At 64.6% G+C, this 223519-nt stretch carries 220 protein-coding genes, 2 tRNA genes and 1 pseudogene (1 of these 223 only partly in view); 127 read left to right on the top strand and 96 right to left on the bottom strand.

The features are described from left to right. Positions 1-615, bottom strand: the start of a protein-coding gene (locus ACTEK7_RS06220; protein WP_036001246.1) for an efflux RND transporter periplasmic adaptor subunit. The gene continues 630 nt to the left of window position 1, outside the view; only the first 615 of its 1245 coding nucleotides appear in the window; it begins with the start codon at positions 613-615; the stop codon falls past the left edge of the window. Positions 616-814: 199 nt separating this feature from the next. Here ACTEK7_RS06220 and ACTEK7_RS06215 point away from each other — a divergent pair, with 199 nt between their 5' ends. Beyond that, positions 815-1444, top strand: coding sequence for a TetR/AcrR family transcriptional regulator (locus ACTEK7_RS06215; RefSeq protein ID WP_109144096.1), 630 nt, complete (start codon positions 815-817; stop codon positions 1442-1444). Positions 1445-1488: 44 nt separating this feature from the next. Here the strand turns inward: ACTEK7_RS06215 and ACTEK7_RS06210 are convergent, their stop codons facing one another. Continuing rightward, positions 1489-2073 (bottom strand): DUF1349 domain-containing protein, encoded by a 585-nt coding sequence (locus tag ACTEK7_RS06210; protein ID WP_225112182.1) that lies wholly within the window; start codon positions 2071-2073, stop codon positions 1489-1491. A 553-nt stretch (positions 2074-2626) separates the two neighbouring features. Between ACTEK7_RS06210 and ACTEK7_RS06205 the strand changes: the two genes are divergently transcribed. From ACTEK7_RS06205 to ACTEK7_RS06180, 6 genes are all read left to right on the top strand, one after another. Continuing rightward, positions 2627-3799 (top strand): multidrug effflux MFS transporter, encoded by a 1173-nt coding sequence (locus ACTEK7_RS06205; protein WP_225146579.1) that lies wholly within the window; start codon positions 2627-2629, stop codon positions 3797-3799. A gap of 15 nt (positions 3800-3814) precedes the next feature. Beyond that, positions 3815-5212 (top strand): guanine deaminase, encoded by a 1398-nt coding sequence (gene guaD, locus ACTEK7_RS06200; RefSeq protein ID WP_225146580.1) that lies wholly within the window; start codon positions 3815-3817, stop codon positions 5210-5212. Positions 5213-5227: 15 nt separating this feature from the next. Continuing rightward, positions 5228-6211, top strand: a complete 984-nt coding sequence (locus ACTEK7_RS06195; protein ID WP_225146581.1) for an antibiotic biosynthesis monooxygenase — start codon at positions 5228-5230, stop codon at positions 6209-6211. 49 nt (positions 6212-6260) lie between these two features. Then, positions 6261-7178 (top strand): ribonuclease Z, encoded by a 918-nt coding sequence (rnz, locus tag ACTEK7_RS06190; RefSeq protein ID WP_225146582.1) that lies wholly within the window; start codon positions 6261-6263, stop codon positions 7176-7178. A gap of 143 nt (positions 7179-7321) precedes the next feature. Continuing rightward, a tRNA-Gln gene (locus ACTEK7_RS06185) sits at positions 7322-7395 on the top strand. Positions 7396-7567: 172 nt separating this feature from the next. Next, entirely contained in the window at positions 7568-7930 is a 363-nt protein-coding gene (locus ACTEK7_RS06180; RefSeq protein ID WP_225146583.1) for a DUF1428 domain-containing protein, read from the top strand. Positions 7931-7940: 10 nt separating this feature from the next. On the opposite strand, the gene ACTEK7_RS06175 is transcribed toward ACTEK7_RS06180, so the two are convergent. The 3 genes from ACTEK7_RS06175 to ACTEK7_RS06165 are packed head-to-tail and all read right to left on the bottom strand — an operon-like array spanning position 7941 to position 12880. Further along, entirely contained in the window at positions 7941-8507 is a 567-nt protein-coding gene (locus ACTEK7_RS06175) for an invasion associated locus B family protein (protein ID WP_225146584.1), read from the bottom strand. Between the two features lie 60 nt (positions 8508-8567). Further along, complete coding sequence (locus ACTEK7_RS06170) at positions 8568-11711, bottom strand: multidrug efflux RND transporter permease subunit (protein WP_225146585.1); 3144 nt, start codon at positions 11709-11711, stop codon at positions 8568-8570. Then, positions 11708-12880, bottom strand: a complete 1173-nt coding sequence (locus ACTEK7_RS06165) for an efflux RND transporter periplasmic adaptor subunit (RefSeq protein ID WP_225125804.1) — start codon at positions 12878-12880, stop codon at positions 11708-11710. The genes ACTEK7_RS06170 and ACTEK7_RS06165 overlap by 4 nt, the downstream gene beginning before the upstream one ends. A gap of 374 nt (positions 12881-13254) precedes the next feature. On the opposite strand from ACTEK7_RS06165, the gene ACTEK7_RS06160 reads away from it, so the two are divergent. From ACTEK7_RS06160 to ACTEK7_RS06140, 5 genes and pseudogenes are all read left to right on the top strand, one after another. Beyond that, a complete protein-coding gene (locus ACTEK7_RS06160) occupies positions 13255-13551 on the top strand; it encodes a hypothetical protein (RefSeq protein ID WP_225146776.1) in 297 nt (98 codons plus the stop codon). A gap of 147 nt (positions 13552-13698) precedes the next feature. Continuing rightward, positions 13699-13905 (top strand): annotated as a pseudogene (locus ACTEK7_RS06155) (PKHD-type hydroxylase); the annotation flags it as partial. Then, positions 13902-14834: a tonB-system energizer ExbB gene (gene exbB / locus ACTEK7_RS06150; protein WP_225146586.1), complete on the top strand. Its 933-nt coding sequence runs from the start codon at positions 13902-13904 to the stop codon at positions 14832-14834. The pseudogene ACTEK7_RS06155 and the gene exbB, both read left to right, overlap by 4 nt. Positions 14835-14837: 3 nt before the next feature. Then, entirely contained in the window at positions 14838-15293 is a 456-nt protein-coding gene (gene exbD / locus ACTEK7_RS06145) for a TonB system transport protein ExbD (protein ID WP_036001202.1), read from the top strand. A 12-nt stretch (positions 15294-15305) separates the two neighbouring features. After that, entirely contained in the window at positions 15306-16130 is an 825-nt protein-coding gene (locus tag ACTEK7_RS06140) for a TonB family protein (RefSeq protein WP_036001198.1), read from the top strand. Here ACTEK7_RS06140 and ACTEK7_RS06135 read toward each other — a convergent pair. The 7 genes from ACTEK7_RS06135 to gntR all read right to left on the bottom strand — a co-directional run bounded on the left by ACTEK7_RS06135 (position 16118) and on the right by gntR (position 22512). Then, positions 16118-16540 (bottom strand): hypothetical protein, encoded by a 423-nt coding sequence (locus ACTEK7_RS06135; protein WP_036034307.1) that lies wholly within the window; start codon positions 16538-16540, stop codon positions 16118-16120. The two genes, ACTEK7_RS06140 and ACTEK7_RS06135, sit on opposite strands and share 13 nt — an antisense overlap. A 63-nt stretch (positions 16541-16603) precedes the next feature. Beyond that, positions 16604-17284, bottom strand: coding sequence for a site-2 protease family protein (locus ACTEK7_RS06130; RefSeq protein WP_036001193.1), 681 nt, complete (start codon positions 17282-17284; stop codon positions 16604-16606). Positions 17285-17431: 147 nt separating this feature from the next. Next, positions 17432-17824: a GFA family protein gene (locus ACTEK7_RS06125; RefSeq protein WP_225146587.1), complete on the bottom strand. Its 393-nt coding sequence runs from the start codon at positions 17822-17824 to the stop codon at positions 17432-17434. A 7-nt stretch (positions 17825-17831) separates the two neighbouring features. Beyond that, on the bottom strand, positions 17832-18578 hold the full coding sequence (locus ACTEK7_RS06120; protein ID WP_225146588.1) for an SDR family NAD(P)-dependent oxidoreductase: 747 nt from the start codon (positions 18576-18578) through the stop codon (positions 17832-17834). Between the two features lie 18 nt (positions 18579-18596). After that, the gene (locus ACTEK7_RS06115) at positions 18597-19328 is read right to left on the bottom strand and encodes an SDR family oxidoreductase (protein ID WP_036001186.1); all 732 of its coding nucleotides are present in this window, start codon (positions 19326-19328) and stop codon (positions 18597-18599) included. Between the two features lie 130 nt (positions 19329-19458). Further along, complete coding sequence (locus ACTEK7_RS06110) at positions 19459-21288, bottom strand: IlvD/Edd family dehydratase (protein ID WP_036001184.1); 1830 nt, start codon at positions 21286-21288, stop codon at positions 19459-19461. Positions 21289-21411: 123 nt separating this feature from the next. Beyond that, the gene (gene gntR, locus ACTEK7_RS06105) at positions 21412-22512 is read right to left on the bottom strand and encodes an HTH-type transcriptional regulator GntR (RefSeq protein WP_225146589.1); all 1101 of its coding nucleotides are present in this window, start codon (positions 22510-22512) and stop codon (positions 21412-21414) included. A gap of 201 nt (positions 22513-22713) precedes the next feature. Here gntR and ACTEK7_RS06100 point away from each other — a divergent pair, with 201 nt between their 5' ends. The 14 genes from ACTEK7_RS06100 (at position 22714) to ACTEK7_RS06035 (ending at position 35861) form a co-directional block, all read left to right on the top strand. Next, positions 22714-23781, top strand: a complete 1068-nt coding sequence (locus ACTEK7_RS06100) for an ABC transporter ATP-binding protein (RefSeq protein ID WP_036001178.1) — start codon at positions 22714-22716, stop codon at positions 23779-23781. Positions 23782-23832: 51 nt separating this feature from the next. Beyond that, positions 23833-25152, top strand: coding sequence for an ABC transporter substrate-binding protein (locus tag ACTEK7_RS06095; protein ID WP_036022467.1), 1320 nt, complete (start codon positions 23833-23835; stop codon positions 25150-25152). 101 nt (positions 25153-25253) lie between these two features. Continuing rightward, the gene (locus ACTEK7_RS06090) at positions 25254-26171 is read left to right on the top strand and encodes a carbohydrate ABC transporter permease (protein WP_463671653.1); all 918 of its coding nucleotides are present in this window, start codon (positions 25254-25256) and stop codon (positions 26169-26171) included. Then, positions 26164-27099 (top strand): carbohydrate ABC transporter permease, encoded by a 936-nt coding sequence (locus tag ACTEK7_RS06085; protein ID WP_036034295.1) that lies wholly within the window; start codon positions 26164-26166, stop codon positions 27097-27099. The genes ACTEK7_RS06090 and ACTEK7_RS06085 overlap by 8 nt, the downstream gene beginning before the upstream one ends. A 74-nt stretch (positions 27100-27173) precedes the next feature. After that, positions 27174-28160: a D-erythronate dehydrogenase gene (gene denD, locus ACTEK7_RS06080; protein ID WP_225146591.1), complete on the top strand. Its 987-nt coding sequence runs from the start codon at positions 27174-27176 to the stop codon at positions 28158-28160. A 24-nt stretch (positions 28161-28184) separates the two neighbouring features. Further along, positions 28185-29159, top strand: a complete 975-nt coding sequence (locus ACTEK7_RS06075; protein ID WP_225146777.1) for a sugar kinase — start codon at positions 28185-28187, stop codon at positions 29157-29159. A gap of 25 nt (positions 29160-29184) precedes the next feature. Further along, positions 29185-29835, top strand: coding sequence for a bifunctional 4-hydroxy-2-oxoglutarate aldolase/2-dehydro-3-deoxy-phosphogluconate aldolase (eda, locus tag ACTEK7_RS06070; RefSeq protein WP_225146592.1), 651 nt, complete (start codon positions 29185-29187; stop codon positions 29833-29835). A 59-nt stretch (positions 29836-29894) separates the two neighbouring features. Beyond that, positions 29895-31064: an acetyl-CoA acetyltransferase gene (locus ACTEK7_RS06065; RefSeq protein WP_027571779.1), complete on the top strand. Its 1170-nt coding sequence runs from the start codon at positions 29895-29897 to the stop codon at positions 31062-31064. 121 nt (positions 31065-31185) lie between these two features. Next, on the top strand, positions 31186-31392 hold the full coding sequence (locus ACTEK7_RS06060) for a hypothetical protein (protein ID WP_036001140.1): 207 nt from the start codon (positions 31186-31188) through the stop codon (positions 31390-31392). Between the two features lie 124 nt (positions 31393-31516). Beyond that, positions 31517-32716: a CaiB/BaiF CoA transferase family protein gene (locus ACTEK7_RS06055; protein WP_225146593.1), complete on the top strand. Its 1200-nt coding sequence runs from the start codon at positions 31517-31519 to the stop codon at positions 32714-32716. A 155-nt stretch (positions 32717-32871) separates the two neighbouring features. Further along, positions 32872-34008 carry a thiolase family protein gene (locus ACTEK7_RS06050; protein WP_225146594.1) on the top strand — a complete coding sequence of 379 codons (1137 nt, stop codon included), beginning with the start codon at positions 32872-32874 and terminating at the stop codon, positions 34006-34008. Then, positions 34005-34364, top strand: coding sequence for a Zn-ribbon domain-containing OB-fold protein (locus ACTEK7_RS06045; RefSeq protein ID WP_225146595.1), 360 nt, complete (start codon positions 34005-34007; stop codon positions 34362-34364). The genes ACTEK7_RS06050 and ACTEK7_RS06045 overlap by 4 nt, the downstream gene beginning before the upstream one ends. Before the next feature lie 638 nt (positions 34365-35002). Continuing rightward, positions 35003-35530, top strand: a complete 528-nt coding sequence (locus ACTEK7_RS06040; RefSeq protein WP_036001128.1) for a carboxymuconolactone decarboxylase family protein — start codon at positions 35003-35005, stop codon at positions 35528-35530. 28 nt (positions 35531-35558) lie between these two features. After that, positions 35559-35861, top strand: a complete 303-nt coding sequence (locus ACTEK7_RS06035) for a nucleoside triphosphate pyrophosphohydrolase family protein (protein WP_036022497.1) — start codon at positions 35559-35561, stop codon at positions 35859-35861. Between the two features lie 131 nt (positions 35862-35992). Here ACTEK7_RS06035 and glsA read toward each other — a convergent pair whose 3' ends face one another. The 4 genes from glsA to ACTEK7_RS06015 form a co-directional block, all read right to left on the bottom strand. Next, complete coding sequence (glsA, locus tag ACTEK7_RS06030) at positions 35993-37840, bottom strand: glutaminase A (protein ID WP_036001126.1); 1848 nt, start codon at positions 37838-37840, stop codon at positions 35993-35995. A 21-nt stretch (positions 37841-37861) separates the two neighbouring features. After that, the gene (locus tag ACTEK7_RS06025; protein ID WP_109144076.1) at positions 37862-39937 is read right to left on the bottom strand and encodes a TRAP transporter permease; all 2076 of its coding nucleotides are present in this window, start codon (positions 39935-39937) and stop codon (positions 37862-37864) included. A 234-nt stretch (positions 39938-40171) separates the two neighbouring features. Next, entirely contained in the window at positions 40172-41338 is a 1167-nt protein-coding gene (locus tag ACTEK7_RS06020) for a TAXI family TRAP transporter solute-binding subunit (protein WP_225112202.1), read from the bottom strand. Between the two features lie 167 nt (positions 41339-41505). Next, positions 41506-41727, bottom strand: coding sequence for a biotin/lipoyl-containing protein (locus tag ACTEK7_RS06015; protein WP_036001120.1), 222 nt, complete (start codon positions 41725-41727; stop codon positions 41506-41508). A gap of 95 nt (positions 41728-41822) precedes the next feature. Between ACTEK7_RS06015 and ACTEK7_RS06010 the strand changes: the two genes are divergently transcribed. The 4 genes from ACTEK7_RS06010 to ACTEK7_RS05995 all read left to right on the top strand — a co-directional run bounded on the left by ACTEK7_RS06010 (position 41823) and on the right by ACTEK7_RS05995 (position 47132). Then, complete coding sequence (locus ACTEK7_RS06010; RefSeq protein WP_036001116.1) at positions 41823-42797, top strand: IclR family transcriptional regulator; 975 nt, start codon at positions 41823-41825, stop codon at positions 42795-42797. Continuing rightward, positions 42727-44286 (top strand): acyl-CoA carboxylase subunit beta, encoded by a 1560-nt coding sequence (locus ACTEK7_RS06005; RefSeq protein ID WP_225140187.1) that lies wholly within the window; start codon positions 42727-42729, stop codon positions 44284-44286. Before ACTEK7_RS06010 ends, ACTEK7_RS06005 begins: the two co-directional genes overlap by 71 nt. 275 nt (positions 44287-44561) lie before the next feature. Next, entirely contained in the window at positions 44562-46259 is a 1698-nt protein-coding gene (locus ACTEK7_RS06000; protein WP_225146596.1) for a GMC family oxidoreductase, read from the top strand. 279 nt (positions 46260-46538) lie between these two features. Beyond that, complete coding sequence (locus ACTEK7_RS05995; RefSeq protein WP_225146597.1) at positions 46539-47132, top strand: hypothetical protein; 594 nt, start codon at positions 46539-46541, stop codon at positions 47130-47132. A gap of 78 nt (positions 47133-47210) precedes the next feature. Here the strand turns inward: ACTEK7_RS05995 and ACTEK7_RS05990 are convergent, their stop codons facing one another. After that, positions 47211-48680: an FAD-binding oxidoreductase gene (locus tag ACTEK7_RS05990; RefSeq protein WP_225146598.1), complete on the bottom strand. Its 1470-nt coding sequence runs from the start codon at positions 48678-48680 to the stop codon at positions 47211-47213. Between the two features lie 182 nt (positions 48681-48862). Here ACTEK7_RS05990 and ACTEK7_RS05985 point away from each other — a divergent pair, with 182 nt between their 5' ends. Next, positions 48863-49030 carry a DUF2934 domain-containing protein gene (locus ACTEK7_RS05985; RefSeq protein ID WP_081494475.1) on the top strand — a complete coding sequence of 56 codons (168 nt, stop codon included), beginning with the start codon at positions 48863-48865 and terminating at the stop codon, positions 49028-49030. 22 nt (positions 49031-49052) lie between these two features. Here ACTEK7_RS05985 and ACTEK7_RS05980 read toward each other — a convergent pair whose 3' ends face one another. The 4 genes from ACTEK7_RS05980 to ACTEK7_RS05965 all read right to left on the bottom strand — a co-directional run bounded on the left by ACTEK7_RS05980 (position 49053) and on the right by ACTEK7_RS05965 (position 53587). Next, positions 49053-49796, bottom strand: coding sequence for a DUF72 domain-containing protein (locus ACTEK7_RS05980; protein WP_249786398.1), 744 nt, complete (start codon positions 49794-49796; stop codon positions 49053-49055). Between the two features lie 121 nt (positions 49797-49917). Then, positions 49918-51207, bottom strand: a complete 1290-nt coding sequence (locus tag ACTEK7_RS05975; protein WP_225146600.1) for an MFS transporter — start codon at positions 51205-51207, stop codon at positions 49918-49920. Between the two features lie 109 nt (positions 51208-51316). Beyond that, the gene (locus ACTEK7_RS05970; RefSeq protein WP_225146601.1) at positions 51317-52513 is read right to left on the bottom strand and encodes an acetyl-CoA C-acyltransferase; all 1197 of its coding nucleotides are present in this window, start codon (positions 52511-52513) and stop codon (positions 51317-51319) included. 303 nt (positions 52514-52816) lie between these two features. Next, positions 52817-53587, bottom strand: coding sequence for an enoyl-CoA hydratase (locus tag ACTEK7_RS05965; RefSeq protein WP_109144069.1), 771 nt, complete (start codon positions 53585-53587; stop codon positions 52817-52819). A gap of 155 nt (positions 53588-53742) precedes the next feature. On the opposite strand from ACTEK7_RS05965, the gene ACTEK7_RS05960 reads away from it, so the two are divergent. Beyond that, positions 53743-54270: a PaaI family thioesterase gene (locus ACTEK7_RS05960; protein WP_036022513.1), complete on the top strand. Its 528-nt coding sequence runs from the start codon at positions 53743-53745 to the stop codon at positions 54268-54270. Positions 54271-54339: 69 nt separating this feature from the next. Next, positions 54340-54960: a TetR/AcrR family transcriptional regulator gene (locus ACTEK7_RS05955; RefSeq protein ID WP_036001077.1), complete on the top strand. Its 621-nt coding sequence runs from the start codon at positions 54340-54342 to the stop codon at positions 54958-54960. Positions 54961-55109: 149 nt separating this feature from the next. Here ACTEK7_RS05955 and ACTEK7_RS05950 read toward each other — a convergent pair whose 3' ends face one another. Continuing rightward, entirely contained in the window at positions 55110-56018 is a 909-nt protein-coding gene (locus ACTEK7_RS05950) for a LysR family transcriptional regulator (protein ID WP_225146602.1), read from the bottom strand. A 102-nt stretch (positions 56019-56120) separates the two neighbouring features. Here ACTEK7_RS05950 and ACTEK7_RS05945 point away from each other — a divergent pair, with 102 nt between their 5' ends. From ACTEK7_RS05945 to ACTEK7_RS05910, 8 genes are all read left to right on the top strand, one after another. After that, positions 56121-57617: a CoA-acylating methylmalonate-semialdehyde dehydrogenase gene (locus ACTEK7_RS05945; RefSeq protein ID WP_036001072.1), complete on the top strand. Its 1497-nt coding sequence runs from the start codon at positions 56121-56123 to the stop codon at positions 57615-57617. Positions 57618-57739: 122 nt separating this feature from the next. Continuing rightward, a complete protein-coding gene (locus ACTEK7_RS05940; RefSeq protein ID WP_057028900.1) occupies positions 57740-58885 on the top strand; it encodes an isobutyryl-CoA dehydrogenase in 1146 nt (381 codons plus the stop codon). After that, the gene (locus ACTEK7_RS05935) at positions 58882-59949 is read left to right on the top strand and encodes an enoyl-CoA hydratase/isomerase family protein (RefSeq protein WP_225146603.1); all 1068 of its coding nucleotides are present in this window, start codon (positions 58882-58884) and stop codon (positions 59947-59949) included. The genes ACTEK7_RS05940 and ACTEK7_RS05935 overlap by 4 nt, the downstream gene beginning before the upstream one ends. Continuing rightward, positions 59945-60865, top strand: coding sequence for a 3-hydroxyisobutyrate dehydrogenase (mmsB, locus tag ACTEK7_RS05930; RefSeq protein ID WP_345944086.1), 921 nt, complete (start codon positions 59945-59947; stop codon positions 60863-60865). Before ACTEK7_RS05935 ends, mmsB begins: the two co-directional genes overlap by 5 nt. Beyond that, positions 60865-62583: an AMP-binding protein gene (locus ACTEK7_RS05925; protein ID WP_225146604.1), complete on the top strand. Its 1719-nt coding sequence runs from the start codon at positions 60865-60867 to the stop codon at positions 62581-62583. Before mmsB ends, ACTEK7_RS05925 begins: the two co-directional genes overlap by 1 nt. After that, entirely contained in the window at positions 62584-63063 is a 480-nt protein-coding gene (locus tag ACTEK7_RS05920) for a MaoC family dehydratase (RefSeq protein ID WP_225146605.1), read from the top strand. A 118-nt stretch (positions 63064-63181) separates the two neighbouring features. Beyond that, positions 63182-64099, top strand: coding sequence for an SDR family NAD(P)-dependent oxidoreductase (locus ACTEK7_RS05915; protein WP_225146606.1), 918 nt, complete (start codon positions 63182-63184; stop codon positions 64097-64099). After that, positions 64096-65313: a BaiN/RdsA family NAD(P)/FAD-dependent oxidoreductase gene (locus ACTEK7_RS05910; RefSeq protein WP_225146778.1), complete on the top strand. Its 1218-nt coding sequence runs from the start codon at positions 64096-64098 to the stop codon at positions 65311-65313. The genes ACTEK7_RS05915 and ACTEK7_RS05910 overlap by 4 nt, the downstream gene beginning before the upstream one ends. A gap of 114 nt (positions 65314-65427) precedes the next feature. Here ACTEK7_RS05910 and ACTEK7_RS05905 read toward each other — a convergent pair whose 3' ends face one another. Genes ACTEK7_RS05905 through ACTEK7_RS05895 form a run of 3 tightly spaced genes read right to left on the bottom strand, consistent with a single transcriptional unit; the run spans position 65428 to position 68816 of the window. Beyond that, positions 65428-66507, bottom strand: a complete 1080-nt coding sequence (locus tag ACTEK7_RS05905) for a D-TA family PLP-dependent enzyme (RefSeq protein WP_225146607.1) — start codon at positions 66505-66507, stop codon at positions 65428-65430. Between the two features lie 3 nt (positions 66508-66510). Further along, positions 66511-68322 (bottom strand): ABC-F family ATP-binding cassette domain-containing protein, encoded by a 1812-nt coding sequence (locus tag ACTEK7_RS05900; RefSeq protein WP_225146608.1) that lies wholly within the window; start codon positions 68320-68322, stop codon positions 66511-66513. Between the two features lie 2 nt (positions 68323-68324). Next, a complete protein-coding gene (locus tag ACTEK7_RS05895) occupies positions 68325-68816 on the bottom strand; it encodes a YaiI/YqxD family protein (RefSeq protein WP_109144059.1) in 492 nt (163 codons plus the stop codon). 103 nt (positions 68817-68919) lie between these two features. Here ACTEK7_RS05895 and ACTEK7_RS05890 point away from each other — a divergent pair, with 103 nt between their 5' ends. Next, positions 68920-69720: a hypothetical protein gene (locus ACTEK7_RS05890; RefSeq protein WP_225146609.1), complete on the top strand. Its 801-nt coding sequence runs from the start codon at positions 68920-68922 to the stop codon at positions 69718-69720. Between the two features lie 170 nt (positions 69721-69890). On the opposite strand, the gene ACTEK7_RS05885 is transcribed toward ACTEK7_RS05890, so the two are convergent. Further along, entirely contained in the window at positions 69891-72263 is a 2373-nt protein-coding gene (locus tag ACTEK7_RS05885) for a xanthine dehydrogenase family protein molybdopterin-binding subunit (RefSeq protein WP_225146610.1), read from the bottom strand. Between the two features lie 210 nt (positions 72264-72473). Here ACTEK7_RS05885 and ACTEK7_RS05880 point away from each other — a divergent pair, with 210 nt between their 5' ends. Both ACTEK7_RS05880 and ACTEK7_RS05875 read left to right on the top strand, forming a co-directional pair. Further along, positions 72474-73547, top strand: a complete 1074-nt coding sequence (locus ACTEK7_RS05880; protein WP_225146611.1) for a Ppx/GppA phosphatase family protein — start codon at positions 72474-72476, stop codon at positions 73545-73547. 2 nt (positions 73548-73549) lie between these two features. Continuing rightward, the gene (locus tag ACTEK7_RS05875; RefSeq protein ID WP_225146612.1) at positions 73550-74236 is read left to right on the top strand and encodes an RlmE family RNA methyltransferase; all 687 of its coding nucleotides are present in this window, start codon (positions 73550-73552) and stop codon (positions 74234-74236) included. Positions 74237-74242: 6 nt separating this feature from the next. Here ACTEK7_RS05875 and ACTEK7_RS05870 read toward each other — a convergent pair whose 3' ends face one another. From ACTEK7_RS05870 to ACTEK7_RS05860, 3 genes are all read right to left on the bottom strand, one after another. Continuing rightward, on the bottom strand, positions 74243-77905 hold the full coding sequence (locus tag ACTEK7_RS05870) for a CHAT domain-containing protein (protein WP_225146613.1): 3663 nt from the start codon (positions 77903-77905) through the stop codon (positions 74243-74245). 60 nt (positions 77906-77965) lie between these two features. After that, positions 77966-78772 (bottom strand): peptidylprolyl isomerase, encoded by an 807-nt coding sequence (locus tag ACTEK7_RS05865; RefSeq protein WP_225146614.1) that lies wholly within the window; start codon positions 78770-78772, stop codon positions 77966-77968. A gap of 148 nt (positions 78773-78920) precedes the next feature. Beyond that, the gene (locus ACTEK7_RS05860) at positions 78921-80411 is read right to left on the bottom strand and encodes an MDR family MFS transporter (RefSeq protein WP_225146615.1); all 1491 of its coding nucleotides are present in this window, start codon (positions 80409-80411) and stop codon (positions 78921-78923) included. A 454-nt stretch (positions 80412-80865) separates the two neighbouring features. On the opposite strand from ACTEK7_RS05860, the gene guaB reads away from it, so the two are divergent. Beyond that, positions 80866-82359, top strand: coding sequence for an IMP dehydrogenase (gene guaB, locus ACTEK7_RS05855; RefSeq protein WP_036001027.1), 1494 nt, complete (start codon positions 80866-80868; stop codon positions 82357-82359). Between the two features lie 129 nt (positions 82360-82488). On the opposite strand, the gene ACTEK7_RS05850 is transcribed toward guaB, so the two are convergent. The 3 genes from ACTEK7_RS05850 to ACTEK7_RS05840 are packed head-to-tail and all read right to left on the bottom strand — an operon-like array spanning position 82489 to position 84772. Next, entirely contained in the window at positions 82489-83136 is a 648-nt protein-coding gene (locus ACTEK7_RS05850) for an HD domain-containing protein (protein WP_225132975.1), read from the bottom strand. A 47-nt stretch (positions 83137-83183) separates the two neighbouring features. Next, positions 83184-84005, bottom strand: a complete 822-nt coding sequence (locus tag ACTEK7_RS05845; RefSeq protein ID WP_036022549.1) for an alpha/beta fold hydrolase — start codon at positions 84003-84005, stop codon at positions 83184-83186. After that, positions 84002-84772 carry an SDR family oxidoreductase gene (locus tag ACTEK7_RS05840; RefSeq protein WP_225146616.1) on the bottom strand — a complete coding sequence of 257 codons (771 nt, stop codon included), beginning with the start codon at positions 84770-84772 and terminating at the stop codon, positions 84002-84004. The genes ACTEK7_RS05845 and ACTEK7_RS05840 overlap by 4 nt, the downstream gene beginning before the upstream one ends. 195 nt (positions 84773-84967) lie before the next feature. On the opposite strand from ACTEK7_RS05840, the gene ACTEK7_RS05835 reads away from it, so the two are divergent. The 3 genes from ACTEK7_RS05835 (at position 84968) to ACTEK7_RS05825 (ending at position 88293) form a co-directional block, all read left to right on the top strand. Next, a complete protein-coding gene (locus ACTEK7_RS05835) occupies positions 84968-86533 on the top strand; it encodes a winged helix-turn-helix domain-containing protein (protein WP_225146779.1) in 1566 nt (521 codons plus the stop codon). 186 nt (positions 86534-86719) lie between these two features. Beyond that, positions 86720-87742, top strand: coding sequence for an NADP-dependent oxidoreductase (locus tag ACTEK7_RS05830; RefSeq protein ID WP_225146617.1), 1023 nt, complete (start codon positions 86720-86722; stop codon positions 87740-87742). Positions 87743-87999: 257 nt separating this feature from the next. After that, a complete protein-coding gene (locus tag ACTEK7_RS05825; RefSeq protein ID WP_225146618.1) occupies positions 88000-88293 on the top strand; it encodes a hypothetical protein in 294 nt (97 codons plus the stop codon). A 167-nt stretch (positions 88294-88460) separates the two neighbouring features. Here ACTEK7_RS05825 and ACTEK7_RS05820 read toward each other — a convergent pair whose 3' ends face one another. Beyond that, entirely contained in the window at positions 88461-89057 is a 597-nt protein-coding gene (locus tag ACTEK7_RS05820; RefSeq protein WP_036001015.1) for a phasin family protein, read from the bottom strand. Positions 89058-89299: 242 nt separating this feature from the next. Here ACTEK7_RS05820 and ACTEK7_RS05815 point away from each other — a divergent pair, with 242 nt between their 5' ends. Continuing rightward, the gene (locus ACTEK7_RS05815) at positions 89300-90241 is read left to right on the top strand and encodes an alpha/beta fold hydrolase (protein WP_036001002.1); all 942 of its coding nucleotides are present in this window, start codon (positions 89300-89302) and stop codon (positions 90239-90241) included. Between the two features lie 18 nt (positions 90242-90259). Here the strand turns inward: ACTEK7_RS05815 and ACTEK7_RS05810 are convergent, their stop codons facing one another. The 3 genes from ACTEK7_RS05810 to ACTEK7_RS05800 form a co-directional block, all read right to left on the bottom strand. Further along, the gene (locus tag ACTEK7_RS05810) at positions 90260-90790 is read right to left on the bottom strand and encodes a DUF992 domain-containing protein (RefSeq protein ID WP_050995857.1); all 531 of its coding nucleotides are present in this window, start codon (positions 90788-90790) and stop codon (positions 90260-90262) included. A gap of 202 nt (positions 90791-90992) precedes the next feature. Then, on the bottom strand, positions 90993-91835 hold the full coding sequence (locus tag ACTEK7_RS05805) for a metallophosphoesterase family protein (protein ID WP_225146619.1): 843 nt from the start codon (positions 91833-91835) through the stop codon (positions 90993-90995). A 69-nt stretch (positions 91836-91904) separates the two neighbouring features. Continuing rightward, complete coding sequence (locus tag ACTEK7_RS05800) at positions 91905-92519, bottom strand: acriflavin resistance protein (RefSeq protein ID WP_225146620.1); 615 nt, start codon at positions 92517-92519, stop codon at positions 91905-91907. 154 nt (positions 92520-92673) lie between these two features. On the opposite strand from ACTEK7_RS05800, the gene ACTEK7_RS05795 reads away from it, so the two are divergent. Continuing rightward, positions 92674-93096 (top strand): MAPEG family protein, encoded by a 423-nt coding sequence (locus tag ACTEK7_RS05795; RefSeq protein ID WP_036000992.1) that lies wholly within the window; start codon positions 92674-92676, stop codon positions 93094-93096. Positions 93097-93124: 28 nt separating this feature from the next. Next, positions 93125-94426, top strand: coding sequence for an RsmB/NOP family class I SAM-dependent RNA methyltransferase (locus ACTEK7_RS05790; protein WP_225146621.1), 1302 nt, complete (start codon positions 93125-93127; stop codon positions 94424-94426). Positions 94427-94633: 207 nt separating this feature from the next. On the opposite strand, the gene ACTEK7_RS05785 is transcribed toward ACTEK7_RS05790, so the two are convergent. Both ACTEK7_RS05785 and ACTEK7_RS05780 read right to left on the bottom strand, forming a co-directional pair. After that, on the bottom strand, positions 94634-94843 hold the full coding sequence (locus tag ACTEK7_RS05785; RefSeq protein ID WP_008141931.1) for a cold-shock protein: 210 nt from the start codon (positions 94841-94843) through the stop codon (positions 94634-94636). A gap of 263 nt (positions 94844-95106) precedes the next feature. Beyond that, positions 95107-95439 (bottom strand): DHCW motif cupin fold protein, encoded by a 333-nt coding sequence (locus tag ACTEK7_RS05780; protein WP_036000985.1) that lies wholly within the window; start codon positions 95437-95439, stop codon positions 95107-95109. A gap of 262 nt (positions 95440-95701) precedes the next feature. Here ACTEK7_RS05780 and guaA point away from each other — a divergent pair, with 262 nt between their 5' ends. From guaA to ACTEK7_RS05755, 5 genes are all read left to right on the top strand, one after another. Beyond that, the gene (gene guaA / locus ACTEK7_RS05775) at positions 95702-97300 is read left to right on the top strand and encodes a glutamine-hydrolyzing GMP synthase (RefSeq protein ID WP_225146622.1); all 1599 of its coding nucleotides are present in this window, start codon (positions 95702-95704) and stop codon (positions 97298-97300) included. A gap of 214 nt (positions 97301-97514) precedes the next feature. Then, the gene (locus ACTEK7_RS05770; protein ID WP_225146623.1) at positions 97515-98114 is read left to right on the top strand and encodes a hypothetical protein; all 600 of its coding nucleotides are present in this window, start codon (positions 97515-97517) and stop codon (positions 98112-98114) included. A gap of 137 nt (positions 98115-98251) precedes the next feature. After that, positions 98252-99697, top strand: a complete 1446-nt coding sequence (locus ACTEK7_RS05765; RefSeq protein WP_225112227.1) for a cytochrome ubiquinol oxidase subunit I — start codon at positions 98252-98254, stop codon at positions 99695-99697. Next, the gene (gene cydB, locus ACTEK7_RS05760) at positions 99694-100704 is read left to right on the top strand and encodes a cytochrome d ubiquinol oxidase subunit II (RefSeq protein ID WP_225140217.1); all 1011 of its coding nucleotides are present in this window, start codon (positions 99694-99696) and stop codon (positions 100702-100704) included. Before ACTEK7_RS05765 ends, cydB begins: the two co-directional genes overlap by 4 nt. A 305-nt stretch (positions 100705-101009) precedes the next feature. Next, positions 101010-102266: a serine hydrolase domain-containing protein gene (locus ACTEK7_RS05755; protein WP_225146624.1), complete on the top strand. Its 1257-nt coding sequence runs from the start codon at positions 101010-101012 to the stop codon at positions 102264-102266. A gap of 160 nt (positions 102267-102426) precedes the next feature. Here the strand turns inward: ACTEK7_RS05755 and ACTEK7_RS05750 are convergent, their stop codons facing one another. Beyond that, the gene (locus ACTEK7_RS05750; RefSeq protein ID WP_036022587.1) at positions 102427-102777 is read right to left on the bottom strand and encodes a cupin domain-containing protein; all 351 of its coding nucleotides are present in this window, start codon (positions 102775-102777) and stop codon (positions 102427-102429) included. A 173-nt stretch (positions 102778-102950) separates the two neighbouring features. Between ACTEK7_RS05750 and ACTEK7_RS05745 the strand changes: the two genes are divergently transcribed. Together ACTEK7_RS05745 and ACTEK7_RS05740 are read left to right on the top strand one after the other, a co-directional pair. Further along, on the top strand, positions 102951-103613 hold the full coding sequence (locus tag ACTEK7_RS05745) for an SRPBCC family protein (protein WP_036000961.1): 663 nt from the start codon (positions 102951-102953) through the stop codon (positions 103611-103613). Next, on the top strand, positions 103613-103975 hold the full coding sequence (locus ACTEK7_RS05740) for an ArsR/SmtB family transcription factor (protein WP_225146625.1): 363 nt from the start codon (positions 103613-103615) through the stop codon (positions 103973-103975). Before ACTEK7_RS05745 ends, ACTEK7_RS05740 begins: the two co-directional genes overlap by 1 nt. 163 nt (positions 103976-104138) lie before the next feature. On the opposite strand, the gene ACTEK7_RS05735 is transcribed toward ACTEK7_RS05740, so the two are convergent. Next, positions 104139-104639, bottom strand: a complete 501-nt coding sequence (locus tag ACTEK7_RS05735; RefSeq protein ID WP_036034193.1) for a peptide deformylase — start codon at positions 104637-104639, stop codon at positions 104139-104141. An 80-nt stretch (positions 104640-104719) separates the two neighbouring features. On the opposite strand from ACTEK7_RS05735, the gene ACTEK7_RS05730 reads away from it, so the two are divergent. Together ACTEK7_RS05730 and ACTEK7_RS05725 are read left to right on the top strand one after the other, a co-directional pair. Next, positions 104720-105304 carry a TetR/AcrR family transcriptional regulator gene (locus tag ACTEK7_RS05730; RefSeq protein WP_225146626.1) on the top strand — a complete coding sequence of 195 codons (585 nt, stop codon included), beginning with the start codon at positions 104720-104722 and terminating at the stop codon, positions 105302-105304. Positions 105305-105381: 77 nt separating this feature from the next. Beyond that, positions 105382-105957, top strand: a complete 576-nt coding sequence (locus tag ACTEK7_RS05725; RefSeq protein ID WP_109144040.1) for a DUF308 domain-containing protein — start codon at positions 105382-105384, stop codon at positions 105955-105957. Positions 105958-105970: 13 nt separating this feature from the next. Here the strand turns inward: ACTEK7_RS05725 and ACTEK7_RS05720 are convergent, their stop codons facing one another. After that, complete coding sequence (locus tag ACTEK7_RS05720; protein ID WP_109144039.1) at positions 105971-106426, bottom strand: cupin domain-containing protein; 456 nt, start codon at positions 106424-106426, stop codon at positions 105971-105973. Between ACTEK7_RS05720 and ACTEK7_RS05715 the strand changes: the two genes are divergently transcribed. Further along, on the top strand, positions 106425-106766 hold the full coding sequence (locus ACTEK7_RS05715; RefSeq protein WP_225146627.1) for a hypothetical protein: 342 nt from the start codon (positions 106425-106427) through the stop codon (positions 106764-106766). The genes ACTEK7_RS05720 and ACTEK7_RS05715 overlap by 2 nt on opposite strands. 1 nt (position 106767) lies before the next feature. Then, positions 106768-107988, top strand: a complete 1221-nt coding sequence (locus ACTEK7_RS05710; RefSeq protein WP_225146628.1) for an MFS transporter — start codon at positions 106768-106770, stop codon at positions 107986-107988. Between the two features lie 21 nt (positions 107989-108009). Here ACTEK7_RS05710 and ACTEK7_RS05705 read toward each other — a convergent pair whose 3' ends face one another. Beyond that, on the bottom strand, positions 108010-108396 hold the full coding sequence (locus ACTEK7_RS05705) for an ester cyclase (RefSeq protein WP_036000934.1): 387 nt from the start codon (positions 108394-108396) through the stop codon (positions 108010-108012). A 55-nt stretch (positions 108397-108451) separates the two neighbouring features. Next, entirely contained in the window at positions 108452-109324 is an 873-nt protein-coding gene (locus ACTEK7_RS05700; protein ID WP_225146629.1) for a bifunctional helix-turn-helix transcriptional regulator/GNAT family N-acetyltransferase, read from the bottom strand. 162 nt (positions 109325-109486) lie between these two features. Here ACTEK7_RS05700 and ACTEK7_RS05695 point away from each other — a divergent pair, with 162 nt between their 5' ends. The 6 genes from ACTEK7_RS05695 (at position 109487) to ACTEK7_RS05670 (ending at position 114486) form a co-directional block, all read left to right on the top strand. After that, positions 109487-111142, top strand: coding sequence for an acetolactate synthase large subunit (locus ACTEK7_RS05695; protein ID WP_225146630.1), 1656 nt, complete (start codon positions 109487-109489; stop codon positions 111140-111142). 217 nt (positions 111143-111359) lie between these two features. After that, complete coding sequence (locus ACTEK7_RS05690; RefSeq protein ID WP_036034179.1) at positions 111360-111707, top strand: Lin0512 family protein; 348 nt, start codon at positions 111360-111362, stop codon at positions 111705-111707. 4 nt (positions 111708-111711) lie between these two features. Then, the gene (locus ACTEK7_RS05685; protein WP_225132997.1) at positions 111712-112404 is read left to right on the top strand and encodes a GNAT family N-acetyltransferase; all 693 of its coding nucleotides are present in this window, start codon (positions 111712-111714) and stop codon (positions 112402-112404) included. Between the two features lie 74 nt (positions 112405-112478). Further along, a complete protein-coding gene (locus tag ACTEK7_RS05680; protein ID WP_225146631.1) occupies positions 112479-113663 on the top strand; it encodes a serine hydrolase domain-containing protein in 1185 nt (394 codons plus the stop codon). A gap of 95 nt (positions 113664-113758) precedes the next feature. After that, the gene (locus ACTEK7_RS05675; RefSeq protein WP_036000902.1) at positions 113759-113968 is read left to right on the top strand and encodes a YgaP family membrane protein; all 210 of its coding nucleotides are present in this window, start codon (positions 113759-113761) and stop codon (positions 113966-113968) included. Next, positions 113965-114486 carry an RNA polymerase sigma factor gene (locus ACTEK7_RS05670; protein WP_036000900.1) on the top strand — a complete coding sequence of 174 codons (522 nt, stop codon included), beginning with the start codon at positions 113965-113967 and terminating at the stop codon, positions 114484-114486. Before ACTEK7_RS05675 ends, ACTEK7_RS05670 begins: the two co-directional genes overlap by 4 nt. A gap of 74 nt (positions 114487-114560) precedes the next feature. On the opposite strand, the gene ACTEK7_RS05665 is transcribed toward ACTEK7_RS05670, so the two are convergent. From ACTEK7_RS05665 to ACTEK7_RS05655, 3 genes are all read right to left on the bottom strand, one after another. Beyond that, the gene (locus tag ACTEK7_RS05665; RefSeq protein ID WP_225146632.1) at positions 114561-115901 is read right to left on the bottom strand and encodes an RtcB family protein; all 1341 of its coding nucleotides are present in this window, start codon (positions 115899-115901) and stop codon (positions 114561-114563) included. A gap of 110 nt (positions 115902-116011) precedes the next feature. Further along, a complete protein-coding gene (locus tag ACTEK7_RS05660; RefSeq protein WP_036022630.1) occupies positions 116012-117337 on the bottom strand; it encodes a TROVE domain-containing protein in 1326 nt (441 codons plus the stop codon). Positions 117338-117443: 106 nt separating this feature from the next. Further along, positions 117444-117599: transfer RNA gene (locus ACTEK7_RS05655), tRNA-Arg, on the bottom strand. 942 nt (positions 117600-118541) lie between these two features. Between ACTEK7_RS05655 and ACTEK7_RS05650 the strand changes: the two genes are divergently transcribed. Then, complete coding sequence (locus tag ACTEK7_RS05650; RefSeq protein WP_036000909.1) at positions 118542-119213, top strand: DUF429 domain-containing protein; 672 nt, start codon at positions 118542-118544, stop codon at positions 119211-119213. A 6-nt stretch (positions 119214-119219) separates the two neighbouring features. Here ACTEK7_RS05650 and ACTEK7_RS05645 read toward each other — a convergent pair whose 3' ends face one another. Beyond that, positions 119220-119432, bottom strand: coding sequence for a hypothetical protein (locus ACTEK7_RS05645; protein ID WP_128262035.1), 213 nt, complete (start codon positions 119430-119432; stop codon positions 119220-119222). Between the two features lie 166 nt (positions 119433-119598). On the opposite strand from ACTEK7_RS05645, the gene ACTEK7_RS05640 reads away from it, so the two are divergent. Together ACTEK7_RS05640 and ACTEK7_RS05635 are read left to right on the top strand one after the other, a co-directional pair. After that, positions 119599-119745: a hypothetical protein gene (locus ACTEK7_RS05640; RefSeq protein ID WP_192893234.1), complete on the top strand. Its 147-nt coding sequence runs from the start codon at positions 119599-119601 to the stop codon at positions 119743-119745. Between the two features lie 86 nt (positions 119746-119831). Continuing rightward, on the top strand, positions 119832-120563 hold the full coding sequence (locus ACTEK7_RS05635; RefSeq protein WP_225146780.1) for a glutathione S-transferase family protein: 732 nt from the start codon (positions 119832-119834) through the stop codon (positions 120561-120563). A 13-nt stretch (positions 120564-120576) separates the two neighbouring features. On the opposite strand, the gene ACTEK7_RS05630 is transcribed toward ACTEK7_RS05635, so the two are convergent. Continuing rightward, positions 120577-120948 (bottom strand): tRNA-binding protein, encoded by a 372-nt coding sequence (locus ACTEK7_RS05630; protein ID WP_157284543.1) that lies wholly within the window; start codon positions 120946-120948, stop codon positions 120577-120579. A gap of 105 nt (positions 120949-121053) precedes the next feature. Between ACTEK7_RS05630 and ACTEK7_RS05625 the strand changes: the two genes are divergently transcribed. After that, entirely contained in the window at positions 121054-121413 is a 360-nt protein-coding gene (locus ACTEK7_RS05625) for an ArsC family reductase (protein ID WP_036000881.1), read from the top strand. Between the two features lie 3 nt (positions 121414-121416). On the opposite strand, the gene ACTEK7_RS05620 is transcribed toward ACTEK7_RS05625, so the two are convergent. After that, positions 121417-122064, bottom strand: coding sequence for a hypothetical protein (locus ACTEK7_RS05620; RefSeq protein ID WP_167361655.1), 648 nt, complete (start codon positions 122062-122064; stop codon positions 121417-121419). A 340-nt stretch (positions 122065-122404) separates the two neighbouring features. On the opposite strand from ACTEK7_RS05620, the gene ACTEK7_RS05615 reads away from it, so the two are divergent. The 7 genes from ACTEK7_RS05615 to ACTEK7_RS05585 all read left to right on the top strand — a co-directional run bounded on the left by ACTEK7_RS05615 (position 122405) and on the right by ACTEK7_RS05585 (position 128904). After that, positions 122405-123160, top strand: a complete 756-nt coding sequence (locus ACTEK7_RS05615) for an ABC transporter ATP-binding protein (protein ID WP_018317619.1) — start codon at positions 122405-122407, stop codon at positions 123158-123160. After that, on the top strand, positions 123153-123899 hold the full coding sequence (locus ACTEK7_RS05610; protein ID WP_036022650.1) for an ABC transporter ATP-binding protein: 747 nt from the start codon (positions 123153-123155) through the stop codon (positions 123897-123899). Before ACTEK7_RS05615 ends, ACTEK7_RS05610 begins: the two co-directional genes overlap by 8 nt. 56 nt (positions 123900-123955) lie before the next feature. After that, a complete protein-coding gene (locus ACTEK7_RS05605) occupies positions 123956-125176 on the top strand; it encodes an ABC transporter substrate-binding protein (RefSeq protein WP_225146633.1) in 1221 nt (406 codons plus the stop codon). 76 nt (positions 125177-125252) lie between these two features. Next, positions 125253-126116, top strand: coding sequence for a branched-chain amino acid ABC transporter permease (locus ACTEK7_RS05600; RefSeq protein ID WP_036000843.1), 864 nt, complete (start codon positions 125253-125255; stop codon positions 126114-126116). 1 nt (position 126117) lies between these two features. Beyond that, entirely contained in the window at positions 126118-127086 is a 969-nt protein-coding gene (locus ACTEK7_RS05595; protein ID WP_036022655.1) for a branched-chain amino acid ABC transporter permease, read from the top strand. Positions 127087-127242: 156 nt separating this feature from the next. After that, positions 127243-127887, top strand: a complete 645-nt coding sequence (locus ACTEK7_RS05590; protein WP_036000836.1) for a DUF47 domain-containing protein — start codon at positions 127243-127245, stop codon at positions 127885-127887. A 12-nt stretch (positions 127888-127899) separates the two neighbouring features. Further along, positions 127900-128904, top strand: a complete 1005-nt coding sequence (locus tag ACTEK7_RS05585) for an inorganic phosphate transporter (protein ID WP_036022657.1) — start codon at positions 127900-127902, stop codon at positions 128902-128904. Here ACTEK7_RS05585 and sugE read toward each other — a convergent pair. Beyond that, positions 128897-129211, bottom strand: a complete 315-nt coding sequence (sugE, locus tag ACTEK7_RS05580) for a quaternary ammonium compound efflux SMR transporter SugE (protein WP_036022660.1) — start codon at positions 129209-129211, stop codon at positions 128897-128899. The two genes, ACTEK7_RS05585 and sugE, sit on opposite strands and share 8 nt — an antisense overlap. 159 nt (positions 129212-129370) lie before the next feature. Between sugE and ACTEK7_RS05575 the strand changes: the two genes are divergently transcribed. From ACTEK7_RS05575 to ACTEK7_RS05535, 9 genes are all read left to right on the top strand, one after another. Then, positions 129371-130993 carry a peptide chain release factor 3 gene (locus ACTEK7_RS05575; protein WP_036034125.1) on the top strand — a complete coding sequence of 541 codons (1623 nt, stop codon included), beginning with the start codon at positions 129371-129373 and terminating at the stop codon, positions 130991-130993. Between the two features lie 57 nt (positions 130994-131050). After that, the gene (locus ACTEK7_RS05570; protein ID WP_225146634.1) at positions 131051-132028 is read left to right on the top strand and encodes an ABC transporter substrate-binding protein; all 978 of its coding nucleotides are present in this window, start codon (positions 131051-131053) and stop codon (positions 132026-132028) included. Between the two features lie 76 nt (positions 132029-132104). Next, the gene (locus ACTEK7_RS05565; protein ID WP_225146635.1) at positions 132105-132683 is read left to right on the top strand and encodes a hypothetical protein; all 579 of its coding nucleotides are present in this window, start codon (positions 132105-132107) and stop codon (positions 132681-132683) included. Between the two features lie 70 nt (positions 132684-132753). Next, on the top strand, positions 132754-133338 hold the full coding sequence (locus tag ACTEK7_RS05560) for an NnrU family protein (protein WP_225146636.1): 585 nt from the start codon (positions 132754-132756) through the stop codon (positions 133336-133338). Positions 133339-133410: 72 nt separating this feature from the next. Then, a complete protein-coding gene (locus tag ACTEK7_RS05555) occupies positions 133411-135003 on the top strand; it encodes a class I adenylate-forming enzyme family protein (protein WP_225146637.1) in 1593 nt (530 codons plus the stop codon). Between the two features lie 165 nt (positions 135004-135168). Beyond that, entirely contained in the window at positions 135169-135822 is a 654-nt protein-coding gene (locus ACTEK7_RS05550) for a tetratricopeptide repeat protein (RefSeq protein ID WP_225146638.1), read from the top strand. A 31-nt stretch (positions 135823-135853) separates the two neighbouring features. Further along, on the top strand, positions 135854-136408 hold the full coding sequence (locus ACTEK7_RS05545) for a hypothetical protein (RefSeq protein WP_225146639.1): 555 nt from the start codon (positions 135854-135856) through the stop codon (positions 136406-136408). A 125-nt stretch (positions 136409-136533) separates the two neighbouring features. Continuing rightward, a complete protein-coding gene (gene der, locus ACTEK7_RS05540; RefSeq protein WP_225146640.1) occupies positions 136534-137916 on the top strand; it encodes a ribosome biogenesis GTPase Der in 1383 nt (460 codons plus the stop codon). Next, entirely contained in the window at positions 137913-139169 is a 1257-nt protein-coding gene (locus ACTEK7_RS05535) for a TCR/Tet family MFS transporter (protein ID WP_225146641.1), read from the top strand. Before der ends, ACTEK7_RS05535 begins: the two co-directional genes overlap by 4 nt. A 139-nt stretch (positions 139170-139308) precedes the next feature. On the opposite strand, the gene ACTEK7_RS05530 is transcribed toward ACTEK7_RS05535, so the two are convergent. From ACTEK7_RS05530 to radA, 5 genes are all read right to left on the bottom strand, one after another. Then, positions 139309-140532, bottom strand: coding sequence for an ABC transporter substrate-binding protein (locus tag ACTEK7_RS05530; protein ID WP_036000868.1), 1224 nt, complete (start codon positions 140530-140532; stop codon positions 139309-139311). 275 nt (positions 140533-140807) lie between these two features. Beyond that, positions 140808-141548 (bottom strand): SDR family NAD(P)-dependent oxidoreductase, encoded by a 741-nt coding sequence (locus ACTEK7_RS05525; protein ID WP_225146642.1) that lies wholly within the window; start codon positions 141546-141548, stop codon positions 140808-140810. 138 nt (positions 141549-141686) lie between these two features. After that, positions 141687-143210, bottom strand: coding sequence for an amidophosphoribosyltransferase (gene purF / locus ACTEK7_RS05520; protein WP_225146643.1), 1524 nt, complete (start codon positions 143208-143210; stop codon positions 141687-141689). A 29-nt stretch (positions 143211-143239) separates the two neighbouring features. Next, entirely contained in the window at positions 143240-143869 is a 630-nt protein-coding gene (locus tag ACTEK7_RS05515) for a CvpA family protein (protein ID WP_036000794.1), read from the bottom strand. Between the two features lie 167 nt (positions 143870-144036). Beyond that, a complete protein-coding gene (gene radA / locus ACTEK7_RS05510) occupies positions 144037-145482 on the bottom strand; it encodes a DNA repair protein RadA (protein ID WP_036022683.1) in 1446 nt (481 codons plus the stop codon). 226 nt (positions 145483-145708) lie between these two features. Here radA and ACTEK7_RS05505 point away from each other — a divergent pair, with 226 nt between their 5' ends. Both ACTEK7_RS05505 and ACTEK7_RS05500 read left to right on the top strand, forming a co-directional pair. Continuing rightward, positions 145709-146821 carry an ABC transporter substrate-binding protein gene (locus ACTEK7_RS05505; RefSeq protein WP_225146781.1) on the top strand — a complete coding sequence of 371 codons (1113 nt, stop codon included), beginning with the start codon at positions 145709-145711 and terminating at the stop codon, positions 146819-146821. A gap of 17 nt (positions 146822-146838) precedes the next feature. After that, positions 146839-148890: a putative bifunctional diguanylate cyclase/phosphodiesterase gene (locus tag ACTEK7_RS05500; RefSeq protein ID WP_463671650.1), complete on the top strand. Its 2052-nt coding sequence runs from the start codon at positions 146839-146841 to the stop codon at positions 148888-148890. A gap of 12 nt (positions 148891-148902) precedes the next feature. Here ACTEK7_RS05500 and ACTEK7_RS05495 read toward each other — a convergent pair whose 3' ends face one another. The 9 genes from ACTEK7_RS05495 to ACTEK7_RS05455 all read right to left on the bottom strand — a co-directional run bounded on the left by ACTEK7_RS05495 (position 148903) and on the right by ACTEK7_RS05455 (position 155775). Further along, positions 148903-149628: a sulfite exporter TauE/SafE family protein gene (locus ACTEK7_RS05495; protein WP_109144015.1), complete on the bottom strand. Its 726-nt coding sequence runs from the start codon at positions 149626-149628 to the stop codon at positions 148903-148905. Between the two features lie 57 nt (positions 149629-149685). Continuing rightward, on the bottom strand, positions 149686-150603 hold the full coding sequence (locus tag ACTEK7_RS05490) for a ribokinase (protein WP_225146645.1): 918 nt from the start codon (positions 150601-150603) through the stop codon (positions 149686-149688). Positions 150604-150615: 12 nt separating this feature from the next. After that, on the bottom strand, positions 150616-151062 hold the full coding sequence (gene rpiB, locus ACTEK7_RS05485; RefSeq protein ID WP_225146646.1) for a ribose 5-phosphate isomerase B: 447 nt from the start codon (positions 151060-151062) through the stop codon (positions 150616-150618). Positions 151063-151134: 72 nt separating this feature from the next. Further along, positions 151135-151929, bottom strand: coding sequence for a transporter substrate-binding domain-containing protein (locus ACTEK7_RS05480; protein ID WP_036000770.1), 795 nt, complete (start codon positions 151927-151929; stop codon positions 151135-151137). Positions 151930-151950: 21 nt separating this feature from the next. Further along, positions 151951-152709, bottom strand: coding sequence for an amino acid ABC transporter ATP-binding protein (locus ACTEK7_RS05475; RefSeq protein WP_225146647.1), 759 nt, complete (start codon positions 152707-152709; stop codon positions 151951-151953). 1 nt (position 152710) lies between these two features. Next, entirely contained in the window at positions 152711-153379 is a 669-nt protein-coding gene (locus ACTEK7_RS05470) for an amino acid ABC transporter permease (protein ID WP_225133019.1), read from the bottom strand. 7 nt (positions 153380-153386) lie between these two features. After that, the gene (locus tag ACTEK7_RS05465) at positions 153387-154070 is read right to left on the bottom strand and encodes an amino acid ABC transporter permease (protein ID WP_225133020.1); all 684 of its coding nucleotides are present in this window, start codon (positions 154068-154070) and stop codon (positions 153387-153389) included. Between the two features lie 10 nt (positions 154071-154080). Then, entirely contained in the window at positions 154081-154980 is a 900-nt protein-coding gene (locus ACTEK7_RS05460; protein ID WP_225133021.1) for an NAD(P)-dependent oxidoreductase, read from the bottom strand. 54 nt (positions 154981-155034) lie between these two features. Then, the gene (locus tag ACTEK7_RS05455; protein WP_036000760.1) at positions 155035-155775 is read right to left on the bottom strand and encodes a FadR/GntR family transcriptional regulator; all 741 of its coding nucleotides are present in this window, start codon (positions 155773-155775) and stop codon (positions 155035-155037) included. A gap of 506 nt (positions 155776-156281) precedes the next feature. Between ACTEK7_RS05455 and ACTEK7_RS05450 the strand changes: the two genes are divergently transcribed. Next, positions 156282-157058 carry a potassium channel family protein gene (locus tag ACTEK7_RS05450; protein WP_225133022.1) on the top strand — a complete coding sequence of 259 codons (777 nt, stop codon included), beginning with the start codon at positions 156282-156284 and terminating at the stop codon, positions 157056-157058. Positions 157059-157234: 176 nt separating this feature from the next. On the opposite strand, the gene ACTEK7_RS05445 is transcribed toward ACTEK7_RS05450, so the two are convergent. Beyond that, entirely contained in the window at positions 157235-158005 is a 771-nt protein-coding gene (locus tag ACTEK7_RS05445) for an exodeoxyribonuclease III (protein WP_225146648.1), read from the bottom strand. Between the two features lie 39 nt (positions 158006-158044). On the opposite strand from ACTEK7_RS05445, the gene ACTEK7_RS05440 reads away from it, so the two are divergent. After that, complete coding sequence (locus tag ACTEK7_RS05440; RefSeq protein WP_036022695.1) at positions 158045-158260, top strand: hypothetical protein; 216 nt, start codon at positions 158045-158047, stop codon at positions 158258-158260. 11 nt (positions 158261-158271) lie between these two features. On the opposite strand, the gene alr is transcribed toward ACTEK7_RS05440, so the two are convergent. Then, positions 158272-159549 (bottom strand): alanine racemase, encoded by a 1278-nt coding sequence (gene alr / locus ACTEK7_RS05435; protein WP_225146782.1) that lies wholly within the window; start codon positions 159547-159549, stop codon positions 158272-158274. A 54-nt stretch (positions 159550-159603) separates the two neighbouring features. Beyond that, positions 159604-161109 (bottom strand): replicative DNA helicase, encoded by a 1506-nt coding sequence (locus tag ACTEK7_RS05430; RefSeq protein ID WP_036000744.1) that lies wholly within the window; start codon positions 161107-161109, stop codon positions 159604-159606. Between the two features lie 445 nt (positions 161110-161554). Between ACTEK7_RS05430 and ACTEK7_RS05425 the strand changes: the two genes are divergently transcribed. Then, a complete protein-coding gene (locus tag ACTEK7_RS05425) occupies positions 161555-161866 on the top strand; it encodes a hypothetical protein (protein ID WP_225112255.1) in 312 nt (103 codons plus the stop codon). A gap of 9 nt (positions 161867-161875) precedes the next feature. On the opposite strand, the gene ACTEK7_RS05420 is transcribed toward ACTEK7_RS05425, so the two are convergent. Further along, the gene (locus ACTEK7_RS05420; RefSeq protein ID WP_036022698.1) at positions 161876-163126 is read right to left on the bottom strand and encodes an SAM-dependent methyltransferase; all 1251 of its coding nucleotides are present in this window, start codon (positions 163124-163126) and stop codon (positions 161876-161878) included. 275 nt (positions 163127-163401) lie between these two features. Here ACTEK7_RS05420 and ACTEK7_RS05415 point away from each other — a divergent pair, with 275 nt between their 5' ends. The 3 genes from ACTEK7_RS05415 to ACTEK7_RS05405 all read left to right on the top strand — a co-directional run bounded on the left by ACTEK7_RS05415 (position 163402) and on the right by ACTEK7_RS05405 (position 165437). Next, positions 163402-164250 carry a hypothetical protein gene (locus ACTEK7_RS05415; RefSeq protein ID WP_225146649.1) on the top strand — a complete coding sequence of 283 codons (849 nt, stop codon included), beginning with the start codon at positions 163402-163404 and terminating at the stop codon, positions 164248-164250. Between the two features lie 111 nt (positions 164251-164361). Continuing rightward, positions 164362-164958, top strand: coding sequence for a TetR/AcrR family transcriptional regulator (locus ACTEK7_RS05410; protein ID WP_036000737.1), 597 nt, complete (start codon positions 164362-164364; stop codon positions 164956-164958). Positions 164959-164969: 11 nt separating this feature from the next. Continuing rightward, entirely contained in the window at positions 164970-165437 is a 468-nt protein-coding gene (locus tag ACTEK7_RS05405) for a PaaI family thioesterase (protein ID WP_036000734.1), read from the top strand. Positions 165438-165512: 75 nt separating this feature from the next. Here ACTEK7_RS05405 and rplI read toward each other — a convergent pair whose 3' ends face one another. From rplI to rpsF, 4 genes are all read right to left on the bottom strand, one after another. Continuing rightward, positions 165513-166112, bottom strand: coding sequence for a 50S ribosomal protein L9 (gene rplI, locus ACTEK7_RS05400; RefSeq protein WP_036000730.1), 600 nt, complete (start codon positions 166110-166112; stop codon positions 165513-165515). Positions 166113-166163: 51 nt separating this feature from the next. After that, on the bottom strand, positions 166164-167141 hold the full coding sequence (locus ACTEK7_RS05395; protein WP_225146650.1) for a DUF2232 domain-containing protein: 978 nt from the start codon (positions 167139-167141) through the stop codon (positions 166164-166166). A 133-nt stretch (positions 167142-167274) separates the two neighbouring features. Then, on the bottom strand, positions 167275-167514 hold the full coding sequence (rpsR, locus tag ACTEK7_RS05390) for a 30S ribosomal protein S18 (RefSeq protein ID WP_007592020.1): 240 nt from the start codon (positions 167512-167514) through the stop codon (positions 167275-167277). A 5-nt stretch (positions 167515-167519) separates the two neighbouring features. Then, positions 167520-167987 carry a 30S ribosomal protein S6 gene (gene rpsF, locus ACTEK7_RS05385; protein ID WP_024338128.1) on the bottom strand — a complete coding sequence of 156 codons (468 nt, stop codon included), beginning with the start codon at positions 167985-167987 and terminating at the stop codon, positions 167520-167522. 350 nt (positions 167988-168337) lie between these two features. Between rpsF and ACTEK7_RS05380 the strand changes: the two genes are divergently transcribed. From ACTEK7_RS05380 to gmk, 9 genes are all read left to right on the top strand, one after another. Continuing rightward, positions 168338-169042, top strand: coding sequence for a TetR/AcrR family transcriptional regulator C-terminal domain-containing protein (locus ACTEK7_RS05380; RefSeq protein ID WP_036000718.1), 705 nt, complete (start codon positions 168338-168340; stop codon positions 169040-169042). A 3-nt stretch (positions 169043-169045) separates the two neighbouring features. Beyond that, positions 169046-170071: a fatty acid desaturase family protein gene (locus ACTEK7_RS05375; RefSeq protein WP_225146651.1), complete on the top strand. Its 1026-nt coding sequence runs from the start codon at positions 169046-169048 to the stop codon at positions 170069-170071. Between the two features lie 188 nt (positions 170072-170259). After that, positions 170260-171219 carry an ACP S-malonyltransferase gene (gene fabD / locus ACTEK7_RS05370; RefSeq protein ID WP_128261999.1) on the top strand — a complete coding sequence of 320 codons (960 nt, stop codon included), beginning with the start codon at positions 170260-170262 and terminating at the stop codon, positions 171217-171219. A 12-nt stretch (positions 171220-171231) separates the two neighbouring features. Then, positions 171232-171969: a 3-oxoacyl-[acyl-carrier-protein] reductase gene (gene fabG / locus ACTEK7_RS05365; RefSeq protein ID WP_025035827.1), complete on the top strand. Its 738-nt coding sequence runs from the start codon at positions 171232-171234 to the stop codon at positions 171967-171969. Positions 171970-172281: 312 nt separating this feature from the next. Then, complete coding sequence (locus ACTEK7_RS05360) at positions 172282-172521, top strand: acyl carrier protein (RefSeq protein ID WP_008551805.1); 240 nt, start codon at positions 172282-172284, stop codon at positions 172519-172521. Between the two features lie 108 nt (positions 172522-172629). Beyond that, positions 172630-173895 (top strand): beta-ketoacyl-ACP synthase II, encoded by a 1266-nt coding sequence (gene fabF / locus ACTEK7_RS05355; RefSeq protein WP_109144009.1) that lies wholly within the window; start codon positions 172630-172632, stop codon positions 173893-173895. A gap of 127 nt (positions 173896-174022) precedes the next feature. Continuing rightward, positions 174023-175306 carry an endolytic transglycosylase MltG gene (mltG, locus tag ACTEK7_RS05350; protein ID WP_036000702.1) on the top strand — a complete coding sequence of 428 codons (1284 nt, stop codon included), beginning with the start codon at positions 174023-174025 and terminating at the stop codon, positions 175304-175306. A gap of 117 nt (positions 175307-175423) precedes the next feature. After that, complete coding sequence (locus ACTEK7_RS05345) at positions 175424-176311, top strand: YicC/YloC family endoribonuclease (RefSeq protein WP_036022708.1); 888 nt, start codon at positions 175424-175426, stop codon at positions 176309-176311. Between the two features lie 3 nt (positions 176312-176314). Further along, entirely contained in the window at positions 176315-176974 is a 660-nt protein-coding gene (gene gmk / locus ACTEK7_RS05340) for a guanylate kinase (protein WP_036000695.1), read from the top strand. Here gmk and ACTEK7_RS05335 read toward each other — a convergent pair. Continuing rightward, on the bottom strand, positions 176907-178109 hold the full coding sequence (locus ACTEK7_RS05335; RefSeq protein WP_225146652.1) for a hypothetical protein: 1203 nt from the start codon (positions 178107-178109) through the stop codon (positions 176907-176909). The two genes, gmk and ACTEK7_RS05335, sit on opposite strands and share 68 nt — an antisense overlap. 268 nt (positions 178110-178377) lie before the next feature. On the opposite strand from ACTEK7_RS05335, the gene ACTEK7_RS05330 reads away from it, so the two are divergent. From ACTEK7_RS05330 to ACTEK7_RS05320, 3 genes are all read left to right on the top strand, one after another. Continuing rightward, positions 178378-178695 carry an ArsR/SmtB family transcription factor gene (locus ACTEK7_RS05330; RefSeq protein ID WP_036000689.1) on the top strand — a complete coding sequence of 106 codons (318 nt, stop codon included), beginning with the start codon at positions 178378-178380 and terminating at the stop codon, positions 178693-178695. Next, positions 178692-179177 carry an SRPBCC family protein gene (locus ACTEK7_RS05325; RefSeq protein WP_036000685.1) on the top strand — a complete coding sequence of 162 codons (486 nt, stop codon included), beginning with the start codon at positions 178692-178694 and terminating at the stop codon, positions 179175-179177. The genes ACTEK7_RS05330 and ACTEK7_RS05325 overlap by 4 nt, the downstream gene beginning before the upstream one ends. A 115-nt stretch (positions 179178-179292) precedes the next feature. Then, complete coding sequence (locus tag ACTEK7_RS05320; RefSeq protein ID WP_036000681.1) at positions 179293-179904, top strand: cupin; 612 nt, start codon at positions 179293-179295, stop codon at positions 179902-179904. On the opposite strand, the gene ACTEK7_RS05315 is transcribed toward ACTEK7_RS05320, so the two are convergent. Then, positions 179892-180593: a Crp/Fnr family transcriptional regulator gene (locus tag ACTEK7_RS05315; RefSeq protein WP_036000678.1), complete on the bottom strand. Its 702-nt coding sequence runs from the start codon at positions 180591-180593 to the stop codon at positions 179892-179894. The two genes, ACTEK7_RS05320 and ACTEK7_RS05315, sit on opposite strands and share 13 nt — an antisense overlap. A 17-nt stretch (positions 180594-180610) precedes the next feature. Next, positions 180611-180850 (bottom strand): hypothetical protein, encoded by a 240-nt coding sequence (locus tag ACTEK7_RS05310; RefSeq protein ID WP_036000675.1) that lies wholly within the window; start codon positions 180848-180850, stop codon positions 180611-180613. A gap of 155 nt (positions 180851-181005) precedes the next feature. Here ACTEK7_RS05310 and ACTEK7_RS05305 point away from each other — a divergent pair, with 155 nt between their 5' ends. After that, entirely contained in the window at positions 181006-181743 is a 738-nt protein-coding gene (locus ACTEK7_RS05305; RefSeq protein WP_036000673.1) for a Crp/Fnr family transcriptional regulator, read from the top strand. Between the two features lie 10 nt (positions 181744-181753). On the opposite strand, the gene ACTEK7_RS05300 is transcribed toward ACTEK7_RS05305, so the two are convergent. The 9 genes from ACTEK7_RS05300 to lptF form a co-directional block, all read right to left on the bottom strand. Then, positions 181754-182473 carry a Crp/Fnr family transcriptional regulator gene (locus ACTEK7_RS05300; protein WP_225112265.1) on the bottom strand — a complete coding sequence of 240 codons (720 nt, stop codon included), beginning with the start codon at positions 182471-182473 and terminating at the stop codon, positions 181754-181756. Positions 182474-182631: 158 nt separating this feature from the next. Further along, positions 182632-182868 carry a hypothetical protein gene (locus tag ACTEK7_RS05295; RefSeq protein ID WP_036000665.1) on the bottom strand — a complete coding sequence of 79 codons (237 nt, stop codon included), beginning with the start codon at positions 182866-182868 and terminating at the stop codon, positions 182632-182634. Between the two features lie 74 nt (positions 182869-182942). Continuing rightward, entirely contained in the window at positions 182943-184001 is a 1059-nt protein-coding gene (locus ACTEK7_RS05290) for an alcohol dehydrogenase (protein WP_225146653.1), read from the bottom strand. A 23-nt stretch (positions 184002-184024) separates the two neighbouring features. After that, complete coding sequence (gene rsmA / locus ACTEK7_RS05285) at positions 184025-184882, bottom strand: 16S rRNA (adenine(1518)-N(6)/adenine(1519)-N(6))-dimethyltransferase RsmA (RefSeq protein WP_225146654.1); 858 nt, start codon at positions 184880-184882, stop codon at positions 184025-184027. Beyond that, a complete protein-coding gene (pdxA, locus tag ACTEK7_RS05280; protein ID WP_225146655.1) occupies positions 184882-185949 on the bottom strand; it encodes a 4-hydroxythreonine-4-phosphate dehydrogenase PdxA in 1068 nt (355 codons plus the stop codon). The genes rsmA and pdxA overlap by 1 nt, the downstream gene beginning before the upstream one ends. Next, complete coding sequence (locus tag ACTEK7_RS05275; RefSeq protein WP_036000650.1) at positions 185949-186884, bottom strand: peptidylprolyl isomerase family protein; 936 nt, start codon at positions 186882-186884, stop codon at positions 185949-185951. The genes pdxA and ACTEK7_RS05275 overlap by 1 nt, the downstream gene beginning before the upstream one ends. A gap of 61 nt (positions 186885-186945) precedes the next feature. Beyond that, positions 186946-189384 (bottom strand): LPS-assembly protein LptD, encoded by a 2439-nt coding sequence (locus ACTEK7_RS05270; RefSeq protein ID WP_370111964.1) that lies wholly within the window; start codon positions 189382-189384, stop codon positions 186946-186948. A gap of 50 nt (positions 189385-189434) precedes the next feature. Further along, entirely contained in the window at positions 189435-190532 is a 1098-nt protein-coding gene (gene lptG / locus ACTEK7_RS05265) for an LPS export ABC transporter permease LptG (RefSeq protein WP_036000645.1), read from the bottom strand. Beyond that, on the bottom strand, positions 190529-191695 hold the full coding sequence (gene lptF / locus ACTEK7_RS05260; RefSeq protein WP_036000642.1) for an LPS export ABC transporter permease LptF: 1167 nt from the start codon (positions 191693-191695) through the stop codon (positions 190529-190531). Before lptF ends, lptG begins: the two co-directional genes overlap by 4 nt. A gap of 340 nt (positions 191696-192035) precedes the next feature. On the opposite strand from lptF, the gene ACTEK7_RS05255 reads away from it, so the two are divergent. The 3 genes from ACTEK7_RS05255 to ACTEK7_RS05245 all read left to right on the top strand — a co-directional run bounded on the left by ACTEK7_RS05255 (position 192036) and on the right by ACTEK7_RS05245 (position 194635). Beyond that, positions 192036-193535, top strand: coding sequence for a leucyl aminopeptidase (locus tag ACTEK7_RS05255; protein ID WP_225140271.1), 1500 nt, complete (start codon positions 192036-192038; stop codon positions 193533-193535). Between the two features lie 6 nt (positions 193536-193541). Further along, a complete protein-coding gene (locus ACTEK7_RS05250) occupies positions 193542-193994 on the top strand; it encodes a DNA polymerase III subunit chi (RefSeq protein WP_057028976.1) in 453 nt (150 codons plus the stop codon). Positions 193995-194152: 158 nt separating this feature from the next. Further along, positions 194153-194635, top strand: a complete 483-nt coding sequence (locus ACTEK7_RS05245; protein WP_081494469.1) for a hypothetical protein — start codon at positions 194153-194155, stop codon at positions 194633-194635. Positions 194636-194674: 39 nt separating this feature from the next. On the opposite strand, the gene ACTEK7_RS05240 is transcribed toward ACTEK7_RS05245, so the two are convergent. Next, on the bottom strand, positions 194675-195148 hold the full coding sequence (locus tag ACTEK7_RS05240; protein ID WP_036000605.1) for a hypothetical protein: 474 nt from the start codon (positions 195146-195148) through the stop codon (positions 194675-194677). Between the two features lie 23 nt (positions 195149-195171). Continuing rightward, positions 195172-195540 carry an antibiotic biosynthesis monooxygenase family protein gene (locus ACTEK7_RS05235; protein WP_036000602.1) on the bottom strand — a complete coding sequence of 123 codons (369 nt, stop codon included), beginning with the start codon at positions 195538-195540 and terminating at the stop codon, positions 195172-195174. A 97-nt stretch (positions 195541-195637) separates the two neighbouring features. Between ACTEK7_RS05235 and ACTEK7_RS05230 the strand changes: the two genes are divergently transcribed. Next, entirely contained in the window at positions 195638-196108 is a 471-nt protein-coding gene (locus ACTEK7_RS05230) for a MarR family winged helix-turn-helix transcriptional regulator (protein WP_036000600.1), read from the top strand. Between the two features lie 81 nt (positions 196109-196189). On the opposite strand, the gene ACTEK7_RS05225 is transcribed toward ACTEK7_RS05230, so the two are convergent. Next, a complete protein-coding gene (locus ACTEK7_RS05225) occupies positions 196190-196978 on the bottom strand; it encodes a class I SAM-dependent methyltransferase (RefSeq protein WP_036000597.1) in 789 nt (262 codons plus the stop codon). Positions 196979-197124: 146 nt separating this feature from the next. Beyond that, on the bottom strand, positions 197125-198108 hold the full coding sequence (locus ACTEK7_RS05220; protein ID WP_225146657.1) for a helix-turn-helix domain-containing protein: 984 nt from the start codon (positions 198106-198108) through the stop codon (positions 197125-197127). A 947-nt stretch (positions 198109-199055) separates the two neighbouring features. On the opposite strand from ACTEK7_RS05220, the gene ACTEK7_RS05215 reads away from it, so the two are divergent. The 8 genes from ACTEK7_RS05215 to ACTEK7_RS05180 all read left to right on the top strand — a co-directional run bounded on the left by ACTEK7_RS05215 (position 199056) and on the right by ACTEK7_RS05180 (position 207763). Further along, complete coding sequence (locus ACTEK7_RS05215) at positions 199056-201032, top strand: alkyl/aryl-sulfatase (protein ID WP_225146658.1); 1977 nt, start codon at positions 199056-199058, stop codon at positions 201030-201032. A 21-nt stretch (positions 201033-201053) separates the two neighbouring features. Beyond that, positions 201054-202454 (top strand): DUF1254 domain-containing protein, encoded by a 1401-nt coding sequence (locus ACTEK7_RS05210; RefSeq protein WP_225146659.1) that lies wholly within the window; start codon positions 201054-201056, stop codon positions 202452-202454. A gap of 15 nt (positions 202455-202469) precedes the next feature. Beyond that, positions 202470-202976, top strand: a complete 507-nt coding sequence (locus tag ACTEK7_RS05205) for a hypothetical protein (RefSeq protein WP_225146660.1) — start codon at positions 202470-202472, stop codon at positions 202974-202976. A 9-nt stretch (positions 202977-202985) separates the two neighbouring features. Continuing rightward, on the top strand, positions 202986-204506 hold the full coding sequence (locus ACTEK7_RS05200) for a DUF1254 domain-containing protein (protein ID WP_225146661.1): 1521 nt from the start codon (positions 202986-202988) through the stop codon (positions 204504-204506). A gap of 11 nt (positions 204507-204517) precedes the next feature. Further along, complete coding sequence (locus ACTEK7_RS05195; RefSeq protein ID WP_225146783.1) at positions 204518-204763, top strand: DUF3302 domain-containing protein; 246 nt, start codon at positions 204518-204520, stop codon at positions 204761-204763. Further along, complete coding sequence (locus tag ACTEK7_RS05190) at positions 204760-205701, top strand: HlyD family secretion protein (protein ID WP_225146662.1); 942 nt, start codon at positions 204760-204762, stop codon at positions 205699-205701. The genes ACTEK7_RS05195 and ACTEK7_RS05190 overlap by 4 nt, the downstream gene beginning before the upstream one ends. A 13-nt stretch (positions 205702-205714) precedes the next feature. Then, on the top strand, positions 205715-206731 hold the full coding sequence (locus tag ACTEK7_RS05185) for a SphA family protein (protein ID WP_225146663.1): 1017 nt from the start codon (positions 205715-205717) through the stop codon (positions 206729-206731). 66 nt (positions 206732-206797) lie between these two features. After that, the gene (locus tag ACTEK7_RS05180; RefSeq protein ID WP_036000623.1) at positions 206798-207763 is read left to right on the top strand and encodes a tripartite tricarboxylate transporter substrate-binding protein; all 966 of its coding nucleotides are present in this window, start codon (positions 206798-206800) and stop codon (positions 207761-207763) included. 133 nt (positions 207764-207896) lie between these two features. On the opposite strand, the gene ACTEK7_RS05175 is transcribed toward ACTEK7_RS05180, so the two are convergent. The 3 genes from ACTEK7_RS05175 to ACTEK7_RS05165 form a co-directional block, all read right to left on the bottom strand. Next, entirely contained in the window at positions 207897-209756 is a 1860-nt protein-coding gene (locus ACTEK7_RS05175) for an ABC-F family ATP-binding cassette domain-containing protein (RefSeq protein WP_225146664.1), read from the bottom strand. A gap of 46 nt (positions 209757-209802) precedes the next feature. Beyond that, positions 209803-209976, bottom strand: a complete 174-nt coding sequence (locus ACTEK7_RS05170) for a hypothetical protein (RefSeq protein WP_167361656.1) — start codon at positions 209974-209976, stop codon at positions 209803-209805. Between the two features lie 213 nt (positions 209977-210189). Then, a complete protein-coding gene (locus ACTEK7_RS05165; protein ID WP_074447892.1) occupies positions 210190-210471 on the bottom strand; it encodes a sulfur globule protein precursor in 282 nt (93 codons plus the stop codon). A 305-nt stretch (positions 210472-210776) separates the two neighbouring features. Between ACTEK7_RS05165 and ndk the strand changes: the two genes are divergently transcribed. The 4 genes from ndk to ACTEK7_RS05145 all read left to right on the top strand — a co-directional run bounded on the left by ndk (position 210777) and on the right by ACTEK7_RS05145 (position 216025). Next, the gene (ndk, locus tag ACTEK7_RS05160; RefSeq protein WP_036000620.1) at positions 210777-211199 is read left to right on the top strand and encodes a nucleoside-diphosphate kinase; all 423 of its coding nucleotides are present in this window, start codon (positions 210777-210779) and stop codon (positions 211197-211199) included. 41 nt (positions 211200-211240) lie between these two features. Beyond that, positions 211241-212101 carry a TerC family protein gene (locus ACTEK7_RS05155; protein WP_225146665.1) on the top strand — a complete coding sequence of 287 codons (861 nt, stop codon included), beginning with the start codon at positions 211241-211243 and terminating at the stop codon, positions 212099-212101. 345 nt (positions 212102-212446) lie between these two features. After that, entirely contained in the window at positions 212447-214783 is a 2337-nt protein-coding gene (locus tag ACTEK7_RS05150) for a TonB-dependent receptor (RefSeq protein WP_463671651.1), read from the top strand. Between the two features lie 117 nt (positions 214784-214900). Then, the gene (locus tag ACTEK7_RS05145) at positions 214901-216025 is read left to right on the top strand and encodes a PepSY-associated TM helix domain-containing protein (protein ID WP_225146666.1); all 1125 of its coding nucleotides are present in this window, start codon (positions 214901-214903) and stop codon (positions 216023-216025) included. Between the two features lie 4 nt (positions 216026-216029). On the opposite strand, the gene ppx is transcribed toward ACTEK7_RS05145, so the two are convergent. The 4 genes from ppx to ACTEK7_RS05125 form a co-directional block, all read right to left on the bottom strand. Then, positions 216030-217532 carry an exopolyphosphatase gene (gene ppx, locus ACTEK7_RS05140; protein WP_225146667.1) on the bottom strand — a complete coding sequence of 501 codons (1503 nt, stop codon included), beginning with the start codon at positions 217530-217532 and terminating at the stop codon, positions 216030-216032. Between the two features lie 15 nt (positions 217533-217547). Next, positions 217548-219737 carry an RNA degradosome polyphosphate kinase gene (locus ACTEK7_RS05135; RefSeq protein ID WP_225146785.1) on the bottom strand — a complete coding sequence of 730 codons (2190 nt, stop codon included), beginning with the start codon at positions 219735-219737 and terminating at the stop codon, positions 217548-217550. Positions 219738-219872: 135 nt separating this feature from the next. Then, entirely contained in the window at positions 219873-220550 is a 678-nt protein-coding gene (locus ACTEK7_RS05130; RefSeq protein WP_057029312.1) for a P-loop NTPase family protein, read from the bottom strand. Between the two features lie 92 nt (positions 220551-220642). After that, a complete protein-coding gene (locus ACTEK7_RS05125) occupies positions 220643-221185 on the bottom strand; it encodes a CDP-alcohol phosphatidyltransferase family protein (RefSeq protein WP_057028980.1) in 543 nt (180 codons plus the stop codon). Between the two features lie 156 nt (positions 221186-221341). Here ACTEK7_RS05125 and purM point away from each other — a divergent pair, with 156 nt between their 5' ends. Both purM and purN read left to right on the top strand, forming a co-directional pair. Then, positions 221342-222415, top strand: coding sequence for a phosphoribosylformylglycinamidine cyclo-ligase (gene purM, locus ACTEK7_RS05120; RefSeq protein WP_036000563.1), 1074 nt, complete (start codon positions 221342-221344; stop codon positions 222413-222415). Between the two features lie 14 nt (positions 222416-222429). Continuing rightward, positions 222430-223083, top strand: coding sequence for a phosphoribosylglycinamide formyltransferase (purN, locus tag ACTEK7_RS05115; protein ID WP_225146786.1), 654 nt, complete (start codon positions 222430-222432; stop codon positions 223081-223083). A gap of 87 nt (positions 223084-223170) precedes the next feature. On the opposite strand, the gene ACTEK7_RS05110 is transcribed toward purN, so the two are convergent. Next, positions 223171-223377, bottom strand: coding sequence for a cold-shock protein (locus tag ACTEK7_RS05110; RefSeq protein ID WP_027576280.1), 207 nt, complete (start codon positions 223375-223377; stop codon positions 223171-223173). Between the last annotated feature and the right edge of the window lie 142 nt (positions 223378-223519).

Here is a 223519-nt window from a genome sequence, read left to right as displayed (position 1 = left end):
GACCTCGATCTTGCCGACGCGGCCATCCACGGGGGCGCGCACTTCGGTGTAGTCGAGATTGAGCTTTGCGGTCTGCAGCGTCGCCTCGGCCGCCTTGACGTTGGCGATTGCTTCGCGATTGGCGTTGTCGCGCTGGTCGTAGTCCCGCCGGGTGACCACGGCGTTGCCGACGAGCTGTGCGCCACGCTCGAGCTCGCTTTGGGTGAAGACGACGCGCGCTTTGGCGGCCTCGAGCTGGGCGGCAGCCTTGTCGACCTCGGCCGCATAGGGGGCGGGATCAATCTTGAACAGCACGTCGCCGGCCTTCACCAGCGCGCCCTCGGTGAAGTTCGCCGACATGATCGCACCCGCAACGCGGGGGCGGAGCTCGACACGGTTGATCGCCTCGAGCCGGCCGGAGAAATCGTCCCACAGCACGGTCTGCCGCGGCTCGATCATCGCGACGGTGACGGAAACGGCTTGTTCAGCTGCGGCCGCCGGTGCGGTCGCTTGCGCCGCATGAAAATAGCGGCCGGTCACGATCGAGCCGGCCGCGGCGAGGGCGCCCACGATGGCGACGCCGCCCAGAAGGCGGCGGAAATGGCCGGTGCGGGAGGTATTTTGGGAGGGATGCATTTGCGCGCTCCAGATATGTAGTGTTCACTACAGATGTGGAGCTGGATACCGCAGTGCAAGATACTTATGTACCAATCACTAAGAAAATTGTACGCCGATACCGCGACGATTGGAAGACACAAGAAAAAGAAAGCTAGAACAAATAGATAGGATCCGGCGTTAGGCTGAGACAGCACGCCGAATCCGAGGAGACAGGCACATGGGCATGGGACGCCCCCGCGAATTCGACGCCGAAACGGCGTTGGACCAGGCGATGGAAGTGTTTTGGCGCCATGGCTATGAGGGCGCGACCATTGCCCAGCTCACGGAGGCCATGGGCATCAATCCGCCCAGTCTCTACGCCTGCTTCGGCAACAAGGAAGGCCTGCTGAAGGCTGCGCTCGACCGCTACACCACGCTGCGCAACATCTGGATGGACGAGGTGGTCGCAGCGCCCACCGCTCGCGAGGTGGCGGAGCGGATGCTGATGGGCATCGCCGACAAGCAGACCGATCCCGCCAATCCGCCCGGCTGCCTGCTCGTGCAGGGCGGCATCGCCTGCGGCACCGGCTCCGAGAACGTCCCGTTCGAGCTCGCCGCGCGCCGCGCCCAGAACGAGGACCAGCTCCGCGACCGCTTCATCCGCGCCAAGGCGGAGGGCGATCTCAAGGAGAGCGCCGATCCGGCCGCGCTCGCGCGCTATATCTCGGCGGTGTCGGTCGGCATGGGCGTGATGGCATCTTCGGGCGCGGATCGTGAAGCGCTGCGGCAGGTCGCTGATGTCGCCGTGCAGGCGGTCGAGGCGCAGTCGGCGGAGGCGATAGAGACGAGTGGCAGGGCGCTGCGCTGAACGACGATCTGCCCGCTCGGGAGCGCGATAGATCGCAAGGCCGCTTAGCTCAGATCGTGAAGGTCCTTTCCAAGCGGCGGTGTCAGACGAAAGTTCGAGAACACGACTTCCAGTCCCGCCCGCTCGGGCGTGCAGGCCATCGGGCCCACAAGATAGGAGCTTGCTGCCGGAAACGGCGCTAGCCGCATGAGAGGCCAGGTCTTGCCATCGGCCGAGACTTGTAGACGAAGGACGCCGTCGGCGACGGTTGCGCGGACCCAGAAGTCTCCGGCATCATGCTCATAGGGTGCCGTTGCCCAGTCCGATCGCCCGTCGGTTAGCACGCTTGCAAGCATGGCGCGGCCGTCCGACAGTTCGATGCCGGCCTTGACCCAATGTCGCGCGTCGATGCGCACCATGATGCCCGCCTGATCGTAGAGCGTCTGGAAGTCGCCCTGTACACGTAAGCTGGCGGTGAATGCCTCGCGGGTTGGAAAGCCCAGGAAATGCCCGCTGTCACGATTAAAGCCGTAGTAGGTTTCGCGCCAGAAATCGGTGCCTTTGTCCGTCACGACCTGGAGGCGATCGTCCTCTGCCGTCCATCGTTTCGGTTCGTTCAACCACACGCCGTCACTTCTGAGGAGAGTCATTTCCAACCTCGATTGCCGATGCCTGCCGTGGCTCGATCCATCTGCCGGACAAGCATGGCCTCGTGCAAACTGCGATCGGGCGCGTGCATAGAGTTCAGCCTCGCGCCATCGACAGTGGTGCCGATGTCGAGGCCGGCTCACGTTTCATAGCAGCCATGGCTTCCGACCGGTTAACGGCGTCGGCGCAAGTTGCGGATTCACGATCGGCGATCATGCAACTTTGCGCCTGTTCTGCCCGACGTGTCAAACGGCCTTCGCCGGCAGGACCCGCACCATGCGGCGCGAAATTCTTCAATGATTCGTACTGTGCATGGGGTTGTTTTCGCATTTTTGTTTGAGCGTGCCCGGAGCCTGATCATCCAGCGCCGCAAACCGTATCGATACGGGAACCCCTAAGAGTTTTTACATACAGTTCTGGCACGTTCCGTGCGTGAATATCCGCAACCTGCATCGTGTCTCATTGCGCGCACGAAAAGATGGGGCCTGCGGGCATCGAGGGGGCGTAAGCCATGACTGCACTTGCTCGGACGCCGGTCGCGCCAGGAGTGGGATCGTGCCGATCCTGTTGTGCGTCGTGCCGTTCAGCCAGGTTCCGCTCGATGCCTATACGCCGGGCCTGCCGCAGATGGTGGTGGATCTCGCAGCTGACGCGGCGTCGATGCAGAACACCGTCACCGCTTACATGCTCGGCATGTCTCTGGCGCTGGTGCCGGTCGGTATCGCCTCGGACACTCTCGGCCGCCGCAACGTGCTGCTCGCAGGCCTGTCGGTCCTGATCGCGATGAGCATCGCCTGTGCGATGGCCACCAGCGCCTCGCTGCTGCTCGGCTTGCGCTTCCTGCAAGGCATCGGCGGCTGCACTTGTCTCGTCGTCGCCTATGCGGTCGCAGCCGATTGTTTCCGCGGCCGCGAGCTCACCGCGATCTCCGGCTTGTTGGGTGCCGCCTGGGGCCTTGCGCCGGTGCTGGCGCCGGCAGCCGGTGGCTTCATCGTCGAGCTGACCTCGTGGCGCGGCGTCTTCGTCGTCATTGCCGTCGCCGCGGCGATCGTCGCCGCGATCGTCGCATTTCTTCTGCCCGAAACATTGCCGGCAGAGCGGCGCGCGCCGTTCGATCCGCGCCGCACTGCCGGTATTTTGCGCGATGCGCTGGTCCGCCCGGGCTTCCTCGCCTTCGTGCTGGTGTTTGCCGCGGCGGCCAGCGCGCAGCTGGCGTTCGGCGTCGTTGCGCCGTTCTTCTACCAGACCGGTCTCGGCTATTCGGCGGCCATCTACGGCCTCGTCGCACTCGGGCTTGGCGGGGTCAATCTCGCCGGCGAGCTCGGCTGCGCGCATTTCGCGCGCGTCATGCCGGCGCGCATGCTGGGCTTCGGCGCCTTCGCGCTGTTCCTCGCCGGCTCTGCGGTCCTGAGCGTAACGGGCATGACCCTAGGTCTGGATTTTACGTCGATCACGATCGGCGGCGCGCTGGTGCTCGGCGGCTGCGGCGTGCTGTGCCCGATGATGTACGGCATGGCGCTTGGCCTGTTCGAACGCGACCATGGCCTGGTTGGCGGCCTCATCAGCGCGCTCTGCTATCTCGCCGTGAGCGGTGCCATGGCGATCACGGCGGTGTTGCCCGAAGCGACACAGGCGCCGATCGGATGGCTTTATCTCGGGCTCTGCGCCATTGCGGGGACGCTGCTCGCGATCTCGCTGCCGTCGGCGCGGCAAGCGACACACAGTTAAATAAGGAACCAAATCATGGCCACGGTCGGAATTCGCGGCACGTTCTTCGATTTCGTCGACGATCCCTGGAAGCACGTCGGCAACGAGCCGGCCGCCGCGCGCTTTCACCAGGATGGTCTCATGGTCGTCACTGACGGCGTGATCAAGGCGTTCGGTCCTTATGACAAGATTGCCGCCGCCCATCCGGGCGTCGAGGTCACCCACATCAAGGACCGCATCATCGTTCCCGGCTTCATCGACGGCCACATCCATCTGCCGCAGACGCGCGTGTTAGGGGCCTATGGTGAGCAGCTCCTGCCGTGGCTGCAGAAATGGGTCTACCCGGAAGAGCTCAAATACCGGGATCGCGATTACGCGCGCGAGGGCGTGAAGCGTTTCCTCGATGCGCTGCTCGCCTCAGGCACCACCACCTGCCAGGCCTTCACGAGCTCCTCGCCCGTTTCGACCGAGGAGTTGTTCGAGGAAGCGAGCAGGCGCAACATGCGCGTCATCGCGGGCCTCACCGGAATCGATCGCAACGCGCCGGCCGATTTCATCGATACGCCGGAGAATTTCTATCGCGACAGCAAGCGCCTGATCGCGCAGTACCACAACAAGGGCCGCAATCTCTACGCCATCACGCCGCGCTTCGCCTTTGGTGCCTCGCCGGAATTGCTGAGAGCGTGTCAGCGCCTCAAGCACGAGCATCCGGACTGCTGGGTCAACACCCATATCTCCGAGAATCCGGCCGAATGCAGCGGCGTGCTGGTCGAGCATCCGGACTGCCAGGATTATCTCGGTGTCTACGAGAAGTTCGACCTGGTCGGTCCGAAATTCTCCGGCGGCCACGGCGTCTATCTCTCCAACAACGAGTTCCGCCGCATGTCGAAGAAGGGCGCGGCGGTGGTGTTCTGCCCGTGCTCGAATCTGTTCCTCGGCAGTGGCCTGTTCCGCCTCGGCCGCGCCACCGATCCCGAGCATCGCGTCAAGATGTCGTTCGGCACCGATGTCGGCGGCGGCAACCGCTTCTCGATGATCTCCGTGCTCGACGACGCCTACAAGGTCGGCATGTGCAACAACACGCTGCTCGACGGCAGCATCGATCCCGCGCGCAAGGACCTCGCGGAAGCCGAGCGCAACAAGCTCTCGCCCTATCGCGGTTTCTGGTCGATCACGCTCGGCGGCGCCGAAGGCCTCTACATCGACGACAAGCTCGGCAATTTCGAGCCGGGCAAGGAGGCCGATTTCGTCGCGCTCGATCCGAACGGCGGACAGGTCGCGCAAGCGTGGCATCAATCGCTGATCGCCGACGGCGCCGGCCCGCGCACGATGGACGAGGCCGCGAGCATGCTGTTCGCCGTCATGATGGTCGGCGACGATCGCTGCGTCGACGAGACCTGGGTGATGGGCAAGCGTCTCTACAAGAAAGGCTGAGGCGGACCGCTGCCGATGCGCGCATCTCCTGAAACAGCCGGCCAGCCGGTCGCTCTCGTCATTCAGCGCCGCATCGCCGACGACGGCTTTGCTGCGTTCGCCCGGTGGAACGGTGAGGTCGGCGAGGTGCTCAAGGCCTGGCCCGGCTTTCTCAGCCTTGAGGTGGTGCCGCCGCAACCGCCGGCGCATGTGGACTGGGTGACGATCCTGCGTTTCGCGAGCCCCGCTGCGGCCCGTGCCTGGCTGCAGAGCGAGGTGCGGGCGAAGCTGATCGCGGAGGTGCAGCGCTTCTTCGTCGGTTCGGAGGACGTCCATATCCTGCCCGACACCGGCGTCCCGCGCGACAACGCGGTCTCGGCCGTCATCTCATTCAAAGTCCCTGATGGGCTCGAGGACGCGTTCCTGAAATGGCAGCAGCGCATCCAGGCAGCGGAGGCCGAGTTCAAGGGATTTCTGCGGCACAAGGTCGAGCGGCCGATTCCGGTCCTGCATGACGAATGGATCATCATCCTGTCTTTCGACAGCGATGCCAATCTCAATGCCTGGCTCGACTCGCCGTTGCGGCAGACGCTGCTGAAGGAGGGCGCGCGCTTCAACGCCGGCATGAACGTGAAACGGGCGAGCTACGGCTTCAATTTCTGGTTCCCGGCCGGCAAGACGTCGGCGCCCGAGCAAGGGTCCGGTTTCATCTGGAAGAGCAACCTGATCGTTCTCCTGGTGCTTTATCCCGTGGTCTACCTCTGGGGCTATTTCATCAGCGCGCCCCTGATCGACAGAAACGGCGTGCCGGTCTGGCTGTCGCTGTTCATCGGCAATCTCGTCAGCACGCAGCTGCTCGGCTGGTGGCTGGTGCCCGCCGCCTTCAAGGCGCTCGACTGGTGGGTGACGCCGAAGGCGACGCTCGGTCGCCAGATCGCCGGCTACGTGCTGCTCGCCGTGCTCTATGCCGGGTCGATGGGCCTGTACGCGCTGCTGCTCGCGTGGCATTGGGGACGGTGAGACCGTCAACCGTATCGACGCGGAGAAGGACGGTCGCTGGACATCGACCATGTTCGCCCTGACGTTTCTCGGGACATCGGCGAGCGTTCCCTCGGCGGAGCGCAACCATCCGGCACTCCTCGTGGAAGCCGCAGGCAAGCGCGTCCTGGTCGATTGCGGCGAGGGCACGCAGCGCCAGCTGCTGCGCAGCGGCGCCGGCTTCCGGCGGCTCGACCGCATCCTGCTCACCCACGCCCATCTCGACCACGTGCTCGGCATCCCCGGATTATTCTCGACGCTCGGCTTGCGGCAGACGTCCGAGATAATGACCGTCCACGGCGGTGCGGGCACGCTCGACCTCGTCACCCGCATGCTCGCCGGCCTGTGGGGCGCGGGCAGGGCGCCGATCGCCGTCCGGTTCGAAGCGCTGACCGAGGGACGAGCTATCGATACCGGTGAATTCGCCGTTGACTGTTTTCCGGTCCGCCACCGCGACACCGACAGCTTCGGCTTCATCTTCCAAAGCCCCGCGCGCCGTCATCTGCGGCCTGATCGCCTCATCGCGCTGGGTGTCCCCGACGGTCCGTTGCGCGGCGAGTTGGCCGCCGGCCGACCGATCGTGCTTGCCGACCGAACCATCGATCCGGAAGACGTCCTCGGTCCTGTGAGCGGCGGCAGCAAGCTCGTCGTGATCGGCGACACCGAGACCACCGATGGATTGTCGCAATACGTGGCCGGCGCCGACATGCTGGTGATCGAGGCGACGTTCCTCGATCGCGACGCGCCGACCGCGCGGAATTACGGCCATCTCACCGCGGCAGAAGCGGCCTCCTTTGCCGCCGCGAACGAGGTCGGACAGCTCGTGCTGACGCATATGTCGGGACGCTACGAAGACGCAGAGATTCTCGCCGAGGCGGCAAAAATCTTCCCGAACACCCGGATCGCCGCAGACTTCGACCACATCGTCGTCCGATCAAACGCGCCCTGACCCGATCCGTCCACCGCAGCGCTTGCCAGCCCAGATGCGAGCGGGTAGAAGGCTGCCACGCCTGAGCCGCGATTGGCGCGATGCGCTTCCCGGCCACAGTCGAACAGATCAAGCAGCCCTTTGAATTTGTTCGACTATTCCGTTGGGGAATGGTGTAACGGTAGCACAACAGACTCTGACTCTGTTTGTCTTGGTTCGAATCCAGGTTCCCCAGCCAGTTCCGGACGCTTTCGCAAAGGTATGGTTCCGGTCCCTGGGCAGGATGGCAGGCAGGTTGATGGGCTGCCTCGCTGCTCGCGACGGTTTGCCTCACCTAGTATTTGCGTTTCCAAGTCGGATCGCCGCGCGCTGTATCGTCCTTGGGCTGGACAACCCAAGGAGATCCGCAAATGCCCTATGTCGATGGTTTCGTTCTCGCCGTGCCGAAGGCCAACATCGAGGCTTACAAGGCGCTGGCGACGCAAGCCTGCGCCATCTGGATGGAGCACGGCGCGCTCGACTACGTCGAATGCATCGGCGACGACGTTCCCTATGGCGAGCTCACCTCGTTTCCGCGCGCTGTGATCGCGAAGGAGGACGAGGTCGTAGTGTTCGCCTGGATCGTCTATCGGGACCGCGAGAGCCGCGATGCCATCAACAAGAAGGTGATGGCGGACCCGCGCATCAAGTTCGAGGGCATGCCGTTCGACGGCAAGCGCATGATCTATGGCGGCTTCACAACGCTGCTTCGGGCGAGTGACATCGTGACGTGAGGCGTGCCCGCTACTTGATCTTGTCGTAGGCCGCCGCGAAATCGCCGAGCGGCATCGGGATCGCGATGGTCTCCTTGGCCATGTTCTGAAAAGAGACCTTCAGCTGCTTGCCCGACCGCAAGGCGGCGAGCAGGTCCGGCGCAACCGGGGTCGAGGCGTAGCAGCCGCGATTCTCGCAGGTCTGGATCTGGAGATCGAACGTCTTGCCTTCGTCGACCTGGAGCTTGGCCCCGACCGGAAGGTTGAGGCCGAGCGGCAATTGCAGAAGCGCGATCGGCGTGCGGGTGTCGGGCGCGATGCGGATGTTGATCAGGACGACGGTCTGGCCCGTCTTGGTCAGCACCGCGTTCTGCTCCATCGCGCATTCGAGCGGCGCGTCGCGGTTTGCGCTGGTGCAGCGGACGATCCAGCCGGGCTGTCCGGAAGCACCGTCAGCCTGCGCCTGTGTCGGGGCAGGCGCGGGCTGCGCGGCCGGGGCGGGCGCGGCGTTCTTCTTGGCGCCCTGCTGGGCGTGTGCTGCGCCCGCTGACAACAGGACAGCAGCGACAAGGGCGACAAGTCTGGATTGCACAGGCATGGGAAACCGCATTTGCGAACCGGGGTCTCGCTGTAGCGTCGCGGCAGGCGCGGCGCAAGCTTACTCGGCGGCTTCCTTGACGCTGCCGTGCTCGGGCGTCTCCTCGCCTTCGTCGTCCGAACGGCCCCAGGTCGAGAACCAGTTGTTGAGCTTGTCGAGGTAGAGATAGACGACCGGCGTGGTGAACAGCGTCAGCGCCTGACTGACGATCAGGCCGCCGACCATGGCGTAGCCGAGCGGCTGGCGGATTTCGGCGCCGGTGCCGTGGCCGAGCATGAGGGGCACGCCGCCGAGCAGGGCCGCCATCGTCGTCATCATGATCGGGCGGAAGCGCAGCAGTGCGGCCTGGCGGATCGATTCCTCCGGCGTCTTGTGCTCGTCGCGCTCGGCGGCAATCGCGAAGTCCACCATCATGATGCCGTTCTTCTTCACGATGCCGATCAGGAGGATGATGCCGATCAGCGCGATCAGGCTGAAGTCGAATCCGGCCGCCATCAGGATCGCGAGCGCGCCGACGCCGGCCGAGGGTAGCGTCGACAGAATCGTGATCGGATGGATGTAGCTCTCGTAGAGAATGCCGAGGATCAGATAGACCACGACCAGCGCGGCGAGGATCAGGAGCGGCACGGTGCCGAGCGATTGCTGGAACGCCTGCGCGGTGCCCTGGAAGCTCGAATTCAGCGTGGGCGGCGTCCCGAGCTCCGCCATCGCCTTCTGCACGGCCTCGGTGGCCTGGCCGAGCGCGACGCCTTGCGCGAGATTGAAGCTGATCGTGATCGACGGGAACTGGCCTTGATGGCTGATCGAGAGCGGGCGGACCGGATCGGTGGTCCAGCTCGCGAAGGTCGACAGCGGCACCTGGTCGCCGGTCAGCGGCGATTTCACGTAGAGCTTGTTTAGCGTCTCGAGATCGCCCTGCATCTCCGGCAGGACTTCCAGGATCACCTTGTAGGTGTTGAGCTGCGTGAAATATTGCGTGACCTGCCGCTGTCCGAAGGAATCATACAGCGTATCGTCGATCAGCTGGGGCTGGATGCCGTAGCGGGCGGCGGTGTCGCGGTTGATCTTGAGCTGGACCGTTGTGCCCTGCGTCTGCTGGTCGGTCGCGACGTCGCGCAGCTCCGGCAGTGTCTGCATCTTGCCAAGGATCTTCGGCGCCCATTCGTTCAGCTCGTCCAGATTGGCGTCTTGCAGCGTGAATTCGAACTGAGTGCGCGTGGGTCGACCGCCGAGCCGCACGTCCTGAGCCGCCTGCATGTAGAGGCGGGCGCCCTGGACCTTGTCGAACTGCGGACGCAGACGCGCGATGATCTGCTGGGCCGAAGCGTCACGCTCATTGCGCGGCTTCAGCGTGATGAACAGGTTGCCGTTGTTGCCGGCACGGCCGCTGCCGCCGATCGACATGGCAACGCTGGCAACGTCGGGATCGGCCAGGATGATCTTGCCGAGTTGCTCCTGGCGTCTCACCATCTCCTTGAACGAGATGTCCTGCGAGGCTTCGGACGTGGCCGTGATCAGGCCGACGTCCTGCTGCGGGAAGAAGCCCTTGGGGATCAGCACGAACAGGTAGATCGACAGGCCGAGCGTGACGAAGAAGATCGCGAGCGTGGTGCGCCGCCAGGCGAGGGCGTGATCGAGCACATATTCGTAGCCGCGCAGCATCGCGTCGAAGGCGCGCTCGCTCCATTGATAGAAGCGGCCGTGCTGCACCTCACCATGGGCGCGCAGGAAGCGTGAGGCCATCATCGGCGTCAGCGTCAGCGATACGAACATCGAAACGAAGATCGTCATCGCCAGCACCACGGCGAATTCGCGGAACAGGCGCCCGATAATGCCGCCCATCAGGAGCAGCGGGATCAGCACCGCGACCAGCGAGATGCTGATGGAGACGATCGTGAAGCCGATTTCCTTGGAACCCTTGAAGGCGGCCTCCATCGGCGAGTCGCCTTCCTCGATGTAGCGCGTGATGTTCTCGAGCATCACGATGGCGTCGTCGACCACGAAACCGACCGCGATGGTGAGTGCCATCAGCGACAGATTGTCGAGCGAATAGCCGACCGGCCACATCAGGGCGCACGCGCCCAGCAACGCCAGCGGAACCGTGACGGTGGGAATGACCGTCGCCCAGAAGCTGCGCAGGAAGATGAAGATGACCATGACCACGAGCACAATGGTCAAGAGCAGCGTGAACTGGACGTCCTCGACCGCGGCACGGATGGTCGCGGTGCGGTCGCTGATGAGCTCGATCTTGATCGCGGGCGGGATCGCCGCCACGAGACGAGGGAGGGTCGCCTTGATCCTGTCGACGGTTTCGATGACGTTGGCGCCGGGCTGCTTGAAGATTACCAGGAACACGCCGCGCTTGCCGTTGGCCCACGCCGCCTGCTTGGCGTCTTCGGCAGCGGTGACCGCTCGGCCGATATCGCGGATTCGCAACGGAGCGCCGTTGCGATAGGCGATGATGACGTCGTTCCAGTCCTTCGCGTGGGTGAGCTGGTCGTTGGCGTAGATCGTATAGGCCCGCTTCTCGCCGTCGATATTGCCCTTGGGGCTGTCGACCGTGGTGATCGCGATCTGGCTGCGGATATCCTCCATCGACAAGCCCTTGGCGACCAGCTTTGCGGGATCGACCTGAATGCGGATCGAGGGTTTCTGCTGGCCGCCGATGAAGACCTGGGCGACGCCCGAGAGCTGGCTGATCTGCTGGGCGAGCTGGGTGTCGACGGCATCGCTGACGCTGGTCAGCGGCAGCGTCTCCGATGTCGCGGACAGTAGCAGGATCGGCGCGTCGGCGGGGTTGACCTTGCGGTAGGTCGGGGGCGACGGCAGGTTCCTCGGCAACTGGCCGCTGGCCGCGTTGATGGCACCCTGTACGTCGTTGGCGGCGCCGTCGATGTTGCGGTTGAGGTCGAATTGGATGGTGATCGACGCCGTGCCCAGATAGCTCGTCGAGGTCATCTGCGCGATGCCAGGAATCTGGGCGAATTGCCGCTCGAGCGGCTGCGCCACCGACGAAGCCATGGTCTCGGGGCTGCCGCCGGGCAAATTGGCGGTGACCTGAATGGTCGGAAAGTCCACCTGCGGCAGGGGCGCGACCGGGAGCAGGGGATAGGCGACCAGTCCGACGAAGAGAATGCCGGCCATCAGCAGCGAGGTGCCGATGGGATATCGGATGAAAGGCGCCGAAATCCCGCCCCCGATCATTGCTGTCGAACCTTGTTCTGGGTCGGATCCGAGCTTGCTACCGCCGTCGACACCAGGCTTCCGGGCTGCACCTTGAACTGTCCGCCGACGATCACCTGCTGACCGGGGCTCAATCCTTCCTCGATGACCGAATGACCGTCGATGCCATAGCTGACCTTGATCTTGTGCAGTTCGGCCTTGTTGTCCTGGTTGACCGTATAGGCATAGAGTCCGTTGGTGGAGCGCTGGACCGCGTCATCCGGAACGACCGTCGCATCCTTCAGCGTTCGCACCAGGAGCCGCGTCGAGACCGATTGCCCCGGCCACAGCGTTCTTTCCTTGTTGTCGAACACCGCCTTGAGCCGGATCGTGCCGCTGGTCGCGTCGACCTGGTTGTTGATCACCGCGAGCTTGCCCTCGGCCAGCGTTCTCTTGCCGTCGGTGGTGAAGGCGATCACCTTGAGCGCGCCGGCCTTCTGGCCCTCGCTGATATAGGGGAGCTGGTCTTCCGGCGCGGTGAAGATCACGGCGATCGGCTCGACCTGCGAGATCGTGACGATGGCAGTCTGCGACGAAGCGTTGACGATGTTGCCGACGTCGACCTGACGCAGGCCTGCCACGCCGGTGATCGGCGCCTTGATTTGGGTGTAATCGAGCTGGGTCTGGGCGTTGGAGATCGCGGCATCGTCGGCGGCGATCTGGGCGGTGAGCTGAGCGACGGTGGAGCGCTGTGTGTCGACGCGCTGGGCGGTGGCGAATTCGCCGAGCTTCGTGGCGCGCTGGAGCTCGAGATTGGCGTTGGCGAGACTGGCCTCGTCCTGCGCCTTCTTGGCCTTGGCCTGGTCAAGCGTGGCCTGATAGGGGCGGGGATCGATCGAAACCAGGAGATCGCCCTGCTTGACGATCTGGCCTTCCCTAAATTCGAGCCTGTCGATCTGGCCATCCACACGGCTTCGGACCTGGACCGTGTTAAAGCCCTGAACCGTGCCGAGACCAGTGAGATAGACCGGAAAGTCGGTCTTCTGAACCGGCGCAACGCTGACCGGGACGGCGGAGGGGCGAGGCGGGCCTTTTTGTGCGGTCTGGGTTTTTCCAGCCTCGGACGTGCCGAATTTCTGCCAACCATAATAGCCCGCAGAAGCCACGGCCGCGATGATCAGAAGCCAAAGGATCGGCCGGGACTTGTTCATGTCGTCTCGTGTCGGCTCGTATGCCCTCGGCTACGAATATCGGGGCAATCGTACGGTTCCAGCATGATGTATAATACACGCCAACTTCCAGAGTAAACAGCACTATCGGGTGAGAATCCTAAACAATTGGAAAGCTTTGCACCGTGTAGGCAGCTCGTTGGCGCGGCGACGTGCAATGCCGCGTTTTCCCGCCGCGACCGGCCGGCGTGCAAGTCTTGCGCAGCACGCGGAGCAGTGTGCTCAGGACCGATCGGCCCCGCGCCGCGCTGCCTTTCGGATCTGCCGCAAGAACGGTTCTAAGTCGCCTCGTAGCCGTTTCGGTTACCATGGATTTCGGCATCGTCCATTTCGGCGCCGCAGCGACGGAGCAAAGCATGCACGAGCTGAACGGCAAGCTGATCGCGTGCCAGATTCTGATCAAGGGGTTGATCGCGCGTGTCGCCAACGAGCAGCGCGATCCCTTGTGCTTCCTCACCGACTTTCGCGACGAAATCAAAGCCGTTGTCAACGGCGCCAACATCGCCGGCATGGACAGCACCGATCGCGTGCGCGCCGTTGCGAAGACCGTCGACGAGTTGCTGTGGCTGATGAAACCCAGAGCGGCGATCGAGTGGCCAGCAATCGATTTGCGTTTAGGACGCATCCTTCGCTCAGAGAGCGGGGCAGTTTAGAATCGTTTTGATCTTGATCTATTCAAGGGTTCTCGCGAACGGCACGCATTGACCCGCAATTGCGTGGCCGATACCAACAGGCGACATTCGTTCGACGCGTGTGAACGACAGGAATTGGAGGGCCTTGTGCTCTATCCTCCAGCACCTCTCGTCGCCCCCGTGACCAGGGGGACGCGGGTTGCGTCTTTCTTCTGGCTTCAGAGCATGATACGGGACGATCAAGCCCGGAGCATGATCTATGGCCTCGACACCGCGATACAGGCGCTGGTGGAACGGCTCGGGCGTGACGATCCCGAAACGGTCAAATTGACGGGTATCTATCACAATCTCATTCGCTACTGGGCCGAAGTATGAAGACCATCTCCTTTCAAGCAAGCCTTGCCGCAGCCTTGATGCTGGCGTCTGCCTGGCTCGCATCCCCCGTTTCCGCCCAGACGCAGAGCCCGCCGGCAGCGGCCCCATCGACGGCTCAGCCGTCCGCTGCCGGGACCGTCCCCCCGGCAGCTGCGCCTGCGGCCTCGACGGCTCCCGCCGTCGTGGGCGCCGCCCCGGTGGCCGCCAATCCCGCGGGTGCGAAGCCCGAGGCTGCGGCCATGAAGGAATTGTCGCCCTGGGTGATGTTCATGTCGGCGGACGTCATCGTGAAGGCGGTGATGATCGGGCTCGCCTTCGCTTCGCTGATGACCTGGACCGTCTTCATCGCCAAGTCGATCGAGCTGTCGGTCGCCTCCGGCAAGCTGCGTGCGGCGTTGAAGAAGATTGCGGAGGCGCGCTCGCTTGCCGAAGCGCAGATGGCGCTCGGCACCAAGGAGGGCATCCTGCCGTCGTTCCTTGCGGCGGCGTTGCGCGAAGCGCGGATCTCGGCTGGCCTGTCCAGCGATGCCGGCATCAAGGAACGCGCCGCCTCGAGCTTTTCCGAGATCGTGCGCGCGGAGCAACGGCGCATCCGGATCGGCATGGGCGTGCTCGCGACCATCGGCTCGACCTCGCCCTTCGTCGGCCTGTTCGGCACGGTCTGGGGCATCATGAACAGCTTCATCGGCATCTCGAAGTCGCAGACCACGAACCTCGCCGTGGTCGCGCCCGGCATCGCCGAGGCGCTGCTCGCCACCGCGATCGGCCTCGTCGCCGCCATTCCCGCCGTCATCATCTACAACCACTTCTCGCGCGTGACGAAAGGCTATCTCGAGCTCGTCAGCCGCGCCTCGGGCGCGGCGGGGCGACTGCTGTCGCGTGATCTCGACCGCAGCCACGGCAGCGTGCATTCGCGCGCGGCGGAGTAGACCATGGCCGTTTCGCTCGCTGACAATGATGACGACGACGATTTCTCGGAAACGCATGACATCAACGTCACGCCGTTCATCGACGTCATCCTGGTGCTGCTGATCATCTTCATGGTCGCCGCGCCGCTGTCCACGGTCGACCTGCCGATCGATCTGCCGACGTCGAGTGCCACGCCGCAGAAGAAGCCGGACAAGCCGACCTATCTCAGCATCAAGCCCGATCTGACGCTCGCGATCGGGGAGAACGCCGTTCACCGGGCCGAGTTGATCGGAACCCTCGACGGCCTTTCCGAGATGAGCAAGGACAAGTACGTTTTCCTGCGCGCTGATCGCTCGGTGCCCTATGGCGAGTTGATGGGCGTGATGGAGCTCTTGCGCTCGGGCGGCTATACGCGGGTGAAGCTGGTCGCGCTGGAAGGCGCACCGGGGGCGCCTGTGGCAGGCGCCGCCCAGCCTTAAGAAGACGGAACGATGGCGGACGAACCGAGACCATCCCGGAAGCTCTGGATCCTGGCGGCGGCGGCCGCGCTCGCCCTGCATCTCGGCGGTGCTGCGCTCGCGCTGGCGCATTTGCACGGCGACGACGACGGCGATGGTCTCGGCGCGGCCGGAGCCGAGTTCGCCGTCGAGATGGCTTCGCCGGAGGCTCAGGAATCCGATTTGCCGACCGGACCAAACGACTCCGCGGCACAAGAGGAGCGCCCGGAGCTTCCGGAGCAGAAGGCCGAACTGAAGGAGACGGAACTTCCTCAAGATCGACCGCAAGAGGCCGAGGATCCCGATCGCATTGTCAGCGAAAAGGTTGCGAAGAAGGAGCAGGACGACGATCCGAAGGCGGCTGCCGTTGAAACGCCCGCCATGGAGGCTGCCCCAAAGCAGGTTGATATGGCCCGGCAAACGTTCGAGGACGCAACGCGCGAGGCCGAAAAGGCCCTGGCGCCGGTGGTTGGGCTCGGCAAGGACATCCTGAAGATCACGGTGGACTGGAACAAGAAAATCAGTGCGCGTATCAAGCAGCACCAGATCAATCCGGAAGGCAGAGAGAACGCCAATCAGAAGGTCACGGTGAGTTTCGCGCTCAACCGAAAGGGAAATGTGGTCTCGGTCGACGTGATCGCGTCGTCCGGCGACGCCGCCTACGATGCAGCTGCGATCTCGATGGTTCGCAAGGCGGATCCTTTCGAGCCGCCTCCGGTTCAACTGACCGAGGAGCGTTTCGAGCGCACCCTCGAGATCAGCTTCGCCCCTGAGAAATCGAAGAAGACCGCCAACAAGAAGTCGGCTCAACGCCAGTAGAGCCGGATCCCGACATAGACCACCACCAGGCAGGCGAAGATCAGCGCCACGGGCAGGGGCCGTTTCTGGGCTCCGCTGGCCGCGCCTGTCCCGAAGAAACCAGCGCTTTTCGGCTTCGGCGCCGGGCGCCGGAAAGCGGTAACATTATCCGCTGCCGGCTCGGCCTCGCGCGGACGGACGTCGGGCGGCGTTCCAGCGCCACCCATCTCGACGTAATAGGCCTTGTAGATCGCACCGATGGTGGCCTCGGTGGCTTCGCCCTCGCTCATCTGCGCCAACAGGTTCCTGTAGCTGCTCAGGAACTCTTGGGCCTCCGGAGGCAGCGCGGACGCCCCGTTGAGCTTAGCCATCATCTTCCAGGTGGCGAAATCGGCGCGGGCGCGGGTGTCGGCGCGTCGCGCGATCAGCATATCGGCAGCTTTGACCAAGTCGGCCTCTGGCCTTTCGGCTCGTGTTCGGGTGTTCCGGTTCAACTACGCATTGCCGGTCAGGAAGAGAACAGCCTGAATCACATAACCGGTCAACGTCCGCAGTATTGCTGAAATAACATCAAGATTTAGACCTAACTGCGAGCCCGCCAGCGGCAGCAGGATCAAGAGCCCGATCAGGATCAACATACCGAACGGCTCGAGCCGGGCCAGCGGCAAGGCGAGGGCCCGCGGCAGCAGCCCGACCGCAACTCGGCCGCCGTCCAGCGGGGGGATCGGCATCATGTTGAAGACGGCCAGGATGGCGTTGATGATGAGGGCATTCTTGAGGTTGTCGGCAACCCATTTCGCCGCGCTCGCGGGCACCAGCGGCAGGGCATGGAAGGCGAGGGCGGTGGCGAGCGCCAGCAGGATGTTGGTGGCGGGTCCGGCCAGCGCTACCCAGACCATGTCGAGCCTGGGATTGTTCAGCTTGCGGAAGTTTACCGGCACCGGCTTGGCGTAGCCGAACAGGAACGGCGAATGCGCGAACAGCAGCATCGCCGGCAGGATGACGGTGCCGAACGGGTCGATATGCCTGATAGGATTGAAGCTGACGCGGCCGAGCTGCGCGGCCGTGTTGTCCCCGAGCCGGTCCGCGACGAAGGCATGCGCGGCCTCATGGAAGGTGATGGCGAGCACGAGGGGAAGCACCCACACCGACAGGTCGTACAAGGAAATGTTCACAGCTCATCCATTTCGGTTAGCTAGCGGCCTTGCAGCCGTCCTGACCAAACCGGCGCAGCAACGCTTCGGCTCAACATAGGGTGGCCGGTTCCGAATTGCCACGCTGCAGATGGATGCTTCGGCCGGCCGCCGTGCAGTCGCGCAAAGTCACGCCGGGATCGTCCCGGGATATTGCACCAAGCCGTCGTCGAGCTTCACCCAGGCGAGCTTTTCCGACACCCAGATGTGCTCGGTCGGCGCAAAGGCGTTACGATCATCGAAGGTGGCGAGCGCAACGCGCGCTAGCGTGCCGTTGCGGCGCCAGGCGAAAAGCCGCGTGCCGCAGCGCTTGCAGAACACGCGATCGATATTCTCCGAGGAGGCGTAGCGTGCAGTCTCGCCGTCGACGCTCAGCGCACGCTGGTCGAACTGCGCGCGGGCGAAATAGGGCGAACCCATCGCCTTCTGGCAGATGCGGCAATGGCAGATGCGGACGTTGAGCGGCTCGCCCTCCGCCTTAAAACGCACCGCGCCGCACAGGCAACCACCTTCCCGGATCATGATGTCCTCAATAGGTCGCCCGCCCACCGGAAATATCAAACACCGCGCCGGTCGAGAACGCGCAGTCCTCCGACGCAAGCCAGCTCACCATCGCGGCGAGCTCTTCCACCAGCACGAAGCGCCCCTTCGGGATCTTCGACAGCATGAAGTCGATATGCTGCTGCGTCATCTGGTCGAAGATCGCCGTCTTCGCCGCCGCCGGCGTCACCGCGTTGACGAGGATGTCGTGGCCGGCGAGCTCCTTGCCGAGCGACTTCGTCAGCGCGATCAGGCCGGCCTTGGACGCCGAATAATGCGCGGCGTTCGGGTTGCCTTCCTTGCCTGCGATCGAGGCGATGTTCACGATCCGCCCGTATTTCTGCTTGAGCATTTCGGGCACGATCGCCTTGGAGACGATGAAGGGGCCGTCGAGGTTGATGCGCAGCACCTTGCGCCAATCCTCCAGGTCCGTCTCCCACACCGGCTTGTTGACCCCGGCGATGCCGGCGTTGTTGACGAGAATGTCGATCTTGCCGAAGGCCTTGAGCGTCGCATCGCGTGCCTGCTCGACGGCCCCCGTGTCGGTGACGTCGACCTTGAAGACTTTCGTTTCGCCGCCGATCTCCTTTGCCGTCTTCTCGGCCAGCGCGGCGTCAAAGTCCCAGATCGCGACCTTGGCACCGGAGGCGACGAAGCGCTCGGTGATGGCGCGGCCAAAGCCTTGCGCGCCGCCGGTGACGATGGCAATGCGGCCGTTGAGATCGATCTTGTTCATGCCGGAGGCCTTCCTGCGTCAGAGCATGTAGCCGCCGTCGACGACGAGATCGACGCCGGTGGTGAAGGCGCTCTCGTCGCTGCCGAGATAGACCGCCATCGCGGCGATCTCCTCGGCGGTGCCGAGCCGGCCCATCTTCTGGCGCGAGATGAACATCTCCTTGCCCTGCGGGCCCTGGGCTGCCGCGCGGTCGAGCATCGAAGGCGTCTCGACGGTGCCGGGACAGATCGAGTTGCAGCGGATGCCCTTGGTGATGAAGTCGAGCGCGACCGCGCGGGACAGCAGCGACACCGCCGCTTTCGACGAGCTGTAGACGTAGCGGTTCGCCGGCGGCCTCAAAGCCGCGCAGGACGAGATGTTGACGATGCTGCCGCCGCCGCCGGCGATCATGTCGGGCAGGAAAGCCTTGATGGTCCGGTGCATCGACTTGACGTTGAGATCGAATGAGAAGTCAAAGTCCTCTTCCGAACATTCCAGGATGGTGCCGTGGTGCACGAAGCCGGCGGCGTTGAGCAGGATGTCGATCTTGCCGACGCGCTTGGCGAAGGCGTTGACGTCGGCGGTGTTGCGGACGTCGAGCTTTGCGACCTCGGCGATGCCTTCCTTCGTCAGGCTCGCGATGCCGGCTTCGTTGATGTCGGTGGCGATGACGGTTGCGCCTTCACGCGCGAACGCGATGGCGCAAGCGCGCCCAATGCCTGCCGCGGCAGCCGTGACGACGGCGCGCTTTCCCTTGAGGCGGTCTGCCATGTTGTTTCTCCTGCGAATTTTCTTTCGCGGGGCGCGCCTCTTGGCGCGAACCCGGAATCCATCGCGCCACAGCGCCGGTGGATGAATGGATTCCGGGCTCGCGACTGCGTCGCGCCCCGGAATGACCGTGTCAGTGATTGTCCCGCGCCACACCGAACGTACCGGCGACGTTCTGGTAGCGCGTGGCGAGCTCCATGCAGGCGCCGGTCGATTGCTGGCCGACGGTGTTGCGATAGATCTCCTGCCACGGCGTCTGGTTCGGCGGATGCTTGAAGCCGCCGCTGGCCTTGAGCTCGGCATGGCGCTTCTTCAGCTCCTCGTCCGAGATCAGGATGTTGGCGCTGCCCTTGTTGAGGTCGATGCGGACCTTGTCGCCGGTCTTGAGGACGGCAAGCCCGCCATTGGCGGCCGCTTCAGGCGAGGCGTTGAGGATCGAGGGCGAGCCAGAAGTGCCGGACTGGCGACCGTCGCCGATGCAGGGCAGGGACAGGATGCCGCGTTTGATCAGCGCCGCCGGCGGCTGCATGTTCACAACCTCGGCGCCACCGGGGTAGCCGATCGGGCCGGTGCCGCGGATGAACAGCACGCAGCGCTCGTCGATGTCGAGCGAGGGATCGTCGATCCGCTCGTGATAATCCTCCGGCCCCTCGAACACGATGGCGCGGCCCTCGAAGGCATTGAGGTCCTTCGGGTTGCTGAGGTAGCGGTCGCGGAATTCCTTGGAGATCACGCTTGTCTTCATGATCGCGGAATCGAACAGATTGCCCTTCAGCACCAGGAAGCCGGCGTCCTTCACCAGCGGCTTGTCGTAAGCCCAGATCACGTCGTTGTCGGGAGCGGGCGCGTTCTTGCAGTTCTCGCCGATGCCGCGGCCGTTGACCGTGACCGCGTCCTCATGGATGCGCTTGTGCTTCATCAATTCGCGCACCACCGCGGGCACGCCGCCGGCGCGGTGAAATTCCTCGCCGAGATAGAAGCCGGCCGGCTGCATGTTGACCAGGAGCGGCACGTCGTGGCCGAACTTCTGCCAGTCCTCGATCGACAGCTCGACGCCGATATGGCGGGCGAGGGCGTTGATGTGGATCGGCGCGTTGGTCGAGCCGCCGATCGCCGAATTGATCACGATGCAGTTCTCGAACGCCTTGCGGGTCAGGATGTCGGAAGGCTTCAAATCCTCCCAGACCATCTCGACGATGCGTTTTCCGGTCTCGTAAGCGATCTGGCCGCGCTCGCGATAGGGCGCCGGGATCGCCGCGCAGCCCGGCAGCGAGAAGCCGAGCGCTTCGGCAAGCCCGTTCATGGTCGAGGCCGTCCCCATGGTGTTGCAATGGCCGACCGAGGGCGCCGAGGAGGCCACGATCTCCATGAACTCTTCATAGTCGATCTCGCCGGCCGCGAGCCGCTCGCGCGATTTCCAGACGATGGTGCCGGAGCCGGTGCGCTCGCCATTGTGCCAGCCGTTCAGCATCGGGCCGCCCGACAGCACGATCGCGGGCAGGTTCACCGTCGCCGCCGCCATCATGCAGGCCGGCGTGGTCTTGTCGCAGCCGGTGGTCAGCACCACGCCGTCGAGCGGATAGCCGTAGAGAATTTCGACGAGGCCGAGATAAGCGAGGTTACGGTCGAGCGCCGCGGTCGGTCGCTTGCCGGTCTCCTGAATGGGATGGGTCGGGAATTCCATCGCGATGCCGCCGGCCTCGCGGATGCCTTCGCGGACGCGGTGCGCGAGCTCGAGATGATGGCGGTTGCAGGGGGACAGATCGTTGCCGGTCTGGGCGATGCCGATGATCGGCTTGCCGGATTGCAGCTCGGCGCGGGTGAGGCCGTAATTCAGGTAACGCTCCATGTAGAGCGCGGTCATGCCCGGATTGTGCGGGTTGTTGAACCATTCCTGCGAGCGAAGATGGCGGCGGGTACCGTTGCTGCCGGCGGCATGCCCGTTGGTTGGTTTCTTTGTCATTGGTTTCTCCTGCAATGCAAACGCGACTACCGTCCGTCTCATGGTGTCGGCATGTGCGGTGCCCAACGGCGCGCGCGATGATCTGCCTTCCCGCTGGCGGGTCGTTTCCTCACGATTCCGATACTAGTCGTGGCTGCTTGGTAACGCTATCATTTTGTTCGCCGCGCCCGCGCCTGATACGGCTGGCCTGCTGTCCGAACGTCGCGCCGACGAGCTTTGCCGCTCGATCACCTTGAAGCCGAGATCGAGCACCGGCTGCTCCGGGCGGCGGCCCTCGATCGCGTCGATCAGCATGGTGGCGGCCGTCTTGCCCATCTCATAGCGGTTGGTGCGGACGCTGGTGAGGGTGGGGACGGCGGCGGCCATGAATTCGAGATCGTTGAAGCCGACGATCGCGATCTGCCCGGGGACCGCGATCTCCCGGCGCCGGCATTCGAACAGCACGCCGAGCGCGAGGTCGTCGTTGGCGCAGAACACCGCATCGATGTCCGGCTCGCGCGCCAGCAGATCGGTGAACAGGGCGCCGCCGAGCGTCACCGAGGTCGGCGTCGCCGTCGTGACCACCAGGCGCTGATCGAACGATCCGGCGTCCCTCATGGCCGAGACATATCCGTCCAGCCGCCGCTGCACCCTGGGATCCATCCTCGCGCCGACGAAGCCGACCTTGCGGTGACCTTGCTCGAACAGATGCGCGATCGCCGCGCGGGCCGCATCATGGTGCGAAAAGCCGATCATCATGTCGACCGGGTCCGGGCCTATCTCCATGATCTGCACGATCGGACAGTCCGCGGCCTGAAGCATCGCGCGCGACTCCGCGGTCTGGTCGATGCCGGTGACGATCAGCCCGGCCGGCTTCTGTGCCAGAAACAGACGCAGCAACTTCTCTTCCTGGAGAATGCTGTAGCGCGTGTTTGACAACTGGATCGAGTAGCGGCTGCCTTCGGAGGCGTCATAGATGCCGCGCAGCACGTCCGAGAACACGTTGTTGGTGAGCGATGGGATCAGGACACCGATGACCTCGGTGCGTTGCGAGGCGAGGGCGCGCGCGGCAAGGTTGGGCACATAGCCGAGCTCCTTGGCGGCGCTCTCGACCCGCGTCCGCTTGGCGACCGACAGGGCCTCCGGATTGCGGAAAAAGCGCGACGCGGTAATCGGGCTGACGCCGGCGAGCTCGGCCACTTCGGCCAGCCGGATTTTGCCTGACTTGGTGCGTTTTCGACCCATTTGCTGCTCTTAACACAGTCAGTCCCGCAAACAAAGGAACGTTGACAGCGCTACCAGCAACGACTAACCAAAGACAAATTGCCAAAACCGCACAAACTACCGACAATGTTGCCCGCTAATATCGGGCCTGGTTCGGTAAAGTCCGAAAAACAAGACGGTCGCGGCGCGAGAGGCGCCGTGGACTTTCGAGGAGGGAGCTAGATGTCGTCTGTGCAAATCCGCGACGTGCGGAAATCGTTCGGCAATTTTGAAGTCCTGCACGGCGTGACGATTCCGATCGAGGACGGCCAGTTCGTCGTCCTGGTCGGCCCCTCCGGCTGCGGCAAGTCGACGCTTCTGCGCATGCTCGCCGGCCTCGAGAACATCACTTCCGGGACGATCTCGATCGGCGACCGCGTCGTCAACAATGTCCAGCCCAAGGAGCGGGACATTGCGATGGTCTTCCAGAACTACGCGCTCTATCCGCACATGACGGTCGCCGACAACATGGGCTTCTCGCTCAAGTTGCGGAATGCCAGCTCGGACGAGATCAACAAGCGCGTCAAGCGCGCCGCCGAGATCCTCGCGCTGTCGCCGCTGCTCGACCGCTATCCGCGACAGCTCTCCGGCGGTCAGCGCCAGCGCGTCGCCATGGGCCGCGCCATCGTGCGCGATCCGCAGGTGTTCCTGTTCGACGAGCCGTTGTCGAACCTGGACGCCAAGCTGCGCGTGGCCATGCGCACCGAGATCAAGGAGCTGCACCAGCGGCTGAAGACGACGACCGTCTACGTCACCCACGACCAGATCGAGGCCATGACCATGGCCGACAAGATCGTTGTCATGCATGACGGCATCGTCGAGCAGATGGGCACCCCGCTCGAGCTCTACGACAAGCCCGACAACCAGTTCGTCGCCGGCTTCATCGGCTCGCCTGCCATGAACTTCCTCAAAGGCCATGTGCGCGTCAACGGCGTTGCGAGCTTCGAAGGACCGAACGGCGTCAAGCTCCCGCTCAAGACCGCGCCCGCCAATTCCGACGGCCGTCCTGCGGTCTATGGCGTGCGGCCGGAGCACTTCACCATCGCCGATGACGGCGCCGAGGCCGAGATCATCGTCGTCGAGCCGACCGGCTCGGAGACGCAGGTGTTTGCCAAGCTCGGCGGCGAGCAGGTCGTCGCGGTCTTCCGCGAGCGTCACCAGTTCAATCCGGGCGACAAGGTGCGGCTGAAGCCCGAGCCATCGCTGGTCCATCTGTTCGACGATGCGACGGGCAAACGCATGAACGCCTAACGCATTAGACGACAAGGCATAGACAACAAAAAGCATCACAGGGAGGACAACATGCAAGACTTTACCCGCCGGTCTCTGCTTCAAGGCGGCACCGCTTTGGCTGCGACCGGCATGCTGACGGGGCCGGCACTGTTCGACTTCGCCAAGGCCTGGGCGCAGAGCGCGCCCTGGAAGGCCGAGCCGGGCGCCAAGCTGACCGTGATGCGCTGGAAGCGCTTCGTACCGGCCGAGGACGATGCGTTCAACGCGATGGTGGCGGCGTTCAAGGCCGCGACCGGCACCGAGATGAACACCTTCAGCGAGTCCTTCGAGGACGTGCAGCCGAAGGCCTCGGTTGCGGCCAATACCGGCTCCGGCCTCGATCTCGCCTGGGGTCTGCACACCCTGCCGCAGCTTTTCCCGACCAAAGTGCTGAAGATGAACGATGTCGCCGATTATCTCGGCAACAAATACGGCGGCTGGACCGATGCGGCGGCCAAAACCTGCAAGCTCGGCAACGACTGGCTCGGCATTCCCGTCGCGACCAACGGCGGTTACATGACCTACCGCAAGTCGGCGCTCGACAAGGCTGGCTTCAAGGAATTCCCGAAGGACTTCCCCGGCTTCCTCGAGATGTGCAAGGCGCTCAAGGCCAACAACACGCCGGCCGGCTTCGCGCTCGGTCACGCCTCGGGCGACGGCAATTCCTGGCTGCACTGGGTGCTGTGGGGCCACGGTGCCTACACGGTCGACCAGAACGACAAGATCGTCATCAATTCGCCGGAGACGGCGAAGGCGCTGGAATATTGCAAGGCGCTGTACGACAACTTCATTCCGGGCACGGCGTCCTGGAACGATTCCTCCAACAACAAGGCGTATCTCGCCGGCGAGCTCTATTGCACGGCGAACGGCATCTCGATCTACGTCGCCGCCAAGACCGATCCCAGCAAGAAGGAGCTCACCGAGGACACCTATCACGCGCTCTGGCCGGTCGGTCCGGTCGGCAAGCCGACCGAGCTGCAGCTGGCGCTGCCGATCCTCGCCTTCAACTTCACCAAATATCCGAATGCTGCGAAGGCCTTCGTCGCCTTCATGCTGGAGAAGGAGAACTACGAGAAGTGGCTGGCCGGCGCGCAGGGCTATCTGACGCAGACCCTGAATGCCTATGAATCGGCGCCGATCTGGACGGCCGATCCCAAGAACGCCGTGTTCTCGCAGGCTTCCAAGCGCACGCTGCCGGCGTCGGGCATCGGCACCGTCGGCGAGAAGGCGGCAACCGCGATCGCCGACTTCATCGTCGTCGACATGTTCGCCAATTACTGCACCGGCGCCAAGGATGCGAAGGGCGCGATGGCGGAAGCCGAGCGCCAGCTGAAGCGCATCTATCGCTGAACAGTCACGGGGCGGGCGCCTCTTCGGCCGCCCGCCCGTCAACATTTCGATCAGGGATATCGGGCATGGCTGATGTCGCAATTCCCCGGGCCAAGCCTCAGATGACCGAGGCTGGCGCCTGGGCCCAGCTTAAACACAATCGCAACTGGCTCGGCTTCTGGTTCATGGTGCCGGCCATGGTGTTCCTGATCTTCTTCCTGGCCTATCCGCTGGGGCTGGGCATCTGGCTGTCCTTCACGGACACGCGCATCGGCAGGGTCGGACAGTTCATCGCCTTCGAGAACTACGAATGGCTGTGGGACGATTCCATCTTCTGGCTGTCGGTGTTCAACACGCTGCTCTACACCTTCGTCGCCAGCGCCTTCAAATTCGGCATCGGCCTTTACCTCGCGCTGCTGCTCAACGAGCACATGCCGTTCAAGGCGATGCTGCGCGCGATGGTGCTCATCCCCTTCATCGTTCCGACGGTGCTCTCCGCGCTCGCCTTCTGGTGGATCTTCGACTCGCAATTCTCGATCATCTCCTGGTCGCTGAAGCAGCTCGGCCTGATCAACCAGAACATCAACTTCCTCGGCGACACGACCTGGGCACGCATTTGCGTGATCTTCGCCAATATCTGGCGCGGCGTGCCGTTCGTCGCGATCACGCTGCTCGCAGGCCTCCAGACCGTCTCGCCGTCGCTCTATGAAGCCGCGACGCTCGACGGCGCCACGCGCTGGCAGAATTTCCGCCACATCACCTATCCGCTCTTGACGCCGATCATCGCCGTCGTGATGACCTTCTCGGTGCTGTTCACCTTCACCGACTTCCAGCTGATCTGGGCGATGACGCGTGGCGGCCCGGTCAACGCCACTCATCTGATGGCGACCCTGTCCTATCAGCGTGCGATCATCGCCGGGCAGCTCGGCGAGGGCGCCGCGATCTCCAGTGCGATGATCCCGTTCCTGCTCGCCGCCATCATGGTGTCCTGGTTCGGCCTGCAGCGTCGCAAGTGGCAGCAGGGAGAAAACAATGACTGATCTCCCCACCTCGCGGATCGATCTCAAGGCCGTCCTGCATAGCTCGGCTCCGACAGTCGCGAAGGATGATCACAGCGAGGGCATGAGCTATCTGCAGTCGGTGCCGCGCAGGCTGGTGACGCTGTACCTGCCGCTCGCGATCATCGTCGTCGTCCTGCTGTTCCCATTCTACTGGATGGCGCTGACCTCGGTGAAACCCGACGAGCAGCTGCTCGACCTCGACAAGTACAATCCGTTCTGGACCTGGAATCCGACCTTCAAGCACTTCCACAAGCTGCTGTTCGAGAGCTACTATCCGTACTGGCTCTGGAACACGATGTATGTGGCGATCTGCGCCACGGTGCTCTCGATCATCGCCTCGGTGTTCGCCGCCTACGCCATCGTGCGCTTGCGTTACAAGGGCGCCAATCTCGTCGGCGGGCTGATCTTCCTCGCCTATCTGGTGCCGCCGTCGATCCTGTTCATTCCGCTCGCCACGGTCGTGTATCAGTACGGCCTGTTCGATTCGCCGCTGGCGCTGATCCTGACCTATCCGACCATCCTGATCCCGTTCTCGACCTGGCTATTGATGGGCTATTTCAAGACCATCCCCTTCGAGCTCGAGGAATGCGCGCTGATCGACGGGGCGAGCCGCTGGCAGATCCTGGTCAAGATCGTCGTGCCGCTAGCCATTCCCGGCCTGATCTCGGCCTTCATCTTCTGCTTCACGCTGTGCTGGAACGAGTTCATCTACGCCCTGACGTTCCTGCAATCGACCAGCAACAAGACGGTGCCGGTCGCGATCGTGAACGAGTTCGTGGACGGCGACATCTACCGCTGGGGTTCGCTGATGGCGGGCGCGCTGGCCGGCTCGCTGCCGCTCGTGATCCTTTACGCCTTCTTCGTGGAGCATTATGTGTCGGCGATGACCGGCGCCGTGAAGGAATGATCGCGGGGCTTGCCGAGGGCGCGCCAATGGTTTCAAGCGCGGCGCGCTCCGGCCAATAAGAAGGAGTTGAGCTCTTGCACATTCTGGTTCTCGGCGCCGCCGGCATGGTCGGCCGCAAACTCTGTGAACGGCTGCTGCGCGACGGCCGACTCGGCACGAGCGACATCACGAAATTGACCATGCACGACGTGGTCGAGCCCAAGAAGCCGGAGAAGGCCGGCTTCCCGGTCGATACCGTCTCGGGCGATTTCGCAGTCCCCGGTGCCGCCGAGAAACTGATCGCAGGTCGCCCCGACGTGATCTTCCATCTCGCCGCGATCGTCTCCGGCGAGGCCGAGCTCGACTTCGACAAGGGCTATCGCATCAATCTCGACGGCACGCGGATGCTGCTCGATGCGATCCGCCTTGCGGGCGGCGGCTACAAGCCGCGCGTGGTGTTCACGTCCTCGATCGCAGTGTTCGGCGCGCCGTTTCCCGATGCGATCAGCGACGAGTTCTTCCATACCCCGCTGCTCAGCTACGGCACGCAGAAGGCGATCGGCGAACTCCTGCTCGCCGATTATTCCCGCCGCGGCTTCCTCGACGGCATCGGCATCCGCCTGCCGACCATCTGCATCCGGCCGGGCCTGCCCAACAAGGCGGCATCGGGCTTCTTCTCCAACATTCTGCGCGAACCGCTCGCCGGCAAGGAAGCGATCCTCCCGGTCTCCGAGGACGTCCGCCACTGGCACGCGACGCCTCGCTCGGCCGTCGGCTTCCTGCTTCACGCCGGCACCATGGATCTCGCCACTGTCGGCCCGCGCCGCAACCTGACCATGCCGGGCCTATCGGCCACGGTCGGCGAGCAGATCGCCGCCTTGAAGCGGGTTGCGGGCGAGAAGGTCGCCGCGCGCATCAAGCGCGAGCCCGATCCCTTCATCGTCGGCATCGTCGGCGGCTGGCCGCGCAATTTCGATGCCAGGCGGTCGCGCGAACTCGGCTTCACCACCGCCGAGAAGACGTTCGACGATATCATCCGCATTCACATCGAAGACGAGCTCGGCGGCAATTTCGTCGCCTGAGCTCGGACTGAGCGGGCCCTGATGATGGCGAGCGTTGCTTGCATCGGCGAATGCATGGTCGAGCTGCGGCAGGCCCAGGGCGGCGCGTCCGCCGGGCAGGGGCAGGGCGGTGGCCTGTACTCACGCGGCTTCGGCGGCGACACCCTCAACACGGCGGTGTATCTGGCGCGGCTGGACGTCAAGGTCGATTATCTCACCGCGCTCGGCGATGACGCCCTGAGCGACGAGATGGTCGCTGCCTGGAATGCGGAAGGCGTCGGCACGCGGCGTGTCGTGCGGCTCGCGGGCAAGCTGCCCGGCCTCTACATGATCCAGACGGATGCGGAGGGCGAGCGCCAGTTCTTCCATTGGCGCGACAGTGCGGCCGCGCGCCAGCTGATGAGCCTGCCGGAGACGGACGAGCTGCTCAACTCGCTGATGAGCTACGACGTCGTCTATCTCTCTGCGATCACGCTCTCGATCTACGACGCGGCCGGGCGCGAGCGCCTGTTCGGCGCCATCAAGCGCGCGCGCCTGCTCGGCACTCGCTTCGTGTTCGACACCAATTTCCGCGCGCGCGGCTGGCCGGACCGCGATATCGCGCGGGAGGTGTTTGCGACCGCCTTCGCGGCCGCCGACATCGTGCTGACCTCGACCGAGGATCTGCTCGCGCTCCATCCCGGCGAAAGTCACGACCAGCTGATGGCGCGCATCCCAACCCCGGAACTGGTGTTCCGTCTGCCCGAGCCGGTGAGCCTGTTGCGCTACCCCGGCGGCGCCAGCGAGGTCCGCGCCGAGCCCATGACCAAGCCCGTGGTCGATACCACCGCCGCCGGCGACAGCTTCGCCGCGGCCTATATCGCGGCCCGGCTCGCCGGCGCCGAGCCGGTGGAGGCGGCCCTATCAGGACATCGGCTCGCCAGCCTCGTGATCTGCTATCCCGGCGCCATCATTCCGGGCTATGCCATGCCGCCGAAGAAGCGGCACCGGCCGGCGGCGTCCCGCCAGGCCAACAATTAGACAGCGACCAAATGAATCGAGACCCATGACCACGGCTGCCCAACAGAACCACCTCGTCGCGCTGTTCAAGGCTGCGACCGTCATTCCCGTCCTCACCATCGAGCGCATCCAGGATGCGGTGCCGCTGGCGCGCGCGCTGGTTGCCGGCGGGGTCCGCACGCTGGAGGTGACCTTGCGCACCCCCGTTGCGATCGAGGCGGCGCGCGCGGTGATGACCGAGGTCCCCGAGGCGGTCGTCGGCATCGGCACCATTCTCAACCCGTCCGACTTCAGCCGCGTCGAGAAGCTCGGCGTCGCGTTCGGCATCAGCCCGGGCCTGACCCCCGATCTGCTCAAGGCCGCGACCGACAGCTCATTGCCGTTCGCGCCGGGGATTGCCACGGCCTCGGAACTGATGATGGCGCTGTCCTACGGTTTCGACGTCGCAAAGTTCTTCCCGGCGGAGCAGGCCGGCGGCATCAAGGGCCTGCGCGCCCTCGGCGGGCCGTTCCCGAACGTGCGGTTCTGCCCGACCGGCGGGGTGGGCGAGGCCAATGCCGCGACCTGGCTGGCTGAAGCCAATGTCGTTGCGGTCGGCGGGTCCTGGCTGTGCCCGACGGCGGAAATCCGGGCCGGGAACTGGGCCGGCATAACTGCCATCTGCGAGCGGACCCTCAAGGCGCTGAAAGCCGCGTGAAGTCTTGCCATCCCTGGGCTAAGACTTAGCTCAGGACAAGACCTCAGGGAGAGACGAACATGACCGCCAGCATCGTCGGATGGGCGCATACGCCGTTCGGCAAGTTCGACACCGAAACCGTCGAAAGCCTCGTCACCCGCGTCGCCAATGAGGCGCTGGCGGATGCCGGCATCTCGGCCGGTGATGTCGACGAGATCGTGCTCGGCCATTTCAACGCCGGCTTCTCGCCGCAGGATTTCACGGCGTCGCTGGTACTGCAGGCCGATCCCAAGCTGCGCTTCAAGCCGGCGACCCGTGTCGAGAACGCCTGCGCCACGGGATCTGCCGCCGTGCATCAGGGCCTGCGCGCGATTGCCGCAGGGGCGGCCAAGATTGTGCTGGTCGTCGGCGTCGAGCAGATGACGCGCACGCCGAGCGCCGAGATCGGCAAGAACCTGCTCAAGGCTTCCTACCTCCCTGAGGACGGCGACACGGTCGGCGGTTTCGCCGGCGTGTTCGGCAAGATCGCCAGCTCCTATTTCCAGAAATACGGTGACCAGTCCGATGCGCTGGCGCTGATCGCGGCCAAGAACCACAAGAACGGCGTCGCCAATCCCTTCGCCCAGATGCGCAAGGACTTTGGCTTCGACTTCTGCCGCGCCGAGAGCGAGAAGAACCCCTATGTCGCCGGCCCGCTGAAGCGGACGGACTGCTCGCTGGTCTCCGACGGCGCCGCTGCGCTGGTGCTGGCCGATGCCGAGACGGCCAAGGGCATGACCAAGTCGATCGGCTTCCGCGCCACTGCGCACGCCCAGGACTTCCTGCCGATGAGTAAGCGCGACATCCTGCAGTTCGAGGGCTGCACGGTCGCCTGGCAGCGGGCGCTGGAGAAGGCCGGTGTCACGCTGTCCGATCTCTCCTTCGTCGAGACCCATGACTGCTTCACCGTCGCCGAGCTGATCGAGTACGAAGCGATGGGTCTGACGCCGAAGGGGCAGGGCGCCCGCGCCATCAAAGAAGGCTGGACGCTCAAGGACGGCAAGCTGCCGGTCAATCCGTCCGGCGGCCTCAAGGCCAAGGGCCATCCGATCGGCGCCACCGGCGTCTCCATGCATGTGATGACCGCGATGCAGCTCGCGGGCCAGGCGCCCGAGGGCATGCAGCTCAAGAACGCCAAGCTCGGCGGCATCTTCAACATGGGTGGCGCGGCCGTCGCCAACTACGTCTCCGTCCTGGAGCCGCTGAAGTAGTTTGATCCTGTAGGGTGGGCAAAGGCGCCATACGCCATGCCCGCCTTATTTCTTTGCGTTAGATCATGGTGGGCTCGCGCGGCCCCCTTAATGCTCTGATTGATTTTGCGGGAAATGCATCATGAGCACTAACTACGAAGATTCACTGTCGATGGACGCACTCAACGATCGTATCGCGATCCTCGAAGACAATATCCGCCAGCTCATCGAGCAGGCCGCTGCCGCCTCCGGCGAGCAGAACGAGTCGCGCATCGCCGACCGGATCAATCAGCAGAATGACGAACTCGACCGGCTCCTGAAGATCCGGGAATCCCGTCAGAAGAAATAGCGGCCGACGTCGCCCCGCGGCGCATGCCGCCATACGCCGCCCGCCCTTGCGCGAGCGGCGGCACTGCCGTTAGCTGGACCGAAATCGCGTGGGCAGTTGGGCTCGGCGCAATCGGGAGCGAACGATGGGGCCGCTGAAAGGCATCAAGGTCGTCGACATGACCACCGTGCTGATGGGCCCTTATGCGACCCAAATGCTCGGCGATTACGGTGCCGACGTCGTCAAGGTGGAATCGCTGGACGGCGACGTCACCCGCCTGATCGGCCCGATGCGTCACGCCGGCATGGGGCCGGTGTTTCTCAACACCAACCGCAGCAAGCGCTCGATCTGTCTCGATCTGAAGAAGGCTGCGGGGCGCGAAGCCGTGCTGCGGCTTTTGAAGGACGCCGACGTCCTGGTCTACAACGTCCGCCCGCAGGCGATGGCGCGGCTTCAGCTCGGCTACGACGTCGTCTCCGCCATCAACCCGCGCCTGGTCTATGCCGGCGTGTTCGGCTTCGGCCAGTACGGGCCCTATGCCGCAAAACCCGCTTACGACGACCTGATCCAGGGCGCCACGGCGCTGCCGGCGCTGATGGCGCAGACCGGCGACGGCGTGCCGCGCTACGTGCCGAACGCGCTCGTCGACCGTATCGTCGGCCTCACCGCGGTCGGCGCGATCTGCGCCAGCCTCGTGCACCGCGACCGCACCGGCCGCGGCCAGCGTCTGGACATTCCGATGTTCGAGACCATGGCCGGCTTCGTCATGGGCGACCACATGGGCGGGCTCACGTTCGAGCCGCCGCTCGACAAGGGCGGCTATGCCCGCCATCTCTCGCGCGACCGCAGGCCCTACAAGACCTCGGACGGCTATCTCAGCGTCATCGTCTACAACGACAAGCAGTGGGAGAACTTCTTCAAGGCCACGGGGCGCGACGACCTGCGCGCCGATCCCAAATTTGCAACCTTCGCCGGCCGGGCCGCCAATATCAATGTGGTGTATGCCGAGCTCGCCCGCATCTTCGAGACGCGGACCACGGCGGAATGGATCGACCTGCTGACGAAAGCCGACGTGCCTGTCATGCCGATGCACGATCTCGCCTCGATCCTGCACGATGAGCATCTGGAGGCGACCGGCTTTTTCCCGGTGGTGACCCATCCGACCGAAGGTCCGATCCGCAGCATGAAAGTGACGGCGACCTGGTCCGAGACCGAAGCCGAGCCGGTACGCCTGGCGCCGCGGCTCAACGAGCACGGCGCCGAGATCTTGCGCGAGATCGGCTATTCCGCTGACGAGATCGCAGCCATGGTGCGCGACGGCGTCACGCGTGACGCACCGGAGTAGGGGGAGTGGAGATGACCACGCTTCTCTCATCCGTCATTCCGGGGCGCGCCTCTTGGCGCGAGCCCGGAATCCATTCATCCTCCGCACATGCCGTTCGATGGATTCCGGGCTCGCGACTTCGTCGCGCCCCGGAATGACGGTGGAGAAATGGCACCATGAGCTTCATCACCGGCGTCGGCCTCACGTCGTTCGGCAAGCACGAGGGCTCCTCCTCGCGCGACCTGATGAGCGAGGCCGCGCAAGCCGCGCTCGACGATGCCGGCCTCAAGCGCACCGACATCGACGGCATCCTCTGCGGCTATTCCACGGTCTCCCCGCACATCATGCTCGCCACCGTCTTCGCCGAGCATTTTGGTATCCGCCCGTCTTACGCCCATGCCGTCCAGGTCGGCGGCGCCACGGGTCTTGCGATGACGATGCTTGCACATCATCTCGTCGCGTCAGGTGTCTGCCGGAACGTTCTGGTGGTCGCTGGCGAGAACCGGCTCACCGGGCAGAGCCGCGATGCCTCGATCCAGGCGCTGGCGCAGGTCGGCCATCCCGACTACGAGGTGCCGTTAGGACCGACCATTCCCGCTTATTACGGCCTCGTTGCCAACCGATACATGCACGAATACGGCGTGACGGAAGAGGATCTCGCCGAATTCGCGGTGCTGATGCGTGCCCACGCCTGCACCCATCCCGGCGCGCAATTCCACGATCCCATCAATGTCGCCGACGTCATGGCCTCCAAGCCAGTGGCGCTGCCGCTCAAGCTGCTCGATTGCTGCCCGGTCTCCGACGGCGGCGCGGCGTTCGTTGTCAGCCGCGAGCGAACCGGGGAAGCGGGCGTGCGTATCCGCGGCTGCGCCCAGGCCCACACGCATCAGCATGTCACGGCAGCGCCCGCCCTCAGCGAGCTTGGCGCCGAGATCTCCATCGCGCGTGCAAAGGCGGCCACGGGTCTCGCGATCTCCGACGTGCGCTATGCCGCGATCTACGACAGCTTTACGATCACGCTCGCGATGCTGCTGGAAGACCTCGGTCTCGCCGGCCGCGGCGAGGCGGCCGCGCGCGTGCGCGCCGGCCATTTCAGCCGTGACGGCGCGATGCCGCTGAATACCCATGGTGGCCTGCTCAGCTACGGCCATTGCGGCGTCGGCGGCGCCATGGCGCATCTCGTCGAGGCGCATTTGCAGATGACGGGACGAGCGGCCACCCGCCAGGTGCGCGATGCCTCGATTGCACTGCTGCATGGCGATGGCGGCGTGCTGTCGTCTCACGTCAGCATGTTCCTGGAGCAGGTCAGATGAGCGAGCGTCTGGCGAACTGGACCAAAGGTGAAGAGGCCATCACCTACCAGACCTGCACAGCATGCGGGCATGTACAGTATTTTCATCGGGCCTTCTGCGCAGCTTGTGGCGAATCGGACCCGCGCGAGCAGCGCGCCAGTGGCAAGGGCAGGGTGTATGCGACCTCGCTGGTCTGCCGCGCGGCAACGTCCGAGACGCGCGCGCACGTGCCCTACAACATCCTGCTGGTCGATTGCGCCGAGGGTTTTCGCATGATGGCCCACGGCGAGAATGACCTCGCCATCGGCGATTCGGTCATTGCGAGCTTCAAGCCCTTTGCCGGCAAGCTGGTGCCGTTCTTTGCCAAAACCAAATAGGGAAACGCGAATGTAGCCCGGATGGAGCGCAGCGAAATCCGGGATTCGCACCTCGCGGACAGACTTCCCGGATTGCGCTGCGCTTCATCCGGGCTACACGCCAACCGAGGGATCCGTCATTCGGGGGCGGTCATGCGACCGAGCCTGGAACGGGAATTCTGGGCTTGGCTTGTGCGAGAGCCACCCCGGAATGACGAAAACGCTGAGCGCCTGATCCGGAAAAGTGTGAAGCGGTTTTCCGAAAAGATCATGCGCAATGGAAATACTCTAACGCCCGTAGAACAAGATGCTGGCGATGACGAGCATCGCCGTCACCGCCAGCATATGCGCGAGCGCTCCCGAGGCTGCCCCCTTGGTGGCTTCCTTCATGCCGTTTTCTCCCTAGACTTGGGCATGACTCATCGTTGCGCGGTGAGCGCTTACGACGGCCAATTGTTTTTACTCGGAACACCCCTTGCGAGTATCCGCCGCGATTTGTCCCCCGCGGCGAATATCGACTGTGTCAGGGTCGATCAGCAATGCGGCGGCAATTTGACTCGATGATGTTGCTCGTGCGTCCCCACGCGAATAGAGTCTTCGGGAACCTTCGCCAATGGCGACAAAAAGCATCAAAAGATCAGGGAAACTTCAGGAAAATCATGGCCCGCATTCAGTACAGCGACCCGTCCAAGGCATCCGACCGCACCCGCGAAATCCTCGACAAGAACCGCCATGCCAACATCTTCCGGATGATGGCGCATTCGCCGAGTTACTTTGAGCAATATTGCCGCCTCGGGGGCGCAATCAGGCACAAGGGCGAGCTCGACCCCATCGTGCGCGAGCTTGCGATCACCCGTACCGGCATCCTGTGCGAGGCACCCTATGAGATCGTCGCGCACAAGCGCATCGGCAAGAATGTCGGCGTCACCGACGAGCAGAACGAGGCGCTCGAGAACTGGCAGGCCGCATCCTGCTTCAACGAGGTGCAGCGCGCCGCGCTCGCCTTCACCGACGAGATCGTGAAGCTGACGAAGCCGACGGATGCGACCTTCAAGGCGATCGCATCGAAGCTGACGCCAGCGGCGCTGGTCGAGCTCCAGCTCTCGGTCGGCTTCTACATCATGACGTCAAAATTCCTGGAGACGTTCGAGATCGACCTCCAGCCCGTCACCGAAGTGGTGGGCTGATCCAAAGCTCGGCTTGCGAGGGATGCTCATGACAATCGATGAATATGCGGCCTGGGCCGCAACTATTGCCAAAGTCGACGAGCATCCGTCGAACGAGCGGTTGTCTTATCTCGGGCTGGGCCTTGCCGCTGAGGCGGGCGAGGTCGCCGAGCACATCAAGAAGCTCCTGCGCGACGACTGGCTCGACAAGGCCGGTCTCGTCGAAGAGCTTGGCGATGTCGTCTACTACTGGGCCTGCCTGTGCGCCGCCACCGGCCAGCAGCCGTCCGCGCTGCTCAACGCCAGTGCCGCCAAGATCAGGCGACGCATCAGCGAAGCGGCGAGCCGGTAGAGCAAGTGAAAGCTGGGAGCTCCGGCGTCATGGCCGGGCTTGTCCCGGCCATCCACGACTTGCCGCGCAGCACGAAGAACGTGGATGCCCGGGACAAGCCCGGGCATGACGATCTGTTGCGCATGAACCGCTCACGTCGAGGTCAGAATATCCACCTTGGCGTTGGCGACGATCAGGCGGTCGGCCAGAAGCTGGGCCAGGTTACGCATGATGCATTCGCTGGCGCGGGGGTGCTGCTTGCGGAAGCGCTCGAAATCCTTCAGCGGCACCTCGCATGCCGTCGCTGCCATGTCGGCGAACACGTCGGCGGAGCGGGTTTGTTCCAGCAGCGCCATCTCGCCGAACGCCATGCCGGCGGTGAGCGTCGCCAGCCTGACGCCATCGGGCAAGGTGACGTGCACAGCGCCGCTGCGCAGGAAGTACAGGGCATCGGCGGGGTCGCCGGCCGTGAGGATTTTGGCGCCGGATTGATAGGTCCTGATGGTGCAGAGCGAGGCGAGATCCGTCAGCTCTTCCTCGCTCAGCCCGGTCAGCAGCGGCTGTTCGGCTAGCTCGGTGGTCTCGTGAAAATCGATCGAGCCGCCGTAGCGATAGACGATCTGGTCTTCGGCCCATTCGATCGCAGTGTCGAGCAGATAGAAATCGCGCACGTTCTTCAGCTCAGCGGTCCATTCGCGTAACGTATTCCATTCCTTGGAGGCGCGCCGGACGCCCGACAAGACCACCGTGACATTCAGCGCGGCCAATTCCTCGAACGCTTCGGCCACAAGTCGTGCGCCGGCCCGCGTAGTCGAGGTCACGCGGTGGAGATCGAAGATCACGAATTGCGGCCGCGGTCGTCCCGCGAGCCGGCGCGAGACGTAATCCACCGCCGACAGCGACAGCGTGCCGACCAGCTCGATGATGCGCACCTCCTGCTCGTGGGCCGCCAGGATCTCGCGCTCCTGCGGGCGGCGCACGCGGCGCGACGGGCTCTTGCCGATGTCGTAGTCCGCGATGACGGCGTTGCGTGCGTCGTCGCTGCGGTTGAGCATGTGCAGGTCGTAATGCGAGGACAGCGCCTCGCAGACCTTGATGCCGCGCACGCTGTTGCCGTGCTTGTCGAGCTTTGGCGAATAGCTGCCGAGGCCGAGGCGGGCAGGGAGCGCGGCCAGGATGCCGCCGCCGACGCCGCTCTTGGCGGGGATGCCGATGCGGTAGATCCACTCGCCGGCATAGTCGTACATGCCCGACGACGTCATCACCGAAAGTGTGCGCGAGATCGCGTAGGCGCTCAGCACCTGCTCGCCGGTGACCGGATTGATGCCGCGATTGGCGAGCGTTGCCGCCATCACCGCGATATCGCGCGCGGTCACCAGCACGGCGCATTGCCGGAAATAGACGTCGAGCACGCCGGCGACGTTGTCCGAGATCACCGCGTTGGTCTTGAGCAGATAGCCGATGGCGCGGTTGCGGTCGCCGGTCTGGCTCTCGGAAGAATAGACGGCATCGTCGACGGAAAGGTCGCGGCCTGCAAAACGGCTGAGCGCAAGGCGGATCTGCTCGAAAGCCTCCGCGCCCTTGCTGTCGTAGATCAACCCGGTGCAGGCGATCGCGCCGGCATTGACCATCGGGTTGAACGGATGGTTCTCGGAATTGAGCCGGATCGAGTTGAAGGGATCGCCGGAGGGCTCGACGCCGATCGCACCTTCGACCTTGCCGGCGCCGAGCAGGTCCAGCGCCAGCGCGAACACGAAGGGTTTCGACATCGACTGGATGGTGAAGGGCACCCGGCTGTCCCCGACTTCATAGACATGGCCGTCAAGCGTCGCCAGGCTGATGCCGAAATAGGCAGGGTCCGCCTTGCCGAGCTCGGGAATGTAATCGGCGACATGGCCCGACGTTTCGGCGGAGAATTCGCTGAGGCAATTGTCCAGAAACCGCAGCAGGGGCGGCTTCGAGCGAGTCCAGGCGGTGGCGAGAGGCGAGAGCGGTTTCATCGCCTCCCTTGTGCAACGCAATCAGAGCACGCGCAACCCGTCCGGCATCACAGGCGGGCGCCGGACCAGGAGAAGCGCGATCAGGATCGTCGGCAGCAGGATGCCAAGGCCGAGCAGCGTCACTTGCATCTGCGACAGCGGCATGATGCCGCCGCCGGGGGTCGCCACCACGAAGCCGCCGATCACCAGCAGCACACGGATGGGCCATTCCAGGCTGCCTGTGCCGCGCAAGTCGCCGACGAAAGGCTGGTAGCCCTGGATGCCGCCGCAGATGAACAGCGTACCGAAGGCGGCGAGGCCCATCAGGCCGAGCCCGGCGAGGTATGGGCTCGAACCCTGCAGCACCAGCGCCGGATTGAGCACGAAGAAGAACGGCAGGAAATAGATGATGCTGCCGACCCACATCGATTCCCAGCCGGTCTTCATGGCCGGCGATCCGGCAATGCCGGCAGCTGCGAAGGAAGCGATCGCGACCGGCGGGGTGATCGACGACAGCATGCCCCAATAGAAGATGAACATGTGCACCGCCATGCGGTTGAGCCCGAGCTTCTCCAGCGCAGGCGCGACCAGGATGGCGAGGAAGATGTAGCAGGCCGTCGTCGTCAGCCCAAGGCCGAGAATGAGGCTGGTGAGGGCGCACATGCCGAGCAGCAGGAAGGCATTGTCGCCGGCGATGTGCAGGAGGTCGTTGGCAAGGCTCGACACCACGCCCGTCATCGAGAACGCGCCGATCAGCAGGCCGCAGCCGGCGAGGATGCCGACCAGCTCGACGAAGGTGCGGCCGTTGACCTCCAGGAACTTGCCGATCGTCGCAAACGTCCAGCGCGTGTCCTTCGAGAAGAACTGGTTGAGCACGAGAAGCAGCGCGGTGGCGTAGAACGGCGCGTGGCTCTCGCGCTTGAAGTAGAGCAGCATCACGATCAGAAGCGCGATGACGAAGACGTAGTACCAGCCGTCCTTGATCGTATCCATGATCCGCGGCAGCTCGGCGCGGGGAATACCTTTCAGCTTGTGGCGCGCCGCGTAAGCGTCGACCTGCATGAAGAGGCCGACGTAGTAGAGCACGGCCGGAATGATTGCGGCGAGGGCGACATCGGCGTAGCTGACGTTGAGGAACTGGGCGATCACGAAGGCGGTCGCACCCATCACTGGCGGCGCCAGCACGGCGCCGGTCGAGGCGCAGGCCTCGATCGCGGCGGCATAGGAGGCGCGAAAGCCGCTCTTCTTCATCACCGGGATGGTCATGGTGCCGGCGGTGAGCACGTTGGAGATGATCGAACCCGACATCATGCCGAGCAGGCCGCTGGCAAAGATACAGACTTTTGCCGCGCCGCCGCGAAAGGTGCCACACAGCGCGAAGGCCAGGTTGATGAAGAACTTTCCGGCGCCCGTCATCATCAGCGCGGTGCCGAACACCAAAAAGCCGATCACGGTGTCGGCGAAGGCCTGGATGGGGATGCCGAGCAGGCTCTCGCCCGAGAGCACGTGATAGGCGGTCGCCTGTTCGAGCGTCGATTGCGTGCCACGAAACGGCCCGAGCCAGCGGGCTTCGGCGAACAGGGGATAGACAGTGAAGGGCAGAACGCTGAGGAGCAGGCTCCAGCCGCCGGTGCGGCGCAACGCTTCCATCAGCATCACCCACATCACGAGGCCTGCGGCGATCACCGTGTTGGGCGCGCCGCCGAATTCCCAGCCGGCCTCCGCCGCCTTGCGCACGTTAACCATCAGCATGAGCGCCGCCGCGAAGGTCACGACGAACAGGACGAGGTCATACCAGGGAACGCGGTCGAGCGGCGCGCGTCCGGTGCCCGGAAAGATCAGGAACGTGAATGGCAGCATCAACGCGATCAGGAGATAGAAATATTCCGTGTTGAGCTGGGTGTATCCGACGAAGAAGCGCAGCGAGAATTGCTGGTTGATGCAGAGCAGGATCGTCGCGGCGGTCGCAACGATCAGCGTCCAGCGCCACGCGCCGCGCAACGTGCGAACGCGCGTGACTTCCGCTTCCTGCATGTTGCCGGCGGCGCCATGGGGATCATCGAACACGACGCGCTTGGGCTCGTCTTGCGGGACGGTGGAAGTGGAAGAGGACATCATCGATCCCGCGCGTGGGCTGGTAGTACAGAATATAGCGAATGGCTGTTGGTTGAATCGAATGCGGCGGCGGCTGGCTTAACCTCTCCCGCTTGCGGGAGAGGTCGCCGCGCAGCGCCGGGTGAGGGCTCTCTCCTGGGGGAATCCCGCCGTGGAGATACCCTCTCCCCAGCCCTCCCCCGCAAGCGGGGGAGGGAGCGCACCTCCCTCTTGGCATCAAGCCCGAGCCCATTCGCTCTATTCCTCGAACCCGTTCGGCATGCCCGCTTTCGCTAGCGCCGCGGCACGCGCCTTCGTCCAGCCGTCGAGGAACGCCTTGTCGTCCGACGGCGGATTGGACTTGCCGTAATCGGCCCAGGCGGCCGCCAGCACCTCCTGCCGCTTGATCAGCTGGTTGTTGTGTGCCTCCTGAGCGTCGCTCCATTGGCCGGCCTCTTTCAACGCCTTCACCGCGCCGGGATGCACCGGCACCACCCAGTTCTTGGTCTGGCGGTTGGCCGCGAGTCCGCCGGCGCCGGGCGCGGAGTCCTTATAAGCGTCGTAGTTGACGATCATCGCCTTGGTGATCGCATAGACCTGGTCGGCCGGTTGCGAGGCGTAGGCGACGAAGATCGGGTAGGGATAATTGCCGAGCTCGATCGGCTTCTCCGGCGAGATGCCGGCACCGCAAGTCGCAAGCTGCGGGAAGAAGAACGAGCCGACCTTCTGCATCCGCGCCCAACCTTCCTTGTCCTTGGCGGGCAGCGGCGGCCAGATCAACCCGCGCGGCGAAGCCTCGGCCTCCTTGGCGGGACCGGTGATGGTGGTGCCGAAGGCGGCATCGACGTCGTTGTTGATCAGCCCTTTCCACATCGCGCCGTAGCTGGCGAATTCGACAGCCTTGACGTCCTTCTGCGTCAGCCCGGCGAAGGCGAGCACCGCGAGCGAGTTCTGGTTCAGCGCAGGTGAGCCGACCACGAAGCCGACGCGCTTGCCCTTGAGGTCCTTCAGCTCCTTCACGCCGGTGTCGGCGGCCACCGCAAGCGAGGCGCAATTGCAGTCGACGGTCGAGAGCAGGGTCTGCAGCGGCTGCGGACCCCATTCCTTCGAGCCGAACTCGAACACGCCTTCCTGCGCGAAGTAGGTGCCCGACCCCATCGCCGCGGAAACCGCGCGCTTGGCGCGCAGAGGCGCGAGGCGCGCGACGTCGTTGCCTGCGGGGAGCACGCGCACGTCGGTGCCGTACTTGTCCTTCATCATCTTGCCGACGCCGACCGCGATGTTGAATCCGGCGGTGCCGGTGTCATAGGCGGTGAAGGTCAATGTCGCCGGCAGCTTGATGTCTTCGGCGAACGAATAGCGTGTAGACGCAAAAGAAATGCCCGCCACCAGAGCAGGCGCGAGCACGAGCAGCCCACGAAGCATGTTTTCCTCCAATGATCTTCGCTTTGCCGCGAAGATTTTCATTCTTTGTTTGAAACAACGTTTTGATTGAAACCGATCATGTCACCGCGATCAAGCGATGGCAACGCCATACAGCGCGCGTGGGAATGCGACTGACACATTGTCGCGGAAAAGACCGGATAAGACGCTCAGCTCGCGACGATCGCTATAGCCTGTCCCTCCGCAACGACGTCATCGACCTTTACCAGAAGCGATGTGATGGTGCCGTTTGCGGGCGAGGGCACTGGGATCTCCATCTTCATCGCTTCGACCACCACAACGTCATCGCCATCCGCGACGGTTCCTCCAACTTGCACGGGAGTTGCGCAGATGCGTCCCGCGACCTCCGTGACGATCTTAATTTCTGGCATGCCATCGCCTTTTTGTTGTCGTCGCAAAATGCCTGAGGTAGCGTCATCTGCAAGTGGAATTTAATTCCGCACAGCGGAACACAACGGTAGGGATCATGGGACGACGTTCGGAGCGGTTGAGCAGGCAAGGTGCGCTCGCTGGCGAAGCCGGTGAGGGTGATGTGATCCAGGTGGTGTCGCGCGCGTTCGACGTATTGCGATGCTTCGAGGGCCACGAGGCGCGACTCGGCAATCTCGAGATTTCAAATCGCTGCGGTCTGCCGCGCTCGACGGTATCGCGGCTCACGCATACGCTGACCCGCATGGGCCAGCTCGTGTATCTCCCGCGCGACCAGAAGTATCGCATCGGCCCCAGCGCGGTGGCGATGAGTGCTTCGATGATGAAGGGCGCGCAGCTGCGCAGCATGATTCGCCAGCGGCTGCAGGAAGTCGCCGAGCAGCTGCCGGGCACGGTCGGGTTCGTCGTCCCCGACCGCTTCCATCTCGTCTATCTCCAGTTCGCGCGTTCGGCGACGGCGCTCGGCTTGCACGAGGGCACCGGCAGCCGCATCTCGATGGCCTCGACCGCCGCGGGCGCGGCCTACACCGCGGCGCTCGCGCCGGAAGTCGGTGATGCCTTCGTCGCGGACATGGAGCGGGAAGCCCCCGAAGCTGCGAAGATTCTCAAGCCCCGCATCGAGGCCAACCGGCAGATGTTGCGCGAGCGCGGCTATGTCGTCGCCTGCGGCCTCTGGAGCCCGCACATCAACGGTCTCGCGGTGCCGATCTGGTCGCCGCAGTACCAGACCTTCGTGGTCATCACGATCGGTCTTCTGTCGGCGATGTATGACGAGCAGCGTCTGCACGAGGAAGTCGCACCGATGATGCTCCAGCTTGGCCGCTCGCTCGGCAGCCTGATGGAAGGCGCGGAAGGCGACGCCTTCAACAACCGTATCTCGCGTAAGCCGGTCGCCATGGCCGTGCACAACAATAACAAGCCGATCCATTCGGAGGGAGTGAATGAACTGGAAGCCGGAACTCGACGAGCTCGCCCGGCGCGAAGCCTTCGCGCGGGAGATGGGCGGCGTTGACAAGGTCAAGCGACAGCATGACCAGGGCCGGCTGACTGTTCGGGAGCGTATCGACAAGCTGATCGACAAAGGCAGCTTTCACGAGATCGGTGCCGTCTCCGGCATCGGCGAGTACGATTCCAGCGGCGATCTGAAGAAGCTCACGCCGGCCAATTGCGTGTTCGGCCGCGCGCGCGTCGACGGCCGCACATTGGTCGTGGTCGGCGACGATTTCACCGTGCGCGGCGGCTCGGCGGATGCGTCGATCTCGGCCAAGCCGCTGATGGCGGAGGAGATGGCGCACGATTTCCGGCTGCCCATCGTCCGCATCATCGAAGGCTCCGGCGGCGGCGGCTCGGTCAAGACCATCGAGACCAAGGGCGCGGCCAATCTGCCCGGCGGCATCGGCGGCACGCGCTGGTATCGCTTCACGACGGAGAATCTGTCGCGCGTGCCGGTGGTCGCGCTCGGCCTCGGCTCGGTGGCGGGCCTGGGCGCCGCGCGTCTTGCCGCCAGCCACTATTCCATCATGACGCGGAAGTCCGCGATGTTCGTCGCGGGTCCGCCGGTGGTGAAGGCGCTGGGGCAGGACCTTACCAAGGAGGAGCTCGGCGGCGCCGATATCCAGACCCGCGCCGGCGCGGTGGATCATGCGGTCGACACCGAGGAGGAGGCGTTCGCCTGCGCGCGGCGCTTCCTCTCCTACCTGCCGTCATCGGCCTACGAGCTGCCGCCGACCTTGCCCTGCACGGACAGTCCTGAACGCAGCGACGAAGCGCTGATGAACGCGGTGCCGCGCAACCGCAAGCAGGTCTACAAGATGCGGCCCATCATCGAGTCCGTCGTCGACAAGGGCTCGTTCTTCGAGGTCGCAAAAAACTTCGGCAAGCCGATCATCGTCGGCCTCGCGCGGCTCGAGGGCAGGGCGGTGCTGCTGCTCGCCAGCGATAGCTTCCACTATGGCGGATCCTGGACCGCGGATGCCTGCCAGAAAGTGGTGCGCTGGGTCGACTTCGCCGAGACCTTCCACCTGCCGGTCGTCTATCTCATGGATTGCCCCGGCTTCATGATCGGCCTCGATGCGGAGAAGGCGGCCACCATTCGCCACGGCGTGCGTGCCATGGCGGCGGTGAACCAGACCACCGTGCCCTGGTGCACCGTGATCCTGCGCAACGCGTTCGGTGTCGCCGGTGTCGTGCACCAGCCGGCCGACCGCTTCTCGATCCGCTATGCCTGGCCCTCGGCCTATTGGGGCTCGCTGCCGCTCGAAGGCGGCATCGAAGCCGCCTACCGCGCCGACATCGACGCGGCGGAAGACAAGGCGGCTAAGCTGAAGGAGATCGAGGAGCGGCTCAACAAGCTCCGCTCGCCGTTCCGCTCGGCCGAAAAATTCTGGGTCGAGGAGATCATCGATCCCAGGAAGACGCGATCGCTCCTGTGCGAGTTTGCCCGGCTCGCGGAGCCGCTGCGAAAGCCGGGGCCGCCGGAGAATATGACGATCAGGCCGTAGCATCCTTGTGCCAAGTCATGACGCTCGTGCCCCGACGCAGCGCGCCGCTGCCCTGGCGATGCGAAGCATCGTCCAGTTCAGCGGTGCGCTGCAGAGCCGGGGCCCATGCCACAGCGAATCTGGAGCTTCCTGGGTCCCGGCTCAGCGCCGCAACGCTTGAAGCGTTGCAGTGCGTCCAGGACACGAGGTGCGGCATCGACACAATCCAAGACACTTCCATGGCAAAACAATAACGCGCTAAGCTCCGCCAACAAGAACAAGAGGAAGCGCCAATCGTGTACGACTTCATCATCGTGGGCGGCGGCTCGGCGGGGTCCGTGCTGGCCCACCGGCTCTCCGCCAGGAGCGCCAACAAGGTCCTGCTCTGCGAAGCCGGTCAGGACACGCCACCCGGCAACGAGCCAGCCGAAATCAGGGACAGCTATCCCGGCACCGCCTATTTCGATCCGCGCTTTCACTGGACCGAGCTCAAGGTGACGACCCAGGTCGTCAGCCACAACAATCCCGAGGAGTCGCGGCCTCCTTTGCGCAAATACGAGCAGGCGCGCGTGCTGGGCGGGGGCTCGTCGATCAACGGGCAGATGGCCAACCGCGGCGCGCCGACCGACTACGATGAATGGGAGGCGCGCGGCGCCGAGGGGTGGTCGTGGGCTGACGTGCTGCCGTTCTTCAAGAAGGTGGAGCGCGACCTCGATTTCGACGGACCGTATCACGGCACGGACGGAAGGATCCCTGTCCGCCGCATCCCGCGCGAGCACTGGACGCGGCATTCGGAGGCGTTCGCGCAGGCCTTCCAGCAGGCCGGCCATCAATTCGTGGCCGACCAGAACGGCGAATTCGTCGACGGCTTCTTCCCCGTGACGCATTCCAACCAGGCCGAGCAGCGCGTCTCGGCCGCGATGGGTTATCTCGATCGCGACACCCGCGCGCGTGTGAACCTTGCGATCTCCACCAACACGCAGGTACGAGAGCTGCTGTTCGAAGGCACGCGCTGCGTCGGCGTGAAGGCGATGGTCGACGGCCGCGAGCAGGAATTCCGCGGACGCGAGATCATCCTCTCGAGCGGCGCCATTCATTCGCCGGCGCATATGCTCCGCGCCGGCATCGGTCCCGTCGGTCACCTCAAGGACCTGGGCATTCCCGTGCTGGCGGCCTTGCCGGGCGTCGGCCAACGCCTGATGGATCATCCCTCGATCTCGCTGTCGTCCTTTGTCCGCCGCGGCGCGCGCATGAACGAGCACACCAGGCGTCACATGCAGCTCGGCCTGCGGTACTCCTCCGGGCTGCCTGATGTGCCCAAGGGCGACATGTTCGTCGTCGTCATCAGCAAATCGGCCTGGCACGCCGTCGGCGCGCAGATCGGCTCGCTCCTGACCTTCGTCAACAAGACCTATTCCGAGACCGGACAGGTCAGGCTCGCCTCGCGCGATCCTTCGGCAGAGCCGATCGTCGAGTTCAACCTGCTGTCCGACCGCCGCGATCTCGATCGCCTGATGAGCGGTTTCCGCAAGATGGCAGCGATCCAGATGAGCGAGGTGGTCAGGAAGGTGACGGACAAGCCGTTTCCGGCCGCCTATACCGATCGCGTCCGCAAGATCGGCGTGGTCAACACCAGGAACAAGATTCTCACCACGATCGCCGCGACCCTGATGGACGGGCCGGCGGCGCTGCGTCACTACATGATCGACAATTTCGTCGTCGAAGGCTTCACCTTCGATCAGGTGATGAACGACGACGAGGCGCTGGAAGCCTTCGTGCGCAAGGCGACGATCGGCGTCTGGCACGCCTCGTGCTCGTGCCGCATGGGCCGCACTGAGGATCCGATGGCGGTGGTCGACAATCAGGGCCGCGTCAAGGGCGTGCAGGGCCTGCGCGTCGTCGATGCCTCGATCTTCCCGGTGGTGCCATGCGCCAACACCAACTTTCCGGTGTTGATGTCGGCGGAGAAGATCGCGGCCGCAATGATGCAATGAGCGGCAGCGAGTTCTGGCGATCCGGGCAGTGCAGTGAGGAGGAGCGCTGATGAATACTTGCCTCGCGCGGTCCGACTTGGTTGCATGCCGCCAGCTTGACGCGCTGATCGAGCATTCGAGCGCTGCGGGTTAATCATCTCAGGCGCTACGTGTAGGCTATGAGATCGTGCAGTCGTGGCGCACGATCGCAGCCCGTTTCAGCCGCGCTTTAGGCCCATTTCAGCCAAACTGTTATTGGTCTCTTTGCCCGGGGCAGGGTCTCTCATTTGGAGTCCTGCAATGTTCAAGCGAGTATTTTCTGCGTGCGTCCTCGTTATCCTGGGTTCTGTCGCTTCGGAAGCGCGCCCTTATCGCATTCATCAAGCTCCTGAATGCAACGTCACCATGCCCTGCGACTTCTCCTACTCGCAGGCGCGACGCGAGCGGGCTGCCAGGCCCTCACTGGCTTCCAGATCTTCGCTGATTTCCAGGCCCACACTGCAAGCGTACCGCTCGACACAACTGACGGTGACTGATGCTGGGAGCACGACCACGCCGGCGGCCGTCTCCGGTGCCCACGGCACTCGCATTGTCGGTGGCCGTCCGGCCGGTTGCCCTTCGTCGTTCTGCGGCTGCGGCGCGGCTCTGCGCGTGTTCGGCCGTATCGTGCCGGAATTAAATCTTGCGTCCAATTGGCTCCGCTTTCCGCGGACATCACCCGCACCGGGAATGGTTGCTGCGCGACGAGGACACGTGTTCGTCCTTGAGCAGCACCTCGGAGGCGACCTCTGGATGGCCTATGACGCCAACTCGGGTGGGCGCGCGACGCGAATCCACGCGCGTTCGCTGCGAGGGTATACGATTGTCAACCCGCGCGGCGGCTCGGTGGCTTGAGGCCAGCGGATAGCACTCCAAAAACGGCGGACGGGTCGCAACATCTTTGCGACCCGCCAACGCCGAACGCCGAGCCGATCACAGCCGGAGCACCTTGCCGGGATTCATGATGTTGTGCGGATCGAGCGCGCGTTTGATGGTGCGCATGATGTCGAGCTCGGTCTTGGAGCGGTAGTGGCTGAGCTCGTCGAGCTTGTCGATGCCGATGCCGTGCTCCGCCGAGATCGAGCCGCCCATGGAGGTGACGAGATCGTTCACGGCGCGCGTGATGGCGGCCGCGTATTGGTTCAGCGTCTGCTGGTCCATGCCCTTCGGCCCCATGAACGAAAAGTGCAGATTGCCGTCGCCGATATGGCCGAGCGGATAGGGCCGAATGGTCGGGAGAATGTCGAGCACGGCCTTGAGGCCCTTGTCGATGAACTCCGGGATCCCTGAGATCGCCACCGATACGTCGAAACTGATCCCCGGTCCCTCGGCGCGGGAGGCCTCCGCCATGGCTTCGCGGATGCGCCACATGTTGCGCGATTGACCGAATGTGTGCGCGATCGTCGCATCCAGCACGCGGCCGGCTTCGAGCTGATCGGCGAGAAACTGCTCCATCTTGCCGGACATGCCCTCGGTTCCGTCCTGCCGCGGGCGCGCCGACGACCATTCCAGCAGCAGGTACCAGGGCGTATCCGCCTTCAGCGGATCCTGCGTGCCGGGAATGTGGCGCAGGGAAAGGTCGATGGCCGCCCGGCTGAGCAGCTCGCAGGAGCCGACATTGTCCTCGGACGCCGCGTGCGCCTCCGACAGGATTTCCAGCGCCGCGCGGGGATCGCGGATCGCCAGCCACGCCGTGCAGACGTCCTTCGGTGCCGGCCACAGCTTGAGCACGGCCTTGGTGATGATGCCCAGCGTCCCCTCGGCGCCCATGAACAAATGCTTGAGGTCGTAGCCGGTATTGTCCTTCTTCAGCGCGCGCAATCCGTCCCAGACCTCGCCATTCGGCAGCACGACCTCGAGCCCCAGCACGAGATTGCGGGCATTGCCGTAGCGCAGCACCTGCACGCCGCCGGCGTTGGTGGAGAGATTGCCGCCGATCATGCAGGAGCCCTGGGCACCGAGGCTCAGCGGCAGGAAGCGGTCGTGCTCGCTTGCGGTCTCCTGAAGCGTCTGTAACACGCAGCCGGCCTCGACCGTCATCGAATAGCCGACGGGATCGACATCCAGCACGCGGTTCATCCGGCCGAGCGACAGCACGATGCCGGTGTGCGCAGGCCAGGGCGTCGCCCCGCCCATCAGGCCGGTGTTGCCGCCCTGCGGCACGATCGCGACGCCGTGCTCGTGGCAGAGCCGGACCACTTTCGAGACCTCCTCGGTGCTGCCAGGGCGAACGACGGCGCCGGCGTTGCCGACCAGCAATCCCCGCCAATCCGTCACAAACGGCTGCTTGCCATGCTCGTCCTCGATCAGGCCTTTGTCGCCGACGATCGCGCGCAACGCATCGCGCAATGGTTCGGTCACGGGAGCGGTCGGGATGGTGGGCAGGGACGTCGGGAGCGGCATTTGTTTCCTCTGGCACATCTTTGTGTGTACTGAGCGCGCGAAGCGCCGCAGCCATTGTCCACGTTTAGGCTGCCGAGTCTAACGGCAATGCGCCACGCGTGTGGGGAGTTTGGGTCGGCCTGACCGCTTGGAACGGTCCGCAGCAGCACGACGTTTGCTTCTCGGCACAACAGGAGAGCCGCATGGCGAAGGTTGACGAGGAGCTCATCCGGGTGAGAGCCCACCAGCTTTGGGAACTCGCAGGCAAGCCGGAGGGCCGCCAGGACGAGTTCTGGCGAGAAGCCGAGCGCGAATTATCAAACGACGCCGGCGCAAATGCCGAAGAATCCTCAAAGACTTTCACGGAGTAATCCGCGAGCGAACGGTCTGGCGCTATCGGGCTTCAACCAGCTGGCGGGCATTGGCCATGGCTGCGCCCGAAGCGGTGTTGTCGAAAATGCACCAGACCGAGGCCGCCGCGCATCCGGCCAGCCGCACCTTGAGCGCCGCCAAGGCAGCCGCGTCATAGCTGGAATAATAGACCCTCGGTGAACCGTGAAGCCGAAAATAGGCCAGCCCGGTCCAGCCGCCGGGCGCAGCGACATTGGCGGCACGCGGTGGATCCGCGGCCACCCGCGCGACGCCTCGTTGCGCCAGCCAGTCGTCGGCCGGCCTGGTGAACCAGCTCGCGTGCCGTGGCTCGCAAACCACCGGCACCTGCCCCCCTTTCTGCAGCGCTATTACGAGCTTCCCGGCGCCGCGCCTTGCGAAGATTGTCGACGAAGGCAATTGCAGCAGCAGCACGCCGAGCTTTTGCCCAAGGCCGGAAATCTCCTCGCAGAACCGATCGACGTCCGCGCGATCGAACCTCAGCTCCGGCGCATGGCTGATCGATTGCGGGACCTTGACCGCAAAACGGAAGCCGGCCGGCACCGCAGCGCTCCATCGCTCATATGTCGTGCGCCGATGCGGACGATAGAACGACGTGTTGATCTCGGTGCAGTTCAGCACTGAGGCGTAGCGCTCAAGGTGGGAGCCCTCGGCCTTGAACGCATCCGCATGCTGGGACGGCACGTTCCATCCCGCCGTGCCAATCCGAAGGGCATGCTTGCGCGTCCGTCCAGGCCTGTCTGTCATCGCCACAGCATAGGAGGCATCTTTGCGGCGTGGTCATGTCGGAACGATTTGGCCCGCCTTCACGACACTGCGGGGCTCTGTTTCTTCTGTCAAACCGGAAGGCAGAAGACGTGGTTCCTTCTCACGCCATCGCCACTTGCGGCTTCGGCTGCCGCGACAGCGCCAGCACGATCAGGGCCGCGAACACGCAGAGCGCGCCGGCGATGAAGAAGGCGGGCAGGTAGCTCTGGTAGACTGTGCGCGAGAACCCCGCGCCGAACGCCGCGGCGCCGGCGCCGAGCTGATGGCCGGCGAATATCCAGCCGAACACCAGATTAGCGCGCTCGGGCCCGAACTTTTGCGCGGTGAGCCGCACCGTCGGCGGCACCGTCGCGATCCAGTCGAGACCATAGAACATCGCGAAGACCGAGAGGCCGTAGAAGGAGAAATCGCTGAACGGCAGGAAGATCAGCGAGAGCCCGCGCAGGCCGTAGTACCAGAACAGGAGCCAGCGATTGTCGTAGCGGTCGGACAGCCAGCCCGACATGACCGTGCCGAAGAAGTCGAAGATGCCCATCGCCGCCAGCAGGCTCGCCGCCTGCACCTGCGGGATGCCGAAATCGAGGCACATCGGGATCAGGTGCACCTGCACCAGCCCGTTGGTGGAGGCGCCGCAGATGAAGAAGGTCGCGAACAGGATCCAGAACGTCATCGACGTCGAGGCGTCGCGCAGCGTGCCGAGCGCAACGCCCGTGATCGAGCCGTGGCTGACCGGCGGCGCCGGCAAAGGTTCGGTGCCTTCGTCGCCGAACGGCCGCAGGCCGACGTCGCTCGGCCGGTCACGCATCGCGAGCAGCACCGCCAGCGACGAAATAACGAGCATGATGCAGACCAGGCCGAGTGCGAGACGCCAGCCGTAGCGCTCGGTGAGGCTCGCCAGCAGCGGCAGGAACACGAGCTGGCCGGTGGCAACGCTTGCGGTCATGATGCCGACCACGAGGCCGCGTCGTGCCGCGAACCAGCGCGTGGCGATGGTCGCGCCGAGCACCAAGGCCGTCATGCCGGTGCCGATCCCGATCACCACGCCCCAGAGGGCAATGAGCTGCCAGACCTCCGTCATGCCGAGCGAGAGCACGAGCGCCGAGACCACGATCAGCTGGGCGGCCAGCGTGACGTTGCGCAGGCCATAGCGGTTGAGCAGGGCGGCCGCGAACGGCGCCATCAGTCCGAACAGGATGAAGCGGATCGACAGCGCGGACGAGATCTCCGCCGTGCTCCAGCCGAACTCCTTCTGCAGGGGAACGATGAACACGCCGGGCGCGCCGACCGTGCCGGCGCTGATCAGCGCGGTGAGGAAAGTCACGCCGACCATCACCCAGCCATAATGAATGTTACGGCGGGACAGTGCTGCCGCGAGCCAGTTCGAGATCATCGGGCCTCAACGTTGATGGGCAGGCCGCAACAGACCTGCGTCAGTTAGAGAATGGCACGGGATGTCTCTGTCGCAAATGGCAGAGTTCCCTCGTTTTCGGACTCTTGGGTCAGCGGGCGAGGCGTTCCACCGCAATCGCGGTGGCTTCGCCGCCGCCGATGCAGAGTGCGGCGATGCCGCGCTTGAGGTTGTTGGCCTCCAGCGCATGGAGCAGCGTCACGATCAGCCGCACGCCGGTGGCGCCGATGGGGTGGCCCAGCGCGCAGGCGCCGCCGTTGACGTTGAGCTTCTCGCGGGGAATGCCGAGATCGCGCTCCGCCGCCATCGCCACCACGGCGAAGGCCTCGTTGATCTCGAACAGGTCGACGTCGCCCGCGCTCCAGCCGACCTTGTCCAGCAGCTTGCGGATCGCCGGGATCGGCGCCGTGGTGAACCATTGCGGCTCCTGGCTGTGGGTGGCGTGGCCCTTGATCTCGGCGAGAACAGGCAAGCCGTTCTGGTCGGCAAGCGCGCGCTTCGTCAGCACCAGCGCGGCGGCGCCGTCGGCATTGGCGGAGGAGGCGGCCGGCGTGATGGTGCCGTTGGCGCGGAACGCCGGCTTCAATCCGGGGATCTTGGCGGGGTCGACCTTGAGCGGATGCTCGTCATTGGCGATCACGCGCGGTTCGGCCTTTTCGGTCAGCGTGATCGGCGCGATCTCGGCCTTGAACGCGCCGCCCTCGACGGCCTTGCGGGCGCGGCTCAGCGTCTCCATCGCATAGGCGTCCTGGTCCTTGCGGGTGAATTGATAGGCTTCCGCCGTGGCTTCGCCGAAATCGCCCATGGAACGGCCGGTCTCGTAGGCGTCCTCCAGGCCGTCCATCATCATGTGGTCGATGATGCGGTCGTGGCCGACGCGATAGCCGCCGCGCGCCTTGGCGAGCAGGTAGGGCGCGTTGCTCATGCTCTCCATGCCGCCGGAGACGACGATCTCGGCCGAGCCGGCGCGGATGATGTCGTGCGCCAGCATGGTCGCCTTCATGCCGGAACCGCAGACCTTGTTGACGGTGGTGGCGCCTGTCGCATCGGGCAGACCGGCGCTCCGCGCTGCCTGCCGCGCCGGCGCCTGGCCTTGGCCTGCCGGCAGCACGCAGCCCATGAAGACCTCGTCGACCTTCTCGGGCGCGAGCTTGGCGCGCTCCAGCGCCGCACCGATCACATGTGAGCCGAGCTTGTGGGCCGGGAGCGGCGACAACTCGCCCATGAAGCGGCCGAGCGGGGTGCGTGCGGCGGAGACGATGACGACGGGATCGGCGGCTTCGGCCATGACGAGAACTCCCTGGCGATGACGTGTAAGATTATGATCATCATATGATGCGTCGCAAAAAATGCAACCGCGACAGGGATGAGAAAATGTCGTGGGCCGGATGAGATTTGGTCGTGCGATTGGGGGCTGCTTACCCACAGTACGCTGTCATTGCCCGCGAAGGCGGGCAATCCAGTATTCCAGAGGCCACGCGGCTAGAACCGGGTAGGCGCGGCGTACTGGAGGCCCCGCCCCCGTGCGCAACTGCGCACTAGGCGGGGCATGACACCGTCTTTTCTTGGTTGCGCTGTTGCTTCCTCGCGTCTACCGCTTCCGGTTGACAAACGCGCCCATCAGCCGCGTCGGCTCGTCCGTCAGGAACGACTCGCCAAACACTTTCACGCTCAAATTCACCGACTCGGTCAGCGGCAGTTCCTCCCATTGCCGCAGCAGCGCCTTTTGCGAGCGCAGCGCCTCGGGGCCGCATTCGAGCAAGGCCTTCACTAGATGCTCGACCTCGGCATCGAGCTCGCCGGGCGCAGCGACCTTGTCGACCAGGCCCCATGCCAGCGCCGTGGCTGCATCGATGTTCTCCGCCGTCATCACCAGCCAGCGCGCGCGGGCCCAACCGATCAGGCGCGGCAACAGCGCGGCATGGATCACCGAGGGGATGCCGACACGCACCTCGGGCATGCCGAAATGGGCATCATGCGCGGCGACGCGGAAGTCGCAGGCCGCCGCCACTTCGAGCCCGCCGCCGAGGCACCAGCCCGGCATGCGTGCGATGATCGGGGCAGGGAAGGCGCGCACCGCCTCGCAGAGATCGCGCAGGCGGCTGATGAAGGCCTCGGCGGATGTCTGGTCGAGCCCGGCCATCTCCTTGATGTCGGCTCCGCCGATCAGGCTCTTCTCGCTCTGTCCGCGCAGCACCACGACGCGGATGCTGCGGTCGGATGCGAGCTGCTGCAGGCCTTCGCGCACGGCGTCGGTCACGGGCGAGCCGAGGATGTTGAGCGGGCCGGCGTTGCAGATCGCGACATGAACGACGCCGCGCGCATCGCGCGTCACGCCGCAATGATTGTTGAGCATTTCCATCGTGGGATCTCGAAAGGTTTCGCGGACATGCGCGGGGCGCGCCGGTCGGGATCACTTCCGGGCCGAAACGTACGTCTTGTCAAGCGGCGGGGAGGGCGGGTTGCCAGCGTGAAGTCCGTAGCATAGTATGACGAATATCATCTAAAGAGGCTGCCATGACCGGTGACGATCAACCCGACCTGTTTTCGCCCGCGCAGAGGCGGGAACGAGTAGTGGACTGGCAGGTGCCTGCGCCGGTGGCGCGGGCGGCGATGGGCCTCTCGGGCATGGATGCCATGCTGGGCATCCGTGACGGCCGCCTGCCGCCGCCGCCCTTCGCCAAGCTGATAGGTTTCACCATGGCCGTGGTCGAGCCGGGCCGGATCGTCATGGAACTGGAGCCGCGCGAGGATCTCGAAAACACCATCGGACTTCTCCATGGCGCGACCGCCGCAGCGCTGCTCGATACGGCCATGGGATGCGCCATCTCGACCAGGCTGGAGGCCGGACAAAGCTCGGTGACCCTCGATCTGAAGCTGACTTATCTGCGCCCCCTGTCGGTGCGTTCCGGGCTGATTTCGGCCGAGGGCAAGGTGATCAAGCTAGGACGCCAGACCAGCTATACCGAGGGTTTTGTGCGGGACGGCAAGGGCGCACTTGCGGTCCATGCAACTGCGACCTTCTCCATGATCGGCACAACTTGACATGAATTAATGCACCCATCTCGGCATTTGCGTGTTATGAGATGATCTCCGACATTCAATGAGATCCGCATGCGCTATTCCCGGGAACACAAGCAGGAAACCCACGATCGCATCGTGAAGAAGGCCTCGGTGCGGCTGCGGGAGAAGGGTGCCCACGGTATCGGCGTCGCCGACCTCATGAAGGAGGCGGGCCTGACCCACGGCGGCTTTTACGCGCATTTCGATTCCCGCGAGGCGCTGGTGATCGAGGCTTTTGCCTACGCGATGGACCGTTCGATGGAACACTGGCGCAAGCTCACCGGCGAGGTCGCTCCGGAAAAGCGGCTGGCGCTGATCGCGGAAAGCTATTTGTCCACGCTGCATCGCGACAATCCCGGTCACGGCTGCTCGATTCCCGCGCTGGGAGCCGAGATCGCCCGCGAGAGTCCGAAGACACGCAAGGCCTTTGCCGGCAAGCTGGATGAGATGATCGAGGCCCTGACCGACACCATCCCGAACATGCCCCGCAAGGCGGCACGCAAGCAGGCGATCGCGACGCTCGCGACGATGGCCGGAACCATGCTGCTGGCGCGCATCGCCGGCTCGAGCGAATTGTCCGACGAGATGCTGAAGGCCGGCCGGGACCACGCGCTCGAGGGAGCGAAGCGTGAGTCGAAGGTGGCGGCCGCGAAGAAGGCGAAACAGAATTAGGCGAGATGCCGTGTAGGGTGGGTTAGCCATGCGATTGCGCGAAGCGTATTCGCTTGGCGTAACCCACCACTGTGTTCGTCCGCGGAGACGGAAGAGGTGGGTTACGCCTTCGGCTAACCCACCCTACGAGACCCCTAAGAGACCGCCGTTCACCGCCCAGCAAACAACGCCCGCTCGCGCTCGACAATCTCCGAGATGTAATCCGCCACGGCCCTGATCCGCGCCAGGTCCTTGCTGTCGGCGTGCATCAGCATCCAGAACGTCCGCGTGATCGAGATTTCGTCGGGCAGCACGGCGACGAGCTGCGGATAGTCGCTCGCCATGAAATGCGGCAGCACCGCGATGCCGAAGCCTGAGAGCGTGGCGTTGAGCTGGGCGATCAGATTGGCGCTGCGGAAGCGCGCCGAGATTCGCGGCGACACCTGTGGCAGATAGTCGAGCTCCGGCGTGAACAGGAGTTCCTCGATGTAACCGACGAAGCGGTGCTGCGTCAGATCCTGCCGCGAGACGATTTTCGGGAAGCGGTCCAGATAGGCGGGGGCCGCGTAGAGCCCAAGGCGATAGTCGAGCAGCTTGCGGCCGACGATGCGGCCTTCCTTGGGCATGGTCAGGCTGATGGCGATGTCGGCCTCGCGCTTGGAGAGGCTGAACAGCCGCGCGGTTGCTACAAGTTGCAAGTCGAGATCGGGATAGCGGTCCGCGAACGGCGTCAGCCGCGGCGCCAGGAAGGCGGTGCCGAACCCATCAGGCGCGCCGATCCGCACCGTGCCGGTCAGCCGCGCCACGGAGCCGCCGACCTGCTCCTGGTTGGCGACGATGGTCGATTCCATGGCTTCGGCGCTGTCGGCGACGCGCTGGCCGGCCTCGGTGAGGAGGTAGCCGGTCTTGCGCCGGTCGAACAGCTTGGCCGAGAGGTGCTTCTCCAGCCGGTCGACGCGGCGGATCACGGTGGCATGGTCGACCCCCAGCTGTTTTGCCGCAGCCGACACCGAGCCGCCCCGCACGATGGCCAGCACGAAGCGAAAGTCGTCCCAATCGATAGCGCCTTGATCCAGCATTTTCGCACATCTATGGTGCATTATCTCAGACTTGAATCCTATAAAATGCAGGTCAATAGGATTTGTCAAAGCGACCACGCTCGGCCTGAAGGAGACCATTCCATGCGTTCAATCGGACATTTCATCGGTGGCAAGGAGGTCAAGGGCACCTCTGGCCGCACCGCCGACGTTTTCGAGCCGATGACCGGTGACGTTCAGGCCAAGGTGGCGCTGGCGTCCAAGGCCGAGGTCCGCGCCGCCGTCGAGAACGCGCGCGCCGCACAGCCCGAATGGGCCGCGACCAACCCGCAGCGCCGCGCCCGCGTCATGATGAAATTTGTTGAGCTGGTCCAGCGCGATTACGACAAGCTCGCCGAGCTGCTCGCGCGCGAGCACGGCAAGACCGTCCCCGACGCCAAGGGCGACATCCAGCGCGGCCTAGAAGTCGCGGAATTCGCTTGCGGCATTCCGCATCTGATGAAGGGCGAGTACACCGAAGGCGCTGGCCCCGGCATCGACATCTATTCGATGCGCCAGCCGCTCGGCGTCGTCGCAGGCATTACGCCGTTCAATTTCCCGGCGATGATCCCGATGTGGAAGTTTGCGCCGGCGATCGCCTGCGGCAACGCTTTCATCCTCAAGCCCTCGGAGCGCGACCCCGGCGTGCCGATGCTGCTCGCTGAACTCATGATGGAAGCGGGCCTGCCGGCCGGCATCCTCAACGTCGTCAACGGCGACAAGGAGGCGGTCGACGCCATCCTCGACGATCCCGACATCAAGGCCATCGGCTTCGTCGGCTCGACGCCGATCGCGCAATACATCTACGAGCGCGCCGCACAGACCGGCAAGCGCTGCCAGTGCTTCGGCGGCGCCAAGAACCACGCCATCGTCATGCCGGACGCGGACATGGACCAGGCCGTCGACGCGCTGATCGGCGCCGGCTACGGCTCGGCCGGCGAGCGCTGCATGGCCGTTTCCGTCGCGGTCCCCGTCGGCAAGTCCACCGCCGACCGCCTGATGGAAAAGCTGATCCCGCGCGTCGAGTCCTTGAAGATCGGCACCTCGATCGATCCGTCGGCCGACTACGGTCCGCTCGTGACCCGCGAGGCGGTCGAGAAGGTCAAGAGCTACATCGACATCGGCGTCAAGGAAGGCGCGACGCTCGCCGTCGACGGCCGCGGCTTCAAGATGCAGGGCTACGAGAACGGCTTCTATCTCGGCGGTTCGCTGTTCGACAACGTCACCAAGGACATGCGGATCTACAAGGAAGAGATCTTTGGCCCGGTGCTCTCGGTGGTGCGCGCGCACGACTACAAGGAGGCGCTGGCGCTGCCGTCCGACCACGATTACGGCAACGGCGTTGCCATCTTCACCCGCGACGGCGATGCCGCGCGCGACTTCGCGGCCAGAGTCAACGTCGGCATGGTCGGCATCAACGTGCCGATCCCGGTGCCGATCGCTTATTACACCTTCGGCGGCTGGAAGAAGTCGGGCTTCGGCGATCTCAACCAGCACGGCCCGGACTCGATCCGCTTCTACACCAAGACCAAGACGGTGACCTCGCGCTGGCCGTCCGGCGTCAAGGAAGGTGCGGAGTTCTCGATCCCGCTGATGAAGTAAGGCTGTAGCCCAGCCTGTCATTGCGAGCGCAGCGAAGCAATCCAGACTGTCACTGCGGAACTACTCTGGATTGCTTCAGTCGCTTCGCTCCTCGCAATGACGAGAATAGTGAGCAGCCCAGCATGCAGTTCGCTCTGAACGAGGATCAGGTCGTCCTTCGCGACATGGCGCTGGCGTTTGCGGCGGAAAGGATCGCGCCGCACGCGCTGCGTTGGGACGAGGAGAAGTATTTTCCAGTCGAGGTGATGCGCGAAGCCGCCAAGCTCGGCATGGGCGGCATCTATATCCGCGACGATGTCGGCGGCTCCGCCATGACGCGGTTCGACGCAGCGCTGATCTTCGAGGCGCTGGCGACGGGCTGCCCGACCACCTCGGCCTTCATCTCCATCCACAACATGGCGAGCTGGATGATCGATGCCTTCGGCAGCGACACCCAGCGCCACCAATGGCTGCCGAAGCTCTGCACCATGGAGCTGATCGCAAGCTACTGCCTGACCGAGCCGGGTGCCGGCTCGGACGCCGCGGCGCTGCGCACGCGCGCCGTGCGCGACGGCGACCACTACGTCCTAAACGGCCAGAAGCAATTCATCTCCGGCGCTGGCGGCACGGATATTCTGGTCGCGATGGTCAGGACCGGCGGTGATGGCCCCGGCGGCATCTCGACCCTCGTCATCGACGGCAAGGCGCCGGGTGTCTCCTTCGGTGCCAATGAGCGCAAGATGGGCTGGAACGCGCAGCCGACCCGCGCGGTGATATTCGAGAACGCCCGCGTGCCTGTGGCCAATCGCCTGAGCGAGGAGGGCACAGGCTTCAAGATCGCGATGGCCGGCCTCGACGGCGGCCGTCTCAACATTACGGCGTGCTCGCTCGGCGGCGCGCAAGCAGCACTCGACAAGGCGCGCGCCTACATGAAGGAGCGCAAGGCGTTCGGGAAGCGGCTCGACGAATTCCAGGCGCTGCAATTCCGTCTCGCCGACATGGCCATCGAGCTGGAGGCTGCGCGCACTTTCCTGTGGCGCGCCGCCGCGGCGCTCGATCGCAAAGACCCCGACGCCACCATGCTCTGCGCCATGGCGAAACGCTTCGGCACCGATGTCGGGTTCGAGGTTGCCAACCATGCGCTGCAACTCCACGGCGGCTACGGCTACCTCAGCGAATACGGCATCGAGAAGATCGTGCGCGACTTACGCGTGCACCAGATCCTCGAAGGCACCAATGAAATCATGCGGCTCATCGTGGCGCGCAAACTGATCGAGGGCGCGCGATGAGTTCAGTGGAAGAGGGCGATCTGGTCGCGCGCGTCGAAGGCGCGGCCGGCATCATCAGGCTCAATCGTCCCAAGGCGATCAACGCCGTGACGCTGGAGATGTTTCGCGACATCGACAAGGCGCTCGACCGCTTCGAGGCTGATCCTGCAATTGCCGTGATCCTGCTGGAAGGCGCCGGCGAGCGCGGCCTCTGCGCCGGTGGCGACATCCGCGCGCTCTGGGAAAGCTCGAAAGTCAATGGCGACCTCGGCAAGATCCTGTGGCGCGAGGAGTACATCCTCAATGCCCGGATCAAGAAATTTCCAAAACCCTATGTCGCCTTCATGGACGGCATCGTAATGGGCGGCGGTGTCGGTCTGTCCGCCCATGCCAGCCACCGTATCGTCACCGATCGGACGAAGCTCGCGATGCCCGAAGTCGGCCTCGGCTTCTTCCCCGATGTCGGCGGCACCTATCTGCTGTCGCATTCGCCGGGCGAGATCGGCACCTATTTCGGGCTGACCGGCCAGACCATGAACGGGCCGGACGCGATCTACGCGAAGTTTGCCGATTGGGTGGTGCCGGCGGCGAGATTGCCGGAGCTGCGCGAGGCGCTGACCAAGCTGCGGTCCGGTGCGACCGCAGCCGATGTCAGCAAGCTCATCGACGGCTTCGCCTCCAGCGAGACTGCGGGGCCGGTCGCCGCCAGGGAGCCGGCCATCGATGCGTTGTTCGGCTTCGATCGCATGGAGGACGTTTTCGCTGCGTTGACACGCGATGGTTCCGAGTTCGCGCTGGCCACGTTGAAGACGCTGAACGAAAAATCGCCGCGCGGCATGGTGGTGACGCTCAAGCTGCTGCGGCTTGCTCGCCAATCATCGAGCCTGGAAGAGTGCCTGGTGCGCGAATACCGCGCCGCGCTGGAAGTGTTTCGGAGCGATGATTTCCGCGAGGGCGTGCGCGCCGCCGTGATCGACAAGGACCGCAATCCGACCTGGTCGCCGCCGCGGATCGAGGATGTGACGCCGGACATGCTTGCGCCCTATCTCGCGGAGATCGGCGCGGACGAGCTGAAGTTCAATTAACAACGCTGTAGCGGAGGAAACGACAATGGCCACGATCGCATTCATCGGTCTCGGCAACATGGGCGGCCCGATGGCGGCCAACCTCGTCAAGGCCGGCCACAAGGTGGTGGCGTTCGATCTTGTCGAAGCCTCGCGCAATCAGGCCAAGACCGATGGCGCCAGCATCGCCGACAGCGCCCCGGCCGCGGTGAAGGGCGCCGATGTCGTCGTCACCATGCTGCCCGCAGGCAAGCATGTGCTCGGCGTCTGGAACGAGGTCGTGCCCGCCATGACCAAGGGTGCGCTCATCATCGACAGCTCCACCATCGACGTCGAAAGCGCGCGAGCCGCGCATGCGCTCGCCGCCAAGCACGGCGTGCTCTCGGTCGATGCGCCGGTCTCCGGCGGCACGGGCGGTGCCAAGGGTGCGACGCTCACCTTCATGTGCGGCGGCGAGGAGAAGGCATTTGCCGCGGCCAAGCCCGTGCTCGAGAATATGGGCAAGAAGATCGTGCATTGCGGCGGCGCCGGTGCCGGCCAGGCCGCAAAGATCTGCAACAACATGATCCTCGGCATTTCCATGATCGCGGTGAGCGAGGCCTTTGCGCTCGGTGAAAAGCTCGGGCTCTCGCATCAGGCGCTGTTCGATGTGGCCTCGACCTCGTCCGGCCAGTGCTGGTCGCTGACGACCTATTGCCCGGTGCCGGGCCCGGTGCCGACCTCGCCGGCCAACAACGATTACAAGCCGGGCTTTGCCTCGGCGCTGATGGTGAAGGACCTCACCCTGGCGCAGGATGCGGCCAAGGCTGCGGGCGCGGCGACGCCGCTCGGCAAGCATGCGCAGGAGATCTATCAGTCTTTCGACGCAGCCGGCCAGGGCGGGGTGGATTTTTCCGGAATTATCAAGCACGTTAGGAGTTTAGCCGGGAAAGCTTGATGACCACATTCCAGGAAGCACGCGCGTTCCTTCTGCAACACCGCACGGAATACGAGGCTGCGGTCAAAGGTTTCCGCTGGCCTGATCCGGTTCCTTTCAACTGGGCGCTCGACTGGTTCGACGCCGAGCTCGCGGCCAATGCGGACAGCAAGGATCGGCCCGCGCTCTGGATCGTCGATGCCGCCCAGGACAAGCAGACGAAGCTGTCCTTTGCGGCGCTGTCGCGCCGCTCCAACCAGGTCGCCAACTTCCTCCGCGCGCAGGGCCTCCGGCGCGGCGACCATCTCCTGCTGCTGCTCGGCAACGTGGTTCCGCTGTGGGAGACGATGCTTGCCGCGATGAAGCTCGGCGTGGTCGTCATTCCCGCCACGACGCTGCTGACCGCCGACGAGCTGCGCGACCGGCTCGATCGCGGCAAGGCAAGGGCAGTGGTCGCCGCGCAGGACCAGGTCGCGAAATTCACGAGCCTAGGCGCCGAGAATGTCGTTCGCATCGTCGTCGGCGCGGCCTCCGACGGTTGGCTGGCATATGACGAAGCAGCAAAAGCTTCCGAAAGCTTCGCGCCTGATGGTCCGACCAATGCCGACGATCCGATGCTGCTGTATTTCACCTCGGGTACGACAGCAAAACCAAAATTGGTGCGACACAGTCAGCGCAGCTATCCCGTCGGCCATCTCTCGACGATGTACTGGATCGGGCTGAAGCCCGGCGACGTCCATCTCAACATCTCCTCGCCCGGCTGGGCCAAGCATGCCTGGAGCTGCTTCTTCGCGCCGTGGAATGCGGGCGCGACCGTGTTCGTGGTCAACCAGCCGCGCTTTGATGCCAAGGCGCTGCTTGCCACCATCGGCCGCTGCGGCGTCACCACGCTGTGCGCGCCGCCGACGGTGTGGCGGCTGTTCATCCAGGAGAACCTTGCCTCGTTCAAGGTGGCGCTTCGCGAGGTCTGCGGCGCCGGCGAGCCGCTCAATCCCGAGGTGATTGATCAGGTGCAGGCGGCCTGGGGCCTCACCATTCGCGACGGCTACGGCCAGACCGAGACCACGGCGCTCGCCGGCAATTCGCCGGGCCAGCCGATCAAGATCGGCTCGATGGGCCGTCCGTTGCCGGGCTATCGCGTGCAGATCAGCGATGCCGACGGCCATCCCGCAAAGGAGGGCGAGGTGACGCTGGTGCTCGGCGCCGACCGCCCCGCCGGCCTGATGCAGGGCTATCAGGGCGACGACGGCAAATTGTCCGGCGCCGCAGGCGCGCTCTATCGCAGTGGCGACGTCGTATTCGCGGATGAGGACGGCTACTTGACCTTCGTCGGCCGCTCTGACGACGTCTTCAAATCCTCCGATTATCGCATCAGCCCGTTCGAACTGGAGAGCGTCCTGCTCGAGCACGAGCTGGTCGCGGAAGCTGCGGTGGTGCCGAGCCCGGATCCAATCCGGCTCGCGATCCCCAAGGCGTTCGTGCTGCTGACCGCGGGTGCAGAACGCTCGCCGGAAACCGCGCTATCGATCTTCAAGCACCTGCACGCGCGTCTGGCCCCGTTCAAGCGCATCCGCCGCCTCGAAATCGTCACCGAGCTGCCGAAGACGATCTCTGGAAAGATCCGCCGCGTCCAGCTACGACGGCTCGAACGCGACGACGATCGCAGCGATCCCTTGCGCGGCCGGGAATTCCGTGAGGAGGATTTTCCGGAGCTGGCGAAGACACGGAGTGAGACCTAAGTGAACGAAGTCTGGAAGAAGCCGCCTGTTACGCTCGAGGCCTATCAGGCCATGATCGGCAAGGAGATCGGCGTATCGTCGTGGCACCTGATCGATCAGCCCCGCATCGACAGCTATGCCGACGTGATCGAGGATCACCAGTTCATCCACATCGATCCGGAACGCGCGAAGAAGGAAACCGCGTTCGGCACCACCATTGCGCACGGTTTTCTCACGATGTCGCTGCTGTCGATCATGTCCTACGAGGTGATGCCCGTGATTGCGGGCACCACGATGGGCGTGAATTACGGCTTCGACAGGCTGCGCTTCATCTCGCCGGTGCGCTCGGGCAAGCGCGTCCGTGGCCGCTTCGTGCTGGCGGAAGCCAAGCTCCGCAAGCCAGGCGAGCTCCAGTCCCGCACCAACGTCACGGTCGAGATCGAGGGCGAGGATAAACCGGCGCTCGTCGCCGACTGGCTCGGCCTGATCTATTTCGAGTAGGCCCGTGCCGTCCTTGCCGGGCTTGACCCGGCAACCCATCGCTGCTCAAAAGCCTGTCGATTTTGATGGATGGCCGGGTCAAACCCGGCCATGACGGCTAACATCTGGGAAACCCACTATGCCAATCAGGTTCGACGGACGCGTCGCCATCGTCACCGGCGCGGGCAATGGTCTCGGACGCGCGCATGCGCTGGGGCTGGCGAGCCGCGGCGCCAAGGTCGTGGTCAACGATTTCGGTGGCGCGCGCGACGGCACCGGAGGCTCGCTGTCGCCGGCCGAGGCCGTGGTCGAGGAGATCCGCAAGGCCGGCGGCATCGCGATGGCCGACGGCGCCGACGTCTCCAATTTCGAGCAGGTCACCGCCATGGTCGAGCGCGCTACCAAGGAGTGGGGCAGCGTCGATCTCTTGTGCGCCAATGCCGGCATCCTGCGCGACAAGTCGTTCGGCAAGATGGAGGTGGCCGATTTCCAAAAGGTGCTCGACGTGCATCTCGTCGGCACTTTCTATTGCTGCAAGGCAGCCTGGCCCGGCATGCGTGACCGCAATTACGGCCGCATCGTGCTGACCACCTCATCCTCGGGCCTGTACGGCAATTTCGGTCAGGCCAATTACGGCGCGGCGAAGTCCGGGATGGTCGGCCTGATGAACGTGCTCGCCGAGGAGGGCCGCAAGAACGACATCCGCGTCAACATCATCTCGCCGACGGCGGCGACGCGCATGACCGAAGAGCTGCTGCCGCCGCAGGCGCTGCAACTGATGAAGCCGAACGCGATCACCCCTGCGGTCGAGTACATGCTGAGCGAGGATGCACCGACCCGCACCATCATGGGCGCCGGTGCCGGCTCGTTTGCGGTGATCAAGATTTTGGAGAGCGAAGGTATCAACCTGCCGGAGAGCGAGTGGACGCCGGATGCGATCGCCGCGCATTTCGCCGAAATCAGTGACATGTCGAAGGCGAGGGCGCTGCAGGGCGCGTTCGAGCAGACGCAGAAATACGTTGCCCAGGCCGCCGCGCGGGCGGGGATCAAGCTCTGACCGACGTCGTTGTCATCGGCGCCGGTCCCGCCGGGCTGATGGCGGCGGAGGTGCTGGCGTCGGGCGGCGCCCGCGTCACCGTCTACGACGCGATGCCGTCAGCGGGGCGCAAACTCCTGATGGCCGGCCGCGGCGGACTCAACCTCACTCACAGCGAACCGCTGCCGCAATTCATGGCGCGCTACCGCGAGGCCGCACCGAAGCTGCAGGCGGCGGTCGAGGCATTTTCGCCCGATGCGCTGCGTGCCTGGAGCGAGGCGCTGGGCGAGCCGACCTTCGTCGGCAGCAGCGGACGCGTGTTTCCGAAAACGTTCAAGGCCTCGCCCTTGCTGCGCGCCTGGCTGCGGCGGCTCGATGCCGCCGGTGTCCGCTTTGCTTTTCGCCATCGCTGGATCGGCTGGGACGGCGAGGGTCGGTTGATCTTTCAGACGCCGAAAGGCGTCTCCGCCATCGAAGCGAACGCCACGCTGCTCGCGCTCGGCGGCGCAAGCTGGCCGCGGCTCGGCTCGGACGCCGGCTGGGTCGACATCCTCGCTGCAAAGGGCATTGCCGTCTCGAAGCTGCGGCCGGCCAATTCCGGCTTCACGGTCGCATGGTTCAAAGTGTTCCGTGACCGTTTCGAAGGCCAGCCGCTCAAGGGCGTGGCGCTGACGCTTCGTGCGCACACGGTGCGCGGAGAGGCGATGATCACCCGCAGCGGCATCGAAGGCGGCGCGATCTACGCGTTGTCGGCGGAACTGCGCGAGGCTGTGCTGAATCTCGGACAGGCGACGCTGATGATCGGGTTGCGGCCCGATCTCGACGCCGCTGCGCTGACCACGCGGCTGTCAGGCGTGCGTGGCAAGCAATCGCTGGCGAACTTCCTGCGCAAGGCCGCGCAATTGTCGCCGGTCGGCATCGGCCTCATGCAGGAGGCCGCCATCGCCTCCGGCCGGCCGCTGGCGGCGTTCTCGCCGGCGGAGCTCGCAGGGCTGATCAATGCCATTCCAGTTCAGCTCACCGGAGTGGCGCCGATCGATCGCGCGATCTCGACCGCGGGTGGAATTATGTTCGACGAGCTCGACGAGCAATTCATGCTGCGCAAATTGCAAGGTGTGTTCGCCGCCGGCGAGATGCTGGATTGGGAGGCGCCGACCGGCGGCTATCTCTTGCAGGCGTCCTTCGCGACTGGGGCTGCCGCGGGCAGGGGCGTGCTGGAGTGGCTCAAACGCTAACCCCGTCATTGCGAGCGCAGCGAAGCAATCCAGAATCCCTCCTCCGCGGAAGTCTGGATTGCTTCGTCGCAAGAGCTCCTCGCAATGACGGCCGTGGCAACGGCGCGCGTACACCTACCGCAGCTTCCCACGCGCGGCCACCGGCAGCGTGCCGATGATCTCCTCGCCGCGCACCATCACCACCTCGTCCATCATGTTGACGACGACGCAGACATGGTTCGGCACGATGCGGACGACATCGCCGACATTGGGCCGGGTATTGCTGCGGGAGAGATCGAGGAAGCCGTGCTCCTCGGCGAATTTGGCGATTCTGGCTTCGGGATGCTCCAGGATCAGGCCGTGGCCGTCGAGCCCGCCGGTATCCGTGGTCAGCGTCTTCGAGCCGGCATCGAGAATGCCGCGCTCGGGCGCGGCGCGGCTGACCACGGTCGAATAGATGTGCAGCGCGCAATCGTCCCAGGTCGCCGAGCCCGCGGCGACCTGCATGCGATCGTTGTAGATGTAGGTGCCGAAGCGGTGCTCGGTGCCGCCCTTGAGCTTGCCGATATTGACGAGGTTCGGCGTGCCGCCGGTCGAGACGATCTTGGCGTCGAGCCCGTGCGCGCGCACGCCAGCCAGCGCCTCGTCGTAGAACTTTTGGGCCTCAGCCCAGCCGGTCTCGGTCGGATACAGCATGAAGCCGGCGAACTCGAGGTCCTTGGAGGCCGCGATCTCGCGCGCCAGCGCAATGGCCTCGGCCGGGGTCTCGACGCCTGCGCGCTTGCGCCCGGTATCGCATTCGACCACGACCGAGAGCGGGCGGCCTGACGCCGCAGCCGCCTTAGGCAGGCCGGCGACGACGGTCGAATTGTCGGCCGCCACCGTCATGTTGGCCTTCGCCTGCAGCGCGCCGAGCCGCGCCATCTTCTCATCGCCCAGCAGATTGTAGCTGATCAGGATGTCGTCGATGCCGGCATTGGCCATGATCTCGGCTTCGCCCAGTTTCTGGCAGGTGATGCCCTTGGCGCCGGCCGCGACCTGCATCTTGGCAATGGTCGGGTTCTTGTGCGTCTTGATGTGGGGGCGATTGGCGATTCCGGCGTCGTCGCAGGCCTTCTGGATCCGCGCGATGTTACGCTCGACCCTGTCCATGTCGATGACGGCACAGGGTGTGCCGTATTCGCGGGCGATCTTGGCTGCAAGAGTTGTTGTCATGAGTTATGCCTGTTCAATCTCTTCGCGGAGCATTTCGAGTTCGAGCCAGCGCTCTTCGGCGGCGGACAGTTCTTCGTGCGCCTTGGCGATGGCAGCCGAGGTGTCGTCGAATTTTTTGCGATCTTTCGCATAGAGACCGGGATCGTCGAGCACGCGCTGCAATTTTGCAATATCGGCGTGCAGCGTTTCTATCTTCTTCGGCAGCGTTTCCAGCGCGTGCTTCTCGTTGAAGCTGAGCTTGCGCTTGGGCGCGGACGAGGGGACCGCTGCGCGCTCGTCCTTCTTCTCCGCCAGCGGTGGCGCTTTCGGCGCCTCGCGCTTCAAATCGGCGCCACGTTGGCTCAGCATGTCGCTGTAGCCACCGGCATATTCGATCCACTTGCCGTTACCCTCCGGCGCAATCACCGAGGTGACGACGCGGTCGAGGAAGTCGCGGTCGTGACTGATCAGGATGACGGTGCCTTCGTAGTCGCCAAGCATCTCCTCGAGCACGTCGAGCGTTTCGAGGTCGAGATCGTTGGTCGGCTCGTCCAGCACCAGGAGGTTCGACGGCTTTGCCAGCGCCCGCGCCAGCATCAGCCGGCCGCGCTCGCCGCCCGAGAGCACCTCCAGCGGTGTGCCGCGTTGCTCCTGCGCGAACAGGAAGTCCTTCATGTAGCCGACGACGTGCTTCGGCTTGCCGCCGACCATGATTTGATCGCCGCGGCCGCCTGTGAGCGCTTCCGCCAGTGTCGATTTCGGATCGAGGCTTTCGCGATGCTGGTCGAGCGTCGCCATCTCCAGATTGGCGCCGAGACGTATCGTCCCGGAATCCGGCTGCATGCCGCCGGTGAGCAGGTTGACCAGCGTGGTCTTGCCGGCGCCGTTCGGCCCGATGATGCCGAGCCGGTCGCCGCGCTGGATGCGGGTGGAGAAATTCTCGACGATCTTGCGCTCGCCGTAGGATTTCGTGATGCCCTTGGCCTCGATCACCAGCTTGCCGGACTGCTCGGCTTCGCTGGCTGCGAGGTTGGCGCTGCCGGCGGTGCCGCGATAGTTGCGGCGCTGGGCGCGCAGCGCATGCAGATTGGCGAGCCGCTTGACGTTGCGCTTGCGGCGGCCGGAGACGCCGTGGCGCAGCCAGTGCTCCTCGTCGACGATCTTGCGGTCGAGCTTGTGCTGGTCGCGCTCCTCGTCGGCCAGCACCTCGTCGCGCCAGCTCTCGAACGAGGCAAAGCCGCGGTCGATCTGCTTGATCCTGCCGCGGTCGAGCCAGGCGGTTGAGCGCGAGAGGTTGGTGAGGAAGCGGCGGTCGTGGCTGATGATGACGAGCGCGCTGCGCCTGGAGTCGAGCTCCTGCTCCAGCCATTCGATGGTGGCGAGATCGAGATGGTTGGTCGGCTCGTCCAGCAGCAGAATGTCGGGCGAGGGCGCCAACACGAACGCCAGCGCGGCGCGGCGCGCCTCGCCGCCGGAGAGGTCGTGCGGGTTCTCCTCGCCGGTGAGGCCGAGCTGCTCCAGGAGATAGCGCGCCTGGTGCTGGTCGTCGCCGGGCGCGAGCCCGGATTCGACATAAGCGAGCGTGGTCTTGTGCGCGCCAAAATCCGGCTCCTGCGGCAGGTAGCGCACCGTTGCGCCCGGCTGCACGAAGCGCGTGCCGGAATCCGGCTCGACCAGGCCGGCTGCGATCTTCAGCAGCGTCGACTTGCCGGAGCCGTTGCGGCCGATCAGGCAGACCCGTTCGGATGGCGCAACGTTGAGCTCGACGCCTGAGAGCAGCGGCGTGCCGCCGAAGGTCAGCCGGATGTCTTTCAGTTGGATCAACGGCGGCGCCATGGTTAACCTTGGCTCGTTGCGGCCTGATCTGCGCGGCGGCGCTGGATCCGGCGCAGCGTTTGGTCGAGCGCCGAGAGGAAGGTGGAGCGGTCTCGTGGCAAGAACGAGCGTGGGCCGCCGGTGACTTCGCCGGCCGAGCGCAGATCGGTCATCAGATTGCGCACCGCCAGCGTCATGCCGATCGATTCCTCCGTGAAAGGCTTGCCGTTCGGGGCGATCACGTCGGCGCCCGCCTTCACACAGCGGCTCGCCAGCGGGATGTCCGAGGTCACGACCACGTCGCCGGGCCTGGCGCGCTCGGCGATCCAGTCGTCGGCCGCATCCATGCCGCTACCCGCAGCGATGCGCTCGATCAGCGGGTCCTGCGGCACGCGGATGAAGTTGCCGGCGACGACGCTCACGGGCACGCCGTGCCGGAGCGCGACGCGGTAGATCTCGTCCTTCACCGGACAGGCGTCGGCGTCGACATAGATGCGGGTCGGGGTATCGGTCATTCGCCGCGTGGTACCCCATTCAGGCCGCAAAGGCGAGGGGGATTGACCGCTGTTCCCCGGCGCCTACGATCGGCCGCGAACAACAAGAAAGGGAACGCCAACCATGCCGAACCGGCTCGAAACCTACCGCGTCGAGGCCTACAACACCGCCAAACAATCCGAAAACAAGATGCATGACGACACGATTGCGCGCCGCTTCGGCTTTGAAGGCGGGCTGGTCCCGGGCGTCGATGTCTTCGCCTATATGATGCACGTGCCGATCGCCCGCTGGGGGCGGGACTTCCTGTCGCGCGGGCTGGTCGAGGCGCGCTTCATCAAGCCGGTCTATGACGGCGAGACGGCCGACGTCGATGCCACCGAGCATAACGGCCTGCTGACGATCGAGGTGTTCAGCCGCACCGAGCTCTGCGCCACGGGAACGGCGTCGCTGCCGGCGGCGGTGCCGGCATTGTCGTTGAGCGACTATGTCGAAGTCCCCGCCGCCGCCGAGCGCAAGCCTGTCAGTCCTGCGACATTCGAGCTGGGCAAATGGCTGGGCACGACGCCGCGCCGGTGGGCCGGGCAGGATGCGGCCGACTATCTCACTGACGTCAGGGAGGCCGATCCGATTTTTGCCCGCGAGAGCCTCGGCCATCCCGGGCTGATCCAGCGCGTCATGAACCGCGTCCTGGTGGACAACACCATCCTGGGTCCCTGGATCCACGTGGGCAGCCGCATGCAGCTGCTGTCCGCCGCGCGCGCCGGCGACGAGATCACGGCGCGGGCCAAGGTCACTGCGAATTACGAGAAGAAGGGCCACCGCTTCGTCGAGTTCGACGCGCTGGTCGTCGCCAACGGCACGACGCCGCTCGCGCATTGCCAGCACACCGCGATCTACCAGCCGCGCGAGCAGGCGGCGGCGTAGCGGACAGTTGGGAAAGCCCACGCCCGTCAATCAAGGACGTCGTCATTCCCCGCGAAGGCGGGGAATCCAGTACGCCGCAGCTTCTCGGTCAATCGCTGCCGTCTCGGAGTACTGGATCGCCCGGTCAAGCCGGGCGATGACAGTAGAGTTTGTGGCGACGACAGTGCCCCTTACGCCGCCTTGGCCTTCGCCTCCTGGATCGCGCGCCACACCCGCTCGGGGGTCAGCGGCATGTCGATGTGCTTGATGCCGTACTCCGACAGCGCGTCGAGCACCGCGTTCACCACCGTCGACAGGCTGCCGGCGCAGCCCGCTTCGCCGCAGCCCTTGCTGCCGAGCGGATTGGTGGTGGCGGGCACCGGGTGGTCGCCGACCGTCATGTTGGGGACGTCCTCCGCGCGGGGCAGGGCGTAGTCCATCAGCGAGCCCGTGATCGGCTGGCCATTGTCGTCGTAGCGAATGTGCTCCATCAGGGCCTGGCCGATGCCCTGGACCACGCCGCCATGGAGCTGGCCCGCGACCAGCATCGGGTTGATCACCGTGCCGAAATCGTTGACCGCGCTGTAGCGCACGATCTGCACCACACCGGTGTCCGGGTCGATCTCGACCTCGGCGACGTGGCAGCCGTTCGGGAACGCCGAGGCGACCGGTTCGCTGGTGTGGTCGACATCGAGGCTGTCAGGCACGCCCTCCGGCACCTTGCCGTCATGCAGACGCTTGGCGAGCTCCATGATGTCGATGCTGCGATCGGTGCCGGCGATCGTAAAGCTGCCGTCGGCAAACTCGATATCGGCTTCGGATGCTTCCAGCATATGTGCAGCGGCGCGTTTGCCCTTCTCGATGACGAGCTTTGCGGCCCCCACGATGGCCTGGCCCGTCGCGGTGATCGAGCGTGAGCCGCCGGTGCCGTTGCCGGTGTGGACGATATCGCTGTCGCCCTGCACGAGCTTGACGCTCTCGAAGGGGACGCCGAGCTGATCGCACAGCACCTGCGCGAACGGGGTGGCGTGGCCCTGGCCGTAGTCGAGCGTGCCGGTGATGAGCTGCACGGTGCCGTCAGGATCGAACACGATCTTGCCGAGCTCGGGGCTCGGCGGCGCCGTGACCTCGAGATAGGAGCCGACCGCAATGCCGCGCAGCTTGCCCGCCTTCTTGCTCTCCTTCTTGCGCTTGGCGAAGTTCTCGTGGTCGGAGATCTCGAGCGCCTTGTTGAACACGGCCTGGAAGTCGCCGCTGTCATAGGTGACGCCGGACGACGCCGCGAAGGGGATCTGGTTCGGCTTGATGAAGTTGCGCTTACGCAAGGTCAGCCGATTGATGCCCATCTCGTCGGCGGCGCGGTCGATCAGCCGCTCCATGTAATAGTTCGCCTCGGGCCGGCCGGCGCCGCGATAGGCCCCCATCAGCGTGGTGTTGGTCAGCACCACCTTGATGTCGACCGCCATCAGCGGCGTGCGATAGACGCTGGAGAAGTTCTTGCCGGTGTTGAGCGAAAGCGGCCCCGGCGCGACGCCGGTGATGTAGGCGCCGAGATTGCCGTAGCCGGACAGTTTTGCCGCGAGGAAGTGCCCCTCGGTATCGAGCGCGAGCTCGGCGTGGATCTTCTGGGCGCGGCCGTGGCTGTCGGAGAGGAAGCTGGTCGAGCGCTCGTCCAGCCACTTCACCGGGCGTCCCAGTGCCTTCGCCGCATACAGAATGCACATGTACTCGGGATAGTTGATGTTCTTCATGCCGAAGGAGCCGCCGACATTGGCGGTGAGGATGCGCACCTTCTCGTTCGGCACCTTCAGGTTCTTGGCGAGATTGGCGCGGTTGCCGGCAACGCCCTGCGTCGGAACCTGAAGCGTGTAGCGCTCGGTCTTCTTGTCGTAGGAGGCAAGCCCCACGCGCGGCTCCATCGAGACCACGGCAACGCGGGTGTTCTCGATGTCGAGCTTGGTCACATGAGCGGCGCTGGCGAAGGCTGCGTTCACCTTGTCCATGTCGCCATAGTGGTAGTCGAGCGCGACGTTGTTGGGGATGTGGTCGTAGAGCTGCGGCGCGCCGGGCTTGGCGGCTTGCTCGGGGTCCGTCACCGCCGGCAGCGGCTCGATGTCGAGCTCGACCGCCTCGGCCGCGTCGCGCGCATGGGCCAGCGTCTCGGCCACCACGAAGGCGACGGGATCGCCGACGAAGCGGACCTTGTCGGTCGCCAGGGGCTGGCGGTTGGTCTGGAGCAGGGGCGAGCCGTCGCGGCTCTTCAGCGGCAGGCCGCAGGTGAAGGGGCCATAGCCGGCGGCATCAAGATCCTTCCCGGACCACGCCCCCAGCACGCCCGGCATGGCCTTGGCGGCATCGAGGCCGATGCTGCGGATGAATCCATGGGCATGGGTCGAGCGGACGACTACGGCATAGGCCTGGTTCGGCAGGTTGAAATCGTCGGTGTAGCGGCCCTTGCCGCGCACCAGCGCGTCATCCTCCTTGCGGCGGACCGGTTGCCCGACGCCATACTTTTGCAGTGCAATAGCGTTCTCGAGCGTCGACGATTTGGTGTGTTCTTGCATGGGAATTGACCTGAAAAGCCGGCATTTGCGCATTTTCGCGGCAGCGGAGCACCGGACTCCCTCAAATAACCCACCACCCCCGTTCACGACAACGCACGATTGGACATGGTCCCATGTGATGCGTTGTTGCGCAGGCCTGCCGCGCTGCTAATGTTTCAGGCGAATAATCAATTCCAGACCGGCCCGACCGGCCGCGGAAAGACAGTTTGTATGAATGACCACACGCGGCTCCGCGACGGCCATGCGCCGCATAGCGAGCTGGAGGGGTCGATGGCGGCGGTGGCGTTTGCCACCAATCCGGCCGTCGGCGCGCAGGCGCCGGGAACCGGCGTCTATGCGGCGCTGGACCTCGGCACCAACAATTGCAGGCTGCTGATCGCCTGTCCGACCCAGGACGGCTTTCGCGTGGTCGATTCCTTCTCGCGCATCATCCGGCTCGGGGAGGGCGTCTCGGCGACCGGGTGCATCAGCGACGCCGCGATCGAGCGCGCCATCGCCGCGCTCAGCATCTGCCGCGACAAGATCAATCTGCGGAAGGCACGGCGGCTGCGGCTGATCGCGACCGAAGCTTGCCGCGCGGCTTCGAACGCGGAAGGTTTCCGCAGCCGCGTTGCGGCTGAGACCGGCATCGAGCTCGAGGTGATCGACCGCGAGACCGAGGCCGCGCTCGCCGTGCTGGGTTGCTCGCCGCTGGTGGATCCCAGGGGACGCGGGGCCATCCTATTCGACATCGGCGGCGGCTCGACCGAGCTGGTGCGGATCGAGCGCGACGCCACCAATCCGGAGCCGCGCATAAAAGCCTGGATGTCGATTCCCTATGGTGTGGTCACGCTCGCTGAGCAGTTCGGCGGACGCGACGTCACGCCAGAGATCTATGCCGCCATGGAGCAGGAGGTCGCAAGCCACGTCGCGCCATTCGCCGAGGAGCACGGCCGCGATCTCGCCGACATGCACCTGCTCGGCACGTCGGGCACGGTGACGACGCTGGCCGGCATCCATCTCAACCTCGCGCGCTATGACCGCCGCCGCATCGACAGCATCTGGATGAACGATGCCGACATCACCGCGACCATCAACAAGCTGCTGGGCATGAGCTATGAGGAGCGTGCCGCCAACAGCTGCATCAGCGTCGAGCGTGCCGATCTCGTCCTGGCGGGCTGCGCCATCCTCGACGCTATCCGCCGCGCCTTTCCGCTGCCGCGCCTGCGCGTCGCCGACCGCGGCTTGCGCGAGGGCATGCTGGTCGAGATGATGCGCGAGGACGGCGCGCTCAGGAGCTGGTGAGTATGGCCAAGGACACTACCGGCCGCTTGCACGTTCAGGTCAAGACCGGCGGCAAGCGCAAATTGTCGTCGAAGCTGTGGCTGGAGCGGCAGCTCAACGATCCCTACGTCGCCAAAGCCAAGGCGGCGGGCTATCGCTCCCGCGCCGCGTTCAAGCTGCTGGAGATCGACGACAAGTTCCGGCTTCTGAAGCCTGGCATGGCCGTGGTCGATCTCGGCGCGGCGCCCGGCGGCTGGAGCCAGATCGCAGCAAAGCGCGTCGGATCATTGGAAGGCAAGGGCAAGGTCGTCGCCATCGATCTGTTGGAGATGCCCGAGATTCCGGGCGTGGATTTCGCGCAGCTCGACTTCATGGACAACGACGCGCCGGAGAAGCTCACCGCGATGCTGGGCGGCAAGGCCGACGTCGTGATGTCCGACATGGCCGCCAACACCACCGGCCACCGCAAGACCGACCAGCTCCGCATCGTCGGCCTGGTCGAGACGGCGGCGGCCTTTGCCTGCGACGTGCTCAAACCCGGCGGCACGTTCCTGGCGAAAACGTTCCAGAGCGGCGCCGACGCTGAGCTGCTGGCCCAGCTCAAGCGCGACTTCGCCACCGTGCGTCACGTCAAGCCGGCGGCGAGCCGGCAGGATTCCTCGGAACGCTACGTGCTGGCGACGGGATTTCGAGGGCAGGCAACCGCCTGATTGGTGCTATTCTCCAATCAGCGCGAAAGCGCCCCAATAGCTGGGATTGGCACTGTGTCCGCCGGACTTCAATGCGTTCAGCATCGCCTGGCGCAAGGCCTCCGAACGGCGCATTTTGGGAGCCTGCTGCAACAGCTTGAACGTCTCGGTGGTCAGGCGCACTGCGGCTTCCGACTCGACCGCCCAATGCGAAGCGAGAACGGACCTGGCACCCGCGTAGAAGAACGACCGGGCGAGGCCGGACAAGGCTTCTCCGCCGGGAACGTCGCCTGCGAGCGTGTTGCAAGCCGACAGCACGACCCAGTCGGCATTGAGCTTGAGCTGGGATATCTCGCTCGAGGTCAGGAGGCCATCATCAAGTTCGCTCGGGTCTTTTGGCAGCGTCAACGCAAGCGACGGCTCGGCGATGCCCTTGACGTCGCCGGCGACCAGACCGTGCGTCGCGAAATAGACGATGCGGTAGTCGGAGAGCTTGTTGCGCTTGACGGCTGTTTCGCTTGCCTCCGGTCCGAAATAGAGCGAGCTCGTGTCCGCGCCGACCGCTTTTGCCACGCTGGTCAGTTCCTGCTGGGAGTCCGGCAGCGGCGTGAGTGCCATCGATAGCTTCTCGCGATCGATCTCGACTCCTTTCCAGAACTCGCCATAGGACCGGCTGACGGAGACTCGCTTTGCGGCTGTCGATGTGGCTCTCCGGCCCTTTGTTGATTGACGGATCTTACCCTCGGCTGTGAAGGAGGGATTGCCGAAGCCCACAAGGGGCCGGGGAGCGAGGCCGCCTTGCGATGCGTTTCGAAACATATCCAGGCTGGAAACAGAAGGTAGCACCGAGACCGCATGATGGCTGATCAGCCAGGACGCCTCGGAATAGACTTGAGGCTGGCCGGCTAGGGCCGGAAGCGGAGGTTTGGTGACGAGCAAGTGAAACGGCAAGGCGGTCCAGACGCCCGCCGGCGCGATTAGGAGATTGCGCTTGTCACGAATCACATTTTCCATCTTGCCCAGCGTCTGCTGGTACAGATTGTATGAGTTGCCGGCGTCAAATGACGCGTCGTCATTGCCGAGAAGTCCCGAGCGGAACGACTTAATGCGAACTTCGGGGTTCGGAACATCAATGTACTCCCATTCGAAACGATCGGCAGAAACGGCAAAAACAAGGCCGATGTCGCCCTTGATCTGCCAAATCGAAACCAGGGCTTCGTCGGCCCGAAGACTCTCCTGCACCTCGGTTACCGATGTGGGTCTTAGCCCTGCAATATCGAAATAAGCGGGATAGTCGCGTTTGAGTCTCCGATTGAGCTCAAGCAGCCGGTTCTCGATCCTGGCCAGAGCATCCAAGGGGGGGGCTGTATTCGTCGCTGGAAGGCCTGCGGCCTTCGAGAGTTCGCCGCGCCATCGGTCACGCTCCGCAAGAGCATCCTGGCGCTCGCGCACGATGGCCGCAATTCCGGGAGTTTGAGTGCCGAGGCGGACAGTCATCTGCTTCATGGCGATCGAAGCGGTCGACTGACTGACCCACTGGGCAATCTCGAAGAGCTCCCGGCCGTTGCGCTCGTAAGTGTCCATGTCGACCCGGCTCGACAAGGTCAACGCGATGGCGAGGTTGCGGAACACGCCGATGCGGCTGTCAAACGTGTTCTTTGCCGAGCCGTGGTCATCGATCGACAGCTCCTGCGCCGAATGCTTGAGCACAAGCTCCACGGCCCGACGTCCAAAATCGACCGCAGCTTCATACCGCTTTGTCTTTGTCATCAAGGTCGATAATTGATCCAGCACGCGTACCGTGTTCGGGTGATATGCGGGAAGCCGCCTTTCGCAGATAGCGAGCGCCCGCTTCAAGATTTTGATCGCCCCCTCGGGATCCCTTTCGCGATGGGAGAATGACAGGTCGACGAGCGCCTCGATCAGCTCCGGCGAATCCGAGCCGCTGACTTTCGCTTGGATTGCAATAGCGCGTTCCAGCGTGGCGGCCGCCCGGTCGAATTCTCCGCCCTCGTTCAATCGGACAGCAAGATTCACGAGCGGTCCTACGAGCTCGAAAGAATCAGGAGCATAATGCTTTTCGGCTATTGCAAGCGCTCGGCCCAGCAACGTCCCGGCTACGGCTGAGCTTTCCGCCGTAATAGCCCGGTTGTTCAGCAACCTCAGCAACTCCGGCGAATCGTCGGTCCCCGACAACTGTCGTTGAAGGGCGTAGGCGCGCTCGAACACGGCGCGCGCCTCGCTCACGCGTTCGGTTTCGTACAACAACAACCCGAAACTATTGAGCGTGTTAACAAGGCCCACCTTGTTGCCGGCGGATTGCGCAATCCCAACAGCGCGCTGCAAGTACCCGCCGGCAGCGCTGTATCGACCCTGCTGTAGGCAGACATTTGCAAGGCGATCGAGAAATGGCAGAAGTTCTATCGGCTGCGCCGAGATATCCGTTTCAATTTGCCTAACGGAATCTTTCAGCACGGCTTCCGATTCCGCGTATTGTCCGACAATATCGAGTAACTCGGCCAACAGAAGGTGCCCGGAGCGAGCCTCTCGCGTGTCGCCTCCCTCCTTCGCGATGGCGATGATCCGGGTTTGCGTTGCAATGGCTAGAGGGTATTTGCCTGAAAAGACCTGCAGTCGAAGTAGTTTTTGCAGAGCCGGCACGATTCGCGGTTCACGTTGGCCGAACTGGCGCTCCTTGAGCTTCACAATTCGTTCAGCTGCTAATATCGCTTCATCATTCTGTCCGGCAGCAAAGGAGCCGACTACGAGATTGCTGAGCGGAAGCTCGAGGAATGGGTTGTCTGGCCCCAACTGCGGACTGGACTCGACCAGCTCTATCGCCCGGCGGCTGACGACGACGGTTTCGTCGTAGCTTTTCAGTTCGTTCAAAGCCCGGCCAAGCTCGTACAGGATGATGGCGAGCGTAGCCGAGTTTTCCCCTTCATACTGTTCGCGGAGCTTGAGTGCCTGACGCATGTGGTCGCGCGCATCGGATGTCTTGCCGAGCGCGAACTCGGATTCACCCAACTTCAAGAGGTGGAAGTCGAGCTGCCCGCGTTGCTTGTCGGGCGGCATGACTTCGAGCGCGGCGATGATGCGACGCCGAACCGCGATTGCCTGCTCATGCAGATCCTGTTCGGTATAGAGATACGCCAGCCGAAACAGGATTCTCATGTCCGACTCGGATAGAGTCCCTCGGTTGGGCAGGAGAGTGGAAATGCGGGCGTACCACTCGATTCCGGCCTTCTCGTCCTGCAGCAGGTCTGCCACCTTGGCGAGGCATTCCAGCGTGCTCCTGAGAGCCGGATTGCGGGCGCCCATGACGGCTTCGCCGATTGCCAGTGCCTGACGGCATTTGAGACTAGCCTTGCGGGCCTCGCTTTTGCCGTTCAAGGCCGATCCGACTTGCTGCAGAACTACCGAGTGTTCCAGCGAGTTCGCACCGAAGTACCGGACGATCGCATTCTCCAACGTCGGCGCGAGACTCAGTGCGTGATCGTAGTCGTTTCTCTCGATTGATGCGTCAAACTGGCCCTGGAGCGCGGCGATTTCCGCGAACGAGGTGATTGGTGCGGCCTTCCGCTCCGACGAGACTGCCCGCTTGCTTGATTGCGGCGCCGCACCCGCGCCGTTGCATGAGGCGGCGAGCAGGATTTGAGTGGCGATCACGGCGATCGTTCGGCGCAGCATCGGCGAGTCCGGAAGATGTTTGACCGGAGGGAACTGTGGAGCCTGCAGCCTCGGTGCAAATCACTTCTTGTAGGGCGGGAGGTACACGATTGTCGCTTTTTCGCGCAGTAGCTTGAGATAGCCGTCAACGACCTCCTTCGCCATTTCCTGGCGCAATTGCGCCTCGACCTGCTCGAATGGAGGGATATAGTTTTCGTTGCGATCCTCGATCAGCAGGACGTGCCATCCGAAGCCCGTTTTGATCGGCCTGTTGGCTACCTTGCCGACTGGCGACGAAAAGGCCACTTCTGCAAACTCGGCTATCATTGCTTCTTTCCTGAACCAACCGAGATCTCCACCCTGATCCGCGCTGGGACCCTTGCTGCGGGCTTTGGCGACGGCACTGAAGTTCTGGAAGGTGACGGTTTTCAGTATCTCTCTGGCTTCGGCCTCGGTCGGCACGAGGATGTGCTTGGCCTTGACCGCTGGAAAACCGAGATTCTGCTTAACGGCTGCGTAGCGCTGTCGTAGCGCATAATCCGTCAGCGATTCCTTGACGTAGCGCGCGATGACGGCATTTGCCTGGAGCTGTAGCTTCGTAAGTTCGAGTTGCTTTTGATAGTCCGGATCATGCTCGACCTTGAGCCGAGTGGCTTCCTGCGCGACCAGCTCTTGGTCGAGCACGCGATCCAGCACTTGGCGGCGGACTTCCTGCTCGTGCCCCTTGAGAAGATCTTCCGAGATCTGGGACATTTGGTCGTCGATGCGCGACTGCCTTACGGCGATGCCATTGACCGTGGCGACGACAGCGTTAGGCGCCTGGGCGAGGGCAGGCGTCGCAACGAAAGCGGCGAACAGACTTAAGGTAAGGCGGTCCAAGAACTTCATAAAAATGTCCCCGATGCGCCGCCAGGTGAATGGCGGCCAAAAATCTTAATTGCTCAATCCAATACCACGCGATGTGATATGGCGCATAGAACTTTGGCAATGTGGGGTTGCATTCGCACGGCGGCCGGCCAAATTGTCAAGGCGTCAACTACCCCAGCCGCTGATCCCGCACGTCCTGCGTATCCTCGGATGCCGCCTTGACCGCGGCCTTCTCCGCACCCTTGCCGGCGCCCTTGCGGCTCGCGATCTCCACCGCCTTGCGCCCCGAAATCTCGTGGCCTGCGTCCGCGGGCATCTGCCAGAAGAACCAGCTCGAGGCCGCCGAGGTCAGCGCTACCACGACGAAGGCCGGCGCGAACACCGTGGCGTTGAGCTCGCTGACATGGCTGAACCACATCGTGGTCTCGACACAGGCCGCGCCGACGGCGACGCCGGCCGAGATCGCGAGCTGCTGGTTGACGCTGACGAGGGTGGTGGCGCGGCTCATTTGCGCGGTCTCGACGTCGGCATAGGCGACCGTGTTGATCGCGGTGAACTCAAGCGAACGAAAGAAGCCGCCGACCACCAGGATCACCATGATGATGAGCAGCGGCGTCGTCACCGTGAACAGCGCGCAGACGCCGAGGAAGAACGCGCTGATGATCGCGTTCACCGTCATCAAATTGCGGAAGCCGAACGTGCGGATGATCCGCGCAGCCAGCGTCTTCATGCCCATGGCCCCGAGCGAGGAGGCGAAGGTGACGAGGCCGGAATGGAACGGCGACAGGCCGAAGCCGATCTGCATCAGGAGCGGCAGCAGGAACGGTAGTGCGCCGATGCCGAGCCGGAACAGGAAGCCGCCGAACACGGCGGCGCGCAGCGTCGGCAGCTTCAGGAGCGAGAAGTCCAGCACCGGCGATCTGGTCCGCCGCGCGTGGATGACGTAGAGCGTCATCGAGATCGCACCGCCCACGATCAACGCGGCGACGGTGCTCCACGGCAACAGGTTGAGGCCGGCGACGGAAAGGCCGAAGGCGATGCCTGCGAGCCCCAGCCCAGAGAGCACCATGCCGTAGAGATCGAACGGCTCGCGTTCCTCGCTCTTGATCGGGTCGATGTACTTCAGCGCCATGAAGATCCCGAGCAGCCCGATCGGGATGTTGATCAGGAAGATCCAGTGCCAGGACGCATAGGTCGTGATGAAGCCGCCGAGCGGCGGGCCGATCACGGGACCGATCAGGGCAGGGACCGTCACCCAAGCCATGGCGTTGACCAGCGCGCTCTTATCGACCGAACGCAGCAGCACGAGGCGCCCGACCGGCGTCATCATGGCGCCGCCCATGCCTTGCAGGATGCGCGCGAACACGAAGTCGGTGACCGAGGTCGAGAGCGCGCAGCCGACCGAGCCGACCATGAACACGCCGACGGCGATCGCGAACACCATCCGCGCGCCGAACCGGTCGGCGGTCCAGCCGCTCGCCGGAATGAACACCGCGAGCGACAGCAGATAGGAGGTGATCGCGAGCTTCAGCGTCAGCGGGCTGGTGCCGATGTCGGCCGCGATCGCCGGCAGCGAGGTGGCGATCACGGTCGAATCCATGTTCTCCATGAACAGAGCGGTGGCCACGATCAGCGGAATGACGCGTTGCTTGTCGACCATGAGGGTAATGAAATCGGAAGGAGGGGTGGAGCTGCGGCTTATCACCGCCGTCCGCCGCCGACCATTGCGGATCCACGCATGGCACCTAAATCCGGCGTAACAACGGTGTGACCGTCTTTCGTCATTCCGGGGCGCGCCCACTTGGCGCGAACCCGGAATCCATCGGACCGCAGCATCCGCTACGCGATGGATTCCGGGCTCGCGACTTCGTCGCGCCCCGGAATGACCGGTGGAGGGGACGGTGTACCGAGCCTTTCACCGTGAATCCGGCCAAAAAACCCCTGTGCATGGCTGGCCAGCGGCCCGAATTGCTTTGATTCGTCACGCGGCCGTGCTATCGACCCGCGTCAACCCCACCGATGGGCTCCGATTCTCAAGGCGTTGCCGCAAGGGACGCCGAGGGCGGCGCTCATCCATTAGCATTTGCGGCAGGGCCGCAGGAAGGAGTTGGCAGATGGCCACGGTGCAACTTCAGGGCATCCGCGAAGCCTTTACGTTCGACGACGTGCTGTTGAAGCCTGGCCTGTCCGACGTCATGCCGGGCGAGGTCGACATTCGCTCCCGCGTCACCCGCGCCATCCCGCTCAACATCCCGATCATGGCCTCGGCCATGGACACCGTCACCGAGGCCCGCATGGCGATCGCCATGGCGCAGGCCGGCGGCCTCGGCGTCATCCACCGCAACTTCGATCCCGAAGGGCAGGCCGCCCAGGTGCGGCAGGTCAAGCGCTACGAGTCCGGCATGGTGGTGAACCCGCTCACCATCAGCCCCGACGCCACGCTCGACGACGCGCTCAAGCTGATGAGCGATCACGGCATCTCCGGCATTCCCGTCGTCACCGGCGCCGGCAAGAACACGCCCGGCAAGCTGGTCGGCATCCTCACCAACCGCGACGTGCGCTTTGCCACCGACCGCCGGCAAAAAGTCTCCGAGCTGATGACCCGTGAAGGGCTCGTCACGGTCCGTGAGAATGTCAACCAAGATGAGGCGCGGCGGATGCTGCACCAGCACCGCATCGAGAAGCTGCTGGTGGTCGACGATCAATATCGCTGCGTCGGGCTCATCACCGTGAAGGACATGGAGAAGGCGGTTGCTCATCCGCTCGCCTGCAAGGACGGGCAGGGGCGTCTTCGCGTCGCTGCCGCCACCACGGTCGGCGATACCGGATTCGAGCGCACCGAGCGGCTGATCGATGCCGGCGTCGACCTTGTCGTCGTCGACACCGCGCACGGCCATTCCCGTCACGTGCTGCAGGCGGTGAACCGCATCAAGCGCCTGTCCAATTCGGTGCAGGTCGTCGCCGGCAACGTTGCCACCACGGAAGGCGCGCAGGCGCTGATCGATGCGGGCGCGGATTGCATCAAGGTCGGCATCGGCCCGGGCTCGATCTGCACCACGCGCATCGTCGCCGGCGTCGGCGTGCCCCAGCTCACCGCGATCATGGATGCGGTCGAAGCGGCGAAGAAGGCCGACATCCCCGTCATCGCCGACGGTGGCATCAAATATTCCGGCGACCTTGCGAAAGCGCTCGCGGCCGGCGCCGACATTGCCATGGTCGGCTCGCTGCTCGCCGGCACCGACGAGACGCCCGGCGAAGTGTTTTTGTGGCAGGGCCGTTCCTACAAGGCCTATCGCGGCATGGGCTCGGTCGGCGCGATGGCGCGGGGATCGGCCGACCGCTACTTCCAGCAGGACATCAAGGACACGCTCAAGCTCGTGCCCGAAGGCATCGAGGGCCAGGTGCCCTACAAGGGCCCTGTGGGCAACGTCATGCACCAGCTCGCCGGCGGCTTGCGCGCCGCAATGGGCTATGTCGGCGCGCGCGACATGAAGGAGCTGCACGACAAGGCCCAGTTCGTCCGCATCACCGGCGCGGGCCTGCGCGAAAGCCACGTCCACGACGTCACCATCACGCGCGAGAGCCCGAACTATCCGGGCGGGGGTTAGGCGCTTCGGTCGCGCGCGCGTTTTGCGCGCGATAAGATACTGCCGTGCTTGGTTCGACCGGAGCGGCCCGCGACCGGATTTCGGATAAGCTCGTCGTCGCGGTCGCTCAGGTAAGGTTGAGATGCAATCCTACTCGGCGAATGGCGCTGCATCCACCAGATCAACCACCGAAGGCGCGCTGTATCCTTCGACAAAGCGTTCGCCGAAATCCCGGATGAAATTGTCGTAGCTTGTTTCCGGCCTGGTGCTTGCAATATGGCAGAAGCAGCGGCGGAATTGCCGCTTGATCTGCATTCGCGGGAATTCGGCGACGATCCGCGACACTTCGGCGGCGGGGATGATGTCGTATTGCAGCCCGATGACGTCGAAGCAGATGCCGGCTGTGGCGAGTGCAACCTCGCTCTCTTTGTAGAGAGCGATCGACGGGGTCGAGTTCAGCGCGACGCTGTCCCAGATCAGCTGGGCGCGGCGCCGGTCGAAGCCGCGCTCGGCGGCAAAGTGCCGCGCCTGGTCCGCGCCTTCGACCTCGAAGCGGCGCGGTCCGGCGAAGCTTTCATTCAGCGTGATGTCGTGCAGCAGGGTGCCGACCGCGAGCACCTCCTCATCGTGCACCACGTTCTGCAATTGTCCGAGCCTTGCCGCGAACAGCCACGAGCGGACGACGTGGTTGAACAGATACGGGGCGCAGTGCTGCCGCGCATGTTCGATTGCGGCATCGACTATGGGAGTATCGGGAACGACGACGCCCGCGAGGGTGCGGTGGGCAGGTTTGTCCATGCTGCTGTCTTTCTCGTTGAGATCTGCAATTCAGGTGAACGAGATCGCTAGCTCCGGATGAATTTCAGCAGCTCGGCGTTGATCTGATCCTGATGGGTGGCCGTCAGGCCGTGCGGGGCCCCCGGGTAGTAGACGTCTTTGGCGCCCTTGATGAGCTTCGCCGATTTGCGCGCGGAGTCCTTGACCGGCACGATCTGGTCGTCCTCGCCGTGCAGGACTAGGGTCGGCACATCGAACTTCTTCAGATCCTCGGTGAAATCAGTTTCCGAAAAGGCTTTGACACTCTCATAGGCATTCTTGGCGCCTGCCTGCATGCTCCACAGCCAAAACTGGTCGAGCGTGCCCTGCGAGACTTTTGCACCAGGCCGGTTTGCGCCGTAGAAGGCAATCGCCAGATCCTTGTAGTATTGCGACCGGTCGCCGGCGACGCCTGCACGAATGGCGTCGAACACCTCGATCGGAAGTCCCTCCGGGTTGGCTTCGGTCTTCAGCATGATCGGCGGCACCGCCGCGATCAGTACCGCCTTGGCGACGCGACCGGTACCATGGCGGCCGATATAGCGTGCGACCTCGCCACCGCCGGTGGAATGGCCGATCAGCGTGGCGTCGCGTAAATCAAGCGCTTCGATCACCGCGGCGAGATCGTCCGCATAGCCGTTCATGTCGTTGTGCTCCGAGGCCTGGCTGGAGCGACCATGACCGCGCCGGTCGTGCGCGACGACGCGAAAGCCGTGCTGGGCAAGGAACAGCATCTGGCCGTCCCAGGCGTCTGCATTCAGCGGCCAGCCGTGCGAGAAGGTCACGACGGGGCCTTGGCCCCAGTCCTTGTAATAGATCTCGGTGCCGTCCTTGGTGGTGATCGTGCTCATTGTTTTGCGTCCTTTGGGGTGAGGAGAGGGTTGTGGAGCCAGTCGGCGAGCCGGGTCCGCCCGAGCTGCGGCTCGTCGCCCGGCGTCAGCGACTGATCGTTCAGGGTCAGGCCGAAATAGTCGGCGTGGATATCGGGGATCACACGGCGTGTGTCGCCCCTGGCGGCCAGAACCTGCTGCGCAAAGTCATCGAGGCCACGCCTTTCGGGACCAGCGATCTCGACTATGCGGTTGCGGGGCGGACCAAGCGCCAATTCGGTCAGTGTGGCCGCGACGTCGTCGGCAGCGACGGGCTGGAGATGCGCAGGCGACAGCCGGATCACGTCGCCCTCGGCGCCGCCTGCGATGATCGCGTCGATGAATTCGAAGAACTGGGTCGCGCGCAGGATGGTGTATGGAAGCCCCGATGTTTGGATGAGCTCCTCTTGCACAAGCTTTGCGCGGAAATAGCCGCTCGTCTGCAGTCGGTCGGTGCCCACCACCGACAGCGCGAGATGATGCTTCACCTCGGCGGCGGTTTCGGCCGCCAGCAGGTTGCGGCCCGAGGTCCGGAAGAAATCCATCGCGGTCTTGTCGTCGAAGGCCGGCGAGTTCGCGACGTCGATTACGACTTGTGCACCGTCGACTGCCTCGGCGAGGCCCTCGCGGGTCAACGTGTTGACGCCGGAGGAGGGCGAGGCCGCGACCACCTCGTGGCCTTTGGCCTGAAGCCTGCGCGCCACATTGCTTCCGATCAGGCCGCTGCCGCCGATCACCACGATCTTCATTGTGCCCTCGCGTCTCGTTCGCTCCAGAGGCGGCAAGGATGCGCCGGAATCCGGCCCAAGACCTTGGTATGGACGTGCAGCGCCCTTGGTTTTTGCTTGAAATCTACTTGCAGTTTCGTCCAAACAGGGCGCAGCAGCATCGGCTGGGTGCGCCGAGAGCGGGATGCCGCTCGGGTTTCAATCAGGGTCTTTGTGGTGCGGTTCACCTTCGAAGCCTATGTCCTCGATGAGGACCGGCGGGAGTTGCGGCGGGACTCCGAGGCGGTCAGCCTCACGCCGCAGGCTTTCGATCTGCTGCTGTATCTGGTGCGCAACCGCGGCCACGTCGTCAGCAAGAATGATCTGTTCGACACGGTCTGGGGCGGGCGGATCGTCTCGGAATCGACGCTGGCCAGCCACATCAACGCTGTGCGCAGGGCGCTGGAAGACAGTGGAGAGGGACAGCGGCTGATTCGAACCGTTCCGCGTAAGGGGTTCCGCTTCGTCGGCGAGGTGCACGTAGCGGCCGATCAGCGCATCGCGATCGTGCCGTCGGCGGAGAAGCCGGTTGCCGCGCTCGACCTGCCCGACCGGCCCTCGATCGCAGTGCTGCCGTTTCTGAACCTGAGCGGGGACCCCGCTCAGGACTACTTCGCCGACGGCGTCGTCGAAGACATCATCTTCGGTCTGTCGCGAATCCGCTGGCTGTTCGTGATCGCCCGCAATTCCAGCTTCACCTACAAGGGCCGCGCGGTCGATGTGAAGCAAATTGGCCGCGAACTGGGCGTACGCTACGTGCTGGAAGGCAGCGTGCGCCGCTCCGCTGGCCGCGTGCGCATCACCGGACAATTGATCGACGCCTCCACCGGCGCTCATCTGTGGGCTGAGCGGTTCGAGAGCGCGATGGACGACATCTTCGAGCTGCAGGACCAGATCACCGCCAGCGTCGTCGGCGCGATTGCGCCGCAGCTCGAGCTCGCCGAAATCGAACGCGCCAAGCGCAAGCCGACCGAAAGCCTCGATGCCTACGACTATTATCTCCGCGGCTTGGCGCAATTCCACACCGCGACCCGCGACGGAATCGATGGGGCATTAGCGCTGTTCTATGGGGCGATCGATCGCGATCCGGACTTTGCTGCGGCTTATGGCATGGCGGCGTGGTGCTTCTACTGGCGCAAGATGAATCGCTGGCTCGCAGACCGCGCCGCCGATGGCGCCGAGGCGGCGCGGTTGTGCCAGCGCGCGGTGACGCTGAACAAGAACGACGCAGTTGCATTGTGCCGTGGCGGCCACGCATGGCCCCATTTCGGCGGCGATCTGGACACCTGCGTCGCCCATGTAGACCGCGCGCTGGTGCTCAATCCGAATTCGTCGACGATCTGGTATCTCGGCGGGTATCAACGAATCTCGATGGGCGAACACGACAGCGCGATCGACTATTTCAGTCGCGCCATGCGGCTCAGCCCGCTCGACCCCGAGATATTTCAGATGCAGACCGGGATCGCGATGGGACATCTGTATTGCCGCCGCTTCGACGAGGCGGTGGCGTCACTGCAGCGGGCGTCGCGGCAGATGCCGAACGTCCTGCGGGTGGCCGCCTTCATGGCGGCGAGCCACGCGCTAGCCGGGCGGATGGACGAAGCCCGAGAAGCGATGGCCCACGTCCGCAGGCTGGATCCGACTTTACGGGTCAGCGTTTTGGAGGATTGGCTGCTCGTCCGCCGCCCGCAGGATTTCGCGCTCGCCTCGGAGGGCATGCGGATGGCCGGGCTACCCGAATGAAGGACGCCGTGTCGGCACAAGTGCTGGAAACGGCGACAACAGGTCTGAACAGGCTTGATCGGCGATAGGCCTTGAATCGACGCCGACGCGCCCTCGGCTCCGAGGGGCCAACCGCTCACCGCTTTTGTGTTGACGCGCCTCGCTGCCTCCGCTTCCGTCCGTATCGAAAGACAAAAGGAGGAAGCCATGGCCCAAGCCAAACGCATCGTTCTCGCCGCGCGTCCCGTCGGCGAACCCAAGCCGTCTGATTTCCGTTTGGAGGAATTCGCCGTTCCGACGCCAGGGCAGGGCGAAGTCCTGCTGCGCACGATCTGGCTGTCGCTCGATCCCTATATGCGCGGGCGCATGAGCGAAGGGCCGTCCTACGCAGCTCCGGTGCCGGTCGGCGGCGTGATGGAAGGCGAGGCGGTCAGCGAGGTCGCGGCCTCCAACAATCCCGATTTCGCGGTCGGTGACATCGTGCGCATCCGCTCGGGCTGGCAGACCCATGCGATCTCGAACGGCAAGGGCCTGATCAAGGTCGATCCCAAGCTCGGGCCGATCTCGACCTCGATCGGTGTGCTCGGCATGCCCGGCATGACCGCCTATACCGGCCTGCTCGACATCGGCAAGCCGCAACCGGGCGAGACTGTCGTCGTTGCCGGTGCGTCCGGCGCGGTCGGTTCGGCGGTGGGGCAGATCGCGAAGATCAAGGGCGCACGCGCGGTCGGCATCGCCGGCGGCGAGGACAAGTGCGACTACGTCGTGAAGGAGCTCGGTTTCGATGCCTGCATCGATCACCGCGATCCCGATCTCGCCGCCAAGCTGAAGGAAGCCTGCCCTGGGGGTATCGACGTCTATTTCGAAAATGTGGGCGGTGCCGTGTTCGAGGCGGTGTTCCCGCTGCTCAACCCGTTTGCGCGCGTGCCGGTGTGCGGCCTGATCGCCCATTACAACGACACCGAGGCCAAGCCGCCGAAATGGGCCGCCAGCCTGATGCGCGCCACGCTGACCAAGCGGCTGACCTTCCGCGGCTTCATCGTCTCAGACTTTGCCGCCCGCCACGGCGACTTCCTGCGCGACATGTCCGGCTGGGTTCGCGACGGCAAGGTCAAGTACAAGGAGTTCGTCACCGAGGGCCTGGAAAGCGCCCCCGGCGCCTTCATGGGCCTGCTGAAGGGCGCCAATTTCGGCAAACAGTTGGTCCGGGTCGGGCCGGACAAGGCCTAGGCATGATCCGGAAAAGTGCGAAGCGGTTTTCCGGAAAGATCATGCCCAAACAACAACCTAAAGCGCGAGCGCATTTGTCGCGCTTTAGGCGACAGGGAATGGGACTCACGTGGCCCCGCGGGCACACGCCGCGTGGGGATAGTTAAGAAAGAGTCACCAAATGGTCACACCTGCCCGCAAAAGCCGCGGGTGTGACCGCCTGTTCATTGACGGCCGGACGAAGGCATTGAATCATCGCGCATATTTTAGGTGCTGCGATGTTAGAGATTGGTATTTTCAGCGTCATCCTCCTGGCCGTCGGCTATTGGGCGACCATGTTCATCATGGGCCGTCGCGACGACGTCATCCATGGCAAGTTCGTTCACGCCGAGGACGAGGGCGAATTCGCCCCGGCCGCGATGCCCGCGCCACCGCCATTCCCGAAGCGTCCCGTGAAAGCTGCGCAGCGCCCCGCTGCTCAGCCAGCCGGCACCGAGGCCAAGCCGGTGAACAGCGCCGCGCTGCAATCGCTGCTCGCCGCGATCCAGCAGGATCTCAAAAGCGTGGCTTGAGTCTTCCGCGAGGCCGCAACACAAGAGCGGCTGAGGTTCAGCCGCACATGTGCGCCATGGCTGTGACGGCGCGCTACAGCATGATTCGGAAAAGTGGGTAGCGGTTTTCCGAAAAGCTCATGCTCAAACAGTAACCCAAAGCGCGATGATCTTAATCGCATCGCGCTTTAGGCGGCGTGCCGCATGCGTTCGATACTCTGAGTAATATGGTTTCCTGCATCGTCAGCGACCTTCAAAGACATGTCCGCCATCCGGCGGCTGGTATCGAGGGCGCTTCTGATCGAATCGCGCATCAGATCGGTCTGCACAGCCGCCAAATCCTGCGGAGTTCGGCAGCGCCAGAGTTCATTCATACGGTCCATGGTCCTCTCGATCTGCTGTCGAACGAAATCGAAGTACTCGCGTGAGACGCCGTTCATTCCTTTGACGACCGCGGTTGTAGAGTACATGATTGCTTCAGCGTTGCGGACCGATCGTTCTGTTGCCTGCTCCGTTTCATTGCCCGTCACACCGAACGTGCGACCAAGCTGATCAGCAGACCGGCCCAACATCACAGTGGCCATGTCGACGCCGAAGCGCCAACTGTTTTGCAACATCTCGGCATTCTGTTGCAGCAGGTGACTGCTGGCTTGGGCTACCTCCTCGCTGGCCTCAGCGGTAGCTAAGCCGATCCGTCTGGTTTGCTCAGCGGTCCTTTCGGCGGCGCGGCGCATTGTGTCCTCAGGGCTTTGCGTAGACTTTTCCTCCTGGCGTGGATTAGCCATCTGTTGCTCCTTGGTTATTGTTGGTGACGTCGGATCCTCTCCGTCACAGGTGCGATCACAGGTGCGATCCTTAGCGGCCAACGTGGGCATTTCTCGACCGTTCCGGGGCACGTGATTTTTAATCAATCCTCCGCGACCGCGCGCAGGAACGAGCGCTTCAACTTCCAATTACTCCATGGATTGGTTCACTTGCTTGGCGCCGCGGGTCTCATGTTCATACCCTCGATCATCAAGGGTCAGTAATGACCACCGCTGAAACCGTGTTGCTCATCGCTGCCTTGTTATTGGCGCTTCTCGTCGTCGGTAACGTCGGCTTCTCCAAACTGGCCGAGTGGAGGAATCCACCAATCGGCAAGTTCCTCGAATGCGACGGCGTGGTACTCCACTATGTCGATCGAGGGGATCCGGCCGCTCCTTGCGTCGTGCTGCTCCATGGCAACGGATCCATGGTCCAGGACTTCACGATCAGCGGTCTGGTCGATCTTCTTGCCCGCACCAATCGCGTGGTGTGCTTCGATCGCCCAGGCTTTGGCTATAGTCAGCGGCCGCGGCTCCGAATATGGACCGCGGCAGCTCAAGCCGCTCTGTTGGCGAAGGCGCTCAATCAACTTGGAATCCGCAATCCGGTTGTGCTCGGCCATTCTTGGGGCGCCTTGGTCGCTATCGCTCTCGCCGTGCGAAAGGATTATCCGACCCAGGGTCTTGTGCTTGCGTCAGGGTACTATTTCCCGACCGGCCGATTGGACGTGTGGCTGATGTCAGGTCCAGCCATACCGGTCCTCGGCGACCTGGTCAGTTACACTGTCGCGCCGATCGTTTCGTGGGCCGTCCTGCCAGGAGCTCTCCGCAAGATCTTTGCGCCCCGTTCTGTCCCGCAGACGTTCAGGAATGAATTTCCAGCGTCTTTGGTGCTCAGGCCCACACAGTTGAGGGCGGCTGCGGAGGAAAGTGCACTCCTCATTCCAACTGCAACACAATTCCAAGCTTATTATCCAGCCATCGGCGAGCGAGTGCAGATATTCCACGGAACAGAGGACCAAGTGATCGAATTCAGACAAGCGCAGGATTTACATCAAGCACTGCCTCGGTCCGATCTTCACCTTGTTCCAAATGCCGGGCACATGGTCACGTACGCAGACCCCGCCGCCATCGTGGAGGTCGTCAACTCAATGACGAACTCCTGAGATCGGCAGCGACGGCCGTCACTGGGCCTTGCCGCGTGCAGGCGCAGCAACCGGCCGCAATTCCATTCTTGATATGCCTGCTGCGACGTTCACACCTGTCTGCGCCTGGACGGACACCGGCTGCAAGGCGATCGTACGATCCGAGCCGCCCACCAGGAGGTTGGCACCAACTCCGGCGCCGACAGTGCCGCCGGCGGTCGCGCCCGCATAAGTTCCGGCCAAGGCTGCCCGGCGAACTGTCGTTGGCGCAAACACGGTCCAAACGAGCTGACCGCCGGACGTGGCTCCTATGTCCAGACCAAGCGTGCTGACGGTGCCTTCGTAAGCCTCGCGCGCCCTGCCTCGTGCCGATGCATAGATGCAGCTCAGCTGCCGTTGTCCCGCAACAATCATGCCGACTCCGGGCGATATGTTGCACGTGAGTGTGCCGACTCTCGAGCGCCCAGCCTCCTGCGCCGTTGCCGGAACCATCGTGAGGACGAGTGCCAAGGCCGCGCAAGCCGTGGCCAAATTGGTCAGCCTCGCTTCATTCAGCGTTGTCCTGGTCATGGGGCCTCCATCGACGTAGTCTGATCGTCCTTCAATGCGCGCGGAGCCAGCGATGTTCCTGTTGGTCGCAAGCCGAAGCTCCAGAACCACGAGACAGGCCTCGCTTACGGGGTCGGGATGTGGAGCACGCGTGTCCGGCTCTGCGCTAGGTGTTGAGTGACAGGCGGACATCAAGCGCGCCTACTGCACGCAGCCGATTTTATCAGTGCCCGTCGCCCATCTGGATGAGCAGCTCCTCGATATCGACATCGACCTGGCCGGCCGCCCTGATGTGGCGGACCTCGAGACTGTCGGGCTGGAAGCGGTATTCGACCAGGCCGACTTCCTTGATCGCGATCCGGTCCTGGCGCTGATCGTTGATGACGAAGCCCGCTGACGGCGCCCAGACGTGGCGGGTGTGGCGGAAGGTGAAGTCGCGGCGCTGGTGCACGTGGCCGCTGGCGATGAGACGCAGGTCGACCTTGCCGAGCGCCTCGATCAGCCGCGCCCGCGCCGGCTGCGGCACGTAGCGGATCGACGTCTCCGGCGTCTCGGGATCGTCGGGCAGGTTGAGAAACAGCGGCTTGTGCAGGAACAGCGCGACCGGCCTGCCTTTCACGCGCGAGATTTCCTGAGACAGCCAGTCGAGCTGCTCGGCCTCGAAGGCGAGGCCCGAATTCATCACCAGCGAATTGAGGCCGATGAAGCGCCAGCCCGCGGCCTCGAACGACCAATGGTCTTCGCCGATGATGTCGCAGAACTGCTGGCGGTGCGTCTCGCTGACCGGCGGCTTCGGCGCCGGCCCGATCGCGGTCGGATTGTCCCCGATATCGTGATTGCCGGGGAGATAGCGGCAGGTGACCGGCAGGGCGTCGTGCAGGCCTTTCGCGAATTCAAGGTCGTCGCGGCTGGTCGGCCCGTCGAATGAGACGTCGCCGGTGTTGACGACGAGATCGGGTCTGCCGGCGCCGATGTGCTCGCTGATGCGATGGAAGTTGGCGATCAGGCCGGGAAAGCGCCGGCCGAGATGGGTGTCGGAAATCTGCGTGAGACGAAATTCGGACATGCGATCATCCTACCCGTCGCCGCGCGTCGGAACGATGACGGCGCGGGCATGGATCGCAACGAACAAAGTTTAAAGCACGCGGTAGCGGATGGTGTAGCCGTCCTGCGGGGCGACGGCACCCGCGAGCGGGGAAGCGACGCGGTCGGCGAGGTGCCAGGGGCCGAACTGGCCGGAGCGATGCGGCTCGGCCGGCAGGCGGAGGCGGAACTCGAAGATGCCCTTGCCTGAGAGGTTCACGACGAGAACGCGATCGGCCGTGCGGTGGTTGAGCACCACTGCGCCGCGCAGCACGGCCCGGCCGTCCGGGAGGTCGCGCACGCCGTCCACCAGCGCCAATGTCTGGTTGCGGTCGGTGTGCAGCTCGATCTGGCTGTCGCCCACCGCCGCCAGCATCTCCCGGGGCATGCGGATCTCGAACTCGACGGCAGGCTTGGAGGGGTTGAGACCGAGATAGGCGAGCGCCGCGTGACGCATGTCGTAGGCGGCAAAGGCGAACAGCGCGAGCGCGGCCAAGGTCGCCAGGCCATGCCGGGCGACGTCCCGCCAGGTCCGATAGCTCAGGCGGAAGTAGACCGTCATGGCCAACGCGACCGCGAGCGCTGCCGCGATCCCCGACAGTGCCGACATCAGGAGGCCGAGCTGGCCCGTGGCGGCTTCGCTGAATAAGCTGGACAAGGAATTCATGGCTGTCTCGCCTCGGGGCCCAAGGGGCCGAAATCGCTTCAACAATCTGGGGTTGGTCGGGGAAGCGGGAACGCCGGTTCAAGTCGTTCATTGTCAGCGCCAAAAGTCGCGGCTAATGACGTCGGCGGCATTTCGCCTTTACGGGAAAGTTCCGATGTCCGTTCAAATGGTCCTGCTGCCGGTCTTCGTGCAGGTCGCTCTCACCTTCGCGCTGCTGATCGGCATGGTCCTGGCGCGCCGCAAGACCTTGGTCTCCGGCGAGACCAAGATCCGTGACATTGCGCTCGGCGAGCCGAACTGGCCGAAGGGCGCCACACAAATCGCCAATTGCTACCGCAACCAGTTCGAGCTGCCGGTGCTGTTCTATGTCCTGATTGCGCTGGCATTGCCCTTGCGCCGCGCCGATCTCTTCATCGTGCTGATGTCCTGGGTGTTCGTGGTGACGCGCTTTGCCCATGCCGGCGTGTTCGTTTCCTCCAACGATCTCGGCCGCCGCTCCACGGTCTGGCTCGCCGGCGTGCTGGTGCTGCTCGCGATGTGGATTTACTTCGCGCTGAAGCTTTTGCTGCTGATCTAGGCGCTGCGCACCACTTGAAAGAACGCGAATGACCCCTGCTGCCCGGCTGTCCGCAGCCATCGAACTGATCGACACCATCGAGAGGGACCGCGTGCCCGCGGCGAAGGCGCTGAAGGAGTGGGGCACCGCGCACCGCTTCGCCGGTTCCGGCGACCGCGCGGCCATCGCCGGCCTCCTCTGGGATGTGCTGCGCCGCTACGCCTCGAGCGCCTGGCTGATGGATTCCGATACCGCGCGGGCCCGGCTGATCGGCATGCTCCGCCTCGAGCGCAACATGGACACGGCGACTATGGGCGCCTTGTTCGACGGCAGCCGCTTTGCGCCGGCGCCGCTGACCGAGGCCGAGCAGGCTGCGCTCGCCTCGCGCTCCCTCCAGGACGCACCTGCCGCCGTCGCCGGCGACTACCCGGAATGGCTCGACCCGCACCTTGCAAAAGTGTTCGGCGAGGATCGCGCCGCGGAGGCGGCCGCGATGGCGAGCCGGGCGCCGCTGGACCTGCGCGTCAACACGCTAAAATCCAACCGCGACAAGGCGCTGAAGGCGCTTTCTCATCTTCATGCAAAACCGACGCCCTGGTCCGCAACCGGCCTGCGCATCGAGCTTTCGGCCGATGCGCGCAACCCCGGCATCCAGGCGGAAGAGGATTTCATCAAGGGCGCGATTGAAGTGCAGGATGAGGGATCGCAGCTTGCGGCCCAGTTCACCGCGGCAAAACCCGGCGAGCAGGTGATCGATCTCTGCGCCGGCGCCGGCGGCAAGACGCTGGCGCTGGCCGCCCTGATGCAGGGCAAGGGCCGGCTGATCGCGACCGACCGCGACAAGCGCCAGCTCGCGCCGATCCATGAGCGGCTGTCGCGCGCCGGCGTCCACAACGCCGAAATCCGCACGCCCAAGGGCGAGGCCGATTCGCTTGCCGACATCCGCAGCACCGCCGACCTCGTCGTGATCGACGCGCCCTGCACCGGAACCGGCACCTGGCGCCGCAACCCCGATGCCAAATGGCGGATGCGCCCCGGTGCGCTGGAGATCCGCCTGCGTGACCAGGCCGAGGTGCTGGAGCGCGCGGTTCCGCTGGTCAAGCCGGGCGGCCGCATCGCCTACATCACCTGCTCGGTGCTGGCGGAGGAGAACGGCGAGCAGGTGAGGGCGTTCGTCGGCCGACATGGCGAGTTCTCGGTTGTCCCGCCCGAGCAGACCGCAAGCGTGCTCTGGGACAAGGCGGAAGCCTTTGGCGAGGCTGCGCTGCAGTCAGCCGAGGGCTGGCTGATGACGCCGCGCCGGACCGGGACGGATGGGTTTTTCGTGTCGGTGCTGAAAAAGACGGGCTGATCTCTCGGCCGTCATTCCGGGGCTCGCGAAGCGAGAACCCGGAATCCATCCGCCTGCAGAGACTGCCGCCCGATGGATTCCGGGTTCGCCCTGCGGGCGCCCCGGAATGACATCAAAAACAAAAGCCCCGCAGACCGATCCCGGTCGCGGGGCTTTCGAGTTCCAACGTTCTGCCGGTACGTCCGCGGTCAGAACGGTGCGAGGGCGTTAGCCGACGCGGAGATTGTCAGCCGACGACTTGCCGCTGCGGCGGTCGGCGACGATGTCGAACGAGACCTTCTGACCCTCGTTGAGGGAGGAGAGGCCAGCGCGCTCGACGGCGCTGATGTGAACGAACACGTCCTTCTGGCCGTCATCCGGCTGGATGAAACCATAACCCTTTTGGGTGTTGAACCACTTCACGGTGCCCATAGCCATGGGAATTTCCTTGTTTAGTTAGAGAGGTACGCACGCAGACCGGTACGCAGCATTGCGCCCATAGTCCCTGATGAGTCGATGTTTGGAGAATTCATCTGAAGCGTGCGCGCCCGTCAGCAACGAAGCGAAGCGGCCCAGTCGTTCGGCCAAGTATCGATGATCACAATATAGCGAGAATTTGGGGCCACTTCAAGGCACCACCCGTGGCCCGAAACGTCCCGCCACTTTGCTATTTCGCGGTGCAAATTAACCGTCGGCGCGCTTCAGTCGACGATGAAGAGCGTCGCCCCCGTCGTCGTCGAGGACCGGTGCGCGGCGTCGCCGAAGTCCGATACCTGGTAGCTCATCCCCGCCGTGAGCTTGAATTTGCGCCCGTCGCGCAACTCAGAGTCGAGCTCGCCCTTCAGCACATAGAGCACGTGGCCGCGATCGCACCAGTGATCGGCGAGATAGCCCGGCGAGTACTCCACCATCCGCACGCGGAGTTCGCCGATGTTGAGCGTGCGCCATGTGGCCTCGCCGCTCTCGCCGGGATGCGTGGTCGGCTCAACCTTGCTCCAGTCGGTGACGGTGAAGGGGGAGGTGGGGAGTTTCATGGGGCGATCCTGTCTCGGAGCCGGCGCCGCTTTTGTTAGCGCACGCTGTTGCCTCCGTCATTGCGGGCGCGAGGCGTTGATCGTCGCCCCGATGTGGCCGCTTTTTCTTGGAGCGCTCGTTAGCGTTGCGACGACGTTTGCGTTGACGAACAAATTAGGTAAATATTACTTACCTAAGCGCCTCGTGTCCATGCCCAAAGAAGCATGTGGGCGCGCCACCACCGCGGTTGCGGCCCGCGCTCGGCCAGCGTATTGGCTGGCCATGACAGCAGCACAGAACGACCGCTCCTCGTCGACGCCCTCGGTGGCCTCGGCGCACGACAAGATTCTCATCGTCGACTTCGGCAGCCAGGTGACGCAGCTGATCGCGCGTCGCGTGCGCGAGGACGGCGTCTATTGCGAGATCGTCCCGTTCAACAAGGCGGAAGCCGCCTTCGAGGAGATGAAGCCGAAAGCGGTGATCCTGTCCGGCGGCCCGGAATCGGTGCACGAGGCCGGCTCGCCCCGCGCCCCGCAACTCATCTTCGATTCCGGCGTGCCGGTGATGGGCATCTGCTACGGCCAGATGACCATGGCGGCCCAGTTAGGGGGCGAGGTCGAGGGCGGCCATCACCGCGAATTCGGCCGCGCCGATGTCGAGGTGAAGGCCGAGAGCCAGCTGTTCGCCGATGTCTGGTCGTCAGGCAGCAAGAACCAGGTCTGGATGAGCCATGGCGACCGCATCACCAGGATGCCGCCAGGCTTCTCCGTCGCCGGCACCTCGCCGAACGCGCCCTTCGCAATCATCCAGGATGAGAAGCGCAAATATTACGGCCTGATGTTCCACCCCGAGGTGGTGCACACGCCCGACGGCGCCAAGCTCATCCGCAATTTCGTGCGCAAGATCGCCGGCCTCACCGGCGACTGGACCATGCGCGCCTTCCGCGAGGAGGAGATTGCAAAGATCCGCCAGCAGGTCGGCAAGGGCAGGGTGATCTGCGGCCTCTCCGGCGGCGTCGATTCGGCCGTTGCGGCCGTGCTGATCCACGAGGCCATTGGCGACCAGCTGACGTGTGTGTTCGTCGATCACGGCTTGATGCGCCTCAACGAGGCCGAGCAGGTCGTCGACCTCTTCCGCCACCATTACAACATCCCGCTCGTGCACGTGGACGCCTCCAAGCAATTCCTCGGCGAGTTAGAGGGCGTCACCGACCCCGAAGCCAAGCGCAAGACCATCGGCCGCCTCTTCATCGAGGTGTTCGAGGCTGAGGCCAAGAAGATCGGCGGCGCCGATTTCCTGGCGCAAGGCACGCTCTATCCTGATGTGATCGAGAGCGTCTCCTTCACCGGCGGACCTTCCGTCACCATCAAGTCGCACCACAATGTTGGCGGCCTGCCCGAACGCATGAACATGATGCTCGTCGAGCCCCTGCGCGAGCTGTTCAAGGACGAGGTGCGCAAGCTCGGGCGCGAGCTCGGCCTCCCCGAAATCTTCGTCGGCCGCCACCCGTTCCCGGGTCCGGGCCTTGCCATCCGCTGCCCCGGCGAGATCACCAGGGACAAGCTCGACATCCTGCGCAAGGCGGACGCCGTCTACATCGACCAGATCAGGAAGCACGGCCTCTACGACGAGATCTGGCAGGCTTTTGCGGTGCTGCTCCCGGTAAAGACCGTCGGCGTCATGGGCGACGGCCGCACTTACGATTACGTCGTTGGCCTGCGCGCGGTGACCTCGACCGACGGAATGACCGCGGACTTCTACCAGTTCGACATGAAGTTCTTAGGGGAGACCGCGACGCGCATCATCAACGAGGTGAAGGGCGTGAACCGCGTGGTGTATGATGTGACCAGCAAGCCGCCAGGGACGATCGAGTGGGAGTGATCTGGTTGGTTGGCACGGCCCGAAACCAGAAAGGTGAAACCCTGGAACGCCCGCAGAGATGCGGGCTTCTTCGTTTTCAAGCTGGTGCTTGCGAGCGCCGGCAAGACTCGCGTCGCTGGCACAGGGTCCATCTTTGCCAAGATCGATAGGTAGCGCACCGTCAGCTTGCGGCGGATCTGGCAACACTTTCTCGAGGTCGAAGGAGGAGCTGCGAATGACCATCTCGACAAGCGAAGTGGAACAGTTCTTTGATCGATATGCCCAAGCCTTCAGAGATGGCTTGGACGGTACTCTTGATGAGGAGTTTTTCCGTTCGCTTTTTTCCACCCAATATATCGCTGCAGGACCAAAGGGTGTCATGGCAGGGGACAACGATCACGCTTTTGTCGAGCGGATTTCAAAAGGATACGAGCGCTACCGTCAGATCGGAAACAAGGCGGTCACCGTCTCCGAGATCGAGATGCATTCGATCGATGAAACACATTGCCTTGTCCACGTGGGCTGGAGCAGCGAATTCGAGAAAGATGGCAGGCGTATCGACGTGCCTTTTACCAATGCCTATCTGCTTGAGCAGAATGATGGGCTGCTGAAGGTTTTCGGCTGGATTACGGGTGATGAAGTTCAAACTGCTCAAGGACAATGGCCTCTTGTGAGGCTTGCCCAACGGCAGCGCGCCAGAACTTGCATTGATCAAAGAAGCTCGGCGCCGGCTCTTCGAAGCCGGCAGAACGGCCTCTGCGCGTCGAACTCAACCGCAACTCGTCCGTTGCAGGCCGTGCGCGGGGTAGGACATTCCGGCATATTGAGATGGTAATGTGCCGAGGATAGCCTTCAAGGACAGCGCCCGCAGAGAATGCTTAAAACCCTCGACATCGGATGTTCGAGGCAGCTGGAACAAGCGTAGGTTGAAAGCGTTAGCTGCGGGCCGCACTTGATGTCGGGGGCGGAGCTATGTCCGACTTATTACCCAGCGCGTTGGATCTCGCGCGCTTCCAGTTTGCCTTCACGGTGGTCTGGCACTTCCTATTTCCGGCCTTCACCATCGGACTGGCGAGCTATCTTGCTGTGCTCGAAGGGCTGTGGCTGTGGACGGGCCGCGGCGCCTATCTCGATACCTACCGCTATTGGCTGAAGATTTTCGCCGTCGCTTTCGCCATGGGCGTGGTGTCGGGCTTGGTCATGTCATACCAGTTCGGCACGAATTGGTCGGTGTTTGCCGACAAGACATCCCCGGTGCTCGGGCCGCTCCTCGGCTACGAGGTGCTGACGGCATTCTTTCTCGAGGCCGGCTTCCTTGGAGTCATGCTCTTCGGCCTGGGACGCGTTGGCCCGCGCCTGCATTTCGTCGCGACCTGTTTCGTCGCGGGCGGCACCTTGCTCTCGGCCTTCTGGATTCTAGCCGCAAATTCCTGGATGCAGACGCCGGCAGGACACGCGATGGGAGCGGACGGCCAATTCATCCCCGAGAGCTGGCTCGCGATCATCTTCAATCCGTCGTTCCCTTATCGCTTCGCCCACACGGTGACGGCGGCTTACCTGACGACCGCGATGATCGTGGGAGCCGTGGGCGCCTGGCACCTGCTGCGGAACAGGATGAACGAACGCGCACGCATCATGTTTTCAATGGCGATGTGGATGGCCGCGATCGTGGCCCCGCTACAGCTTCTGATCGGCGATCTGCATGGGGTGAATTCGTATCACCACCAGCCCACCAAGGTCGCCGCCATGGAGGGTCACTTCGAGACCGAGCGCCGCGCGCCTTCCATCCTGTTCGGAATGCCGGACGCCGAAGCCGGGGTGACGCGCGGCCAAATTGCCATTCCTGGCTTTGCGAGCCTCTATCTCACGCATAGCCTTGATGGAGAGGTCAAGGGGCTCAAGGCTTTCCCGAAAGACACCTGGCCGACCAACATTCCGCTCGTCTTCTGGGCGTTCCGCATCATGGTCGGCTTGGGGATTCTGATGATCGTGCTCGGCATGGCCTCGCTCGTTCTGCGTTGGCGAGACGCCCTGTACGACACGCCATGGCTGCATCGCTTTGCCGTGGCCATGGGGCCGTCGGGGCTGATTGCTGTGACGGCTGGATGGACGGTGACGGAAGCGGGACGCCAGCCATTCACGGTTTATGGACTGCTGAGGACCGCCGATAGCGTGGCGCCGATCGCAGCGCCGGCCGTGGCCGCGTCTCTGGCGGCATTCGTTGTCGTGTACTTTGTCGTGTTCGGCGCGGGGATTGCTTATCTGTTTCACCTCTTCCGCCAGACCCCTGAAGCCGGCGAGCACGGACCGCCACAAGGCCAGCCGGTCCGCACGGCCGGCATCACGCCGGCGCCAGCCTTGATAGCAGGGTCAGACACGCACAGAGCAGAGCCGCGGCAAGCGGGGATCCGGCCATGAGCATCGACCTCACATTGATTTGGGCGCTGCTGATCGCCACGGCCGTGCTGCTCTACGTCGTGATGGACGGCTTCGACCTCGGCGTCGGCATCCTGTTTCCGGCCGAGGTGGCGAGGCCCGATCGCGATGTCATGGTCAACTCGGTGGCACCGGTCTGGGACGGCAACGAAACCTGGCTCGTCCTCGGTGGCGGCGGATTGTTCGCCGTGTTTCCACTGGCCTACGCGACGATTTTTCCTGCGCTGTACATGCCGCTCATTCTGATGCTGCTGGCGCTGGTGTTCCGCGGAGTAGCCTTCGAAATGCGGTTTCGAGCGCGGACGTCGGCTGGTGAAATATGGTGGGACCGCGCCTTCTCCTGGGGCAGCTTTGCGGCCGCATTGCTCCAGGGCGTTTGCCTCGGTGCCATCGTGCAGGGCATCCGTGTGGAGGGGCGTGCTTACGCCGGCGGGTGGTGGGACTGGCTGACGCCTTTCTCGGTTTTGACCGGTGTTGCCCTTGTCGTCGGCTACGGCCTGCTCGGCGCGTGCTGGCTGATCTGGAAGACCGACGGCGCGCTTCAGGCACGCTGCCGCAACTACGCACGCGTTCTCGGGTTTGCGACACTCGGCTTCATCGCCCTCATATCACTGATGATGGTCATCCAAAGCCCTGCGTTCCGGGAGCGATGGCTGACGCTGCCGAACATGCTTTACGCAGCGCCTGTGCCAGTTCTTTTGGCCCTGCTGGCATGGCGCTTTCACCGCGCGCTCGCGAAGGGCGAGGATGGGATGCCGTTCCTGTGCGCGCTCGGCTTTTTCCTGCTGTCCTATGCCGGGCTGGGCATTAGCATGTGGCCGATGATCGTGCCGCCCTCGATTACGATCTGGCAGGCAGCCACGCATCCCAGCAGCCAGTTGTTCCTGCTCGTCGGCGCGGCGGTGCTGGTACCGGTGATCCTTGTCTATACCGGCTACGTCTATTGGATCTTCCGCGGCAAGGTGCGGCACGGCGAGGGGTATCACTGATGCGCGCATCGCGGACTTGGAGGCAGCTGCTATGGTTCGTGACGCTGTGGGCTGCAGGTGTCACCACGCTCTTCGTGGTCGCATTGCCGATCCGGTGGTTGCTCAAGGCGGGATGAGGAATCCGGAGCGCGCAGGATGGGCAGGGCTGCCACTCCTCTTTCGGCATAGTGCGGCGCTGCGAGCCGTTCGCGTGCCATGCTTGGCCACGCCATCCCGACTGTGCGTAGCTCCCCGGCACAAACGTCGGATGCCCGACCTGTGCTCCCGTGATACGACATCCGCATCGTCTCCAAGGAGCCCGCTTAATGTCCGTCGCGACTGCCGCCAGCCAGCAGCCTGCTGCCGCTGAAACCGCCCCCGAAACCCTCGGCTGGATGCGCGGCTTCCCGCCATCTCCCGACCGCCTCATTACCTTCCAGGACGGCTCCTTCCGCAGCTTCCCCGAGTTGCGCTGGGCCTGGAGCAACATCCGCCAGCTCGTGCCGACCGTAAACGTCTGGCGCGGGGCAGGGCCGGCGTCGGTGTTGCCGCGGGCGGAGCAGGACATCGGCCGGGTTGCCTCGGTCACGATGGACGGCCGACCCATGACGTTCGAAAAGATGCTGGAGGAGACCTACACTGACGGCATCGCCGTGCTGCACCGAGGCAGGCTGATCTATGAGCGCTATTTCGGCGCGTTGAAGCCGCACAAGCCGCATATCGCGATGTCCGTGACAAAGTCGTTCACCGGCGTGCTCGCGGGGATTCTGGTCGCCGAGGGCAGGATCGACCCGCAGGCGCCCGTCACGGACTATGTGCCGGAGCTGAAGCCAAGCGCGTTCGGCGATGCGCGTGTGCACGAGGTCATGGATATGACCACGGGGCTGCTCTACACCGAGGTCTACACCGACAAGAACTCGGACGTGTGGGGCCTCAGGCGCGCCAACGGCATGGCGCCGATCCCTCCGGGCTATGACGGCCCCACCACCATCTTCGATTTCCTCATCGCGCAGAAGAAGCAAGGCGAGCACGGCAAGGCCTTTGCCTACAAGACCGTCAACACCGACGTGCTCGCGTGGATCATCAGGCGCGCCAGCGGCCTGACGCTGTCCGACCTCCTGTCCGAGCGGATCTGGCAGCCGATGGGCGCTGAGGAGGACGCGCATTATCACGTCGACCGCATAGGCACCGAGAGCGGCGGCGGCGGTCTCTCCACGACATTGCGCGATCTCGCTCGCTTTGGCGAGACCATGCGCAACCACGGCCGCTTCAACGGCCGCCAGATCGTGCCGTCGCAGGTGGTCGAGGACATCGCGCGCGGCGGCGATCCCGAAAAATTCAAGCCGGCCGGCTACACCACACTGCCGGGCGCCTCCTACCGCAATCAATGGTGGATCACGCACAATGAGCACGGCGCCTACATGGCGCGCGGCGTCTACGGCCAGGGCATCTACATCGATCCCAAGGCCGAAATGGTGATCGCACGCTACGCCTCGCATCCCATGGCAGGCAACGCCGCCAACGATCCCGTGACGCTGCCGGCCTACAGGGCGCTAGCCAAAGCGCTAGTGGTCGGTGCGTAGGGTGGATCGGCCTGCGGCTGCGCGAAGCGCAGTCCGCCGGCGTAATCCACCATCTCTCGCCGCGCCGTGTCGGCAATGGCGGATTACGCCTTCGGCTAATCCGCCCTACGAGCTGGCGAAGGCGCTGATGCCCGGCGGGTAGGGCGTCGCAGCTCGTGCCTCACTCATGCGCCTCCTGCCAATGCGGATAGGTGACATAGGCGGTGACGGCGCCTTGCTCGTGCGAGCGGATCGTGACCGTCTCGCCCTTCGGCATATGGACGATCTCGCCGGGCCCCGCGGTCACGGTGCTGCCGTCGCTCGTGACCGACAGCTTCCCTTCGAGGACGATCATGACATCGTCGACCTTCATCGTCTCCTTGAGATTTTGGTTCGGCGCGTAGCGGCCGAAGCCGATCGTGATAGGTCCGCCGTGGCGCTGGTCGACCAAGTTGGCGACGAAGATATCGCCGTCCTGTCCCGGTGAGCGCTCAAGCGAGGCGTCGGCGATGGCGAATTTGCGAACTTTCATGAGGTCATTCCGTCTTGTGGGGCTGGGGGAGGGCACCGATAGACGCCGTGGCCGTTGTTTGGTTCCGCCTCGCGGGCGGTTTGACGCAGCGGAACGTCGCGCAATATAAGTATTGACTTATATTAGTCGCGATCGATATTTGTTCGGCGGATGAACCACAGGGAGAACCGAAAATGCAGATCGACGTCGCCAGGGTCTTGGGGCTTGTGACGCGCTCGGTGAGGAGCTTGGAGAGAGACGGCAAGCCGGCTAGCGCGGTGACGCTAACGCGGCTCTACGACACCAGCGTCGACGATCTCTGGGACGCCGTGACCAGCAGGGAGCGGATCCCGCGCTGGTTTGCGCCGGTCGAGGGCGACCTCCGGCTCGGCGGACGCTACCAGGTCAAGGGCAATGCCGGCGGCACCATCACGTCCTGCACGCCGCCCACCCATTTCGCCGCGACCTGGGAATTCGGCGGCGCCACGAGCTGGATCGACGTCAGCCTGAAAGCCGAGCGGAGCCAGGCGCGCCTGACGCTTGAGCACACCGCGATCATCGAGGATCATTGGAATCAGTTCGGTCCGGGTGCGGTCGGTATCGGTTGGGACCTCGCGCTTGCGGGACTTGAGCGATATCTTGCGACCGGGGCATCGGTCGATCATGAAACGGCGGAGGCGTGGATGGTCTCGCCCGAGGGCAAGGACTTCATGACGACGAGCGGCGAATATTGGCGTGCGGCGCATGTCGCAAGCGGGGTCGATCCTGACGAGGCGAAGCAGCGCTCGGACCGCACCATCGCATTCTATCGCGGCGAGATGCCGCCCGACATCGTTCATCCCGGCACCGGAAGCTGATGCACGCCTTCGAGGTCCTCGCCGATCCCGTGCGCCGCCGCATCCTCGAGCTGCTCGGCCTCAAGGAGATGGCGTCCGGCGAGGTCGTCGAAGTCATCGGGGCCGAGTTCGGCATCACCCAGGCGGCCGTCTCGCAGCACCTCAAGGTGCTGCGCGAGAGCGGCTTTGCGAGCGTCCGGGCGGAGGCGCAAAGGCGCCTCTATTCGGTCGACGCCGCCGGGCTGCAAGCGGTCGATGCCTGGGTCGGCCAGTTCAGGATTTTCTGGGAGCCGAAGCTGGACGCGCTCGCCACCGAGATCGCGCGCGGCAAGCGCGAGCGTCGCAAGGAGCCGATCATCAAGCGGACAGGGAAGAGGGCGTAATCGGGCTCCGTAGCCTGGATGGAGCGCAGCGTAATCCGGGGTGTCCCACACAGGCAGTAGCGTAGGGTGGATTAGCAGGCCGCCGCGAAGCGCAGCGGGCGGCGTAATCCACCATCTCTCTCATTTTGTCGTACTCAGGTGGATTACGCTGCGCTAATCCACCCTACGAATTCCGCGACATCTTCTCGAACTTCTTCACCAGCCGCTCCCGCTTCAGCCGCGACAGCCGCTGAATCCAGAACATGCCGTCGAGCTGGTCGATCTCGTGCTGATGGCAGACAGCTCGCAGGGCTTCGGACTCCTCGGTGTGCATGTTGCCGTCGAGATCCCGATAGCTGATCCGCACCCGCGCGTGTCGCTGCACCTCGTCGTTGATCCCCGGCATCGAGACGCTGCCTTCGCGGTGCATGATCATCTCCGGCGAGACCCATGTGATCTCCGGATTGACGTAGGTCTGCGGGCCGTCCTTCGCGTCGAGCTCCAGCACCACGACGCGCAAGGGCACGCCGATATGCGGCGCGGTGATGCCGATGCCGGGCGCGGCGCGCATTGTGTCGAGCAGATCCTGCGCGAGCTCGCGCAAGGAATCGTCGAACGCGGTGACGGGGCGGGCCGGCAGCGCAAGCCGGCGGTCGGGATAGCGCACGATCGGGCGGATGGTCATGCAGGGCTCCTACCACTCACTCACGGATCATTGAAGCATCCTCGCTTGACCGCCGACCTACTGGAAGGTAGTTAAGCGCCATGAGCACCGCTTCCTCGACCGCCGACGACATTCTTGGCTGCGCCCGTACGCTGATCATCGCGGGCGGCTACAACGGCTTCAGTTACGCCGACATCGCCGATGTCGTCGGCATCCGCAAGCCGAGCATCCACCACCACTTTGCCAGCAAGGTCGATCTGGTCCGCACCCTGGTGTCGCGCTATCGCGAGGAGGCCCAGGCAGGGCTGTCGGCGCTCGAGCGCAATGTCGCCGACCCCGCCGAGCAGCTCAAAAGCTACATCGCCTATTGGGAGGTGTGCATCAAGGATGCGACGGCTCCCTTCTGCGTCTGCGCGCTCCTTGCCAGTGAGCTTCCGATTCTGCCCGAGGAAGTGGCGCTCGAAGTCCGCGCGCATTTCCGCTCCGTGTCGTCGTGGCTGGCTTCGGTGATGGAGCGCGGCAAGCGGCAAGGCCGGCTCCATCTCTCCGGCACCGCGCGGGCCGAGGCGGAGGGATTCATGGCAACCGTTCACGGCGCGATGCTGTCGGCGCGGGCCTATGGCGATCCAAAAATCTTCGGGACAATCACCCGGCCGCTGCTGGAGCGGCTTTCCACCAGGCACTGACGAGATCGGCACAGGCCGGGCAGGGCGCTGCTTCGGCGTCGTACGTAAACTACCAACTAGTAGGTAAGGATCAGAAAATGAGAACCAGCGAGATGGCATTGGGCGCCGATCAGGCGGAATGGCTGAAACGGTACTACTTCATGCGTGCCGCGTTTTCCGTCGCTTGGGTCATTGCGGCCCTCGCGATCGCGCCGTCATCGGCAGTGATCGCAGCGACGTTGCTCGTTGCCTATCCGGCCTGGGACGCTGCCGCCAATTATCTCGACGCGCTCTGGAGCGGTGGCTTGAACCAGAACCGCACGCAGGGCCTGAACGTGCTGGTCAGCCTCGCCACCACCATTGCGGTCATCCTGGCCTTGCAGGTCAGCATGAACTGGGTGCTCGGAATCTTCGGAGCCTGGGCGATCCTGTCCGGACTGCTCCAGCTCGGCACGGCCGTGCGGCGCTGGAAGCGTCTCGGCGCGCAATGGGCCATGGTGCTCAGCGGTGGCCAGTCGGCCCTGGCGGGCGGCTTCTTCATCTTCCAGGCCGCGACGCCTGCGGTGCCGTCGATTGCGAATGTCGCGGGCTATGCCGCCGTCGGCGCGATCTACTTCCTGGTCTCGGCCGTCTGGCTCACGGTCGACGACTGGCGCCGTAGTGCGGCCCTGTGAGCCGCAATGTCACTTACGGATAGGGCGTGCCGTCCTTGTGCAGGAAGCGGCCGTCCGATGCCGGGCTCATCATGTCGATGTCGGAGCAGGTGATGAGGTCGGCTGGCGAGCGTGAGCCGATCTCGAGATAGACCGCCGTCACGCTCGACCTGTTGATCATGTGATGGCCGTTGCCGCTGGCCTTGGGGAAGGCGGCGCAATCGCCGGCGTGCAGCACGGTTTCGCCGCCATCCTCGATCAGCGTCACCTCGCCTTCGAGAATGTAGACGAACTCGTCCTCGTGCGAATGCCAGTGCCGCTGGCTCGACCAGGTGCCCGGCGGCAGGCGCATCAGGTTGACGCCGAAATCCGACAAGCCTCCGGCATCGCCGAGCCGCTTGCGAATGCGCTCGGCGCAAGGCGCATTGAAAGGCGCCGGATAGCCGGAGCCCTTGCGGGCCGGCACGGCGGCGACGTCGATCTTTGGCATGTGGGACTCCCTGCAATCCACCAACAGACCGGCGGCGCGAAGCATCATCACGATGAACATCGCGGACCAGATCAATATGTGTGGGATGCTGTCATTCTGCGGCTGTTTTGCCCGACGTGTCAAACCGATCTGTGATGATGTCGCGCGAGGACAGGGAGCCGCTGAGCTGTCGTTCCTGGTAGGTAAGTCATTGATCCCGCTGGCGCCGCTACTGTGCATGGGGTTGTTTTTCGAGTTTTGCTGGCCGCTCACGAAAGCGTGCGGCAAAAATGACGTCGGCCTGTCGGCGGGCTCAGTTCCCATTCGTCTTCCACGCGAGACAGACCTGACGGGAGACTGAAATGACTTCGTCCAACTATCGCTGGGTGATCGTCGCCGCCGGCGGCGTGCTTGGCTGCGTCGCGATCGGCGGCATGTTTTCGCTGCCGGTGTTCCTGCAGCCGATCACCAAGGACACCGGCTGGTCGGTGACCGGCATCTCCAGCGCGATGACGATCGGCTTTCTGGCCATGGCCTTCACCAGCATGGCTTGGGGCACGCTGTCCGACCGGTTCGGGCCGCTGCCGGTGGTGGTGACGGGATCGGTCGTGCTGACGCTCAGCCTGTTTGCGGCGAGCCACGCCACCTCGCTTCTCGTGTTCCAGATCGTGTTCGGCCTGCTGGTCGGCGCCGCCTGCGCGGCGATCTTCGCGCCCATGATGGCGACCGTCACGGGCTGGTTCGACACCAATCGCGGCCTCGCCGTGTCGCTGGTCTCGGCCGGCATGGGCATGGCGCCGATGACGATGTCGCCGCTGGCGGCCTGGCTCGTCTCCGGCCACGACTGGCGCACCTCGATGCAGATCATCGCGCTCGTGGTCGGCGCCATCATGATCCCGTTCTCGTTCCTGGTGCGCCGTCCTCCGGCGCTCGCGCAAGGTCCGGCCGCGCCCGCCGGCGAAACCGCCGGACAAAACGAGATGTCGATGGGCGAGGCGTTGCGCTCGCCGCAATTCCTGATCCTCCTCGCCACCAACTTCTTCTGCTGCGCGACGCATTCCGGCCCGATCATCCACACCGTCAGCTATGCCGTGAGTTGCGGCATCCCGCTGGTCGCAGCGGTGACGATCTACAGCATCGAGGGATTTGCCGGCCTCGGCGGGCGCATCGCCTTCGGCCTGATGGGCGACCGCTTCGGCGCCAAGCGCGTGCTGGTCTCGGGCCTGCTGCTGCAGGCCTTCGGCGCGCTCGCCTATGTCTTCGCGCAACAGCTGACGACGTTCTATGCGGTCGGCGCGATCTTCGGCTTCATCTATGCCGGCACTATGCCACTCTATGCCGTTCTGATCCGCGAGAACTTCCCGCTCAAGATGATGGGCACGGTGATCGGCGGCACGGCGATGGCAGGCAGCCTCGGCATGGCGACCGGCCCGCTCGCCGGCGGCCTGATCTACGATGCCTTCTCCAGCTATGCCTGGCTCTACATCGCCTCCTGGGCGATGGGCTTAGGGGCCTTCCTGATGGCGATGACGTTCCGCCCCTTCGCAAAGCCGCAAGGCGAGGTGGCGCCCGCGGCGGCGTGAATTCGAGATCGAGGCGTGGCGTCAGAGCTGCGCCTCGATCGCGGCCTTGTCGATCACCGACCAGACCTGCCGGATCTTGCCGTCGAGAAATTCGTAGAACACGTTTTCGCAGAAGGACACGCGCCGCCCGTTGACCGCAAGACCGAGGAATGTCCCGACCGGTGTGCAGTCAAACTTCAATCGGGCGGCGATGCGGGGAGGATCGGAGATCAGCATCTCGATATGGAACTGCAGATCGGGGATCTCCCGAACATCCCGTTCCAGCATCGCGCGATAGCCCGCAAGCCCAAGGGGCCGCGCGTTGTGGGTGGCCTCCTCATGCACGAATTGTCCGAGTGCCGGCCAATCCCGCCGATTCAGGCAAGCGATGTAGGCGCGGTAGATGTCGGCGAGGTCGTCTCTCATCATTATCGAAGCTCCCACGGCCTCGACCAACGCGCGAGGATCGCGAACCGGTCCAGCGTCAGAGGCGCTTTTCGAAGAAGAGGTCCGGATAGGGATCGTCGTTGAACCGCGGGATCTCGCGCCAGCCCGTGCTGCGATAGAGCTGACCGGCTTCGGGCAGTGCGCTGTTGGTGTCGAGCCGCAGCAGCGCGATGCCGAGCTCGCGCGCGGCGCTCTCGGCCGCATCCATCAGGCGGCGGCCGAGCCGCAGCCCGCGCGCGGCGGGCGCGACCCACAGCCGCTTGATCTCGGCGTAGCCGTGATCGGTGCCCTTCAAGCCGACGCAGCCGATCGGCAGCGTGTCCGACATCGCAACGAGGAATGTGCCGCGCGGCCGGCGCATGTCCTTGGCGTCGGGGTCGCGTGACAGCGAGACCTCAAAGCCCTGGCTGAAGCGGCGGCCGAGCTCGGCATAGTACTCGCCGAGGCAGTAGCGCGCTTGCTCGCAGCGCGGATCCGTCTCCTCCAGCGCGACGCGCTCGCGCGTCAGCGCGGAGGCGATCAGGTCCATCGCCGCCAGCAACGCCTCGCGTTGCGAATGTTGCGCGAGGAGGCCTTCGGCCTGCGCGTTGGACAGCGCCTCGTAGGCTGCGAACTCGCGCCGGCCCGCCCGTGTGAGCGTTGCCATGCGCCGCCGCGCATCGTCCTCGCGTGCGGCGGTCTCGATCACCCCCTCGTCCTCGAGGCTGCGGAGCAGCCGGCTCATCAGCCCGGAATCGAGACCGAGATAGTCGCGGATCTCCGCCACGTCCGATCGCCCGTGCCCGATCGCATTGAGCACGCGCGCCGCCCCGAGCGGCCGGCCGCGCCCGAGAAACGACGTATCGAGCGCTCCGACCGCAGAGGTGACGGCGCGGTTGAAGCGGCGAACGCGGGAGACGGGATCGAGCATGATATCTGACTTTAGTCAGATATCGCGGCTTGTCAATCGAGCGAGAGCTGATCGAGTTGCAGTTGCGCGCCTCTTTGTGAGTTGTTCCCGTGTCGCGAGCCGTTACCATGCGGCCGCTCGGGGAGTCTGAATTCACAACGAGCGGAGGCGGCATTGGGCGGGATGGAACGCAAAGCGAAGGGATCGGACCTGTTTGTCGCGGCGTTGGAGAATGAGGGTGTTGACCGCATCTTCGGCATCCCCGGCGAAGAAAATCTCGATCTGGTCGAATCGCTGCGTGCTTCGAGGATCGAGCTGATCCTGACCCGCCACGAGCAGGCCGCGGCCTTCATGGCCGCCACCCACGGGCGGCTGACCGGCAAGCCCGGCGTTTGTCTGTCGACGCTCGGCCCGGGTGCTCTCAACCTGTCGACGGGCGCCGCCTATGCGCATCTCGGTGGCATGCCGATGATCCTGATCACCGGCCAGAAGCCGATCATGAGCAGCCGGCAGGCCCGCTTTCAGATCGTGGACGTGGTGGCGACCATGAAGCCGCTCACGAAACTGTCGCGGCAGATCGTCAGCGCCTCCAGTATCCCGACCGTGGTGCGCGACGCCTTTCGCGTCGCGATGGAGGAGCGGCCCGGGCCGGTGCATCTCGAACTGCCCGAGGACGTTGCCGGGGACGAGGTGCCTGCGGTCCCCGTGATCCCGGTCCATCCGATCGAAATCCCGGTCGCCCATCGCGCCGCGCTCGACCGCGCCGCCGAGATGATCATGGCCGCCAAGCGCCCGCTGGTGATGATGGGCGCTGCGACCAGCCGGCCGCGGTCGACACACGGCATCGCAAGCTTCGTGCGGCGGACAGGCATGCCGTTCTTCACGACGCAGATGGGCAAGGGGACCGTGCCCGGCGGCACCAATCTCTACATGGGCACTGCCGCCTTGTCCGAGCGCGACTATGTGCATGATGCCATTGACGCTGCCGACCTGATCGTTGCGATCGGTCACGACCCGATCGAGAAACCGCCCTTCATCATGGGGCCCTCGGGCCCGAAGGTCATTCACGTCAGCTACACGCCGGCGAGCGTCGAGCAGGTCTATTTCCCCGATGCCGAGGTCGTAGGGGACGTCGGCCCGAGCCTGGAGCTGCTGGCGGATCGACTCGAAGGCAAGCTGCCGCAGGCCGCGGCGCTGCTGCCGCTGCGCGAAGAGATACTGAAGCACATCGCCGACCGCGCCACCGAAGCGCGCTGGCCGCCCACGCCGCAGCGCATCGTGCACGACATCCGCCAGGTGATTCCGGAGAACGGCATCGTCGCCCTCGACAACGGCATGTACAAGATCTGGTTTGCGCGCAACTACCGCACCCGCGTCGCCAACACGCTGCTGCTCGACAATGCGCTGGCGACCATGGGCGCCGGCCTGCCGTCGGCGATGATGGCCGCGATGCTCTATCCCGACCGCCGCGTGCTTGCGGTTGCCGGCGACGGCGGCTTCATGATGAACAGCCAGGAGATAGAGACGGCGGTCCGCCTCAAGCTCAACCTGGTCGTGCTGGTGCTGGAGGACAAGGCCTACGGCATGATCCGCTGGAAGCAGGCCGTCGACCGCTTTGCCGATTACGGCATGACGTTTGGCAATCCGGATTTTGCACTATACGCCAAGGCTTATGGCGCCAAGGGTCATCGAATCGAAAGCATCGACAGCTTCGGCACGACGCTCGATGCCGCCTTCAGGGAAGGCGGCGTGCATCTGGTCGTGGTCCCGATCGATTATTCGGAGAACGTACGGGTGCTGGTCGACGAGTTGCGGGCGCACGAGAAGGCGAAGGCGTGAATTTTGTGCGACGCTCTCACCGTTCGTCATTGCGAGGAGCCCTTGCGACGAAACAATCCAGACTGTCACCGCGGAAAGATTCTGGATTGCTTCGCTGCGCTCGCAATGACGGAGCCTGTGGCGGAGACCCTCCGTCGATCTGACAACTCCACTTGTCTCGCGCAGCCCGATCGCCGACACTCGCAATCACCCGATCCAACCACCACAGGAATATGAAATGACCCGCGTTCGTTGTGTCACCGAGATGGGCATGGGCGTCGACGTCCACGGCAGGGACGCCACCAAGGCGGCCAAGCGAGCGGTCTCCGATGCCATCAGGCATTCCAGCCTCGGCTTCTTCCGGATGATCGGCAAGACCGCGAACGACATGTTCGTGGACGTCACGATCGGCGTGCCGAATCCAGAAACCGTCGACAAGGAAGCCGTCGCCAAGGAGCTGCCTTACGGCACCGTGACCGTCACCGCGGTCAAGGGCGGGCTGGAGATCCCCTCGGCCACGGAAGTGGCCAACGATCCCATCCTGATCGCCAATGCCGCCGTCATCGTCAGCTTCGACAAGGATTAGGCCGATGTCCGCGAGCGATGAGGCGCTGCTGGATCGCCCGATCTGGAGCGCGTTGACGACGAGCCAGAAGCATCTGGCCGAGGGCGGCCCGCGGGCTCTGCGCTATCCCGTGGACATGACGCCGTTTGCCGATATGGCGGACATGTCCGCGGCAAGTTTTGCGGCGCTCGGCGATCTCATGTCGGGCTCGCAAGTCGCGGTGCTGTTCACGCCCGAGCCCGTCGAAATTCCCGCCGGCTTCAAGGTGCTGCTCGCGGAGCCCGGCGAGCAGTTGATCGGCTCGCCCGCCGACACTTCGCTGCGCGATGCCGAGATCGTCCGCCTCGGCGCGACTGACGTTCCCGCCATGATGGCGCTGACCGAGCTGACCAAGCCCGGGCCGTTTGCGGCGCGGACGCACGAGCTCGGCACATTCCTCGGCATCCGTGCACGCGGCGAGCTGGTCGCCATGGCCGGCGAGCGGATGAAGCCGGGCAATTTCACCGAGATGACGGCGGTCTGCGTGCATCCCGATCATCGCGGTCGCGGTTACGCACAGGCGTTGCTCGCCGCCATCGCGCGCCAGATCGAGGCGCGCGGCGAAATTCCGTTCCTGCACGTGTTCGCGAGCAATACGTCTGCCATCGCGCTGTACCAGCGGCAGGGCATGCGGATTCGGCGCCGGCTGCAGGTCACCGTGCTGATGAAGCAGGGATGAGCTGCACCGTGGGCTTCATATCCCGAGAAATCGCGCTATATCGATTCCAACCACAAATCGGGGGGGGGGAGCACATGGACGCCAGAACGACTGATTTTTCCGCCGTACGGACGGCGATGCAGCGCTACGTCGATCAGGAGATCATTCCCGGCGTATCCTGGGCCGTGCTGCGCGGCCGCGAGGTGGTCGATCAGCAATGCGTGGGCTTTGCCGACCGAGAGGCCAACACTGCGCTGCGGCCCGATCATATCTTCCGGGCGTTCTCCAACACCAAGATCTTCGTCACCTGCGCGATCATGCTGCTGGTCGAGCAAGGCCGCATCGGCCTCGATGACGCAGTCGAAAAATTCCTGCCGCAGCTCGGCAATCGCAAGGTGCTGAAGCAGAACGCTTCGAGCCTTGCCGATGTCGAGCCGGCGAAGAGCCCGATCACGATCCGCCAGCTCCTGACCCACACCTCCGGCCTCAGCTACGGCATCTTCGATCCCGGCACGGTGCTGTTCAAGGGTTACAACGAGGCGCGCGTGCTCAATCCGCTGACGCCGCTCAGCGACATGATCGACAGGCTCGCCGACCTGCCGCTGTCCTATCACCCTGGCACGGCCTGGGAATATTCCGTGGCGACCGACGTGCTCGGCCGTGTGGTCGAGGTCGTCTCGGGCCAGCCGCTCGACGCCTTCCTGAAGGCGCGCATCTTCGATTCCCTCGGCATGACCGACACCGGCTTTTATGTCCCCGAGACACAGCAGGGCAGGCTGGTCGCGCTCTACAACGGCGCCGACGTGCTCGACCCCATGAAGCCCGGCCTCACGCGGGCCGACCATCTGCCTTACCCGCAAGCCTATCGGCGGCCGCTGCCGCGGCTCTCGGGCGGCGGCGGTCTGGTCTCGACCTTGCCAGACATGCTCGCGCTGGTGTGTGCGCTGCTGCCCGGGTCCGATGCGTTGCTGAAGCCGGAAACGCTGCGGCAGATGATGACGAACCAGCTGCCCGCAGGCCAGACCATCCGCTTTGCCAATCTCGGCCCGGTTCCCGGCAAGGGCTTTGGCCTCGGCGGCGCGGTCACCTTCGCGCCGACACCGTTCGATCCGCCGAACTCGACCGGTGAATTCCAATGGGGCGGCCTGGCCGGGACCCATTGGTGGATCTGTCCGGAAGCCAATACGGCGGGCGTGCTGATGGCCCAGCGCTATATGGGCTTCTGGAATCCGTTCTTCTTCGAGTTCAAGCGCCTGGCCTATCAGGCGGTCGGAGCCTGATCGCAAAAAAATCTTCCGTCAGCGCGAATCCTTTTTGGCCGTCGCGTCCTCTTGTTGGTCGAGGCAATCGGTCTCGGCCCATATCGGAGGATGTGATGGGATTCTATCGAAAGAACATCGGCGGACTGCATCAGGTGGTGCGGGTCGTCCTGGGGATTGCGGTGGCGGCTGCGGCGTTCGTTTATCTTGCCGGCGCGACAGCATGGCTGGTCGCGCTCGGTGGCGCCGGCTTCGCGCTGACCGGTTTCGTCGGTTATTGCCCGATGTGCGCGATGGCAGGCATCGGCAAGGGAGGGATGTCGTGAGCGCGGCGGCGATCTCGCCAAACCTGTTCGAGGCCGCGCGGCTCGGCGATGCCGAGGCGATTGCGCGTCTGCTCGAGACGACGCAGCCGGATATTCGTCGCTATGCGCGCGCGACCTGCCGCAGCTCGGCGGACGCCGAGGATGCGACGCAGGAGGCGCTGTGGATCCTGTTCCGCCACGTCGGCACGATCCGTTCGCTGCTGGCGTTGTCGGCCTGGCTGTTCAGCGTGGTCCGGCGCGAATGCCTGCGGCTCGCGCGCCGGGCCGGCGTTGTACCGGCAGTCGATCAGGGCGAGGCGGAGGCCGCACTGCTGTTGCGCCCTGAGGCCGATCTGCGGCTCGACGTCGCCGCGGCGTTCGAGGCCCTGCCGCCGCACTATCGCGATGTCGCGCTGATGCGCGACGTCAAGGAGATGACGATCGATGAGATTGCCGCCGCGCTCGGCGCGACCAGGCAGACCGTGAAGGCGCGGCTGCATCGCGCCCGCGCCTTGATGCGCGAATATCTGACGAGATGAGAGACGACCAGATTCAAAGGAAAAAAACGGAGTGACGTGGGCGGGAGACGTCGCCTCCCGCCCACGGCTTCGCTTTAGTCCTTCCACGGATCGAACTCGCCTTCGCCGGCCATGGCGACGGCGAATGGCCGCAGCGTGTGCAGCACGCGCACGGTGCCGGCGTGCTGGGCCAGCACGTCCGGCAGGCGGCGATAGGCCATCGGGCTCTCGTCGAGGTCGGCACCGATCAAGGTGACGCCGCGCTCGTTCAGCCAACGGTCCATCTCCTCGCGCGAGAAGCGCCGCTTCGCCTCACGTCGTCCGAACAGGCGGCCGGCGCCGTGCACGGTCGAGTAGAGCGAGGCCTTGGCCTGCGGGCTGTCGACGCCTTCGAGGATGACGGCGTCGTCGCCCATCGAGCCGCCGACGAATCCCTTCTGGCCGGGAAACGCCGGCGTCGCGCCCTTGCGCACCACCCACAAATCCTTGCCGTCGTGGGTCTCACGCCAGGCATAATTGTGGTGGTTGTGCACGCTCTCGGTGACGCTGCCGCCGATGATCTGGCGGACGCGCTCGACGACCCACTCGCGGCCTGCATAGGCATAACGCCCGGCGAGCTGCATCGCCGCGATGTAGCGGCGGCCGAGCTCGCTGTCCTCGTCGACTACGGCGGGCGGGACGTTCATGCCGTCCTTGCCGCCGGCGGCCTTGAGGTAGCGCGTCGCGGAGGTGTGCCCGAGACCGCGGCTGCCGAAGTGGACGCCGATCCAGACGAAGCCTTCCTCGTCGCGCATGAGGTCGACATAGTGGTTGCCCGATCCGACCGTGCCGAGCTGCTTCACCGCCTTCTGACGGTAGTCCTCCATGTCGCTTTCGCGCCAGGCCTCGCCGTCGTCGAACAGGTCGTGCTCGGCCCGTTCCGCGTTGGCACGTCCGACGCCGAACGAGATTACCTTGGCGACGTCGCGGATGATCGTGGGAGCGATCCCCGCGATGTCGTCGAAGCGCGTGTCGAGCCGAGCCGCCATGTTGCCGCAGCCAATGTCGAAGCCGACGCCGGAGATGCTGATCTGCTTCTCATAGGCGATCACCCCGCCGACCGGCTGCGCATAGCCGAGATGGCCGTCGGCGCAGATCACGCCGGAGACGACATTGCCGATGGCCATGCAATTGCGCATCTGCGCGATCGTCGCCTCCTCATGCGGGCCGAACACCTTCAGCGGCGCATTCTGGAAGCGGGCGTCCTGCGTCCGGAACGCGGTAATCGAGCTCGCGGTCGCATTGGCCTCGCGGGCAAGATGCTCCTTGCGCGCAGCGTCCTTGTACAGGCACCAGGCCGGCTGGCCGCGTCCTTCGCCGACGCGCGAGTCGGGATCGACACCGGCGGCGAGGCAGAGCTCGCGGGCGCGTTCCATGTAGGGATCGGGTCGTCGCATGGTCGTAGATCCTTGTCATTCCGCGCGCACCATAACGGGACGGGCGGATCATTTCAGAGATTTCGCTGGCCCCGGGCGCATCTCGCGTCCGGGGCCATTGTCGTTGCGCATCAGTTCAACGCCGTCTCCGACGCCGCGATCCACGCGACCACGGCTTCGGAGAAGCCGTTGACGCGGGTCCAGGCGCCGTGACCGACACCGTGCTGATACGAGGCCACGTTGACCATGGTGCCGCGCGCCTTGGGCTCGGGCACCTGGTCGTGACTCTGCTCGTCGGTGAAGACGATGAGGCGATCGCCCTTGCGGTCGATCTCCGTCACCGCCTTGCCGAGATAGGTTCCGCCATGCGGCTGCGAGTTGATGATCGCATCCCGCAGCGCGAAACCGCGGCGGGGAGGGACCTTCACGACCTCGTTGGAGAAGGTGAAGATCTCGACCTCGTCGCAGATCTCGCGGGCGAGAATGGCAAGGCCACACGCCGCCTCCGCGCGCGTCATTTCCGACTGCGCGGAGAGCGTTGCGAACATCGAGCCGGACACGTCGATCAGGAGCCGGGTGCGGCCCGGAAGCCGCACATGGTCCTTGATCGACTTGAGCATCGCAGCCTCGAGCTCGGGCTCGAAGTCCGGCGCATAGCGCGCCGCCGTGATGAAGCGATAGGGCAGGATACGATCCGTCCGCATCGCCTCGATCGCGCCTGCGATGCTCTCGCGCGGGACCTGCGCGTTCTGCATCAGGCGCAGATTGCGCAGTAGCGCCAGGCCGCCGAGCTTTCGCTCGGCGATCAGCCGCTCGAAGGTCTCGCGCTTGTTCTTGCCGGCCGAGAGCGAAACCTCCCAGGTGTCGGGGGAGGCGAGCTCGCCATCGACGAGCTGCTTCCACACCTTCGCCTGATCGGCGTCTTTCGGCTTGGCGTGCACCAGGAACAGAACGTCCCTGATCCGCACCGCGCCGTCGCGGTCCCACTTGGCGAGCTGATAGGCGTCGAACTTGGTCAGCGCGCGGGCAAGACCCTTCTTCACCTGTGCCGAGACCGGCTGGCGCTTGCGCTGCTGCATCGGCCCCAGCGCATCCGCCCAGTAGATCGCGAGCAGCTCCGTCATCTCGTCGGGACGCTGGATCACCTGGGCGAGCGTGTCGGCAACGAGGGTGCGGTGCCTCTCGTTCCGCGCCATCTCGCGGATGACGAGGAGCGGTGCGTGCCGCAGCTTCATCACCTCGCGCGCCTCGATCGCAAGCTGCGCAACGCGCTCCGGCGCGACCTTGGGTACGAGGGCCTTGATGCGGTCGGCGATCGCAACGCCGTCCTCGTAGAACTGGTCCTCCCACAGGAGGCAGTTCATCAGCGCGCGCTTCAGCTCCATCTCGGGCGTGAAGCGAATTGCGCGTGCGCCCTCCCGCGTGAAGGCGCGAACGATCTTGTTGAGCCTGACCATGATGGCCTCCTCTTGGGTTGATGGGGATGGAAACGGTGCCGGGGAACAGGCGAGGCTGTACTGCCCTTGCGGGCAAGTCACATGCTCTACCGCTGAGCTACGGACTTTCGTCCGGAAGGAGTCGAACCTTCGACATTGCGATCCGAAGTAACAGCGCTCCTCACCACCGGCGGTGGCTAGGGGACACGATCCGGGAACGGGCGATTGCTGTACCCGACGAGCCGAAGCTCGCCGGAAAGCGCTCTATCCTCTGAGCTACCGGTGCATGGGACACCGGGCGGGATTCGAACCCGCGACCTCTCGCGTTGCAGGCGAAGTAACAGAAATCTTCACCACGGATCGTGATGGGGTTGGCGGGGAACGATCGATGCTGTTGCTGCCCTTGCGGGCGATCCGCCTTTCGGCGCGCAGGGTTCGAACCTGCTCGGCGCTTTCCCGCCTTTACCACGAAGTAACAGACATCTTCACCACCGCCAGGCCAGTGCTTTCGCATCGGCCATTGATGGGTACGCTGGGGAACGGGCGATATCGGCTTTCAGTGACAACAACACAGTCTCTGTCCCGAACGGACAGATCCTGCGCCGGGCCGCGTGCAAGCCTTTTCCGAGGCCGCATCCCGGTGCGTGTGTCAAAGGCGGGAGGCATACCCGCTGTGCCGTGTGGAGAAGTATCCGACATCTTCACCACCAGCGTCGGTTGAGCCGCGATCCCTCACGGCAAACCGAGTTACAAAAATTCGATCGCGGCGCTGTCGACGCGCCGCACATTGCGAACCCACTGGGTTCGCTCTGCCATCGGTGTCCGGCTCATCGCCTCGTTCCCTCCGGCAGGCCCCGCGCACTTGGGCACGCGCCTCTCCAGCGCGAGCCCCGAGATCCGGGTCTCTCGTTCCGGCCATTGCCGGGATGTTCGGTGGGGCCGCGCGGCGGGCAACAAAAAACCCTCCGGAGCGGCAGGCTCGGGAGGGTCCGTGAGAAGCGGACTGTCGATCTTGCGGTCAGGCAAGATCGCTCCCATGAGCCGGGCATGCGCAATCGAACAGCTTTGGGCTATTCGGTATGCGGACAGTTCTTTCGTAGCGGTACGACATCGCTCGGTTCATGGTGTCTGTCGCAAACGGAAGTGCTTGCGAGGGCGCGGGACATACGCCCGCAACTTGCGGATGTCAAGCGAGACGCGCGAGGAAACTGAAATTGACGGACGCATGACTTGCAAAAACTATCTGGGGCTCGACGGATTTCGCTTCGGCTGGGTCGCAGCGTGGATCGACGAGCGCGGCGATCAAGGCTTCGATTATTCGCCAAGCCTGATGCGTCTGCTCGCAATCCCGCACGCCCGCGCGATGATCGACATGCCGATCGGACTGAACGCGAGCGGCTACCGCGCCTGCGATTTGCGCGCACGCGAACTGATCGGCCCAGCCGTGTTTCTCGGCGCGCGCCGCGACCTCTGGGCGTTCCACGACATGGCGGCGGCCAATCGCCATTACTGGAAGCACGAAGGCGAGGGCAGGGGCGTGTCGGCGCAGCTCTGGAATATCAGGGACAAGATGAGGGAGGTCGACGAGGCCATGACGCCGGCGCGGCAGGCGACGATCGGCGAAGCGCATCCGGAATTGATCTTCTGGAATCTGGCAGGACGCGTGCGGCTCGAACCGAAGTCCTCGCCGCGGGGCCGCGAGCAGCGTATCGCGCTTTTGAGAGGCCGCGGCTTCACTGAGGTCAAGAGATGGCTCACGCTTCGCCACGGCACCGGGATCGGTCGCGACGATCTCATCGACGCCTGTGCCTGCGCTGTCGCAGCGCGCGACAGCACGCAATCCGTTGGTGACGGCAGGATCGATCCGCGCGGACTACGGATGGAGATCAACTTCTGAAGGCGATCAGCCCTGCCGCTCGCCTTTACCTTCCAGCCGGCAGCGACTATTGCGGCTTGGAGTCGAGCGGACGTCTTCGTCGTCCAGTCTTGTTGCTCTCGCTTCGTACTCCTCGGCCATCGCCCGCAACCGCTGCGCCGCTTTGCTGTGCGTGAGATCGTTCGCGACGCGGCGACAGCGTTCGGCGTGGTCGAGCAGGGCGCGTTTCTCGATGTTCATTAAGCGACAACGCGCGAGGGGGCCATTGGTCCCTTTGAGAGCCGCCGGAACAGAGCGATGCCGTCGCAGTGAGATCGGGAAAAAATAGCAATATTTTGTCGTCGCCTGGAACGTGGCGCCTGAGCCGACGTTCTACGCCAGAGGCTGTCGAGGGATATACAATACAATGTACGACGTGTGCCAATTGGCGACCGCGATGCTCGCGGTTGCCTTTACGGCCCTGCTGCTGATCACGGGTCAACGGTTCATCGAGTCTCGGCTGCAGTATGAAGCAATGCCCCCGTTCGTGGCGATGGCGACACTGCCGCCCTAGCACAGCCGGAAGTGACTTGCGCGGTGCGGTACCTTGCCTAGATTGAGCACGCCTCAGTCCATGCACCCAGAGTCCCGATGTCCGATATGTCCTCCATTCCTGTCCCCAACTGGGACCGTCTGTCAGTCTTTCCGATCACCAGGCGCTGGCCACCCAAGCATCCGGAATTACTTCAGCTCTATTCGCTGCCGACGCCGAACGGCGTCAAGGTTTCGATCATGCTGGAGGAGATCGAGCTTCCTTACGAAGCGCATCTCGTCGACTTCGGCAAGGACGAGCAGAAGACGCCCGAATTCCTCTCGCTCAATCCCAACGGTAAGATTCCGGCGATCCTCGATCCCAACGGTCCCCGCGACAGGAAACCATTGGCGCTGTTCGAGTCCGGGGCGATCCTGCAATATCTCGCGGAGAAGACCGGCAAGCTGCTGCCGCAGGATGCCGCGCGGCGTTATCAGACGCTGCAATGGCTGCACTTCCAGATGGGCGGCGTCGGGCCGATGTTCGGCCAGGTCGGCTTCTTTCACAAATTTGCCGGCAAGGACTACGAGGACAAGCGGCCGCTGGGACGCTACGTCGACGAGTCCAAGCGCCTGCTCGGCGTGATGGAGGCGCACCTCGCCGGCCGGCAATGGTTCATGGATGACGACTACACCATCGCCGACATCTCCATGCTCGGCTGGGTGCGCAATCTCATCGGCTTCTACGGCGCCGGCGATCTCGTCGAATTCGCCCAGTTCAAGGCGGTCGGCGCCTGGCTCGAACGCGGCCTCGCGCGTCCCGCGGTGCAGCGCGGATTGAACATTCCGGCAAGGCCCTGACAAGGCCCTGAGGCTAGAACAGCCGTCCGCCGTTCGGCACCGGCTTGCTCGGCTGCACCAGCACCACCTTGCCGTCGGCATCCGGGAAGCCGAGCGTCAGCACCTCGGAGACGACCGGGCCGATCTGGCGCGGCGGAAAATTGACGACGGCCGCGACCTGTTGGCCCACGAGGGTTTCGAGCGGGTGGTTTTCGGTGATCTGGGCCGAGCTCTTGCGCACGCCGATGGCGGGGCCGAAATCGATCCACAGCCGCCAGGCCGGCTTGCGCGCTTCCGGAAACGGTTTGGCGTCGACGATGGTGCCGACACGGACGTCGACCGCGAGGAATGTGTCGAAGTCGATGGTCGGTGCGGCCGCCGCTGCGGGATCGTGGGTGACGTGCATGGGATGTCCGTTCGGTGGGGTGACGCGTCTCGCGACATTGTCGCGCGACGCGGAGTTTCGTACAACGCCACGCACATCATTGCTACGCCATGCGCGAGGACCGTCTTGCCCACCATCATCTACGGCATCAAGAACTGCGACACCATGAAGAAGGCCCGCGCCTGGCTCGATGGCCATGGCGTGGCTTACGCGTTTCACGACTACAAGGCGGCGGGTGTCGAGAAGGACAGGCTGAAGCAGTGGAGCGACAAGGTCGGTTGGGAGACCCTGCTCAATCGCGCCGGGACGACCTTCAAGAAGCTGCCCGACTCCGACAAGGAAGGCCTCACCGAGAAGAAGGCGCTGGCCTTGATGCTAGCGCAACCATCGATGATCAAGCGGCCGGTGCTCGAAATCGGCGGCAAGCTGTTGGTCGGCTTCAAGCCGGATATCTATGCCAAGGAGGTCGGCGGCAAGGCGCGCTGACGGCTAGTTCAGCTCAATGATCTCGTTGGAGATGGCGCGGCCCGGCTGGTCCGAGAACTCGACCGGATCGGCGGGTGCGATGCGGCCGGGGGCGCGATGAAACAGCTCGCGATCGATCACGGCCCGCAGCTTCGGGCGCGGCAGCGCGTCATTTCCGCGCATCAGATTCTTGATCTCGAAGCCGCCGTCCTCGCAGAAGGTCTTTACTGACGCGATGACGTGGCTGACCCTGCCGTCGGTCAGGAACGGCAGCAGCAGCCGCTCATACGCGACGATTCGGCCATAGGCGTCGTCGACGTCGGCAACGCTGTAGATCGGAAGGCCGCGCGCGACGCATTCATGATAGATCGGCATCACGTATGGTGCGAGCCGCGGCCCGACGTAATCATCGAGCGAAACGCCCTTGCCGGTATGCCCATAGGCGCGCGAGATGCGCGTGCCTTCGCTCTGGATGACCAGACGCGGCGTCGGCGTCGAAAGCTCCACCGTATAATAGATGAGATCCGACAGCTCCTCCTCGAGCCGCGCGGGCTGATACTCCCAGATCGCGGGAGCGATCTGCTGGCGCGCATAAAGTCGCAGCCACGTGTTGAGGAGATCACGCTGGCGGATCGACTTGACGACGGAGGGAGCGGCGCTTGCAAAATCCAAGACAATATTCTCCGCGCGTGAAAACCCTGGGATGATCGGGCTTGCGGGAAAATTTTCGATGAAGGCTGGCGCGGGAGACGAAAGACCGTTAACGACGGCTTGATGGCCGGTGCCTTGCGAACCGGAAAGGCCGGGCAGGCACGACATCGACCTCTGCGACTAAGGGAGCATTTGTACCCCGGCCGGAGGCCTGACCTGCTCAGCTTTCCGCCTTGCCTAACCCCCGTCACCTCCGGCATATTCCGCGCCCGGAGGCGGCGCCCCGGTGGGCTGCAAGGCCTCCGGACAGCCGAAGCAACAAGGACAGCCACGCGCCGCGCGCGGGCAGGGGGAAAACTGTTTGGCCGATGAGTTCATTCTCGAAACGGAAGGCTTGACCAAGGAGTTCGCGGGCTTCTTCGCCGTCCGCGACGTTGCGCTCAAGGTTCGCCGTGGGAGCATTCATGCGTTGATCGGCCCGAACGGGGCCGGCAAGACGACCTGCTTCAATCTTCTGACCAAGTTCCTCAAGCCGTCGGCCGGGAAAATCCTGTACAAAGGGCAGGACATCACCGCGATGGCGCCGGCGGATGTGGCCCGCATGGGGCTGGTCCGTTCGTTCCAGATTTCGGCGGTGTTTCCCCATCTCACCGCGCTCGAGAACGTCCGTGTCGCGCTGCAGCGCCAGCATGGCTCTTCGTTCGATTTCTGGCGCTCCAAGTCGGTGCTCAACCGCTTCAACGACCGCGCGCGCGAGCTGTTGAACGATGTCGGCCTCAACGAGTTTGCCAACACGCCGGCGGTCGAGATGCCCTATGGGCGCAAGCGTGCACTTGAGATTGCGACCACGCTGGCGCTCGACCCGGAGATGATGCTGCTCGACGAGCCGATGGCCGGCATGGGCCACGAGGACATCGACAAGATCGCGGCGCTGATCAAGCGCATCTCCGCGAAATACACCATCCTGATGGTCGAGCATAACTTAAGCGTCGTGGCCAACCTCTCCGATATCATCACCGTGCTGACGCGCGGGCAGGTGCTCGCGCAAGGCCACTACTCCGAGCTCACCAAGGACGAGCGCGTCAAGGAAGCTTACCTGGGAGCCGGTCATGCCTGATACAGCGATCGCCGAGGCTCCGGCCAGGGCTGCGACCGGCGGGAACATCCTGCAAGTCCGCAACTTGGAAGCCTGGTACGGCGAGTCTCACATCCTGCACGGGATCAACTTCGACGTGAACGCGGGCGAGGTCGTCACCCTGCTCGGGCGCAACGGCGCCGGCAAGACGACGACGCTGAAGTCGATCATGGGCATCATCGGCAAGCGCACCGGCTCGGTGAAGTTCAACAACCAGGAGATCATCCGCGCGACCTCCGACAAGATCGCGCGCATGGGCGTCGCCTTCTGTCCGGAAGAGCGGGGCATATTCTCCAGCCTCGACGTCCGCGAGAATTTGATGCTGCCGCCGGTTGTCCGCGAAGGCGGTTTGCCGCTCGACCAGATCTTCGAGCTGTTCCCGAACCTGAAGGAGCGGCTGAACAGCCAGGGCACCAAGCTGTCGGGCGGCGAGCAGCAGATGCTGGCGATCGCGCGCATCCTACGCACCGGCGCGAGCTTCCTGATGCTGGACGAGCCGACCGAGGGTCTTGCACCCGTCATCATCCAGCAGATCGGCCATACCATTGCGCGGCTCAAGAAGGAGGGCTTCACGATCCTCCTGGTCGAGCAGAACTTCCGCTTCGCTTCCACCGTCGCCGACCGCTATTACGTAGTCGAGCACGGCAAGATCATTGACGGGTTTTCCAATTCGGAGCTTGCCGCCAACATGGACAAGCTCCACACCTATCTCGGTGTGTAGCCGAGCAGGCCGGACGATCGAGAGTAACTATCAAAGGAATATTGGGAGGTCGGATTATGAAGCACAGCATTTCGGCAATGTTGCTCGGGACGGCCCTGGCGCTCGGCGCGGCAGGCGGCGCGGTCGCGCAGGACAAGAACATCAAGATCGGCGTGCTGACCGACAATTCAGGACTTTATGCCGATCTCGGTGGCGCCGGCTCGACCGTCGCCGCACAGATGGCGATCGAGGATTCCGGGCTCGCTGCCAAGGGCTGGAAGCTCGACCTGATCTCCGCCGACCATCAGAACAAGCCCGACATCGGCTCCACGATTGCTCGGCAATGGATCGACGTCGAGAAGGTCGACATCTTCATGGATGTCCTGAACTCCGGCGTTGCGCTGGCGGTGAACAACATCGTCAAAGAGAAGAATTCCATCCTGATCAACACAGGTGCGGCGACGTCGGATCTCACCAACGCGCAATGCTCGCCGAATACGGTCCACTGGGTCTATGATACCTATATGCTGGCCAACAGTACCGGGCAGGCGCTGGTGAAGGCGGGCGGCGACACCTGGTATTTTCTCACCGCGGACTACGCCTTTGGCCATGCCCTCGAGCGCGACACCGCCGCGGTGGTGGTGAAGTCGGGCGGCAAGGTGATCGGCAACGTCAAGCATCCCCTGAATACCGCTGACTTCTCGTCCTTCCTGCTTCAGGCGCAGGCCTCCAAAGCCAAGATCATCGGCATGGCGAATGCCGGCGGCGACACCACCAACACCATCAAGCAGGCGTCCGAGTTCGGCATCGTCTCGGGCGGCCAGAAGCTTGCGGGCCTGCTGCTCTTCATCACCGACGTGCACTCGCTCGGTCTGAAGGTGGCGCAGGGCTTGAATTTCACCGAGACCTTCTATTGGGACATGAACGACGGCACGCGCGCCTTCTCCAAACGCTTCTCCGAGCGGATGAAGAACAAGGCGATGCCCTCGATGGTGCAGGCCGGGGTCTATTCGGGCCTGCTGCACTATTTCAAGGCGCTGGAGGCGATGGGCGGCAATCCGCATGACGGGGCCAAGGTGGTCGCCAAGATGAAGGAGATGCCGACCGACGATGCGTTGTTCGGCAAGGGAGCGATCCGTGCGGACGGTCGCAAGCTGCATCCGGCCTATCTGTTCGAGGTCAAGAAGCCCGAGGAATCCAAGGGGCCCTGGGACTATTACAAGCTGATCGGCACGACGGCCGCGGATCAGGCGTTCCGGCCACTGTCCGAGAGCGTCTGTCCGCTCGTGAAGAAGTAAGTGTGACGATGCGAGCCGGCGCAACGGCGCCGGCTTGCTTTTGGGGAACGACGAGAAGGGACCGGGTGCGGGATCGATGCAGGCTCTTTACGCTCAGCTACTGGTGGGACTGATCAACGGCTCGTTCTACGCGCTGCTCAGTCTCGGGCTTGCCGTCATCTTCGGCATGCTCAACATCATCAATTTCGCCCATGGCGCGCTCTACATGATGGGCGCCTTCGTCGCCTATTTCCTGTTGAACCTCGGCGGCATCAACTATTGGTGGGCGCTGCTGCTGGCGCCGATCATCGTCGGCATCTTCGGCATGATCCTGGAACGGACCATGCTGCAATGGCTGACCGGGCTCGATCATCTCTACGGTCTGCTCCTGACCTTCGGCATCGCGCTGATCGTGCAGGGCGTGTTCCAGAACTATTTCGGCTCCTCGGGCCTGCCTTACGCCATTCCCGACCAGCTCAGGGGCGGCATGAATCTCGGCTTCATGTTCCTGCCGATCTACCGCGGCTGGGTCGTCGTGTTCTCACTGGCGGTGTGCCTTGCGACCTGGTTCCTGATCGAGAAGACGCAGCTCGGCGCCTACCTGCGCGCCGCGACCGAAAATCCGACCTTGGTGCGTGCCTTCGGCATCAACGTGCCGCGCATGATCACGCTCACTTACGGTCTCGGCGTCGGCCTTGCCGCGCTCGCCGGCGTGCTCTCGGCGCCGATCAACCAGGTGCGGCCGCTGATGGGTGCCGACCTCATCATCGTCGTGTTCGCGGTGGTGGTGATCGGCGGCATGGGCTCGATCATGGGCTCCATCATCACCGGCTTTGCGCTCGGCGTGATCGAGGGCCTGACCAAGTATTTCTACCCCGAGGCCTCCAACACCGTCGTGTTCGTGCTGATGGTGCTGGTGCTGCTGGTGAAGCCGACGGGATTGACGGGAAGGGCGGCCTGAGATGACAACCCTGACGGACGACACGCTTCCTGTGACCCCGCGCGCAATGCGCGACGAGATGATTGTATTCGCAGTGATGGCGCTGCTGCTCGCAGCGGTGCCATTCACGGGCGTCTATCCGTTCTTCGTGATGCAGGCGCTGTGCTTTGCGCTGCTCGCCTGCGCCTTCAATCTGCTGGTCGGCTATGGCGGCTTGCTGTCGTTCGGCCACGCGATGTTTCTGGGCACGGCCGGCTATTGCAGCGCGCATGCGCTGAAGGTCTGGGCGCTGCCGCCCGAGCTCGGCATTCTCGTCGGCGTCGCCGCGGCGTTCGTGCTCTCGATCGTCACCGGCTACATCTCGATCCGACGCCAGGGCATCTATTTCTCGATGATCACGCTGGCGCTGTCGCAGCTCCTGTACTTCATCTATCTCCAGGCCCCGTTCACCCATGGTGAGGACGGCATCCAGGGCATCCCGCAGGGACGCATGTTCGGCGTGCTCGATCTGTCCAAGCCGACGGTGCTGTACTATGTCGTGCTGGTCGGCTTCCTCGCCGGCTTCCTCCTGATCTTCCGCATCATCAACTCGCCGTTCGGCGAGGTGCTGAAGTCGATCCGCGAGAACGAGCAGCGCGCGATCTCGCTCGGCTACCGCACCGACCAATACAAGTTCCTGGCCTTCGTGCTGTCGGGGACGCTCGCCGGCCTTGCCGGTGCGCTGAAGGTGTTCGTGGCGCAGAACGCTTCGCTCACCGACGTGCACTGGACGATGTCGGGCGAGGTCGTGCTGATGACGCTGGTCGGCGGGCTCGGCACCGTTTTCGGTCCCGTGGTCGGCGCCTTCGTGATCATCGCCATGCAGCAATATCTGGCCGGCTTCGGCCAGTGGGTGACGGTGATCCAAGGCGCGATCTTCGTGGTCTGCGTGCTCACCTTCCGCCGCGGCGTCGTCGGCGAAATCGCGCATTACTTCCGACGTTCGCTCTAAGTAACTGATATTGCATAGGTTTCATTGATGCATGAAAGCGGTGGATGACCCGGCTCCGCGGGCGTGAGGCGACACGCGCGCGGATCGAAAATGGTCTATGACAGTTTTATGACAGCCCTCACGGGCCTGACCATTTCCAACCGGTAGCCTACCCCCATGATGCGATGGTTTCGTGCGTTCCTGCCCAGGGAAGAGCGGTTCTTCGACCTGTTCGACCGCCATGCCCAGACCGTGATCCAGGGCGCGGTCGCGCTCCAGGGCATGCTCAACGGGGGCGAGGAGACGCCGGTCTATTGCCAGCGCGTCAACCAGTTCGAGAACGACGCCGACAATATCACCCGCGAGGTGCTGACGGCGGTGCGCCGCACCTTCATCACCCCGTTCGACCGCGGCGACATCAAGAACCTGATCACGTCGCTGGACGATGCCATCGACCAGATGCAGCAGACGGCCAAGGCCGTGATGCTGTTCGAGGTGCGCAGTTTCGAGCCGCCGATGCGCGAGATCGGCGGACTCTTGATCGAATGCGCCAATCTGGTCGGCCGTGCGCTGCCGCTGATGCAGGAGATCGGCAAGAACGTCGCCATGCTGACCGCGATCACCGAGGAGCTCGGCAAGCTCGAGGGCCGTGTCGACGATCTCCACGACATCGGCCTGAAGGAGCTGTTCCTCAAGCATCGCGACGGCAATGCGATGGATTTCATCGTAGGGGTCGAGATCTACGACCATCTCGAGAAGGTGGCCGACCGTTTCGATGACGTCGCCAACGAGATCAACAGCATCGTCATCGAGCAAGTGTAGGGCAGGGCCGCCGTGGATGCTGCGTTGGCTTTTCCCGTCCTGGTCGGCCTGATCGCCGTCGCGCTGCTGTTCGATTTCCTGAACGGCCTGCACGACGCCGCCAATTCGATCGCGACCATCGTTTCGACCCGCGTGCTGCGACCGCAATTCGCGGTGTTCTGGGCCGCGTTCTTCAATTTCATCGCCTTCCTGGTGTTCGGGCTGCACGTCGCCCAGACCATCGGCACCGGCATCATCGATCCTGCGGTCGTCGACGCCCAGGTGATCTTCGCAGCCCTCGTCGGCGCCATCGTCTGGAACCTCGTGACCTGGGCGCTCGGCATTCCATCGTCGTCGTCGCACGCGCTGATCGGCGGGCTCGTCGGCGGCGGCTTGGCCAAGGCCGGTATTTCGGCCGCGGTGTGGAGCGGCCTGTCCAAGACCGTGCTGGCGATCGTGCTGTCGCCGCTGGTTGGCTTCCTGCTCGCAATGGCGCTGGTTGCGATCGTGTCCTGGGCCTCGGTGCGCTCGACGCCGTTCGCGGTCGACCGCGCCTTCCGCATCCTGCAATTCGTCTCCGCTTCGCTCTATTCGCTCGGCCATGGCGGCAACGACGCGCAGAAGACCATGGGCATCATCGCGGTGTTGCTCTATTCGCAGGGCCATCTCGGCAGCGAGTTCTCGGTGCCGTTCTGGGTGGTGCTGTCGTGCCAGGCGGCGATGGCGCTGGGCACGCTGATGGGCGGCTGGCGCATCGTCCGCACCATGGGCCTGCGCATCACGAAATTGACCCCGATGCAGGGCTTTTGCGCCGAGACCGGGGGCGCGGTGACTCTGTTCATGGCGACCTATCTCGGGGTTCCCGTCTCGACCACCCACACCATCACCGGCGCCATCGTCGGCGTCGGCGCCGCCCGCCGCGTCTCGGCCGTGCGCTGGAACGTCGCAAGCTCGATCGTCTATGCCTGGGTGATCACGATCCCGGCCTCAGGCATCGTGGCCGCGCTGACCTGGTGGGTGGTCCAGCTCGTCAAGTGACGAGCTTCAGTCCGATGATGCCGGCGACGATCAGGCCGATGCTGGCGAGGCGGAAGGCCGTCGCCGGCTCGCCGAACAGAACCATGCCGAGCGTCGCGGTGCCGACCGCGCCGATGCCGGTCCAGACCGCATAGGCGGTTCCGACGGGCAGGGATTTGAGCGCAAATCCGAGCAGGATGACGCTGCCGGCCATGGCCGCGAGCGTGACCGCGGACGGGACAAGCTTGCTAAAGCCCTCGGTGTATTTCAGGCCGATGGCCCAGGTGATCTCGAGAAGACCGGCGACGAACAGGATGCTCCAGGCCATGACGACCCTCCATTCAAGGCAGGGTCGTCCCCGCGGCTGGTGTGCTGATGGGCAGGGAGGTCGTCCTCCCAAAAGGGGGGATATGGGGCTGGCCGGAAGTCTCCGCAATCACCAAATGAGGCTTGATCAGGCCCGTTTTCCCTGCCACACGCTCCCGCCATGTCCGACATCGCCGCCACCACAGCCGAATCGCCGGCCCGTTCCCCGCTTGCCGCCGAGGTGGCGAGGCGGCGGACCTTTGCGATCATCTCCCATCCCGACGCCGGCAAGACCACGCTGACCGAAAAGCTGCTGCTGTTCGGCGGCGCTATCAACCTCGCCGGCCAGGTCAAGGCCAAAGGCGAGCGGCGCAACACGCGTTCGGACTGGATGAAGATCGAGCGCGAACGCGGCATCTCGGTGGTGACCTCGGTGATGACCTTCGAGTTCGAAGGCCTCGTCTTCAACCTGCTGGACACGCCGGGCCACGAGGACTTTTCGGAAGATACCTATCGCACGCTGACGGCGGTCGATTCCGCCGTGATGGTGATCGACGCGGCCAAGGGTATCGAGGCGCGCACCCGAAAGCTGTTCGAGGTGTGCCGTCTGCGCGACATCCCGATCATCACCTTCATCAACAAGATGGACCGCGAGAGCCGCGACGTGTTCGAGCTGCTCGACGAGATCGAGAAGACGCTGGCGCTCGACACCACGCCGATGACCTGGCCGGTCGGCCGCGGCCGCGACTTCCTCGGCACCTATGACGTCGTCAATGGCGGCGTGCGCCTGCTCGAAGGCGGCGGCGCCAAGACCGGCGCGGCGCTCGAGATCGAGATCGAAGAGCTCGCCAAGCTCAACGCCAATCTCGACGTCTCCGCCGTGAAGGACGAGCTCGAGCTCGTCACCGAGGCGTCGAAGCCGTTCGAGCTGGACGCGTTCCGCGAAGGCCACCTGACGCCGGTCTATTTCGGCAGCGCGCTGCGTAATTTCGGCGTCGGAGACCTCCTGGAGGGCCTCGGCAAGTTTGCGCCCGAGCCGCGCGCGCAGGACAGCGACCAGCGCAAGGTCGAGGCCACCGATCCGCGCATGAGCGCCTTCGTGTTCAAGATCCAGGCCAACATGGATCCCAACCACCGCGACCGCATCGCGTTTGCGCGCCTGTGTTCGGGCAAGCTCAGCCGCGGCATGAAGGCCAAGCTCGTGCGCACCGGCAAGAGCATGCCGCTGTCGAGCCCGCAATTCTTCTTCGCACAGGACCGCTCGGTCGCGGACGAAGCCTTCGCCGGCGACGTCGTCGGCATTCCCAACCACGGCACGCTGCGCATCGGCGATACGCTGACCGAGGGCGAGGATTTCAACTTCGTCGGCGTGCCGAGCTTCGCGCCGGAAATCGTCCGCCGTGTCCGTCTCACCGACGCGATGAAGGCGAAGAAGCTGAAGGAAGCGCTGCAGCAGATGTCGGAAGAGGGCGTGGTGCAGGTGTTCCGCCCCCGCGACGGCGCCCCGGCGCTGGTCGGCGTGGTCGGCGCGCTGCAGCTCGACGTGCTCAAGGCCCGGCTCGAGGCGGAATATTCGCTGCCGGTCGAGTTCGAGGTCAGCGAGTTCCAGCTGGCGCGCTGGGTCTCCTCGGAGGACCGCAAGAAGCTCGACAGCTTCATCGCCGCCAATAATTCGAGCATTGCCGACGACGTCGACGGCGATCCCGTCTATCTCGCCCGGAACGAGTTCTACCTCGGCTACACCAAGGAGCGTGCCGAGGGTATCGAGTTCAGCAACGTCAAGGACGTCAAGAAAAAGGGGTAATGTTTCCCAGACGTTCTCCGTGATGCAGGACGGCAACGCATAGCGAGGTCGACGGTCATGAGGCGGCGCGAATTCATCATGCTCGTTGCAGGCGCGGCGGCCTATCCGCTGAGCACATCCGCGCAGGGGAATGTGCGGCGGATCGGTGTGTTGGCGGGAGGCAGGTCGAGCGATCCGGAGAGCCAGGCCGGCTACCAGAAACTGAGACAGCGTCTGGGTGAACTCGGTTGGGAACAGGAGCGCAACATCCATATCGAGTATCGCTGGTGGGCCGGCGATCCGAATGTTGCCGATGCCCAGGCGGCGGAGCTCGTGAAGTGGGGGCCGGATGTGCTTCTGGCAATCGGCACTCCCTCTGTGGAAGCCCTGAGGCGACGCGCGCCGACCTTGCCGATCATCTTCACGGTCGTTGCCGATCCCGTGGGTGCCGGTTTCGTCCAAAGCCTGGGCAAGCCGGGCGGAAATATCACGGGCTTCACGACTTTCGAGCCTGAAATGGCCGGCAAGTGGCTGCAATTGCTCAAGCAGGCGGCCCCGGCGATACGACGGGTTGCCGCAATCTTCAATCCGCGCACGGCGCCCATGATCTTGATGCCGTCCGTGGAAGCGGCCATTCCGGCAGTCCAGCTCCAGCTCGTTCCGGCGCCGGCGCCCAACGCCGCCGAGCTCGAACAGGCGATCTCCCGCTTTGCAGAGCAGCCAGACGGCGGGCTGCTGATCTTTCCCGACGCATTTCCACTCGTTCATCGGCAATTGATTCTGAACTTGGCGGCCGCGCATCGTCTGCCGGCGATGTATCCGTTCCCGTCCTTCGTCACGGACGGCGGGCTGATGTCTTACGGAGTCTCGATTACGCAGCTCGTCGGTCGCTCGGCGGATTATGTCGACCGCGTCTTGAGAGGAACCCGTCCCGCAGACTTGCCAGTCCAACAACCGAATGAATTCCAGTTCCTGCTCAATCTCAAGACAGCCAATGCGTTGGGGCTGAATTTACCGCCCACGCTGGTGGCGCAAGCGGATCAGATTGTCGAGTGAAGCGAACCATCGCGGCCAGCCTTGAAGCTTTCATAGCCGTCGCCACCTGTTGCAAATGCCATTGCGGTCCCGGTACATGTGGCGCTGCATTCTTGTTCTTGCCTTGCTGGCAATGACCTCGATCGCCGCCGACGCGCAGCGACGCCAGATCAATCCGATTCCGTTCGCGCACGAGCCTTGCAGCGTGCTCGACGGCGAGCCCTGCACGCCATCCTATTGCAGCCCGCTCGAGCCCGGCCCCTGTATTCCCGAGATCGACTACCCTTACGGCCAGAACCTCCAGCTCACGATCGAGAGCGTGCCTGCCGAGGCCGACCGCGCCAAATACCGGAAGCCCGATCACGATCTCGACACGATCGGCGACCTCTTCGCCGCGCTGCGCAGCTGCTGGTCGCCGCCATTGGACCATGCGCGCGCGGGCATGCAGATGTCGGTGCGTTTCAGCTTCAACAAGGCCGGTGGCCTGATCGGCCCGCCGCGCCTCACATACGCGACTGCGGGCGTGCCGGCGGACACCCGGACGACCTATCTGAACGCCATCAATGCATCGCTGAAGGCCTGTCTGCCGCTGAAATTGACCAGCGGGCTCGGCGGGGCGTTGGCCGGGCGGCCCATCGCGATCCGTTATGTCGACAATCGGGAGCTCGGCAAATAGCGCGCGAGTTGCGAGCATCGGCCGATCGATGATACCTCAGTGGCGGGGGCTGCTTTGCGGGGAGGATGTCGTGGGTCTGCTGGTCATGATCCTGGGGCTGGTGCTGTTTTTTGCATCCCATATTTTCACAACCAGACGGAAGGCGCGCGCGCAGGCGATCGCGAGGCTGGGCGAGGGGACCTACAAGCTCCTCTATTCGGCGGTCTCACTGGCGGGGTTGGTGCTGATCATCTGGGGCTATGCCCATTACCGCAGCTCCGGCTGGATCGATGTCTGGTATCCGCCGAAGGCGATGAAGCACATCGCGCTGGCGCTGATGCTGCCCGCGGTGATCCTGGTGGTCGCCTCGTATCTACGCGGCCGCATCTACGCGACCTTGAAGCATCCGATGCTGGCTGGCATCAAGCTGTGGGCCGCGGCGCATTTGCTCGCCAATGGCGATCTCGGCTCCATAATCCTGTTCGGCTCGTTCCTCGCCTGGGCGGTCTATGACCGCATCTCGCTGAAAGCTCGCACCGACGCCGGTGCCCCGCCGATTCCGGTCGGCGGCCCCACCAACGATCTGATCGCGGTCGCGGTCGGCGTGGTCGCCTATCTGGCCCTGGCCTTCGCCTTCCATCCGGTGGTGATCGGTGTGCCCGTGATCGGGGTCTAGCCGATCGGCGCAAGACGGGGCTCGCCTGACCGTGCGGGGAAGATAACGAGAGCAACAAGCCGAGGGCATCCCATGGACTGGTCGCAATCTCAGATCCCGCCGATGCGGCTCGAGTCGCGTTTTGGCGAGCGGGTGGTGCCGGCATTTTGCGATCGGCCATCGAGCCTCTGGGCGATGATCGCGGAGGCGCGCGGCCGCAATGCCGATGGCGAAGCCTTGATCTGCGGCAATGTCCGGCTGAGCTGGCGGCAGGCAGCGGAGCAGGCGGCACGGATCGCTGCGGGATTGCGTAAGCTCGGATTGCAGCGTGGCGATCGCGTCGCCATCCTGCTCGGCAACCGCATCGAGTTTCCGCTGCTGCTGTTTGCCGCGGCACATGAGGGGCTGGTGACCGTGCTGCTCAGCACGCGCCAGCAGAAGCCGGAGATCGCCTATGTGCTCGCCGATTGCGGCGCGAAGATCCTGATCCACGAGGCCTCGATCGCCGAGCGACTGCCCGACGCAAAGGACGTGCCCGATGTGATCCGTCGCATTGCCATCGATGACGATGCCGCGCGGTCGAGCTTCTCTTCGCTCGCCGAAAACGCTCCGGCATCGGCACCGATCGAGGTGAGCGAAGAGGACACCGCGATGATCCTCTACACCTCCGGCACCACGGGCAAGCCGAAGGGCGCGATGCTGGCCCATTGCAACATCGTCCATTCCTCGATGGTGTTCGTGTCCTGCCTGCAATTGACGGAGGTCGATCGCTCGATTGCAGCTGTGCCGCTCGGCCATGTCACCGGCGTCGTCGCCAACATTACGACCATGATCCGCTGCGGCGGGACGCTGATCATCATGCCCGAGTTCAAGGCCGCCGATTACCTCAAGCTCGCCTCGCGCGAGCGCGTCACCTACACGGTGATGGTGCCGGCGATGTACAATCTCTGCCTGCTCCAGCCCGACTTCGACGGCTATGATCTGTCGAGCTGGCGGATCGGTGGCTTCGGCGGCGCGCCGATGCCGGTCGCCACCATCGAGAAGCTCAAGGCGAAGATTCTTGGCCTGAAGCTGATGAACTGCTACGGCGCGACCGAGACGACCTCGCCCTCGACCATCATGCCGGGCGAGCTGACCGAGCGCCATATCGACAGCGTCGGTCTGCCGTGTCCCGGCGCGCGCATCGCTGTGATGGGCCCGGACGGGCGCGAGCTGCCTCCCGGCGAGATCGGCGAGCTCTGGATCCAGAGCGCCTCCGTGATCAAGGGCTACTGGAATAACCCGAAGGCCACCGCCGAAAGCTTCACGGGCGGATTCTGGCATTCCGGCGATCTCGGCTCGGTCGATGCGGAAGGCTTCGTTCGCGTGTTCGACCGGCAGAAGGACATGATCAATCGCGGCGGCCTGAAGATCTATTCGGCCGAGGTCGAATCCGTGCTGGCCGGCCATCCCGCCGTGGTCGAGAGCGCGATCATTGCCAGGCCTTGCCCGGTGCTGGGCGAGCGCGTCCATGCCGTGGTGGTGACGCGACAGCCGGTGACCGATACGGACCTGCGCGCCTGGTGCGCCGAGCGCCTGTCCGACTACAAGGTTCCCGAAACCATGGCGATCACGGCAGACCCGCTGCCACGCAACGCCAACGGCAAGGTGCTGAAGCGCCAGCTGCGGGAGCTGCTGGGAGCTTGAGCCCGGCAGGGGCATCCGGGATGTCCCGGGTGGTTAACGCCTTGATCGGGCTCGCTTTGCCTTGCCACCGCCATATCGTTAGGCTACCTCGCCGCCACACGGGGACGGGATTCCTGACGCGAACGCTTTGGCGCGCGCACCCGGACGGGCATGGGATTGGCATAAGTGTCTGAATTATTTGACGAAGTAAACGAGGAAGTACGTCGCGAACAGTTCAAGAAGCTGTGGGACAAGTATTCGATCTACTTCATCGCGCTGATGGTGCTGATCGTCGCCGGCGTAGGTGGCTGGCAGGGTTATAGGTACCTGGAGGCCAAGAAGGCCGCCGAGGCGGGCGCCGCTTTCGAGAAGGCCATTGAGCTGTCCGAGCAGGGCAAGCATGAGGACGCCGAGAAGGCCTTCACCGAGCTCGCCGCCAAGGCGCCGTCCGGCTATCGCACCCTGGCGCGGCTACGTGCTGCGGCCGAGGCCGCGAGCCGCGATCCCAAGGCCGCTGCGAAGATGTATGACGACATCGCCGCCGACCGCAGCATTGGCGGCGAGTGGCAGGATCTGGCCAAGATCCGCGCCGCGGGGCTCCTGCTCGACAGCGCCGGCTACGCCGACATGCAGCAGCGGCTCGAAGCGTCGGCTGCGCCGAAATCGACCTTCCGCCACAGCGCCCGCGAGATGCTGGCGCTGTCAGCCTGGCGCAACAACGACATGACTGCAGCCCGCAAATGGCTCGAGGCGATTGACGGAGACGGCGAAACGCCGCCCGGCCTGCGCTCTCGCGCCGAGGCGCTCCAGGCTTTGTTGCCGCCCGTCGCCAAAAGCTGACGACGGTTCTCTGACGTAACGAGACACCAAGATGCGCCGCACGCCACGCTTGATCGCAGCCGCCGTCCTGATCGCCTTCACCGGCGTCCTGGGCGGCTGCTCCAGCTTCGATCCGAGCGATCTGCTCGACTTCCTCGACACCAAGAAGAAGCTGCCGGGCGACCGCAAGCCGGTCTTCCCCGAGGGTGTGCCGGGGCTCGAGCAGGGCGTGCCGAGGGATCTCTACAAAGGCGCACAGCAGCAGCAGCCCGACCCGAACGCACCTGCCGTCGCGGCCCTGCCTGCGGAGCCGGAGCCGGCCAAGCCGGCAAAGGGGGCCAAGGCAAAGAATACCAAGCAGTCCGCCGCGCCGGCCGAGGTACCCGTCGGCGAGGTCGACGGCGAGGCGCAGCCGGAGGCAGCGCCGGCGACGTCCGCTCCGCCGCCCAAGCACAAGATCGTCCGCAGGCGCACCACCGCGCCGCCGCCAGATCAGCCGGCCCAGCAGGCGCAGCCGACCCAGCAGGCGCAGCCGACCAAGCCCCCGCAGCAGCAATCGCAGAGCGCCTTCCCGGCACCGCTGCCGAGCGGCAGCTTCTCGCGCTAGAGCATGATCCGGACCCGGAGGGCCGCGCTAGCGCAAAGTGTGAAGCGGTTTTCCGAAAAGATCATGCTCAAACAATATTTCCCGTTGCATTGACAGGCGCAGCCTCGGCAGCGCACGAATGACCGATGTCCTTCACGATCGCCATCATCGGCCGGCCCAATGTCGGCAAGTCGACGCTGTTCAACCGCCTGGTTGGGCAGAAGCTCGCGCTGGTCGATGACCTGCCGGGCGTCACCCGCGACCGCCGCGAAGGCGAGGCCAGGCTCGGTGATCTCCGCTTCACCATCATCGATACCGCCGGCCTCGACGAGGGCGCCAAGGGCTCGCTGACCGCGCGTATGCAGGAGCAGACCGAGACCGCGATCGCGCAGGCCGACGCGCTGTTCTTCGTGATCGATGCCCGCATCGGCCTGACGCCGACCGATCGCGCCTTCGCCGATTTCGCCCGCAAGGCCGACAAGCCGGTGCTGCTCATCGCCAACAAGAGCGAGGGCAAGCACGGCGATGCCGGCGCGATGGAAGCGTTCGCGCTCGGCCTCGGCGATCCCATCCAGATCTCGGCCGAGCATGGCGAGGGCATGGGCGAGCTTTACGACGCGCTCGCGAGGCTAATGCCCGAACCCGTCGACGAGGATGAGGACGAGGATGATGCGGAGCTTTCCGAGGAAGAGGCCGCGACGCGCCCGATCCGGGTCGCGATCGTCGGCCGGCCCAATGCCGGCAAGTCGACGCTGATCAACCATCTGCTCGGCGAGGAGCGGCTGCTGACCAGCCCCGAGGCCGGCACCACGCGCGATTCCATCGCGGTCGAGATCAACTGGAAGGGCCGCGATTTCCGCGTCTTCGACACCGCGGGCCTGCGCCGGCGCTCGCGCATCGAGGAGAAGCTGGAAAAGCTCTCGGTTGCGGATGCACTGCGCGCGGTGCGCTTTGCCGAAGTGGTCGTGCTGATGATGGATTCGCAGAACCGCTTCGAGGAGCAGGACCTGCGCATCGCCGACCTGATCGAGCGCGAGGGACGGGCGGTCGTGCTCGCCGTCAACAAATGGGATCTGATGGAGACCAAGGGCGGCGGCGCGATCTCCGGCCTGCGCCGCGATGCCGATCATTGGCTGCCGCAGCTCAAGGGCGTGCCCATCGTCGCCGTCTCGGGCTTGATGGGCGAGGGCATCGATCGCCTGATGCAGGCGATCCAGGACGCCTATGCGATCTGGAACAGGCGCGTGCCGACCTCGGCGCTCAATCGCTGGTTCGAGCAGGCGATCCAGGCCAACCCGCCGCCGGCGGTCTCCGGCCGCAGGCTGAAGCTGAACTACATCACGCAGACCAAGGCCCGGCCGCCGAGCTTCGTGCTGTTCTGCTCGCGCGCGGACGCCGTGCCGCAATCCTACTTGCGCTATCTCACCAATTCCATGCGCGAGACCTTCGAGCTGCCGGGCACGCCGGTGCGCATCACGCTGCGCGAGAAGGCCAATCCCTTCGCGCACAAGCGCAAGCGGCCATCGTGAGCGACGGTGCCGGCGAGGCGGTGGTGCAGGACGCAGCGCCGGCCCGCCGCGGCGCGGTCGCCTTCATCTTCGTCACCATCCTGCTCGACATGGTCGCGCTCGGCGTGATCATGCCGGTCCTGCCGAAGCTGATCGAAAGCTTCGTCCACAACGACACCGCACATGCCGCGCGCATCTTCGGCCTGTTCGGCACCGCCTGGGCCTTGATGCAGTTCGTGTTCTCGCCGGTGCTTGGTGCGCTGTCCGATCGTTTCGGACGCCGGCCGGTGGTGCTGCTGTCGAATTTCGGGCTCGCAGCCGATTACGTCTTGATGGCGCTGGCGCCGTCGCTTGCGTGGCTGTTCATCGGCCGCGTGATCTCCGGCATCACCTCGGCGAGCATCTCGACCGCCTTCGCCTATATCGCCGACATCACGCCGCCGGAACGGCGTGCGGCGGTCTTCGGCCGGATCGGCGCGGCCTTCGGCGCCGGCTTCATCTTGGGGCCAGCGCTCGGCGGCCTGCTCGGCGACATCGATCCGCGCCTGCCGTTTTGGGCCGCGGCGGCCCTGAGCTTCGCCAACGCGCTCTATGGCCTGTTCGTGCTGCCGGAGTCGCTTGCGCCCGACAAGCGCGCGCCGCTGCGCTGGCGCAGCGCCAGTCCGCTCGGAGCGCTGCATCTGCTGCGGTCCGACGCGCTGCTGGCCGCGTTGTCGATCGTCAACTTTATCGCGCAGGTCGCCCATGTCGTGCTGCCCTCGACCTTCGTGCTCTACGCGACCTATCGCTACGGCTGGGATGCCAAGACGGTGGGCTTGACGCTCGCCATGGTCGGCATCTGCGCCATGGTGGTGCAGGGCTTTGCGATCGGCCCCATCGTGCATGCGCTCGGCGAGCGCAACGCGCTCCTGCTCGGCCTCTGCTGCGGCGCGATCGGATTCGTCGTCCTCGGCGCTGCGCCGACCGGACCGCTATCGTGGCTCGGGATTCCCATTCTGGCGCTGTGGGGCATCTCTGGTGCCGCCTCGCAAGCGCTGACGACGCGGCTCGTCGCGCCGGATCAGCAGGGCCAGCTGCAGGGCGCAACCGCGAGCGTGCAGAGCGTGTCGCAGCTCGTCGGCCCGTTCCTGTTCACGCTGACATTTTCCTATTTCATCGGCGCCAGCGCGCCGCTGCATCTGCCCGGCGCCCCGTTCCTGCTCGCCGCGGTGCTGATGGTGGTGTGCGTGGCGATCGCGGTGCGGTCGCTGGGTGCGACCAGGACAGTCTCGTAGGGTGGGTTAGCCTCGCGGTTCGCGCGAAGCGCAAACCGCGAGGCGTAACCCACCTCTTTCATTTCCGCGGAGGCGGAAGAGGTGGGTTACGCCAGCGGACTGCGCTTTGCGCAGCCGCATGCTAACCCACCCTACGATCCTACTTCTTCACCAGCGGGCAGTCGCTGTCCTTGAGCGGCTTGGCCGCATCTTCCGGCGCGATGGTGGCGACCAGCTTGTAATAGTCCCACGGCCCCTTCGACTCCTCGGGCTTCTTCACCTCGAACAGATAGGCGGGGATGAGGCGGCGGCCGTCCTGGCGCAGCGGGCCCTTGCCGAACAGCGGATCGTCGGTCGGCAGCTCCTTCATCTTGGCGACGACCTTGGCGCCGTCACGCGGATTGCTGCCGAGCGCTTCCATCGCCTTCAGGTAATGCAGGATCTCGGCGTAGAGGCCCGCAACCGTCATCGAGGGCATCGAGCCCTTGGGCGAGACTTTCTGGAAACGCTTCGACCATTCGCGGGTCTGGTCGTTGAGGTCCCAGTAGAACGACTCGGTGAAGGTCAGGCCCTGCGCGGTCTTCAGGCCGAGCGAGTGCACGTCGTTGATGAACAGCAGCAGCGCGGCGAGCTTCTGGCCGCCCTGGACGATGCCGAACTCGGCGGCCTGCTTGATCGCGTTGGTGGTGTCGCCGCCCGCATTGGCAAGGCCGATGATCTTGGCCTTGGAGGACTGCGCTTGCAGCAGGAAGGAGGAGAAGTCGGCCGTGTTCAGCGGGTGCTTGACGCCGCCGAGCACCTTACCGCCGGTCGCCGTGACGACCGCGCCGGTATCACGCTCCAGCGCATGGCCGAAGGCATAATCCGCGGTTAGGAAGAACCAGCTGTCGCCGCCCGCCTTGGTCAGCGCCTTGCCGGTGCCGTTGGCGAGCATGTAGGTGTCGTAGGTGAAGGACACGGTGTTGGGCGTGCAGGCCTTGCCGGTGAGGTCGGCGGTGGCCGCACCCGAATTGAGCAGCACCGCATTCTTTTCCTTGACGAGGTTGCTCACCGCGAGCGCGACGCCGGAGCTCGGCGTGTCGGCGATGGCGTCGACCTTGTCGGCGTCGATCCATTGCCGGGCGATGTTGACGCCGATGTCGGGCTTGTTCTGGTGATCGCCGGAGAGCACCTCGATGGTCCAGCCCTTGGCCTTCAGGCCGGAATCCTCGACCGCCATCTTCACTGCCGCCACCGAGTTCGGGCCGCCGATGTCGGCATAGAGGCTCGACATGTCGTTGAGCACGCCGATCTTGATGGTCTTGTCTTGCGCGAAGGCGGATGTGGCAAAGCCGAAAGCGGCACAGGCCAAAAGAGCCGCGGCGCGGCGTGCGGGCATCGTCATAAAGGCTTCCTCCATTGTCAAATATGCGGACGGCTCTCTTCGGGAGCCTTATTCCAATTGACGCTCTACCGTGTCCCATGGCCGACGGCAATGCACCTAAAGCCGGATGACGCTGCGTCGTAGCGTCATCCATCGGTTAACTTTTGGGCAAAATGCGTTGAGACGCTATTTCAGCGCGTTCGATGTCGGCTTGAAATTCTAAATGTGCTTTCCGGTATCGAACTCGGCGGTACGGACATTACCGCCGGCATGACGTCCAAGGCGTCGGAGGGCAATCAGGCCGGCGCGCGGAAGCTCATCAGGGTGCGGGTCTTGTAATCGTAGAATTTGCCGGTCTCGGTCCAGTCGGGCGCGCACAGCGGCACGATGAATTCTGCGACCTGCTCGGGCGTGTCGAGCGTCGCCGGATCCTCGCCGGGCATCAGGGTGGCCCGCATGCGGGTGCGCACCGGGCCCGGATTGAACAGGTTGACGCGCAGCTTCGTGTTTGCGGTTTCCTGCGCCCAGGCACGCGCCAGCGTCTCCAGTGCGGCCTTGGAGGCCGCGTAGGGGCTGACGTAAGCGGTGGCCTTGTTGGCGGCACCCGAGGTGATGAACACGGCGCGGCCGGCATCGGATTGCCTGAGCAGCGGTTCCATGCAGCGGATCAGCTGGAAGTTCGCGGAGACGTTCACCGCGATCACGTCGTTGAAGGTCTTCAGCTCGATATGGCCGATCGGCGAGGAGGGACCGAGCACGCCGGCGTTGCCGACCAGGATGTCGAGCTTGCCGTAGCGCTCGTGCAGGCCGGCGCCGAGACGCGCGATGCCGTCGGAATCGGTGAGGTTGAGCGGCACCAGGGTGGCACTGCCACCCTCTTTCCGGATCTCGTCGTCGAGCTCTTCCAGCCCTCCTTGCGTGCGCGCGGTGGCCACAATATGCGCGCCGGCTTTCGCCAGTGCGATTGCCGTGGCGAAACCGATGCCGCGCGAGGCGCCGGTGACGAGAGCGATACGGTTGGCGAGAGGTTTGGTCATCGTCGAATACTTCCGTCATGCCCGGGCTCGTCCCGGCCATCCACGTTCTTTGCGGCGGGTATTACAGACGAAGATGGCCGGGACAAGCCCGGCCATGACGAAAAGAAGTCTCGGATGAGCCCCGGGGACGATCCTTGGTCAGCTCGCCTCCGCCAGCAGCGACAATTGCCGCGGCTGCGGCTCGGTCTGGGTCTGGTCGGTGAGGTGGGTCGGATAGACGCCGGTGAAGCAGTGATCGGCAAACTTCGGATTGGCGGGATCGCGGCCGGGCTCGCCCATGGCGCGGTACATGCCGTCGATCGACAGGAAGGCGAGCGAGTCGGCGCCGATGAGCTCGCGCATCTCCTCCAGCGAATGCGTCGCAGCCAGCAGGCCGCCGCGATCGGGCAAGTCGATGCCGTAATAGTCAGGGTAGAGGATCGGTGGCGAAGCGAGGCGGAAATGCACCTCCTTGGCGCCGGCATCGCGCATCATGCGCACGATCTTCTTCGAGGTGGTGCCGCGCACCAGCGAGTCGTCGATCAGGATGATGCGCTTGCCTTCGATCGCGGCGCGGTTGGCCGAATGCTTCATGCGCACGCCGGATTCGCGGATCGCCTGCGTCGGCTGGATGAAGGTGCGGCCGACATAATGGTTACGGATGATGCCGAGCTCGAACGGCACGCCGGAATACTTGCTGTACCCGACCGCGGCCGGCACGCCGGAATCCGGCACCGGCACCACGACGTCGACCGGAACGTGGCTCTCACGCGCCAGCTGCGCGCCGAAATTCTTGCGCACCTCGTAGACCGAGCGGCCGTGCACGATGGAATCCGGCCGCGAGAAGTAGATGTATTCGAAGATGCAGGGGCGCGGCGCCATCGGCGGGAACGGCTTGTGGATGTCCTGGCCGTTCTCGTCGAACACGATGACTTCGCCGGGCTCGATGTCGCGCACGAAGCGGGCGCCGATGATGTCGAGGGCGCAAGTCTCCGAGGTCAGGATCGGACAGCCGTCGAGTTCGCCGAGCACCAGCGGGCGGATGCCGCGCGGATCGCGCGCGCCGACCAGCTTCTTGTTGGTCAGCGAGACCAGCGCATAGGCGCCCTCGATCTCGCGCAGCGCGTCGATGTAGCGCTCGATGAAGCGGGCGCGCTTGGAGCGCGCCACCAGGTGCAGGATCACCTCGGTGTCGGAGGTCGATTGCATCATGGCGCCGTTCTTGACGAGCTCGCGGCGCAACGTCAGGCCGTTGGAGAGGTTGCCGTTGTGAGCGACCGCGAGACCGCCGGCATTGAGCTCGGCGAACAGCGGCTGCACGTTGCGCAGGATGGTCGCGCCGGTCGTGGCGTAGCGGACATGGCCGACCGCGACATTGCCGGGCAGGCGGTCGATCACCTCGCGGCGGGAGAAGGTGTCGCCGACGAGGCCGAGGCGGCGTTCGGAGTGGAAGCGGCTGCCGTCGTAGGAGACGATGCCGGCGGCCTCCTGGCCGCGGTGCTGGAGGGCGTGAAGGCCGAGCGCGGTGATGGCGGCCGCATCAGGGTGGCCGTAGATGCCGAAGACGCCGCATTCCTCGCGCAGCGTATCGCCTTCCAGATCGTCCTGAAGCTCAAGCGCCGCCGGGCCTGGACCGGCGTTTGGATCGAGATCAAGCAGGGCGTCCTGGTCAGGGTGTCGCATCTCGTTCTCGCCTCTCTTTTGGGGCCCTATCAACGCGCCGCAGGTTTCTCGATCAGCTTTTTCATGCCGTCACGAGCCGACTTACTGTACCCGTCGCCACTGCCCGAAGGCTGCTGCTCGGATTCAGCTTGATCATCATCTGGTTTGTTTTTCTTGAATCTCTTCAAGATGGTGTTCTCGGGGTCGTCAGGCAAGAGGGCCATCAGCCAATCGCCGGTTCCCTGCAGCACGACGCGGGACTTGGCCCCGCTGACCCAGTCGGGGCGCTGCTTGTCCGGCACCAGCCAGGTGAAAAACAGGAACGCGACCACGACGATCAAAAGCCCGCGAGCCAGCCCAAACAGGAAGCCGAGGGTCCGATCCAGCGCGCCGATCCGCGAATCCAGGATCATGTCGGAGATCCGGACCGTGATGACGGAGACCACGACCAGGGTGCCGATGAACACGCCGGCCACCACGACGACGCTCGCGACCGTGTCGTTGTTGAAATAGGTCTTGGCGGTCGGCAGCAGCTTCGAGAACGAATACAGCGTCACGATCGCCGCGGCACCCCAGGCCGCGATCGACAGGATTTCGCGCATGAAGCCGCGAACCATCGCGAGCAGGCCCGAGATCAGCATCACACCGAGCAGGATCAGGTCGAGGATGGTTACTGGCATCGGCTGGTCTGGTCCGCTCGTACTTCAAAGGTGCTCTAGCGAATCGGTGCTTGGCCGCTGCCCTAAAAGAAGGGCAGACGGCGTTCCCGGCAAGGCCGCAACCACGCAATCCCATGCTGCTTTTGTGACGGCTGTATAGCGGCGGAGGCCTCCGGCGTCACCTCCACCTAACCCTCTCCGCGGCGGAATCTGGCCGGTGTGGCATTTTTCTCTGGCTGTGCACCGGATTCGCCCCGGCGGGAGCCCCGCGCTGCGATCTCGGCCACCAATGTCGTCAGGCTGTTCACCGCATTCAGGGACAGTCCGGCATCGCCGCCCGCATCGCCCCGTGCCGATTCGGGCAGCACGGCGCGCTGGAAGCCGAGCTTTGCCGCTTCCTTGAGCCGGGCCGGGGTCTGCGCCACCGGGCGCACCACGCCCGACAGCGAGATTTCGCCGAAATAGACGGCATCGGTGGGTAACTGCGCATTAACCAGCGACGACACCAGGGCCGCGGCGGCGGCGAGGTCGGCCGCGGGCTCGTGGATGCGAAGGCCGCCGGCAACGTTCAGATAGACGTCGTGGCCGGACAGCTTGACCCCGCAATGGGCCTCCAGCACCGCCAGCACCATTGAGAGCCGGCTCGGATCCCAGCCGACCACGGCCCGGCGCGGGGTGCCGAGCGAGGTCGGGGCCACCAGTGCCTGCAATTCGACCAGCACGGGCCTCGTGCCCTCGATGCCGGCAAAGACCGCGGTGCCGGGCGTGCCGAGGTCGCGCTCGGACAGGAACAGCTCGGAGGGGTTGGTGACCTCGCGCAGGCCGAGGCCCGTCATCTCGAACACGCCGATCTCGTCGGTCGGTCCGAAGCGGTTCTTCACCGCGCGCAGGATGCGGAATTGCTGCGAGCCTTCGCCCTCGAACGACATCACCGCATCGACCATATGCTCGACCACGCGGGGGCCGGCGATCTGGCCGTCCTTGGTGACGTGGCCGACCAGGATGATGGCGGCCCCGGTCTTTTTGGCGAAGCGGATCAGCGCCTGCGCCGAGGCGCGCACCTGCGTCACCGTGCCAGGCGCCGATTCCACCGTGTCGGTCCACATGGTCTGGATCGAGTCGATCACGATCAGCCGGGGCACCGCGCCCTCCGACAGCGTCGAGACGATGTCCTCGACCGAGGTCTCGGCCGCGAGCTGCACCGGCGCGTCCGACAGCCCGAGCCGCTCGGCGCGCAGGCGCACCTGGGCGACCGCCTCTTCGCCGGAGATGTAGACGACGCGGTGGCCGGCGCGCGCGAGCAGGCTGGTCGCCTGCGTCAGCAGCGTCGACTTGCCGATTCCGGGATCGCCGCCGACCAGCAGCACCGAGCCGCGCACGAAGCCGCCGCCGGTGACGCGGTCGAGCTCTGTCATCCCCGAGGACAGGCGCGGCGCATCCGGGCTCTTTCCGGCGAGACTCTCCAGCGCGAAGGTTCTTCCCTTGCGCTTGGAGCGGATCGACACCGGCACGCTGCCGCTGGTGTCTTCTTCCGCCAGCGTATTCCACTCGCCGCAGGACTCGCACTTGCCCTGCCAGCGGTTATAGGCCGCGCCGCAGTTCTGGCAGACGAAGGACAGTGTGGATTTGGCCATGCGGAGCGCGAGTCGCGGGTTTCAGATGTGCTGATAGCACGGATTGGCAGGCCGATCGCCGGCGCTTCGAATATCTCAATTCGGCACGGGAGATATACCTTTCGTTAGCCCTGCGCCGCTGTGCCCGGTGCGATTTTGCCAATTCTTAGCGGACGTGGGTCCAATCTCGGAACCAATGGGGGCGGCGAAATTGACGAGATTCCTGCGAATATTGCTCGCGGCGGGCATGGCCTGCGGCGTCTTCGGGTCCGTTGGCGGTAGCATCGCCAAGCCGCTCAACATCGTCTTCGTCAATCCCGGCAAGTCCGGCGAGGTTTATTGGGACATGGTCGCGCAGACCATGCAGGCCGCCGGCCGCAAGCTCAATGCCCATGTCGAGGTGCTGACCAGCGAGCGGAACCACCGCACCATGCAGGAGCTCGGCTTCGGCGTGGTGGCCCGTCCCGACAAGCCCGACTTCCTCATCCTGTCGAACGAGGAATCCGCCGCCGTTCCCATCCTGGAGGCGGCCGAAGCCGCGGGCGTCAAGACGCTGCTGCTTTCGAACACGCTGATCGGCGAGGACGCGGTGCGCCTTGGACCGCCGAGGCAAAAGCTCAAGACCTGGCTCGGCGACATCACGACCGATCTTCAGACCGCGGGCGCGCGGATGGCCAATGCGCTGATCACGGCGGCGCGTGCCGAGAAATGGCAGAGCGCGGACGGCAAGATCCACATTCTTGGCATCGGTGGCGACGAGACCACGCCCGCCTCGATCGCCCGCAACGCCGGCCTCACGCTCGCGGTGGATGCTGCGTCCGACGTCGTGGTGGACCGCATGCTGTTCGCCAACTGGACGAAGTCCGAGGCCGAGCGGGTCACGGCAAACTACCTGAGCTGGGCCGCGCGCAAGCAGATCCGGCCCGCCGGGATCTGGGCCGGAAACGATCCGATGGCGCTGGGCGCGCTGCGCGCGGCGATCGCCGCCGGCCTCGTGCCCGGCGAGAACATCCAGGTGGTCGGCCTCAACTGGTCGGAGGATGCGCTGCGCGAGATCAAGGCGGGCCGCATGCTCCTGACCGATGGCGGGCATTTTCTGCTCGGCGGCTGGTCCGTCGTTCTCCTGCGCGATTATGCCGATGGCTGCGATTTTGCTGCCGTCTCGCCCCGCGTCGAGGTCAAGACGTCGGCGATCACGCGCGACAATCTCGCTTCGGTCGGCGACCTCATCAAGACCCGTGCGTTCGACCGGATCGACTTCGCGCGGTTCCGGGCGAAGGCCGGGCGCTGCGGCCAATATGACTTTTCCCTCGATGCGCTCATTTCGTCGCTGCCGGTCGCCGAAGGCGTTGCCGACTGATGCGCAAGGATGAGGCGATGACCGAGCCGGATCGCAACGAGCAGGCAGCGCCGCCGCGCTTGCGCTCGGTCGTCCACGCGATGATCTGGGCCACCGTGCCCGTTCTGCTGCTGGTGCAATTGCTCGCCTCCGCCGGCGTCGAGGCATCGAGCTTCTGGTCGCAGCTCAGGCAACTCGACGCCCGCATGGCCCGCGTCGCCGAGAGCCGGGCCGAGCTGATCGCCGAGCCGCTCTGGAAGATGCGCTACGACCAGGTCACGGGCGTGCTCAACGAGATCATGCACGACGAGACCATTGCGGCGGCGGCCGTCTATGACGATACCGGCGCTGCGATCGCCCGCGTGGTCGCGCGCCCCCAAGGCCAGTCGGTCGCCGAAGTCTCGCACCCGATCCACTACAGCAACGGCAATATGGCCGTTCAGGCCGGCCGCATCGCCATCGCGTATTCGCGTGCGACGCTGTACGCGGATGCGGGCAGCCGCCTGATGCTGCTGCTCGTCGTCGGGCTGCTCGCAACGTTCGCGACCCTGATCGCCATGCGCATCTCCGCCAACATCTTCATCGGCCGGCCGCTCGCGGCCATGATGTCGGCGATCCAGCGCAGCAAGCAGGACGGCCGGGCCTATCCGGCCGATGTCACGTCCTCGAACGAATTCGGGCAGCTCGCGCGCGCTTTCAACGCCATGCAGCACACGACGTCGGGCGCGCTGGACCGGCTCGGGCACATGGCGACGCACGATCCGCTCACCGGGCTGCCGAACCGGCGCTCCCTGACCGAGCGCCTCGCCGTGACGAGCCAGAATGGAGGCGCGCCGGATACGCTGGTCGCGTTCTGCTTCATCGATCTCGACGACTTCAAGGGCATCAACGACACCTTCGGTCACGAGGCCGGCGATGCGTTCCTGGTCCAGATTTCGCAGCGCCTTCGTCGCGCGGTCGAAGCCGAGGATTGGGTCGCCCGGCTCGGCGGCGACGAGTTCGTCGTCATTCGCCCCGAGGTGAGCGACGAGCAGGCCGCGCACGCATTCGCTCAACGCGTGCTCGATGCCATTTCCGAGCCGATCCGCCTCCATGACAAGCAGGTGGTGCCGCGCGCCAGCATCGGCCTTGCCGTGCGCCACGCCGACGATCCGGAACTGTCGCATCTGCCGACGCTGGCCGACATCGCGCTCTATCACGCCAAGAGCAAGGCGCCCGGCACGGTCGCCGTGCTGGACGAAGCGCTTCAGCGCGACTATCGCCGCCGCAGGGATCTCGAGCTCGCAATTCCCACCGGCTTCGCCGAGGGCCAATTCGAGGTCTGGTACCAGAGCCAGGTCGATCTCGATAGCCATGAGGTCGTCGGTCTGGAAGCGCTGATCCGCTGGCGCCATGCCGAGCACGGCGTGATCGGCCCCGGCGAATTCCTGCCGCTGATCGAGCGCAGCGGGAACAATGCGCGGCTGACCCGCTACGTGCTGACCGATGCCTGCCGGGCCTTGCAGCAATTGGCCGCTGCGGGCAGGCCGCAGCTGCGGATCGCGATCAATCTGCCGCCGTCCGAGCTTGCCGACCACTCGCTCGCCGCCGAGCTGCGCGCGACCTGTGCGCGCTTCGGTGTCGCGGCATCGATGCTCGAGCTCGAGATCACGGAAGGGTCGCTGATCAACAACATCGCCAGCGCCTCCGAAACGCTGCATCGCCTGCGGCGCCTGGGAGCCACGATCGCGCTCGACGATTTCGGCACGGGCTACTCTTCGCTCGCCCATCTGCGCCGGTTTCCGCTCGACAAGGTGAAGATCGACAAGGCGTTCATCAGCGAGATCCCCGACAGCGCCGAGGACAAGGCCATTGTCGGCGTCATCGCCTCGCTCGCCGCCACGCTGGGACTGACATTGGTCGCCGAAGGCATCGAGCGCGCCGAGCAGGCGGAGGCCATGCGCGAGATCGGAGTGCGGCTCGGGCAGGGGTTCCTCTATCAGCGGCCGCAGCCACTCGAGGCCGTGCTGCAATGGCTCGACGGGCAGCCGGCCGTGGCGAGCCGCGTCGTCTCTGACGGCCCATCGATCACCCCCGAATTCGCTGTCTGAGTAGCGGCTGGGTCACGGCTGCGTTGCGGTCCAGAGCATCGAGAGCCCCGCCGCGATCATGATCGCGTCCATCAGCAGGCGGAAGGTTTCCGGCCTCAGATGCAGCACGAAGCGTTTGGCGATGAAGGCGCCCGACATCAGTGAGGCGCCCGCGATCAGACCCTTGATGAAGACCTCCCCGGTCAGGGCGCCGAAACGCTCGAAAGTCACCGACTTCGCGAAATAGAGCCCGAGCGAGGAGGCCGCTTCGGTGGCGAGGAACGCGCCCTTGGACAGGCCATAGAACAGGAACAACGGCACGCTGAGCGGCCCGGTCGAGACCACGATGCCAGTGAGATAGCCGATCAGCGCGCCGCCGATGGCGAGATGCCAGAGATTGGCCTTGAGCTCGTGCCGCGCCAGAAAGTGCCGCACCGGCACCATCGCGATCAGGAAGAGGCCGATGGTGAGATCGACGGCATGCGAGGGCAGTGCCAGCAGCGTCCGCGCGCCGAGCGCCGCCGCCGGGATGCCCGTGACCGAATAGGCCGCGCAGGCCCGCCAATCGACCTCGCGCCACCAGGCCAGGATCCGCGAAAAATTCGCCATGACGGAGGCCACCGCCATGATCGGCACGGCCTCCTTCGGCCCATAGGCATAGACCAGCACCGGCATCAGCATGATCGACGAGCCGGTGCCGACGATGCCGGAGATGGTGCCGGCGACGAGGCCGACGGCGAGGACGAAGAGAAAGGCCAAAACAGCCTCCAGGAATCGGGAGAGTTTAGCCGCGGGCAGCGATGCGGGCGATCGGTCCTACGCGAGGGAGCCCATCGCGCTGCGCATGGGCATGCCGGTCTGGGCGCCGGCCTTGAGGCATTTCAAAGCCGCCGCTTCGCAACTCACTTCGAGCGCGCGTTGCAGCGACACGCCTTCGCTGATCATCGCCGCAAAGGCGCCGACGAAGGTGTCGCCGGCGCCGGTCGTGTCCACCGGCGTGATGCGCTGGGCGGGCGCCCGCAGGCGGGTGCCTTCCGCCGTCACGGCGAGCGCGCCTTGTGCGCCGGCGGTGACAATGCAGGTGAGGTTGCCGGACTTCGCGAGTCCGGCGCTTGCGGCTTCGTAGTCGGCGGACTCCAGACCGATGGCGGTGGCGGCGTCGCGCGCCTCGTGCTCGTTGACGAGGAGATAGTCGGTGACGGCGAGAAGCTCCGTGACCATCTCACGCGTCATCTGCTCCGGAACGGGTGCAAGGTTCCAGATGACGGTGCCGGAGGCCGCGGCGGTTCTTCGGGCAGCTTCCAGCGCGTGCGCAAAGGGCACCTCCATCTGAAGCACTAGCACGGTGTCCAAATTGAACAGCTCGCTCGCAAGATCGCCGGCACGCGCCGTCATGTTGGCGCCGCTCGCCACCGTGATTGCGTTCTCGCCGGCCTGATCGACGGTGATGAAAGCGCAGCCGGTCGGCTCGTCGGCTCTGATGACGCCGTCGGCGTCGACGCCGTTGGCTCTGAGGTTCTCGATCGCGCTGTCGCCAAATCCGTCTCGGCCGACGCGGCCAGCCATGCTCACGCGTCCAGGCCCGGCGATCCGCGCGGCGGCAACGGCCTGATTGGCACCCTTGCCGCCGAAATGCGTCCGGTAGGACGGCGCCAGCACCGTTCGGCCGGGACCTGGAATCACCGGAACCTGCGCGACCAGATCGATGTTGAGCGATCCGAACACCAGGATCATGGCGGAGAGCCCTCAGCCTTCCTCGTCCATGACGCGCAGCTTCTCGACGCGGCGGCGGAAATCCTCGTCGGTGGAGAATTCGGCGGACAGGTACGACGACACGAGATCGACAGCGAGCCAGGCGCCGACGATCTGCGCGCCGATGCACATGACGTTGACGTCGTCATGCTCGACGCTCTGATGCGCGGAGTGGACGTCGTGGCAGACCGCGGCGCGGATGCCCTTCATCTTGTTGGCGGCGATCGAGGCGCCAACGCCGGTGCCGCACACCATGATGCCGCGCGCGGCTTCGCCCGACGTCACCTTCGCCGCCACGGCGCGGGCGATGTCAGGGAAATCCACCGGCTTGTCGTCATAGGAGCCGACATCGATGACCTCGTGGCCGAGCCTGCGGATGTGGTTGATGACGGTCTGTTTGAGCGGCCAGCCGGCGTGGTCGGATCCGATGACGAGACGCATTCTTTGTCCTTCTTGATCTTTGCATTGATCGTGACAGCCGCGCGCGGCTGTCACGATGTCTTTCCCCGTGGTTCAGCTGCGCATGTCCGCCGGCAGATCGACGCCGTGGAATTTCTTGTAGATGGCGTTGAGCTTGCCGTTCTTGACGTTGTCGGTGATCCAGGCGTTGAGCTTGTCCATCAGCGGCTGCTCACCCTTCTTCAGGCCGATCGCGAGGTCGAAGGTCGCCAGCGGAATCCGGGACTCGAACACGCGCGAGGGATTCTTCACGCCGATCTGGTTGATGATTGTCGCGGACGAGCCGACGCAGTCGACCTGGCCCGACACCGCCGCCGTCACCATGGTGGCATCGTCGTCATAGCGTGCGATCTTGAGGTCCTTGTCCTTCATGTTGGACAAGGTTGTGTCCTGCGTGGTGCCGCGCGAGACGCCGATCGACTTGTCCTTCAGGTCCGGCCAGTCCTTCACGGTCGACGATTTCAGGCAGCCGACGTCGGATTGCAGCGTCGCATAGCGCTTGGTGAAGTCGATCACCTTGGCACGCTCGGCCGTCACCGACAGGGTCGAGATGATGATGTCGGCCTTGCCGGTCAGGACGTTCGGGATGCGGGTCGCACCGGTGGTCTGGATGAATTCCAGCTCGAGGCCCCAATCCTTGGCGAGCATCTGCGCCACTTCGACATCGGAGCCCGTCGGCTTCATGGTGGAATCCATCATGCCCGAGGGCGGGATGGCGAGGTCGGTCGATATGCGGATCTTCTTCGCCTTCATGATGTCGTCGAGCAGATCGGCCGACGCGGGCGTTGCCGCCATCATGATGAGACCGCACAACGCGGCGGCAGTCCCCAGCACCATTCTGTTGGTCATCCCTTGGTTCTCCTCTCCCTGTTATGATTTTAGGTTCCCCGTCCCCACGAATTGCGTGAGTTCGGGCGTGGTCGGCGACGTCAGGATCGAGGCAGGTCCGGTCTCGTGGACCTTGCCGCGATGCATGAACACGATCCGGTCGGCGATGCCCTTGGCGAAGCCCATTTCGTGGGTAACCATCACCATGGTCATGCCGTCAGCCGCGAGCTGTTCGATCACCTTCAGCACTTCGCCGGTGAGTTCGGGATCGAGCGCGGAGGTGACCTCGTCGAACAGCATCACCTTCGGCTGCATGGCGAGCGAGCGGGCGATTGCGGCGCGCTGCTGCTGGCCGCCCGAGAGCTGCTCGGGATAGGCGTGCAGCTTTTCATCCAGCCCGACCTGCGCCAGAACTTTTCGTGCGAGATCCTTGGCCTGCGACGTCGCCATGCCCTTCACCGCGCAGGGCGCGAGCATGATGTTCTGCTCGATGGTGAGGTGCGGAAACAGATTGTAGCTCTGGAACACGATGCCGACGTCCTGGCGTAGCGCACGCAAGTTCACGTCGGGACGGTCGACGCGATGCCCGCAGACTAAGATCTCGCCGCCGTCGACCTTCTCGAAGCGGTCGATGCAGCGCAGCGCCGTGCTCTTGCCGGAGCCGGAGCGGCCGATCAGGGCGAGCACCTCGCCACGTGCAACGGCAAAGGAGACGCCGTCGAGCACGCGGAGCGCGCCAAAGCTCTTCTGCACGTTGTGGAGCGACACGATCGGTTCGGAGGAGGGGGCGTTTTGCTGCATGTCAGGCTGGCGCGAGGTTGGACCTGCCACGACCCATCTGCCGTTCCAGCCTCTGGCTGAACAGCGACAGGGGATAGCACATGGCGAAGTAGGTGACGGCGATGATGGCGTAGATGGCGAACGGTTCGAACAGCGAGTTGTTGACGATCTGGCCTGAGCGCATCAGCTCGACGAAGCCGACCACGGACGCGAGCGAGGTGTTCTTGATGATCTGCACCATGAAGCCGACGGTCGGCGGCGTCGCGATGCGGATCGCCTGCGGCAGGATCACCTTGACCATGCGCTGGGTGCGGCTCAGCGCCAGGCCCTCGGCGGCTTCCCATTGCGGCTTCGGCACAGACTGGATGCAGCCGCGCCAGATCTCGCCGAGATAGGCCGCGACGTAGAGCGTCAGCGAGGCACCGGCCGCGACCAGCGGCGAGACCTTCAGGCCGATCGCGGCAAGACCGAAATAGCCGAGGAACAGGATGACGAGCAGCGGCGTGCCCTGGATCAACTGGACATAGATCGCACTGGCGAGCCGCACCGATTTCAGCGGCGAGATGCGCGCCAGCGCGATCACGAAGCCGACGATGCCGCCGCCGATCAGCGCGATCAGCGACAGACCAATGGTCCACAGCGCGCCCTGGCCGAGGAACATCAGGTGATTGACGTTGAGATGTCCGCCCATGGTCATCTCACAACGGCGTGCCGAGCCGGCGACGGCGCGGAAACAGGAGGAGGCCGAGGCCCCAGAAGCCGGCACGCATCACCAGCGACAGGATGACGTAGAGCACGGCGACGATGATGTAGGTCTCGAACGCGCGATAGGTGTCCGACTGGATGTAGTTGGCGATCGCGGTGAGCTCCTCGGCCGAGATCTGCGAGCAGACCGAGGAGGCCAGCATCAGGAGCACGAACTGGCTGGTGAGCGCAGGATAGACCTTCTCGACCGCCGGCAGCAGGATGATGTGCCAGTAGATCTGGAAGCGCGACAGCGCCAGCCCCTCGGCGGCCTCGATCTGCCCGCGCGGGATCGCCTCGAAGCCGGCCCGCATGATCTCAGCGGTATAGGCGCCGACATTGATGGTCAGCGCCGCCACCGCCACCGTGAAGGCGGAGTATTTCAGGCCGAGGCTGGCGAGGCCGAAATAGACCAGGAAGATCTGCACCAGCAGCGGGGTGTTGCGGATGGTCTCGACATAGACTTTGCAGGCACCTGCAATCAGCGAATTGTGCGTGCCGCGTCCGACCGCCGCGAGCGTGCCGAGCATAGCGCCTAGCACGGTCGCGAAGAATGCCAACTCAAGCGTGAGGACGGCACCGGCCAGAAAGCTCGGCCAACGCTCCAGCACTGCGGGAAAGTCGAGTTGGAGGCTCATCGTTCCAGGGTCAGCCGGTGGTCTGGTTGGTCATGCGGTCATAGACGCGGAACAGCGCCTGGTTGCCGTTGCTGCCTTCGCCATGGGCGCGCGCGTCGACATATTGGCTGGTGACGAGCGCGGTGCCAGGCAGGGGCACGTTCAGGGCCTGTGCGTGCTCCTGCACCAGGCGAAGGTCTTTGAGCTGCAGATCGATCCGGAAGCCCGCGGAAACGTCGCCGGCGATCATCGCGGGGCCGAGCTTGTCCAGCATCCAGGAAGCGGCGGAGCCGCCGAGCAGCACCCGGCGGAGCAGGTTGAGATCGAGGCCCGAAGCGCGGCCGAGCGCGAGCGCCTCGCAGATCGCCTGGATGTTGATGCCGCAGATCAGCTGATTGCAGAGCTTGACGGTCTGGCCGGCGCCGGATGCGCCGACATGGGTGATGGTCGTGCCCATCGCGCGGAAGAACGGCTCGGCCTTGGCGAACGTGTCCGCATCGCCGCCGGCCATGATCGAGAGCGCGGCGCTCCTGGCGCCCACCGGCCCGCCGGAGACCGGCGCGTCGATGAAGCCGACGCCTGTCTTCTGCAGGTCCGAATGGATGCGGCGGACGGCGACCGGCGAGATCGTGCTCATGTCGACGATCAGCTTGCCCGGCGGCGGGGAATTCAGCAGGCCCTGCTCGCCGTAGATCGTCGCCTCGACGTGCGGCGTGTCGGGCAGCATGGTGATGACGATATCGGTGCCTTGCGCGGCATCGGCAGGGCTTTTGGCACGCGTCGCGCCTTCCTTGACGCTGTCGGCCAGCGCGGCTTCGTTCAGATCGAAGACGCGGACCGCGTGGCCCGCCGCCTGCAGGTTGCGCACCATCTCCCGGCCCATCGTGCCGATGCCGATGAAGCCGACCTTGCCCTTGCCGTTCCGTCCCATGTCGTCAGTCCGTTTCTTGTTTAATCGGCGTCTTGATTGAAGGGCTGTGCGCGATCAGCCCGAGGCACTGGTCTTGTCGATGTCGCCGACGACGGCGCGTCTGCGGTATTCGTCACCGATGGCGAAATGCTTGCGCAGCGTCGCATCCGCGCGCTCGGGATCGCGCGCAATGAGGGCTTCGAAGATGCGGCGGTGATCGTCGACAAGGTAGGTCTTCATCGACGGGAAGGCCTGCACCAGCTCGCGGCGGCTGCGATGCGAATGTGTCAACAGGCCCGCCATGGAGGCGTGCAGCACGCTCAGCGTCTCCGAATGTGAGGCGACGACGATCGCGCGGTGGAAGTCGAAATCCGCCATGCCGCCGGCATCGGCTTCGTCGATGGTCTCGCCGATCTTCGTCAGCGCGCGCTGCAGCCGTTCGAAATCGGCGATGTTGGCGCGCTCGCAGGCGAGCCGGATCGCCTGGCATTCGATCGCGACGCGCGCCTGCATGACGTCCTCGAGCATGTCGGCCTGCTGGGCGAGGGCGAAGGTGAAGAAGTCGTTCAGCACCGAGACATCTGGCCGCGTCACGACGGTGCCGATGCGGTCGCGGATCTCGACGATCCCGAGGACGGTGAGGGCGCGCAGCGCCTCGCGGACGATTGGCCGGCTGACCCCGAGCAGGGTGGCGAGCTCGCGCTCCGAAATCAGGCGGTCGCCCGGCCTGAGCGAGCCGGTAAGCAGGCGCTCGCGCAGGAAGGCAAACACCTTCTCGAACCCCTTTTCGCCGTCGGCGGCTCGCTTGAACTCCATCCCCGTCTCTTGGTCTGATCGTGGTCAGACCAGTATGCTTACCAGGCCGCGGAGGTCAAGAGGCTTCGCTCCGAGGGATCAGCGGGGCGAACTCGATCGCGGGGCACCGCAATGAGGAGGCTTCATGGCGCCGCCGCCGGCTCGGTTTGCATCTTTCGTCTGACGGCTCAGCCTTGAACGTTCCGACCGGCTCTCCTCGCGTGCTCCTGATCTTCGACGGACGCAAGGAGCTCCAGTTGGCTCGCCAGAGCGAGATAGGCGTTGCAAACGCTCAGAAGCACATTGGCGAGGCGCTTCGCCGATGTGGCATCATTCGCGCGCGTTCGATATTGCTCCGCAAGCTTGCGACAATCGTCGGGTTTGAGCATTCAGCCCCCAAAGAGAGCTCAACACCGCGTCGCGGTCCGGGTTCCTAATCGCGAGGCCCACTCTAGCTATACAGACGTCGTCGGTTGCGGCACACGCTCCGAGTTGCCATCATCCGTGCAAACCGCGATCATGGTGCAGTGACCCTCACGTCTCTCAGAAGCAATGTCCGACTCCTTTACGAGGGCGCAACGCCGGACGGCGTGCGCTTCCGTTATGCGCTGCTCATCTTCGATATCGTGACGGTGCTGTTCATTATTGCGACCTCGTTCCTGCCGCCCAGTGACATCGTCGAGACGCTCGACGTCCTGTTCGGCGTTATTCTGCTTGCCGATTTCTCCGCCCGGCTCCTGGTCGATCAGCATCCGTTTCAAAAATTCACCCAGCTCGCGACCTGGGCTGACATGGTCGCGATCGTATCCTTCCTGGCGCCGCTTGCCGGCGAGGCGGGCGGCTTTCTCCGGATTCTGCGGACGTTGGGCCTGCTTCGCGACTACCAGATGCTGGTGAGGCTGCGCATCGATTCCCCGTTCTTTCGTCGCAACGAAGAGGTCATCTTCGCCGTCACGAACCTCGCCGTTTTCATCTTCGTCATGACCGGGATCGTTTACGAGACCCAGAAGTTTCGCAACGACGAGATCCGGAACTATGCCGATGCCCTGTACTTCACCGTCACGGCGCTGACGACGACCGGCTTCGGCGACATCACGCTGGCGGGTACGTTCGGTCGTCTGATCACCGTCGTGATCATGATTTTCGGCGTGACGCTGTTCTTCAATCTCGCCCGCGCGCTCCTCAGTCCCCACAAGGTGCGGTTTCCATGCCCGACGTGCGGGCTCCAGAGGCACGATGCCGACGCGGTGCATTGCAAGGCTTGCGGCACCGTCCTCAACATTCCCGATGAAGGGGCGATCTGAAGAGCCCTCGGCGCCACGTGGACGCCTTCGATGGTGACATCATGCCAGTGTTTTGCCCGACGGATCAACCTTGATTTCGGTTTACCCGTAAGTCATTGAGCGGACTGGGGCCAGCTACTGTGCATGGGGTTGTTTTTCAGGTTTTATCGGGCGGCCCGCTGCTGACTGCGTTTGGGTCACCGCAGCACCACCCACGCCGGCGCGTGATCGCTGGCGCCGTCCTCGCCGCGGATCTTCTTGTCGACGCCGGCTTTGGCGAGGCGCGGGGCGAGGGCAGGGCTGAGCAGGAGATGGTCGAGCCGCAGGCCCGCATCGCGTGGCCAGCGGTTCCGCTTGTAGTCCCAGAACGTGTAGATGCGCTCGTCCGGATGCAGCTCGCGGATCGCGTCGCACCAGCCTTGCTCGACCAGCGCGGCAAAGGCTGCGCGGCTCTTCGGCTGGATCAGCGCATCCTTGTCCCATGAGCGCGTCGGATAGATGTCGATCTCGGTGGGCGCGACGTTGTAGTCGCCGGCGAGCACCACCGGCAGGTCCTGCTTGATGAAGGTGTTGGCGTGGCGCCGCAGCCGCGCGAACCAGTCGAGCTTGTAGTCGAATTTCGGTCCCGGCTGCGGATTGCCGTTGGGCAGATAGATGCTGGTGACGATGACGCCGCGTACGGCGGCCTCGATGTAGCGCGCTTCGAGATCGGCAGGCTTTCCCGGCAAGCGGTCGCGCGTCAGCACGGGCTCGGCGTTGCGGGCGAGGATGGCGACGCCGTTCCAGGTCTTTTGTCCACGCCACACCGCGCCATAGCCGGCCCTTTCGATGGCGTCCGCCGGAAATTCGCCATCACTTGCCTTCAACTCCTGAAGCGCAACGACATCGGGCTTCGCAGCGCGCAGCCATGCCAACAGATTGGGCAGGCGGCGATTGATGTTGTTGATGTTGAATGTCGCGATCTTCATCTAGAGCTACCGGCTCTGCCTTTCGTCCCCGGAGATACAATGTCCAAACTGAGCTTTGCCGCTACCGCCTTCGTCGTCGCGTTCTCCGGGGCCACGGCACAGTCAGCCGAAACGCGCGGCGCGTGCAAGGCTGACTACGACAAATTCTGCGCCGGCATCGCGCCGGGTGGCGGCATCGTCGCCTGTCTCAACGCCAAGCGCGACCAGCTCAGCGCCACCTGCAAGACGGCGCTGGACAGCAGAAAGAAGAAGTAGGTGCGGGTGGTTTAACTTGGCAGCGGCGGCAACGCCGACGGCTGTTCGATCGACGGTGGGGAAGGCGGCTGCCCGGCGTTCGAGGCGGGCTCCGGCTTCGTCAGCGGCTCCTCGACATTGCCACCCTTGTAGACGCGGGCATAGCGGCGGCCGAGGCTGGTCAGCACCTCATAGCCGATCGTGCCGAAATGGTGCGCGAGCTCGTCGACGGTGATGCCTTCGCCGAGCAGCGTCACCATGTGGCCGCGCCGCACCGCGTTCGGCGGCAGATCGGTGACGTCGATCGCGATCAGGTCCATGGAGATGCGGCCCGCGACAGGGCAGCGCTTGCCCGCCACGATGACATCGGCGCCGCGGGTGCCGTCATTGGAGCTGGCGGCGCGGAAATAGCCGTCGGCATAGCCGACTGCGATGATCGCCAGTTTCGTCGGCCGCCGCGCGGTCCAGGTGCCGCCATAGCCGACGGTCTCGCCGCGATCGATGGTGCGGATCTGCACGATGCGCGCCTTGAGGTCGACCACCTGCTGCATGGGATTGTCGGCCTCCGGCGTCGGGTTGACGCCGTAGAGCGCAGCTCCCGGGCGCACCAGGTCGAAATGGAAGGGCGCGCCGAGGAAGATGCCGGAGGAGTTGGCGAGCGCCGCCGGCACGCCTGTGAACTCACTGGCGATGCTGCGGAAGGTCGCGAGCTGTCTGGCATTGATCGGGCTGTTGAGCTGCTCGGCCGAGACCAGATGGCTCATCACCAGCGTGATGCCGTGATCGCCGGCGTTGATGCGGGGGATGATGGCCTGCGCCTCCGACAGCGTCAGCCCGAGCCGGTTCATGCCGGTGTCGATGTGAACAGCGGCGCCCCCGTTCCAGCCGGTGCGGCGGCAGAACACGTCCCATTCGGCGAGCTCGTTGAGATCGCCGATCACCGGACGGCAATTGATCTTGGCGTAGTGCTCGCCGGTGTTCTGGAAATAGCCGCCGAGCACGTAGATCGTGGGCTCCGGAACGGCGGCGCGCACCTTGCGCGCTTCCTCGATGGTGGCGACGAAGAAGGTCTTGCAACCGGCCTTGCTCAGGGCGCGCGACACCTGCTCGGCGCCGCAGCCATAGGCGTCGGCCTTGATCACCGCCGAACATTCGGCCGGCACCGCGGTCTTCTCGAGCTTGCGCCAATTGGCGATGATCGCATCGAGATCGACGGTCAGCACGCCGCCGAAGGCGGCGAGCGCGGCAGCCTGGTTGGCCTCCGGGGAGAGTGGGCCGGATTGCGGGATTGATTTCGGGGCGGATGCCATTGTCATGGCGTCGTTTTACGCAAGAGACCGGCCCCGTTCAACCCGGGGAACAATCTAGTAGTCGCTGCGGTCCGGCAGCTGGCCGTCATGCGCGAGGTCGCCGAAGCGCGTGACCGAGGCATCGAAGTGCAGCTCGACGGTGCCGGTCGGACCGTGGCGCTGCTTGCCGATGATGACTTCGGCGCGCCCCACGGTACGTTCCATGTCGGCCTGCCATTTGGCATGCTCTTCGGTGCCGGGGCGCGGCTCCTTCATGGCGAGGTAATATTCCTCGCGGAACACGAACAGCACGACGTCGGCGTCCTGCTCGATCGAGCCCGATTCACGCAAGTCCGACAGCTGCGGCCGCTTGTCGTCGCGCGATTCCACCTGACGCGAGAGCTGCGACAGCGCGATCACGGGAACGTTGAGCTCCTTGGCCAGCGCCTTCAGGCTGGTCGTGATCTCCGTGATTTCCTGCACGCGACTGTCGCTGGCGCGCTTGCCCGAGCCCGAGAGCAGCTGGATGTAGTCGATCACCAGGAGATCGAGGCCCTTCTGGCGCTTGAGTCGGCGCGCGCGCGCCATCAGCTGCGCGATAGAGAGGCCGCCGGTGGCGTCGACGTAGAACGGCAGCGACTGCAGCTCGATCGAGACCTGCCGGATCTTCTCGAAATCGGCTTCCGTGATGCCGCCGCGGCGGATGTGGGAGGAGGGAATGCCGGTGCGCTCGGCCACGATACGCGTGGCGAGCTGGTCGGCCGACATTTCGCAGGAGAAGAAGCCGATCACGCCGCCATTGGCGGCCTTCATGGTGCCGTCGGCCTGAAGCTCCGGCACGTAGGCCTGCGCGACGTTGTAGGCGATGTTGGTCGCCAGCGACGTCTTGCCCATGCCGGGGCGTCCCGCGACGATGATGAGGTCGGAATGCTGCAGGCCGCCCATCTTGGTGTCGAGGTCGCGCAGGCCCGTCGAAATGCCTGACAGCTTGCCGTCGCGCTGGAATGCCTTGGCCGCGAGATCGACCGCGACGGTGAGGGCCTGCGAGAATTTCTGGAAGCCTCCGTCATAACGGCCGGACTCGGCGAGCTCGTACAGCTTTCGCTCGGCATCCTCGATCTGCGCCCGCGGTTGGAAGTCGACCGGGGCGTCATAGGCGACGTTGACCATGTCCTCGCCGATGCCGATCAGGTCGCGGCGCAACGACAGATCGTAGATGGTGCGGCCATAGTCCTGGGCGTTGATGATGGTGGTGGCTTCGGCCGCAAGCCGCGCCAGGTATTGTCCGATGGTCATGCCGCCGACGTCGGTATCGGCCGGCAGGAACGTCTTCAGCGTGACCGGGGTGGCGATCTTGCCCATCCGGATCAGGCTGCCGGCGGTCTCGAAGATGGTCTGGTGCAGCGGCTCGAAGAAGTGCTTGGCCTCCAGGAAGTCGGAGACGCGGTAGAAGGCGTCGTTGTTGACCAGGATTGCGCCCAGAAGGCTCTGTTCCGCCTCGATATTGTGCGGTGCGCTCCGATAGGCGGGAGTTCCGGCATCGGGCGCGAGTTTGAGAACGTTCGAATCAGTCAGTGCCATGGTCGGACGTGCTTAGCAATTTTCTTGGGCGGATGCGGGGCCGGGATAAAGCGCCGCCGCAGGTCAAAGCGGAAGCAAAAGCTGACCGCTATCAACCGCTCAGTTAAAATGGTGGATGATTAGCAGTCGCAGCACGCGCCGCGCTTGACTGGATTTTGGCGGAGCTCGCTCGGCGCAGAGGGCTGTGATCGCGCCGCGGAAAAATCCTGAAACCCGTGAACCCTGGGGGCTGACGCGCAGACCTACCGAGAGGCGCGCAAAATGACGCACGCTGACCGATTCGGCTCGGCTTCAGACCAGCAGGAGGTAGACCAGCGCAACCAGAGCCGCCCCAACGCCGGTGACGATCAGGGCGTAATCGGTGCGGAGGTCGTCCTGCACGTCGAATGAGGTTTGGGTCTCTTTGCTCATGGCGACGGTCTAAGCCAGGCCCGACCAGACTTCTGTGAACCAGATCACATCTCCCCGGATTCTTTCGGGTGTCATGTCGGAACAGGCGGATGGGCAGGGGATTATCTCATTCCCCGCCAACAGGGATACGAGGCGAGCGATGCAGCCAGAACGGCAGCACCAGAACTGGCGCAGCGAGGCAGGCAGCCGGCTTTGGCTGTCGGGGCTGATCGCGGCTATGAAGCACGCGGAGCGGCCCGAGGTACGTCGCCAGCCGGTCGCCCCCGAAATCCTGCTGGAATTGCGGGCGCAATTGGCGTTAACGGCGTCTTTCCGGACGTCCGGGATTTCGACCCTGCGTCACTAGGATCCGGACCTATTCACCAGCCAGCTTGAGCTTCGGCATGGCCGCGCCCTCCCGGGCCCGCAGCCGGGCTTCTTCCTGCGGGATATAGTCGCGGGTCATCGGCACCACGCCCTGGCGACGGGTGATCTGGATCTGGAAGTTCATCATGGCTTGCTTGCGGAACGTCATCTCGCAGGCCGCGAGGTAAAATTCCCACATCAAGGCGAAGCGCTCGTCGTAGAGCTGCACGGCTTCCTCGCGCCGCGCCATGAACCGCTCGCGCCAGGCCTTCAGCGTCTCGGCGTAGTGCAGGCGCAGAATCTCGATGTCGCAGACCAGCAGGCCCGCGCGCTCGATCGCCGGCAGCACCTCCGAGAGCGCGGGAATGTAGCCGCCGGGGAAGATGTATTTGGCGATCCACGGATTGGTCGAATCCGGGCCCTGCGAACGGCCGATCGAATGCAGCAGCATAACGCCGTCTTCCTTCAGCAGCTCGGCGCAGCGCTGGAAGTAGGCGTCGTAGAACCTCGCCCCGACATGCTCGAACATGCCGACGGAGACGATGCGGTCGAACGTACCTTCGACGTCGCGATAATCCTGGAGCTGGAATCTGGCCGAGCCCGTCAGGCCCTTTTCGGCGGCGCGCGCATTGGCGACCTCCAGCTGCTCGGTCGACAGCGTGATGCCGGTGACGTCGGCGCTCGCGATCTCGGCGAGATAGAGCCCGAGGCCACCCCAGCCGGAGCCGATGTCGAGCACGCGCTGGCCATTGCTGACGAGAAGCTTCGCCGCGATATGCCGCTTCTTGGCAAGCTGCGCGTCGTCCAGCGACATCTCGGGCGTCTCGAAATAGGCGCAGCTATATTGCTTGTCGGCATCGAGAAACAGCGAATAGAGCCGGCCGTCGAGATCGTAATGATGAGCGACGTTTTGACGGGAGCGCGGGCGGGGATTGAACTGCTTGAGGTGCCGCGTCAGGTAGCGCAGGTGCCACCACGGCTTTGCCCACTGCGGCAATGGGTCGGGTTGATCGAGCAGGATCGCGAGGGCATCAGCTATGGTGCCGCGCTCGACCACGAACTCGCCGTTCATGTAGGCCTCGCCCAGCCCCAGCTCGGGATTGACGAGGACCCTCCGCTCGGAGTCCGCAGTGACGAAGCGGACTGCGACCGGCTCGCCGGAGCCGTCGCCGACGGTGAACTTCGACCCGCTCGCGCTGGTCACCGTCAACGACCCGCGGCGGATGAATTGGGACAGAAATCGACGCAACAAACGGTCCATCGGCAATCCTCTCGAGCGAACCCGAAAGATGCGACTACCCGGCCTTTATAACTGACGCCCAGGCGCCGCAGCGGTTCCTATGCGTTTGCATTCAAATCTAGCGAGCCGGTTCCGGCTGCGCTAGTTGCACTGTGTTCAAAGTAGATATTCGAAAACCGCTTAATCACATCCTTGCGCGCGGACCTGCTTCCATTCGCGGCTCAATCGGTTAAAAGGTGACCGCCGCCGCGCCGGATGCCGGCTGCATTTGCGGAAATTCAACGGAGATGATGGGAATGTCGAGCCGAGCGCTCAGCCTCGCGACGGTGTTGCTTCTGATTGGCTTCGGTGCGGCTAATTCCGTTCTTGCGCAGGCGACGAACCTCGAGGCTGGCAAGACCCCGTCGCAGCTGTTCTCGCAGACCTGCAATGTCTGCCACAAGAGCCCGCGCGGGCTGCTGAAGTCCGTGTCGCCCGGCTCGCTGCCGGGATTCCTGCGCCAGCACTACACGACGAGTTCGGATATGGCGGGCGTCCTCTCCGCCTATCTGATCTCGAACGGTGCCACCGACACGCGCTATCAGGCCAAGGACGCCAAGAAGGACGGCGCCGCGCCTGAACAACAGGGTCGACGCCAGCGCGCGCAGGATGCCGCGAGGCCGGAGGGCGAGGGCGCTGCTCCTGCCGCCGAGGGTACGCGCCAGAAGCGTGCGGCGCGGCCGGCCGAGGAGGGTGCCAAGCCGCAGGGAGAGGCTGCGCCCGAGGCACGCAAAGGCAAGCGGCGCGCCAAGCCCGGCACGGAGGAAGCCCCGAAGGTCGATGCCGCGGCGCCGGCGACCGACGACAAGAAGACCGAGCCGAAGCCGGAGCCCGTCAAGCCTGACAGCGCCAAGGTCGAGCCGCGCAGCGAGACGCCGGCGCTGCGGCCCGATCCGGTCCCGCAGGTGACGCCCGCCGCTCCAGCCGCCGCCAAGCCCGCTGAGCCGGCCGCGCCCAAGCCGGTGGAAGAGGCTGCTCCGAAACCTGCCGAGCCGGCCCCCGCGGCCAAGCCGCAGGAACAGGCGCCGCCCGCGACCGCTGCGGCCCCGCCGCCGCCGGCGCCGCCTGCGTCCTCCGGTCCGCCGGTGCCGCCGATCTCGCGCTAAGTCACCCGGATCTTTCGATCGACGATGCGAAGGCCGCGCCCATCCGCGGCCTTCGCATCGTCTTGACCGTCATTAGAGTAGTACTCTAGAGTATTGCTCTAGGAGGCGCCCATGACGGCGAGCGTACGAGACGATCTGTTGGCGGCCGGCCTTGCCGTGTTCGACCGCGTCGGCTTCGAAGCCGCTACGGTGGCTGCGATCCGCACCCGCGCGCGGGCTTCCAACGGCAGCTTCTTCCACGTTTTCGGTTCGAAGAAAGAACTTGCCGGTGCGTTGTTTCTGGAGGTCTTGCGGCACTATCACGCCGCGATACTGGCCGCGCTCGATCCCGGCCCCGACGCCGAGCGGGGCATCGATCGCCTGATCCGGGCGCATCTCGACTGGGTCGTCACCAGCCGGCGCGAGGCGCGCTACCTCTTCGAGATCTCGCGCAGCGAGTGGGGCGAAGACGTGCGCGACGCCCAGCGGGCGCAGAATGCGCGGCTTGCCGAAGGCATTGAGCGCTGGCGCGCGCCGCTGGTGGCAAGCGGCGAACTTCTGCCGATGACGCCGGTGATGTTCGTCAGCCAGCTGATCGGTCCGGCGCAGATCTTCTGCCGCGCCTTCCTGTCGGGTCGCGAGCGCACCGATCCGCGCATCGAGGCGGACACGCTGATCGCCTGCGCCAATCGTGCGCTGAGGCCGTTCGATCGCATCAACAAGCAATAAGGGGAGATCGCATGCGGGCCGAAGCTGATCCGGAATTTGCGCCGATTGCCGAGCGCATCCACGCCAATATCGGCCGGCAGGGTTTCATGAACCTGGTCGGCGCCGAGCTCTCCGAATTGTCGCGCGGCACCTGCACCATCGCCGTGGAGCGCCGGCCGGAGCTGTTACAGCAGCACGGCTTCTTCCATGGCGGCGTCACCGCCTTCCTGGTCGACAACGCCACCACGATCGCAGCCGCCACGTCGCGCGGCCAGCCGGCGCTGACGGCGGAATACAAGCTCAATCTGTTGTCGCCCGCGGTCGGCGAGAAGCTGATCTGCCGCGCCCGGGTGATCAAGCCGGGCCGCCAGGTCGCGGTGGTCGCCGCCGACGTGTTCTGCGTCAGCGATGGCGTCGAGAAGCATACGGCCACCGCGCTGGCCTCGATCGCGATGTTGAGCGAGGACGTCGCTGCGAAAACGAAAAGCCCGGCCGCGTGAGGCAGCCGGGCTTTGATCGGGATCGTCATCCGGGTCTGGTCCTTCGGACCATCCCGGAATGACGAGTTCAGCTGCTTACTTCTCTTCCGCAGCCGGCGCCGGCGCGACCTCGTCGTGCTGGGCTTCCGGATCGAAGAACTCGCCGGCGGCGGCGATCGCCTCGGCGGCCGCATCGCGATCCTCGTTGCGGGTCGAGATGTCCTCGCCGCGGTTGATGCGCTCGGCCTCGTCCTGGCTGCGGGCAACCGTGACGGTGATCTCGACCTCGACTTCGGGATGAACGGCAACGGTGATCGAGTGCTTGCCGATGGTCTTGATCGGCGCGTCGAGCTGGATCTGCGGACGGGCGAGCGAAACGCCGTCGGCTTCGAACGCGAGCACGATGTCACGCACGTTGACCGAGCCGAACAGCTGGCCGGCTTCCGAGGCCTGGCGGATCACGATGATGTTCTTGCCCTCGATCTTCTCGGCGACCTTGGACGCCTCGGCCTTCGAGGCGAGGTTGCGCGCTTCGAGCTCGGCCTTCATGCCGTCATACTTGGCCCGGTTGTCGGCGGTGGCGCGCAGCGCCTTGCCGCGCTTGAGCAGGAAATTGCGAGCGTAGCCGTCGCGAACCTTCACGACTTCGCCCATCTGGCCGAGCTTGTTGACGCGTTCCAGCAAAATGACTTCCATATTCGTTCTCCTTTTGAAGTGCTCTCGAAGGTTTCAGTTTCGGGGTTGAACTCAAGGTGTAGGCAGTGGCGGCGGCTGCCGGCTGCGCAGGAAGCGTTCGCGCAAGCCAAACAAGGCATCCGCAAGCCCAAGGATTACCATCGCGACCACGGGCCATCCGAACACGACCACGGCGGCGTAGGTCGAGCCGAGCCAGAACGTGCGGCCGTTCAGCGCGAGCGTCAGCGTATGCAATACGGCGAAACCGGCCAGCGCATAACTCATCATCAGCGCGGCGGTGGCGATCTGCGCCACGATGCCAAGCAGCCCCCCGGTGAAGCAGAAGGCGAGGGAGATGCACAGCACCACCAGCGTCATCTGCGGCAGCTCGGTGGTCTTGAGGTCCGGCCAGGGACGGCGCAGCCGGCCCGACGTCGCGGTCACCTTGGCGCTGAGCCAGAGGTTGAGAGTGAGCGTCATCGTCGCGGCAATCGTGGCGGCGGCGGGTGCGATGCGCACCAGCGCGTCGACGAACTGGCTGGCTTCGCCCGAAGTTTGCGGGTCGGTGGCGCGCAGGAGGCGCGTCAGGCCACGGCGCAACGTGCCGGTGATGGTCTCCGCGTCGGTCCCGAGAGTGAGCAAAGCGGCCATTGTGGTCAGCGTCGCGAAGCCTGCAATCCAGAGCAGGATGCGGCCGACCGGGTACCACTCGACCTCCGGCTCCGCGGAGGGTGCTGTGCCGGTGGCAGACGCGGCGCTTCCCACCTGACGTCCGAGCAGGACGAGATGGCCGAGCCACCACGCCGGCAACGCGACGGTGACGGCGAAGGCGATGCAGTAGGGCAGGCCGAACAGGGCGCCAAGGCCGATCGCGGCGGCGATGCCGCCGAGGCTCGCGCAAAGGGGGCCCCAGCCGATCGCGGCGACCATCAGGGGGAGCGGAGCGAGATAGAACAGGACAAGCGCGATCAGCGCCCCCGAGATGATCGAGGCGAACATCAGGGCCGACGCAGCGCCGGCGATCAGGGCTATCAGTCCAAAGGCCATCATCAGCTGTCCCGCTCCCTTCGAGCGGTTAGAGGCGTCGCTTGCCCCAACCATCGGCGACCGGACGACCCGGAAGCCTTATGAGTTCGAAAAGTCGCGACCGGCGGCGCAGCGTCCGCCGGTCGAATTGGTCGTATCAGCGAATGACGTAGGGCAGGAGGCCCAGGAAGCGCGCGCGCTTGATGGCGCGGGCGAGCTCACGCTGCTTCTTCGCGGACACCGCGGTGATGCGGCTCGGCACGATCTTGCCGCGCTCGGAGACGTAACGCATCAGCAGCTTGGAGTCCTTGTAGTCGATCTTCGGAGCATTGGCGCCCGTGAACGGGCAGCTCTTGCGACGACGGAAAAACGGGCGACGTGCACCAGCTTCAGCCATTGGTCTTACTCCCCATCCGTGGTTTCAGCTTCGTCGCGCGGACGGCGCGGACCGCGATCGCCGCGGAAACCGCCCTCGCGGTCGCCACGGAAGCCGCCTTCACGCTCGCCGCGGAAGCCGCCGCCGCGATCGTCACGCTCGCGATCACGGTCGGCCTTGCGCATCATCGCGGACGGGCCTTCCTCGAGCTCCTCGACGCGGACGCTGAGATAGCGGATCACGTCCTCGCTGATGCGCTCCTGGCGCTCGATCTCGGCGATCGCCGCGGACGGCGCGTCGATGTTGAGCAGCACGAAGTGCGCCTTGCGGTTCTTGTTCATGCGGTAGGTGAGGGAGCGCACGCCCCAATTCTCGGTCTTGGTGACCTTGCCGCCGAGACCTTCGACGATACCGGTCATCTGCGCGGTCAGCTCTTCGACCTGCTGCGGGCTCGCGTCCTGACGCGCGAGAAAAACATGCTCGTAAAGAGGCATGGTCGTCCTTTCCTCATGTTGGCGCATCGCCCGGCGTCAAACCCTTAAGAGGCCTTCGGAAAGGACTCTGGGATCAAGCTCAGAAGGCGGAAACACGGGACGACGGGCCGACTGGCCCTGCCACACCAAAATCACGAATGATTTGCTGAGACCGTCCGTTCAGCTCCCGGCCGGGGTCTGCGGATGGGCGCCTTATACGGATTTTGGCCGGCTTTGCAAGGTGGAGGGGCATTTTCAAGCCGAGCCGGTCCGCCCCTCCAACGGGAACAAGAACCCCATCCTCCAATACCAAGATTCGGCTTGATCTGTTTGTTTGTATAACATACAAATAAATCAGCGAAGGGGATCCCATGGCAGAAGCGTCGGCCGATGCGCCGCTCGAAGCGGCAGGCGACCCCAAGCACGCCGCGCGCGCGACGCGCTCGGCCGGCCGCAAGATGCGGTCACTGCTCCTGGATGCTGCGAGCCCGCTGTTTCGGGAGCGGGGGCTGTCAGGCACGTCGATTACCGACATCGCGGCCGCCGCGGACGCGTTCCCGAGCCAGATCACCTATTACTTCCGCACCAAGGAGGCGCTGTTTGTCGAATGCGCCTGCCGCGATCTGTTGTATCTGGCGCGGGCCACCGAGCAGGCGGCGCTGAAGGCGCGGACTCCCGGGGAATACACCCATGCGCTGGCCGAGACCGTGACGGCGAGCGATTCGGTCGCCTTCTTCGCCGAGGCGCTGACGCTGACGCGGCGTCGCCAGGATCTCGCGCCACTGGTGGAGCGCACCATCGAGCGCCTGCACAGCGAGGGTACGCGCGCTTATGCGGGGCAGGTCGCGCGGCACGGCTGGCGCTCGCTGCGCGCGCCCGACGAAAGCTCGCGGCGGTTCTGGGCCGTCGCCATCGGCGTCATTCTCGAGGGCTACGCGATGGGCCGCTCGCCCGAGGCGCTCTGCGCCGAGATGCTGCGCGTGCTGGGCGAGCAGGCGAAATCCACTGAAGACACCGCCCGCCTGCGTCTCGTCGAGGCGCGCGAGGCATCCGACAATTCCAATGGAAAGGGTTAGGCCATGACCGCGCTTCGCATGCGTGCCCGCGATTTCCTGACCGACGATCAATTGGCCGAGGTGCGCCAGCGCGCGACGTGGAAAGGCGCTGCGCTGATCGCGCACGCCTGGACGCTGATCATTGCAGCCATCGCGCTGGTCGCGTGGTGGCCCAATCCGCTCACCTATATCTTCGCCGTCGCCATCATCGGCTCGCGCCAGCTCGGCCTTGCGATCCTGATGCATGACGGCGCACATGGCTGCCTGTCCGCCGACGAGAAAACCAATCTGACGCTGAGCCAGTGGTTCTGCGCCTATCCGCTGTTTGCGGAGACGCGCAGCTACCGGCGCTATCACCTTCAGCACCATGCGCGCACCCAGCAGGAGGACGACCCCGACCTCGTGCTGTCGGCGCCGTTTCCGATCACCAAGTTGAGCTATCGCCGCAAGTTCATCCGCGACATCACCGGGCAGACCGGCTACCAGCAGCGCAAGGCGCAGTTGCTCAACGCGCTCGGGCCAAAGGACTGGTCATGGCGGCAGCGCGCAGCGCATTTCTGGGAGATGCTCGGCCCGCAATGTGTGGTCAACGGGATCATGTTTGCCGCGCTCGCCGCGGCCGGCGTGTGGTGGGCCTATCCGCTGCTCTGGCTGGTGCCGCTCTTGACGTGGATGATGGTCATCACCCGCATCCGCAATATCGCCGAGCACGCCGTCGTCCCCGATAGCAGCGACCCCTTGCGCAACACGCGCACGACGCATGCCAATTTTCTCGAGCGCCTGTTCATCGCGCCGTATTACGTGAACTATCACCTTGAGCATCATCTGTTGTTCTACGTGCCCTGCTACAATCTGCCGAAGGTGCACCGGCTGCTGAGTGCGAGCCGGTACGCCGATCGCATGGAAGTGCAGCCGAACTACGCTTCGGTGCTGCGGCTGGCCACGGCAAAGCCGAACCGCGAGGATCGGCCGGGGCAACTGGTGAACAGTGCGCGCCGAGCGCGGGCAGGAGCGGACGTCGATGCCAACCAGACCGGCGGCGGGTTTTGAGGGGCTTATTCCCCGTTGAATGCTGCTCCAAGTTCCCGTCTCGGCTTGACAGTGCGGCCCCGGACGGTGTCTACGGCCCCCTTTGGAGCATGATCCGGAACCATGGCCCAAGGAACCACGGCCTAAGGCCGGGCGTAAATCGGCTGCCGGTTCAGAACAGGGATCATGCCTGACAGCAGGGAGCGCCGATGACGGCTGCATTCACATTTCCTGGGCAGGGTTCCCAGGCTGTCGGCATGGGCAAGGCCCTGGCCGACGCCTTTCCGGTGGCGCGCGCCGTATTCGACGAGGTCGATGCCGCGCTCGGGGAGAAGCTGACCGGCATCATCTGGGAAGGTCCGGCCGAAACTCTCCAGCTCACCGAGAACGCCCAGCCGGCGCTGATGGCCGTGTCTATCGCGACCTTGCGCGTGCTCGAGGCCGAGGCTGGTTTTTCCGTGGGACGAGACGCTGCCTTCGTCGCCGGCCACTCGCTCGGTGAGTATTCGGCGCTGGCGGCGGCCGGCAGCCTGACGGTTTCGGATACCGCGCGTCTGCTTCGCACCCGGGGTCTCGCAATGCAAAAGGCGGTCCCGGTCGGCGCCGGCGCGATGGCCGCGCTGCTCGGTCTCGACTACGAGGCCGCCATGGAGGTCGCGGGCGAGGCGGCGCAGGGGCAGGTCTGCCAGGCCGCCAACGACAATGGCGGCGGCCAGGTCGTCGTCTCCGGCGACAAGGCTGCGGTCGATCGCGCCGTCGAGATCGCCAAGGCCAAGGGCGCCAAGCGCGCGATGCTGCTGCCGGTGTCCGCCCCGTTCCATTGCAAGTTGATGCAGCCGGCTGCGGATGCCATGGCGGAGGCGCTGTCGAAGGTTACGATCAAGGCGCCGGCCGCCCCGCTGGTGTCGAACGTGCTGGCGAGCGCCATCACCGATCCCGACGAGATCCGCCGCCGCCTGGTCGAGCAGGTCACCGGCACGGTGCGCTGGCGCGAGTCGGTGGCTTACATGGCCGGGCAGGGCGTCACCCGCTTCTTCGAGATCGGCGCCGGCAAGGTGCTGACCGGTCTCGTCAAGCGTATCGCGGACGGTGCCGTCGGCATTGCGGTCGGCGGCCCGAACGATATTGCCGCCGCCAAGGATGCATTGGCCGCTGCGAAGCAGGCTTAAAGGAGTCCATCAATGTTCGATCTGACTGGCCGAAAGGCGCTCGTCACCGGCGCGACCGGCGGCATTGGCGGCGCGATCGCGCAGGCGCTGCACGCGCAGGGCGCCACCGTCGCCATTTCAGGGACGCGCAAGGAGGTGCTGGACGAGCTTGCCGGCAAGCTCGGCGAGCGCGCCCACGTGCTGCCCTGCAATCTCTCCAAGGCCGATGAGGTCGAGGCGCTGGTGCCCGCTGCGGAAGCGGCGATGGGCCAGGTCGACATTCTCATCGCCAATGCCGGCATCACGCGCGACAATCTCTTCGTGCAGCTTCGCGACGAGGACTGGGACGAGGTTATCAACGTCAATCTGACCGCGACCTTCCGCCTGGCGCGCGCCGCGACCAAGCTGATGATGCGCAAGCGCTTCGGCCGCATCGTCGCCATCACCTCGGTGGTCGGCGTCACCGGCAATCCCGGGCAGGGCAATTATACGGCGTCGAAAGCCGGCCTGATCGGCATGATCAAGACGTTAGGGGCCGAATACGCCAAGCGTGGCGTGACCGCGAACTGCATCGCGCCGGGCTTCATCAAGACGCCGATGACCGATGCGCTCAACGACAAGCAGCGCGAAACGATTCTCACCAAGGTTCCGGCCGCCCGCCTGGGGACGCCCGAGGACATCGCAGCGGCCGCTGTCTATCTGAGCTCGAACGAAGCAGCCTACGTCACCGGGCAGACCATCCACGTCAACGGCGGCATGGCCATGATCTGACGTCTCGTGCCGCGTCGCCTGTCACGGCGGTGCGGCATGCGGCAAACGGCCGTTTCCGGAGCGAAATGAGGCTTGTAGTCAAGGCAATTGAAGTATGATAACCGGACCTCCAACGGATGGGCAAAGAACGCCATTGCAGGTTTTTGAAACCCTGTATATTGGCGATGCGGAGCCTTTGGCCGTCGTTCGCCGGGGCCTCCATCGGTTAGGATGGGCCAAATCAAAGTTCGTAAGCGAAGGCAGTCAAACGACCACGACGGCTCGTATCGTCCCGGGGGGTCGGGTCTACAGGGAACAACACGAGGTTAAGCAATGAGTGACATTGGCGAGCGGGTTAAGAAGATCGTGGTCGAACACCTTGGTGTTGAACCCGAGAAGGTTGTCGACAACGCGAGCTTCATCGACGACCTCGGCGCCGACAGTCTGGATACCGTCGAGCTGGTGATGGCGTTCGAAGAGGAATTCGGTTGCGAGATTCCGGACGACGCTGCGGAAACGATTCTCACCGTCGGCGACGCTACGAAGTTTCTCGAGAAGAACGCGAAGAGCTAAGGCTCTTCAATTTCGCGGGGACAACATTGAAACCGGACGGGCCGCTTCGCAGCGGTCAGCCGGTTTCTTGTTATTGGCCGTGAATCTTTCGATGCGGAGTTTTCGGATATGAGGCGGGTTGTCGTCACGGGTCTCGGCATGGTCTCGCCACTCGGCTGTGGCGTCGAGCCGACCTGGAAGCGCATCCTCAACGGCGAAAGCGGTGCGCGCAGGATCGAGAGCTTCGATGTCTCCGATCTGCAGACCAAGATCGCCTGCACGGTCGTGCGCGGCGACGGCTCGAACGACAGCTTCAATCCGGACAAGTGGATGGAGCCGAAGGACCAGCGCAAGGTCGACGACTTCATCATCTTCGGCATGGCCGCGGCCGGCCAGGCGCTCGACGACGCCAACTGGCATCCCGAGACCGAAGAGGACAAATGCGCGACCGGCACCATGATCGGCTCCGGCATCGGCGGCCTCAACGGCATCGCCGATACCGCGATCCTGCTGAAGGAGCGCGGGCCGCGCCGGGTGTCGCCGTTCTTCATTCCCGGCCGCTTGATCAATCTCGCCTCCGGCTACGTCTCGATCGCGCACGGGCTGAAGGGGCCGAACCATTCGGTGGTCACGGCATGCTCGACCGGCGCGCATGCGGTTGGCGATGCCGCCCGCCTGATCGCGCTGGGCGATGCCGACGTGATGGTCGCGGGCGGCGCCGAGTCGCCGATCAGCCGCATCGGCATTGCCGGCTTCAACGCCGCGCGCGCGCTGTCGACCGGTTTCAACGAGACTCCCGAAAAGGCCTCGCGTCCCTACGATAAAGACCGCGACGGCTTCGTGATGGGCGAGGGCGCCGGCGTCCTCGTGCTGGAGGAGCTGGAGCACGCCAGGCGGCGCGGCGCGAAGATCTATGCCGAGGTGATCGGCTATGGTCTGTCGGGTGATGCCTATCACATCACGTCGCCGTCGCCCGACGGCGATGGCGGCTTCCGCAGCATGTCGGCCGCGCTCAAGCGTGCCGGGCTGACGCCGTCCGATCTCGATTACATCAACGCGCACGGGACCTCGACGCCGCTCGGCGACGAGATCGAGCTCGGCGCGGTCGAGCGTCTGCTCGGCAACGCCGCCTCCAAGGTCGCGATGTCCTCGACCAAGTCGTCGACCGGCCATCTGCTCGGCGCGGCCGGTGCGATCGAAGCGATTTTCGCGATTCTGGCGATTCGCGATAATGTCGTGCCGCCGACGATCAATCTCGACAATCCGTCGGTCGAGACCGCGATCGATCTCGTGCCGCACAAGTCGAAGCAGCGTGAGGTCAACGTCGCGTTGTCGAACTCTTTTGGTTTTGGCGGTACCAATGCGTCGGTGATCGTCCGGCGCCTAGTCAGTTAGTTTGTGTTTGAGACGAATCCACCGTTTTGCCGTATTCGGCGATAGTCATGGACGTGGGCGCGTGCGTTTTTGGCAGGGCAAGCGATTGTCGGGCCGCTATTGAACCGGCAGGATTCAGGTTGTTTCGATGAGTGAAAGGCCGCCCATTTCACCCCGGAGTCCGCGGGCCGCGCTCGAGCCCGAGCAACTTCCGCCGCCGCCCAAGCGGTCGGACCGCGCGCGCAATCCGTTCGTCGTCGTCGGCAACGCCATCATCACCCTTCTGCTGATCGCCATGCTCGGCGCCGGCGGCGTCTATTATTACGGCCGCCAGGTGCTCGAGGCGCCCGGACCGCTGAAGGAGGACAAGATCGTCAACATCCCGCAGCGTGCGGGCAAGCGCGACATCGCCGAGACGCTGAACCGGGAAGGCGTGACCGACGTCAATCCCTGGGTGTTCATCGCCAGCGTCGCCGCGTTGAAGGCGAGCTCGGACCTCAAGCCGGGTGAGTATTCCTTCCAGAAGAACGCCTCGCTGCGCGACGTCATCGGCACCATCGTCGAGGGCAAGGTGGTGCAGCACGCCGTGACGATTCCCGAAGGCCTGACCTCCGAGCAGATCGTGGCGCGGCTGTCCGACAACGACATCTTCACCGGCAGCGTGCGCGAGCTGCCGCGCGAAGGCACGCTGCTCCCGGAGACCTACAAATTCCCGCGCGGCACCCCGCGCGAGCAGGTGGTCCAGCGCATGCAGCAGGCGCACAAGCGTGTGCTGTCGGAGATCTGGGAACGCCGCAATCAGGACATTCCAGTCAAGACGCCGGAGCAGCTGGTCACGCTGGCGTCCATCATCGAGAAGGAAACCGGCAAGGCGGACGAGCGCAGCCGTGTCGCCGCGGTGTTCGTCAACCGGCTGAAGCAGCGGATCAAGCTGCAGTCCGATCCGACCATCATCTACGGCCTCGTCGGCGGCAAGGGAACGCTGGGCCGGCCGATCAAACGCAGCGAGATCACGCAGCCCTCGCCCTACAACACCTATGTGATCGACGGCCTGCCGCCGGGCCCGATCTCCAATCCGGGCCGCGCCTCGCTCGAAGCTGCCGCCAACCCGGCCCGCACCCGCGACCTCTATTTCGTCGCCGACGGCACCGGCGGGCATGCCTTCACCGAAACCTACGACGCGCACCAGAAGAACGTCGCCAAGCTCCGCGCGATGGAGAAGCAGATCCAGAACGACACGGTCGAGCCGCCCGAGGACGCGCAGCCGCCGGCCGTTGCCGCGCCTGGCGCTGCCGACGCGCCGACCGCGGCCACGCCGGCACGGCCCAATCAGCAGAAGAGGCCGCCGGCAGCACGCCCGGCTGCTCCAGCCAATCCCCCACCGGCCCGGCAGGGCGCGGTGCAGGGCTCGCCGCCGGTGGTTCAGCGCTGAGCCTTGCGCGCAGACCGGCTTGCGGACATTGCCGATTCCACTTTCCGGCAAAATAGTCTTAAGATTCGCGTGGCTTGATAGCCTCGCGAATCCCGTGTTCCTGGAGAATTTGAACTGATGGCGCTGTCGTCCATGACCGGCTTTGCGAGATGCCACGGCGCAAGCGGGCCGTATACGTTCGAATGGGAGTTGAAGTCGGTCAATGCCAAGGGCTTCGACTTGCGCGTGCGGCTGCCGCAGGGGTTTGATGAGCTCGAGGCCCATGCCAAGAAGCGCGCGGGCGAGCTGCTCTCGCGCGGCACCGTCTATGCCAATCTCACCGTCAAGCGCACCAATGCCGCCGCCACCGTCCGCATCAACGAGGACGTGCTCAACGCGGTGCTGAAGGCCGCCGCGCTGATCTCGGGGAAGGTCGACGCGGTGGCGCCGAGCATCGACGGCCTGCTCGCCATCAAGGGCGTCGTCGAGGTCGCCGAGCCCGAGGGCGACGAGGAGGAGGACAAGGCAGCGCGCACTGCTGCCGCCGAGGCCTTCGACAAGGCGCTCGACGAGCTCGTTGCGATGCGCAAGCGCGAGGGCACTTCGCTTGGGCAGATCCTGACCCAGCGCGTCGACGAGATCGAGCAGCTGGCGAAGAGAGCGGAGGCCGCGCCCGGCCGCAAGCCGGAGGCGATCAAGGCGAAGCTCGCTGAGCAGATCGCAGCGCTGCTCGACACCTCCGACCGTTTCGACTCCGACCGCCTGATGCAGGAGGCGATCCTGATCGCGACCAAGGCCGACATCCGCGAGGAGCTCGACCGCATCGCCTCCCACATCACGCAGGCGCGCGAGCTGATCGGCAAGGGCGGCCCGATCGGGCGCAAGCTGGATTTCCTTGCGCAGGAGTTTCACCGCGAGGTCAACACCTGCTGCTCGAAGTCGAACGACATCGAGTTGACCAACACGGGCCTCGCCATGAAGAACGTGGTCGAGCAGTTCCGCGAGCAGGTGCAGAATCTGGAGTGATCGATGACGACGGGCGGTCACGGAACTGACGGTGTCGAGCGGCGCGGATTGATGTTCGTGCTGTCCTCGCCATCAGGCGCGGGCAAGACGACGCTGTCGCGCATGCTGATCGACCGGATGCCGGGCTTGAAAATGTCGGTATCTGCGACCACGCGCGCGATGCGGCCGGGCGAGGTCAACGGCAAGGACTATACGTTTGTCGACAAGGCGACGTTCGATGCCATGGTGAAGGCCGACGAACTGCTGGAATGGGCGACGGTGTTCGACAACAGCTATGGTACGCCGCGCGGCCCCGTGGATGCGGCGTTGTCGGCCGGCCAGGATGTGCTGTTCGACATCGACTGGCAGGGCACCCAGCAATTGAAACAGAAGGCGCGCGCCGATGTCGTCAGCGTCTTCATCCTGCCGCCCTCGGCCGCCGACCTCGAGAAGCGCCTGCATTCGCGCGCGCAGGATTCCGACGAGGTGATCCGCAAGCGCATGAGCCGCGCCAGCGACGAGATGAGTCACTGGGCCGAGTACGACTACATCGTGATCAACCACGCGGTCGACGAAGCCTTCGCCGAGGTGCAGTCGATCCTGAAGGCCGAGCGTCTCAAGCGCGAGCGGCGGATTGGCCTCGTAGGCTTCGTGCGAAGTTTGCAAGGTCAGCTTCAAGGTTAGGCCGCGACAGGCGCGGCCCTTCCTTCGCCAGCTGCTCCAGCATCGTCGTGATCGCGTCGACATCGACGGCATCGGTATCCCGACCTGCCGGCGCGTCATCGCGATCCGCCTCAATTTCGTTGGCGGCAAGCTTGGGTGCAGCAGCCCGATCGAACAACTTGATCTCGACCTTGTCGCTTCTGGACTCGACCGGTTTTGCGGCCGGAGCGGCGGCACGTTGCCTGCGTGCGTCGATCAGCTCGATCTCGCGGCCGATCGCGGCGAGTTTCGTCGCCTGTCTTGTCGGTTGCGGACGTGCCGCATCGAAGTCGATCGGGCGGGGCGGCTGGGCGGCGGCCGGCGGTGAATCGCGCCAGGGCGCGTGGCTTCCGTCATGGTCCTGCGGCGCCCAATCGTCCCAATGCCCGCGGCGGTCGGCGGCCCTGGCGCGGACCCGTCCGCCGGCGAAGCGGTAGATGACGCTGGCGAGGATGCCGGCGAGCGCCAGCGCACCGCCGATCACGAGCATCAGCATCTGCAGCGAACCGCCGGACTTGTCAGTCGTGCCATCGGCCGCGGGCGGGAGCGGAGCAGGGGATTTTGACAGCTTCGCGTTTGGCTGCGCGGCTGCTGCAACCGTGGTTTCCGCCGGCTGATGCGCTGGCGCGGTGGACGCTGTGGAGGCCTCGGGCCAGCGCGCGGTCACGGCCGGCTGCTGCGCGTTGGTTTCGGCGACGCTGCTCGGCGGCTGCGGCGCGACCGCGGGTGCATTCGCTGCAGCCGGCGCGGGCGCGGCCATGTTCGGCGTGCCCGCTGCGGCACTCGTCTGCGGCGCGATATATTCCGCGCGCGCGTTCTGCACGGCCTGCGGCGGTGCTGCATCCGGCTCGGATGTATCGGTCGTCGCCTGCGCGGTCTGTGCGGCTTTGCCGCCTGCGGCGCGCAGATACCAGCACTTGCGCTTCGTCGTGCGATCGAGGCGGTAGTACCAGTGCTGGCCCTGCGGCGTGGCATCCTTCGGCGAAGCCAGGCAGTCGGGCGCCGCGGCGGCCGTGCTCGATGGCGTCGGCGCGTTCTGCGATACCGCGGCCAATGGCGCGCCCGCGAGGATGCTGGCGACGAGGGTCGAAATGAACTTTGCGGCGCGGTTGCCCATCCTGGTCTCCCGGTTACGCATGACGCAACTCTCAACGAGCCCCTTCTCGTCAAAGACTTGGGTGGCAATGAGCCGCAAATCCGGAGAGGATGTGGCTTGAATCGGGCCTGCGCGACGTTCGTTCCGCCCCCGGATGAGACTCTCCCAACGTCACGATCAGAGTTCCACGCCACGACCTGAGCCGGTTGACACGATCATAAGTCAGTACTAATCATTAGTAGTAACTTATGACAGGTCGAACAAGCGTGGCATGGGGCGGGGAGTGTCTATGGCTAAGGACAGCGCACAACTGGCCGCACTCGGCGATCCCACCCGCAGGCGGATCTTCGAGCTTGTCGGTGCACGGCCACGCACGGTCGCCGAGATCACGCGACAGCTGCCCGTGTCCCAGTCGGCCGTCTCACAGCATCTCAAGGTGCTGCGCGAATCCCGCTTGGTTCGTGCAGAGCCGAAGGGCGCCAGCAACGTCTATTACGTCGATCCGGCGGGACTCGGCCAGATGCGAGCCTGGCTCGACCGGTTCTGGAGCGACACGTTGGCCGCTTACAAACTAGCCGTCGAAAAACCATCGGAGGGATCCAGATGAACACACGTGTATCGATTGCGCCCGTCAAACATTCCATCGTCGTCGAGGCGCCGATCGAGCGCGCGTTCAAGGTCTTCACCGAAGACTTCGGCAGCTTCAAGCCGCGCGAGCACAATCTGCTCGCCGTTCCCATCGCAGAGACCGTATTCGAACCTCGGGTGGGCGGAAGCATTTATGATCGGGGGATCGACGGCAGCGAATGCCGCTGGGCGCGCGTGTTGGCGTTCGAACCACCCAATCGAGTCCTCTTGAGCTGGGACATCAGCCCGCGCTGGCAAATCGAGACCGATCCCGCCAAGACGAGTGAATGGGAGGTCCGGTTCATTGCGGAGACACCAAGCCGGACCCGCTTGGAGCTGGAGCACCGTCACCTCGATCGGCATGGCGAGGGCTGGGAAGGCGTCCGCAGCGGCGTTGACAGCGATCAGGGTTGGCCGCTCTATCTGCGGCAGTTTGCCGAACTGATTGCCGCCAAGCGTTGACGCGCTTCCTTCCGACGCCGCGTCATGACGAGGAGAGGCCCTGTCGGGCCTTGCTCCGATCGGGCCCGGAAACTTCTCACCTCCGCAGCCGTTATTTCGCGGCTGAGGAGACGTCATGCCGGTCAAGGATCAGATCAAGAACTTCGCCAAGAAGCTGGTAGAGGAGCAGCCCGATGCAGCGACGCTGCGGGGGCTGGTACGGGCCCGCAAGCCCACGGCCATGCACTTTCGCGATGACGGCATCGTGCCGAACCATCCGCGCTTCCCGGCGCTGCTATATCGCGGCGCGGTGAAGCTGAACGGTCGGCGCTTTCCGCCCGAGGTCGTCATCGACACGCTGTTCGACACCAATGGCTGGGGCCGGTCGTGGCGCGACACCGTGTACGACTTCGTCCACTATCATTCGCAGATCCATGAAGTGATGGGCGTGGCGCGCGGCACGGCGAGGATCGAGTGCGGCGGGATCAAGGGCCGCATCCTGAAACTGAAAGCCGGGGACGTGCTGGTCCTGCCCGCGGGCACCGGCCACCGGCTGATCGAATCCAGCCGGGACTTTATGGTCGTCGGCGCCTACCCGCAGGACGGCACCTATGACGAGTGCACCGACACACGCCAGCGTCCCGACGCGGTCAAGCGCATCGCCAAGGTCCGCAAGCCGAAGACGGATCCCGTGCTGGGGAGCGGCGGACCGCTGCTCGCCGCGTGGCGGTCCGCTCAGCTTAGATAATCAGGCGAGAAATCCGCAAGTCTGCGCAGCTCGTCGGGCTGGAGCAGTTCGATCTCGCTGCCGTCCCAGGCGATCAACCCGCGATGCCTCAGCTCCTGGATGGTGCGGTTGACGTGGACGATCGACAGTCCGCAGGCGTCCGCGACGTGACGCTGCGTCATCGGCATCTGGAAGCAGTTGCGCTTGACGAGGCCGACGATCTCCAGCCTTGCCGCGAGCTCGCAGATGAGGTGCGCGACCTTGGGCAGCGCCGCCTGCGCGCCGAGGCGGGCGATCCATTGCCGCGAGATGGCCGCGTCGATCAGCGTCTCGCGCCAGAAGGCGCGGGTCAGGTGGATCGAGCTGTCGAGCAGCTGGCGGAGCTGGCTGTGGGCGACGGTGCCGACGATGGTCGGGCCGAGCCCCACGAGATCCGCGTCCATCGGCGAGACCAGCAGCGTGTGCAGGCATGGCATGTCGCCGGGAACATGGAAGGCGAGGGTCTGGCTGCGATCGCCGACGATGCGCGACTGGTAGAGGAAGCCGCTGACGACGAAGACGCAGCGGCTCGCGGCCTCGCCTTGGCGCAGCACGATCTCGCCATCCGCGACCTGGCGCAGCGTGGACGGCAAGCCCGCGATCTGGCGGCGCTCGTCCTCGGACAGGCCTTCGATCGTCTGCAGACGGACGATGAATTTCGGATGTGGCATGGGCCTCGCGTGCAGCTTCAGCCGTCCCGCGGCACGGACGCCTCGGCCAGGCGACGCGACAGTTTCGCAAGCGTCCAGTCGGAAACCGGCACGGAGCGGAACTCGCGGATGGCGCGAGCGAGCTCCTGATCCGACATCGGCCGGACCGGCTCCCTCAGCGTTCCCTTCAGCAAGGCGTCGCTGATGCTGTCCAGATGCTCGCCGGCATCGGATGCGAACAGGCGCCGGATGCGCTCCAGGAGAGTGGTGCTTTTCATGTTAAGGCCGGCTGGTCCGAATGGGGGGAATGGGGTGGCTGCGATCGATGCGTCGCAAGCCGGTTAGCAACCTGTGCTTCCGATCTGCGTTCTAGTCCGCTGAACGCAAGCCGGACGTATCATTTGATAGAACCGGCGCGATTTTTGGCGGCTCCATGGAAAAGGCTCACGACGTGCTGATACGGAACCTCGGCGAGCACACCGCGCTCGCAGAGGAGGATATTGGCGAGATTCGCGCGTTGACCTTCATGCTGCGCGATTTCGCAACCAATGAGGATTTCATCCGTCAAGGCGATGAGCCCGAGCATTCCGCTTTGGTCGTCTCCGGCATGGTTGCCCGCTATCACCTGCTCGGCAGCGGGCGGCGGCAATATCTGGCGTTCCATCTCACCGGCGATCTTCCGGATGCGCAGGGGTTGTTCATCGACCAGATGGATCACGGGCTCAGTGCGCTCGGGCCGGCGTCGGTGGCGTTCATCCCGCACCGCGAACTGTTCATCGCGTTCCGGCGGCGGCCGACCTTCGCCCTCGCGGTCTGGCGCGAGACGCTGCTCGATGCCGCGATCTTTCGCGAGGCCATCACCAACAACAGCGCCCGGCCGATGCAGACGCGCATGGCGCACTTGTTTTGCGAGCTGTTCTACCGCGCCCGCGCTGCGCAGCTGGTGCGCGGCAATCGTTGCCGCATGCCGATCAGTCTCACGCAACTCGGCGAGACGCTCGGCATGGCGATCGCGACGGTGAACCGGACGCTCGCCGATCTCAGGCGCAGCGGCGCGATGGATCTTCGTGATGGCGAGCTGGTCGTGCTGAAATGGCGCGAGCTGCAGCGGCTCGGCGATTTCAGTCCGACCTATCTGCATCTGAAGCGGCAGTCGCCGCCGCATGCGTGAGGCGGAGGCATCAACCCTCCGCGGGTGCCGCTCCACCGCGCACCTCGTGGAAATGCTTCTTCACCCAATCGTTACAGCAGCAGGCTCTCGCTTCGAGCGCTGCTGCGTCGAGGATCAGGATGGCGCCGCGGCGGGTCGCGAGGATGCGCCGCGCCTTGAACATCTGGATGACGCGGCTGGCATAGCTGCGGGAGACGCCCAGCATGCCGGCGAGCTGCTCGTGGGTGAGAGGAATCTCGGCTCCGCCGATATGTTCCTGCGCGGACATGATCCACTTGGCGGCCCGCTGCTCGATCGAATGCGCAGCGTTGCAAGCCGCAGTCTGCAAGAGCTGCGCGAACTGGCAGTCGGCATAGCGCGCGAAGGCCTCCTGGAGCGTCGCCGATCTCTGCTGCGCCTGCTCGAGCGCGCGCAACGGCAGCCGCACCAGGGTGCCGCCAAACTTCACGACCATGCGCGAATAGGCGAGCGAAGGGCTGGGGCCGGCGGCGATGCCGACCGCGCCCTCGCGCCCCACCAGCAGGCTTTCGACCTCGCGATCGTCCTCGACCGGCACGGCGAACGACACCAGCGCGGGACCGCATGGAAAATGGACCGCGGCGACGTCGTCGCCGGCATGATGCAGGACGTAGCTCGCCTCGACGTCGATCGGCTGGAGGTGAGGCGCGAGCAGTTCGAAATCCTGATGATTGAGCTGGCGGAGCAGATCGTTCTGGGGCCGACCGGTCACATTGTGTTCTCTTGGGCGGGCCGGGAATCGGCGCCAGCGGCAAACCTACGTTTCCGCGGCGGAACCGACGGTTCCAAAGTGCACACAACGGACGTTCGAACGTTGAAAACCAGAGCACGGCGTCGCGGCTTCAGCGGGCTGGACGGCAGCGAGGATCGTCAGCCGCAGCGGACTTCGCGATCCCCCGTCAGTCGGCCCTGTGACGCAGCGGCGCGGTAAGCGTCGATCGCCCGGTTGGCGAGCATCAATTGCCGGCGCTCACCGGTTCGAAGCTGGGCCTCGATGGCGTCGAGCAGGAAGTTCGCGCTCGCGTCCGGCGGCCCGAGCTCGCCGCTCTTCTCCAGGCAGCTCCAGGCGATGAAGAATGCGCTTTCGACGGTGCAACGGATCGACATGCGCAGCCAACGCGGCGCGGCCGCAGGCGTTCCGTGCGGCGGGCGAGACTTGCGTCGGACCCGCCGCGCCGCGGTCAGTTCTTCAGGACGATGCGGCCGACGACCTTGCCGGCACGCAATTCGTCGATCCATTTCTGCACGTCGCCCATCGGCTCCTCGCGCATCGGCGTCGGCTTGATCTTGCCGGCGCGGGCGAGCGCCATCAGCTCGTGAGCCTCCGCGAGCGTGCCGACCATGAAACCTTCGATGGTCATGCGCTTGTAGACCCATTGCACCGTCGGCAGCGTGAACTGGCCGCCCATCAGGCCGGAGACCACGATCTTGCCGCCGCGCGCGGCAACGGCGACGGCAAAGGCCATCGACTTCTCGTTGCCGGCGAAATCGACGATCTCGTCGAAGCCGCCCTCGGTCTCCTTCAGGATGCGCTTGATCACGTCGGGCTCGGCCGGATCATAGGCCGCCGCCGCACCGTTCTTGAGGGCGGTCTCGCGCGCGGCCGGCGAGAGGTCGGCGACCGTGATTGGCTGCTTGAACATCGCCTGCGCGAACGACAGGCCCATCATGCCGACGCCGCCGAGGCCGATCAGCAACAGATTGCGCTGGCGCGGACGGTCGACCAGGCGCTTGAGCGCGCCATAGGCGGTGACGCCGGAGCACATCAGGGTGGCGGCCTGGTTGACGGGCAGGGGATCGTAGTCGAGCAGATATTTGGCGTCGGGGACCAGAACGTGGGTGGCGAAGCCGCCGTCGATGGAAACGCCGAGGAAGCGTTGCTTCACACAAAGATTCTCGTCGCCATTGGCGCAGTCGCGGCACTGGCCGCAGCCGATCCACGGAAACACCGCCTTCTTGGCGCCGACGAGGCTGGCCGGAACATCGGGGCCGACCTCGTCGACGACGCCCGCGATCTCGTGGCCGAGCGTGAAGGGCAGCGTCATGCCGCGCGTGGTGTCGAGCTTCTTGCCGCCGCCGAGATCGGCATAGCCGTCCTGGATGTGGAGATCGGAATGGCAGAGACCGCAGCGCTCGATGCGGACCAGGACCTCACGGCCTTGCGGCTTGGGCGTCTCGACGATGGTCTCGCACAGCGGCGCATCGAACTTGACCAGGGACTGCCGACGCATCAAGGCCATTTTCTTTCCTCCGGAATTCTTGGTTACTCGGTTTCGCTGCGTATATCCGCCAATTCACGCGCCATGGCAACAAAGCCCGAAACTGGAATGGTCTCGGCGCGCCGTGTCGCGTCGACGCCGGCGGCTCGTGCAAGCCATGCGGGGTCGACATTCAGTGATTTCAAGCTTTGCCGCAGCATTTTCCGGCGCTGGCCGAAGGCGGCGGCGGCGACCTGCTCGAGCATCCTGCGATCGCAGGCAAGCGGCTCTGCGCGCGGCTTGAGGCGCACGACCGAGGAGGTGACCTTCGGCGGCGGCACGAAGGCGGATGGCGCAATGTCGAACAGGATCTTGGTCTCGCAGCGCCAATTGGCGAGCACGCCGAGCCGGCCATAGGCCTCCTCGTCCTCGCGCGCGACGATGCGCTCGCCGACCTCGCGCTGGAACATCAGCACCATCATCTCGTACCAGGGCGGCCAGGGCTCGGTAATGAGCCAGTTGATGAGAAGCTGGGTCGCAATGTTGTAGGGCAAGTTGGCGACGATCTTGGCGCGTTCGCCCGCGAGCAGCGGGCGTGGATCGAAGGTCATGGCATCGCCATGCACGATCTCGAGTCTGCCCGGGTAGCGCGCGGAAATATCCTGCAAGGCGGGGATCGCGCGCTCGTCGTGCTCGATGGCGATGACGCGGCGGGCGCCGAGCGCGAGCAGCGCCCGCGTCAGCCCGCCCGGGCCGGGGCCAATCTCGACGATGGTGGAATCCTCGAGCGGTGCGGCCGCACGCGCGATGCGCGCGGTGAGATTGAGGTCCAGCAGGAAGTTCTGGCCGAGCGATTTGCGCGCCGACAGCGCGTGCTGGCGAATGACCTCGCGCAGCGGCGGGAGGTCGTCGATCGCGCTCATCAGCTTGTCGCAGCCGCCATGCGGCTGGCGAGCCGCAGCGCGGCGATCAGGCTCGCCGGATTGGCCTTGCCCGTGCCGGCGATGTCGAAGGCGGTGCCGTGATCGGGCGATGTGCGGATGAAGGGCAGTCCGAGCGTGACGTTGACGGCGTCATCGAAGGCGACGGTCTTGATCGGGATCAGCGCCTGGTCGTGATACATGCAGACCGCGCAATCATAGGTCCGTCGCGCCGCCTCGTGGAACATGGTGTCGGCGGGCAGCGGCCCTCTGGCCTCGATGCCGTCGTTGCGCAGCGCTTTCAGCGCCGGGACGATGACGGTCTGCTCCTCGTGGCCGAGCGAGCCGTCCTCGCCGGCATGGGGATTGAGACCGGAGACCGCGATGCGCGGCCTTGCGATGCCGAAGCGGGACTTCAGCTCGGTGGCGACGATGCGGACGGTCGAGACGATCAGCTCGCTGGTGAGCTCGCCCAGCGCATCGCGCAGCGAGACGTGGATGGTCACGGGCACGACGGCGAGCTGGGGCGACCACAGCATCATCACCGGCTGCGGCACGCGGCCGTTCTCCGCGGCGAGCTCGGCGAGGAATTCGGTATGGCCGGGATGACGGAAGCCGGCGCGGTAGAGCACGCTCTTGGCGATCGGGTTGGTGACGACGGCGCCGGCACGGCCCGCGCGCACGTCGAGGACCGCCTGCCGGATCGAGGCGAGCGCGGCCGGCGCGCTGGATGAATCGGGCTTGCCGGGCTCGGCGGTGGCGCGCTCGCCGGTCGCGACCACGGGCAGGGCGTCCGTGAACGCGGAACCCGCTTCACTGGGGCCCACCGCGGCGATCCTGATATCGGCGCCGAGCGCCTTGGCGCGGCGCGCGATCAGGGCCTCGTCGCCGAGCAGATAGAAGGCGGGCAGGTTCAGCTCGCCCCGCCTGAGCCAGGCCGCGATCGTGATGTCGGGGCCGATGCCGGCGGGCTCTCCCAGGGTGAGGGCAAGGGGCTTGGCTGCATGGGGCTTGGTTGCAAGAGGCTTGGCTGCGGACTCGGTTGAGGGCTCTGAGAAGGGCTTGGCCATCAGCGGTTGCGATATTCGATCATCGCCGCCTTGCGCAGCTCGTCGAGATAGGCCTTCTGCGTCTTCTCGTACTTCTCCTGATACATCTTCTCGCGGACCTCACGCTTCTTCGGCGTGTCGATCATGGTCGGCTTGCGCGAGCACAGCACCACCATCTCGATGCCGTTCTTGGTCATCTCGGGCGCGGTCAGGCGGCCGATCGGGGTGTCATCGAGCACCTTGCGCAGCGGCTCCGGCAGCTCCGCGGTGGTCTTGGTGACGGTGTCGCGGATGGTCGCGTTCGGTGTCGAGCGGAACAGCGAATTGGCCTCCTCGCAGCTCCCGACGCGGGCGCGATAGGACTCGGCTTCTTTCTTCCGGGTTTCCAGGAACGCCGCCGACGAGCCGCGCGGCACGATCAGCACGATCGGCTGCATCTTGTACTCGGTGCCCTCGATCTGAAGCTTTTCGCCGGTCTGCGCCTGCACGGCCTGCGCGACGTCGCGCTCGCCGACCAGCAGCTTCTCCTTGAAGCGACCGCGCACGAGGCTGCCCCAGACCATCTCGGCCCTCATGCGGCTCTTCAGCGTCTCCGGGCGGACGCCCTTGGATTCGAGCGACTTGGTGAGCTGATCCGGCGTGATGCGCATGCGCTGCGCCATGCCGTCATAGGACTGGTTGATGTCGGAGACGCTGGGATCGACGCCGTATTTCTTGCCTTCCTTGATCTTGACCTTGTCGTCGATCAGCACGTTGATGACCTCCTGCCGGCTGGGGGTCTTCTGTGTCGACAGCTGGTCGAGCTTGATGCGCTGCTCGATGTCGAAATCGGTGATGGGATCGCCGTTGACCATCACGGCGATGTTCTGCGCGCGCGACGGCGAGGGCAGGGCGGCCAAGATCAGCCCGGCACCGATGGCGAGAAGGAGGCGGAAGACAGGCAATGGCGTCGTCATGATGTCGCTCGCATGTCGGCCGCGTCGAGATAGGGCAAACGCGGCCGGCACTTCAAACCATTTACTGGAGGCCGGCGGAACTGCTGGACGTCGTTGAGTTCGCCAGCGTGCGCAGGCCGATTTGGAACATGAACGCGTGGCTCAGCGTGGGCGGTGCGGTGCCCGCCGAATAGCTATACGAAGTTACGTAATTCGCCGCCAGCACGAAGCAATCGTCGACATAGCCGGCACCGAGCACATATTGGTTGATCTTGTTGGTCTCGAGGTCCCAGCGCGCCGAGCCCGACACCACCCAGTTGGTCGCGACCTTCAGCGAGCCCGTCGTCAGGATGCCTTCGCGGCGGGTCAGATAGCCCAGCTCCGGCTGCTCTGCGTAATTGCCGTACAACACGCTGACCGACCAGCGATTGAAGTTGGCGCGGCCTTCCGCCTCGAAGCGCTGCACGTTCCAGGTCTGCTCGTCCATGCGGGAGCGGACGCTGAACGTGTAGGTGCTGTTCGGCGAGTAGTTGGCGCTCGCAACGTAATCCGACCGCGGCTTGTCGAGGCCGGAGTTGAGGCCGGTATTGATGGCATCCTGCACCGTGAAGGAGTTCAGGCCGAACAGGTGGTAGGACTGGCCGAACAGCACCTTAACGGCGCCGCCCCTGTCGAACTGCGTGGTGGACTGCACGCCGACATTGGCGCGGCCGCCGCCCTCGACGCGGTCGTAGCCGGAGAACTTGTCGACGCTGAACAGGTTCGAGGCGTCGAACACCAGGCTCTGGGCGTCCTCGTTCGGCAGCCTGCCGGCATAGGTCTCGTTCGGCCGGATGATGATCTGCGCGATCGGCTCGAGGGTGGTCGAGCCCCAGGGCTGAACGTTGATGAAGGGATAGCGGTACTCCAGGCCCAGGGTCGGCATCAGGCGGAACGCCTCGGTGTCGCCGACGGGCAGGTAGTTCGACACGCCGGGCTGGTTGGAGACCGAGGACCTGATCGCGTCGGCACGCAGGCTCGCGAACGGCGTCCAGATCTGGCCGAACGGGTCGGTGAAGGACTTGCGCCACTGCGCTTCCGCGGTGAGGCGGGTGTAGGTGCCGGGGAAGCCGCGCAGCAGGCACTGCGAGGGCATCCGCGCCAGCGGATCGGCCGATGCCGTGGTGCACAGGCTGTTGGTGTTGGCGAGCGTCGTGATCGGGTCGAACACCGCATCGTCGCGCGACAGGTTCACGAAATTGGTCTTGTAGCTGACCTCGCCGCCGAAGACGGGATAGTTGAGCACGTTGGAATAGTCGATCACCGGGTAGACGATCGGCACCTGGCTCTGGTTGCCCGAATAGCTCAGCCAGTACATCGTGCGCGCATCGAAGAAGCTGCGGTTGCCGACGCCGGTCAGATAGAGCTGCGACAGCGCTTCCGTCGGCAGCAACAGGAACGAGCCGAGCGGATCGCGGTACTGATAGAGCCGGTAGTCCGAGAAGAAGTAGTAGTCGGACATCAGCACGCCGTCCCAGCCCCAGACCCATTTGTCGTTGAGGGCGAACTGACCCTTGGTGTCGATGGCGCCGCGGAACTCGCGGTCGCCGGGCAGCCCGGCGAATGCTCCGGGATCGAGCTGGTAGATGCCGTAGGCACGGATCTGGTAGGCGCCGTCGATCAGGCGCTGGCGGAATTCGCCCTGCAGCAGCGCGCCTTGCCGCGACAAGAAGCGCGGGGTGATGGTTGCGTCCATGTCGGGCGCGATCGCCCAGTAATAGGGGACCTCGACGCCATAGCCCGTTCTGTCCGTGCCCGAAATATAGCCCGGCATCAGGAAGCCGGATTTACGCTTCACGGTCGGGTCGGGCGTCGAGAAATAGGGCATGTAGGCGAGCGGCACGCCGAAGAACTCGATCTGTGCCGTCTCGAAGTACAGCATCTTCTCCTGCTGGTCGTGGATGATGCGGGCACCCTTGACCTGCCACAGCGGCGGCTTCTTCGGATCGTCCTTACACGGCGCGCAGGCCGTGTAGACGCCATTCTCGAACACCGTGTAATTGCCGCTGGAGCGGTCGGCGCGGCTCGCGGCCATGCGGGTCTGGTCCGCCGTGTCCACGCGCAGCGAATCGACGAAACCGTCGCGGTAATCGTCGGAGAGATCCAGGATCTCGGCATAGGTGATCTTGCCGTCGGCATCCGTCATGCGGATGTTGCCCTCGGCATGCAGCCGCTTGGTCTTCTGGTCGTAGATGACCCGGTCGGCCTCGACGCTGGTGCCGTTGTAGAACAGCTGCACGTTACCGACCGCGGAGACGCGCGAGTTGTTGTAGTCGTAGTTCACCTCGGTGGCCTGAACCAGCATCTGGTTGTCGTTGGGGGCCTTTGGCGGCTTCGCACGCGGCGGCAGCGGATTGTAGGTGAAGCTCTGGGCCTTCGCCGGCGCCACGGCGGCAGCGTCGATCAAGCCGCCGAGCGAGGCAGCCGCGACGGCGGCAATCAGGAGCCTGCGGACGGACAAGTCGCGCCCGTTCGCGCGCACCCATGTGCGCCGCGTCAAACGAGACACGTGCCCTCGGCGGACGGCAGTCACTATCCGTCCTCCTGATAGAGCAAGGCCAAAAAGCCGGTGAGGCCGCCCACCACAACGGGCAACCACGCCGCAGCGATCGGATGCATCAACTCAGCCTTGCTCAAGTCCTCAGTTACTTTCGACAGAACGTAGAGCAGAAAGCCTGCGCCCACGCCACTCAAAACCATCTTCTGCACGCCGCCCATCCGGAAGAAGCGCAACGACACGGAGGCCGCGAGCATCACCATGGCTGCGAGCAAAAACGGCTGCGCCAGAAGCTTCTGATACTGGAGTCGGTATCCCGCTGTCGCGAAGCCCGAGCTTTCGGAGGAGCGGATGTAGCTCGGTAGTTGCCAAAAGGACACAGTCTCGGGGGTGGAAAAGCTGTTGCGGACCTGCGCCTCGGTCAGCGTGGTCGGAATTTCCAGGGTGGCCTGGTCGATCGGCGGTCCGTCCAGCGAGAAGCGGCGGACGCCCTTGAACAGCCAGCGGCCGGCATCCAGCGTCGCCTCGCGCGCCTCGACCCGCTCCTTGAAGTGCTGGTCCTGGTCGAACCGGAACAGCGTCAGCCCGGTCAGCCGGATGCCCTGCTGCTCGCTGCGCGCCGCATTGATGATGGTCTGCCCGTCGCTGGTCATCTGGTTGAGCCAGAACCCGGAGGCGTCCTGGATGCCGCCGCCGGGTGCGGAGCCGAACAGCTCGGCCTCCATGCGCTTGGACAGCTCGCGCAAATTGGCCGACATCGGATTGTAGGCGACGGTGGCGATCACCCCGATCAGAAGCGCGCTGCCGAGCGCGGGCGCGATGAACTGCCAGGCGGAGATGCCCGCGGCGCGCGCCACCACGAGCTCGAGCCGGCGGGAGAGGGCGAGATAGCAGGTCATGGCGCCGATCAGCATGCAGAACGGCGTCAGCTTCTCCAGGAGCTGCGGCACCCGGAACAGCGAGGTCTCGGCCACCATGAGCGCGGAGGCGGATGCAAGGCCCGAGGTCTTGCGCACCATCTCGATGTAGTCGACCAGCACCAGCAGCAGGAAAATGCCGCCGAAGACGCCGAGCGCCGCGACCACGAAGCGGCCGGCGAAATAGCGCCCCAGTGTGTTGGTGAGCATGCTCATGCGGTGGCCGGACGTCCGAACAGCCGTGCGATCCGTGCGTTCGACCGGTTGATGGCCTCCATCAGGCCGGGAGGCGGCTCGACCACGACACCGCGGATGATCATCCACAACCCGACGCCGATGGCGCCGAAAACCATCGCATATTGAGCCAGCACCGCGCCCGGCGACTTCACCGCCATCACCGAGCAGGCGAAACCGGCCATGCGCAGGCCGAACACCGCCACGATCGAGGAGGCGATGGAGAAGTTGCGGCTCTGGCGAGTGGTGCGCGGCGCTCCGAGAAAGGCAAAGGTCAGCACCGCAAAGGCGAACGGATACATCGGCGCGAGCAGGCTGTCATGCAGGGCCGCGCGGAACTGCCCTGGAATCTGCTTGTAGACGGGATCGTTGTCGGATGGCGAGAACAGCTCCCAGAGATAGCGCTCGCGGATGCCGAGGGTGACGTCGCGGCCCTTGGCGAATTTCGACATGTCGAAGCCGTAGCGGCCGAAGGCCACGAGCGCCGGATCGCGCTTGCCCGCCTCGAAGCGCTGGAGATTGCCGGTTTCCAGCACCAGGAACGAGCCGGTCTCGTTCTTCACGACCTCGCCGTGCTCGGCGACGATCGAGACGCGCTCGTTCGGATCGCGGCGGTCGTCGATGAAGATGCCGGCGAGGATGCCGCCCGGTTGGCGTTCGCGAATCCGGATCGTGAGGTTCTCGTCGAGCCGGGCGAAGCGGCCGGGCTGCAGGATGTTGGTGAGCACGTCCGCGGTGATCTCGGCATCCCACTGCTTGATGCGCCGCATCCCGTCTGGGGCGAGATAGGCCGCGATGAAGGCGACCAGCAGCGCCACCACGCAGGTGGCATAGAAGAACGGAACGAACAGTCGGATCGGCGAGAAGCCGGCGGCATTCATCACGATGATCTCGGAATCGGTCGCGAGCTTGTTCAGTGTGTGCGAGATCGCGATCATCAGCGCGATCGGCGAGATGATCAGGACCAGGGCCGGGATCACGAGGCTGGTGATGCCGAGGAAGGTGAGGATGGTCTGACCCTGGCTCGTCATCAGGTCGATGCCGCGCAACGCCTGCGTAATCCAGATCACGCCGGTGAGGCTGACCAGGACCAGCGCAAACGACGCCAGCGTCGTGCGGAAGATATACCTATCGATCGACCCCATGCGCTACCGCACGAATTCCCACCAAGCCCCAATTCCGATCGGAATTCCGGCTGCCCAACCAATCCCCGATCAGGGGACTCCCCAAGGTCGGCCAACAGCTCTTCCGCCAGTTCATCCTCTCACTACCATCCCTTTGATCCGTCAACAAAATGGCTGCCCCGTGGCACCCTCAACATATGGTTAATATTTCGCTGTTGTGGCGTGGGGGCCACGGCGGAGCTTGGCATCTGCCGGGCGGGTGGCCCATAGTGGGGGACGCCTCAGTGAATCGCCGTTCAGCTCCGGTTGTGGCTGGAAACGCCCGAACGACGAAAAGCCCCATCTTTTGGAGGAGTTATCCATGTCCGATGCCATCAAGGTCGGCTTTGTCCCGCTGTCTGCCGCCCCTCGTGGCATCCTGGTCGTGTTCTGCGACGACGGCCTGAAGCTCGGTCCGGCGACGGTCAAGGCCCTCGGCGGCGCTGCCGAGATTGTGAAGCGCGCGGCGGCTGCGGCCGCCTTCAAGGGCAAGAGTGGTGCTGCGCTGGACATTCTGGCGCCGGAGGGGGTGAAGGCGACCCGGCTGATCGTGATCGGCGCCGGCAAGGCGACCGGCCTCAAGGCCAACGATTTCCTCAAGTTCGGCGGGGTGGCGGCCAGCAAGCTGCCCGCCGGCACCAGCGCGATGACCATCCTGGCGGAGCTGCCGGGTGGCGCCCTGACCAGCGAGCAGGCGGTTGCGATCGCCTCGGGCCTGCGCTTACGCGCTTACAAGTTCGATCGCTACAAAACCAAGAAGAAGGACGGTGAGGAGGGCGGCGCGCGCGCCGACGTCTCGCTTGCGGTCGGCGATGCCGGTGCGGCGAAGAAAGCGTTCGCCGCGGCCGGCCATGTCGTCGACGGTGTGATCATCGCACGCGACTTCGTCAACGAGCCGCCGAACGTGCTTTTCCCGGAGGAGTTCGCCCGCAGAGCGGGTCAGCTCCGCAAGCTCGGCGTCAAGGTCGAGGTGCTCGACGTCAAGGCGATGCAGAAGCTCGGCATGGGCGCGCTGCTCGGTGTCGGCCAGGGCTCGGCGCGGCCGAGCCGCACCGTGATCATGCGTTGGGACGGGGCCAAGAAGGGCGAGGCCCCCATCGCCTTCGTCGGCAAGGGCGTCTGCTTCGACACCGGCGGCATCTCGATCAAGCCGGCCGGCAGCATGGAGGACATGAAGGGCGACATGGGCGGCGCGGCCTGCGTCGTCGGCCTGATGCATGCGCTCGCCGCGCGCAAGGCGAAGGTCAACGCGGTCGGCGCCATCGGCCTCGTCGAGAACATGCCCGACGGCAACGCGCAGCGGCCGGGCGACATCGTCACCTCGATGTCCGGCCAGACCATCGAGATCATCAACACCGACGCCGAGGGCCGCCTCGTGCTCGCCGACGTGCTTTGGTACGTCGCCAAGAAGGTGAAGCCGAAATTCATGGTGGATCTTGCGACGCTGACCGGCGCCATCATGGTGGCGCTCGGCACCGAGCATGCCGGCATGTTCTCCAACAACGACGAACTGGCCGACCGGCTGCTCACGGCCGGCATCGAGAGCGGAGAGAAGGTCTGGCGCATGCCGCTCGGCCCGGAATACGACAAGCTGATCGATTCCCAGTTCGCCGACATGAAGAACACCGGCGGCCGCCATGGCGGCTCGATCACCGCCGCGCAGTTCTTGCAGCGCTTCGTCGACGGCGTGCCCTGGGCCCATCTCGACATCGCCGGCACCGCCATGGGCGCGCCGAAGACCGACATCAACCAGAGCTGGGGCAGCGGCTACGGCGTTCGCCTGCTGGACCGCTTGGTCGCCGACCATTACGAGCGCAAATGACCCGACATGACTGAAGTGCTGTTTTACCATCTGCAAAACATGACGGTGGAGAATGTGTTGCCGCCGCTTCTCGAGAAATCGCTCGAGCGCGGCTGGCGCGTCGTGGTGCAGTCGACCTCGGAGGAGCGCGCCGATGCGCTCGACTCGCACTTGTGGACCTATCGCGACGATTCATTCCTGCCGCACGCGACATGGCGGGTGAACGATGTGGCCGACCAGCCGATCGTGCTGGCGATCGAGGGCGGCAATCCCAACGGGGCCAATGTCCGCTTCCTGGTCGACAACGCCGCGCTGCCGGAGGACGCCCAGGGCTATGAGCGCATGGTGCTGCTGTTCAATGGCGACGATCCCGACGCGCTTGCGCTCGCCCGCACGGCCTGGACGGATTGCAAGGCGCGGGGATTTGATGTCACCTATTGGCAGGCCGACGACCGCGGCCGGTGGCAGAAGCGCAGTTAGCCGCAATTAATGATAATTTGCAGTTTTCGGGCGATGCTGGCTTCGGCCACCTTCATGCCGCAAAGGGATGTTGGGACAATCGCTTAGGGCTGGTCCTTCACGTGGGGAATTCGTTTATCGTGCGACATCAAAAGCTTCCCGGCTCGCTCTTGATTGCGTTGGCTGCCGTAGCACCGCTGGTCGCGGGCTGCGCGGGCGGGGCCGATTTGCTGTCCAAGGATGCGGAATGGTTCCAGAAACCCGGCCGCCTCTTCATCAAGAACATCTCGATCGAATCGCCGCCGCTGACCCCTGACAAGCCGGTGCGGGCTGAGGATCTCGTCAGCGCCGACGGCGCCTGTCCCGGCATGGCGCCGCCGCCCGGACCGGCCGATGCCAATGCCTCGACGACGCCCGCGCCGATCGGCGGCACGGTCGCGCTCGGCCACACCGAATGCGACGTGGTGCGCGGCATCGGCGCGCCCTCGACCGTCAACCTGTCCAACGACGCTGGCGGCCGCCGCGTCGCCGTCGTCACCTGGACCACCGGTCCGCGCGCCGGCATCTACACGTTCACCGCTGGACGTCTGTCCTCGATCGAAGGCAATCCGGACCCGCAGCCGGTGCCGAGGGCGGCCAAGGGGAAGAAGAAGCAGGCATAGGCGGGGATCACTTCCGCAGCAGTGAAAGAATCTTCGCAGTCAGAGGATCGGCTTGGTGCTCAAGCGATCAGGCTCGCGAACGCGGAAACCGCCCTTCATCTTGAAGCCGTCACGCATATTGAGACCGAGCAGAACGATGTTCGTTGCTCCGGCGGCCAGTTCGAGAGCCTGCACGGCGTAGAACGCGGTGTCGAACTCCGCGGCCTTTGCCTTGTAGGCAAGAAACAACGCGGCGGGAATCAGAATCAGGATGCCGTTGCCGGCAATGAACGGCATGCGTCTGATCTTCGCACCGATCAGGCCGGCGCGCCGCTGCTTTGCCAGGACGAATCCCGAGCCTCCCGTCGCCGCAAGCATCGGAATGAGCAGCAGGAAGCCCCACGGTATGGCGGTCTTCACCATGGCTATGGTCTCGTGTGACGCAAACAGCTCGGTGAGAGCCGTGGAAAGCCAGAAAGTCGCAATGGTGATCAGTGCGACCGCTCCCGCGACTGGGTGGATGATCTTGGTCATGGGTCTGCCGTTTTCGAAGCGAGCTACGCGACGCAGATGCCGGGCACCGCGACTTTCTGGAACAGGTGCGGGGAGGCGACCGCGGATGCAGGGTAAGCCGAGATCTTCGACCTGAACTCGGGGTGCGTGAACGCAGCCCGGAAGTCGGCATTCGTCTGCCAAACTGCGTAGTTCAGATAGGTGGGGCTTTCGCCGATCGCGCGGTGAAGCTGGGTGGAGATGAAGCCGGGCTGCCGCTTCATGAAGGCGGCATCGTCCTGCCAGACCTGGAGAAAGCTTTGTTCGTCGGCCTTGTCGAGCGTGAACAGATTCACCAGTACCAAAGGGCCGGTGTCGATGCCGAGCTGACGCTCGATGGGAAAGTCGGGGTCCAGTGGGCGTAAGCGTGCCATGACGAACTCCGTCGAGATGGTTTTATGATGTCAATATGGTACTATATGCAATCTAGTAATTTGACATCATGATGTCAATAACTGTCTATGGTGACGGATGCGGAAATCCCAACGGACGCCGGCCGGCGATGCCCTGACGAACCTCATGCTTGACTTGTTCCGGCTGAACAGCCTGCTCCTGACCGCAGGGGACCGTTTGGTGGCCCCGCTCGGGCTCACCAGCGCCCGCTGGCAGATTCTCGGCGCCATCGTGCAGGCAGAGCGACCGCAGCCGGTAGCCTGGCTCGCCCGCGATCTCGGCGGCAATCGCCAGAACGTGCAGCGGATCGTCAACGACCTCCATGCGGAAGGCCTCGTTGCCTTCGAGGCCAATCCGCATCACCGCCGCGCACAGCTCGTCGTCCTCACCGACAAGGGGCGGCGCGCTTTCGACGCCGCCATGGCTTTGCAGATGCCGTGGGTCAACAGCCTTTCCGAAGGGCTTGCGGTCAAGGATCTGCAAACGGTTCATCGCATCGTCGCGGCACTCCGTAACAAGCTCGAGAGCGATGCCGAGCAGCAGACGTAGCCCTTGGGCGAATGGCAAGGCCGCGCGCAGGTTACATCGAATGCGATGTGTGGCTCCCGAACGCGGATGCAGTCCAGGTCATCAACCCGCTTTCCGGCCCTTGATCGCGGTCGCCGAGGCATGAAAGGTGATCGCGCCGGTCGCGCTTGCCGGCAGTCGCGCCTGGAGTCGACGTTTGAGCTCCGCACCCTCGGCCTCCGATAGCTTTCCCACGATGCCGGTCGGGCTGCTCACGACCATGGACAGCCAGTAGTCGTCGAAGTCAGAGAACGTTCGATCGACCACCAGTTCGCGGGTTTCGATATCGCGTAGACCGAGCTCCGCCCAGAGCGCCTTCAGCGCCTCGAAACGCGAGATCTCTGCACTCGGCGGGCGCGCTGCCGGAATGCCAAGCGCATCCAACTCCTCCCACAATGGTTGCGTGGGCGTGCCGCCGCGCAAAATATCCCAAGTGTAGGACGCGACCAGGCCGCCCGGCTTGGCGACGCGGACCATTTCCGCGGCGCCCTTGCGCGGATCGGGGACGAAGAACAACACCAGCGCCATCACCGCGATGTCGAAGCGGTTGGCCTCATAGGGCAGGGCCATCGCATCGCCGATCGAGAGCTCGACCTGCTTTGCCGCCAACTTTTCGCGCGCCGTTGCAATCTGCGCATCGGAGGGATCGATCGCGCAAACCGACGAAGGGGCACCTCTTGCAAGAAGGAGTTCGGTGAACGCGCCATTGCCGGCACCGACGTCCACCCAGGCTAGTCCCGGACGGGGCGCGAGCCAGTCGAGAAACAGGTTGCCGGCCGATCGGCTCCAGGGCGACATGAAGCGCTCGTAAGCCGCGCCGTCGGTGAATTTGATCGGTTCGGGCGATGACATCCGGGATCTCCTTGAAACTACCTATTCAAAATAAGAGCGCCTACCTCGTACCATGAAGCCGCACGATGTGCGACGTGCCTCGGCCAGCGGAAGCTTGAGCCCGAACAGGTGGAGCTCCGGACGTGCCATTCAGGTCCGGCCGGCTTTCAGCTCCGCATCGAATGTCTGTTCAACGTCTCGGACGGATTCTCGCCGAAAAGGACGCGATAATAGGCCGAGAACCTGCTGAAATCGGAGAAGCCCTGCCTGAAGGCAACCTCCGCCACGGTGACGCCGGTTGCAGCTCCGTGTTGCAGAAGCAGCCGCGCCTCGCACAACCGCTTCTGCCGAAGGTATCTCATTGGCGGAATGCCGAGGACTTCGTCGAAGGCTCTGTGCAGCGCGCGTCGGGACACGCGCAGATACGCGAGAAGCTCAGAGATGTGAATTGGAGCGTCGCCCGAAGCGTCGAGATACTCCTGCGCTCGTCTCACCAGCCGTTGCGGTGAAGAGACGAAGACGGCCGACTGTTCCGAGTTCGCAATCGCGTAGCACGCGCTTTCGATGATGGCCCGCTTCCAGTACTCCGCCTCGGACGGACCCAGTTTGCCAGCGCATCGGTCGAAGCCGGCCATGATGCTTCTCAGCACGCGGGCCGGAGCGTCGCCCGTTTCAGGGTTGGTGTGGAACGCGCTTCTTCCCAGCCATGCTGTCGGCTCGCTGAACCGGCTGTCGGGTCCGAAGAACCGAGCCATATCCTCCGTCGAGACAGAGATGGCGCCAAAGGAAACGCCCGCGACGTAGCGGCTTTGATGCTCCACGCCGGGAGACCAGATCCGAATGCCGCCGATCCCTCGCTGGGAGCTGCGTCGCCGATTGACCTGCGTCAGGAACCCGATCGTCACGCGGTCGTCGCTGTAGACGCCGCGCGAAATCACCCCGTGCGAGAACGTGCCAAACCCGAGCGATAGTCCGGCGACGCTCGCGTGCTTCAGATGTCCTTGCATGCGGCCGGGCTGGATCTGGATGATCTCTGCGCTGCTCGTGGGCGTCGCGGCGCGAAGTTGCTCGAACCCGTTGATCGTAATCTCGCGGCAACTGATCGTGCTGCCGCCACGGCCCTGATCGATGATCCCAACGACGCCCGGCATCTCTTGCACTCTGGCTCGGCACCCTAAGCTTCGCTTTCATTGCGACGAAAAAGCGGCGTGGGCAATTTGCCTCGAATTGCGCTCACAACATCCAGTTGAAAATCCTTCATTTTTCGACGGAAGGCGGCAAGGCGTCGCATCGGCACAAACTGCACATCACAGCGGGAGGGAGGTGAGCTATCCTAGATGTGCAACCGCTGCGAGATGAAGCCGAAAGGTCGCAAAGGAGGAGCAAGGGGAAGGAAGACGAGAGGCTGACATAGGCGCTCGCACGATCTGTGAGCCGATAAGAAAATTGGAGGGCCTGACAATGCCGACATTTCGCATGACGTTCGATCACGGGCCTGCCGTGAACTTCCGGATTTCTCTCCTGATCTTGGTAGCTATTTGCTGCGCCGTTCCGAGCGCAGTTCGAGCAGCGCCCTTGGCGCCTGACCCGTCAGCCTTCCAGTTCCAAGACGACCTCACACAGGTGCGTGCCGCTGTGCATCGCCGCGGCGCAGCGGTCGGACCACGCGGAGGGGCCGCGGTCCGCAGCGGCACGGCGGTCGTCGGGCCGCGCGCCAATGCCGCGGTGCGACGAACGACCGTTGTTCGGCCTGGCTATCATGGCGGTGGCGTACGTTGGGCGCGTCCTGGCTGGTACCGCTGGCCGGTCGGTGGCGCCATCGCAGCCGGTGCCGCGATCGGCTTCGTAACGGCAGCGACAGCAGCTGCTTGGGCCGGCGCGGCGCCGGCGCCCGGGATGTGCTGGTACTACACGGATCCGTCCCGCACCCAGGGCTTCTGGGACTATTGCCCCCAATAGATGGTTCAGGCCGACCCCCCGCATTGTGGGGGTCGCTTCATCGTCTCATTATCGGAGTGAAGCAATGATCTCTCGCGATGCGCGACAATCTCCAGCGACCCCCGACACTGCCTCCGCTGGCCCTGATAGACGCCAGCTCATGTTGGCCGGCTCTGCCCTAGCATGGCTCGGGTGGTCGCCTGGTGTCATTCCCGCCGCGGCCGCGCAATCCTCAACCGGCACACAACCCAAGCCTGCAACAGCCGCGACCAAGGCAGCCAACGATGCGCTCAGGAAGTACCTCAATTTCGATGACAAGGAAGACTTCGAGAACGCCGCGCGCGGCCTGATCGCCAAGCCCGAAACGCTGACAATCCGCGACGAGAAGGGCGGCATCGTCTGGGATCTGGAAACCTACAAGAAGTTCATCGATGTCGACAAGCCGGCGCCGGACACCGTGAATCCGAGCTTGTGGCGCAACGCGCAGCTCTGCATGCAGTATGGTCTGTTCAAGGTCCATGATCGCATTTTTCAGGTCCGCGGCTACGACCTCGCCAATGTCACTTTCGTCCAAGGTGAGACGGGGTGGATCATCCTCGACACCGGGAGCAATCTTGAGACGGGCAGGGCGGCCTACGACATCGTTAGCCAGCACCTCGGCAAGCGGCCCGTGCTGGCCGTGGTTTACAGCCACAGCCACGGTGACCATTTTGGTGGCGTGCGCGGTCTCGTCGACGAAGCGGATGTCAGGGCGGGCAAGGTGCAGATCTTCGCACCGCAGAACTTCACCGAGCATGCGATCAGCGAGTTCGTCATCGCCGGCAATGCGATGGGCCGCCGCGGCATTTACATGTACGGACCTCTGCTGGCCCGCAACGCCCAAGGCGGCGTCAACGCCGGTCTGGGCCAGACCATCGGGCACGGCAATTCGGGACTGATCCTACCCACACGGGAGATCAAAAAGACCGGCGAGGAGATCGTCATCGATGGCGTCCGGATGGTGTTCCAGCTGACGCCGGGCACGGAGGCGCCGGCCGAGATGAACACCTACCTGCCTCAGTTCCGCGCGATGTGGATGGCCGAGAACACCACCAACACGATGCACAACGTTCTCACCTTGCGCGGCGCGCAGGTCCGCAATGCCCTGAACTGGGCCAAGTACATCAACGAGACCATCGATCTCTACGGCGAGGGAACGGACGTCAAATTCCAGGCCCATCACTGGCCGATGTGGGGCAACGACAAGATCATCGCGTACTGGAAGAAGCAGCGCGACCTCTACAAATACATGCACGACCAGTCGGTGAGCCTGATGAACCGCGGCTACACCGGCGTCGAGATCTCCAACATCATCAAGCTGCCGCCCGAGCTCGACAAGGCCTGGTTCAACCGCGGCTATTACGGCTCGCTGAAGCACGACAGCCGCGCCGTGTACCAGTTCTACATGGGCTTCTATGACGGCAATCCGACAACCCTCGACCAATTGCCTCCTGAGGAAGCCGCGAAGAAGTACGTCGACTACATGGGTGGCGCGACATCGGTGCTGCAGAAGGCGAAGGCGGACTTCGACAAGGGAGAATATCGCTGGGTTGCCGAAGCGCTGAAACATGTGGTCTTCGCCGACCCGAACAACAAGGAGGCCAAGGAGCTTCTGGCCGACAGCTACGAGCAGATGGGCTATCAGGCGGAATCCGGGCCCTGGCGTTCGGTGTACCTGCAGGGCGCGCTGGAGCTTCGCCACGGGCTGCCGAGCGCCGGCAGCATCGACACCGCTGGTCCCGACACCATCAGGGCGATGCCGCCGGAGATGACCTTCGACTATCTCGCCGTGCAGCTCGACGCGCAGAAGGCGGCAGGCAAGAAGCTCTCGGTCACGATGGACTTCAGTGACCTGAAGGAAGCCTACGCGCTCATCGTCGAGAACAGCGTGCTGAACTACTCGAAGAAGCCGGCAACGACGGACGCAAAGCTGACGCTGACCAAGGCTACGTTCGACCGGATCCAGGCCGGCGAAATCACGGCGGACAAGGCCATCGCTGCGGGCGACATCAAGGTCGAGGGTCGAAAGGAGGCGGTGACCGAGTTCGTCGGCTTGTTCCAGAAGCCGCCGTTCTGGTTCAACATCGTGACGCCGTAGTCCGGCCGGGGAGACCAGACAGTGAAAAAAGCCACCCTTCTCCTAGCGATGCTGATCGCAATATCAGGAGCTTGCCTTGCCCAGGCGCAGTCGCCCGGCGATCGGCTCAAGCAAAGCCGGGCCGTTGAGGCGGTGATCTGGGGCATGCCCGTCGTGAACTACGAACTGATGCGGCAGGAAATGCTGACGAAGACGAAGGCGCGGGTCGGCGAAGTCGTCTATTGGGGCCGTGCACTCGACTGGATGAACCAGACGCTGACGCCGAACCCCGACACCATCTATTTCATGACGTTCTTCGACACGCATGACGGGCCCGTCGTCATCGAAGTCCCTGCGGCCGACGGGAGCGGTTCGCTCAATGCCAACATCGTCACGATCTGGCAGATGCCGCTCGAAGACGCCGGGCTGCTCGGCATCGACAAGGGAGCAGGAGGGAAATTCGTCATTCTGCCGCCAGGCTACGCCGGCCCGTCTCCGGCAGGAACTACGCCGCTTCAGTCCGACACTTTCGAGGGATACGCCCTCATCCGCTCGAACCTGAGAAGCCATAGCGATCCGGATGTCGCGGCGGCGATCTCGTACGGCAAGAAGCTGAAGGTCTATCCTCTATCCGCGGCGGCAAATCCGCCTCCGACGGCGTTCACGGACGCGAGAGACGTCCTGTTCGATTCCACCATTCGCTTCGATTCCACGTTCTTCGAGAACCTCAACCGGGTGATGCAAAGGGACACTTGGCTGGAGCGCGATCGCGCGATGATCGACCAGCTTCGGACACTCGGCATCGAGAAGGGAAAGCCGTACAAGCCGGATGGCAAGACGCGCAACATCCTCGATGCAGCGGCTGTCGAGGCCAAGGCGTGGCTCGATGCACGCTATGAAGCGGGCTGGGAAGTCTTCTATCCCGGCACTAACTGGCGCCCTGGTGGAGTGCCGGAACTCGCGAAGGCCATGTCCGCGCGCTATGCCGAGCTGGACTCCTATCCGCTGGATTGGCGCGGTATGATCTATACGCTCGGCTATATCGGTATCAAAAGGCTTGGCGTCGGCCAATTCTACCTGCTGACACCGAAGTCGAAGGATGGGCAGAGCCTGGACGGCGCCAACACCTACAGGCTGACTGTGCCGGCGAACGTCCCGATCGACCAATACTGGTCGGTCACGGTTTATGACCGGCAGACGCACGCGCTGGTCAGGAATATGCACCGCGCCAGCCGCGCTTCCAACAGCGCCGAAGTGCAGAAGAATTCGGACGGTTCGATCGACATCTATTTCGGTCCCAAAGCGCCGTCTGGCAAAGAATCGAATTGGGTGCCGACCGATCCCGAACGCGAATTCGAACTGATGTTCCGCGCGTATGGACCGAGACAGGAGTTCTTCCAAAAGAAGTGGGCGCTACCCGACGTCGTGAAGTTCGCGGGCTGAAAGGGAAATTCTAATATGACGATGGGTGCGCGGTTCGCCAAATGGGGGCTCGGTGTCTTCGTCTTTGGTCTATTCCTCACCTTCGGCATCATCGGCCACTACTGCGTAGGCGCCAGCGCCGACGCAGGTGAACTGTTCAGGCGCAATGTCACGCTTTGGTGGGCGTGCCCGTGGACGCTCTCCGTGGCGATCGTGCAGGGTGGTGGCCTCGGGATGGTCGCGCTCGGCTTGACGTTGCTGCTGAGCACGGGTCGCGCAAACGGCAGGTCGGCAGGCGATGGTCTTGCGTTCTGGCTCTGCATTATCGGCCTGCTCGGCGTGTTCGCTGTCGGCTATCCCGGCTACTTCGCCTTCAACAAGATCTGGCCGAACTTCTACTACGTGCCGAACATCACGGGAAAGAACGCCTGGCTGTTCGGGCAGACCTTCTTCTTCGCAGTCTACTTCACCGGCGTGATCCTGGCGTTCAACACAGTTCGTCACGCTCTCGATGACATTCCTCGCCAACGCTTCGGCACCTAGGAGTCCGATATGGGGACGGGAATCGGATCCTCCTTCAGTCGGCGGAACGTTTTGCTCGCCGGAGCCACTCTCGCCGCGGCAGGCGGCATCGGGCAGGCTCCAGTGTTCGCAAACGCCCAGACCGCGCCGCTTAGCCCGCAGCCACTTCCGCCTTCGCCGAATTGGGCACGCTCGCTTCCGACAGGTCCCGACACCCGCATCAAGATGACGATCGAGTACGCAAAGCTTGTGGCCCGCGACGCCTATTTCTGGGCGTGGCCGCTGGTCAACATCTACAATCGCCGGCTCGCATTCAAGGACTTGCCCGAGATAGTCCTGTCGGGGCCGGCGCCGATTGCGCCGCTGAACCGGTTCGGCATGCTCACCGATTACATCGAGCCGGAAGAAAGGCTGGTTGCCTGCCCGAACCAGGACGTCGTCTATGGGGCGGGCGCGCTTGCGCTGGATCTCTCGCCGGTGGTGATCCAGGTGCCAGATTTCGGCGATCGATTCTGGGTCTACCAGGTCGTCGACCTTCGCACCGACAGTTTCGTGCAGCTTGGAAAGATGTATGGGACGACAGCGGGCTTCTACCTGCTCGTCGGCCCAAATTGGCGGGGAGAGGCTCCTAAGGGCATCACGCGCGTATTCCGCTCATCCACCAGCACTGGGTTCGTCGGCCCGCGCATTTTCCAGGACGATGCGCCCGAGGACAAGAAGGCCGTCCAGTCGGTGCTGCGCCAGGTGATGATGTATCCGCTCGCCGAGTTCGACGGAACGATGAAGAGCACCGAGTGGAGCAGGCTCAAGCGTGTGCCGGCAGGTGCAACGGGCGAAACCGAGTCGAGGTGGGTGTTTCCGGAGAAGTTCTTCGATCAGCTTGCGGACGTGCTCGCGGATGCGCCCGCTTTGCCTGGCGAGGAATCCCGCTACGCCCAGATGCACGCGTTGCTCGAAGCCCTGAAAGCCAATCCGGCATGGAAGGAGCCGTTGATGAAAATGGTGGCGGAAGTCGAGGACCAGGTCATCAATCCCCTCTTCGAGTTCCGCAACTGGGGCCGGCAGCTCCCGCATCACTGGAGCACAATCGTCAACGAGTCGGCCTTCGGCACGGATTACTTCACGCGGACGGCGACTGCGAAATCCAACATCCTGGTCAACGCGCCGAACGAGACCAAATATTTTTATCAGGATCTGGATGCTGACGGTGGGCGGCTGAACGGGGCCAATCGTTATATGGTCACGTTCGGGAAGGACGAGACCCCGCCCGTGAACGGCTTCTGGTCCCTGACGCTCTACAACGAGCATCACTTCTTCGCCCCCAACGAGCTGCGCCGCTATTCGCTTGGCACGAAGAACAGGGGCTTGAAAGCGGCTTCCGACGGCTCCTTGACGATCTACGTCCAGGCGGAACCGCCGCCGGAGCCGAACCGTGCCAATTGGCTGCCGGCGCCCAAGGGAGATTTCTCGCTCTACATCAGGGCGTACTGGCCCAAGGCACCGATATTGGACGGGTCATGGACCCCGCCGCAGGTGAAGAAAGTGACCTGAAGGTGCAGCTCATGAGCGGCCTCGATGTCCTTGCCTGGATCGTGCTCGCCATTCTGCTGGCGGTGCTCGTCCTCGTCATTTGGTTGGTGGGGTCGATGCCGGGCCATGTCGCCAGACGGCGTAGACATCCGTGGGCCGAAGCGGTGGGTGTCGCCGGCTGGATTACGCTGATCTTCGGCTTCGCCCTGTGGCCGATTGCGATGATCTGGGCGTATGTCGACGTTCCCGCCAAAGGCACGGCGGAGCCCCGGCCATGATGATCGCGCTCATGGCGCTTTATCTGGCGCTGCTGTTCTCGCTGGTATGGCTCGGCGTCATCCGCTTCAACACTTTCTGGAAGACTTCGCCTCTGATCGTGCTTCTGCTCCTCAACATTGGGCTCTTCATCCCCATGGGCTGGGGCGCGCCGCAAGGCAAGGCGCTGGTCTACCGCAATGCCGTCTCGATCGTTCCTGACGTCGCCGGCGAGGTCGTGGATGTACCGGTCGCGCCGAACAGGCCGCTGAAAGAGGGCGACGTTCTCTTCCGGATCGACCCGACGCCCTACGATGCGCAGGTGAAGGCGATCGAGGCGCAGCTCAAGCTGTCGAGCACCCGCCTGAGCCAGATGACCTCGCTGTACGAACGGGACGCCGGCCGCGGGTTCGACGTAGAGCAGCGGCAGTCCGAAGTCGATCAGTTGAAGGCCCAGTTGCAGAACGCGCAGTGGAATTTGGACAAGACTGTCGTCCGCGCAGCCGCGGAGGGTTACGTGACGAACGTGGCGCTCAGGAAGGGCGCCCGCGTCGGAAACCTGTCGGTCTCGCCCGCGATGGCGTTCATCGATACCTCCGCGACCCATGTCGCGGTCGAGATCGACCAGATCGACGCCCGCTACGTTGCCCCCGGCCAGGACGTCCAGATCGCCTTCAAGTTCGCTCCGGGGCGGATCTTCACCGGCAAGGTCGAAAGCATCCTCCAGGCGGTTGCGACCGGACAGACGCAGGTCTCGGGCCAGGCCATCATGCCCAAGGCGATCGAGACGGTGCCCTTCGTCGTTCGTGTGACACTCGACGACGGCGAGACAGCGAAGACTTTGCCGGCGGGCTCTACGGGTATTGCCGCCGTCTTCACCGACCGCGTGAGGGTCAGCCACGTCATCCGCCGAGTGCTGCTGCGGCAGATCGCAATCCTCAACTACGTCGTTCCGTTCTGAAGTGGAGGGCACCATGAGAACAAAGGCATCATTCGCGGCTGTGGTGACCCTCGGATGGGCGATCATTTCGCTTCCATCCCAAGCCCGGGCTGACGCCGGCGGTGTCGGCTTCTGGCTGCCGGGCATCTTCGGCAGCCTCGCCGCCGCGCCGACGGTGCCGGGCTGGGCCTATGCTTCGATCTATCTGCACCTGCAGGCCGATGCGGGAGCCACCAAGAATTTCGTTACGAGCGGCGGAGCCAGCGGTTCCGTCGTCACCGGGCTGAACGCGCATGGCGATGCGCTCGCCATCGGCATCACCTACGTCTCACCGACTCCCGTGCTTGGCGGGCAAGCCGCGATCTCGTTGATAACTGCGCCCGGCAATGTCGGTGTCGGCATCGACGCCACGCTGACCGGCCCCGCCGGGAATGTCATTTCAGGGGGCAGAAGCGACAATCGGACCACGCTCTCGGATGTGTTCTACCAAGGCACGCTGAAATGGAATCAGGGCGTCCACAACGAGATGGTCTACATCACCAGCAATATCCCGAGCGGCACCTACGATCCGACCCGGCTCGCGAATCTCAATCTCGGCTTTGTCGCCTGGGATGCAGGAGCCGGCTACACCTACTTCGACCCGAAGACCGGCCATGAATTCTCGGTCGTCGGCGGACTGACCTACAGCCTGCCCAATCCGTATCTGCAGTACCAGAACGGCATCGACTTCCACGTGGACTGGGCGGCGTCACAATTTCTGGGCAAGCACTTTCAGATTGGCGTAGCCGGCTACTTCTACCAGCAGATCACCGATGATTCCGGTCCCGGCGCCAAGCTCGGAGGCTTTCGGGGCCGCGCGATCGGTATCGGACCGCAGGTCGGTTTCATCATTCCGATGTCTGACGGCTACCAGGGATATCTGAACATCAAGGGCTACAAGGACGTGGAGGTCGAGAACCGCGCAAGCACTTGGGGCACATGGGTGACGTTCGCGGTTTCGGCGGCGCCACCAGAGCCGGCCTCGACAAAAACAGCGGCTCGCAAGCGCTGACCGTAATCCTTTGCCGCGCGCCCCGGAATGCGCTTTGATGGCGCAAACAACAATCCGGAGGAAACTATGCGGTTCATTGCCCTTGTATCGGCGCTTCTTCTGCCGCTCGGTGCGGCATTCGCGCAGGACTATCCGACCCGGCCCATCACCATGCTGGTCCCGTTCGCTGCGGGCGGGCCGACCGACACTATCGCGCGGTTGACTGCGGCGGGCATGGCGAAATCCCTGGGACAGCAGGTCATCGTCGAGAATGCGACCGGTGCCGGCGGCACCATCGGCACGACCCGCGCCGCGCGCGCCCAACCGGACGGCTACACGCTGCTGATCCATCACGTCGGCATCTCGACCGCGGCGACGCTCTACCGCAACCTCAGCTACGACACCAAGACGGCCTTTGCGCCGATCGGGCTCGTGACCAACGCGCCGATGACCATCATTGCGCGGCCCGATTTCCCGGCCAACACGCTCAAGGAGCTCGTCGCCTACGCCCAGCAGCAGGGCGACAAGCTGACCTACGCCAACGCCGGCCTGGGTGCGGCCTCCCATCTGTGCGGCATGCTGTTCATGACCGCGATCCAGAAGCAGCTCACCACGGTGCCCTACAAGGGCAACGGCCCGATCATGAACGACCTGCTCGGCAAGCAGATCGATCTCACCTGCGACCAGGCGACCAACACCACCGGGCCGATCACGGCCAAGCAGGTCAAGGCCTACGCGATCACCACCAAGGAGCGGCTGAAGAGCCTGCCCGATCTGCCGACGGCCGACGAGGCCGGCCTGAAGGGTTTCGAGCTCGGTGTCTGGCACGGCATCTATGCGCCCAAGGGCACGCCGCCGGCGGTCGTTCAGAAGCTGACGGCGGCGCTGCAGACCGCGCTCAAGGATCCCGCGCTGATCGCCCGGTTCAACGACATCAACACCGAGCCGGTCCCGCAGGACAAGGCGACACCGGAGGCGTTGGGCGCGATGCTGACCAGCGAGATCGACCGCTGGGCGCCGATCATCAAGGCCGCCGGGCAATACGCGGATTGAGCTATTGCGTCCCGCCGGGCTTGAAGGCCGAGCGGGCAAAAAGCAGCTTGTTCAAAGGCTCGCTTGCCGGTGCCATAGTGCCGGTACTGTGCATGGGGTTGTTTTGCACGTTTGGTTGGAGCGCGGAGGAGCGCTAGCCCGCCGACTCGTCGAACTGCGCGCTCGCCTCGAGCCATTGCTCCTCGGCGCGCGCCAGCGCGTCGGCGGCATTGGCACGCGCCTTGGACAGCTGCGCCGCCTGCTTGGGATCGCGCGTGAAAATGTCGGGCAGGGCCAGCGCCGTGTCGATCTTGGCGATGATCTCGCTCACGCGGGCGATCTCGGCCTCGGCTTCGGCGATGCGCTTCTTCAGCGAGCCGCGATTGTCCGCTTTCGGCCGCTGCGGCTTCTCAGGCGGCGCACTGCGCTCGCGCGGGGCTTCCGCGTTGCGCGTGGACAGCACCAGGCGGCGATACTCGTCGAGGTCGCCGTCGTAATTGGTCACGGTGCGATCGGCCACGATCCACAGCCGATCGGCGCAGGCCTCGATCAGGTAGCGATCGTGCGAGACCATGATCACCGCGCCGGGAAACTCGTTGATCGCTTCTGCAAGCGCGCCGCGGCTGTCGATGTCGAGATGGTTGGTCGGCTCGTCCAGGATGATCATGTTGGGGCCGAAGAAGGTCGCAAGGCCCAGGAGAAGGCGCGCCTTCTCGCCTCCTGACAATTTGCCGGCCTTGGTATCGGCCGCCTTGCCGGAGAAGCCGATCGCGCCGGCGCGGGCGCGCACCTTGGCTTCGGGCGCATCGCCCATCAGCTTGCGGACGTGGTCGTAGGCGGAGGCGTCCTCGTTGAGCTCATCGAGCTGGTGCTGCGCGAAATAGGCGATCGACAGCTTGTCCGCGCGCGTCACCTTGCCCGAGAACGGCGCGAGCCGTCCGGCGAGCAGTTTCACCAGCGTCGACTTGCCGTTGCCGTTGGCGCCCAGCAGCGCGATGCGGTCGTCGTTGTCGATGCGCAAGGTGACGCGGCCCAGCACCGGGCTCGCCGGGTCGTAGCCGACCGAGGCGTTGTCGACGGCGATGATCGGCGGCGACAAGATCTTCTCCGGTGCCGGGAAGCTGATCTCGCGCACGTCCTCGGTGACCAGCGCCGTGATCGGCTTCAGCCGCTCCAGCATCTTGACGCGAGACTGTGCCTGGCGGGCCTTGGACGCCTTGGCCTTGAAACGATCGACGAAGGACTGCAGGCGAGCGCGCTCGGCCTCCTGGCGCTTGACCGCCTTGGCGTCGAGCAGCTCGCGCGCGGCGCGCTGCTCCTCGAAAGAGGAGTAGCTGCCCTTGTAGAGCGTGAGCTTGCCGCGCTCCAGGTGCAGGATCTGGTCGACCGAGCTTTCCAGGAGGTCGCGGTCGTGGCTGATCACGATCACGGTGCGCGGATAATGCGCAAGGTGATCCTCCAGCCACAGCGTGCCTTCGAGGTCGAGATAGTTGGTGGGCTCGTCGAGCAGCAGAAGGTCGGGCGCCGCGAACAGCGTTGCGGCGAGCGCGACGCGCATGCGCCAGCCGCCGGAGAACTCGGCGCAGGGGCGGAGCTGATCGGCGGCGGAGAAGCCGAGGCCGGAGAGGATCGCCGCCGCCCGGCTCGGCGCCGAGTGCGCGTCGATGTCGACGAGGCGGGTCTGGATCTCGGCGATGCGGTGCGGATCGGTCGCGTGCTCGGCTTCATTGAGCAGCGCGTCGCGTTCGAGGTCGGCCTTGAGCACGACCGAGATCAGGCTTTCGGGACCGTTCGGCGCTTCCTGCGCAAGGCTGCCGATGCGCCAGCGCGGCGGCAGGGTCACCGAGCCGTGCTCGGCCGCAAGCTCGCCGCGGATCACCTTGAACAGCGTCGACTTGCCGGTGCCGTTGCGTCCGACCAGGCCGACGCGCGATCCGGGCGTGATCTGCACGGAACTCTGGTCGATCAAAAGGCGTCCGGCGAGGCGGATGGAGAGGTCGGTGATGGCGAGCATGCGGCCTTGTCACCGCAAGGCGCGGCGAACGCAACTCGTTTTTGCGTTAGTGCGTCTCGCGCTCGCGCCGCTGCAGCTCGTTCAGGAGCTGCTCGAGATGGGTTGGAAGGCGCGGCTCGGGCCGGAGGCTCTGCTGCAGCCGTTCGCCCACGGCATCGCAAATCGAGCGGCTGGTGCGCCGGTCGATCTGTTCGCTGTCATTGGCAAAAAGCCCAGCCATCGCAAGGTTCCGTGTTCTCGAAGTAAAGACACGGTACCAAGTCATTGCCGGCGAAATGGTTTCGCTGGCTTTGGGGAAAGCCGGGTATTCTCGTAAAAATTGTATGAGCGGCGCTTTGTACGCTCAAGGCAAAGCCCCGGCGAGGGGGGCGCCGGGGCTTCTCTTGGAAGGTACCTGGGGGGCTTAGGTAGCCTTCGGAAGGTGCTGACGGATTCAGTAGCAGCGGTTGATCAGCCGCCAGCGGGGTCCCCAGGGGGTCGGGACCAGCCGGCGCACATAGCAGCCGCCATAACCGTAGGAGACGGGACCGCCGGCGTAGAAGCGCGGTCCGCCCCAGCCATGGCCGTGGTGATGGCCGTGGTGATGGTGCGCGTGCCCGTGGTGCCGGCCACCGCCATGCCCGCCGCCTTGCCAATGAGCGGAGGCAGAGGTCGGCGCCAGCGCAGCTCCCAGCGCGACCGCGGCGACAGCGGCAAGCGAAAGTTTCCTCAACATGGTTATCTCCTGAAGACTGCCAGCGCGGGGCTATCGCGCCGATTGAAAGGCCGCCGAAACGGTCCGCCTGAGGTCAGGCTTCGGTTTCGATGGGCCCAACCTTACGCCGGGGAAGCTGAACCGGATCCTGACGGCGGTTTCAGATTGGGTTCATCTGGGTGAAATTGTCGTCATCCAGCGGATCGGGAGCCATCCCCTCGCGGAAACCGCCTATGAGGCTGTTCCGCGGTCGCTTGCCGTCCGGCAAAGGCGCCGATATAAGCCCCGCAACCCCGAACCCCCGCTTTCTCCCCAAGGACAAGATCATGGCCATCGAACGCACTTTCTCGATCATCAAGCCCGACGCGACCGAGCGTAATCTGACCGGCGCAGTCAACGCCGTGATCGAGAAGGCGGGCCTGCGCATCGTCGCGCAGAAGCGCATCCGCATGACCAAGGAGCAGGCCGAGACCTTCTATGCCGTCCACAAGGCGCGCCCCTTCTTCGGCGAGCTCGTCGAATTCATGACCTCCGGCCCGGTCGTGGTTCAGGTCCTGGAAGGCGAGGGCGCGATCGCCAAGTACCGCGAGGTGATGGGCGCGACCGATCCGTCCAAGGCTGCCGAGGGCACCGTGCGCAAGCTCTACGCCAAGTCGATCGGCGAGAACTCGGTGCACGGTTCGGATGCGCCGGAGACCGCCGCGATCGAGATCGCGCAGTTCTTCTCGGGTAACGAGATCGTCGGCTGATCCAGTCGGCAGACTAGAGGCGACCGGCGAAGGGACTCATTGTGGACTGGCTCTGGCAGATCTTCGATCCCGCTACGATCGGGAGCTTCTTTACCCAGTTCCGCAACGAGATGGCCGCACCGACTTTCTGGATCGCGGTCGGCAAGATCATCTGGATCAACATCCTGCTCTCCGGCGACAACGCGCTGGTGATTGCGCTCGCGTGCCGCGGTCTGTCGCCGCGGCATCGGCTCTGGGGCATGATCTTCGGCGCCGGCGCAGCGGTGATGCTCCGGATCATCTTCACCGGCATCGTCGCCACCCTGATGGAGCTGGCGTACCTCAAGCTGGTCGGCGGCCTTGCGCTGATCGTGATCGCGGCAAAGCTCCTGGTGCCGGAGAACGAGGACGAGAACGACGTCGACGCTGCCGCGCATCTGTGGCACGCCATCCAGATCGTCGTGGTGGCCGACATCGTCATGAGTCTCGATAACGTCATTGCTGTCGCTGCCGCGGCCAATGGCAGCGTGCCGCTGCTGATCCTCGGCCTTACCATCAGCGTGCCGCTGATCGTCGCCGGCGCCGCGCTGATCATGGCACTGCTCACAAAGCTCCCGGTGCTGGTCTGGGCCGGTGCGGCGCTGCTCGGCTGGATCGCGGGCGAGGTGATGGCGACCGATCCCGGGGTCACGCCGCGGCTGCACGCGCTGTTCGAGGGGCCGTTCGGCGCCTCGCTCGACGCCATGCTCGGGGTCTCGCGCATCCCGCCGCAATTCGGCCATGGCGGGGCCGGCGGCGAGTATTTCTGTGCCGTGATCGGAGTCGTCGTCGTGCTGGTGGTCGGCACCATCTGGCGCCGGCGCAGTCTCACCGCGGCCGCCCTCGAATCCTCCGAACGGCACGCCAAGGCCTCCGCGGAGTGACGTTGAAGCGCTCATCGGTGCGGCCGCCCCTCCAGCGATGAGAGGCGTCCACATCACTGGGGCGCTTCCCGCGTTGGCAGGACGCGAGCGATCACCGGCCACGGGTTCGTCCGAATCCTCCCATCATTGCATTCGTATGACCGGCGCGCATCACGCTTCGCGAGAGCTCGCGTCGCGCGCGCGTGCGCGCGGGCGTTGCGTGGAGAGTGGTCGTTCGCAACCCTCACGCGATTTAGACCTTGTCTTATTATAAACTACTGAGATTCATGGGTGCTTTCGTTGACTCGACGAGGGTTCCCACGGCACCTCGCCCCGACGTTCATGTTCATGAAATCGGAAGGTGCGATGTCGTCGAAAGTGTTTTCTCGTCCTGTTGCCGTTCTTGCCGCTCGCATCAAGACGCTTCTGACGTGCACCAGCCCGAGAGCCTTCACGGTTTCCGTGGTCTCCATTGCCTTGTGCAGCGACGGCGTCCTGCACGCCAGCAGCGCGCAGAGCGCTGCGCCCCAGGCCGCGGGGGGAAGCACGTTGCCGGCGGTGACCGTCACCGCAGACGCGCCGAAGCCGCGCGCGCGTTCACGAGCCAATCCAGTCAGGAGGGCGGGCCGCGGCGCGCCCGCGAACGAGCGGGCTAAATTGCAGGCGGAAGCGACCCCGACGGCTGCGAGGCCCGGTGCACTGCCGCGGACTTACGCAGGCGGGCAGGTGGCACGTGGAGGCCAGGTCGGTTTGCTCGGCAACAAGGATTTCATGGATACGCCCTTCAACATCACAAGCTACACGGCGAAGAAGATCGAAGATCAACAGGCCGTCACCGTCGCCGATGTCGTCACCAACGATCCCTCAGTCCGCTTGGGGAGCCAACCCGGCGGCATTTTCGATTCTTTCTTCATCCGCGGTTTTCCGATCGGGGAGGGCAATGTCGGAGAAATCGCCTTCAACGGCGTCTACGGCGTTGCACCGAACTACCGCGTGTTCACCGATTACGTCGAACGCATCGAGATCATCAAGGGCCCGACGGCGCTGCTCTACGGCATGGCGCCGAACAGTAGTGTCGGCGGCACCATCAACATCGTGCCGAAGCGTGCCGGGGACATCGATCTCACGCGCGTCACGACCGACTACGCGTCGAACACCCAGCTCGGCACACATCTCGACGTGAGCCGGCGGTTCGGTGAAAATCGCGAATTCGGTATTCGCGTCAATGGCAGCTATCACAACGGCGATACGCCGTTGGACAACCAGACGCGGGAGGCGCATGTCGGCTCTGCAGCCTTCGACTATCGCGGCGAGAAGTTCAGGGCCTCGCTCGATTTCATCGAGCAGGAGGAAAAGTTCGACGCGCCGACGAGACCGTTCCTGGTCGCAACCGGCGTGGCCGTTCCGACCGCGCCGGTCGGACGGCGCAATGTCACCCAGGCCTGGGAATTCGCCAAGGTTCACGACAATTCGCTTCTGGCGCGCGCCGAGTACGATGTGACTGACGCCGTGACGGTGTTTGCAGATGTCGGAGGCGGCAGGACCCAGGTCGACCGTCTGTTCGGGACGCCAACGATCCTGAATGCGGCCGGCAACACCACGTCGACCCCGGGACGGTTCAAGTTCGACATCGACAGGAACGTGGCCGACGTCGGCGTGCGGGCCCGGATCGAGACTGGCGCGATCAGTCATGCCGTGAGCTTGCAGGGGAGCTACTACGGGGATGAGATCTCGCGGGGCTCGGTGAACGGCACGGCAGTGTCGTCCAACATCTATGCGCCGATCGCCCGTCCCCAGCAGTTCGTTGCGGCTCCCGCGACCGTGCCGCGGCTGTCGGACACCGAGCTGACCGGCATTGCGCTGGCGGACACCATGTCGGTTCTCCAGGAGCGGCTTCAGCTGACGGTCGGCGTGAGGCAGCAGGGCGTTAGGTCGAACAACTACAACACCACCACGGGCGCCGTGAGCTCGGCCTATGACCAGACGGCGTTCACACCGATGGTCGGCGTGGTCGTCAAGCCCTGGAGCAACGTTTCGCTCTACGCCAACTATATCGAAGGGCTCAGCAAGGGCGACACCGCGCCGACGACGGCCGCAAATCAGGGCGAGGTCCTTGCGCCGTATTTGAGCAAGCAGAAGGAAGCAGGCGTCAAGGTCGATTTCGGCACGCTCGCGACCACGATCAGCCTGTTCGAGATCACCAAGCCGTCGGGGCAGACGGGTGCCGGCAACGTCTTCCGGGCTGATCAGGAGCAGCGCAATCGCGGCGTGGAATTCACCGTGTTTGGAGAAGTGCAGCCGGGCATTCGCGTTCTTGGCGGCGTGACATTGATCGATGCGGAGCTGACGAAGACGAGCACGCTGGCCAATTTCGGCAAGACGCCGATCGGAGTGCCCGAGGTGCAGGCCAATCTGTCCGCCGAATGGGACACCCCGTTCGCACCAGGGCTGACATTGGTCGCCAACACCATCTATACCGGGCACCAATATCTGAATGGGGCAAACACGCAGGTTGTTCCGGCCTGGACGAGGCTCGATCTGGGCGCGCGCTACACCACGCGCATCAACAACCGGCCAGTGACGGTTCGGGCCCTGGTCCAGAATGTGTTCGACACCAACTACTGGGCTGGCGTCGCGAGCTTCTCTGCGCTAGCGCAAGGCTCGCCCCGAACCCTGCTCTTGTCGATGTCGACCGACTTCTGAGCTTTGGCCTCCTCGGGCCGGCTGCGGAGCTGGATCAGGCGCAGACGACGGGTGCTCTGAATGGACCAAACAATCAGGGCGCCACGTCGAGGCGGCTCGGCGCCCGCCCGATCCAGGATGATGCCCGGACGCGTGCAGCGCGCGCTGCTGTGGGTGCACCGTTGGTTCGGATTGATCGGCGGCATCGTCGTGGTGCTGATCGGCCTGACTGGAAGCTTCATCGTCTTCTACCGGGAGATCGATGTCGCCCTGAATCCGGCGCTCTATGCGCCCGCCGGTCCGGAGCAGAGCGTCACGTTAGCGGAGGTGATGCACGCCGCCGCGGCAGCGGATCCCGCGCCGATCGCGACGATCCTGGCGCCAGACCGGACCTGGCCGGTCTGGATCGTGATCCATTCGCACGAGACCACGCCAGGCAGCTACCCGAACCGGTGGACGACTATGGTCGATCCTTCCAACGGCAAGGTGCTCGGGCAGCGTGACTACGCCAACGCGTTCGCGCTCAAGGTTTACCGTCTCCATTTCACGCTGCTGCTCTACGAGTTCTGGGGCAAGGAACTGGTCGGCGTGGCCGGGTTCGTGCTGCTCGGCTTGGCGGTCTCGGGTCTCTTCCTTTGGTGGCCGAAGCCGGGGCGATTTTGGCGATCGATCTCGGTGCGCAAGAACGTCTCGCTGCTTCGATTTGTTCTGGACCTTCACGGTGCGGCAGGCTTTTGGGCGCTGGCCGTGCTCTTGTTGATCTCGATCACCGGCGTCGGCATCGTTTTTCCCGACCTGGTGCGGCCCATCGTCGGCCTCGTGTCGCAGCCGACGCCTGATCGCTCGCCGCGAGTCGAAATGCCGCCTCCGGCAGGGACGCCGGTGCTCTCACCTGACGCGATCATGCGACGCGCGCAAGAGGTCAAGCCCGGTGCGACGGTCGCCATGCTCAATCCGCCGACCGCAACGCGCAACACCTGGCGGGTGCAATTCCGTCCTGATGGAGCTGATCCCGCGGTGCGGTCGCGTGGAGCGATCTGGCTCGATCCGTGGAGCGGCGCTGTGGTGCACGACCGCACGCCGGGCACCATGTCGATGGGGGATCGCTATCTGGCCGAGCAGCTCTGGCTCCACAATGGCGCGACGTTCGGATTCGCAGGACGCCTACTGGTGTTCGCGGCCGGCTTCGCACCGCTAGTCCTCTTCGTCAGCGGCGCGATGATGTGGCTCAAGAGACGGCCCGGGAGGATGAGGCCCGGCTGAGAGGTCAGCGCCTGACGATTGAACCGGCGCGGCCAACCAGGCGGGCGAGCTGACGGAAGCGGCTGCCGACGCGGTCGGCGACGAGGTCGCCGAGCCGGTGCTCGAACACCAGCATCAATTTGCGGCCCTGGCTGCGGAAATGCGTGGCTGGCAGGACGCCGGGACGTGCGGCCGAGATCAGATGCGCAACGCGGAACGCAGCGCCCAGGAGGCGCGCGCGTTCGAGCTGGGCCGGCGTCAGCAGCTCCTGCGTGGTGACCGGCGGCTGGTTTTCCTCGCTGAGGCCGGCATAGCGATAGAACACCGACAGGCCGACGAAGGCGCGTTCGGTGTGGGTGATCGCGCCGAAATTGCCGTTGACGACGAGGCTGAGCGTCTGCTCGCCGCGATGATCGGGATGCACGCGCCAGCCGATGTCGGAGAGCAGGCACGCGGTGTGGCGGAGGCGGCGGTCCACTTCCGTCTCGCGCAGCTTGACGACGCGCACCAAGCGGTCGGTCCAGGCAATCAGCTCGCGCGCGTGCCTGGCCGAACGCGACAGCAGCTGGTTCAGCTCCTCCGCCGCGCAGATCAGCCCGTCCTTGTTGCGTTCGGTCTCGGGCAGCTTCTCGTGCAGCAGGCCCTCGCGCACGCCGAAGGTGGAGAACACGATGTTCTTTGGCTTCGCGACGCGGATGATGTGCTCGAGCACCAGCGCCGCATAGGTGAGGAGAGGGCGCCGCGCATCGGCGACGATCTCGATGTCGGCAAGCATGTCGGCGGCGGCGAGGCGCCGCAGGCGGCGCGAGAAGTCGAGCGCCTCGGCAGCCGGAATGGAATAGCCGTGCATCACCTGGAGCGGATAGCCGCTCTGGATGATGTGGATGCGCGCGAGCGCGCGCCAGGTGCCGCCGACGGCATAGAAGGTGCGACCGCGGCCGGCAGTGAGTAACTGGACCCCGTCGATCTCCTCGCGCACGATGCGGTCGGCGCGCTTGAGCGATTTGTGGGCGAGGTCCTGCAGTGCGAGGCCGCCGAGCGGCAGCGTCACGCCGCTGCGTACGGCGTTCCTGCGCACGTCGATCAGCTCGAGCGAGCCGCCGCCGAGGTCGCCGACGATGCCGTCTGGATGGTGGATGCCGGAGATCACGCCGAGCGCGGACAGTCGTGCTTCGCGCGAGCCCGACAGGATCTCGATCTTCACCGCGCAGATCCGCTCGGCCCTGGCGATGAAATCGGGGCCGTTGGAGGCGTCGCGGCATGCGGCGGTCGCGATCGCGAACACGCGTCCGACCTTCATCACCCGGCACAGCGCGCGAAACCGTTTCAGCGAGGTCAGCGCCTTGTCGATGGCGTCGGGCGCGAGCAGGCCCGTGCTCTGCACCTCGCGCCCGAGGCCGCACAGCGTCTTCTCGTTGAAGATCGGGATCAGGCTGCGCGCCAGCGCCTCGTAGACGACGAGGCGGACCGAGTTGGAGCCTATGTCGATAACCGCGACGCTCGAGCCGCGCTTGCGCGGCCGCTTCACGTCGCAAACCCCCGATCAGGATTGATGACGTTCGTTCCGGCGCGTGAGACGACGCGGCGAGGATTCCTTGAGCGACTTTCCACGGCCAGACAGACTCGGATTCGTCATGAAGTAGTTGTGGACGTTGAAAGGCTCCTCGCCCTTCGCGGTCTTCATACGCGTTGAAGACCCATCCGGCAACAACTGCCAGCTCTGCTCATTGTCCTTCAGGTTCGCGACCATGATCTGTTCGAGAACCTGCTGATGCACCGTCGGATTTTGCAGCGGACACAGCACCTCGACGCGGCGGTCAAGGTTGCGCGGCATCATGTCGGCGGACGAGATATACACAGCCGCTTTCGCGCTCGGCAGTCCCTGGCCCATGCCGAAGCAGTAGATTCGGCCATGTTCCAGGAAGCGGCCGATGATCGACTTGACGCGGATGTTCTCCGACAGACCGGGAATGCCGGGCCTGAGGCAGCAGATGCCGCGCACCACGAGCTCGACCTGGACACCGGCCTGCGAGGCCTCGTAGAGCGCGTCGATGATATCAGGATCGACCAGCGCGTTCATCTTCATCCAGACCGCGCCGGGACGGCCATGCCGCGCATGTGCGGTCTCGCCCTGGATGTGCTCGATGATGCGCTTGCGCAAGGTCAGCGGCGACACCGCCATCTTTTCCAGATCGCTCGGCGCGGCATAGCCGGTGATGAAATTGAACACGCGCGCGGCATCGCGGCCGATCGTCGGGTCCGAGGTGAAGTAGGAGAGATCGGTGTAGATGCGCGCGGTGACCGGGTGATAATTGCCGGTGCCGGTATGGACGTAGGTCGTCAGGCTGCCGCCCTCGCGGCGCACCACCATCGAGAGCTTCGCGTGCGTCTTCAATTCGAGGAAGCCGTAGACGACCTGCACGCCGGCGCGTTCGAGATCGCGTGCCCAGCGGATGTTGGCTTCTTCGTCGAACCGCGCTTTCAGCTCGATCAGCGCGGTGACTGATTTGCCGGCTTCGGCCGCTTCGGCCAGCGCGCGCACGATCGGTGAATTGTTGGAGGTGCGGTAGAGCGTCTGCTTGATCGCAACGACGTCGGGGTCGCGCGTGGCCTGCTGCAGGAATTGCACCACCACGTCGAACGATTCGTAGGGATGGTGGACGATCAGGTCCTTCTGCCGGATCGCGGCGAAGATGTCGCCGCCATGCTCGCGCACGCGTTCGGGGTGGCGCGGCACGTAAGGGGTGAATTCGAGGTCGGGCCGGTCGAGGCGGGTGAGCTGCGAGAGCTCGTTCATCGCCTGCACGCCGTCGACCAGGAAGATCTCGTCGTCGGCGGCGGAGAGCGCGTGCTGCACGAAGCTGCGCAGCTGCTCCGGCATCTTGGCGTCGATCTCGAGCCGGATCACCGATCCGCGGCGGCGGCGCTTCAGTGCGGTCTCGAACAGGCGGACGAGATCTTCGGCCTCCTCCTCGATTTCGAGCTCGGAGTCGCGGATGATCCGGAAGGCGCCTTGGCCGTGCAGATTGTAGCCGGGGAACAGGCGGTTGATGAACAGGGCGGTGGCCTGCTCCAGCGAGATCAGGCGCACCGTGCCATCCGCCGGCAGGCGGATGAAGCGGTCGATCTTGCCGGGCATGCGGATCAGCGCGTTCATCTGCTTGCCGTCCGCGGCGCGCGTGAGCTGCAGCGCGATGGTGAAGCCGAGGCTCGGAATGAACGGGAAGGGGTGGGCCGGATCGATCGCCAGCGGGGTCAGGAGAGGGAACACGTTGTGGAGGAAGTAGTCCTCGATCCAGGTTCGTTCCGCCCTTGTGACGTCCTTGCCGTCGACCAGCACGATGCCGACCTCGGCCAACGTGGCGCGCAGGTCGCGCCAGATCGCCTGCTGGTCGGAGGCGAGCTGGGAGACGGTGCGGTTGATCAGCGCCAGCTGCTCGGACGGCGTCAGGCCGTCGGGGCTGCGCTCGGCGATGCCCTCGCGGACCTGGGCCTTGATGCCGGCGACGCGAACCATGAAGAACTCGTCGAGGTTATTGGCCGAAATCGACAGGAATCGCACCCGCTCCAGCACGGGGTGGCTGGGATTGACTGATTCCTCCAGGACGCGGCGATTGAAATGCAGCCAGGACAGCTCGCGATTGATGAACCGCTCGGGACTGGACGCGATCGCCGGAAGGCTCTCGGTTTCCGGGGCTTTCTCTTTCGTTTCAACAGCTTGCGCAGAGTCCATCAGAAGTCGGTCCATCCAGTTCACCCCAATTGCGACTCAAGCGCAAAAATCGGCGGGAGCATGTGTTAGAGCGATGACGTTTCGATGACATTGATGTTCCGCCCCCGCGCCGCGTCAAGCGGGCCCGCGAGCTTGTCAGGCGTCCCGGAGCAGCTCAGCGGCCAGCGCCCGGGTGACGGGACGGCCGAGCCGTAGGGCTTCGCTGTCGAGCAGCTCGACGGCCCGCCGGGCGGCAGCCGAGGACCGCTCCAGGCGCGTCGCGAGGTAGCCGACCACGCTCTCGTCCACATTGAGCTGGCGGTCGGCGCAGAACTTGACGATGAGGCCGCGGAACAGCTGGTCGTCGGGAGGCAGCAGCGTGACCGCCGGAACGGCCCGCAGGCGCGAGCGCAGGTCGCGAAGCTCGATCGGAAGCGCGGCCGGCGCCTCGCGGCCGGTGAACAGGACGTAGGCGCCGTCCTCGCGGGCGAGGTTCATCAGGTGAAACAGGGCACGCTCGTCGAAGTCCCCAGCCTTGAGATCCTCGACCACCAGCGCGCCGGTGGCGAGCGCGCCGGGCACGTCCATTGCGGTCAGCGCATTGGCGGTGGTCGAGCGGGCGCCGGCTTCCTCGGCCCAGATCGCGGCGAGATGGCTCTTGCCGCTTCCTTCCGGGCCCGCCAGCCACATGATCCGGTTCGGCCATTCCGGCCAGCCGTCGATGAGGCCTAGACCGGCCGCATTGGCGGGGCCTTCGAGGAAGTTGTCCCGGCTGAGGCTCTCCGCATGCGGAAGCGCAAACGCCAATTGTCGGGGATGAACGCGGCCTGCCACGCTTGCTCTGCTCCATGCCGGCGCGCCGGCCCGCTTGTAGAGATTCGACTTGATGGTGCGGGACTTGGCCTTTTGCTGGGCTGCTTCCCCGCTCATTTGGCCTCGATCGTGCTCATGTGCCGCAGCCACTCGACGAGATAGAGCGACACGGAGGAGAGCGTGAAGACCGTGACGAGACCCATCAGGATGACATCATAAGGCGCGGGCTTGAAGCCGAAGGCAAGCGCCGCCAGCACCAAAGCTGCGAATGCCACTTGTGCCACCGTGTTGAGCTTGGAGACTTTCGACGGCTTCATCTCGACCGGCCGGTCGAACAACCAGGACACGATCACGGCGGCGACAATCATGATGTCGCGCGAGACCACCAGGATCACGATCCAGCGCGGGATCGCGCCCCAGATGCCGAGCGCCATGTAGATCGAGACCAGCAGCGCCTTGTCGGCGAGCGGATCGAGCAGGGCGCCGAGCTCGCTCGTCATGTTGAAGCGCTTGGCCAAAAAGCCGTCCACGGCATCGCTGATGCCGGCGATCAGGAAGACGGCGAACGCCACCTCCATTTGGCTCGACACGATGGCCCAGACGATGATCGGGACCAGCATGATGCGGCCCAAGGTAATGATATTCGGAATACTCACGAAAGCGCTTCCCGGCACCGGTTCTGACCTCAAATCCGGCCCGTTGCAGGCTGAACCGGTTGATATGTCTACATAGTATAGCGGGGAGCGCCATGCGAGCCATTGCGCGTCCCCGGAATTCAACGTAACCAGCCGCAAACCCACTGGAAATCGGGCATGACCGACCGCAAAAACGGCCTCACTTACGCCGATTCAGGCGTCGATATCGACGCGGGCAACCGCCTGGTCGACCTGATCAAGCCGATGGTGCGCGCCACCGCGCGGCCGGGCGCCGATGCCGAGATCGGCGGCTTCGGCGGCCTGTTCGACCTCAAGGCGGCCGGCTTCAAGGATCCGGTCCTCGTGGCCGCGACCGACGGTGTCGGTACCAAGGTCAAGATCGCGATCGAGACCGGCCTGCATGGCGGCATCGGCATCGACCTCGTCGCCATGAGCGTCAACGACCTCGTGGTCCAGGGCGCCGAGCCGCTGTTTTTCCTGGACTATTTCGCCTGCGGCAAGCTCGACCCCGAGGCCACGGCCGCCATCGTCGCGGGCGTTGCGGAGGGATGCCGCGAATCCGGCTGCGCTTTGATCGGCGGGGAGACTGCCGAAATGCCCGGCCTCTACAAGGACGGCGACTACGATCTCGGCGGCTTTGCCGTCGGCGCCGCCGAGCGCGGTACGTTGTTGCCGCGCAAGGACATCGCCGCGGGCGATGCCGTGATCGGTCTCGCTTCGTCCGGCGTGCATTCCAACGGCTTCTCGCTGGTCCGCAAGATCGTCGAGCAGTCGGGCCTCGGCTTCGAGGCGCAGGCGCCGTTCGCGCCGGTGATGACGCTCGGCGGCGCGCTGCTGACGCCGACCAGGCTCTACGTCAAATCCTGCCTGCGCGCGATCCGCGAGACCGGGGCGGTGAAGGGGCTCGCCCACATCACCGGCGGCGGCTTCACCGACAACATCCCGCGCGTGCTGCCGAAGCATCTCGGTGTCGGCATCGACCTGGCACGCCTGCCGGTGCTGCCGGTGTTCAAATGGCTGGCGGCCCAAGCCGGCATCGCCGAGCTGGAAATGCTGCGCACCTTCAATTGCGGCATCGGCATGATCGCGATCGTCGAGCCCGACAAGGTCGACAAGGTCGTCGAAGTCTTCACCGACGCAGGCGAGACCGTGGCGCAGCTCGGCACCGTGATTCCGGCCGAGGGCGAGCACCGCGTCGTCTATAACGGCCACCTCGACATGGCGCTATAATGACTGGCGCCGTGATGAAGCGCCGCGTCGCCATCCTGATTTCCGGGCGCGGCTCCAACATGGCTGCGCTGATCAGGGCAGCCGCCGCCGCGGATTTCCCGGCGGAGATCTCGCTCGTCATCTCTAACAAGGCGGATGCGCCCGGCCTCGAACGCGCCCGGGCGAGCGGCGTGACCACCGAGGTGATCGAAAGCAAGCCGTTCGGCAAGGACCGCGCCGGCTTCGAGACGGTGCTGCAGGCCGCGCTCGACAAGCACGGCATCGAGCTGATTTGTCTCGGCGGCTTCATGCGCCTGTTCACGGCCGAGTTCACCAAGGCCTGGTACGGGCGGATGCTCAACATCCATCCCTCGCTGCTGCCATCGTTCCCCGGCCTCGACCCGCACGGCCAGGCCCTGCGCGCCGGCGTCAAGCTCTCCGGCGCGACGGTGCACTTCGTCATTCCCGAGACCGATGCCGGCCCGATCGTGATGCAGGGCGCGGTTCCCGTCAGCGACCACGACACCGCGGAGACGCTGTCGGAGCGCATCCTCGAGGTCGAGCACCGCATCTATCCCGAGGCGCTGCGGCTGCTCGCGACCGGCAAGGTCCGTATCGAGGGCGACGTCTGCAGGACGGCGGGAAGCGCAGCGTCGGAGAATTTTCTGGTCGCGCCGGTGGCGCGCTGAAGAGTCGTCGCCGTTTCGGCGCCACAAACAAAATCCCCCGGCAGAGCCGGGGGCAACGTCATGATCGCTCGCATGCCGCGAGAGACATCAGGAAACCTTGAGGTTCTCCGCGGATGATTTGCCGCGGTTCTCCACGAGGTCGAATTCAACCACCTGGTTCTCGTTGAGGGTGGAAAGTCCGGCACGCTCGACGGCGGAGATGTGGACGAACACGTCCTTGTCGCTGCCATTCGGCTTGATGAACCCATAGCCCTTTGTCGGGTTGAACCATTTGACGGTGCCCTTTTGCGGCATCGCTCGTCTCCTCCACTAGATATAAAAACGACGCGGCCGCTTTTTCGCGTGCCACGCCACAAACGGGCTCCCGGAAGTCTGTTCGAGTCTTGAGGCGCAATGTCGCGAAACGCACAGCAAACGGCCAATTCCGATTGTGAAC

This window comes from Bradyrhizobium sp. JHI2711, from assembly GCF_056156565.1.
Note: the sequence above shows the minus strand (reverse complement) of the source record. Positions and strands in the feature narration are given on the sequence as shown.

Excerpts from the sequence above, each read along its gene's own strand:
- ACTEK7_RS06215 (WP_109144096.1), top strand. The coding sequence starts at position 815 with ATGGGCATGGGACGCCCCCGCGAATTCGACGCCGAAACGGCGTTGGAC.
- ACTEK7_RS06210 (WP_225112182.1), bottom strand. The coding sequence starts at position 2,073 with ATGACTCTCCTCAGAAGTGACGGCGTGTGGTTGAACGAACCGAAACGA.
- guaD (WP_225146580.1), top strand. The coding sequence starts at position 3,815 with ATGGCCACGGTCGGAATTCGCGGCACGTTCTTCGATTTCGTCGACGAT.
- ACTEK7_RS06195 (WP_225146581.1), top strand. The coding sequence starts at position 5,228 with ATGCGCGCATCTCCTGAAACAGCCGGCCAGCCGGTCGCTCTCGTCATT.
- rnz (WP_225146582.1), top strand. The coding sequence starts at position 6,261 with ATGTTCGCCCTGACGTTTCTCGGGACATCGGCGAGCGTTCCCTCGGCG.
- ACTEK7_RS06180 (WP_225146583.1), top strand. The coding sequence starts at position 7,568 with ATGCCCTATGTCGATGGTTTCGTTCTCGCCGTGCCGAAGGCCAACATC.
- ACTEK7_RS06175 (WP_225146584.1), bottom strand. The coding sequence starts at position 8,507 with ATGCCTGTGCAATCCAGACTTGTCGCCCTTGTCGCTGCTGTCCTGTTG.
- ACTEK7_RS06170 (WP_225146585.1), bottom strand. The coding sequence starts at position 11,711 with ATGATCGGGGGCGGGATTTCGGCGCCTTTCATCCGATATCCCATCGGC.
- ACTEK7_RS06165 (WP_225125804.1), bottom strand. The coding sequence starts at position 12,880 with ATGAACAAGTCCCGGCCGATCCTTTGGCTTCTGATCATCGCGGCCGTG.
- ACTEK7_RS06160 (WP_225146776.1), top strand. The coding sequence starts at position 13,255 with ATGCACGAGCTGAACGGCAAGCTGATCGCGTGCCAGATTCTGATCAAG.
- exbB (WP_225146586.1), top strand. The coding sequence starts at position 13,902 with ATGAAGACCATCTCCTTTCAAGCAAGCCTTGCCGCAGCCTTGATGCTG.
- exbD (WP_036001202.1), top strand. The coding sequence starts at position 14,838 with ATGGCCGTTTCGCTCGCTGACAATGATGACGACGACGATTTCTCGGAA.
- ACTEK7_RS06140 (WP_036001198.1), top strand. The coding sequence starts at position 15,306 with ATGGCGGACGAACCGAGACCATCCCGGAAGCTCTGGATCCTGGCGGCG.
- ACTEK7_RS06135 (WP_036034307.1), bottom strand. The coding sequence starts at position 16,540 with ATGCTGATCGCGCGACGCGCCGACACCCGCGCCCGCGCCGATTTCGCC.
- ACTEK7_RS06125 (WP_225146587.1), bottom strand. The coding sequence starts at position 17,824 with ATGATCCGGGAAGGTGGTTGCCTGTGCGGCGCGGTGCGTTTTAAGGCG.
- ACTEK7_RS06120 (WP_225146588.1), bottom strand. The coding sequence starts at position 18,578 with ATGAACAAGATCGATCTCAACGGCCGCATTGCCATCGTCACCGGCGGC.
- ACTEK7_RS06115 (WP_036001186.1), bottom strand. The coding sequence starts at position 19,328 with ATGGCAGACCGCCTCAAGGGAAAGCGCGCCGTCGTCACGGCTGCCGCG.
- ACTEK7_RS06110 (WP_036001184.1), bottom strand. The coding sequence starts at position 21,288 with ATGACAAAGAAACCAACCAACGGGCATGCCGCCGGCAGCAACGGTACC.
- gntR (WP_225146589.1), bottom strand. The coding sequence starts at position 22,512 with ATGGGTCGAAAACGCACCAAGTCAGGCAAAATCCGGCTGGCCGAAGTG.
- ACTEK7_RS06100 (WP_036001178.1), top strand. The coding sequence starts at position 22,714 with ATGTCGTCTGTGCAAATCCGCGACGTGCGGAAATCGTTCGGCAATTTT.
- ACTEK7_RS06095 (WP_036022467.1), top strand. The coding sequence starts at position 23,833 with ATGCAAGACTTTACCCGCCGGTCTCTGCTTCAAGGCGGCACCGCTTTG.
- ACTEK7_RS06090 (WP_463671653.1), top strand. The coding sequence starts at position 25,254 with ATGACCGAGGCTGGCGCCTGGGCCCAGCTTAAACACAATCGCAACTGG.
- ACTEK7_RS06085 (WP_036034295.1), top strand. The coding sequence starts at position 26,164 with ATGACTGATCTCCCCACCTCGCGGATCGATCTCAAGGCCGTCCTGCAT.
- ACTEK7_RS06075 (WP_225146777.1), top strand. The coding sequence starts at position 28,185 with ATGGCGAGCGTTGCTTGCATCGGCGAATGCATGGTCGAGCTGCGGCAG.
- eda (WP_225146592.1), top strand. The coding sequence starts at position 29,185 with ATGACCACGGCTGCCCAACAGAACCACCTCGTCGCGCTGTTCAAGGCT.
- ACTEK7_RS06065 (WP_027571779.1), top strand. The coding sequence starts at position 29,895 with ATGACCGCCAGCATCGTCGGATGGGCGCATACGCCGTTCGGCAAGTTC.
- ACTEK7_RS06060 (WP_036001140.1), top strand. The coding sequence starts at position 31,186 with ATGAGCACTAACTACGAAGATTCACTGTCGATGGACGCACTCAACGAT.
- ACTEK7_RS06055 (WP_225146593.1), top strand. The coding sequence starts at position 31,517 with ATGGGGCCGCTGAAAGGCATCAAGGTCGTCGACATGACCACCGTGCTG.
- ACTEK7_RS06050 (WP_225146594.1), top strand. The coding sequence starts at position 32,872 with ATGAGCTTCATCACCGGCGTCGGCCTCACGTCGTTCGGCAAGCACGAG.
- ACTEK7_RS06045 (WP_225146595.1), top strand. The coding sequence starts at position 34,005 with ATGAGCGAGCGTCTGGCGAACTGGACCAAAGGTGAAGAGGCCATCACC.
- ACTEK7_RS06040 (WP_036001128.1), top strand. The coding sequence starts at position 35,003 with ATGGCCCGCATTCAGTACAGCGACCCGTCCAAGGCATCCGACCGCACC.
- ACTEK7_RS06035 (WP_036022497.1), top strand. The coding sequence starts at position 35,559 with ATGACAATCGATGAATATGCGGCCTGGGCCGCAACTATTGCCAAAGTC.
- glsA (WP_036001126.1), bottom strand. The coding sequence starts at position 37,840 with ATGAAACCGCTCTCGCCTCTCGCCACCGCCTGGACTCGCTCGAAGCCG.
- ACTEK7_RS06025 (WP_109144076.1), bottom strand. The coding sequence starts at position 39,937 with ATGATGTCCTCTTCCACTTCCACCGTCCCGCAAGACGAGCCCAAGCGC.
- ACTEK7_RS06020 (WP_225112202.1), bottom strand. The coding sequence starts at position 41,338 with ATGCTTCGTGGGCTGCTCGTGCTCGCGCCTGCTCTGGTGGCGGGCATT.
- ACTEK7_RS06015 (WP_036001120.1), bottom strand. The coding sequence starts at position 41,727 with ATGCCAGAAATTAAGATCGTCACGGAGGTCGCGGGACGCATCTGCGCA.
- ACTEK7_RS06010 (WP_036001116.1), top strand. The coding sequence starts at position 41,823 with ATGGGACGACGTTCGGAGCGGTTGAGCAGGCAAGGTGCGCTCGCTGGC.
- ACTEK7_RS06005 (WP_225140187.1), top strand. The coding sequence starts at position 42,727 with ATGAACTGGAAGCCGGAACTCGACGAGCTCGCCCGGCGCGAAGCCTTC.
- ACTEK7_RS05995 (WP_225146597.1), top strand. The coding sequence starts at position 46,539 with ATGTTCAAGCGAGTATTTTCTGCGTGCGTCCTCGTTATCCTGGGTTCT.
- ACTEK7_RS05990 (WP_225146598.1), bottom strand. The coding sequence starts at position 48,680 with ATGCCGCTCCCGACGTCCCTGCCCACCATCCCGACCGCTCCCGTGACC.
- ACTEK7_RS05985 (WP_081494475.1), top strand. The coding sequence starts at position 48,863 with ATGGCGAAGGTTGACGAGGAGCTCATCCGGGTGAGAGCCCACCAGCTT.
- ACTEK7_RS05980 (WP_249786398.1), bottom strand. The coding sequence starts at position 49,796 with ATGACAGACAGGCCTGGACGGACGCGCAAGCATGCCCTTCGGATTGGC.
- ACTEK7_RS05975 (WP_225146600.1), bottom strand. The coding sequence starts at position 51,207 with ATGATCTCGAACTGGCTCGCGGCAGCACTGTCCCGCCGTAACATTCAT.
- ACTEK7_RS05970 (WP_225146601.1), bottom strand. The coding sequence starts at position 52,513 with ATGGCCGAAGCCGCCGATCCCGTCGTCATCGTCTCCGCCGCACGCACC.
- ACTEK7_RS05965 (WP_109144069.1), bottom strand. The coding sequence starts at position 53,587 with ATGGAAATGCTCAACAATCATTGCGGCGTGACGCGCGATGCGCGCGGC.
- ACTEK7_RS05960 (WP_036022513.1), top strand. The coding sequence starts at position 53,743 with ATGACCGGTGACGATCAACCCGACCTGTTTTCGCCCGCGCAGAGGCGG.
- ACTEK7_RS05955 (WP_036001077.1), top strand. The coding sequence starts at position 54,340 with ATGCGCTATTCCCGGGAACACAAGCAGGAAACCCACGATCGCATCGTG.
- ACTEK7_RS05950 (WP_225146602.1), bottom strand. The coding sequence starts at position 56,018 with ATGCTGGATCAAGGCGCTATCGATTGGGACGACTTTCGCTTCGTGCTG.
- ACTEK7_RS05945 (WP_036001072.1), top strand. The coding sequence starts at position 56,121 with ATGCGTTCAATCGGACATTTCATCGGTGGCAAGGAGGTCAAGGGCACC.
- ACTEK7_RS05940 (WP_057028900.1), top strand. The coding sequence starts at position 57,740 with ATGCAGTTCGCTCTGAACGAGGATCAGGTCGTCCTTCGCGACATGGCG.
- ACTEK7_RS05935 (WP_225146603.1), top strand. The coding sequence starts at position 58,882 with ATGAGTTCAGTGGAAGAGGGCGATCTGGTCGCGCGCGTCGAAGGCGCG.
- ACTEK7_RS05925 (WP_225146604.1), top strand. The coding sequence starts at position 60,865 with ATGACCACATTCCAGGAAGCACGCGCGTTCCTTCTGCAACACCGCACG.
- ACTEK7_RS05915 (WP_225146606.1), top strand. The coding sequence starts at position 63,182 with ATGCCAATCAGGTTCGACGGACGCGTCGCCATCGTCACCGGCGCGGGC.
- ACTEK7_RS05905 (WP_225146607.1), bottom strand. The coding sequence starts at position 66,507 with ATGACAACAACTCTTGCAGCCAAGATCGCCCGCGAATACGGCACACCC.
- ACTEK7_RS05900 (WP_225146608.1), bottom strand. The coding sequence starts at position 68,322 with ATGGCGCCGCCGTTGATCCAACTGAAAGACATCCGGCTGACCTTCGGC.
- ACTEK7_RS05895 (WP_109144059.1), bottom strand. The coding sequence starts at position 68,816 with ATGACCGATACCCCGACCCGCATCTATGTCGACGCCGACGCCTGTCCG.
- ACTEK7_RS05890 (WP_225146609.1), top strand. The coding sequence starts at position 68,920 with ATGCCGAACCGGCTCGAAACCTACCGCGTCGAGGCCTACAACACCGCC.
- ACTEK7_RS05885 (WP_225146610.1), bottom strand. The coding sequence starts at position 72,263 with ATGCAAGAACACACCAAATCGTCGACGCTCGAGAACGCTATTGCACTG.
- ACTEK7_RS05880 (WP_225146611.1), top strand. The coding sequence starts at position 72,474 with ATGAATGACCACACGCGGCTCCGCGACGGCCATGCGCCGCATAGCGAG.
- ACTEK7_RS05875 (WP_225146612.1), top strand. The coding sequence starts at position 73,550 with ATGGCCAAGGACACTACCGGCCGCTTGCACGTTCAGGTCAAGACCGGC.
- ACTEK7_RS05870 (WP_225146613.1), bottom strand. The coding sequence starts at position 77,905 with ATGCTGCGCCGAACGATCGCCGTGATCGCCACTCAAATCCTGCTCGCC.
- ACTEK7_RS05865 (WP_225146614.1), bottom strand. The coding sequence starts at position 78,772 with ATGAAGTTCTTGGACCGCCTTACCTTAAGTCTGTTCGCCGCTTTCGTT.
- ACTEK7_RS05860 (WP_225146615.1), bottom strand. The coding sequence starts at position 80,411 with ATGGTCGACAAGCAACGCGTCATTCCGCTGATCGTGGCCACCGCTCTG.
- guaB (WP_036001027.1), top strand. The coding sequence starts at position 80,866 with ATGGCCACGGTGCAACTTCAGGGCATCCGCGAAGCCTTTACGTTCGAC.
- ACTEK7_RS05850 (WP_225132975.1), bottom strand. The coding sequence starts at position 83,136 with ATGGACAAACCTGCCCACCGCACCCTCGCGGGCGTCGTCGTTCCCGAT.
- ACTEK7_RS05845 (WP_036022549.1), bottom strand. The coding sequence starts at position 84,005 with ATGAGCACGATCACCACCAAGGACGGCACCGAGATCTATTACAAGGAC.
- ACTEK7_RS05840 (WP_225146616.1), bottom strand. The coding sequence starts at position 84,772 with ATGAAGATCGTGGTGATCGGCGGCAGCGGCCTGATCGGAAGCAATGTG.
- ACTEK7_RS05830 (WP_225146617.1), top strand. The coding sequence starts at position 86,720 with ATGGCCCAAGCCAAACGCATCGTTCTCGCCGCGCGTCCCGTCGGCGAA.
- ACTEK7_RS05825 (WP_225146618.1), top strand. The coding sequence starts at position 88,000 with ATGTTAGAGATTGGTATTTTCAGCGTCATCCTCCTGGCCGTCGGCTAT.
- ACTEK7_RS05820 (WP_036001015.1), bottom strand. The coding sequence starts at position 89,057 with ATGGCTAATCCACGCCAGGAGGAAAAGTCTACGCAAAGCCCTGAGGAC.
- ACTEK7_RS05815 (WP_036001002.1), top strand. The coding sequence starts at position 89,300 with ATGACCACCGCTGAAACCGTGTTGCTCATCGCTGCCTTGTTATTGGCG.
- ACTEK7_RS05810 (WP_050995857.1), bottom strand. The coding sequence starts at position 90,790 with ATGACCAGGACAACGCTGAATGAAGCGAGGCTGACCAATTTGGCCACG.
- ACTEK7_RS05805 (WP_225146619.1), bottom strand. The coding sequence starts at position 91,835 with ATGTCCGAATTTCGTCTCACGCAGATTTCCGACACCCATCTCGGCCGG.
- ACTEK7_RS05800 (WP_225146620.1), bottom strand. The coding sequence starts at position 92,519 with ATGAATTCCTTGTCCAGCTTATTCAGCGAAGCCGCCACGGGCCAGCTC.
- ACTEK7_RS05795 (WP_036000992.1), top strand. The coding sequence starts at position 92,674 with ATGTCCGTTCAAATGGTCCTGCTGCCGGTCTTCGTGCAGGTCGCTCTC.
- ACTEK7_RS05790 (WP_225146621.1), top strand. The coding sequence starts at position 93,125 with ATGACCCCTGCTGCCCGGCTGTCCGCAGCCATCGAACTGATCGACACC.
- ACTEK7_RS05785 (WP_008141931.1), bottom strand. The coding sequence starts at position 94,843 with ATGGCTATGGGCACCGTGAAGTGGTTCAACACCCAAAAGGGTTATGGT.
- ACTEK7_RS05780 (WP_036000985.1), bottom strand. The coding sequence starts at position 95,439 with ATGAAACTCCCCACCTCCCCCTTCACCGTCACCGACTGGAGCAAGGTT.
- guaA (WP_225146622.1), top strand. The coding sequence starts at position 95,702 with ATGACAGCAGCACAGAACGACCGCTCCTCGTCGACGCCCTCGGTGGCC.
- ACTEK7_RS05770 (WP_225146623.1), top strand. The coding sequence starts at position 97,515 with ATGACCATCTCGACAAGCGAAGTGGAACAGTTCTTTGATCGATATGCC.
- ACTEK7_RS05765 (WP_225112227.1), top strand. The coding sequence starts at position 98,252 with ATGTCCGACTTATTACCCAGCGCGTTGGATCTCGCGCGCTTCCAGTTT.
- cydB (WP_225140217.1), top strand. The coding sequence starts at position 99,694 with ATGAGCATCGACCTCACATTGATTTGGGCGCTGCTGATCGCCACGGCC.
- ACTEK7_RS05755 (WP_225146624.1), top strand. The coding sequence starts at position 101,010 with ATGTCCGTCGCGACTGCCGCCAGCCAGCAGCCTGCTGCCGCTGAAACC.
- ACTEK7_RS05750 (WP_036022587.1), bottom strand. The coding sequence starts at position 102,777 with ATGAAAGTTCGCAAATTCGCCATCGCCGACGCCTCGCTTGAGCGCTCA.
- ACTEK7_RS05745 (WP_036000961.1), top strand. The coding sequence starts at position 102,951 with ATGCAGATCGACGTCGCCAGGGTCTTGGGGCTTGTGACGCGCTCGGTG.
- ACTEK7_RS05740 (WP_225146625.1), top strand. The coding sequence starts at position 103,613 with ATGCACGCCTTCGAGGTCCTCGCCGATCCCGTGCGCCGCCGCATCCTC.
- ACTEK7_RS05735 (WP_036034193.1), bottom strand. The coding sequence starts at position 104,639 with ATGACCATCCGCCCGATCGTGCGCTATCCCGACCGCCGGCTTGCGCTG.
- ACTEK7_RS05730 (WP_225146626.1), top strand. The coding sequence starts at position 104,720 with ATGAGCACCGCTTCCTCGACCGCCGACGACATTCTTGGCTGCGCCCGT.
- ACTEK7_RS05725 (WP_109144040.1), top strand. The coding sequence starts at position 105,382 with ATGAGAACCAGCGAGATGGCATTGGGCGCCGATCAGGCGGAATGGCTG.
- ACTEK7_RS05715 (WP_225146627.1), top strand. The coding sequence starts at position 106,425 with ATGTGGGACTCCCTGCAATCCACCAACAGACCGGCGGCGCGAAGCATC.
- ACTEK7_RS05720 (WP_109144039.1), bottom strand. The coding sequence starts at position 106,426 with ATGCCAAAGATCGACGTCGCCGCCGTGCCGGCCCGCAAGGGCTCCGGC.
- ACTEK7_RS05710 (WP_225146628.1), top strand. The coding sequence starts at position 106,768 with ATGACTTCGTCCAACTATCGCTGGGTGATCGTCGCCGCCGGCGGCGTG.
- ACTEK7_RS05705 (WP_036000934.1), bottom strand. The coding sequence starts at position 108,396 with ATGATGAGAGACGACCTCGCCGACATCTACCGCGCCTACATCGCTTGC.
- ACTEK7_RS05700 (WP_225146629.1), bottom strand. The coding sequence starts at position 109,324 with ATGCTCGATCCCGTCTCCCGCGTTCGCCGCTTCAACCGCGCCGTCACC.
- ACTEK7_RS05695 (WP_225146630.1), top strand. The coding sequence starts at position 109,487 with ATGGAACGCAAAGCGAAGGGATCGGACCTGTTTGTCGCGGCGTTGGAG.
- ACTEK7_RS05690 (WP_036034179.1), top strand. The coding sequence starts at position 111,360 with ATGACCCGCGTTCGTTGTGTCACCGAGATGGGCATGGGCGTCGACGTC.
- ACTEK7_RS05685 (WP_225132997.1), top strand. The coding sequence starts at position 111,712 with ATGTCCGCGAGCGATGAGGCGCTGCTGGATCGCCCGATCTGGAGCGCG.
- ACTEK7_RS05680 (WP_225146631.1), top strand. The coding sequence starts at position 112,479 with ATGGACGCCAGAACGACTGATTTTTCCGCCGTACGGACGGCGATGCAG.
- ACTEK7_RS05675 (WP_036000902.1), top strand. The coding sequence starts at position 113,759 with ATGGGATTCTATCGAAAGAACATCGGCGGACTGCATCAGGTGGTGCGG.
- ACTEK7_RS05665 (WP_225146632.1), bottom strand. The coding sequence starts at position 115,901 with ATGCGACGACCCGATCCCTACATGGAACGCGCCCGCGAGCTCTGCCTC.
- ACTEK7_RS05660 (WP_036022630.1), bottom strand. The coding sequence starts at position 117,337 with ATGGTCAGGCTCAACAAGATCGTTCGCGCCTTCACGCGGGAGGGCGCA.
- ACTEK7_RS05650 (WP_036000909.1), top strand. The coding sequence starts at position 118,542 with ATGACTTGCAAAAACTATCTGGGGCTCGACGGATTTCGCTTCGGCTGG.
- ACTEK7_RS05645 (WP_128262035.1), bottom strand. The coding sequence starts at position 119,432 with ATGAACATCGAGAAACGCGCCCTGCTCGACCACGCCGAACGCTGTCGC.
- ACTEK7_RS05640 (WP_192893234.1), top strand. The coding sequence starts at position 119,599 with ATGTACGACGTGTGCCAATTGGCGACCGCGATGCTCGCGGTTGCCTTT.
- ACTEK7_RS05635 (WP_225146780.1), top strand. The coding sequence starts at position 119,832 with ATGTCCTCCATTCCTGTCCCCAACTGGGACCGTCTGTCAGTCTTTCCG.
- ACTEK7_RS05630 (WP_157284543.1), bottom strand. The coding sequence starts at position 120,948 with ATGCACGTCACCCACGATCCCGCAGCGGCGGCCGCACCGACCATCGAC.
- ACTEK7_RS05610 (WP_036022650.1), top strand. The coding sequence starts at position 123,153 with ATGCCTGATACAGCGATCGCCGAGGCTCCGGCCAGGGCTGCGACCGGC.
- ACTEK7_RS05605 (WP_225146633.1), top strand. The coding sequence starts at position 123,956 with ATGAAGCACAGCATTTCGGCAATGTTGCTCGGGACGGCCCTGGCGCTC.
- ACTEK7_RS05600 (WP_036000843.1), top strand. The coding sequence starts at position 125,253 with ATGCAGGCTCTTTACGCTCAGCTACTGGTGGGACTGATCAACGGCTCG.
- ACTEK7_RS05595 (WP_036022655.1), top strand. The coding sequence starts at position 126,118 with ATGACAACCCTGACGGACGACACGCTTCCTGTGACCCCGCGCGCAATG.
- ACTEK7_RS05590 (WP_036000836.1), top strand. The coding sequence starts at position 127,243 with ATGATGCGATGGTTTCGTGCGTTCCTGCCCAGGGAAGAGCGGTTCTTC.
- sugE (WP_036022660.1), bottom strand. The coding sequence starts at position 129,211 with ATGGCCTGGAGCATCCTGTTCGTCGCCGGTCTTCTCGAGATCACCTGG.
- ACTEK7_RS05575 (WP_036034125.1), top strand. The coding sequence starts at position 129,371 with ATGTCCGACATCGCCGCCACCACAGCCGAATCGCCGGCCCGTTCCCCG.
- ACTEK7_RS05570 (WP_225146634.1), top strand. The coding sequence starts at position 131,051 with ATGAGGCGGCGCGAATTCATCATGCTCGTTGCAGGCGCGGCGGCCTAT.
- ACTEK7_RS05565 (WP_225146635.1), top strand. The coding sequence starts at position 132,105 with ATGTGGCGCTGCATTCTTGTTCTTGCCTTGCTGGCAATGACCTCGATC.
- ACTEK7_RS05555 (WP_225146637.1), top strand. The coding sequence starts at position 133,411 with ATGGACTGGTCGCAATCTCAGATCCCGCCGATGCGGCTCGAGTCGCGT.
- ACTEK7_RS05545 (WP_225146639.1), top strand. The coding sequence starts at position 135,854 with ATGCGCCGCACGCCACGCTTGATCGCAGCCGCCGTCCTGATCGCCTTC.
- der (WP_225146640.1), top strand. The coding sequence starts at position 136,534 with ATGTCCTTCACGATCGCCATCATCGGCCGGCCCAATGTCGGCAAGTCG.
- ACTEK7_RS05530 (WP_036000868.1), bottom strand. The coding sequence starts at position 140,532 with ATGACGATGCCCGCACGCCGCGCCGCGGCTCTTTTGGCCTGTGCCGCT.
- ACTEK7_RS05525 (WP_225146642.1), bottom strand. The coding sequence starts at position 141,548 with ATGACCAAACCTCTCGCCAACCGTATCGCTCTCGTCACCGGCGCCTCG.
- purF (WP_225146643.1), bottom strand. The coding sequence starts at position 143,210 with ATGCGACACCCTGACCAGGACGCCCTGCTTGATCTCGATCCAAACGCC.
- ACTEK7_RS05515 (WP_036000794.1), bottom strand. The coding sequence starts at position 143,869 with ATGCCAGTAACCATCCTCGACCTGATCCTGCTCGGTGTGATGCTGATC.
- radA (WP_036022683.1), bottom strand. The coding sequence starts at position 145,482 with ATGGCCAAATCCACACTGTCCTTCGTCTGCCAGAACTGCGGCGCGGCC.
- ACTEK7_RS05505 (WP_225146781.1), top strand. The coding sequence starts at position 145,709 with ATGGCCTGCGGCGTCTTCGGGTCCGTTGGCGGTAGCATCGCCAAGCCG.
- ACTEK7_RS05500 (WP_463671650.1), top strand. The coding sequence starts at position 146,839 with ATGACCGAGCCGGATCGCAACGAGCAGGCAGCGCCGCCGCGCTTGCGC.
- ACTEK7_RS05490 (WP_225146645.1), bottom strand. The coding sequence starts at position 150,603 with ATGATCCTGGTGTTCGGATCGCTCAACATCGATCTGGTCGCGCAGGTT.
- rpiB (WP_225146646.1), bottom strand. The coding sequence starts at position 151,062 with ATGCGTCTCGTCATCGGATCCGACCACGCCGGCTGGCCGCTCAAACAG.
- ACTEK7_RS05480 (WP_036000770.1), bottom strand. The coding sequence starts at position 151,929 with ATGACCAACAGAATGGTGCTGGGGACTGCCGCCGCGTTGTGCGGTCTC.
- ACTEK7_RS05475 (WP_225146647.1), bottom strand. The coding sequence starts at position 152,709 with ATGCAGCAAAACGCCCCCTCCTCCGAACCGATCGTGTCGCTCCACAAC.
- ACTEK7_RS05470 (WP_225133019.1), bottom strand. The coding sequence starts at position 153,379 with ATGGGCGGACATCTCAACGTCAATCACCTGATGTTCCTCGGCCAGGGC.
- ACTEK7_RS05465 (WP_225133020.1), bottom strand. The coding sequence starts at position 154,070 with ATGAGCCTCCAACTCGACTTTCCCGCAGTGCTGGAGCGTTGGCCGAGC.
- ACTEK7_RS05460 (WP_225133021.1), bottom strand. The coding sequence starts at position 154,980 with ATGGGACGGAACGGCAAGGGCAAGGTCGGCTTCATCGGCATCGGCACG.
- ACTEK7_RS05455 (WP_036000760.1), bottom strand. The coding sequence starts at position 155,775 with ATGGAGTTCAAGCGAGCCGCCGACGGCGAAAAGGGGTTCGAGAAGGTG.
- ACTEK7_RS05445 (WP_225146648.1), bottom strand. The coding sequence starts at position 158,005 with ATGAAGATCGCGACATTCAACATCAACAACATCAATCGCCGCCTGCCC.
- ACTEK7_RS05440 (WP_036022695.1), top strand. The coding sequence starts at position 158,045 with ATGTCCAAACTGAGCTTTGCCGCTACCGCCTTCGTCGTCGCGTTCTCC.
- alr (WP_225146782.1), bottom strand. The coding sequence starts at position 159,549 with ATGGCATCCGCCCCGAAATCAATCCCGCAATCCGGCCCACTCTCCCCG.
- ACTEK7_RS05430 (WP_036000744.1), bottom strand. The coding sequence starts at position 161,109 with ATGGCACTGACTGATTCGAACGTTCTCAAACTCGCGCCCGATGCCGGA.
- ACTEK7_RS05420 (WP_036022698.1), bottom strand. The coding sequence starts at position 163,126 with ATGGACCGTTTGTTGCGTCGATTTCTGTCCCAATTCATCCGCCGCGGG.
- ACTEK7_RS05415 (WP_225146649.1), top strand. The coding sequence starts at position 163,402 with ATGTCGAGCCGAGCGCTCAGCCTCGCGACGGTGTTGCTTCTGATTGGC.
- ACTEK7_RS05410 (WP_036000737.1), top strand. The coding sequence starts at position 164,362 with ATGACGGCGAGCGTACGAGACGATCTGTTGGCGGCCGGCCTTGCCGTG.
- ACTEK7_RS05405 (WP_036000734.1), top strand. The coding sequence starts at position 164,970 with ATGCGGGCCGAAGCTGATCCGGAATTTGCGCCGATTGCCGAGCGCATC.
- rplI (WP_036000730.1), bottom strand. The coding sequence starts at position 166,112 with ATGGAAGTCATTTTGCTGGAACGCGTCAACAAGCTCGGCCAGATGGGC.
- ACTEK7_RS05395 (WP_225146650.1), bottom strand. The coding sequence starts at position 167,141 with ATGATGGCCTTTGGACTGATAGCCCTGATCGCCGGCGCTGCGTCGGCC.
- rpsR (WP_007592020.1), bottom strand. The coding sequence starts at position 167,514 with ATGGCTGAAGCTGGTGCACGTCGCCCGTTTTTCCGTCGTCGCAAGAGC.
- rpsF (WP_024338128.1), bottom strand. The coding sequence starts at position 167,987 with ATGCCTCTTTACGAGCATGTTTTTCTCGCGCGTCAGGACGCGAGCCCG.
- ACTEK7_RS05380 (WP_036000718.1), top strand. The coding sequence starts at position 168,338 with ATGGCAGAAGCGTCGGCCGATGCGCCGCTCGAAGCGGCAGGCGACCCC.
- ACTEK7_RS05375 (WP_225146651.1), top strand. The coding sequence starts at position 169,046 with ATGACCGCGCTTCGCATGCGTGCCCGCGATTTCCTGACCGACGATCAA.
- fabD (WP_128261999.1), top strand. The coding sequence starts at position 170,260 with ATGACGGCTGCATTCACATTTCCTGGGCAGGGTTCCCAGGCTGTCGGC.
- fabG (WP_025035827.1), top strand. The coding sequence starts at position 171,232 with ATGTTCGATCTGACTGGCCGAAAGGCGCTCGTCACCGGCGCGACCGGC.
- ACTEK7_RS05360 (WP_008551805.1), top strand. The coding sequence starts at position 172,282 with ATGAGTGACATTGGCGAGCGGGTTAAGAAGATCGTGGTCGAACACCTT.
- fabF (WP_109144009.1), top strand. The coding sequence starts at position 172,630 with ATGAGGCGGGTTGTCGTCACGGGTCTCGGCATGGTCTCGCCACTCGGC.
- mltG (WP_036000702.1), top strand. The coding sequence starts at position 174,023 with ATGAGTGAAAGGCCGCCCATTTCACCCCGGAGTCCGCGGGCCGCGCTC.
- ACTEK7_RS05345 (WP_036022708.1), top strand. The coding sequence starts at position 175,424 with ATGGCGCTGTCGTCCATGACCGGCTTTGCGAGATGCCACGGCGCAAGC.
- gmk (WP_036000695.1), top strand. The coding sequence starts at position 176,315 with ATGACGACGGGCGGTCACGGAACTGACGGTGTCGAGCGGCGCGGATTG.
- ACTEK7_RS05335 (WP_225146652.1), bottom strand. The coding sequence starts at position 178,109 with ATGGGCAACCGCGCCGCAAAGTTCATTTCGACCCTCGTCGCCAGCATC.
- ACTEK7_RS05330 (WP_036000689.1), top strand. The coding sequence starts at position 178,378 with ATGGCTAAGGACAGCGCACAACTGGCCGCACTCGGCGATCCCACCCGC.
- ACTEK7_RS05325 (WP_036000685.1), top strand. The coding sequence starts at position 178,692 with ATGAACACACGTGTATCGATTGCGCCCGTCAAACATTCCATCGTCGTC.
- ACTEK7_RS05320 (WP_036000681.1), top strand. The coding sequence starts at position 179,293 with ATGCCGGTCAAGGATCAGATCAAGAACTTCGCCAAGAAGCTGGTAGAG.
- ACTEK7_RS05315 (WP_036000678.1), bottom strand. The coding sequence starts at position 180,593 with ATGCCACATCCGAAATTCATCGTCCGTCTGCAGACGATCGAAGGCCTG.
- ACTEK7_RS05310 (WP_036000675.1), bottom strand. The coding sequence starts at position 180,850 with ATGAAAAGCACCACTCTCCTGGAGCGCATCCGGCGCCTGTTCGCATCC.
- ACTEK7_RS05305 (WP_036000673.1), top strand. The coding sequence starts at position 181,006 with ATGGAAAAGGCTCACGACGTGCTGATACGGAACCTCGGCGAGCACACC.
- ACTEK7_RS05295 (WP_036000665.1), bottom strand. The coding sequence starts at position 182,868 with ATGTCGATCCGTTGCACCGTCGAAAGCGCATTCTTCATCGCCTGGAGC.
- ACTEK7_RS05290 (WP_225146653.1), bottom strand. The coding sequence starts at position 184,001 with ATGGCCTTGATGCGTCGGCAGTCCCTGGTCAAGTTCGATGCGCCGCTG.
- rsmA (WP_225146654.1), bottom strand. The coding sequence starts at position 184,882 with ATGAGCGCGATCGACGACCTCCCGCCGCTGCGCGAGGTCATTCGCCAG.
- pdxA (WP_225146655.1), bottom strand. The coding sequence starts at position 185,949 with ATGGCCAAGCCCTTCTCAGAGCCCTCAACCGAGTCCGCAGCCAAGCCT.
- ACTEK7_RS05275 (WP_036000650.1), bottom strand. The coding sequence starts at position 186,884 with ATGACGACGCCATTGCCTGTCTTCCGCCTCCTTCTCGCCATCGGTGCC.
- lptG (WP_036000645.1), bottom strand. The coding sequence starts at position 190,532 with ATGAGCATGCTCACCAACACACTGGGGCGCTATTTCGCCGGCCGCTTC.
- lptF (WP_036000642.1), bottom strand. The coding sequence starts at position 191,695 with ATGGGGTCGATCGATAGGTATATCTTCCGCACGACGCTGGCGTCGTTT.
- ACTEK7_RS05255 (WP_225140271.1), top strand. The coding sequence starts at position 192,036 with ATGTCCGATGCCATCAAGGTCGGCTTTGTCCCGCTGTCTGCCGCCCCT.
- ACTEK7_RS05250 (WP_057028976.1), top strand. The coding sequence starts at position 193,542 with ATGACTGAAGTGCTGTTTTACCATCTGCAAAACATGACGGTGGAGAAT.
- ACTEK7_RS05240 (WP_036000605.1), bottom strand. The coding sequence starts at position 195,148 with ATGACCAAGATCATCCACCCAGTCGCGGGAGCGGTCGCACTGATCACC.
- ACTEK7_RS05235 (WP_036000602.1), bottom strand. The coding sequence starts at position 195,540 with ATGGCACGCTTACGCCCACTGGACCCCGACTTTCCCATCGAGCGTCAG.
- ACTEK7_RS05230 (WP_036000600.1), top strand. The coding sequence starts at position 195,638 with ATGCGGAAATCCCAACGGACGCCGGCCGGCGATGCCCTGACGAACCTC.
- ACTEK7_RS05225 (WP_036000597.1), bottom strand. The coding sequence starts at position 196,978 with ATGTCATCGCCCGAACCGATCAAATTCACCGACGGCGCGGCTTACGAG.
- ACTEK7_RS05220 (WP_225146657.1), bottom strand. The coding sequence starts at position 198,108 with ATGCCGGGCGTCGTTGGGATCATCGATCAGGGCCGTGGCGGCAGCACG.
- ACTEK7_RS05215 (WP_225146658.1), top strand. The coding sequence starts at position 199,056 with ATGTTGGCCGGCTCTGCCCTAGCATGGCTCGGGTGGTCGCCTGGTGTC.
- ACTEK7_RS05205 (WP_225146660.1), top strand. The coding sequence starts at position 202,470 with ATGACGATGGGTGCGCGGTTCGCCAAATGGGGGCTCGGTGTCTTCGTC.
- ACTEK7_RS05200 (WP_225146661.1), top strand. The coding sequence starts at position 202,986 with ATGGGGACGGGAATCGGATCCTCCTTCAGTCGGCGGAACGTTTTGCTC.
- ACTEK7_RS05195 (WP_225146783.1), top strand. The coding sequence starts at position 204,518 with ATGAGCGGCCTCGATGTCCTTGCCTGGATCGTGCTCGCCATTCTGCTG.
- ACTEK7_RS05190 (WP_225146662.1), top strand. The coding sequence starts at position 204,760 with ATGATGATCGCGCTCATGGCGCTTTATCTGGCGCTGCTGTTCTCGCTG.
- ACTEK7_RS05185 (WP_225146663.1), top strand. The coding sequence starts at position 205,715 with ATGAGAACAAAGGCATCATTCGCGGCTGTGGTGACCCTCGGATGGGCG.
- ACTEK7_RS05180 (WP_036000623.1), top strand. The coding sequence starts at position 206,798 with ATGCGGTTCATTGCCCTTGTATCGGCGCTTCTTCTGCCGCTCGGTGCG.
- ACTEK7_RS05175 (WP_225146664.1), bottom strand. The coding sequence starts at position 209,756 with ATGCTCGCCATCACCGACCTCTCCATCCGCCTCGCCGGACGCCTTTTG.
- ACTEK7_RS05170 (WP_167361656.1), bottom strand. The coding sequence starts at position 209,976 with ATGGCTGGGCTTTTTGCCAATGACAGCGAACAGATCGACCGGCGCACC.
- ACTEK7_RS05165 (WP_074447892.1), bottom strand. The coding sequence starts at position 210,471 with ATGTTGAGGAAACTTTCGCTTGCCGCTGTCGCCGCGGTCGCGCTGGGA.
- ndk (WP_036000620.1), top strand. The coding sequence starts at position 210,777 with ATGGCCATCGAACGCACTTTCTCGATCATCAAGCCCGACGCGACCGAG.
- ACTEK7_RS05150 (WP_463671651.1), top strand. The coding sequence starts at position 212,447 with ATGTCGTCGAAAGTGTTTTCTCGTCCTGTTGCCGTTCTTGCCGCTCGC.
- ACTEK7_RS05145 (WP_225146666.1), top strand. The coding sequence starts at position 214,901 with ATGATGCCCGGACGCGTGCAGCGCGCGCTGCTGTGGGTGCACCGTTGG.
- ACTEK7_RS05135 (WP_225146785.1), bottom strand. The coding sequence starts at position 219,737 with ATGGACTCTGCGCAAGCTGTTGAAACGAAAGAGAAAGCCCCGGAAACC.
- purM (WP_036000563.1), top strand. The coding sequence starts at position 221,342 with ATGACCGACCGCAAAAACGGCCTCACTTACGCCGATTCAGGCGTCGAT.
- purN (WP_225146786.1), top strand. The coding sequence starts at position 222,430 with ATGAAGCGCCGCGTCGCCATCCTGATTTCCGGGCGCGGCTCCAACATG.
- ACTEK7_RS05110 (WP_027576280.1), bottom strand. The coding sequence starts at position 223,377 with ATGCCGCAAAAGGGCACCGTCAAATGGTTCAACCCGACAAAGGGCTAT.